Here is a 227,038-nt window from a genome sequence, read left to right on the forward strand (position 1 = left end):
GCTTCGGTGCCCGACACCTGGGCGAACCGGCCGGTGGCCGTGCCGAAGGCTGGAAGCAGTTCACCCGCATTCTTGATGGCCTGGCCCTGTCGGCCGAAGAGGAAGCCGCTGCCGAACGCGGCGCAGTTGCTGCCTTCGAGCGCTTCACCGAGCTGCTCAAGCACGCCTACGCCGCGGATGCCGCGCTGGTTTGACACGCCGTAGCCGGCCACCCTACCGGTGGCCGAACCGTTTTATGCAGTGAGACCATGACCCGACCCGCCCGCTCGAAACTCGCCCGCCTGCTGTATGCGCTCCTGGCTTACGTGAGCCTGGGCGTGGGCCTGGTCGCGATCGTCATTCCAGGCCTGCCGACCACCGAATTCATCCTGCTGGCCGCCTGGGCGGCCACGCGCAGTTCGCCGCGCCTGTCTGCCTGGCTGGAGAACCACCGGCTGTTCGGGCCGATCCTGCACAACTGGCGCAATGGCAAGGTGATCCAGCGCCGGGCCAAAGTCAGCGCGACCCTCAGCATGTTGCTGTGCGCGGGCCTGATGCTGACGTTCCTGGAACACCGCTGGCCAGTGTTCCTGGCCATTGCCGGCATGACCCTGGGCAACCTGTGGATCTGGTCCCGCCCCGAGCACGCCCCCTGCCCTGCCCCGTCACAAGCTCAGCAGCCCTGAGTACAGGGCATAGGCCGCCAGCGCGGCACCTGCCAGCACGGCGGCGAAGATCAGCTTTTCCCAGGTGGTGAACAAGGTTTTTCCCTGCTCATGCTTGGCCCTGGCGAACAGGATCACGCCCGGCGCGTACAGCAGCGCCGACAGCAACAGGTACTTGAGCCCGCCGGCGTACAACAGCCACACGGCATACACCAGGGCAACCAGCGCCACCAGCAGGTCCTTGCGGCGCAGGGCCGGCTGCCCGGCGTAGGTTTCTGCACGCACCGCCAACAGCACGGCGTAGGCCGCCGACCACAGGTAGGGCACCAGGATCATCGACGAGGCCAGGTAGATCAGGCTGGTATAGGTACCGGCGGAAAACAGCGTGATCAGCAGGAAGCCCTGGATCATGCAGTTGGTCAGCCACAGGGCGTTGGCCGGCACATGGTTGGCGTTTTCCTTGGCCAAGAAGCGCGGCATAGTCTTGTCCCGCGCCGTGGCAAAGAGGATCTCGGCGCACAGCAACGCCCACGACAGCAGCGCACCAAGCAGCGAAATCGCCAGGCCGATACTGATCAGCAAGGCGCCCCAAGGCCCGACGATATGCTCCAGCACCGAGGCCAGTGACGGGTTCTGTAGCCCGGCCAGTTCAGGCTGGGTCATCACCCCCAGCGACAGCACGTTGACCAGCACCAGCAACGCCAGTACCCCCAGGAAACCGATCACCGTGGCCTTGCCCACATCCGAGCGGCGCTGGGCGCGCCCGGAATACACGCTGGCGCCCTCGATGCCGATGAACACGAACACGGTTACCAGCATCATGTTGCGCACCTGTTCCAGCACGCTGCCGAACTGCGGGTTGCTCAGGCCCCAGATGTCACGGGTGAAGATATCGGCGCGAAAGGCGAACGCGGCAATCACCACGAAAATCAGCAACGGCACCACCTTGGCCACGGTGGTCACCTGGTTGATGAACGCCGCTTCCTTGATGCCGCGCAACACCAGGAAGTGCACCGCCCACAGCAGCAGCGAGGCGCAGCCGATGGCGATTGGCGTGTTGCCCTCGCCGAACACCGGGAAGTAGAAGCCCAGGGTGCTGAACAGCAGCACGAAGTAGCCGACGTTGCCCAGCCAGGCACTGATCCAGTAACCCCATGCCGAGGAAAAGCCCATGTACTCGCCAAAGCCGGCCTTGGCGTAGGCGTACACCCCCGAGTCCAGCTCCGGCTTGCGGTTGGCCAAGGTCTGGAACACGAAGGCGAGGGCCAGCATGCCGACTGCGGTGATACCCCAGCCGATCAGCACCGCCCCCACATCGGCACGCGCCGCCATGTTCTGCGGCAGCGAGAAGATCCCGCCACCAATCATCGAGCCGACCACCAACGCGATCAGCGCGCCCAGGCGCAGCTTCTGTCCCGGTTCGCTCATGAGCCTTCCTTTTTTTGCGCGCTGTCATGGGCTTGAAACAGCCATGCGGGCCATATAAATGTTGTTACTTATAATGATCCTGATCAATGAAGCTATAGCACTAATAACTGCTTTGTCTATGCCACCCTTTGACTAAAAACTAGCAGCTCCCGAGCAACTAGAAAAGAATCCGATAAAACTCGAAATTCTTGTGAAAAATTTGCGAAAGCGGCAAAAACGGCTAGCGTCAAGCATCGCAGGCTGAACAGAGCGTTTGCTCTAGAAGGACATGGAGGTGCCAGCGTGCAAGGCCTGCAGCAGAAGTTGTCGGCACTCTCCAGGAGCTTCGTGAAGGAATTTTCCTACTTCACGTCGCCATGAACTGACCCAAGTCAGCGAATGGCAGCGGCGTCGGATTTACTCTGTCGTCAACTTTCTCCTGGCAGGAGTTGTTAAATGTCTGATACATCCGGAAAACTAAAGCTCGGCGCGTTAGTTGCACTTGTGGTCGGTTCGATGATTGGTGGCGGGATCTTCTCGCTGCCGCAAAACATGGCTGCCAGTGCAGGGGTTGGCGCTGTACTGATCGGCTGGGCAATCACCGCGGTCGGCATGCTGACCCTGGCGTTCGTGTTCCAGACCCTGGCCAACCGCAAGCCTGACCTGGATGGCGGGGTGTATGCCTACGCCAAGGCCGGTTTTGGCGACTACATGGGCTTCTCCTCGGCCTGGGGCTACTGGATCAGTGCCTGGCTGGGTAACGTCGGCTACTTCGTGCTGCTGTTCAGTACCTTGGGCTACTTCTTCCCGATCTTCGGCGAAGGCAACACCCCAGCCGCCATCATCGGCGCGTCGGTGCTGCTGTGGGCCGTGCACTTCCTGGTGCTGCGCGGCATCAAGGAAGCGGCATTCATCAACCTGGTCACCACCGTGGCCAAGGTGGTGCCGTTGCTGCTGTTCGCCCTGATCTGCCTGTTCGCCTTCAAGCTCGACATCTTCACCGCCGACATCTGGGCCTTGGGCACACCAGAGCTTGGCAGCGTGATGAACCAGGTGCGCAACATGATGCTGGTCACCGTGTGGGTGTTCATCGGCATCGAGGGTGCGAGCATCTTCTCGTCGCGGGCGGAAAAACGCTCTGACGTGGGCAAGGCCACGGTCATCGGCTTCGTCACCGTGCTGCTGTTCCTGGTGCTGGTCAACGTGCTGTCGCTGGGCATCATGACCCAACCGGAACTGGCCAAGCTGCAGAACCCGTCGATGGCTGCCGTGCTGGAGCATGTGGTCGGCCACTGGGGCGCGGTACTGATCAGCGTCGGCCTGATCATCTCGCTGCTCGGGGCCCTGCTGTCGTGGGTGCTGCTGTGCGCCGAGATCATGTTCGCCGCCGCCAAGGACCACACCATGCCGGAGTTCCTGCGCCGCGAGAACGCCAACCAGGTACCGGCCAACGCCCTATGGCTGACCAACGCCATGGTGCAGATCTTCCTGGTGATCACGCTGTTCTCCAGCAGTACCTACCTGTCGCTGATCTACCTGGCCACCTCGATGATCCTGGTGCCCTACCTTTGGTCGGCCGCCTATGCCTTCTTGCTGGCTCTGCGTAGCGAAACCTACGAGCAGGCCCTGGCCGAACGGCAGAAGGACCTTGTGATCGGTGGTATCGCCCTGTTGTACGCCGTCTGGCTGCTGTACGCCGGTGGCGTGAAATACCTGCTGCTCTCGGCCCTGCTCTACGCACCTGGCGCAATCCTGTTCGCCAAGGCCAAGCGTGAGGTTGGCCAACCTGTCTTCACCAACGTGGAAAAACTGATCTTCGCAGCCGTGGTCATCGGCGCCCTGGTGGCAGCCTTTGGCCTGTACGACGGCTTCCTGACCCTTTGACCCACGTCTTCGTTCAACTGGAGGAATGAAATCATGTCCGCTGAAAAACAGAAGTACGGTGTCCACTCCGAAGCCGGCAAACTGCGCAAGGTCATGGTTTGCTCGCCGGGCCTGGCGCACAAGCGCCTGACGCCGAGCAACTGTGACGAGCTGCTGTTCGACGACGTGATCTGGGTCGACCAGGCCAAGCGTGACCATTTCGACTTTGTCACCAAGATGCGCGAACGTGGCGTGGATGTGCTGGAGATGCACAACCTGCTGACCGACATCGTCCAGCAACCCGAGGCACTGAAGTGGATCCTCGATCGCAAGATCACCTCCGACACCGTCGGTGTCGGCCTGACCAACGAAGTGCGCAGCTGGCTCGAAGGCCTCGATCCACGCCACCTGGCCGAGTTCCTGATCGGCGGCGTGGCAGGCCAGGACCTGCCGGAAAGCGAAGGCGCCAGCGTGGTCAAGATGTACAACGACTACCTGGGCCACTCCAGCTTCATCCTGCCACCCCTGCCCAACACCCAGTTCACCCGCGACACCACCTGCTGGATCTATGGCGGTGTCACGCTCAACCCGATGTACTGGCCGGCGCGCCGCCAGGAAACCCTGTTGACCACCGCCATCTACAAGTTCCACAAGGAGTTCACCGGCGCCGACTTCCAGGTGTGGTATGGCGACCCGGACAAGGACCACGGCAACGCCACCCTCGAAGGCGGTGACGTGATGCCGATTGGCAAAGGCATCGTGCTGATCGGCATGGGCGAGCGCACCTCGCGCCAGGCCATCGGCCAGTTGGCGCAAAACCTGTTCGCCAAGGGCGCGGTGGAAAAAGTCATCGTCGCCGGCCTGCCGAAATCCCGTGCCGCCATGCACCTGGACACCGTGTTCAGCTTCTGCGACCGCGACCTGGTCACGGTCTTCCCGGAAGTGGTGAAAGAGATCGTGCCGTTCATCATCCGCCCGGACGAAAGCAAGCCTTACGGCATGGACGTGCGCCGCGAGAACAAGTCGTTCATCGAGGTGGTGGGCGAGCAGCTTGGGGTCAAGCTGCGCGTGGTCGAAACCGGTGGCAACAGCTTTGCCGCCGAGCGCGAACAGTGGGATGACGGCAACAACGTGGTGGCCATCGAGCCGGGCGTGGTCATTGGCTACGACCGCAACACCTACACCAATACCCTGCTGCGCAAGGCCGGGATCGAGGTCATCACCATCAGTGCCGGCGAACTGGGCCGGGGCCGGGGCGGCGGCCACTGCATGACCTGCCCGATCGTGCGCGACCCGATCGACTACTAACGACCATTACCCCCGGCCGCCCTCACAAAGCGGCGGCCGGTGCGCTCACCAAACTCAAGGAGAAAAGTCATGGCGTTCAATATTCACAACCGCAACCTGCTCAGCCTGGAACACCACAGCACCCGCGAGCTGCGCTACCTGCTGGACCTGTCCCGCGACCTCAAGCGCGCCAAGTACACCGGCACCGAGCAGCAGCACCTGAAAGGCAACAACATCGCGCTGATCTTCGAAAAAACCTCTACCCGTACCCGCTGCGCCTTCGAAGTGGCCGCCTATGACCAGGGCGCCAATGTCACCTACATCGACCCGAACTCCTCGCAGATCGGCCACAAGGAAAGCATGAAAGACACCGCCCGCGTGCTCGGGCGCATGTACGACGCCATCGAGTACCGTGGCTTCAAGCAGGAAATCGTCGAAGAGCTGGCCAAGTTCGCCGGCGTTCCGGTGTTCAACGGCCTGACCGACGAATACCACCCCACCCAGATGATCGCCGACGTGCTGACCATGCGTGAGCACAGCGACAAGCCGCTGCACGACATCAGCTACGCCTACCTGGGCGACGCCCGCAACAACATGGGCAACTCGCTGCTGCTGATTGGCGCCAAGCTCGGCATGGACGTGCGCATCGCCGCGCCCAAGGCGCTGTGGCCGCATGACGACCTGGTCGAGCGTTGCCGCAAGTACGCCGAGGAAAGCGGTGCGCGCATCACCCTCACCGAAGACCCGGTTGCCGCGGTCAAGGGTGTGGACTTCGTGCACACCGACGTGTGGGTATCGATGGGTGAGCCGATCGAAGCCTGGGGTGAGCGCATCAAGCTGCTCAAGCCGTATCAGGTGAATGCACAGCTGATGAAGTCCACCGGCAACCCGCGGACCAAGTTCATGCACTGCCTGCCGGCGTTCCACAACTCCGAAACCAAGGTAGGCAAGCAGATCGCCGAACAGTACCCGGACCTGGCCAACGGTATCGAAGTGACCGACGACGTCTTCGAGTCGCCGGCCTGCATCGCCTTCGAGCAGGCGGAAAACCGCATGCACACGATCAAGGCGATCCTGGTGTCGACACTGGCTGACCTCTGACAACCACCTCGATCCTGTGGGAGCTGGCTTGCCGGCGATACAGGCAACTCGGTGCATGGCACCGGCTTCGCCGGTGATCGCCGGCAAGCCAGCTCCCACAATGGATCGAGGCGCTCACCCTATATCCGCAAAGGACATTCCCCATGCGTATCGTTGTTGCATTGGGCGGCAACGCCCTGCTGCGTCGCGGCGAGCCCATGACCGCTGACAACCAGCGCGCCAATATCCGCACCGCCACCGAACAGATCGCCAAGATCCACCCAGGCAACGAGCTGGTCATCGCCCACGGCAACGGCCCGCAAGTTGGCCTGCTGTCGCTGCAGGGCCTGTCCTACAAGCCCGACGAGGCCTACCCGCTGGACGTGCTGGGTGCCGAGACCGAGGGCATGATCGGCTACATGATCGAACAGGAGCTGGGCAACCTGCTGGCCTTCGAGGTGCCGTTCGCCACCCTGCTGACCCAGGTCGAAGTGGACGCCAACGACCCCGCCTTCAAGGACCCGACCAAGTTCATCGGCCCGGTCTATGGCAAGGAAGAGGCCGAGCGCCTGGCCAAGGAAAAGGGTTGGGTGGTCAAGGCCGACGGCGACAAGTACCGTCGCGTGGTGGCCAGCCCGAAACCCAAACGCATCTTCGAGATCCGCCCGATCAAGTGGCTGCTGGAAAAGAGCAGCATCGTGATCTGCGCCGGCGGCGGCGGCATCCCCACCATGTACGATGAGAACCGCAAGCTCAAGGGCATCGAGGCGGTAATCGACAAGGACCTGTGCTCGGCCCTGCTGGCAGAGCAGCTGGACGCCGACCTTCTGATAATCGCCACCGACGTCGATGCGGCGTATGTTGACTGGGGCAAGCCCACGCAAAAGGCAATTGCCCAGGCCCACCCCGACGAACTCGAACGCCTCGGCTTCGCCGCCGGCTCCATGGGGCCGAAGGTGCAGGCGGCCTGCGACTTTGCCCGCAACACCGGCAAAGTGGCAGTGATCAGTTCGCTGGAGAACATCGAAGACATCGTCAAAGGCACCGCCGGCACTCGGGTTTCCACCGCTAAGCCGGGGATCAGCTACCGTTGAATGCAGTGGGCGGGCGCCAGCGCCCGCCATTTTCGACCTTCCAAAGGAGCTTGCCATGGCCCAGTACCAGCCCGGTCATGTACACATCGAGCGCACCGCGCTGAACCAGAACGACCACAGCTATGACCTGAACATCGAATACGAGGCAGTGTCGGACCCCAAGGAAGGCAGAGGCATCCAGTTCAAGATGCATGGCAGCATCGAAGGCAAGCCAGTGGAAGAAAAGTTCTTCCTGGCCAAGGACCAGGTGTTGCCCAGCTTCCTCATGCAGCTGAGCCGAAGGGCGCAGTCGTACCTGAAGCCACCGAAGAAATTCGAGAGCCTGAATTCGCCGCACAAGCTTTATGACCATATGTTCGCGGACATTCGCGAAAAGCTGGATGTGAAATCGGGCGATCCGATCAAGCCTGAACATCTGGAGTGATTTCAAGAACCGGGGGCTGCTTTGCAGCCCATCGCGACACAAGGCCGCTCCCACAGGTTGGCCGCTGACCTCAAGGCCTGCGCGATACTTGTGGGAGCGGCCTTGTGTCGCGATAGGGCCGCAAAGCGGCCCCGGCGATGTTGAGGCATACTACCGCCCTCCCCGGCCACAACCGCACCCTCCCCATGCGCATCCACGTCAGCTTCATCGACCGCGTCGGCATCACCCAGGAAGTCCTCGCCCTGCTCGGTGCCCGCAACCTCAACCTGGACGCCGTGGAGATGGTCCCGCCGAACGTCTACATCGACGCCCCTACCCTCAGCCCCGCCGTGCTCGAAGAACTGCACGACGCGCTGTTCGAGGTACATGGCGTGCAATCGGTGGACGTGGTCGACATCCTCCCTGGCCAACGCCGGCACCTGCAGCTCGATGCCCTGCTGGCTGCGATGAGCGACCCGGTGCTGGCGGTGGACAGTGCCGGCAAGGTGCTGCTGGCCAACCCGGCGCTGATCGAGCTGTGCGGCCGCGAATCGGCCGGGCGCTCGGTGGGTGAACTGTTCGGCGACCCGGCGCTGCTGCAGGCCCTGCTGGACAACAACTTCCACCTGCCCATGCGCGAGATGCAGCTCAACGGCCAGAGCCTGCTGCTGGACGCCATGCCGATCACCAACGCCGGTGGCCTGCTGACGCTGTACCCACCCACGCGCATGGGCGAACGCCTGTCGGCCATGCACCACGACCATGCCGAAGGCTTCGATGCCCTGCTCGGTGAGTCACCGGCCATCCGCACCCTCAAGGCCCGCGCCCTGCGCGTGGCGGCGCTTGATGCACCGCTGCTGGTGCATGGCGAAACCGGCACCGGCAAAGAGCTGGTAGCCCGCGCCTGCCACGCCATCAGCAGCCGCCACGCGGCGCCATTCCTGGCCCTGAACTGCGCCGCGCTGCCCGAGAGCCTGGCCGAGAGCGAACTGTTCGGCTACGCCCCCGGCGCCTTCACCGGCGCGCAACGGGGCGGCAAGCCCGGGTTGATGGAGCTGGCCAACCAGGGCACGGTATTCCTCGATGAAATCGGCGAGATGTCGCCATACCTGCAGGCCAAGCTGCTGCGCTTTCTCAGCGATGGCAGCTTCCGCCGGGTGGGTGGCGACCGCGAAGTGAAGGTGGATGTACGCATCATCAGCGCCACCCACCGCGACCTGGAGCGCATGGTCGCCGAAGGCAGCTTCCGCGAAGACCTGTTCTACCGCCTGAACGTGCTCAACCTGCAAGTGCCGCCGCTGCGCGACCGTGGCCAGGACATCCTGATGCTGGCGCATTTCTTCATGCAGCAGGCCTGCACGCAGATCCAGCGCCCACCGTGCCGGCTGACCCCGGCCACCCATTCGGCACTGCTGGCCAACCCTTGGCCGGGCAATGTGCGCCAGCTGCAGAACGTGATATTCCGCGCCGCAGCCATCTGCGAGGGCAACCTGGTGGATATCGGTGACCTGGACATCGCCGGCACCTCGGTGGCCCGTGGCCAGGACGGCGAAGTGGCCAGCCTGGAACAGGCCGTGGGCGATTTCGAGCGCGAGCTGCTGCAACGCCTGTACGCCAGCTACCCATCGACGCGGCAACTGGCCGGGCGCTTGCAAACTTCACATACCGCCATTGCGCAACGCCTGCGTAAATATGGAATACCGGGCAAAGCCTGATACCTGTCAGATAGCGTCAACGGGGCTGCTGCGCAGCCCATCGCAGGCAAGCCAGCTCCCACAGAGATCGCGCCAACTTTCAGAATTTGAGCAAGACAGTTGCTCCCACAGGTATCGCGCACGTCCTGAATTCTGCGCGATACCTGTGGGAGCTGGCTTGCCTGCGATGGACCGCAAAGCGGCCCCTGATAGTTATTGTAATAATCCGGTTGTTATTCAGGCTTTTCCTACGCCAGTGAAAGATACTCTCCCACGGATGCCTCGTAGAATGGTGACAGTGTATTCCCACCTGTCACCCCACTTGTCCGCCCCATAGCGGGAAGTGGTCCGCTACTGGATATAACGAGAGCACCTGATGTTTGAACTCGATTTTTACGGGACGCTTGTAGCCGCCTCTTTGGTACTGTTATTGGGACGCGGCCTGGTCGCGCGTATTGGTTTCCTGCGCACTTACAATATTCCGGAACCTGTCGCTGGCGGCCTGGTAGTGGCCTTGGCGTTCCTGGCGTTGCGCAGTTTCGATATCCACGTGCAATTCGATACTTCACTGCAAACCCCTCTGATGCTGGCATTCTTCGCCACCATTGGTTTGAGTGCAGACTTCGCCAGCCTGAAAAAAGGTGGCCGCGTGGTTACCGTGTTCCTGCTGGTGGTGACTGGCTTGCTGCTGGTCCAGAACGCCATGGGCATCGGCCTGGCAACGGCACTGGGGCTCGACCCGCTGATGGGTCTGCTGGCCGGCTCCATCACCTTGTCCGGCGGCCACGGCACAGGCGCTGCGTGGGGGGCCACTTTCACCGAGAAGTTTGGCCTGGCCTCGGCCTCCGAACTGGCAATGGCATCAGCTACCTTCGGCCTGGTACTGGGTGGCCTGATTGGTGGCCCGGTCGCCCGGTTGCTGATCAAGCGGGTATCGACGCCTGGTATCGAAGAAGCAGCACCACAACTGCCCAAAGGTTTCGAACAACCGGACAAAGAGCGCCTGATTACACCGTTTTCATTTATCGAAACACTGGCGCTGATCGCTGTCAGTTTGCTCGCGGGCTCGTTACTTAACGGTTTTCTGAAAGGCACTGTATTTGAACTGCCAACGTTCGTTTGCGTGTTGTTCGTGGGCGTGGTGTTGCGAAACGGCCTTTCGGCGCTCGGCTTTTATCAAGTCTTCGAGCGGGAAGTCTCGGTATTGGGTAATGTGAGCTTGTCGTTATTCCTGGCTATTGCCTTGATGTCGCTCAAACTGTGGGACCTTTCAGCACTGGCATTACCGTTCTTTGCATTGCTCGCCGCACAGACATTGGTCATGGCACTGTTCGCGATATTCGTCACGTTCCGGGTCATGGGCCGCAACTATGATGCAGCGGTACTGGCTGCCGGGCACTGTGGTTTCGGCCTGGGCGCAACGCCGACGGCAATCGCCAACATGCAAGCGGTGACCCAGCGCTACGGAGCCTCGCGCATTGCCTTCCTGGTGGTGCCGATGGTGGGGGCGTTCTTCATCGACATCATCAATGTCATCGTCATCAAGCTGTATCTGGCGCTGCCCTGGTTTGCCTAGATCGAAGTCAGGCCGTGTTCCAGGGCGTATTTCACCAGTGCCGCAGGCGTATCGATGTTGAGCTTGCGCCTGATGCTCAGCCGATAGGTTTCTACTGTTCGGACACTGATATCCAGCTCTCGGGCCATTTTCTTGTTGTTGTGCCCCTTGGCGATCATTGACAGCACTTGCAGTTCACGGGGTGTCAGTTCGTGCTCGTCCCGGTTGCTCCCGGCGAGCTTGCGAGTGATTTCCGAGCTGTAGAAGCGTCCTCCCGCAGCAATGGCCTCGATGGCCGCGATAAGCTCTGCGGAGGGCGCGTTCTTCAGCACGTAACCTAGCGCTCCGGAACTGATTGAAGTGCGCACGTACTCCTGGTTGTCGTACATGCTCAGCATGAGGATCCTGATATCCGGGTAGAGTTCGCGCAGCTTGCGCGTGAGCTCCAACCCATTCATGTCCTGAAGCCCTACATCGACCAGGAGGATGTCCACTTCGGTACTCGCTACCAACTCGATTGCCTGGGCCGCTGACTCGGCCTGGCCGACCACCTCGAAATGCGGGATCGCGCACAGCAGAGCCTTGACGCCATCACGCACAAGGACGTGGTCGTCGACCAGGGCGATTCTGACCGGATGGGTTACGCTCATGGGGGCCTCGAGGGTTGGAGTGGCAAAGCTGCTCAGCTGATCGTAACCGGTATCTGCACTTGTAGTTCGGTACGGCCGTAAGAGGATGCGATGTTGACGCTACCCGAGTGGTGCTCCACTCGTTCGCGAATGTTCCTCAGGCCGATACCGTGGCATTCGTCTGCTGCACGGGTGTCGAACCCTACCCCGTTGTCCTCGACACGCAACACGATCATGCCCTGCTGTTGCGTGACGGAAACGATCGCTGCAGTGGCCTTGGCATGACGCTCCACGTTCGCCAGGGCCTCTTGAATGATGCGGAACAGCGTCAACCTGAGGCTGGTATCGATGTCCGCCGCATCCATTTCACATTCATACTGAGTGTGAATCGAAGTACGTTGCTCGAACTCACTGACATGTTGCTCGATGGCCGGCGACAACCCCAACGTGTCCAGAAGCGAGGGGCGCAGATCATGGGAAATACGGCGTATCTCACCGATCGCCGCGCCAAGCCTGCAAGTACCTTTGCGCAGGTTTTCCAGGCCCTCGCTTCGGCCGTTGGCCAGTTCGATGGCGGCCAGCTCATACTGGAACTTGATCGACACCAGCTCCTGGCTGATCCCGTCATGCAGTTCACGCGAAACCCGCGAGCGCTCCTCCTCCTGCAGGTTCACGATCCGCTGGTTGAGCGTGGAAAGCTTACGGTCCGCCAGGCGATGTTCACTGACGTTCAGCATCAGGCCACCGGTAAAAATCACCAGTACGGCAATCAACGAGAACGAGGCGATCGCCAGAACCGTGGTCAGTACCCCGGTAGCGACTTCTTGCCGAGACTTGCGGGTCGCCACCTCCACATCGTCGATGTATATGCCTGTGCCAAGCATCCAACCCCAACGGTCCAGCATCACGACATATGACAGTTTCCCGGTAATCTGCCCGGAAGAAGGCTTCTGCCAGTCGTACAGCTGGTATCCATCGCCCTCCCTGGCGCTCTTGAGTAGCGCCTGGATGACCGGTAGCCCGTTCTTGTCGGTCAGCGTAATGAGTTGCTTGCCAACCAGCTCGGACTGCCTCGGGTGCATCAGGTTCTTGCCCTGCTGGTCGTACACGAAGAAGTAGCCGTCTAGGCCGAAGTTGGCTTGGGACAGGATCTCCAGTGCACGCTGCCGAGTTGCTTCATCATCGGTGCTTCCTTCATACAACGGCGCGATGAGGCTCATCGCCAGGCCCAGGTAGTTTTTCAACTCGGCCTTCTTTGCTGCCATGATGCTGCTTTCAACCAGGCGTGCCTGTTCCTCCTCCAGCTTGCGGCTCTGGGCAAACACGAGGACACAGATGAACAGGACCGAAAGGATGAGTGGAAGCACACTGAGGGTGACGATCTTGTGCTTGAGTTGCATGGTCATTTCCAATGCAGGAGCGGGCCGGCAACAGCACTATGCCTGCTGCCGGCCTTCCAATGCGAGAGCACCACGATGAACGTTGCGCCTGCCGGGGCTTGTCAGCGCTCAGCAGCAACGAACAGGGCGTCCCTTCCCACCACCGTAACGTGCCTCCTGTCGCTCCCGGAAAAACGCCTCGTAGGACATCAGCGGCTTTTCCGGGTGCTTGAGCTGCATGTGCTCCACATAGGCGTCGTAGTCTGGCATGCCGACCAGCATCCGGGCGGCTTGCCCCAGGTACTTACCCATCTTGCTCAGGTCATTGAACATTCCGGGCGCCCCCTCAGGCGTCCGGCTGTGGCTGGAACGGTGATTCCTTGTCGGTGCGCTCGGGCATGACCCAGGCACGGCGCCCAACCTTCACGGCAAAACAAAGAATGCTCAGGACCACCAACAGGAACAGTGCTGTCAGCGTCGCGTTGGTATAGGCATTGAACACTACGTGCTGCATTTGCATCAGATCCTTCGCAGGCGCCAGTACCTGGCCTGCGGCGGCAGCATCACTGTACTTCTTGGCAAGCGCCAGGAAGCCCATCGAGGGGTCCTTGTCCAGCAGCTTGATAAGACCGGCCGTAGTGGTGCAGATCAGCAGCCAGACGGCTGGAATCAAGGTAACCCAGACGTATCGCTGACGCTTCATGCGGATAAGCACCACACAGCCGAGCATGAGCGCGATCCCGGCCAGCATCTGGTTGGAGATGCCGAACAGCGGCCACAGGGTGTTGATGCCACCCAGCGGGTCGATCACCCCTTGGTACAGCAGCCAGCCCCACATGGCCACGCAACCTGCGGTAGCGATGAGGTTCGCTGTCCAGGAGTCGGTCTTCTTCAGTGCCGGCACGAAATTGCCGAGCAGGTCCTGCAGCATGAAGCGTCCCGCACGGGTGCCGGCATCGACGGCAGTGAGGATGAACAGTGCCTCGAAGAGAATTGCAAAGTGGTACCAGAACGCCATGGTGTTCTCGCCTGGCAGTGCCTGGTGCAGGATCTGGGCAATCCCCACGGCCAAGGTCGGCGCTCCACCGGCGCGAGCCAGGATGGTGTGCTCGCCAATGTCGGCGGCAGTCTGTTGCAGAATCTCCGGCGTTATGGTGAAGCCCCAGCTGCTCACGGTAGCCGCCACGGTCGCGACATCGCCACCCACCACGGCGGCTGGGCTGTTCATGGCGAAGTAGATCCCAGGTTCGATGACCGATGCCGCGACAATGGCCATGATCGCGACAAAGGACTCCATCAGCATCGCGCCGTAGCCGATGTAACGGGCATGACTTTCATTGGCCAACAGCTTGGGTGTGGTACCCGAGCTGATCAACGCGTGGAAGCCAGACACCGCGCCGCAAGCCACGGTAATGAACAGGAAGGGGAACAGGGCGCCCTTCCAGACCGGGCCCGTGCCATCGATGAAGTGGGTAACGGCTGGCATTTTCAGGTCGGGGGCGATGACCAGGATGCCGATTGCCAGGGCGACGATGGTCCCGATCTTGAGGAAGGTCGAAAGGTAGTCCCGTGGCGCCAGGATCAGCCATACGGGCAGTACCGCGGCAACGAAGCCATAGCCGATGAGCATCCAGGTAATCTGCAACCCGGTGAAGGTGAAGGCAGGCCCCCAGACTGGGTCGGCGGCGACCAGGCCACCGCACCAGATGGACGCCAGCAGCAGGACCACGCCGATCACGGAGATCTCACCGATACGCCCTGGGCGCAGGTAGCGCATGTAGACGCCCATGAACACTGCAATCGGCAACGTGGCCATTACCGTGAACATGCCCCAGGGGCTCTCCGCCAGCGCCTTGACCACGATCAGCGACAACACCGCGAGGATGATGATCATGATCAGGAAGGCACCGAACAAGGCGATGGTACCGGGGATGGAGCCCATCTCTTCGCGTACCAGTTCGCCCAGGGAGCGACCGTTGCGACGGGTAGAGATGAACAGCACCATGAAGTCCTGGACAGCACCCGCCAGGACCACACCGGCGATCAGCCAGAGCGTGCCGGGCAGGTAGCCCATTTGTGCGGCAAGCACCGGGCCAACCAGAGGGCCGGCGCCGGCAATGGCAGCAAAGTGGTGCCCGAAGAGAATGTGCTTGTTGGTCGGTACGTAGTCCAGGCCGTCGTTGTTGAGTACGGCGGGCGTGGCGCGTGCGGCGTCCAGTTGCATCACCTTGTTGGCGATGAACAGGCTGTAGTAACGGTAGGCAATGAGGTAGATGGCAACTGCTGCGGTCACGATCCAGAGGGCGTTGATGGCTTCGCCCCTGCGCAGGGCAAGCGTGCCCAGCGCAAATGCACCAAGCAAGGCAACGGCAAACCAGGCAATTCGGGTAGCCAGTGTGGTCATCGAATTTTCTCCTGTCGCGGGTGGTAAACCTGCGACGGCTTTTGTTGTTGTATGTGTCCGGATAAGGACGGCGACACTTTCGCCATCCCGGGTCCACAAGAAAATTCGCAGTACTACGGGCGCGATCTACGTAGAACTACGTAGACCGCGCATCGCAAAAAGGACTGCCTGAAGGGCTGGCGGCTGTAACTCGCGCCCTGCAGGCAGGTTCGTATCGATTTCGATACACCGTATTCAAATCGATACACATCCATTCGGATACGGCTGTGCAAGGGTTTGATCCCCAAACCCTTTTCCATCCCCCGCCCGCTGTAGCGTTTTCATTCCACAAGAATGACAAAATGATTACGCAAAATAGTTAACACATTGATTCATAACGTTTTTTAACGATTGGCCGCATTTTTGCTAAGGGAATCCCAACCCCAAGAGCGCGGAGCCACTGCGCCTAACGCCCTGCTTCCCGAGGATTCCCCATGAGCGAGTTGCGTTTCACTGAAGATCACGAATGGCTGCGCGTCGAAGCCGATGGCAGCGTCACCGTGGGCATCACCGCCTACGCCCAGAACGCCCTTGGCGATGTGGTTTTCGTGCAACTGCCAGAGTTGCAGCAGTATGAGAAAGGCAGCGAAGCGTCCACCGTCGAGTCGGTCAAGGCCGCCAGTGGTGTGTACATGCCCCTGACCGGCGAAGTGGTCCAGATCAACGACCAACTCGAAGACAGCCCGGAACTGGTCAACGAAGACCCGATGGGCGAAGGCTGGTTCTTCCGTTTCATTCCCGCCGACGCCAGCGCCGTGGCCGCCCTGCTCGACCAGGACGCCTACGACCGCCTGATCAAAGCCAACGACGACGCCTGAGGAACCCCACCATGACCATCAACCTCGGCACCGCCAACGAATTCATCGCCCGCCACATCGGCCCGCGCGCCGCTGACGAGCAGGCCATGCTGGCCGCCCTCGGCTTCGACTCGCTGGAAGCCATGACCGCCGCGGTCATTCCCGACAGCATCAAAGGCACCAGCGTGCTCGGCTCGCACGACGGCCAGAGCGAAGCCGACGCGCTTGCCGCGCTCAAGGCCATCGCCGGCAAGAACCAGCTGTTCAAGAGCTACATCGGCCAGGGCTACTACAACACCCACACTCCGGCGCCGATCCTGCGCAACCTGCTGGAAAACCCGGCCTGGTACACCGCCTATACCCCGTACCAGCCAGAAATTTCCCAGGGCCGCCTGGAAGCGCTGCTGAACTTCCAGACCCTGATCAGCGACCTGACCGGCCTGCCGATCGCCAACGCCTCCCTGCTCGACGAAGCCACCGCTGCGGCCGAGGCCATGACCTTCTGCAAGCGCCTGTCGAAGAACAAGGCCAGCCACGCCTTCTTCGCCTCCGTGCACTGCCACCCGCAAACCCTCGACGTGCTGCGCACCCGTGCCGAGCCGCTGGGCATCGAGATCGTGGTCGGCGACGAGCGCGAGCTGGGCGATGTCAGCGCCTTCTTCGGCGCCCTGCTGCAGTACCCGGCCAGCAACGGTGAAGTGTTCGACTACCGCGAAGTGGTCGAGCGCTTCCACGCCGCCAACGCCCTGGTCGCCGTGGCCGCCGACCTGCTGGCCCTGACCCTGCTGACCCCGCCGGGCGAGTTCGGCGCCGACGTAGCCATCGGCAGCGCCCAGCGCTTCGGCGTGCCACTGGGCTTCGGTGGCCCGCACGCGGCCTACTTCTCCACCCGTGACGCGTTCAAGCGCGACATGCCGGGCCGCCTGGTCGGCGTGTCGATCGACCGCTTCGGCAAGACCGCCCTGCGCCTGGCCATGCAGACCCGCGAGCAGCACATCCGCCGCGAAAAGGCCACCAGCAACATCTGCACCGCCCAGGTGCTGCTGGCCAACATCGCCAGCATGTTCGCCGTATACCACGGCCCGGCCGGCCTCAAGCGCATCGCCGAACGTACCCATGCCCTGACCGCGATCCTGGCCGCCGGCCTGAAGACCCTGGGCGTGCAGGTAGTGGGCGCCAGCGCCTTCGACACCCTGACCCTGGCCACCGGCAGTGCCACTGCCAGCCTGCATGACAGGGCGCGCGCCCAGGGCATCAACCTGCGCCAGATCGACGCGGCCCACGTGGGCCTGTCGCTGGACGAAACCAGTAGCCAGGCCGATGTCGAGGCCCTGTGGCAGTTGATCGGTGGCGACCAGGCCCAGCCGGACTTCAACGCGCTGGCCGCCAGCACCGGCTCGCTGCTGCCTGCCGCCCTGCTGCGCCAGTCGGCCATCCTCGCGCACCCGGTATTCAACCGCTACCACAGCGAAACAGAGCTGATGCGCTACCTGCGCCGCCTTGCCGACAAGGACCTGGCGCTGGACCGCAGCATGATCCCGCTGGGCTCGTGCACCATGAAGCTGAACGCCGCCAGCGAAATGATCCCGGTCACCTGGGCCGAGTTCGGCAACCTGCACCCGTTCGCCCCGGCCGAGCAGAGCCAGGGCTACCTGCAGATGACCACCGAGCTGGAAGCCATGCTCTGCGCCGCCACCGGCTATGACGCCGTGTCGCTGCAGCCCAACGCCGGTTCCCAGGGCGAGTACGCGGGCCTGCTGGCCATCCGCGCCTACCACCGCAGCCGTGGCGAAGGCCACCGCGACATCTGCCTGATCCCGTCGTCGGCCCACGGCACCAACCCGGCAACCGCGCACATGGCCGGCATGCGCGTGGTGGTCACCGCCTGTGATGCCCGCGGCAACGTCGATGTCGAGGACCTGCGCGCCAAGGCCATCGAGCACCGCGAGCGCCTGGCCGCGATCATGATCACCTACCCGTCGACCCACGGCGTGTTCGAGGAAGCGATCGGCGAAATCTGCGCGATCATCCACGACAACGGTGGCCAGGTGTACATCGACGGCGCCAACATGAACGCCATGGTCGGCCTGTGCGCCCCGGGCAAGTTCGGCGGCGACGTATCCCACCTGAACCTGCACAAGACCTTCTGCATCCCGCACGGTGGTGGCGGCCCGGGCGTCGGCCCGATCGGCGTCAAGTCGCACCTGGCGCCGTTCCTGCCCGGCCATGCGCAGCTGGAAAACACCGAGGGCGCGGTTTGTGCCGCGCCGTTCGGCAGCGCCAGCATCCTGCCGATCACCTGGATGTACATCCGCATGATGGGCGGTGCCGGTCTCAAGCGTGCCTCGCAGATGGCGATCCTCAACGCCAACTACATCGCCCGTCGCCTGGAAGAGCACTATCCTGTTCTGTATACCGGCGGCAATGGCCTGGTGGCCCACGAGTGCATCCTCGACCTGCGCCCACTGAAGGACACCAGCGGCATCAGCGTCGACGACGTGGCCAAGCGCCTGATCGACTTCGGCTTCCACGCCCCGACCATGTCCTTCCCGGTGGCGGGCACGCTGATGATCGAACCGACCGAAAGCGAGTCCAAGGAAGAACTGGACCGTTTCTGCGACGCGATGATCCAGATCCGCGAAGAAATTCGCGCGGTCGAGAACGGTAGCCTGGACAAGGACGACAACCCGCTGAAGAACGCCCCGCACACTGCGGCCGAGCTGGTTGGCGAATGGGCCCATGGCTACAGCCGCGAGCAGGCGGTGTACCCGCTGCCGAGCCTGGTGGAAGGCAAGTACTGGCCACCGGTCGGCCGGGTCGACAACGTGTTCGGCGACCGCAACCTGGTGTGCGCCTGCCCGTCGATCGAGAGCTATCAGGACGCCTGACCCGGCGCTCAGGCCTCATCGCCGGCAAGCCAGCGCCCACAGGGGCCTCACCGCACTCAAGGCTAGTGCAGTACCTGTGGGAGCTGGCTTGCCGGCGATCGAGTGCGCAGCACTCGCCTTACTTACCGGAGGGAATGAGCAATGTCTTTGAGCGTCTTCGACCTGTTCAAGATCGGCATCGGCCCCTCCAGCTCGCACACGGTCGGCCCGATGCGCGCCGCCGCGCGCTTCGCCGAAGGGCTGCGCCGTGATGGCCTGCTGGCCCGCACGGTCAGCGTCAAGGCCGAGCTGTACGGCTCGCTCGGCGCCACCGGCAAGGGCCACGGCAGCGACAAGGCCGTGCTGCTGGGCCTTGAAGGCGAACACCCCGATGCCATCGACACCGATACCATCCCTGCCCGCCTGCAGGCCATCCGCGACAGCGGTCGGCTGAACCTGCTCGGCGAGCACAGCATCGCGTTCATCGAAAAGCAGCACCTGGCGATGATCCGCAAGCCGCTGGACTACCACCCCAACGGCATGATCTTCCGCGCCTTCGACGAGGCCGGCCTGCAAATCCGCAGCCGCGAGTACTACTCGGTGGGCGGCGGTTTCGTGGTCGACCAGGACGCTGCCGGCCACGACCGCATCGTCGAGGACAGCACACCGCTGACCTACCCGTTCAAGACCGCCAAGGAGCTGCTCGGCCATTGCACCGGGCAAAACCTGTCGATCAGCCAGGTAATGCTGGCCAACGAGGCGGCCTGGCGCCCCGAGGCGGAAACCCGTGCCGGGCTGCTGCGCATCTGGCAGGTGATGCAGGACTGCGTCGAAGCCGGTTGCCAGCATGAAGGCATCCTGCCGGGCGGGCTCAAGGTCAAGCGCCGGGCACCGGCGTTGTACCGCCAGCTGAGCCGCAACCCGGAAGCCAGCCTGCGCGATGCCCTGTCGGTACTCGACTGGGTCAACCTCTATGCCCTGGCGGTGAACGAGGAAAACGCCTACGGCGGGCGTGTGGTCACTGCGCCGACCAACGGCGCGGCGGGCATTGTCCCGGCGGTGCTGCATTACTACATGCGCTTCGTACCGGGAGCCAACGAGGACGGGGTGGTGCGGTTTCTGCTCACCGCCGCGGCCATCGGCATCCTGTACAAGGAAAACGCCTCCATCTCCGGCGCCGAAGTAGGCTGCCAGGGCGAGGTTGGCGTGGCCTGCTCGATGGCCGCCGGGGCGCTATGCGAGGTGATGGGCGGCACCGTGCAGCAGGTGGAGAACGCTGCCGAAATCGGCATGGAACACAACCTGGGCCTGACCTGCGACCCGATTGGCGGGCTGGTCCAGGTGCCTTGCATCGAGCGCAACGCCATGGGCTCGGTGAAGGCGATCAACGCGGTGCGCATGGCCTTGCGCGGCGACGGGCAGCACTACGTGTCGCTCGACAAGGTCATCCGCACCATGCGCCAGACCGGCGCCGACATGAAAAGCAAATACAAAGAGACCGCCCGTGGCGGCCTGGCCGTCAACATCATCGAATGTTGACCCGACAACAACAGCAAGGAGTCACCGATGTCCGAAACACTGCTCAAGACCCCACTGCACGCCCTGCACCTGGAACTGGGTGCGCGCATGGTGCCGTTCGCCGGCTTTGACATGCCGGTGCAGTACCCGTTGGGCGTGCTCAAGGAACACCTGCACACCCGCGAGCAGGCCGGCCTGTTCGATGTCTCGCACATGGGCCAGATCACCCTGCGCGGCAGCGATGCCGCCAAGGCCCTGGAAAGCCTGGTGCCGGTGGATATCATCGACCTGCCGGTGGGCATGCAGCGCTATGCCATGTTCACCAATGAGCAAGGCGGCATCCTCGACGACCTGATGGTCGCCAACCTGGGTGACGACACGCTGTTCCTGGTGGTCAACGCCGCCTGCAAGGACCAGGACCTGGCCCACCTGCAAGCGCACATCGGCAGCCGTTGCGAGGTGCAGCCGCTGTTCGAGCAGCGCGCCCTGCTGGCCCTGCAAGGCCCGGCGGCGGTCAAGGTGCTGGAGCGCCTGGCCCCGGAAGTGGCCGGCATGACCTTCATGCAGTTCCGCCCGGTGAAACTGCTGGGTGAAGACTGCTTCGTCAGCCGCTCGGGCTACACCGGCGAAGACGGCTACGAGATCTCGGTACCGGTACATGCCGCCGAAGCCCTGGCCCGCCGCCTGCTGGCCGAGCCCGAAGTACAACCGATCGGCCTGGGTGCGCGCGACTCGCTGCGCCTGGAAGCCGGCCTGTGCCTGTATGGCCACGACATGAACACCGAGACCACGCCGGTGGAAGCCAGCCTGCTGTGGGCCATTTCCAAGGTTCGCCGTGCCGATGGCGCGCGTGCCGCCGGTTTCCCGGGTGCCGAGGCCATCTTCGCTCATCAGCGCGATGGTGTGGCGCGCAAACGTGTGGGCCTGTTGCCACAGGAGCGTACCCCAGTACGTGAAGGCGCGGATATTGTCGATGCAAACGATAAACCTGTAGGCAAAGTGTGCAGCGGCGGCTTTGGCCCGACACTCGGTGCACCTGTAGCAATGGGTTATATCGATAGTGAACATACCGCTATCGACACCCCACTGTTTGCCGTGGTGCGTGGCAAGAAGGTTGCCTTGAAAGTCAGCAAAATGCCTTTCGTGGCACAACGTTACTACCGGGGCTGAAGCCGCTTTGTGAAGGTTGCGGGCAGGTTCGACATATTCGTTTTCGAACCTGTCCAATAACTTTTGAACATGGCGCCAGGCCAGGCGCCATGCCGTTTCCGACAAATCGGTCGGTTATCGGCAAACGGCCGATTTTCCATACGACCAAGGGCTTGTTTTTCGCTCGGGAGTTGGCGTAGAGTCACTGCACTGTGTTTGCATGGGTCGCAACAGTTCGTGACCTGGGCCAGTAGCCGCAATCTGCTACAACCCGTTCGACGTCTCTTACTTTCCTGCAACCCAGCCCAGTAATCTTTTGCTTCCTTTATTGCAAAAGAAACTGTCATCAAAATTCAAGCTTCATAGGAAATAAGACAATGGCTGAGCGTCAGAACGGTACCGTCAAGTGGTTCAATGACGAAAAAGGTTACGGCTTCATCACCCCAGAAAGCGGTCCGGATCTGTTCGTGCACTTCCGCGCTATCGAAGGTAACGGCTTCAAGAGCCTGAAAGAAGGCCAGAAGGTCACCTTCGAAGCAGTCCAGGGCCAGAAAGGCATGCAGGCTGACAAAGTCCAGGTCGCCGGCTAAGCCGAACCCGACTTCGAGAAAAGCCCCTGCCAAGTGCAGGGGCTTTTTTTTGCCCGTAGAATAGCGGCTTCGTCTTCTGGAGCCGTTTTGCATGTCCAAGCCTCTGCTCACACCCCAGGGTGATTTTCCGCCGGTCGGCCTGGGCCGGCGCCTGGCGGCGATGTTCTACGACTTCCTGCTGTGCACGGCGCTGCTGATCGTGACCGCCGGTGCCTACAAGATGATCCAGATGGCGATCATCGGCGAAGCCCGCATGCGTGAGCTGACCGAGGCTGGCGCACTGGACGGCGACCCGCTGTTGTCCACCGTGTTGCTGTTTGTCCTGTTCGGTTTCTTTGCCAAGTTCTGGACCCATGGCGGGCAGACCCTGGGCATGCAGGTGTGGGGCGTGCGGGTGCAGAACGCCGATGGCACAGCCATCAGCCTGTGGCAGGCGCTGCTGCGCTTCGTGGTCTCGATTGCCTCGTGGCTGTGCCTGGGGCTGGGGTTTTTCTGGGTGTTTATCGACAAGCGCCAGCGGGGCTGGCATGACATCTATTCGGAAAGCCAGCTGGTGCGGGTGCCGAAGCAGAAGAAATGAGCTGAGACCTGTATTGCCTGCTCCGGCCTCTTCGCGGGCTTGCCCGCTCCCACAGGTTCATCACAGGTCCTGAGGATGGTGAGGTTCCTGTGGGAGCGGGCAAGCCCGCGAAGAAGGCAACACAAATGCCAGCAAAAAGCCGACCCTGAGGTCGGCTTTTTTGTACAACTCAGGCCATCAACCTGCCCGGCGCAACAACCACACACCGGCCAGCGCGCAGATGCCTGCCGGGATCAGCACCGCCAGCAGCGGCGGGAAGCCGAACACCTGGCTCGAAGGCCCCAGCAGGTCCTGGGCGATGCGGAACACGAAGCCCACCAGTACACCGGTGAACACGCGCTGGCCAAGGGTTACCGAACGCAGCGGGCCGAAGATGAAGGAAATGGCCATCAGCACCAGCGCCGCGGTCACCATCGGCTGCAACACCTTGGTCCAGAACGCCAGCCAGTAACGGGCATTGTTCAGGCCCTGGTCGGACAGGTAGTGGATGTAGTCCCACAGCCCGGTGATGGACAGCGACTCCGGCGCCAGGATCACGGTATTGAGCAGTTGCGGCGTGAGCGAAACGTCCCAGCGCTCCTGCGGCGCGGTCACCACTTCGGTGTGGTCGCCACGGAAGAAGGTGGTGCGCACGTCGCTGAGCATCCAGTGGTCGTCCTGGTACTGTGCACGGCGGGCGAAGCTCGAGGTGACGATCTTGCGCTCGCTGTCGAAGCGGTAACGGGTCACGCCCAGCAGCAGGCCGTTGGGCTGCACGGCGTTGATGTGCACGTACTCCTCGCCCTGGCGGTGCCACATGCCGCGCTTGGAGCTTTGCGCATCACCACCACCCTGGGCCAGGGAACGGTCGGCCTGGGCCTTGTTCTCGGTCACCGGCGCCACGTACTCGCCGATCAGCAGGCCGACCAGCATCAGTACCAGCATCGGCTTCATCACCGCCCAGACGATGCGCCCGATGGAAACCCCGGCAGCACGCATGATGGTCAGTTCGCTGCTGCTGGCCAGGCTGCCCAGGCCGATCAGGCAGCCGATCAAGGCGGCCATCGGCAGCATTTCGTACAGGCGCCGCGGTGCGGTCAGCAGGACGAAGTTGCCCGCCTCCATCACCGTGTAGGTGTCACTCAGGTCGCTCATCTCGTCGATGAAGGCAAACAGCGAAGCCAGGCCGAGGATGATCCCCAGCACGGCGAGGATGGCCAGCAGCACGCTCTGGCCGATGTAGCGGTCGAGCTTACCCATGGGCCACCTCCGCACGACGGGCGGCGCGCTTGAGACGCAGCGGCTCCCAGTACATCAGGCCCAGGCCGATCAGCAGGAACAGGCCGTGGACCCACCACATGCCCAGGGCGATCGGCAGTTTGCCCTTCTCGAGGGCGCCACGTACGGAAATCAGCATTGTCAGGTAGGCCATGTACAGAAGAATTGCCGGCAGCAGCTTGAGGAAGCGGCCCTGGCGCGGGTTGACCCGGGACAGCGGCACCGCCAGCATGGTGACGATGAACACCAGGATCGGCAGCGACAGCCGCCATTGCAGCTCGGCGCGCTCACGCAGGCCTTTCTTGCCGATCAGCTCGGAAGTGGGGATGGCTTCGCGATCGGTCACTTCCTCGGCGACTTCCGGCTTGGGCAGCAGCACGCCGTAGGTGTCGTACTTGATTGCACGGTAATCGGCCTGGCCCGGGTTGCCGTCGTAACGGTAACCGTTTTCCAGCACCAGGTAGCGGTTGCCGTCGGCCTGGATTTCCTGGTGGCCTTTTTCGGCAACCAGCACCGACGGGGCGCGGTCCTTGGTCTTGTCCTGGTTGAAGCGCTTCTCGGAAATGAACACCCCGGCCAGGTTGATGCGGTCGTCCGACAGCTCTTCGGTGTAGGTCACCCGCGAGCCGTCGCGCAGGGTCTGGAAGCGGCCCGGCACCAGGGTGTCGAACTCGGTCAGGGCATCCTGCTGGCTGATGATCTGCTGCACCTGGGCCACACCCAGCGGCGCCAGGCTCAGGCTCAGCCAGGCCACCAGCAGGGCAACCAGGGCGGCCGGTGCCATGGTCAGGCCCAGCAGGCGCTGCTGGCTCATGCCGGTGGCCGACAGCACGGTCATCTCGCTTTCCAGGTACAGGCGCCCGTACGCCAGGAGAATGCCGAGGAACAGCCCCAGAGGCAGGATCAGCTGCAGGAAGCCCGGCAGGCGGAAGCCCATGATCAGGAACAGCACGCTCGGGTCGAGCACACCCTGGGCAGCCTGGGCCAGGTACTTGATGAAGCGCCCACTCATGATGATCACCAGCAGCACGGCGCTGACGGCGCTCAAGGTCACCAGGACCTCGCGGGACAGATAACGAAAGACGATCAAACCAGACACTCCTGGGTTGTCAGGGCGGACTGCCAATCAATGGCGCCAGACAATGACTTAGTACAGCCAAGACCAATGCCGGTTCGCCAAAGGCGAACCTCCATGTAAAGTGCGCGCATTATCCTGTGATTGACCGCCCCTGTCACTTCGCCGCGCATGAAGGCGCATAACGGGGTTGTCAGCACGCTTGCCGCAGGCTCAAACTGGCAGCTTTTCCGCTGGCACGCGACGACGCGGCCAGGCCCGTCCAGAGCGCTGGAACACACAGCGCCGACTGTATCGATCATTCGGGGATCCTGACATGGAACTGGTTGTAAAAAGCGTAGCTGCTGCATCCGTAAAAACCGCCACCCTGGTCCTCCCGGTAGGTGAAAACCGCAAGCTCGGCGCCGTGGCCAAGGCCGTCGACCAGGCCAGCGAGGGCGCCATCAGTGCCGTGCTCAAGCGTGGCGACCTGGCCGGCAAGCCGGGCCAGACCCTGCTCCTGCAGAACCTCGCGGGCCTGAAGGCCGAGCGCGTGCTGCTGGTGGGCAGCGGCAAGGACGAAGCCCTGGGCGACCGCGCCTGGCGCAAACTGGTCGCCAGCGTCGCCGGCGTGCTCAAGGGCCTGAACGGCGCTGACGCAGTGCTGGCCCTGGACGACATCGCGGTCAGCAACCGCGATGCCCACTATGGCAAGTACCGCCTGCTGGCCGAAACCCTGCTCGACGGCGAATACGTGTTCGATCGCTTCAAGAGCCAGAAGGCCGAGCCGCGCGCCCTGAAGAAGGTCACCCTGCTGGCCGACAAGGCCGGCCAGGCCGAGGTCGAGCGTGCCGTCAAGCATGCAAGCGCCATCGCCACCGGCATGGCTTTCACCCGCGACCTGGGCAACCTGCCGCCCAACCTGTGCCACCCAAGCTTCCTGGCCGAACAGGCCAAGGACCTGGGCAAGGCGCACAAGGCGCTGAAAGTCGAAGTGCTGGACGAGAAAAAGATCAAGGACCTGGGCATGGGCGCGTTCTACGCCGTCGGCCAGGGCAGCGACCAGCCACCACGCCTGATCGTGCTCAACTACCAAGGCGGCAAGAAGGCGGACAAGCCGTTCGTGCTGGTGGGCAAGGGCATTACCTTCGACACCGGCGGCATCAGCCTCAAGCCTGGTGCCGGCATGGACGAAATGAAGTACGACATGTGTGGTGCCGCCAGCGTGCTCGGCACCCTGCGTGCGGTGCTCGAGCTGCAGCTGCCGGTCAACCTGGTGTGCCTGCTGGCCTGCGCCGAGAACATGCCGAGCGGCGGCGCCACCCGCCCGGGTGACATCGTCACCACCATGAGCGGGCAGACCGTGGAAATCCTCAACACCGACGCCGAAGGCCGCCTGGTGCTGTGCGACACCCTGACCTACGCCGAGCGCTTCAAGCCGCAGGCAGTCATCGACATCGCCACCCTGACCGGTGCCTGCATCGTCGCCCTGGGCAGCCACACCACCGGCCTGATGGGCAACAACGACGACCTGGTCGGCCAGTTGCTCGACGCCGGCAAGCGCGCCGACGACCGTGCCTGGCAGCTGCCGCTGTTCGATGAGTACCAGGAGCAGCTGGACAGCCCGTTCGCCGACATGGGCAACATCGGCGGGCCGAAGGCCGGCACCATCACCGCCGGCTGCTTCCTGTCGCGCTTTGCCAAGGCCTACGACTGGGCGCACATGGACATCGCCGGCACCGCCTGGGTCAGTGGTGGCAAGGACAAGGGCGCCACTGGCCGCCCTGTGCCCCTGCTGACCCAGTACCTGCTGGACCGCGCTGGCGCCTGACGCCATGAAGCCGGTGGCGCCCCGTGCGCCGCCGGCCGGCGATACCACCATGAGCAAAGTCGATTTCTACATCCTGCCCACCGACTCGCTGTCGGCGCGGCTCGATTTCGCCTGCAAGCTGTGCGAAAAGGCCTGGCGCCTTGGCCACCGGGTCTACCTGCATTGCCAGGACGCCGAGCAGCGCAGCGAGCTGGACCAACGCCTGTGGCGTTTCAAGGGCGAGGCCTTCGTGCCCCACGACCTCGCGGAGGTACATGCCGATGCCAGCGTGGCATTGGGCCTGGCCGCCGACAGTGCAGGCGATCACCACGACCTGTTGATCAACCTGGGCGCCGGCGTACCGGCCTTCGTCGGCCAGTTCGAACGGGTGGCCGAAATAGTCGTTGAAGAGCCTGGCATCCGCCAATCGGCCCGTGAACGATTCCGTTTCTACCGTGAACAGGGCTATGCTCTGCAAGACCACCGCTTACAGCGACTTTGACGACGATGGACAAGCCCTCCCCCCTGCCCGATTCCGCCCATCTGCTCGATGACCTCGAGTCGATACGCCAGTTGCTTGGCGACGCCGACCTGCAACCGCCGCTGCTGACCGAGACGGTGGAGCAGATCCCGTTGCTGCTGGAAGAAGCGCCCGGCAATCATGTGCCTGCGGCCGAACCGGTAGCTGCCGAACCCGAAGATGACCCGCAGACCCGTCGCCAGGACACCCTCCTGCACCTGGAAAGCGAACTGCGTGCGGCGGCGCAGATGATCATGCAGGACGTGATCAACGACTTCACCCCGCACATCGAGAACGAGATCAAGCGCCGGCTGGATGCGCGGATCGAGCGGTTGATCAAGCGTTCCGAGTAAAACCGAACATCCGGGTCGCCTGCTTCGCGGGCACGCCCGCTCCCACAGGGCCCCCACAGCCCACAAGACCTGTGGTGCACCTGTGGGAGCGGGCGAGCCCGCGAAGCAGGCGCCACTGTTCCGACAGTTGTCAGCAGCTTGTCGCCTGCGGCCCCCAGCTTGGTTATACTTCCCGGCTTTCCCGAATAAATGCACAGGGTCCCGCCGCGCATGGATAAGACCTACCAGCCGCACGCCATCGAAACTTCCTGGTACAACACCTGGGAGTCCGAGAACTATTTCGCCCCACAAGGTGCAGGCGAGTCCTACACCATCATGATCCCGCCGCCGAACGTGACCGGCAGCCTGCACATGGGCCACGGGTTCAACAACGCGATCATGGACGCCCTGATCCGTTTCCGCCGCATGCAAGGCCGCGACACCCTGTGGCAGCCAGGCACCGACCACGCCGGTATCGCCACCCAGATGCTGGTCGAGCGCCAGCTCGAGGCCAAGGGCCAGAACCGGCATGACCTGGGCCGCGAAAAGTTCCTGGAAAAGGTCTGGGAATGGAAGGACCAGTCCGGTGGCAACATCAGCCGTCAGATCCGCCGTCTGGGCTCGTCGGTCGACTGGAGCCGCGAGCGCTTCACCATGGACGACGGCCTGTCCGAAGCGGTCAAGGAAGCCTTCGTGCGCCTGCATGAAGATGGCCTGATCTACCGCGGCAAGCGCCTGGTCAACTGGGACACCAAGCTGCACACGGCCATCTCCGACCTCGAAGTGGAAAACCACGACGAGAAGGGCCACCTGTGGAACCTGCGCTACCCGCTGGCCGACGGCGCCAAGACCGCCGAAGGCAAGGACTACCTGGTAGTCGCCACCACCCGTCCGGAAACCCTGCTGGGTGACGCCGCCGTGGCGGTCAACCCGAACGACGAGCGCTACCAGGCACTGATCGGCAAGTTCGTCGAACTGCCGCTGGTCGGCCGCCGCATCCCGATCATCGCCGACGACTACTGCGACCCCGAGTTCGGTACCGGCTGCGTGAAGATCACCCCGGCCCACGACTTCAACGACTACGAAGTCGGCAAGCGCCACAACCTGCCGCTGCTGAACATCTTCGACAAGAACGCCTTCGTGCTGGCCAGCGCGCAGGCCTTCAACCTCGACGGCAGCGTCAACGAGCAGGTGGACACCCGCCTGCCGGCCCAGTATGCCAACCTCGACCGCTTCGTCGCGCGCAAGCAGATCGTCGCCGACCTGGATGCCCAGGGCCTGCTGGTCAGCATCGATGACCACGCGCTGAAAGTGCCGAAAGGCGACCGTTCGGGCACCGTCATCGAGCCGTGGCTGACCGACCAGTGGTACGTTTCCACCAAGCCGCTGGCAGAACCTGCCATCGCCGCCGTGGAAGATGGCCGCATCCAGTTCGTGCCCAAGCAGTACGAGAACATGTACTTCTCCTGGATGCGTGATATCCAGGACTGGTGCATCAGCCGCCAGCTGTGGTGGGGCCACCGCATCCCGGCATGGTACGACGAGGCCGGCCAGGTCTATGTCGGCCGCAACGAGGAAGAAGTGCGCGCCAAGCACAACCTGGGCGCCGACGTGGTCCTGCGCCAGGACGACGACGTACTCGACACCTGGTTCAGTTCGGGCCTGTGGACCTTCTCTACCCTGGGCTGGCCGGAACAGACCGAGTTCCTCAAGAAGTTCCACTCCACCGACGTGCTGGTGACCGGCTTCGACATCATCTTCTTCTGGGTTGCGCGCATGATCATGCTGACCATGCACCTGATCAAGAACGAGGATGGCACCCCGCAGGTACCGTTCAAGACCGTGTACGTGCACGGCCTGGTACGTGACGGCCAGGGCCAGAAGATGTCCAAGTCCAAGGGCAACGTGCTGGACCCGCTGGACATCGTCGACGGCATCACCCTCGACGCCCTGCTGGAAAAACGCACCAGCGGCATGATGCAGCCCAAGCTTGCCGAGAAGATCGCCAAGCAGACCAAGGCCGAGTTCCCCGAAGGTATCGCCAGCTACGGCACCGACGCCCTGCGCTTCACCTTCTGCTCGCTGGCCTCCACTGGCCGCGACATCAAGTTCGACATGGGCCGCGTCGAAGGCTACCGCAACTTCTGCAACAAGATCTGGAACGCCGCCCGCTACGTGCTGGACAAGGGCGAGGACTGCGGCCAGAACGGCGAGGCCTACGAGCTGTCGCTGGCCGATCGCTGGATCATCTCGCAGCTGCAGCGTACCGAAGCCGAAGTGACCCGCCAGCTGGAGCAGTTCCGCTTCGACCTGGCCAGCCAGGCGCTGTACGAGTTCATCTGGAACCAGTACTGCGACTGGTACCTGGAGCTGTCCAAGCCAGTGCTGTGGGACGAGAACGCCCCGGTCGAGCGCGCCCGTGGCACTCGCCGCACCCTGGTCCGCGTGCTGGAAGTGGCGCTGCGCCTGGCGCACCCGTTCATGCCGTTCATCACCGAAGAAATCTGGCAGCGCATCGCGCCGCTGGCCGGCATCGAAGGCAAGACCATCATGCTGCAGCCATGGCCGGTGGCCAATGAAAGCCGCATCGATGCTGCCGCCGAAGGCGACATCGAGTGGCTCAAGGAGCTGATGGTCGGCCTGCGCAACATCCGCGCCGAAATGAACATCGGCCCGGGCAAGCCGCTGCCGCTGTTCCTGAAGAACGCCAACGCCGACGACCAGCGTCGCCTGCAGGAAAACGAAGCCCTGCTGAAGAAGCTGGCCAAGGTCGAGTCGTTCACCGTACTGGGCGATGCCGACGAAGCGCCGCTGTCGGCCACCGCCCTGGTCGGTGACCTGCAAGTGCTGGTGCCGATGGCCGGCCTGATCGACAAGGATGCCGAGCTGGCGCGCCTGAACAAGGAAATCCAGCGCCTGCAGGGTGAAGTGGCACGCGTGGGTGGCAAGCTGTCCAACGCCGCCTTCGTCGACAAGGCACCGCCTGCCGTGATCGAGAAGGAACGCGCCAAGCTGGCCGAGTCCGAACAGGCCCTGGCCAACTTCACCGAGCAGCATGCGCGGATTGCAGCGCTTTAATCACTAGAGAAAAGCTGGGGCCGCTTTGCGGCCCTTTCGCGACACAAGGCCGCTCCTACAGGGACGGCGCCGGTCTGAAGGGCGCCGCTATCCTGTAGGAGCGGCCTTGTGTCGCGAAAGGGCTGCAAAGCAGCCCCAGGCTCTATCAGCCACCGCTCGTATAGGGCTGGACACTGCCATGACCCCGAACAAACCCACCCTGCACCCGCGCAACCGCCACCAGGGCCGCTACGACTTCCCCAGCCTGATCAAGGCCCACCCTGACCTGGCGCGCTTCACCATCACCAACCCCCACGGCAAACCCAGCATCGACTTCGCCAACCCCGAGGCCGTGCGGGTGTTCAACCGTGCCCTGCTGAAGGCCCAGTACGGCATCCAGCACTGGGATATCCCCGCCGACTACCTGTGCCCGCCGATTCCCGGTCGCGCCGACTACATCCACGTGGCCGCCGACCTGCTGGCCGACGACAATGCCGGCGAGATCCCCAAGGGCGCCCAGGTGCGTGCGCTGGACATCGGCGTGGGGGCCAACTGCATCTACCCGCTGCTGGGCCACAGCGACTACCGCTGGCGCTTCCTCGGCTCGGACATCGACCCCGTGGCCCTGGCTTCGGCCAAGGCCATCGTCCAGGCCAACGGCCTGGGCAAGGCCATCACCCTGCGCCAGCAGGCCAACCGTGCACACATCCTCAGCGGCCTGCTGCAGGAGGGCGAACGCTTCGACCTCACCCTGTGCAACCCGCCCTTCCATGCCTCACGCGACGAAGCCACCCGTGGCAGCCAGCGCAAGTGGAAGAACCTCGGCAAGCAGGACCCCAAGCGCAAGCTGCCGGTGCTCAACTTCGGCGGCCAGAACAACGAACTGTGGTGCGAAGGCGGCGAGATCCGCTTTGTCAGCCAACTGGTCAGCGAAAGCGTGCAGTACGCCGAGCGGGTACTGTGGTTCACCAGCCTGGTGTCCAAGGCCAGCAACCTGCCGGGGATCGAGGCTGCGCTCAGGAAAGCGGGCGCCAAGGCCGTGCGCATCAGTGAAATGGGCCAAGGGCAGAAGCAGAGCCGCATGGTCGCCTGGAGCTTCCACGACGACGCCGCGCGCCAGGCTTGGCACGCCGGGCGTAAAACCCAGGCATGAAAAAACCGCGCCCGGGCAAGCCGGGCGCGGTTTCGTCAAAGCTTCAACAATTACTTGTTGATGGCGTCGGTCAGCACTTTGGCTGGAACGAACTTGACGACTTTCTTGGCAGCGATTTCGATGGCAGCGCCAGTCGAAGGGTTGCGGCCGGTACGGGCAGGACGCTCAGCGACTTTCAGCTTGCCGATGCCTGGCAGAGTGATTTCAGCGCCGTTTTCCAGCTGGTCGGCAACGATCTGGCCCAGTTGCTCCAGAGCGTTCTTGGCGGTGGCTTTTGGCGCGGCGATCGATTCGGCGATGTCGGCAATCAGTTGGTCTTTGGTCAATGCCATGGTGGTGTTCCTTCCCTATCAAATTCGATGGTTATGCAGCGGACTACGACGTTATCGGGCCAGCCCCTGAAAGTGGAGGGCCGCGCCAATCGCGTATGTAGATACGCAAATCGACGTTTGGTTCGACACGACGACAGCACGCTGCCAGCAATGCGCCACACAAGGGGCGCAAGACCGCGCAAAGCTACCACAGGAACGGATAAATATCCGCTGCGCGCTTCGATTTAATGCAGGTTTTTCGGGGGTTTTAGCCTAAAACGCACAAATTTGAACAAAAAACGAACAACCGGCATTTCTGCCAACATCCGGCCACTGCACCACCTTGTGTCTAGGGTAAACTGGACGACTTTTGCAGCTCGCCGAGAATTCCATGCCAATCCGTCATTGCATCGTTCACCTGATCGACAAAAAGCCCGATGGCAGCCCCGCCGTGCTGCATGCCCGCGATTGCGAACTGGCTGCCTCCGACGCCATCGAAAACCTGCTTGCCGACCTCAATGACAGCTACAACGCCAAGCAAGGCAAGGCCTGGGGCTTTTTCCACGGTGAGTCCGGCGCCTACCCGCTGAGCGGCTGGCTGAAGCAGTACCTGGACGAAGAAAAGGACTTTACCGCCTTCAGCCGCGTGGCCGTGGAGCACCTGCAGAAGCTGATGGAAGAGTCCAACCTGTCCACCGGCGGCCACATCCTGTTTGCCCATTACCAGCAAGGCATGACCGAATACCTGGCGATCGCCCTGCTACACCACAGCGAAGGCGTGGCGGTGAACGCCGAGCTCGACGTGATGCCTTCGCGCCACCTCGACCTTGGCCAGCTGCACCTGGCGGCGCGCATCAACCTGTCGGAGTGGAAGAACAACCAGAACTCCAAACAGTACATTTCGTTCATCAAGGGCAAGAACGGCAAGAAGGTCTCGGACTACTTCCGCGATTTCATCGGCTGCCAGGAAGGCGTGGACGGCCCGGGCGAAACCCGCACCCTGCTCAAGGCCTTCAGTGACTTCGTCGAGAGCGAAGACCTGCCGGAAGAGTCTGCCCGCGAAAAAACCCAGACCCTGGTCGAGTACGCCACTACCCAGACCAAGCTGGGTGAGCCGGTCACGCTGGAAGAGCTGTCCAGCCTGATCGACGAGGACCGGCCCAAGGCGTTCTACGACCACATCCGCAACAAGGACTACGGCCTGTCGCCGGAAATCCCCGCAGACAAGCGCACCCTCAACCAGTTCCGCCGTTTCACCGGGCGTGCCGAGGGGTTGTCGATCAGCTTCGAAGCGCACCTGCTGGGGGACAAGGTCGAGTATGACGAGGAGGCAGGGACCTTGATCATCAAGGGCCTTCCGACCACCTTGGTGGATCAGTTGAAGCGGCGCAAGGACTGATGGCCCCGGGGCCGCTTCGCGCCCCATCGCCGGCAAGCCAGCTCCCACAGGTACTGCACAGGCCTGAGGTCCATGCAGTCGAAGTGGGAGCTGGCTTGCCGGCGATGGGGCGCGAAGCGGCCCTAACTAACAGCCACTACTGCGCCATAGGAGGCCACCAAAGCCTCCTTCGCCGACTTGCGCAGCCGCTTCACCAGCCGCTCCTGGCGCAACGCCTCGCCCTTGTCCGGCCATTGCTCCACATACACCAGCGCCTGGGCCGGGCTGGTCTTGAAGTAGCGCGCGCCCTGCCCTTTCTGGTGCGCCAGAAAGCGCCGCTGCGGGTCATCGCTGATACCGCAATACAGCGATCCATTGGCAGCCCTTACCAAGTAGACATACCAGGGTTTGCTCGCGGCAATTTCGACGGGCTCACTCACCCTGGGCCTGCTGGAATGCTCGCAATCCTGTGAACGCCTGCTGGCGTACCTTGTTCTGCACCAGCGGCGACCAGCCCAGCAGCATGCCAGGCACACCCAGCGCCTGCCGCGACCAACTCCACAAGTCGAATTGGTCATCGTGCTGGCAGATCAGCCCGTCACGAATCACGAAACGCGCCTGGATATCGTTGACCACGATGCGGCCGGTCTGGCTGAACAGGTAGGTGGCCACCCAATGTGCGGCGCCCGTGCGTTCATCGGCGCGGACGTTGTCGAAGGTCAGGGTGAAGTCCTTGGCCCGGCTGGTGAGCATTCGCCACATGTCGCCTGCATCCTTGCCACGCAAGGTGCCGAAGACCGGGTCGCTGAAGACGATATCGTCGCTGTAGCAGGCGACCATGGCCTCGGCGTCCAGGCGCTGGAAGGCCTGGTAGAAGCGGGTGATCAGGTCGCGGTTGGCGTCGCTCATGGGGGCTGGTCCGTCCTGGGGGATGATAGCAGCACGATAATCTGCCCCGGTTGCTTATGCCAGTACCGGCCTCTTCGCGGGCGCGCCCGCTCCCACAAGATCCATGCATGCTTTGATCCTGTGGCTCTCCTGTGGGAGCGGGCGTGCCCGCGAAGAGGCCAGCACTGCCAATATCAGCTTCAGACTTTCTCGCTGCTCACCTGCACATGCAAAGCCCGCCCGGCGCCCAGGCCGAAGACGATGGCCCCCACCCCCAGCACGGCAAAGATCCACCCCACTGCCGCCCAGCCCCCGGTCAGGTCATGCACCAGCCCCACCGCAAACGGCCCCATCGACGCCAGGGTATAACCCACCCCCTGCGCCATGCTCGACAGGTTCGCCGCCACATGGGCATCCTTCGAGCGCAGCACGATCAAGGTCAGCGCCAGGGCAAAGGTACCGCCCTGCCCCAGGCCCAGCACAACCGCCCAGCCCCACAGCCCGGAAAGCGGCGCATACAGGCAACCGAACAGGCCGGCCAGGGTAATCAGCATGACCAGCACGATCGCCAGGCGCTGGTCCTTGCCGCGAGTGGCCAGCCAGGGCGCACTGAGCGAACTGACCAGCTGCACGATCACCGACCCCGACAGCACCAGCCCCGCCTCGGTCGGGCTCAGGCCGCGACCGATCAGGATCGATGGCAACCAGCCAAAGACGATGTAGGCCAGTGACGACTGCAGGCCCATGTACAGGGTCACCTGCCAGGCCAGCGGATCACGCCACAGCCCACGCACGCGATAGGCCACCTTGTGCAGGCCATGTCCTTGGCGGGCCTGCGGCAGCCATACCAGCATGGCGAGCAGGGCCGGCAACATCCAGAAGCCAAGCCCCAGCGCCCAGCTGCCGTCGAAATGCTGGGCCAGGGGCACCGTGGCGCCAGCCGCCATGGCGGCGCCCAGGCACAACGCCATGGTGTAAACGCCGGTCAGCGTGCCAGCGTGCTGCGGGAAATCGCGCTTGACGATGCCCGGCAGCAGCACGCCAATGATGCCGATGCTGGCCCCCGCCATGAGGCTGCCGAGGAACACCCCGGTGGCCCCCAGGCTACTGCGCACGACAATGCCAAGCGCCAGGGTGGCGAGAATGCCGAGGATCACCCGCTCGCTGCCAAAGCGCCGCGCCAGCACCGGCGCCAAAGGGGCGAACAGGCCCAGGCACAGCACTGGCAAGGTGGTCAGCAAACCGGCCTGCGAGGCGTTCAGCCCCAGGCCTTCGGACACCTGGCCCAGCACTGGCGCCATGCTCGACAATGCCGGGCGCAGGTTCAAAGCCACCAGCACCAGGCCGAGCAACAACAGCCAAGGCCGCTGTACCTGTACCGGCTGCTGTTGGACCTGTTCGTCGTCAGCCTCGGCGTCGATCAGCAACTCTTCGAGGTCCCGCTCGCTCGGTGGGGTGTTACGGGTGATGGAATCAGCCATGGCCTTCTCGGAGTCAGGATTCGATAAGGGTACGGCTCAGGCGCTTGGCCTGCTCCGCATCGCGTTGCTCGATGGCGGCAAGGATCTGCCCATGCAGGTCGAACGTGGACTGGCAGCGCGGCACGGTCGCCATGTTGTGCTGCAGCGCGGCAGCCACCACCCCGGAAAAGTACCGGTACAGCTCACTCAAGGCCGGGTTGTGGGCGGCATCGACCAGCCGCTGGTGAAACACCAGGTCGCAGGCCACATAAGCATCGATATCACCGTGAAAATGCCCGGCACTGTTGGCCAGGGCATCACGCAGCGCCTGCAGGTCGGCGTCGGTTCGGCGCAGCGCGGCCAGGCCGATGGCCTCGGCTTCGAGGATATGTCGGGTTTCACGGGCCTGCTCGGGCGTGCAGCGTGACATCGCCTGCACCGCCTGCAGCGGGTCCTGGGCCGTGCGCAGATAGCTGCCGTCGCCCTGGCGGATCTCCACCAGACCACTGAACGCCAGCACGCGCATGGCCTCGCGTACGGTGTTGCGGCTTATGCCCAACTGCAGGGCCAGTTCCGGCTCGGTCGGCAAACGCTGGCCAACCTGCCAGTCGCCCAGCACGATGCGTTCGCGCATGCGCTCGACGGCCAGTTCGACCAGGGACCGCTTGGTCAATTCGGTACTCATGCTACTCAACCAATCATCCGATGAATTGGCGCAGCATACCGGTGGGCAAAGTGTTTGTCATTGAAGAGAGCTGCGATTAGAAACCTGGCGCGATTTTTTGTGGGAGCGGCCTTGTGTCGCGAAAGGGCCGCAAAGCGGCCCCTGGATTTCAGCGCAGATGCAAAAACTGCTGGGGCCGCTTTGCGGCCCTATCGCGACACAAGGCCGCTCCTACAAGGACCGCGCAGGGCAGTGGATGACGTCAGGTCAACGCATCGAGCAGCGCCTGGTTCATCTCTGGCGTACCGATGGTGATGCGCAGGAACTGGGCAATGCGCGGCTGCTTGAAGTGGCGCACGATCACGCCCTGCTCGCGCAGGCGTGCAGCCAGCTCACCGGCATCTTGTTGCGGATGGCGGGCGAAGATGAAGTTGGCCGCCGACGGCAGCACTTCGAAGCCCTTGGCCTGCAGCTGCCCGACCAACACCTCTCGGCTGTCGATCACCTTGCGGCAGGTTTCCTCGAAGTACTCGCGGTCCTCGAACGCCACCGCCGCGCCGACGATCGCGGCTCGGTCCAGCGGGTAGGAGTTGAAGCTGTTCTTGATCCGCTCCAGCGCCTCGATCAGGTCCGGGTGCCCCACCGCCAGGCCAACCCGCAGCCCGGCCAGCGAGCGCGACTTCGACAGGGTCTGGGTGACCAGCAGGTTGTCGTAGCGGTCCACCAGGCTGATCGCCGTTTCGCCACCGAAGTCGATGTAGGCTTCATCGACCACCACCACCGAATCACGGTTGGCCTGCAGCAACTGCTCCACCGCCTGCAGCGGCATCAGGCAACCGGTCGGCGCGTTGGGGTTGGGGAAGATGATGCCGGCATTGGGCTTGTTGTAGTCCTCGATGCGGATCTGGAACTGCTCGTCCAGCGCCACCTGCTCAAAGGCGATACCGTACAGGCCGCAGTAGACCGGGTAGAAGCTGTAGCTGATGTCAGGGAACAGCAGCGGTGCGTCGTGCTGGAACAGGCCGTGGAAGATGTGCGCCAGCACCTCGTCCGAGCCGTTGCCGACGAACACTTGTGCCGGCGTCACGCCGTAGTACTCGGCCACCGCCTGCTTCAGCCGGTCACCGTTCGGGTCCGGGTACAGGCGCAGGTTGTCGTTCAGCTCGCCGCGCATGGCCTCCAGCGCCTTGGGCGACGGGCCGTAGGGGTTTTCGTTGGTGTTCAGCTTGACCAGGCGGGCCAGCTTGGGCTGCTCGCCCGGCACGTAAGGCACCAGGTCCTTGACGAAGGGGCTCCAGAATCGACTCATGCTCAGTTCCCCTTCTCTTGGGTCAGGATGCGGTATTCAGCGCTGCGGGCGTGGGCGGTCAGCGACTCGCCACGGGCCAGGACCGAGGCGGTGTGGCCCAGCTCGGACGCGCCCTGCTCGGAGCAGAAAATGATCGACGAACGCTTCTGGAAGTCATACACCCCCAGCGGCGACGAGAAACGCGCGGTGCCGGAGGTCGGCAGCACGTGGTTGGGCCCTGCGCAGTAGTCGCCCAGCGCTTCACTGGTGTGGCGGCCCATGAAGATCGCGCCAGCGTGGCGGATGTGCGGCAGCCAGGCCTGCGGGTCGGCCACCGACAGTTCCAGGTGCTCGGGTGCGATGCGGTTGGCCACTTCCATGGCCTGCTGCATGTCACGCACCTGGATCAGCGCACCACGGCCATTGATCGACTTCTCGATGATCTCGGCACGTTCCATGGTCGGCAGCAGCTTGTCGATGCTGGCGGCAACGCGGTCGAGGAAGGCGGCGTCCGGGCTGACCAGGATGGCCTGGGCATCTTCGTCGTGCTCGGCCTGGGAGAACAGGTCCATGGCGATCCAGTCCGGGTCGGTCTGGCCGTCGCACACCACGAGGATTTCCGACGGGCCGGCGATCATGTCGATACCCACCTGGCCAAACACGTGGCGCTTGGCGGTGGCAACGTAGATGTTGCCCGGGCCGACGATCTTGTCCACCTGCGGCACGCTTTCGGTACCGTAGGCCAGGGCGGCGACGGCCTGGGCGCCACCGACGGTGAACACACGGTCGACACCGGCGATGCAGGCAGCCGCCAGCACCAGCTCGTTGACCTCGCCACGCGGGGTCGGCACCACCATCACCACTTCGGCCACACCGGCGACCTTGGCCGGGATGGCGTTCATCAGCACCGACGACGGGTACGACGCCTTGCCACCCGGTACATACAGGCCGGCGCGGTCCAGCGGGGTGACCTTCTGGCCAAGCACGGTGCCGTCGGCCTCGGTGTACTGCCAGGAATCCTGCTTCTGCCGCTCGTGGTACATGCGCACACGGTTGGCAGCCTTTTCCAGGGCTTCGCGCTGGACCGGGGTAATGCGGGTCAGGGCCAGTTCCAGGCGCTCGCGACCGAGGATCAGGTCATCGATGGACTTGGCATCGACACCATCGAAACGCTGGGTGAATTCCACCAATGCCGCATCGCCACGCTCGCGCACGGCCTTGATGATGTCGAGCACGCGCTGGTTGACCGCGTCATCGGACACACTTTCCCAGCTCAGCAGATGATCCAGATGTCGGGCGAAATCCGGATCAGCAGCGTTGAGACGGGCAATTGCAGTGGACACGGTCATGGCGAGGGCCTCGATTATTGGCGAATGCTCAGGCGCCCTAGGCTACCAGTCCATCCGCGCGGGCACCCGAGAAAAATGGCTATGACGCGGATAGACGGGCGCGGCAGCGAAGGCCGCGCGCAGTCGGTAGAGAGTCAGCCGCGGTGTCGCGATTCGACCGCACCGCGCAGCGTGTCGATCAGGCTCTGGATACGGGCGTGCTGCATTTTCATGGAGGCCTTGTTGACCACCAGGCGCGAGCTGATCGTGGCGATCAGTTCCTGGGGCTCCAGGCCGTTGGCACGCAGGGTGTTGCCGGTGTCGACCACGTCGATGATCTTGTCGGCCAGGTTGATCAGCGGTGCCAGCTCCATCGAGCCGTACAGCTTGATGATGTCGACCTGGCGGCCCTGTTCGGCGTAGTAGCGTTTGGCTACGTTGACGAACTTGGTAGCCACGCGCAGACGGCCCTTGGGCTCGGGTGCGCCGACCACGCCAGCGGTCATCAGCTTGCAACGGGCAATCTGCAGGTCCAGGGGCTCGTAAAGGCCCTGGCCGCCGTACTCCATCAGCACATCCTTGCCGGCCACACCCAGGTCGGCGGCACCATGCTCGACATAGGTCGGCACGTCGGTGGCACGCACGATCAGCAGGCGCACATCGTCCTGCGTGGTGGGGATGATCAGTTTGCGGCTCTTGTCCGGGTTCTCGGTCGGCACGATACCGGCCTCGGCCAGCAACGGCAGGGTATCGTCGAGAATACGGCCTTTGGAAAGCGCGATGGTCAACATTGGAACGTCGGTCCTTAAGCGGCTACTGCCGGCCGGGCGTCGAGCCCGACCGCATTTGATTCATTGTGGGAGCGGGCTTGCCCGCAAAGCAACCACCGCGGTGCATGGCACCGGCTCTGCCGATATTCGCGGGCAAGCCCGCTCCCACACGGTATGCCGAAGGGCTACTAGCCCGGTACGCGACGGATTTTCGCGCCCAGCATCTGCAGTTTTTCTTCGATGCACTCGTAACCACGGTCGATGTGGTAGATGCGATCGATCAGGGTATCGCCTTCGGCTACCAGCGCCGACAGCACCAGGCTGGCGGAAGCACGCAGGTCGGTGGCCATTACCGGGGCACCCTTCAGCGCCTTGACGCCAGTGACGATGGCAGTGTTGCCTTCGACCTGGATCTGCGCGCCCATGCGGTGCATTTCGTAGACGTGCATGAAGCGGTTTTCGAAGATCGTCTCGATCACTGCACCTGTGCCTTCGGCAATGGCGTTGAGCGAGATGAACTGCGCCTGCATGTCGGTCGGGAACGCCGGGTACGGGGCGGTACGCAGGTTGACGGCTTTCGGCCGTTTGCCGTGCATGTCCAGCTCGATCCAGTCCTCGCCAGTGTTGATGTCGGCGCCGGCTTCCTTGAGTTTTTCCAGTACGGCTTCAAGGATGGTCGGATCGGTGTCCTTGACCTTGACGCGGCCGCCAGTCACGGCAGCGGCAACCAGGTAGGTACCGGTCTCGATACGGTCCGGCATCACGCGGTAGTTGGCCGAGTGCAGGCGCTCGACGCCATCGATGACGATGGTGTCGGTACCAGCGCCCTGAACCTTGCCGCCCATGGCGTTGATGAAGTTGGCCAGGTCGACCACTTCCGGCTCGCGCGCGGCGTTCTGCAGCACGCTGCGGCCCTTGGCCAGGGCAGCGGCCATCATGATGTTCTCGGTACCGGTCACGCTCACGGTGTCGAAGAAGAAGTGCGCACCGCGCAGGCCACCCTCAGGCGCCTTGGCCTTGATGTAGCCGGCTTCGACTTCGATCTTCGCGCCCATGGCCTCGAGGCCACGGATGTGCAGGTCGACCGGGCGCGAGCCAATGGCGCAACCGCCAGGCAGGGCCACTTCGGCCTCACCGAAACGGGCGACCATCGGGCCCAGCACCAGGATCGAGGCGCGCATGGTCTTGACCAGCTCGTAAGGTGCAACCAGCGTCTTGATGGTGCGAGGGTCGATCTCGACCGCCAGCTTTTCGTCGATCACCGGCTCGATGCCCATGCGGCCGAACAGCTCGATCATGGTGGTGATGTCGTGCAGGTGCGGCAGGTTGCCCACGGTGACCGGGCCGTCGGCCAACAGGGTCGCCGCCAGAATCGGCAGGGCTGCGTTCTTCGCGCCCGAAATGCGGATCTCGCCATCAAGGCAAGCGCCGCCAGTAATAATCAGTTTGTCCATTGGAATCTCGCCGCCACGTTGGCTCAGGTGCGCTCAGCCCAGGCTGCGCTGCTGAAAAATTTCATGGTTACCGCATGGATGCTGCCATTGGCGATCCACGGATTCAGGTGAGCATAGATCGCCTGCTGGCGTTTGACCGGGCTCAGGCCAGCCAACTCGTCGCTGATCACGTTCAACTGGAAGTTGCAGCCTTCGCCTTCAACTTCGACCCGGGAACCCGGCAATTTCTCTTCAAGGAAGCTTTTAACTTCTACGGCCTGCATGCTCAACCTCAATCGGCGCCCGATGCGCACGGGTCGGCCATCATACAAAAAAGCCCCTCGCCTGCGAAGCCCAACGAGGGCTTCGCTGACCGAGGGGCCATCATCCGTGCCAGGCCATCAGGTTGCCAGCACTTCATCGAGGTCATAGACCTCGGCAATTTCCCGCATATCGTCGGGCATGCTGCGCACCTGGCAACCCTTGCCGGCGGCCTGGGCATCACGCATGAATGCCAGCAGCAACGACAGGCCGACACTGGTGGAGCGCTGCACTGCCGAGCAATCGAGCACCAGCTGCGCCTCGCGGCAGGCCGCGATCAGCGCCTTGCCCTGCTTGCGCAGGGCCGGCCCGCTGCGGTAGTCCAGCACGCCGGCCAGGCGCAGCACGCCCGGCTCGGCCATGCTTACACCGGCCTCACTCATTTGACGGTCTTCTCTGGCGAGTTGTCGGCGGCCTGCTTGGCCTTGGCCACTTCGCCGGCCCAGCCGTCGATGGTCTTGTCCAGGTCGTTGCCATTGCGCTGCATGGCGTCGGCGAACTGGTCGCGGAACAGCTTGCCGATGTTGATGCCGTTGACGATTACGTTACGCACCTTCCACTCGCCGCCGATGTTTTCCAGGGTGTACTGCACCGGATACACGGCACCGTTGTTGCCGGTGACCTTCATGCCAACGCTGGCGCGCTTGCCGTCATCAGCCTTGGCCGGGTCGACAGTGATGCCCTGGTTGTTGTACTCGAGCAGGGCATTGCCATAGAACTGCATCAGGCTGCGCTTGAAGTTTTCCTGGAAGCGCTGCATCTGCTCGGGGGTAGCCTTGCGCGAGTACTTGACGGTCATGATGCTTCTGGAAATACCGTCAGCGTCCACCACCGGGCCGAGGATGCGGTTCAGCGCATCGTAGAAGGCGTTGGGGTTGGACTTGTACTGTTCCTTGTTGGCCTTGAGGTCGCCCAGCAGTTCAGTGGTGGTGCCCTGAACCACATCGTGAGGCGTCTGCGCAGCCATGGTCAGCAGGGGGAAGGCCGCCAGCAGGACCAGCAGGCCACGTCGCAGGATGGAAATCATGGAAACTCCTTAATTAGCCGGTTGCGCTTCTTTCGGTTCCTTGCCAACGGAGTTGAGCAGGAACTTGCCAATCAGATCTTCCAGCACCAGCGCCGACTGGGTGTCGTGGATGGTCCCGCCGTCCTTGAGCACCTGGTCCTCACCGCCCACGCTGATGCCGATGTACTTCTCGCCAAGCAACCCGGCGGTCAGGATCGAAGCAGTGGAGTCGGTCGGCAGGTTGTCCACCGACTTGTCCAGCTGCAGCGTCACCCGACCGGTGTACGAATCACGGTCCAGATCGATGGCGGTAACCTTGCCGATGGTCACACCGGCCATGGTCACTTTAGCTCTGACCGTCAAACCGGCGATATTGTCGAAGTAGGCATAAACTTTATAGGTATCGCTGCTCGGGCTGGCCGACAGCCCGCTGACACGCAGGGCGAGCAGCAGCAGCGCCAGGATCCCGGCCAGGAGGAACAGGCCGACACCGATTTCCAGGGTGCGGTTTTGCATCAGAAATCTCCAAACATCAAGGCGGTCAGAATAAAGTCCAGACCCAGCACTGCCAACGAGGCATAGACCACGGTCTTGGTGGTGGCACGGCTGATCCCTTCTGAGGTGGGCTCACAGTCGTACCCCTGGAATACGGCGATCCAGGTCGTGACGAAGGCAAATACCAGGCTCTTGATCAGCCCGTTGAGCACGTCGTCGGTGAACGAAACACTGTTCTGCATGTTGGCCCAGAACGAGCCCTCGTAGACGCCCAGCCAGTCCACCGCCACCCACGAGCCACCCCAGATGCCGACCACGCTGAAGATCAGCGCCAGCAACGGCAGCGAGATGAAACCGGCCCACAGGCGCGGCGCGACGATGTACTTGAGCGGGTCGACGCCGATCATTTCAAGGCTCGACAACTGCTCGGTGGACTTCATGTTGCCGATTTCTGCGGTCAGCGCCGAACCGGCACGGCCGGCGAACAGCAATGCCGTCACCACCGGGCCGAGCTCACGCAGCAGGGTCAGGGCGACCATCTGCCCCACTGCCTGCTCCGAGCCGTACTTGGTCAGGATGCTGAAGCCCTGCAACGCCAGCACCATGCCGATGAACACGCCGGACACGACGATGATCGCCAGCGACAGCACGCCCACCGAATACAGCTGCTTGACCAGCAGCTGGAAGCCGCCACCGATGCCGCCACGGCCGATCAGCGCATGGAACAGGAACAGGCAGGAGCGCCCCAGCACCGCCAGCACGTCGATGGCCGAGCGCCCCAGCAGGCGGACACGTTCGAGTAAGGATTTTCTGCGCATCAACGCGCTCCCAGCAGGTCGGCGCGGTAGTCAGGCGCAGGGAAATGGAAAGGCACCGGGCCGTCCGGGTCGCCCTTCATGAACTGGCGAATGCGCGGGTTGTCCGAGCCCATCAGCTCGTCAGGCGTACCCTGGCCCAGCACCTGGCCATCACCTACCACATAGATGTAGTCGGCGATGCTGGCGGTTTCCGCCAGGTCGTGGGAAACGACGATGCTGGTGATACCCAGGGCGTCGTTGAGCAGGCGGATCAGACGCACCAATACACCCATGGCGATCGGGTCCTGGCCGACGAACGGTTCGTCGTACATGAGGATCTGCGGGTCCAGGGCAATCGCCCGGGCCAACGCCACTCGGCGTTTCATGCCACCGGACAGCTCGTCGGGCATCAGGTCGATGGCTCCGCGCAGCCCCACGGCCTGCAGCTTCATCAGCACGATATCGCGGATCATCTCGTCCGACAGCTGGGTGTGCACGCGCAGCGGGAACGCGACGTTCTCGAACACATCGAGATCGGTGAACAGCGCGCCGCTCTGGAACAGCACCCCCATTTGCTTGCGGGCGTCGAACAGGTCGCTGCGCGACAGCGTCGGCAGGTTTTGCCCGGCAACCCAGACCTCACCGCTGGAGGGGCGCAACTGCGCGCCCATCAGGCGGAGCAACGTGGTCTTGCCGCAACCCGATGGCCCCATGATACCGGTGACCTTGCCGCGCGGGATGCGAATGTCGACGTTGCTGAAAATGCTGCGCGAACCGCGTTTGAAGGTAACCCCCTTCAACTCGACCGCGTAGGCGCTATCCACACTCATCTAGACTCCTTGCTAGTGCAGCCTCGTCCTAATGGACGTCGGCCTCCATCTGGAAGGCACAAGCGCCCCTGGCAGGCCGAATAGCGGCGAACTATAGCACCGCTGACAGCGCCGCCCCAAGGTCGGCTAACGAGTCGTTCAGCCCTGCGACAGGCTGGCGAGACATTCACCACGGCAATCGAAAGCGTGAGGGTTTCTTTCATTGCAGCTATAATCGCCGCCTTTTCATCAGGCATTGCTTTTTCGACATGAGCCAATCCAGCGAGCTGATCCAATCCGCCCAACGCACCCTGCGCCTGGAACTCGAGGCCGTAGAGGCCCTGCTGGCGCGCATCGACGACAATTTCGTCAAGGCCTGCGAACTGATCCTGGCCAGCAAGGGCCGGGTCGTCGTGGTCGGCATGGGCAAGTCCGGGCACATCGGCAACAAGATCGCCGCCACCCTGGCCAGCACCGGCACGCCGGCGTTTTTCGTGCACCCGGCCGAAGCCAGCCATGGCGACATGGGCATGATCACCCGCGATGATGTCATCCTTACCCTGTCGAATTCCGGCAGCACCGCCGAAATCGTCACCCTGCTGCCGCTGATCAAGCGCCTGGGCATCAAGCTGATCAGCCTGACCGGCAACCCGGACTCGCCCCTGGCCCAGGCTGCCGAGGTCAACCTCGACGCCCGCGTCGAGCAAGAGGCCTGCCCGCTGAACCTGGCCCCCACCTCCTCCACCACCGCATCGCTGGTGCTGGGCGACGCGCTGGCCATTGCCCTGCTCGAAGCCCGCGGCTTCACCGCCGAGGACTTTGCCTTCTCGCACCCGGGTGGTGCACTGGGCCGCCGCCTGCTGCTCAAGGTGGAAAACGTGATGCACGCCGGCGACGAACTGCCCCAGGTGCCCCGCGGCACCCTGCTCAAGGACGCACTCCTTGAAATGTCCCGCAAAGGCCTGGGCATGACCGTGATCGTCGAAGCCGATGGCAAGCTGGCAGGGATCTTCACCGACGGCGACCTGCGCCGCAGCCTGGACCGCAACATCGACGTCCACACCACCCTGATCGACCAGGTAATGACTGTGCACGGCAAGACGGCCCGCGCCGAAATGCTCGCGGCCGAGGCCCTGAAGATCATGGAAGACCACAAGATCGGCGCCCTGGTGGTGGTGGACCGCGAGGACCGCCCCACCGGCGCCCTGAACATGCACGACCTGCTGCGCGCCGGCGTGATGTAAAGGAGCGATGGAATGAACCAGGACCTCATGCAACGCGGCAAGAACATCAAGCTGGCAGTGTTCGACGTGGACGGCGTGCTCACCGACGGGCGCCTGTACTTCCTCGAGGACGGCAGCGAGTTCAAGACCTTCAACACCCTCGACGGCCAGGGCATCAAGATGCTCATGGCCTCGGGCGTGACCACCGCGATCATCAGCGGGCGCAAGACCCCGGTGGTCGAGCGCCGGGCGAAAAACCTCGGCATCCCGCACCTGTACCAGGGCCGCGAGGACAAACTGGTGGTGCTGGACGGCCTGCTCGCCGAACTGGGCCTGAGCTATGCTCAAGTGGCCTACCTGGGCGACGACCTGCCCGACCTGCCGGTAATCCGCCGGGTCGCCCTGGGCATGGCAGTGGCCAACGCCGCGCCGTTCGTTCGCCAGCACGCCCATGGCGTGACCCAGGCACGTGGCGGCGAAGGCGCGGCCCGTGAATTCTGCGAACTGATCATGCAGGCCCAGGGCACCCTGGACGCTGCCAACGCCAACTACCTGTAAGGCTGCCCATGTTCAGCAAGAAAGCCCGCAACATTGCGCTGCTCGCGGTGATCGCCGCCCTGCTGGTGGCGATCGGCTACTGGAATGTCAGCCCGGAAAGCTTCCTCGACAAGCCGGTGACCCAGGTCGACGAAAGCGCCATCGACTACTACGCGGTCAACGCCCACAGCGTGCAGTTCCTGCCCGACGGCAAACTGCAGTACGAAATGACCGCCGACAAGGTCGAACACCTCAAGGCCAGCGAAATCACCCTGCTGACCACGCCAGACCTGCACCTGTACCGCGGTACCGAATACCCGTGGCACGTGCAGAGCACCCGCGCCGAAGTCAACCCGGACGGCAGCGAAGTCGAACTGATCGACAACGTACGGGTCGCCCGCACCGACGAAAAGCAGCGCGAAATGATCATTACCAGCTCACGCATGACCGTGTTCCCGCAGAAGCAATATGCGCAGACCGAGCAAGCCGTTAGAATCGACGGCGCCGGTGGCACAACTACGGGCAAAGGAATGAAAGCGTATTTGAAAGAAGGCAAGATGGACTTGCTCTCTAACGTAAGAGGACAGTATGAGGCTCGTTAAAACCCTCCCCCTTTTGCTCAGCCTGAGCGCAGCACTGGGAAGCGCGAGCGCCCTCGCCCTGCCGAACGACCGTGACCAGCCTATCCGCATCCAGGCCGACAACGCCCACCTGGACGACAAGCAGGGCGTGGCCACCTACACCGGCGACGTGATCATCACCCAGGGTTCGATGATGATCAAAGGCAACACCGTGACCATCACCCGCTCCGCCTCCGGCGACATTGACGTGGTGACCTCGGTGGGCAACCTGGCCTACTTCGAGCAGCAGCAGAGCGCAGCCAAGCCAGACAAGATGAAAGGCTGGGCGGTGACCATCCAGTACCAGTCGCAGAAGGACATGGTGATCCTCACCGACCGCGCCAAGGTCGAGAACGAGGGCAACACCACCGAAGGCGAGAAGATCGTCTACAACACCCAGACCCAGGTGGCAACCGCCGGTCGCGGTGGCAACGTGACCTCGCCGCGTCAGCGTATCGACATGGTGATCCAGCCCAAGAAGAAGGCCGAGTAAATGGCAACCCTCAAAGCCCAGCACCTGGCCAAGAGCTACAAGGGGCGGCAGGTCGTACGTGACGTCAGCCTGTCGATCGACAGCGGCCAGATCGTCGGCCTGCTCGGCCCCAACGGCGCCGGCAAGACCACCTGCTTCTACATGATCGTCGGCCTGGTCCAGGCCGATCAGGGGCGCGTGCTGATAGACAACCTCGATGTCAGCCACCAGCCCATGCACGGTCGCGCCCGCGCCGGCATCGGCTACCTGCCGCAGGAAGCCTCGATCTTCCGCAAGCTGTCGGTGGCCGACAACATCATGGCCATCCTCGAGACCCGCAAGGAGCTCGACCGCGACGGCCGGCGCAAAGAGCTGGAAAGCCTGCTGCAGGAGTTCCACATCAGCCACATTCGCGACAACCTCGGCATGAGCCTGTCCGGTGGTGAGCGCCGCCGCGTGGAAATTGCCCGCGCGCTGGCGACCGCACCCAAGTTCATCCTGCTGGACGAACCGTTTGCCGGTGTCGACCCGATTTCGGTCGGCGACATCAAGCAGATCATCCATCACCTCAAGGCCAAGGGTATCGGTGTACTGATCACCGACCACAACGTGCGTGAGACCCTGGATATCTGCGAAACCGCCTATATCGTCAACGATGGCCGGCTGATCGCCGAAGGCGACGCCGAAACCATCCTGGCCAACGACCTGGTCAAAGAGGTTTACCTGGGCCACGAGTTCCGGCTCTGAGCCCGGCACGCGCCTGGAGTACTGGCAAATCGCCCTGAAACCCGGGGTAAAGTGTAACGGTGCTCTAGGCAAACGCTACAATTTAAGGCATAAAACTTGCTTGATCTGGCGCCCCGGCGCCCTCGTGTAGTGGATGGCGCATGCGCGCCGGCGAACAAGGTATTAAGCCCCAGCCATGAAACCATCGCTCGTCCTAAAAATGGGCCAGCAACTGACGATGACACCGCAGTTGCAACAGGCCATCCGCCTGCTCCAGCTCTCTACCCTGGACCTCCAACAGGAAATCCAGGAAGCGCTGGAGTCGAACCCGATGCTCGAACGTCAGGAAGACGGCGACGACTTCGACAACAGCGACCCGATGGCGGACAACGCCGAGAACAAGCCGGCCGCCGAAGTCCAGGACAACAGCTTCCAGGAAAGCACTACCAGTGCCGACACCCTGGAAGACGGTGAGTGGAGCGAGCGCATCCCCAATGAACTGCCGGTCGACACCGCCTGGGAAGACATCTACCAGACCAGTGCCAGCAGCCTGCCGAGCAACGACGACGACGAGTGGGACTTCACCACCCGCACATCGGCCGGCGAAAGCCTGCAAAGCCACCTGCTGTGGCAGCTGAACCTGGCTCCGATGTCCGACACCGACCGCCTGATCGCCGTCACCCTGATCGACAGCATCAACGGCCAGGGCTACCTGGAAGACACCCTCGAGGAAATCTGCGCCGGTTTCGACCCGGAGCTGGATATCGAGCTGGACGAGGTCGAAGCGGTGCTGCACCGCATCCAGCAGTTCGAGCCAGCCGGCGTTGCCGCCCGCACCCTGGGCGAATGCCTGTTGCTGCAACTGCGCCAGCTGCCTGCCAGCACCCCGTGGATGGCCGAAGCCAAGCGCCTGGTCACCGACTTCATCGACCTGCTCGGCAGCCGTGATTACAGCCAGCTGATGCGTCGCATGAAAATCAAGGAAGACGAGCTGCGCCAGGTCATCGAACTGGTACAAAGCCTCAACCCGCGCCCCGGCTCGCAGATCGAGTCCAGCGAGCCCGAGTATGTGGTGCCCGACGTCATCGTGCGCAAGGACAGCGACCGCTGGCTGGTGGAGCTGAACCAGGAGGCCATTCCGCGCCTGCGCGTCAACCCGCAGTACGCCGGTTTTGTGCGCCGGGCCGACACCAGCGCCGACAACACCTTCATGCGCAACCAGCTACAGGAAGCGCGCTGGTTCATCAAGAGCCTGCAAAGCCGCAACGAAACCCTGATGAAGGTGGCCACGCAGATCGTCGAGCACCAGCGCGGCTTCCTCGACCACGGCGATGAAGCGATGAAGCCGTTGGTACTGCATGACATCGCCGAAGCGGTGGGCATGCACGAGTCGACCATTTCGCGGGTAACCACGCAGAAATACATGCACACCCCGCGTGGCATCTACGAACTGAAATACTTTTTCTCCAGCCACGTCAGCACCTCCGAAGGCGGAGAATGCTCGTCTACGGCGATCCGCGCGATCATCAAGAAACTGGTTGCGGCGGAAAATCAGAAAAAGCCATTGAGTGACAGCAAGATCGCTGGTTTACTGGAGGCACAAGGCATCCAGGTAGCCCGTCGCACCGTCGCCAAGTACCGCGAGTCCCTCGGCATCGCACCGTCGAGCGAGCGCAAGCGACTGATGTAGCCCCTGAGATGTGCCACAGCGTTTGTGGGGCAGGTGCAAGACCTGCCTCTTTATGCACGGGCAACAAAGGAGAAGCTGTATGCAAGTCAATATCAGTGGACAGCATGTAGAAGTCACCCAGCCACTGCGCGATTATGTGCTTGAAAAGCTCGCTCGCGTGGAAAGTCACTTCGACAAGATCACCAACGTGCAGGTCATCATGAAAGTCGAGAAGCTGCAGCAGAAGGTCGAGGCGACCTTGCAGATTCCCGGCGGCGAAGTGGTTGCCAACGCCGAACACGAAGACATGTATGCAGCGATCGACGCCTTGGCCGACAAGCTCGACCGCCAACTGAAAAAACACAAGGAAAAACAGCAAAGCCTGCTGCAAGGTGCAGCTGCCCGCTGATCCCCCTCATCCATGATCCGACTTGAAACCATCCTGACCCCCGGCCGTTCCCTCGTGAACGTGCCGGGCGGCAGCAAGAAGCGCGCCCTGGAAAAGGTCGCCACCGTCATCGCCGAACAAGTGCCCGAACTGGAGATGCAAGACGTCTTCGAAAAACTGGTCGCCCGGGAAAAACTCGGCTCGACCGGTTTCGGCAACGGCATCGCCATCCCGCACTGCCGGCTTGAAGGATGTTCCGCTCCGGTCAGCGCCCTGCTGCACCTGGAAGCCCCTATCGACTACGACGCCATCGATGGCGCGCCGGTGGACCTGCTGTTCGTCCTGCTGGTGCCAGAAGCCGCCACCGATGCCCATCTGGAACTGCTGCGCCAGATTGCCAGCATGCTCGATCGCAAGGAGGTCCGTGATCGCCTGCGTGCGGCCACCAGCAGCGAGGCCCTGTTCCAGGTTGTCCTGGACGTACAGAACGAGCACTGAACATGCGCCTGATCATCGTCAGCGGCCGGTCCGGCTCCGGCAAGAGCACCGCCCTCGATGTCCTGGAAGACAACGGTTTCTACTGCATTGACAACCTGCCCGCCGGGCTGCTGCCACAGCTGGCGGAAAATGCGCTGATCAATACCGAGTTGCTGCAACCCAAGGTCGCCGTGTCGATCGACGCGCGCAACCTGCCCAGCCACCTGACGCGTTTCCCCGAGTTGCTCGAAGAAGCCCGCGCTCGGCATATCCAGTGCGACGTGCTGTACCTGGATGCCGACGAAGACATGCTGCTCAAGCGCTTCTCGGAAACCCGCCGGCGCCACCCGCTGACCAACGCCAACCGCTCGCTCGCGGAAGCGATTCGGGTGGAAAGCGAATTGCTGGGGCCGATTGCGGACCTGGCCGACCTGAAGATCGACACCACCAGCCTGAACCTGTACCAGTTGCGTGATTCGATCAAGCTGCGCCTGCTCAACCAGCCCGAGCCTGGCACCGCGTTCCTGGTCGAGTCGTTCGGCTTCAAGCGCGGAATGCCGGTCGATGCCGACCTGGTGTTCGATGTGCGCTGCCTGCCCAACCCCTACTGGAAGCCCGAGCTGCGTGAGCACTCCGGCCTCGACCAACCGGTGATCGACTACCTGGCTGCACAGCCGGATGTCGAAGAGATGTTCAACGACATTTCCAGCTACCTGCTCAAGTGGCTGCCCCGCTTCGCCGCCAGCAACCGTGCCTACGTCACCATTGCCATTGGCTGCACCGGCGGTCACCACCGCTCGGTGTACATCACCGAACGCCTTGGCCAGCTGCTGCAGCAATCCCTGAAAAACGTCCAGGTCCGCCACCGCGACCTCTAGCCCAAGGATCCGCCCCACGATGCCCGCCCGTGAAATCACCATCATCAACAAGCTGGGTCTGCATGCCCGGGCGGCAGCCAAGTTCGTCGGCGTTGCCGGCCGCTTCCCCTGCCAGGTCAGGGTTGGCCGTGCGCCGGACAAGCTGGTGGATGGCAAGAGCATCATGGCGGTGATGATGCTGGCGGCCGGCAAAGGTACCCAGGTGCACCTGCATACCGAAGGCGAGCAGGACGTTGATGCCATGGATGCGCTGGTCGAGCTGATCAACAACTTCTTCGACGAAGGCGAATGAAATTCGCTGGCCCGCACGGTCTGTGTGGGAACAGCGTTTTTGCGCACAACGCCTGTGGGAGATTGCCCAGTCCTTTGGGCTGCAAGCGGTACGCGTACCCTGTGGGAGCGGCTTTAGCCGCGAAGAATCCAACGCGGTGCATGGCACCGGCTGCGCCGGTGTTCGCGGCTAAAGCCGCTCCCACAGAGTCCCCGCTAATTCAATGAGTTATGTGCCGCTCCCACAGCGAAGCCGGTGAACACCCCATCATCCGGCGCAAACCGATGCACAGCCCCAAGCTGGCCAGGCCAGGTCCAACCAAGCGAAGCCGCGCGCCAATAGCAACGCAGTGCCTGCCAGCAACAGCAAAGTCCCAAGCGTCAGGCGAAACAGGCGAAACAGGCGCACACGGCTGACGGACATCATCTGGGAGCGCATACCGGGGAGACTCACTTCAGGGTTTCGAGGTAGCGGCGCTCCACTTCCGCCCAGTCAATGACGTTGTAGAAGGCACCGATGTATTCCGGACGACGGTTCTGGTACTTCAAGTAGTAGGCATGCTCCCACACGTCCAGGCCGAGGATTGGCGTGTTGCCGTGCATCAGCGGGCTGTCCTGGTTGCCGCTGCTTTCCACTACCAGGGTTTCTGCGGGGTCACGCTGAGCCAGGCCCAGCCACTGCCGAAGCGGGTCAGCGCAGCCTTGGTGAAGGCCTCCTTGAAGGCATCGAAGCCGCCCAGTTGGGTGTCGATGGCCTGCGCCAGAGCGCCCTGCGGCTCTCCCCCGCCCTGCGGCGACATCACGGTCCAGAACAGGCTGTGGTTGGCGTGCCCGCCGCCATGGTTGGTCACCGCACCACGCAGGCTTTCCGGCAGTTGCCCGACCGCGCCGAGCAGTTTTTCCACCGGCCACCCAGCCCACTCGGTGCCTTCGATGGCGGCGTTGAGGCCATTGACGTAGGTCTGGTGGTGCTTGGTGTGGTGGATTTCCATGGTCTGCGCGTCGATGTGCGGTTCCAGCGCAGCGTAGGCGTAAGGCAGTGCAGGCAAGGTATGGGGCATATCAGTGAATTCCGTAGGCATGGGTTGGGCGATGACCAACGCGGCCACCGCTGGCGCTTGGGCCGTGACTCAGTGTCAGATACCACCGGCGGTGAGTTTCTCCGGGTCCAGCAGCGCTTCCAGTTGGTCACGCGACAGGTCGGTGTGCTCCAGCGCCACATCGATGATCGGACGGCCCTGCTTGTAGGCGGTCTTGGCGATTTCGGCAGCCTTGAGGTAGCCGATGATCGGGTTCAGCGCCGTGACCAGAATCGGGTTGCGTGCCAGGGCTTCCTTGAGCTTGCTTTCGTTGACCTTGAAGCTGGCGATGGCCTTGTCGGCCAGCAGGCGGCTGACGTTGGCCATCAGCTCGATGCTCTCCAGCAGGTTGCGGGCGATCACCGGCAGCATCACGTTCAGCTCGAAGTTGCCGGACTGGCCGGCGATGGCGATGGTGGCGTCATTGCCGATCACCTGGGCGGCGACCATGGCGGTGGCCTCCGGAATCACCGGGTTGACCTTGCCCGGCATGATCGAAGATCCCGGCTGCAGGCCTTGCAGCTCGATTTCGCCCAACCCGGCGAGCGGGCCAGAGTTCATCCAGCGCAGGTCGTTGGCGATCTTCATCAGCGCCACGGCGGCAGTCTTGAGCTGGCCGGACAGGGCCACGGCGGTGTCCTGCGAGCCGATCAGGGCGAACAGGTTCTGCCCGGGGGTGAACTCGACCTGGGTCAGGCCGCTGAGCTGGCGGGCGAAACCGGCAGCGAACTGTGGGTGAGCGTTGATGCCGGTGCCCACGGCGGTGCCACCCTGGGCCAGCGCCTGCAGGCTCGGCAGGGTCGCTTCGATGTGTGCCTTGGCGCCATTGATCTGCGCCGCCCAGCCATCCAGCACCTGGCTCATGCGCACTGGCATGGCGTCCATCAGGTGGGTGCGGCCGGTCTTCACGTACTGATGCACCTGTGCCGACTTGGCCTCGATCACCTGTACCAGGTGCGCCAGGGCTGGCAGCAGTTGCTCGTGCAGGGCCAGGGCGGCGCTGACGTGAATGGTGGTCGGGATGATGTCGTTGCTGCTCTGGCCGCAGTTGACGTGGTCGTTGGCGTTGACGGCCTCACCCAGCACGCGGCTGGCCAGAGTCGCGATCACCTCGTTGGCGTTCATGTTCGAGCTGGTGCCGGAGCCGGTCTGGAACACATCCACCGGGAAATGCTGGATGAATTCACCCGCCAGTAGTTGCTCGACTGCCGTGACGATGGCCTGGCCCTGCGCGGTCGACAGCTGTTCCAGTTCGACGTTGGCCTTGGCCGCGGCAGCCTTGGCCAGCAGTAGCGCGCGAATGAACTGGGCCGGCATGCGCTGGCCGCTGATCGGGAAGTTGTCGACCGCGCGCTGGGTCTGGGCACCGTACAGGGCCTGGGCCGGCACCTGCAGTTCGCCCATGCTGTCACGCTCGATACGGGTATCACTCATCATCAAATCCTTGCATCAGTTCATCGGGAGAAATCGACGGCAGCAGGCGGCAATTGGCCAACTGCAGGGCGTAGGGCTGCCAGCGCTGGTTCTGTGCCTCGCGGTCGAGGTTGCGCAGGTCCAGCAATGGGCGCCAGGCCTGGTCCAGGCACAGGCAGCGCCAATGCCAGGGCAGCATGCGGTCGCAGGCGGTATCCAGCAGCAGGCGGAAGGAGGTCAGCGCCACCGTCCATGGCGAGGTCTCGGTGCAGCACACCAGGTAACGGCCTTCAGCCAGGTAATGCTCGATCAGGCGCGGCTCGTCGGGCTCGAGCGCACAGCGGATGCGTCGGCTGAGCCAGCGCCAGTTTTCCAGGTAGGGCAGTTCGCGGAGGACGGGTTTCATGAACATCATCGCCGGGTTACTGGATAATGATATTCATTATTAAGTGATAAACAGAATCACTTCAAGAGGAAGGTGATGAAACAAAAAACCCGGCGTGGGGCCGGGTCTTCGGTTTCATTGAGAATTCTCTATAGCCTGCACCGGCCTCTTCGCGGGCTTGCCCGCTCCCACAGGGATCGCACAGGTTTCAAGCTTGTGCAGTATCTGTGGGAGCGGGCAAGCCCGCGAAGAGGCCGGTACAGGCTATGGATCAGCTACCGGCGACTGTCATCCGCTCGATCAGCACCGAGCCGGTGTGAATGTTGCTGCGGGTCTCAAGATCGCTGCCAATCGCGACAATCTGCTGGAACATGTCTTTCATGTTCCCGGCAATGGTCACTTCCTGCACCGCGTGCTGAATCTCGCCATTCTCGACCCAGAACCCTGCCGCGCCACGGGAATAATCCCCCGTCACCATGTTCAGGCCATGCCCCATCAACTCGGTCACCAGCAGCCCGCGGCCCATGCGCCGGATCAGCGCCGCCTGGTCTTCGACACCATGGCTGACGAACAGGTTGTGCACGCCGCCGGCATTGGCCGTGCTTGGCAAACCCAGCTTGCGCCCGGAATAGGTACCCAGCAGGTACGACACCAGCTCACCCTTGTCGACGAACGGCTTGGCATAGGTAGCCAGGCCATCGCCGTCGAATGCGGCACTGCCCAGTGCCCGCGGAATGTGCGGGCGCTCGTCAAGGGTCAGCCAGGTGGGGAACAGGCGCTGGCCAATGGTCCCCTCCAGGAACGACGACTTGCGGTACAGGTTGCCGCCGGAGATGGCCGACAGGAAGCTGCCGAACAGGCCACCGGCCAGCTCGGCCGAGAACAGCACCGGCACCTCGCAGGTCGGCACCGGTCGCGCACCCAGGCGGCTGGCGGCACGCTGGGCAGCGCGCACGCCGATGCTACGCGGGTCTGCCAGCAGGTTGCCCTGGCGGTTCACATCGTACCAGTAGTCGCGCTGCATCTGGCCGTCGCCTTCGGCGATCATCACGCAGCTCAGGCTGTGCCGGGTCGAGGCGTAGCCACCGATGAAACCATGGCTGTTGCCATACACTCGGCAGCCCTGGTGGGTATTGAGGGTGGTGCCGTCGGCATTGAGGATACGCGGGTCGGCGTCGAACGCCGCCGCCTCGCAGGCCAGGGCCATCTCGATGGCCTTCTCCGGCTCGAGGTTCCAGTCGTGGTACAGGTCCAGGTCCGGGATCTCGCGGGCCATCAACGCTGCGTCGGCCAGGCCGGAACATTCGTCCTCGGAGGTATGCTTGGCAATCGCCAAGGCCGCGGCGACGGTTTCGCGGATCGCTTCCGGGCCACTGGCCGAGGTGCTGGCCGAGCCTTTGCGCTGACCCACATAGAGGGTGATGCCAAAGCCCTGGTCGCGGTTGAACTCGACCGTTTCGACCTCTCGCTGGCGTACCGTGGTGGACAGGCCCTGCTCCAGCGACACCGCCACTTCGCAGGCACTGGCCCCCTGGCGGCGCGCTTCGGCGATGATCGCCTCGACCTGCTCCTGCAATGCTGGCAGGTCCTTCGGACCTACGCTCTGGACTGCACTCATGGTTCTCTCCACTCAAATTCTGCGTTCGGCGAGGGTCATTCTACGACCGGGCCGGACAAGCGGCCCCCGACTGGTTATCATGGCGGCGATTTCTAGCGGACTGCCACCATGGTTGATTCAAACGACGACGCCTTCGACGGCGAAAAAAGCAAAACCCAGATCAAGCGCGAGCTGCATGCGCTGGTCGAACTCGGCGAGCGCCTTACCACGCTCAAGGCCGATACCCTGGCTCGCCTGCCGTTGACCGACGAGCTGCGCAAGGCCCTGGCCGAAGCCAGCAAGCACACCGCTCACGGTGCCCGCAAACGCCACATGTCGTTTGTCGGCAAGCTGATGCGCGTGCAGGACCTGGATGCCATCCACGCCTTGCTCGAACAGATGGACAGCTCGACCCGCCAGTACAACGAGCGCTTCCACGGCCTGGAGCGCTGGCGCGACCGGTTGATCGACGGTAACGACGAAGACCTCGAGCGCTTCGTCAGCGAATACCCCGACACCGACCGCCAGCAACTGCGCTCGCTGGTACGCCATGCCCAGCACGAGAAGGCGCGGAACAAACCGCCTGCCGCCGCGCGCAAGGTGTTCAAGTACATCCGCGACCTCGACGAGCTGCAGCGCGGCTTGCGCTGATCACCCTGGGGCCGCTTTGCGGCCCAATCGCGACACAAGGCCGCTCCCACAGTAAGTGCGCAGCCATTTCTGCATGGCGCAATCCCTGTGGGAGCGGCCTTGCGTCGCGAAAGGACCGCAAAGCGGTCCCAGATGGCCATCACGCCCCTGTACCGCCCACAGTAATCGCGTCCAGCTTCAAGGTCGGCTGCCCGACCCCCACCGGCACCGACTGCCCGTCCTTGCCGCAAGTCCCTACCCCGCTGTCCAGCGCCAGGTCGTTACCGACCATCGACACCCGGCTCATCGCCTCCGGGCCATTGCCGATCAGGGTCGCCCCCTTCACCGGCGCGGTAATCTTGCCGTCTTCGATCAGGTAGGCCTCACTGGTCGAGAACACGAACTTGCCGCTGGTGATGTCCACCTGGCCACCGCCGAGGTTGGCGCAATAGATGCCCTTCTTCACCGAAGCGATGATTTCCTGAGGGTCGCTTTCGCCGGCACGCATGTAGGTGTTGGTCATGCGCGGCATCGGCAGGTGCGCGTAGGATTCGCGGCGGCCGTTGCCGGTCACCGCCATGCCCATCAGGCGCGCGTTCAGCTTGTCCTGCATGTAGCCCTTGAGCACACCGTTCTCGATCAGCGTGGTGCACTCGGTCGGGGTGCCTTCGTCATCCACGCTCAGCGAGCCACGGCGGCCTTCGAGGGTGCCGTCGTCGACGATGGTGCACAGGCTCGATGCCACCTTCTCGCCAATGCGGCCGCTGAACGCCGAACTGCCCTTGCGGTTGAAATCACCTTCCAGGCCATGGCCGACAGCCTCGTGCAGCAGAACGCCCGACCAGCCCGACCCCAGCACCACCGGCAGGGTACCAGCCGGTGCCGGGATCGCCTCCAGGTTCACCAGGGCCTGGCGCAGTGCTTCGCGGGCATAGCCCATGACCCGCTCTTCGGTGAAGAAGCGGTAGTCGGTACGCCCGCCACCGCCCTGCCCGCCACGCTCGCGGCGGCCATTCTGCTCGACGATGACGCTGACGTTGAAGCGCACCAGCGGGCGCACGTCGGCGGCCAGGCTGCCATCGGCCGCAGCGATCAGGATGCGTTCCCAGACCCCGGCCATGCTCACACTGACCTGCTGGATACGTGGGTCCAGGGCACGGGTGGCGGCGTCGACACGCTTGAGCAGGTCGACCTTTTCAGCACGGCTGAGCACATCCAGCGGGTTGTCCGCCGGATAAAGGGCAGTCACGTCCTGGCTGCGGAAGGCCTGCACCTTGCCGTTCTGCCCGGCACGGGAGATCGAACGGGCGGCACGGGCGGCCGAGGTCAGCGCTTCGAGGTTGATTGCGTTGCTGTAGGCAAAGCCGGTCTTTTCACCGGACTGGGCACGCACGCCCACGCCCTGGTCGAGGTTGAAACTGCCCTCTTTGACGATGCCGTCTTCCAGCGCCCAGGTTTCCGAGATCTGGCCCTGGAAATACAGGTCGGCGGCATCGATGCCGGGGCCGGCCAACTCACCCAGCACGCTCTGCAGGCTGTCCAGGGTCAAGCCGCCTGGGGCCAGGAGCTGCTCGCTGACGGTGGATAACATCTGGCTCATAGTCACTCCGAGGTGTGCGCAGGCCGCAACGCGCCCTGCGAGAAAAAGCGCCGGTGCGATACCACCGGCATGCGCGCCCGGATGGACGCTTGTTCGTCAATGTCGCGCTCGGCGAGCAGTACCGCTTCACCTTGCGCCTGTTCCGCGACGATGCGCCCCCAGGGGTCGACGATCGCCGCATGGCCATGGGTTTCCCGTGGCCCCGGGTGAGTGCCGCCCTGCGCCGCAGCCAGCAGGTAGCACTGGGTCTCGATGGCACGGGCGCGCACCAGCACTTCCCAGTGCGCCGCGCCCGTTACCGCAGTGAAGGCGGCCGGCGCAGTGATCAGTTCCGCACCAGCGGCGCGCAGTGCGCTGTACAGTTCGGGGAAGCGCAGGTCGTAGCACACGCTCAGCCCCAGCCGCCCCACCGGCGTATCAGCCACCACTACCTGGGCGCCGTGGGCATAGTCGTCAGACTCGCGGTAACGGCCACGGTTGTCGGCAACGTCCACATCGAACAGGTGCAGCTTGTCATAGCGTGCCGCTACCTCACCGTGTTCGTCGATCAACAGCGAGCAGGCATGCGCCTTGGCTTCAGGCTGGCCGACCGGTGGCAATGGCAAGGTACCGGCGACAATCCATAACTTGAGGTCGCGGGCGGTATGTTTCAACCATGGCAGGATCGGCCCTTCGCCCAACGCTTCGGCGCGGCCGATGGCAGCGGCGTCCTTGCGGCCCATGGCGGCGAAGTTTTCTGGCAGCACGGCCAGCCGTGCACCGCCAAAGGCGGCCTGCTCCAGCAGGGCACCGGCGCGCTGCAGGTTGGCCAGCACATCGTCCTGGCTGACCATCTGGATTACAGCTGCCTTCATGGGCACTCCTAGCGGGATTTCTCGAAAGGTTTCACAAATGTGATTCTAGGCTCTTTCACCGGACCTTCGACACGGTAGTGCACGCTGGCGAAGCGCGACACGCGGTCGCCGATCAGCCGGTCGACCAGGAACAGCGCCCCGCCCACGGCCGGCGCGCCGACAATCAAGGCCGCCAGCGGCAGGTTGTTGGTCACTGGCAGGCTCACCTGCAGGTTGGCATCGACCCGGTCGCGTACCAGGTCCAGGGTACCGTCCAGCTCGAAGTTGCTCGACGGGCCAGTCACGGCGATTGGCTCGCGGGTCACATAGACACCGTTACTGGCCACCAGCAAGCCTTTGACCCGGTCGTAGGCCAGGCCCTTGTCGAACAGGTCGGAGAAGTCCAGGCGCAAGCGCCGCCCGATGGAGTTGAAGTTCAGCAGGCCGAACACCCGCAGCGCCTGGGCACTGCCTTCGACCTCGACGAACTGGCCGGTGCGCAGCGCTGCGTCCATGCTGCCAGAGAAGCGCTTGAGGCTCACCGAGGCCGGCGAACCCGGCCAGCGGCCATCCACATCCAGGCGGAAGTCGCGGCTGGTCACGGTCGGGGCAAAGCCCCAGGCCTTGAGCACATCCGCCAGGTTCTTGCCGTCCAGGCGCCCTTTGTACCAGCTGCTGGTGCCGCCCGGTTCGCCTTCCCAGCCGCCGCCACCATCGATACGCAGGCCTTTGAAGTCGAGGTCGATGTCGCTGGCGGTCACGCCACGCGCGGTCGGCCGCAGCTTGAGCGACGCACTGCCGAACAGGTCGTCACCGCGATAGAGCTTGTCGATGCTCAGGTCCAGCGCCGGCACCTTGCGCGGGTCGAACGAGGCCAGCGGGTCCGGGCCCTCCTCGGCCTGTGCCTCGGCCTGCTTTTCAGCTGCGCTGGCGGCGGGCAGGCGCAAGGTCTGCATGCGCACGACCATGGGCGCGCCCTTGGCATCCGGCACCCGGGCGTTGCCGATGACTTCCTTGCTGTCGAGGCGCAAATCCCAGGCGGGGCCACCACGGGCCAGGCGCACCACGGCCTGGTTCAGGTCCAGGCCAAAGGCTTTCAGCTGGCCGATGCTCAGGTCGACGCCTTGCAGGTTCTGCCGCGCGCTACCACCCGGGTCGTTACCGGCCAGGCGCGCGGCCTGTTCCTGCCAAGGCCCCAGGTCCAGCGCCTCCAGGTGCCCGCGCACTCGCAGGCCCTGGCCGGCAGGTACCTGGGCGTCCCCGGCGCCCAGCAGCAACTCGCCACGGCCCTGCCCCAGCTTCTCGGCCGGCGCGGCGTAGGCAAAGCGGGCAAGGTCGGTGTAGGCGACATCGAAGCGCCGCTCCGGCCCCTGCAGGGTCATGCTGAAACGGGTGTCACGGGTATCGGACGCTGCCTTGCCAAAGGGTGCTGGCAGGTCGATGGCCAGGCCCTTGAGGCTGGAATTGATGCTCAGGCGGTTGTCCCGGCTACCCAGGCTGACCTGCAACTGGTACGGCAGGTCGCCGGAAGCCGGCAAGGCCTGGTTGAACTGCAGCCAGTCGGTCAGTGCCTTGAGCGACACCTGGCCGCTGGCGTTGACGCGTGTCTGCATCTGCCCGGGCTGGCCTTCGGCGGTGATTTGCGCCGTCACCGGCTTGCCGAAGGCGTGCAGGCTGATGCCCTTGCCGCTCAGGCCCTTGTCCAAATCAAAACTGAAGTCACCCTTCAGGCGGCTCAAATCCAGGCTCGGCGGCGCGACCTTAAGCCGCGCATCGTCGGTGGCAAAGTCCACCTGCACTTTCGGCCGCTGCCCGTGGGCCAGCGGAATGTCGAGCTTGACCTTGCCCTTGAGCGGCCCCTCGCCCTCCCAGCCAGCGAAGATCTCGCCAGTGCCGATTGGCGCTTCCTTGAGGATCTTCAGGCCATCGCCCAGGCTGCCGTCGAAGTCGCCATCGAGGTACAGGTGGCTTTGCTGGCCCTGGTCGACATGCGGGATATCGACGCTCACATCACTGACCTTGGTGTCGAGCAGTACGCCACGCTGGGCCTTGATGCGCACACCGCTGTCCTCGATGAACACATCGCCATCCACGTGCTGCACCTGCGGCCAGCCCGGCTGGAAGTCCAGGGCCGCATCACGCACCTTGAAGAACAGGCTGATGCTGCGGGCTTCCGGCGCGACGCCATGGTTCAGCGAGCCCTGGTACTGGAAGTAGCCTTCGTCCACCGTGCCTTTGACGATCGCACTGCGCAGCCATTCGTCAAGGGCGGGGCTGAGCACCTCGGGCAGGTACTTGGCGGTGTAGCGGCCATCGCCTTCGGTCAGGCCGACGCGCAGGTCCATGTAGTCCTCGCGGCCCTCTTCGAACAACAGGCGAATGAGGAAGTCACCGGCGATCTTGCCCTCCTCGCCGAGTACCTTGAGGTAAGGCGCGACCAGGGTGAAACCTTCCTTGTCCAAGGCCCAGGTCAGGCGCGCATTGGCCTTCTGGTAGTGCCAGGGTTTGGCGAAGATCGGGTACAGATGCAGCATGAACGCATCGGTATCAAGGCGCAGTTCGCCATGGCCAAGGTCACCGCTGATGCTGCCGCTGACGTTACCGGCTGCAGGAGCATTGTGATAGGCATCGAAACCGACCTTCTCCAGGTTGGCTTCGAACTGCAGGCGCTGGTCACCCTCGGCCTTGGGCCGGGCCTCCAAGCGCACATTGCGCAGCGCGCCGGTCACCTTCAGGCCATCGACCACGGCCATGACCTTGTCCGGCAGCGGCGCCAGGGCATTGATCAGCGGGGTCAATGGCGTGAGGTCGAGGCGGTCAGCCTGCACTTGCCAGCTTTCCGCGGCAGCGTCCTCGCCTGGACGCTGCTGCAATTGCAGGTGCGACTCCCAACGGGTCTTGCCGACATCCATGGCCAGGGAGTCGACCACCACATCGAAGCCCTGCTCCCGGCGCTGGAACCAGGCGCCCAGGGCCAGGTTGTTCAGCTTGGCCGCCTTGCGCCCGGCATAGGCGCCCTGCAACTCCGGTGCATTGAGGCGTACAACGGCCTGCTGCAACTGCCCCTTGCGCCAGTCGACCCAGAACTCGCCGCCCGCCCGCAGGGCGTCGGCATGCCACTGGCCCAGCAGGCGTGGTGGCAGCCAACGCGCCCAGTCACTCTGTGGCAGGCTCAGGTAGGCTTCGACCTGGCCGTCGCGCCAGGCGTTGGCCGAGGCACGACTGCGCAGGTTCAGCGACAGGGGCTGGCCATCGGGCAGGGTCGCGCGCAGGTCCAGGGCATGGCGCGAAGCCCCGGCCTGCAGGCCGACACTCACATAAGTCAGGGTCAACGGGTCGCGCTGCCAGGGGTGCAGGGTGACCTGGCTGTCGAACACATCGATGCGGCCCAACTGGCGCAGGCGCTGCAACAACTCGGCGGGGTCGAGCGGCGTATCGTCCTTCTTCGGCAGGCCTTCGAGGCTCCAGGCGCCCTGCTCGTTCTCGCGCAGGATCAGTTGCAGGCCGCCCAACTGAATGCGTGCCAGGCGTACCTCGCGGGCGGAGAGGCTGGCCCAGACATCGGGTACCACCTTGACGTCGTCCAGGCGCAGGGCCGTGGCCCCCTCGCCCAGTTGCAGGTCGCGCACCCGCAGCACCGGTGCCAGGCCGCTCCAGCGGCCTTCCAGGGCACCGACGTGCACGGGCAGGCCCAAAGCCTGTTCGGCCTTGCTTTCCATATCGGCGCGGTACTCGGCCACCAACGGCACCAGTTCGCGGCCGAGGCTGACATACAGCGCCACCAGTACCGCCAGCAGGGCGCAAACGCCCAGCCCCCAACGGGTCAAGGCGACAAGAACGCGGGTCAGACGTCCCATGGCCATGGCCCTCCAGGTCGTTTATCCATGATGGCCCGTCGTCCCGGTTTTGCCAGCCCGGGCCACCCGCGGCGCGTTTCAGAAGGCCTCAGAGCAGCACCACATCGTATTGTTCCTGCGAATACATCGACTCCACCTGGAAACGAATGGTTCGGCCGATGAAGGCCTCCAGTTCCGCGACGTTACCGGACTCTTCATCCAGCAACCGGTCGACCACCTTCTGGTTGGCCAGCACGCGGTAGCCTTCGGCCTGGTAGGCACGGGCCTCGCGCAGGATCTCGCGGAATATTTCGTAACAGATGGTCTCGGGGGTTTTCAGCTTGCCACGGCCCTGACAGGCCAGGCAGGGCTCGCACAGCACCTGTTCCAGGCTTTCCCGTGTGCGCTTGCGGGTCATCTGCACCAGGCCCAGCTCGGTGATGCCGATGATGTTGGTCTTGGCGTGATCGCGCTCCAGCTGCTTTTCCAGGGTGCGCAGCACCTGGCGCTGGTGCTCCTCGTCTTCCATGTCGATGAAGTCGATGATGATGATGCCGCCGATATTGCGCAGGCGCAGTTGCCGGGCGATGGCTGTGGCGGCCTCGAGGTTGGTCTTGAAGATGGTCTCTTCAAGGTTGCGATGGCCGACGAAGGCGCCGGTGTTCACATCGATGGTGGTCATCGCTTCAGCGGGGTCGACCACCAGATAGCCGCCGGACTTCAGCGGTACCTTGCGCTCGAGTGCGCGCTGGATCTCGTCCTCGACGCCGTACAGGTCGAAAATCGGCCGTTCGCCCGGGTAGTGCTCGAGGCGGTCGGCGATTTCCGGCATCAGCTCGCCAACGAACTGCGTGGTCTTCTGGAAGGTTTCCCGCGAGTCGATGCGGATCTTCTCGATCTTCGGGTTGACCAGGTCACGCAAGGTACGCAGGGCCAGGCCCAGGTCCTCGTAGATGACCGTGGGCGCACCGCAGGTCTTGATCTGGGTGCCGATTTGCTCCCACAGGCGGCGCAGGTAGCGAATGTCTTGCAGGATCTCTTCAGCGCGTGCGCCTTCGGCGGCGGTACGCAGGATGAAGCCACCGGCGTCCTTGATGTTCTCGCTTTCCATGCAGTCGCTGACCACCTGCTTGAGGCGCTCGCGCTCGGCTTCGTCTTCGATCTTCAGGGAAATGCCGACATGGCTGCTGCGCGGCATGTACACCAGGTAGCGCGACGGGATCGACAGCTGGGTGGTCAGGCGCGCGCCCTTGGTGCCGATCGGGTCCTTGGTCACCTGCACCACCAGGGCCTGGCCCTCGTGCACCAGGGCGGTGATGTTCTCTACCGCCGAGCCTTCGCGCTGGGATATTTCCGAGGCATGGATGAATGCCGCGCGCTCCAGGCCGATGTCGACGAAGGCCGCCTGCATGCCCGGCAGCACACGCACCACCTTGCCTTTGTAGATATTGCCGACGATGCCCCGGCGCTGGGTGCGCTCGACATGCACTTCCTGCAGCACCCCGTTTTCCACCACCGCCACGCGCGACTCCATCGGGGTGATGTTGATCAGGATCTCTTCACTCATGGCAGGCTCTCGTCAAAGGTCTTGGATAATGATGGATGGCGTATGCAGTGCTGGCTACCGCTGGTTTGTTACCTCTGGCGTATGCGCGGGCGATTGCCAGCAGGCAATGCCGAATTGGCCAAGCAGTTCGGCCGTTTCACTGAGGGGCAAACCGACCACCGCCGAGTAGCTGCCGGAAAGGCCGGTGACGAACACCGCGCCCAAGCCCTGGATGGCATAGCCGCCGGCCTTGTCCGCGGGCTCGCCGCTGGCCCAGTAGCGTTGCGCTTCCTCGGCGCTGATCGCACGGAAGCGCACCTTGCTGGTGACGCACAGACTGTGCACGCGCTGGCCATCGCTCAGGGCGACCGCGGTCAAAACCTGGTGCTCGCGGCCAGAAAGGTCGGCCAGCATGGCCAGGGCATCTTCGCGGTTTTCCGGTTTGCCGAGAATACGACCATCGAGCACCACGGCAGTGTCCGCACCCAGCACCACAGCCCGATCTTCCAGGGCCGCGGTGTGGCTATTCGCGGGCGCGCCCGCTCCCACAGGGAAGGCGCTGCCCTCGTGGGAGCGGGCATGCCCGCGAATGGCCTGCACTGGATGTTCCAGGCTGGCCAGGCCGGCGGCAGCCTTGGCCCGGGCCAGGCGCTCGACGTAGGCCGGGGCGCTTTCATCGGGCAGCGGGGTTTCATCGATGGGGGCACTGACAACGCTGAACGGCACGCCGATCTGGGCCAGCAGTTCACGACGACGGGGCGAGCCGGAGGCCAGGTATAGCGGGTTCATGCAGACATCTCCCTGTCAGTCGCGGCGGCGCCGTCAGTTGATATGCAAGCGTCGGCGCAGGTCGCGCAGGGCGAAGCTGATCCACGGCCAGAGCAAGGCACTGATCACCGCCGACCAGACCAACGCCAGGGTGGGCAGGCGGTTGCCGGTCAGCGCGCTGAGCCACAGCTGGATCAGCTGAGCAATGCCGAAGATCACCAGGATCACCAGGCTCTGCTGCCACATGGGGAACATGCGCAGGCGCTGCTGCAACGACAGCACCAGGAAGGTGATGAGGGTAAGGATCAGCGCGTTCTGCCCCAGCAGGGTGCCGTACAGCACATCCTCGGCCAGGCCCAGCACGAACGCGGTGGTCATGCCGACCTTGTTCGGTACGGCGAGGGTCCAGAACGACACCAGCAAGGCCAGCCACATGGGCCGGAACACTTCCATGAACTGCGGCATGGGCGAGACGCTGAGCAGCAGGCCGATGGCGAAAGTCAGCCAGATGACCCAGCCGTTGTTGCGGCGTGATGCAGCCATCATTGCCTCCGGGTGTGAGCGGGTGCGGCAGGCGCGGCAGCCGGTGTGGCAGGTGCGGCCGCCGGAGCTGCCGGCTGCGCAGCCGGGGCTGCCGGGGTCGCTGGTGTGGCCGCTGGTGTGGCCGGCGTGGCAGGGGCGCTGCCAGCTGGTGCGCCCTGCTCGCCCGTCGTGGCCGGCTGGCCTGCGGTCGAGGTGCCCTTGCGGTCAGCCTCTTCCTGGGCAATGGCGGCATCGGTGGCGCGCTGTTCCGGGCTGCGCCGGTCGCTGAACACCAGCAGCATGTAGCGGCTACGGTTGAGCGCGGCGGTGGGGATGGCACGAACGATGGCGAACGGCTGGCCGGAATCGTGGATCACTTCGTTGACCGTGGCCACCGGGTAGCCGGCCGGGAACCGTTGCCCCATGCCGGAACTGACCAGCAGGTCGCCTTCCTTGATGTCGGCGGTATCGGCCACATGGCGCAGCTCCAGGCGCTCCGGGTTGCCGGTGCCGCTGGCGATGGCGCGCAGGCCGTTGCGGTTGACCTGCACCGGGATGCTATGGGTGGTATCGGTCAGCAACAGTACCCGCGAGGTGTAGGGCATCAGCTCCACCACCTGGCCCATCAGGCCACGGGCATCGAGCACCGGCTGGCCAAGGAACACGCCATCACGCTCGCCCTTGTTGATCAGGATGCGGTGGGTGAACGGGTTGGGGTCGACACCGATCAGCTCGGCCACCTCGACCTTTTCGTTGACCAGCGCCGAGGAGTTGAGCAACTCGCGCAGGCGCACGTTCTGCTCGGTCAGGGCCGCCAGCTTCTGCAGGCGCCCCTGCAGCAGCAGGGCTTCGGTCTTGAGCTTCTCGTTTTCGGCGATCAGTTCGGTGCGGCTGCCGAACTGGCCGGCCACACCTTGCCACGCACGCTGCGGCAGGTCGGTGATCCAGTACGACTCCATGAGTACCAGGCCCATCTGGCTGCGCACTGGTTTGAGCACGTCGAAGCGCGCGTCGACAACCATCAACGCGACCGACATCACCACCAGGACGAGCAGGCGAACGCCCAGCGAAGGGCCCTTGGAGAAAAGCGGTTTAATGGGCCGTTCCTCGTGGACGACTCAGGAGGTCATTGGACATGGGACAACGCACCAGCCTGGTTGCGGGTTGACGGATACGGCGCCCCGAACGGGCGCCAGCCCAGCACATACAGGTAGCACTGTGCGTACTACCTGTAAACCGGGGCTCGTGAACAGCGAGCGGAATCACTCGCTGGAGAGCAGGTCCATCGCGTGCTTGTCCATCATCTCCAGGGCGCGACCACCGCCACGGGCGACACAGGTCAGCGGGTCTTCGGCGACGATCACCGGCAGGCCGGTTTCCTGGGCCAGCAGCTTGTCCAGGTCACGCAGCAGTGCGCCACCACCGGTCAGCACCAGGCCACGCTCGGCGATGTCCGAGGCCAGCTCGGGCGGCGATTGCTCCAGGGCACTCTTGACCGCCTGGACGATGGTCGCCAGGGATTCCTGCAGCGCTTCGAGCACTTCGTTGGAGTTCAGGGTGAAGGCACGCGGTACGCCCTCGGCCAGGTTGCGGCCGCGCACATCGACTTCGCGTACTTCGCCGCCTGGGTAGGCGGTACCGATTTCCTGCTTGATGCGCTCGGCGGTGGACTCGCCGATCAGGCTGCCGTAGTTGCGGCGCACGTAGGTGACGATGGCTTCATCGAAGCGGTCGCCGCCAACGCGGACGGACTCGGCATACACCACGCCGTTCAGGGAGATGAGCGCGATTTCAGTGGTACCACCACCGATATCGACGACCATCGAACCGCGGGCTTCTTCGACCGGCAGGCCGGCACCGATGGCGGCGGCCATCGGCTCTTCGATCAGGAACACTTCACGGGCACCGGCACCCAGCGCCGATTCGCGAATGGCGCGGCGCTCTACCTGTGTCGACTTGCACGGCACGCAGATCAGCACGCGCGGGCTCGGCTGCAGGAAGCTGTTCTCGTGAACCTTGTTGATAAAATATTGCAACATTTTTTCGCAGACGCTGAAGTCGGCGATGACGCCGTCCTTCATCGGACGAATGGCAGCAATGTTGCCAGGCGTACGGCCCAGCATGCGCTTGGCTTCGGTACCGACGGCGACGACGCTTTTCTGGTTGCCATGGGTACGGATGGCAACAACCGAGGGCTCATTCAGGACGATACCGCGCTCACGCACGTAAATAAGGGTGTTGGCAGTACCCAGGTCGATGGACAGATCGCTGGAAAACATGCCACGCAGTTTCTTGAACATGGGAAAGTGACCCTGGGGAAAGCGTGGGTAAAAAAGTGCGGCAAACTCTAACAATGGCAGGGATTTTGGGCAAGGAGCCAATATGTTAAATTGGCTGTTTTTCCGAGCACGCCAGCAGAATTTCGCGGCCGTTAGACCGCCAGAAAGCTGACATGTTCCTCACTGCGGACCCAAATTCCGGTCTTTGTTTCCCCTGGAGATCCCCATGGCGCTTGAACGCTGCGACGTGGAAAAGATCGCCCATCTGGCCCGTCTGGGCCTGAATGATGGCGAACTGCCACGCATTACTGACGCACTGAACAGCATTCTCGGGCTGGTCGACCAGATGCAAGCGGTCGACACTACCGGCATCGAGCCACTGGCCCACCCCCTGGAGGCCAGCCAGCGCCTGCGTCCCGACCAGGTCACCGAAAGCAACCAGCGCGACGCCTACCAGGCCATCGCGCCGTCGACCGAAAGCGGTCTGTACCTGGTTCCCAAAGTCATCGAGTAAGGGATAGAGCCTGCCATGCATCAATTGACCCTGGCCGAGATCGCCCGCGGACTCGCCGACAAGTCGTTTTCCTCCGAAGAGCTGACCGGCGCCCTGCTGGCGCGCATCAAGCAGCTCGACCCGCAGATCAACAGCTTCATCAGCGTCACCGAAGACCTGGCCCTGGGCCAGGCGCGTGCCGCCGACGCCCGTCGCGCCGCCGGCGAAACCGGCGCGCTGCTGGGTGCCCCGATCGCCCACAAGGACCTGTTCTGCACCAACGGCGTACGCACCAGCTGCGGCTCGAAGATGCTCGACAACTTCAAGGCGCCGTATGACGCCACCGTGGTTGCCAAGCTGGCCGAAGCCGGCATGGTCACCCTGGGCAAGACCAACATGGACGAATTCGCCATGGGTTCGGCCAACGAATCCAGCCACTACGGCGCGGTGAAGAACCCATGGAACCTCGAGCACGTCCCGGGCGGCTCGTCGGGCGGTTCGGCCGCGGCAGTGGCTGCGCGCCTGCTGCCAGCCACTACCGGCACCGACACCGGCGGCTCGATCCGCCAACCGGCGGCACTGACCAACCTCACCGGCCTCAAGCCGACCTACGGCCGCGTGTCGCGCTGGGGCATGATCGCCTACGCCTCCAGCCTCGACCAGGGTGGCCCGCTGGCCCGTACCGCCGAAGACTGCGCCCTGCTGCTGCAAGGCATGGCCGGTTTCGACGCCAAGGACTCCACCAGCATCGAAGAGCCGGTGCCGGACTACAGCGCCAACCTGAATGCTTCGCTGCAGGGCCTGCGCATCGGCCTGCCGAAGGAGTACTTCGGTGCCGGCCTCGACCCACGCATCGCCGACCTGGTCCAGGCCAGCGTCAAGGAGCTGGAAAAGCTCGGCGCGGTGGTCAAGGAAATCAGCCTGCCGAACATGCAGCACGCCATCCCGGCCTACTACGTGATCGCCCCCGCTGAGGCCTCGTCCAACCTGTCGCGTTTCGACGGCGTGCGCTTCGGCTACCGCTGCGAAAACCCGAAAGACCTCACCGACCTGTACAAGCGTTCGCGTGGCGAAGGCTTCGGTGTCGAAGTGCAGCGCCGCATCATGGTCGGCACCTACGCCCTGTCGGCCGGCTACTACGACGCCTACTACGTGAAGGCGCAGCAGATCCGCCGCCTGATCAAGAACGACTTCATGGCCGCCTTCAACGACGTCGACCTGATCCTCGGCCCGACCACGCCAAACCCGGCCTGGAAACTCGGCGCCAAGGGCAGCGACCCGGTCGCCGCCTATCTGGAAGACGTCTACACCATCACCGCCAACCTGGCGGGCCTGCCGGGCCTGTCGATGCCGGCCGGCTTCGTCGATGGCCTGCCGGTCGGCGTGCAGCTGCTGGCGCCATACTTCCAGGAAGGCCGCCTGCTCAACGTCGCGCACCGCTACCAGCAAGTGACCGACTGGCACACCCGCGCCCCCAACGACTTCTGAGGAATTCACACATGCAATGGGAAGTTGTGATCGGGCTGGAAATCCACACTCAGCTCGCCACCCAGTCGAAGATCTTCTCCGGCAGCGCCACCACCTTCGGTTCCGAGCCGAACACCCAGGCCAGCCTGGTTGACCTGGGCATGCCTGGCGTACTGCCGGTGCTGAACCAGGAAGCCGTGCGCATGGCGTGCATGTTCGGCCTGGCCATCGATGCCGAGATCGGCAAGCGCAACGTGTTCGCGCGCAAGAACTACTTCTACCCGGACCTGCCCAAGGGCTACCAGATCAGCCAGATGGACCTGCCGATCGTCGGCAAGGGCCACCTGGACATCGCCCTGGAAGACGGCACCATCAAGCGCATCGGGGTAACCCGTGCGCACCTGGAAGAAGACGCGGGCAAGAGCCTGCACGAAGACTTCAGCGGCTCCACCGGCATCGACCTTAACCGTGCCGGCACCCCGCTGCTGGAAATCGTCTCCGAGCCTGACATGCGCAGCGCCAAGGAAGCCGTGGCCTACGTCAAGGCGATCCACGCGCTGGTGCGTTACCTGGGCATCTGCGACGGCAACATGGCCGAAGGCTCGCTGCGTTGCGACTGCAACGTGTCGATCCGCCCGAAAGGCCAGGCCGAGTTCGGCACCCGCTGCGAGATCAAGAACGTCAACTCGTTCCGCTTCATCGAGCGCGCGATCAACAGCGAGATCCAGCGCCAGATCGACCTGATCGAGGACGGCGGCAAGGTGGTACAGGAAACCCGCCTGTACGACCCGAACAAGGACGAGACCCGCTCCATGCGCAGCAAGGAGGAAGCCAACGACTACCGTTACTTCCCCGACCCGGACCTGCTGCCGGTGGTGATCGAGGACAGCTTCCTCGAAACCGTCCGCGCCGGCTTGCCGGAACTGCCGACGCAGAAGGTCGAGCGCTTCCAGAACCAGTACGGCCTGTCGGCCTACGACGCCAACGTGCTGGCATCCAGCCGCGAACAGGCGGACTACTTCGAGGAAGTGGTGAAGATCGGTGGCGATGCCAAGCTGGCAGCCAACTGGGTCATGGTCGAGCTGGGCAGCCTGCTGAACAAGCTGGGCATCGAGATCGACCAGGCGCCGGTCAGCGCCGCACAGCTGGGCGGCATGCTGCTGCGTATTCGCGACAACACCATCAGCGGCAAGATCGCCAAGACTGTGTTCGAAGCCATGGCCGCTGGTGAAGGCGATGCCGACAGCATCATCGAAAGCAAAGGCCTGAAGCAGGTCACCGATACCGGTGCGATCGACAAGATGCTCGACGAAGTGCTGGCGGCCAACGCCGAGCAGGTCGAACAGTACCGCGCAGCCGACGAGGCCAAGCGCGGCAAGATGTTCGGCTTCTTCGTCGGCCAGGCGATGAAAGCTTCCAAAGGCAAGGCCAACCCGGGGCAAGTGAACCAATTGCTCAAGGCCAAGCTCGAAGGGTGATTTGAATATGCTGCGAGGGCTTTGCCCTCGTTCGCGGGCTTGCCCGCTCCCACAGGTACTGCGCCGCTTTCACAGGCGGTGATATACCTGTGGGAGCGGGCAAGCCCGCGAATGGCTGCACTGGAGACCTCCTGACTTGCTAAAGCGATCCCTGAGCACTCTCGCCCTCTTCTCCCTGCTGGCCGGCTGCGCCAGCCAGGACATCGACGTCGACCCCGACGGTTACGACAAGACCGGCACCGCTTCCTATTACGGCGCGCGCCACCACGGCAAACGCACCGCCAGCGGCGAACCGTTCAACCAGCATGGCCTCACCGCCGCCCACCGCAGCCTGCCCTTCGGCACCCGGGTACGGGTTACCAACCTGGCCAACCAGCGCAGCGTCGTGGTGCGCATCAACGACCGCGGCCCACATACCCGCGGCCGCCTGATCGATCTTTCACGTGCCGCCGCAGAAAAAATCGGCATGATCCGTAGCGGAACCGCGCGCGTGCGAGTACAAGGGCTTAGCGACTGACGCGACAGGAGTCCGACCATTTTCGACCTGGCTACCCTTCCCACCTTCAGCCTCTTGCAACTGGGCATCGCCTTGCTGTTGCTGGTCGGCGGTGCCGAACTGCTGGTACGCGCGGCTCTGCGCCTGGCCCAGCGCCTGCACGTACGCCCGCTGATCATCGGCCTGAGCCTGGTGGCCTTCGGCAGCACTGCCCCGCAAATGACCGTGAGCCTGCAGGCCGCCTACCAGGGCGCACCGGATGTGGCGGTGGGCAGCGTGATCGGCAGCAACATCTTCAACGTACTGGTCATTCTCGGCCTGGCCGCACTGATCATCCCGCTGCGCGTGTCGCGGCAACTGGTGCGCCTGGACATTCCACTGATGATCGTCGCCAGCGGCCTGGTCTACGGGTTATCCGCCAACGGCCACCTGGGCCGGGTCGAAGGGGTGTTGCTGCTGACCGGCCTGGTCGGCTACCTGGCAATGCTTTGGCACCAGTCGCGCCACTACGCCCGCACCTACCCCGCTCCGGCCACCGTCACCAGCAGCACCGGGCGCTTCTGGTCGGGCACGCTGCTGCAGGTGCTGGCCGGCCTGGGCCTGCTGAGCCTGGCGGGTCACTTGTTGCTGGAAGCCGCCGTGGAGGTGGCCACCGACCTGGGGCTGTCCGAGCGCATCATCGGCCTGACCGTCGTTGCCATCTGCACTTCCCTGCCGGAACTGGCCGCTGCGCTGATCGCCGCCCTGCGCGGTGAACGGGAAATCGCCGTGGGCACGGTGATAGGCAGCAACCTGTTCAACCTGCTGGCGGTGCTGGGCCTGACAGCACTGGTCACTCCCGAGCCGCTGTCGATCTCGCCCAACGCCTTGGCCTTCGACCTGCCAGTAATGCTGGGTGTTGCTGCGCTGAGCCTGCCGGTGTTCTATTCCGGTTACCGTATCACCCGCGCCGAAGGCCTGGTGTTCCTCTGCCTGTACCTGGCCTATGGGCTGCACGTGGCGGCGTTCACCATGGGCATGCCACTGGCCGGCCGCCTGGAGCGGTTGATGCTGTTCTACGTACTGCCGGTGCTCGCCATGGTGTTGCTGTACACCACCGCACGAGCCTGGCGTCGCCAACACTAAGGAAAACAACATGGCTGATAGCAAGAAAACCGGCGAACAGATTCGGCGGCAGGTGATGGGCGATGCGTTCGTCGACCGCGCCTTGGGCAATGCCACCGACTTTACCCAACCGCTGCAGGACTTCGTCAACGAACATGCCTGGGGCAGCGTGTGGGCCCGCGACGGGCTGCCGTTGAAAACCCGCAGCCTGATTACCCTGGCCACGCTGACCGCACTGAAGTGCCCGCAAGAGCTCAAGGGGCATGTGCGCGGGGCGCTGAACAATGGCTGTACGGTGGAGGAAATTCGCGAAGCGCTGCTGCATTGCGCGGTGTATGCGGGGGTGCCGGCGGCGATTGATGCGTTCCGTGCGGCGCAGGAAGTGATCGACAGTTATCAAGGGTAGCCTGTACCGGCCTCTTCGCGGGCACGCCCGCTCCCACAGGGACCCTACAGGCTCTGATACTTGTGCAGTACCTGTGGGAGCGGGCGTGCCCGCGAAGAGGCCGGGACTGTGTTACCTATCTGGCCTGGCGAGCCCTCTTCATCTTGAAGGCCACCCACAGCACCAGGATCCACCCCGGAATCAGCATCACCGAGATGCGAATCGGCGGGGTCAGGTACATCACCACCAGGATCAGCACGATGAACGCCAGGCACAGGTAGTTGGTGACCGGGTGCCCCCAGCTTTTGTAGAACGGGGTAATCCCGGCCGCCAGCTTGGCCTTGCGGAACTTCAGATGGGTGATGCTGATGCTCGCCCAGTTGATCACCAGCGCCGACACCGCCAGGGCCATCAGCAAACCAAAGGCTTCACCCGGCATCAGGTAGTTGATCAGTACACACAGCCCGGTGGCGAAAGCCGACACACCCAGTGCGGTCAGCGGCACGCCGCTACGGCTTACCTTCAGCAACTGACGCGGTGCGTCGCCCTGGCTGGCCAGGCCGAACAGCATGCGGCTGTTGGCGTACACGCAGCTGTTGTACACCGACAGCGCGGCCGTCAGCACCACGATATTGAGGATGGTCGCCACCAGGTCACTGTCCAGTTCGTGGAAGATCATCACGAACGGGCTGCCACCCTGCACCACCTTCTGCCACGGGTACAGCGACAGCAGCACCGCCAGAGCACCGATGTAGAAGATGAGGATGCGGTACACCACCTGGTTGGTGGCCTTGGGGATGCTCTGACGCGGGTTGTCGGCCTCGGCGGCGGTGATGCCCACCAGCTCCAGGCCACCGAACGAGAACATGATCACTGCCAGTGCCATCACCAGGCCGGTGACGCCGTTGGGGAAGAAGCCGCCGTACTGCCAGAGGTTGGCCACGCTGGCGTCCGGGCCGCCATGGCCGCTGGTCAGCAGCCAGGCGCCGAAGCCGATCATGCTTACGATGGCCACCACCTTGACCAGGGCGAACCAGAACTCCATCTCGCCATAGACCTTCACCTGGGTCAGGTTGATCAGGTTGATCACCACGAAGAAGATCGCCGCCGTGGCCCAGGTGGGGAAGCCGGGCCACCAGTACTGCACGTAGATGCCCACGGCTGTCAGCTCGGCCATGCCGACCAGTACGTACACCACCCAGTAGTTCCAACCCGAAACAAACCCGGCAAACTCGCTCCAGTACTGGTGGGCGAAGTGGCTGAAGCTGCCGGCCACCGGCTCTTCCACCACCATTTCGCCGAGCTGGCGCATGATCAGGAAGGCCATCAGGCCGGCAATGGCGTAGCCCAGCAGGACGGAGGGGCCGGCCAGCTGGATGGTCTGGGCGATGCCCAGGAACAACCCGGTACCGATGGCCCCGCCCAGCGCGATCAGCTGGATATGGCGATTCTTCAGCCCGCGCTGTAACCGCTCGGGCGTGCTCTGGTCTTGCATGAAGTGTCCTTTAGCTCAGTGAGGCTGTGTTTTTTGTGTTGTTTGCAGTCAAGGATCTAGATCCATCCGCCCCACTGCAAGATGAAAATACCAATGTTGGTGGTGATCGCCGCCATTAGCGTGGTAATCACGATGATCGACGCCGCCAGCTCATGGTTGCCGTTGGCCGCCCGCGCCATGACGTAGCTGGCCGCTGCGGTCGGGCTGCCGATGTACAGGAACAGGATGCCCAGCTCGGCCCCGCGGAAGCCGCATAGCCAGGCACCGAGGGTGCCGAGCAGCGGTAGCCAGACCATCTTCACCAGGCTGGCGTCGATGGCCAGCCTGCCACTGTCGCGCAGTGCCGCCAGCGACAGCGTGCCTCCGATGCAGATCAGCGCCAGCGGCAGGGTCATCTGCGCCAGGTAATCGCCCGAGGTCAGCAGCCAGTTGGGCAGCGGCACCTGGCCGTACGCCATGGGCGTGGCCACCAGCACACTGATGATCAGCGGGTTGCTGAAGATGCTCTTGCAGATGCTCCACGGGTCGGATTTCAGGTCCGGGCTGTAAACCGCCAGCACCACTGCCGACAGCGAGTTGTACATGAGGATGACCAGGCCGGCGAGCACCGCACCCAGGGAGATGCCGTAGTCGCCGTAGAGACTGGCGGCCAGGGCCAGGCCGATCACACCGTTGTTGCCGCGGAATGCGCCTTGGGTATAGATGCCCCGGTCGGCCAGCGGGCTGCGCCAGATGGCCAGGCCCCAGGCAATGGCGAAGCCGACCAGGGTGGCGACGATGAAATAGAGAAGGACCCCGGGTTTGACCGCCGTGGCCAGGTCGGCGTGATAGATACCGAGGAACAGCAGCGCCGGCATGCACACGTTGAACACCAGCTGCGAGGCGACGCGGTTGAAATTGTCGTCGATCAGGCGAATACGTTTGAGCAGCACGCCCATGAACAGCATGGCGAAGACCGGGGCCGTGATGTTCAGTGTCTGGATAAGAAGGGCGAGCATGCGCAAGCGATCCTGGAGGGGGTTGCCGTTAGGGGGCTAATGATACGCCAACGGCCGGGACTTGCGGGGATCGCGGGGTATTACAGAGAAATTTCTGTCAGTACCGGCCTCTTCGCGGGCTAGCCCGCTCCCACAGGTATTACACAAGCCGCAAGACCTGTGCAGTACCTGTGGGAGCGGGCAAGCCCGCGAAAGGGCCGGTACAAGCCCAGCAGGAATCAGCGCCGAACCGGGCGCTTCTGCAGTTTGCGCTGCAAGGTCCGCCGGTGCATGCCCAGCGCCCGGGCAGTGGCCGAGATATTGCCTTCGTGCTCGTTCAGCACCCGCTGGATGTGTTCCCACTGCAGGCGGTCGACCGACATCGGGTTTTCCGGCACCAGGGTGTCCAGGTCGGTGTGCTCCGACAGCAGCGCCGCCAGCACATCATCGGCATCGGCCGGCTTGCACAGGTAGTTGCAGGCACCGCGCTTGACCGCTTCCACCGCGGTGGCAATGCTCGAGTAACCGGTCAGGATCACCACGCGCATTTCCGGGTCCAGCTCCAGCAGCTTGGGCAACAGCACCAGCCCGGAGTCGCCGTCCATCTTCAGGTCCAGCGTGGCGTAGTCCGGCAGGTCCTGCTGGGCCAGGATCAACCCTTCCTCGGCAGAGCTGGCGGTGCTCACGCGGAAACCGCGGCGGCTCATGGCACGGGCCATGACCCGGGTGAAGGTGGCATCGTCATCCACCAGCAGCAGGTGCGGCAGCTCTTCGCCTTCGACCTGGTTTTCTTCGCTCATCATTCATCTCCTCGCTTGCCATAGGGCAGGCGCAGTTCGGTCAGGGTGCCACCCTGTTCATGACTATAGAGTTTCACCGAACCGCCCGCACGGGTCACGCTGGCCTTGCTCAAGAACAGGCCCAGGCCGAAGCCTTTGCCTTTGGTGGTAATGAAGGGTTTGCCGATGGCTTCGGCGATGGCCGGCGGCACGCCGGGGCCATGGTCACGGATGCTGATGACGATGTCATGGGCGTCCCAGTCCAGGCGCACTTCAAGGTCATCGGGGCAGGCATCGGCGGCATTGTTCAACAGGTTCAACAGCGCCTGGGTCAGGTCCGGCGGCGGGGTCAGGCGCGGCACCTGGCCGTCGCGCAGGCGCTGGAAGCGGTAGCTGGCTTCCGGGCGCATCAGGTGCCAACGGTTGAGCGCTTCGTCCAGCCAGGCCGTCACGTCCTGCTCCACCACGGCCAGACGGCGGTTGGCTTCGGCGGCGCGTACCAGCTGTTGCAGGGTTTCCTTGCACAGCTTCACCTGATCCTGAAGGATCTGCAGGTCTTCCTGCAGCAGCGGGTCGGCGTGGTCCTGGCGCATTTCGTTCAGCAGCACGCTCATGGTCGCCAACGGCGTGCCCAGCTCATGGGCGGCACCGGCGGCCTGGGTAGCCACGGCCAGCAGCTGCTCGTCGCGCAGGCTTTCTTCACGCCGCTCGGAACGCAGCTGCTCCTGGCGGCGCAGCTCTTCGGCCATGCGCGCGGCAAAGAAGGTGATCACTGCGGCGGCCAGGGCAATGCTCAACCACATGCCGTACACCTGCATCTTGTCCCGCGCCATCGGCAGGCCTTCGAGCGGGTAGAACTGCACCAGCAGCAGGCTGTATGCGGTCAGGGCTATGCCGGAAAGGATCAGCGAATACAACCACGGCAAGGTCACCGCGGCGATCGCCAGCGGCACCAGGTAATACGACACGAACGGGTTGGTCGAGCCGCCGGAGTAATACAGCAAGGCACTGTGAATCAGCAGGTCGCAGGCCAGTTGCAGGGCATACTCCAGCTCGGTGACCGGCAACGACAGGCGCAGGCGCAGCGCCGTGAAGGCGCACAGCAGCGAAGACAAGGCCAAGGTGCCGGCCAGCGACAGCCAGGGCAAGGGCAGCAGTTCGGTCCAGTAGGCGACGCCCACGGAGCCGGCCTGGGCAGCCAGGACCAGGACCCGAATGACAGTCAGGCGCCAGAGGTTCTGGCGAGTAGCGGACAGCGGTTGTACGGCGGCGAGCATGAGCTCTCCTGATGAGTGCTCCAGAAAAATCGGCTGGAGTATACCGAAGCCAGGCGCCTCGCTGCAGCGATGCGGCAAAGCGCCACACTTTGTCACAGGTTGATGATGGCACTTTTGAACCCACTACACTGTTGCCGGTCTGATGGGCCATGCGTGGAATGGATGACCACAACCCACGCCTTATATTGCCAAGGAGTACCACATGCAAATCCCACGTCGCGGCACCGCCCTGATCCTGTCCTGCGGCCTGCTCGCCAGCCTGCCGGCGCTGGCTGCCGATGAGCCGCGCTACAACCAGGTCTCGCTGCGTGCCGAAGTCAGCAAGGAAGTGGCGCGTGACCTGATGGTCGTTACCCTGTACAGCGAAGCGCAGAACACCGACCCGGGCAAGCTCGCCAAGCAGATCACCGAAACCATGAACAAGGCCGTACAGCAGTCGCGCCAGGTCAAGGACGTGAAGATCAGCCAGGGCAGCCGCAACAGCTACCCGGTGTATGACAGCAAGGGCCAGAAGATCACCGGCTGGCGCGAGCGCGCCGAGTTGCGCCTGGAAAGCGCCAACTTCCCGGCCTTGTCGCAGCTGACCGCCGACCTGCTGCAAGAGTTGAAGATGGGTGGCATGGACTTCTCCATCGCCCCGGCCACGCGCAAGGCCAGCGAGGATGCACTGCTCAAGGATGCCGTGGATGCCTTCAAGGCGCGCGCCCAGCTGGCGACCGAGGCGCTGGGTGGCAAGGGCTACAAAGTGGTCAGCCTGAACCTCAACAGCAGCGGTTACCCACGCCCGTACCTGCGCAGTGCGCCGATGGCGATGAAGGCCATGGGGGCTGATGAGTCGGCACCGGCGCCGGATATCGAGGCCGGGACCAGTGAAGTGAGCATGAATGCCGATGGCCTGATCGAAGTGCAGATGCCTTGAGTTCGCCGGGGGCGCATTGCGCCCCTATCGCCGGCAAGCCAGCTCCCACAGATACACCACAGGTTTCAGCCCTTGTGTTGTACCTGTGGGAGCTGGCTTGCCGGCGATGAGGTCAGTCGAAAAAACGCAGATTCAGACCTTTCCTACGCACCAAATAGGTGCTTCCTACACTAACCCCGCCTCGAAATATCCTGCAAAAAGCCATCATTTTGCCTACGCAAACGTTTAACTTCTTCGAAAGTTATATCAATGCGACATCCATGTACGACCGTACCACTTTTCTGACGTCAACTATCCCTCTGCATATTGCATTGGGAACAGCCCCTGCATAAGTATCCGCAGGTCGGCTCACGAGGCCACCTCAATCGAAAAATGACAACAATGAGGCCACCATGCTCAAACACGCAGTCATTCCGTTCCTGCTAGGCGCAGGCTTGCTCTCCGGCGCACCGTCGGCCCTCGCCGCATCCAACCTGGTGTTCTGCTCCGAAGGCAGCCCGGCCGGCTTCGACCCAGGCCAATACACCACAGGGACTGACTTCGACGCCTCGGCCGAGACCGTGTTCAACCGCCTGACCCAGTTCGAACGTGGCGGCACTGCAGTCATCCCGGGTCTGGCGACCAAGTGGGAAGTCTCCGACGACGGAAAGACCTACACCTTCCACCTGCGCGAAGGGGTCAAGTTCCACACCACCGACTACTTCAAACCCACCCGCAACTTCAACGCCGACGACGTGCTGTTCACCTTCAACCGCATGCTCGACAAGAACCACCCGTTCCGCAAGGCCTACCCCACCGAGTTCCCGTACTTCACCGACATGGGCATGGACAAGAACATCGCCAAGCTGGAGAAGCTCGACGAGCAAACGGTCAAGTTCACCCTCAACGAAGTCGACGCCGCGTTCATCCAGAACCTGGCCATGAGCTTCGCCTCGATCCAGTCCGCCGAATACGCCGACCAGCTGCTCAAGGACGGCAAGGCCGCCGACATCAACCAGAAGCCGATCGGCACCGGCCCGTTCGTGTTCAGCAAGTACCAGAAGGACGCGCAGATCCGCTTCAAGGGCAACAAGGACTATTGGCAACCCGATGACGTGAAGATCGACAACCTGATCTTCGCCATCACCACCGACGCCTCGGTGCGCATGCAGAAGCTGAAGAAGAACGAGTGCCAGGTCACCCTGTTCCCCCGCCCGGCCGACATCCAGCCGCTAAAGCAGGACCCCAAGCTGCAGATGCCGCAACAAGCTGGCTTCAACCTCGGCTACATCGCCTACAACGTGATGGACAAGGTCAAGGGCAGCAACGAGGCCAACCCGCTGGCCCAGCTTAAAGTCCGCGAGGCGCTGGACATGGCCGTGGACAAGAAAAAGATCATCGAGTCGGTCTACCAGGGCGCCGGCCAACTGGCGGTCAACGCCATGCCGCCGACCCAGTGGTCCTATGACGACAGCATCAAGGACGCCTCGTTCGACCCTGAGAAAGCCAAGCAGCTGCTCAAGGAAGCCGGCATCAAGGAAGGCACCGAAATCACCCTGTGGGCGATGCCCGTGCAACGCCCGTACAACCCCAATGCCAAGCTGATGGCCGAGATGCTGCAATCCGACTGGGCCAAGGTCGGCATCAAGGCGAAGATCGTCAGCTATGAATGGGGCGAGTACATCAAGCGCTCCAAAGGCGGCGAACAAGGCGCCATGCTGATCGGCTGGAGCGGTGACAACGGTGACCCGGACAACTGGCTGGGCACCCTGTACGGCTGCGACGCCATGAGCGGCAACAACTTTTCCAAGTGGTGCTACAAGCCCTACGACGACCTGATCAAGCAGGCCAAGGCCACCTCCGACCAGGCCAAGCGCACCGAGCTGTACCAGCAGGCACAGCACATCCTCAAGGAGCAGGTGCCGATCACCCCGATCGCCCACTCCACCGTGTACCAGCCCATGAGCGCCAAGGTGAAGGACTTCAAGATCAGCCCGTTCGCGCTGAACTCCTTCTACGGCGTCAGCGTGGACAAATAGGCTAGCCAAGGCACCCGCCGAGCGGCGGGTGCCCCGCCATCCTCGTACCCTTTCATGTCGTCCCGCCGCCATCCGCAGCGGGGTCGGCGACCTGTTGCCGCCATTCGTACCCCGAGGCGGCGCAAACAGACGTAAAAGGACTTGCCATGCGCCATACCACCCGCCTTTCCGCCCTGCTGGCCCTGGGCCTGATCAGCCAATCGCCGGCCCTGCTGGCCAACAACCTGGTGTTCTGCTCCGAAGGCAGCCCGGCCGGCTTCGACACCGCCCAGTACACCAGCGCCACCGACAACGATGCCGCCGAACCGCTCTACAACCGCCTGGTCGAGTTCGAACGCGGCGGCACTGCCGTGCACCCTGCCCTGGCGACCCGCTGGGAGGTGTCCGAGGATGGCCTGCGCTACACCTTCCACCTGCGCGAAGGGGTGAAATTCCACAGCAACAAGGCCTTTGCACCGAGCCGCGACTTCAACGCCGACGACGTGCTGTTCACCTTCAACCGCATGCTCGACAAGAACCACCCGTTCCGCCAGGCCTACCCGACCGAGTTCCCCTATTTCATCAGCATGGGCCTGGACAAGAACATCGCCCGTGTCGAAAAGACCGATCCACTGACCGTGGTGTTCACCCTGAACAGCGTCGATGCCGCGTTCATCCAGAACCTGGCCATGAGCTTCGCTTCCATCCTGTCTGCCGAATACGCCGAACAGTTGATGGCCAGCGGGCGCCCCAGCGACATCAACCAGCAACCGATCGGCACCGGCCCGTTCGTGTTCCAGCGTTATCAGAAGGATTCGCAGATCCGCTACAAGGGCAACAAGGCCTATTGGTCACCGCAGGACGTGAAGATCGACAACCTGGTGTTCTCGATCAACATCGACCCTTCGGTGCGTATCCAGAAGCTGCGCCGCAACGAATGCCAGGTCACCCTGCACCCGCGCCCCGCCGACCTGCCGGCGCTCAAGGCCGACAGCAAACTGCAGGTGCTGCAGCAACCTGGCTTCAACCTTGGCTATATCGCCTACAACACCCAACACCCACCGTTCGACCGCCTGGAAGTGCGCCAGGCGATGGACATGGCAGTGAACAAGCAGGCGATCATCCAGGCCGTGTACCAGGATTCCGGCCAGCTGGCAGTCAACGCCATGCCGCCGACCCAGTGGTCCTATGACGACAGCATCAAGGACGCGCCCTTCGACCCGGAAAAGGCCAAGCAGCTACTGCAGCAGGCCGGGGTCAAGCCGGGCACCGAGATCACCCTGTGGGCCATGCCGGTGCAGCGCCCGTACAACCCCAACGCCAAGCTGATGGCGGAAATGCTCCAGGCCGACTGGAGCAAGCTCGGCTTCAAGGTGCGCATTGTCAGCTACGAATGGGGCGAGTACCTCAAGCGCATGAAAAGCGGCGAGCACGATATCGCCCTGATCGGCTGGACCGGGGACAACGGTGACCCGGACAACTGGCTGGGCACCCTCTACAACTGCGATGCCATCGGCAGCAACAACTACTCGCTGTGGTGCGATCCGCAGTACGACAGCCTGGTCAAGCAGGCCAAGCAGGTCACCGACCGCACACAGCGCACCGCCCTGTACCAGCAGGCCCAGCAGCGGCTCAAGCAACAGGTGCCGATTACCCCGGTGGCGCACTCCACGGTCAACCAACCGCTCAGCGTCAAGGTTTCCGAGTTCAAGGTCAGCCCGTTCGGGCGCAACGACTTTTCCGGTGTGAGTGTTAATTGAGCATTAGCCGGTACCGGCCTCTTCGCGGGTAAACCCGCTCCCACAGGGTTCTCCTCAGGTTCACGAAACCTGTGGGAGCGGGCGCGCCCGCGAAGAGGCCGGCACAGCCAACACAACGCCCCGATTCTGCCCGGTGACCCCGGGCAACCCTGGCAACACCGCAGCAAGAAGCCCGGCCCACAAGGCCAGGCAATAACTAGAAGAACAGAAAGGGAGCTTTAACCTTGAGACTATTCACCTTGACCGCACTGGCGTTATCCATCAGTGCCTTATCCACCGTGACCCAGGCCGACCCGCAAAGCCAGGAATACGTGCCCATCACCCTCAAAGGCAGCAGCGAGCAGGAGCAGGCCAGCGGCTTCGTCGACGGCCAGAGCCTGTCCGGCAGCACCCGCAACTGGTACGCCCGCGAGCGCGCCGCACGCGCCCCGCTGTGGAAGTACTACAAGAGCGACGGCACCCGCCACGACACCCACAGCCGCGAGAACTGGGTGCAGGGCACCATCCTCAACTACAGCTCCGGCTTCACCCAGGGCACCGTCGGCTTCGCCGTCGAAGCCGCCGGCTACAATGCCATCGCCCTGCTGCAGAACCGCGAGGACGTCGCCGGCCCCAACAACCGCACCCTGACCCACAGCGACGGCGACCCGGTCGGCCAGTGGAGCAAGATGGGCCTGGCCAACGTCAAGGCGCGGGTGTCCAACACCACCCTCACCGTCGGCCGCCAATCGGTGGACACGCCGATGATTGCCTACATCGGCAACCGCGCCCTGCCCTCGAGCTTCCAGGGCGCGTTTTTGCACAGTGCCGAATTCGACAACCTGAGCTTCGACCTGGGCACCTTCGACCGCGTCTCGCCACGTACCGAACAGAGCCTCAGCAAGTTCCGCACCGAGTACAGTGCCACTGGCGTGGAAACCGACCGCGCCAGCACCGCCGGCATCAACTACCAGCCGTTCAAGAGCCTGAGCACCAGCCTGTACGCCACCAAGGTCGACGACTTCTGGAACCAGTACTACTTCGGCGCCAACCACGTGCTCGGCGACAGCGCAGTGCTCAGCCTGAGCACCGGCCTGAACTACTACAAGACCGTCGACGCCGGCAGCAAGAAGATGGGCGAGATCGACAACGACACCTACAGCCTGTCGTTCGGCCTGACCCACCAGGCCCACACCCTCAGCGCCTCCTGGCAGCAGGTCAACGGCAACGAGTACTTCGACTACCTGCACGAAACCAACGGCATCTACCTGGCCAACTCGCTGCTGTCGGACTTCAACGGCCCCAACGAAAAATCGCTGCAGATTTCCTACGTGCTGAACATGGCGCCGTACGGGGTGCCAGGCCTGAAGTTCAACCTGTACAACGCCCGCGGCTGGGGCATCGATGGTACCCATTACCGCGGCACCGCCTACGACGTGAACGGCCTGGATGGCGAAACCCACTACGAGTGGGGCTTCGGCACCAGCTACGCGGTACAGAGCGGGCCGCTGAAAGACACCAGCATCCGTGCCACCTACACCGCGCACCGCGCCAGCAAGGCCCAGGGCGATGGCAGCCTGGATGAGTTCCGGGTGGTTACCACCATTCCATTCAACATTCTCTGACCGCCGGCGCCACGGCCTGCTTCGCTGCGGGTCGTGGCGGCTACGCTGGAATCAATGCAAGCAGGGAGTCCACCCATGCAGAGAGCTTTCATGAAATCGCTACCGCTACGCCTCGCCCTGGCAGCGCTGGTACTGGGCAGCGCCACGCAGCTGGCAGCCAAGCCGCTGGTAGTGTGCACCGAGGCCAGCCCGGAAGGGTTCGACGTTGTCCAGTACACAACAGCAGTCACTTTCGATGCTGCTTCCGAAACGCTGTTCAACCGCCTGGTCGACTTCAAGCCTGGTACCACCGACGTCCAGCCGGCCCTGGCCGAAGGCTGGGACATCTCGCCGGACGGACTGACCTACACCTTCCACCTGCGCCGAGGAGTGAAATTCCACAGCACCGACTACTTCAAGCCCACTCGCGAATTCAACGCCGATGACGTGCTGTGGAGCCTGCGCCGCCAGCTCGACCCGGCGCACCCATGGCACGACAAGACCAGTGTCGGCTACCCGTACTTCGAAAGCATGGCATTCAAGAGCCTGCTCAAGTCGGTGGACAAGACCGACGATCACACCGTAGTGATCACCCTAACCCGCCCCGAGGCACCGTTCCTGCGGGACATGGCCATGGGCTTCACCTCGATCTACTCCGCCGAATACGGCGACCAGTTGCTCAAGGCCGGCAAGACCGCCGAGCTGAACAGCAAACCGATCGGCACCGGCCCGTTCATCTTCCAGCGCTATAACAAAGACGCCCAGGTCCGCTTCAAGCCCAACCCGGACTACTTCCGCGGCAAGCCACCAGCCGACGCCCTGATATTCGCTATTGCCACCGACAGCAATGTGCGCTTGCAGAAGCTTCGTGCCAATGAATGCCAGGTCGCGTTGTACCCAAAGCCGGAGGATGTGCCGTCGATCAAGGCAGACCCCACGCTAAAGGTGGCCGAGACCGAAGCTCTGGTCACCGGCTACATCTCGATGAATACCCAGCACAAGTACCTGAGCGATGTGCGCGTGCGCAAAGCCATCAACATGGCCTTCGACCGCCAGACCCATGTCGACCAGCTGTTCGGCAAAGGTAACGCTCAGGTGGGGGTGAACCCGTACCCCCCGAGCATGATCGGTTACAACAGAGAGAACAGGAACCCGCCCCGCGACTTGGCCAAGGCCCGTGAACTGCTCAAGGAAGCCGGGGTGCCGGAAGGCACAGTGATCACCCTGTTCACCCGCAACGGTGGCGGCCCGACCAACCCCAATCCGCGGTTGTCCGCCGAGATGCTGCAAGCCGACCTCAAGCAGATAGGCCTGAAGCTGGATATCCGCGTGATGGAATGGGCCGAAATGCTGCGCCGGGCCAAGAAGGGCGAAGCCGACCTGGTGTCCACGGGCTGGGCGGGTGACAACGGCGACCCGGACAACTTCCTCAGCCCCCTGCTCAGTTGCGATGCCGTCAAGAGCGGCGAGAACTACGCCCGCTGGTGCAACCCGCAATTCCAGGACCTGATCAGCCGGGCCCGCGAGGTGATCGACAACGACGAGCGCGCAAGGCTCTATAGCGAGGCATTGAAGGTGTACGATGATGACCAACCCTGGATCAGCATGGCTCACCCGAAGGTGTTCACGGCCATGCGTGACAACGTGGAGGGCTACATAGTCAGCCCTCTGACCAACAACAACTTCGCCACCACCAAGGTGAAGTAGAACAACAACGACCGCCGGCAACCCACACGGGGACCGGCGGCACCCCGTAGCGTGCTGCTAGCCGCACGGCCTGATGAGGTAACCCAGACAATGTTGAGCTTTATTGCCCGGCGCCTTGGCCTGCTGATACCGACCTTTTTCGGTATCACCTTGCTGACCTTCGCGCTCATACGCCTGATCCCCGGCGACCCGGTGGAAGTGATGATGGGCGAGCGCAGGGTCGACCCCGAAATGCATGCCCAGGCCATGGAGCGCCTGGGCCTGAACAAGCCGCTGCCGGTCCAGTACCTGGACTACGTCGGCAAGCTGGCCCAGGGTGACCTCGGTGAATCGCTGCGCACCCGCGAGAGCGTGTGGAGCGAGTTCCTCACCCTGTTCCCGGCCACCCTGGAACTTGCCTTTGCCGCCCTGTTGTTCGCCGGCATCGTCGGCCTGCTGGCCGGGGTGATCGCCGCGCTCAAGCGCGGATCGCTGTTCGACCACGGGGTGATGGGCATTTCCCTGGCCGGTTACTCGATGCCGATCTTCTGGTGGGGCCTGATCCTGATCATGTTCTTCTCGGTAAGCCTGGGCTGGACCCCGGTGTCCGGGCGCATCGACCTGCTCTACGACATCGAGCCGAAGACCGGCTTCATGCTCATCGACACCCTGCTCAGCGACGAGGAAGGCGCGTTCAAGGACGCGGTGATGCACCTGATCCTGCCGGCCATCGTGCTGGGCACCATCCCGCTGGCGGTGATTGCCCGCATGACCCGCTCGTCGATGCTCGAAGTGCTGCGCGAGGACTACATCCGCACCGCCCGCGCCAAAGGCCTGTCGCCGGCCCGCGTGGTGTTCGTGCACGGCCTGCGCAACGCGCTGATCCCGGTACTGACCGTATTCGGCCTGCAGGTCGGCACGTTGCTGGCCGGTGCGGTGCTGACCGAAACCATCTTTTCCTGGCCGGGCATCGGCAAGTGGCTGATCGAAGCCATCGGTGCCCGTGACTACCCCGTGGTCCAGAACGGCATCCTGTTGATCGCCTGCCTGGTGATCCTGGTCAACTTCGTCGTGGATATCCTCTACGGCCTGGCCAACCCACGCATCCGTCATCAGCGCTGAGGCCTTCGCCATGACTAGCCCGATTCCGAAATCCGTCACACCGGTCAGCCCGGTGGACCAGAGCCTGCTCTACCCCTCGCCATACAAAGAATTCTGGCAAGCCTTCGCCCGCAACAAAGGCGCGGTGATGGGCCTGGCCTTCATGTGCCTGGTAGTGTTCTGCGCGCTGTTCGCGCCATGGGTCGCCCCGCATGACCCGAGCGAGCAGTACCGTGAATTCCTGCTGACCCCACCGGTGTGGCTCGAAGGTGGCAGCTGGCAGTTCATCCTCGGCACCGACGAACTGGGCCGCGACCTGCTTTCGCGGCTGATCCAGGGCGCGCGGCTGTCGCTGCTGATCGGCCTGTCGTCGGTGGTGATGTCGCTGATCCCTGGCATCCTGCTGGGCCTGCTGGCCGGTTTCTTCCCACAACTGCTCGGCCCGTCGATCATGCGCCTGATGGACGTGATGCTGGCCCTGCCCTCGCTGCTGCTGGCAGTGGCCATCGTCGCCATCCTCGGCCCAGGCCTGATCAACACCGTGATCGCCATCGCCATTGTGTCGTTGCCATCCTACGTGCGCCTGACCCGCGCCGCCGTGATGGGCGAGCTGAACCGCGACTACGTCACCGCCGCACGCCTGGCCGGTGCCGGGCTGCCACGGCTGATGTTCGTCACCGTGCTGCCCAACTGCATGGCACCGCTGATCGTGCAGGCCACCCTCAGCTTCTCCTCGGCCATCCTCGACGCCGCCGCCCTGGGCTTCCTTGGCCTTGGCGTACAGCCGCCGACCCCGGAGTGGGGCACCATGCTGGCTTCGGCCCGTGACTACATCGAGCGCGCCTGGTGGGTGGTGAGCCTGCCCGGCCTGACCATTCTGCTCAGTGTGCTGGCAATCAACCTGATGGGCGACGGCCTGCGCGATGCGCTGGACCCGAAACTCAAGAACGCCGCCTGAGGAGAACGCCATGTCACTGTTGCAGATCAACAACCTGAACGTGCGCTTCGGCGACGCCAATGCGGTACCGGTGGTCGATGGCCTGGACCTTACGGTGGAGGCCGGCGAGATCCTGGCCATCGTCGGCGAATCCGGCTCGGGCAAGTCCGTGACCATGATGGCCCTGATGGGCCTGATCGACGCCCCCGGGCGCATCACCGCCGACTCGCTCACCTTCGACGGCACCGACATGCTCAAGCTCAGCGGTCGCCAGCGACGCAAGGTGGTGGGCAAGGACATCGCCATGGTCTTCCAGGACCCGATGACCGCGCTCAACCCCAGCTACACCGTGGGCTACCAGATCGAGGAAGTGCTGCGCCAGCACCTGGGCCTGAAGGGCAAGGCCGCGCGCCAGCGTGCCCTGGAGCTGCTGAAAAAGGTCGAGATCCCGGCTGCGGAAAGCCGCCTGGACGCCTACCCGCACCAGCTGTCCGGCGGCATGAGCCAGCGCGTGGCGATTGCCATGGCGATTGCCGGCGAGCCCAAGCTGCTGATTGCCGACGAACCCACCACTGCGCTGGACGTGACCATCCAGGCGCAGATCATGGAGCTGCTGGTCAACCTGCAGAAGGAGCGCAACATGGCGCTCATCCTGATCACCCACGACCTCGCCGTGGTCGCCGAAACGGCCAGGCGGGTGTGCGTGATGTACGCCGGCCAGGCCGTGGAAGTGGGCCAGGTGCCGGAGCTGTTCGACGTGCCCGCCCACCCCTACAGCGAAGCGTTGCTGGCGGCGATCCCCGAGCACAGCATCGGTGCCGAACGCCTGGCCACCCTGCCCGGCATCGTCCCCGGCCGCTACGACCGCCCCGTGGGTTGCCTGCTGTCACCGCGCTGCCCGTACGTGCAGGACAACTGCCGGCGCCAGCGCCCGCCCCTCGATCCCCAGGCCCATGGCTTGGTGCGTTGCTTCTACCCGCTGAACCAGGAGGTGGCGTGATGGCCGTCGTTCTATCCGCCCGGGAGCTGACCCGGCATTACGAAGTCTCCCGCGGGCTGTTCAAGGGCCACGCCCTGGTCCGCGCGCTGAATGGCGTGTCGTTCGAACTGGAGGCCGGCAAGACCCTGGCCGTGGTCGGCGAGTCCGGCTGCGGCAAGTCGACCCTGGCCCGCGCACTGACCCTGATCGAAGAGCCGTCGTCCGGCTCGCTGCAAATTGCCGGCACCGAAGTGAAAGGCGCCAGCAAGAGCGAGCGCAAGCAACTGCGCCGCGACGTACAGATGGTGTTCCAGAGCCCCTACGCCTCGCTCAACCCACGGCAGAAGATTGGTGACCAGCTGGCCGAGCCGCTGCTGATCAACACCTCGCTGAGCAAGGCCGAGCGGCGAGAAAAGGTGCAGAAGATGATGGAACAGGTCGGCCTGCGCCCCGAGCATTACCAGCGCTACCCGCACATGTTCTCCGGTGGCCAGCGCCAGCGTATCGCCCTGGCCCGGGCAATGATGCTGCAGCCCAAGGTGCTGGTGGCGGACGAGCCGACCTCGGCACTGGACGTGTCGATCCAGGCCCAGGTGCTGAACCTGTTCATGGATTTGCAGAAGGAGTTCAACACCGCCTACGTGTTCATCTCGCACAACCTGGCGGTGGTGCGGCATGTGGCCGATCAGGTGCTGGTGATGTACCTCGGCCGGCCTGCGGAGATGGGGCCGAAAGAAGATATCTACGAAAGGCCGTTGCACCCGTATACCCAGGCGCTGCTGTCGGCGACGCCGGCGATTCACCCGGACCCTTTGAAGCCGAAGATCCGTATTGCCGGGGAGTTGCCCAACCCGCTGAACCCGCCGGATGGGTGTGCGTTTCACAAGCGCTGCCCGTATGCGACCGAGCGGTGTGCCAAGGAGGTGCCGGCGTTGCGGCAGGTGAGTACGCGGCAAGTGGCTTGTCACTATGCCGAGCAGTTTCTTTAGCCTTTAGATAGCCGGGGCTGCGTTGCAGCCCATCGCGACACAAGGCCGCTCCTACAAGGGACCGCGATCTCCTGAGCGGCCTTGTGTCGCGATGGGCCGCAAAGCGGCCCCAAAAATCTCAATGCATGAAGAACCAGATCAGGATAATCACCGGAATCGGCACCCCAATCATCCAGAGCAGTATCGAGCGCATGGCCTTTCTCCTTGTTCGATGTTGAACAGACCGGTGCACTCGCCATGCCATCCCTGTCAAAAAATCACTCTCAACCGAATCAACGGCTTACTCCCCAAGCCGCTTGAAAAAACCGTGCAATATGCCGGATCCGCACCCTTGCAGCTGGGTGTTCTGCAATGCACTATCAGGCTCATGACCGCCACCACCCTCCCCGACGGCCCCGAGCAGACCCCGCTCACCGCCGACACCGTGCTGCGCTACCACCTGTGCTGGAAGCACCGCGACCTCGACGGCGTCATGGCGCTCTACCACCCCGACATCCAGTACCACGACTTCTTCCAGAACCGCGTGCTCGGCTACCAGGAACTGCGTGACTACGTACGCGCCTGCCTGCCCCATGAAGCCGGCGAAGATATCGTGCACAGCGACCGCATCCGCGTCGACGGCTGTACCGCGTTCATCCAGTACCAGGTCACGGTCCAAGGCGGCGACGGTCTGGTGGCGTTCCAGTCCAGCGAGGCGATTACCGTGAAGGGCGGCCTGATCTGGCAGGTCAACGAATACGCCACGCTGGTCCGCCGGAGCAGCAGTGGCCATGCCAGCAGCGGCCCGCGCCCGGCCACCAGCCGCCTGGGCCTGTCACCCCGACAGCTGTCGACCATGGCCCAGGACCTGGAACACTACTTCCAGCGCCAGCGCCCCTACCTGGACCCGGAGCTGGACCTGCAGCAGGTGGCCGACGCCAGCGGCTACAGCCGCAACCAGATCTCCTACCTGCTCAACCAGGTGCTCGGGCAAAGCTTCTACCGCTACGTCAACCAGGCCCGCCTGCAGCACCTGATGGCCAGCCTCGACGACGACAGCATCGAAGCCACGATCGACGAGCTGGCGTTCAATGCCGGTTTCAACTCGTTGTCGGCGTTCTACAAGTGTTTTCGCGAACACACCGGGCTTACGCCCAAGGCGTACCTGAAGCAAATTTCCCTGCGTGCACGCACGTAGGACAGCCGCCCGTCGACACCACTAGGATCGCCCACAGACCTTGACGGATGTGGAGCCGAACCCGATGCAACCCCTGCGCACGCTCAGCCTGTGGATGGACCAGCTCGACGAGCCGTTGTGCGCCCGCCCGGCCCTGCGCGAGGACCTGGACGCGGATGTGTGCATCATCGGCGCTGGCTACACCGGCCTGTGGAGCGCCTACTACCTCAAGCGCCAGGCGCCACAGTTGAACATCGCGGTAATCGACGCCAACATCGCCGGCTTCGGCGCCTCGGGGCGCAACGGCGGCTGGCTGATGGGCAACCTGCTCGGCGAAGACCGCCTGCTGGCCACCCTGTCGCCGCAACAGCGCCGCGCCAGCATCGACCTGCTGCATGGCATTCCCGATGAAGTACACCGCGTGCTGCATCGCGAGAGCATCGACTGCGACTACCGCAAAGGCGGCGTGCTGTACTGCGCCGCGCGCTACCCGGAACAGGAGCGCAGCCTGCGCGCCTACCTCGACGACCTTTATCGCCAAGGCATGACCGAGGATGACTACCGCTGGCTGCGCCCCGAACAGCTTGACGCTCAGTTGCGGGTCAGCAACGCCTATGGCGCCATCTACAGCCCGCACACCGCAACCATCCAACCCGCCAAGCTGGCGCGTGGCCTGGCCCGGGCGGTAGAAGCGCTGGGCGTACCCATCTACGAAAACACCCCAGCCATCGACTGGCAGCCGGGTGAGGTGCGTACCCCGTTGGCGCGCATCCGTTGCCAATGGATGGTACCCGCCGTGGAGGGCTACGCCGCCAGCCTGCCGCCACTGGGCAAACATCAGCTGCCGGTACAGAGCCTGTTGGTGGCCACCGAACCACTGCCGGAGGCCACCTGGCAACAGATCGGCCTGAACCAGGGCCAGGCGTTCAGCGAAAGCAGCCGCCAGGTCACCTACGGCCAGCGCACCGCCGACAACCGCCTGGTATTCGGCGCCCGTGGCGGCTACCGCTTCGGTGGCCGCCTGCGCGAAAACTTCAACCTCGACGAACAGGAAATCGAGCTGCGCCGCTACCTGTTCAGCGAGTTGTTCCCGCAGCTGAAGCACGTGCGTATCACCCATTCCTGGGGCGGCAACCTGGGCATGGCGCGGCGCTTCCGCCCGCACATGCTCTGCGACCGTCAACGCGGCATCGCCCTGGCGGGCGGCTACGGCGGCGAAGGCGTCGGCGCCACCAACCTGGGCGGGCGCACCCTGGCGGCGCTGATCCTCAATCAGCACAACGAACTGACCGCGCAACCCTGGGTACTCGACAACCGCCCGCTTTCAAGCCTGGCCAGTTGGCCACCCGAGCCCTGCCGCTGGCTGGGCTACAACGCGATCATCCAGAGCTTCGTCCACGAGGACCGGACCCTCGCCAACCCCGCCAGCGCGCCGTGGAGGCGGCGCCTTGCCAGCAATCTGGCGGACTTCATGGAAGGCTTCATGCGCTGACTTTTCCACTCCCCGACACAGGATTAAACGGTCATGAGCATCACCCATTTCAAGAACACCGACAGCGCCGTGCTCGACAGCTCCAACCCGGTCGCGGTGCCGCTTGGCGACCCAGTTGCAGTGACTTCGGTCACCTGCGTGGAACGCAGCGACGGCGTCGAAACCGGCATCTGGGAGTGCACCCCCGGGCGCTGGCGGCGGCAGATCGTGCAGCAGGAGTTCTGCCATTTCATCAAGGGCCGCTGCACCTTCACCCCCGACGGTGGCGAGCCCCTGCTCATAGAAGCCGGAGACGCACTGATGCTACCGGCCAACAGCACAGGCACCTGGGACATCCAGGAGACCGTGCGCAAGACCTACGTCCTTATTTTCTGATCCGCTGATCGCCTGCCTTCGATAACAACACACAAAGCAAGGTAACCCCGACATGCGCACGCTCCTTCTCGCCCCCCTGATGCTGGCCGCCAGCGTGGCCGGTGCCGCCGAAACGGTGAAGATCTACAACTGGTCCAGCTACGTTGCCCCCGACACACTGAAGAACTTCCAGCAAGCCAGCGGTATCGTGCCCACCTACGACGTTTACGACAGCAACGAAACCCTCGACGGCAAGCTGATGACCGGCAACTCCGGCTACGACGTGGTGTTCCCGTCCAACCACTTCATGGCCCGTCAAATCCAGGGCAAAGCCCTGAAGCAGCTGGACAAGTCGCAGTTGCCCAACTGGCACAATCTCAACCCAGTGTTGCTCAAGGCACTGGAGGTCAATGACCCGGGTAACCAATACGGCTTCCCGTATCTGTGGGGCAGCACCGGCATCGGCTACAACGTCGACAAGGTCAAGGCGGTGCTCGGCGACAGCGCGCCAATAAACTCGTGGGACCTGATCTTCAAGCCTGAGTACATGAGCAAGCTGAAAAGCTGCGGCGTCGCCGTGCTGGACAACGGCCCTGAGCTGTTACCAATCGCCCTGCACTACTTGGGCCTGCCGCACCACAGCCAGAACCCGGCGGACTACGACAAGGCCAAGGCGCTGCTGATGCAGGTGCGGTCATACATCAGCTACTTCCACTCATCGAAGTACACCGGCGATCTGGCTAACGGCGATATCTGCGTGGTGGTGGGTTTCTCGGGGGATGTGCTGCAGGCGAAGAATCGTGCCGAGGAGGCGAAGAACGGGGTGAACGTGGGGTATTCGATACCCAGGGAAGGCGCACCGATGTGGTTCGACATGGTTGCCATGCCGGCCGATGCACCGGATGAGAAGGCCGGGTATGCCTACATGAACTACCTGCTTCAGCCGGAGGTGATGGCCAACATCAGCAACCATGTGCAGTACGCCAACGGCAACCTCGAGGCGGACGGGCTGGTGGATCCGGCGATGAAGGGTAATACGATGATTTACCCGAGCGAGGAAGTAATGGGCAAGCTGTATGCGCTGGAGGCGATGCCGGCCAAGATCGACCGCATTCGGACGAGGATCTGGACCAGTATCAAGGCAGGGAATTGAGACCTGTGTCGTTTCACTGGCCTCATCGCCGGCAAGCCAGCTCCCACAGGGACTGCACAAGCCTTGATAGCTGTGGACATCCATTTGGAATGGAACAGCACAAAGCTTCAGGGCTGTGGAGATTCCTGTGGGAGCTGGCTTGCCGGCGATAGGGCCAGATCAGACAACACAAAGTTCTGATCTGGCCTCGAGGATCAGTGGTGCTCGCGGGTAGCGCGGAACTTGATGTCTGGCCAGCGCTCTTCCATCAGCGACAGGTTGACCCGGGTCGGCGCCAGGTAGGTCAGATGCCCGCCACCGTCGATGGCCAGGTTCTCCATGGCCTTGTTCTGGAATTCCTCGAGCTTCTTCTTGTCGTCACAGCCGATCCAGCGGGCCGACCATACGGTGATCGGCTCGTAGGCGCACTCGACCTTGTACTCTTCCTTCAGGCGGCTGGCGACCACGTCGAACTGCAGCACACCGACTGCACCGAGGATGATGTCGTTGCTGCGCTCTGGGAAGAACACCTGGGTAGCACCTTCTTCGGCCAGCTGTTGCAGGCCCTGGCGCAGCTGCTTGGATTTCAGCGGGTCCTTCAGGCGCACGCGGCGGAACAGCTCCGGGGCGAAGTGCGGGATACCGGTGAAGCCCAGCGCCTCGCCTTCGGTGAAGGTGTCGCCGATCTGGATGGTGCCGTGGTTGTGCAGGCCGATGATGTCGCCGGCATAGGCCTCTTCCAGCTGCTCGCGCTCGGAGGAGAAGAAGGTCAGCGCATCGCCGATACGCAGGTCCTTGTTGATCCGCACGTGGCGCATCTTCATGCCCTTCTCGTACTTGCCCGAGCAGATACGCATGAAGGCGATGCGGTCGCGGTGTTTCGGGTCCATGTTCGCCTGGATCTTGAACACGAAACCGGTGAACTTCTCTTCCACAGGCTCCACGGTGCGCTCGTGGGCAACACGGCCCAGCGGGCGCGGCGCCCAGTCGACGACGGCGTCAAGCACATGGTCGACACCGAAGTTGCCCAGCGCGGTACCGAAGAACACCGGGGTCAGCTGGCCGTTGATGAACTCTTCCTGGTTGAACTCGTGGCAGGCGCCCTGCACCAGCTCCAGCTGTTCGACGAACGAATCGTACTGGTCGCCCAGGTGTGCACGGGCCTCGTCGGAGTCCAGCTTCTGGATGATCTTGGCTTCGGTGCGCTCGTGGCCGTGGCCCGGGGTGTACACCACGATGTAGTCACCGGTCAGGTGGTACACGCCCTTGAAGTCGCGGTAGCAACCGATCGGCCAGGTGATCGGCGCGGCCTTGATCTTCAGCACGGCTTCGATCTCGTCCAGCAGCTCGATCGGGTCGCGGATGTCGCGGTCGAGTTTGTTGATGAAGCTGACGATCGGCGTGTCGCGCAGGCGGCACACGTCCATCAGGGCGATGGTACGTGGCTCTACACCTTTACCGCCGTCGAGCACCATCAGCGCCGAGTCCACCGCGGTCAGGGTGCGGTAGGTGTCTTCCGAGAAGTCTTCGTGGCCGGGGGTGTCGAGCAGGTTGATCATGTGCTCGCGGTACGGGAACTGCATCACCGAGGTGGTGATGGAGATGCCGCGCTGCTTCTCCATTTCCATCCAGTCGGAGGTGGCGTGGCGGTCGGACTTGCGCGACTTCACGGTACCGGCGACGGCAATGGCCTTGCCCATCAGCAGCAGCTTCTCGGTGATGGTGGTCTTACCGGCGTCGGGGTGGGAAATGATTGCGAAAGTGCGGCGCTTCGCGACTTCGGCGGCCTGGTTGGTCATGGGAAATCGCCTGACTGGGGGATTTAAAAGGGGCGATATCATACCTGAAGTTGGGCCGGGACCAAAACTTGCTGAACCGGCGGTGCCTGTTCCGGCCCTTTCGCGGGCACGCCCGCTCCCACAGGCACTGCACAGGCCTGAACAGCAGTGGAGATCCCTGTGGGAGCGGGCGAGCCCGCGAAAGGGCCGGCACTGCCACCACAAATTCAACAACTAGCCACTTATCACGACAAATGGCCCAAGAGCAGTTATTTCAACGCCTACAGAGCACTAACCCGCTGCTTTTTCTCGTCAAGTTTCCGACAAACCAGTGATTAACGCTGGCCAAATGCCGCCCCAGATGGGAACCTTTACACCCACGGAGACGTCCACTCCCCTGCAACCCGCTTCGGTTGGGGAGCTGGTTTCATCAGCTTTTTCGGGCCCGACGGGGTTCGGCTCATGGCCTGATCGCAGCCTTCGGCGTGCGTCACGCTGCTACTCGCGAACACACCACCCGCCGCCAGGACTGGCCGGCAACCAAGAAGTGTGCTCGCCGACTACACAAGGAGTCCGCCTGTGGCTGAACGCTACGGAAAAGGGCTGTTGGGATGGGCCGCCGTGCTCGTCATCCTGGCCCTGCTGGTCCACTGGATCGGCATCGACACGATCGCGCGGTATCGCGACGATCTTGGGTTCTACCTGCAAGCGCACCTGGTACTGGTGCTGGCTTCGATGGCGGCGGCGCTGGCCGTGGGCATCCCCGCCGGCATTGCGTTAAGTCGACCGCACCGGGTCGACAAAGCCGAGCGCTTCATGCAGTTGTTCAACGTTGGCAACACCATCCCTCCCCTGGCCGTTCTGGCCATCGCCCTGAGTATCCTGGGCATCGGCGCCGGGCCCGCGATCTTCGCGCTGTTCCTCGCCTCCCTCCTGCCCATCGTGCGCAACACCTACGAGGGCCTGAAAAACGTCCCCGCCTCGCTCAAGGAAGCCGCCACCGGCATCGGCATGACTCCGCGCCAGCAACTCTGGCAGGTAGAGCTGCCCAACGCCGTGCCGATCATCGTTGGCGGTGTGCGCGTGGCCCTGGCGCTGAACGTCGGCACCGCACCGCTGGCGTTCCTGATTGGCGCCAACAGCCTGGGCAGCCTGATCTTCCCCGGCATCGCCCTGAACAACCAGCCACAGCTGCTGCTGGGTGCCGCCTGCACCGCACTGCTGGCGCTGGCGCTGGACGCGGCGGTGAGTTTCTCCAGCAAGCGCTGGCTGGAACGTGGCCTGGCCCAATAAAGATAGGGAACGTATGAACAAGAGAATCGCCTTGCTGCTGGGCGCGGCCCTGCTGTTCGCAGGATTTGCCCAGGCGGCGGACAAACCACTGATCCGCATCGGCGCGCGGGTGTTCACCGAACAGACCGTACTCGCCGAAATCACCGCGCAATACCTGCGCGCCAACGGCTATGACGTGCGCGTCACCACCGGCCTTGGCAGCAATATCGCGCGCCAGGCCCAGGAAACCGGCCAGCTCGACCTGATGTGGGAATACACCGGCGTGTCGCTGGTGTCGTACAACCATATCGACGAGCGCATGCCCAGTGCCGAGGCAACCTTCGCCAGGGTCAAGGCGCTGGATGCCAAGAAGGACCTGATCTGGCTGACCCCATCGAAGTTCAGCAACACCTACGCCCTGGGCTTGCCCAAGCAGGTAGCCGAGGCCTATCCGCAGGTCAACACCATCAGCGACCTCAACCAGGTACTGCGTGACGAAAGCCACCGCAACCACCTGGTGGCGCTGGACACCGAGTTCGCCAACCGCCCCGATGGCCTGGTCGGCCTGCGCGAGATGTACGGCCTGCCGCTGGACCGCCGCAACATCCGCCAGATGGACGGCGGCCTGGTGTACACCGCGATGCGCAACAACCAGGTGTTCGCCGGGCTGGTGTACACCACCGACGGCCGCCTGAACGCCTTCGACCTCAAGCTGCTGGAGGACGACAAGCACTACTTCCCCGACTACACCGCCGCGCCGGTGGTGCGCAAAGCCGTGCTCGACGCCAACCCGCAGCTGGCCGGCCTGCTCAAGCCACTGGCCGAACAGCTGGATGACGCAACCATGCGCCAGCTCAACGCCAAGGTCGATGTCGAGCACCAGAACCCGACTGCCGTGGCCGCCACCTTCCTGCGTGAGCACCCACTGAACAGAGAGGGCCAGCCATGAACCTGATCGATACCTTCAACCACCTGGACTGGGCCCAGGTGCTGCAACTTACCTGGCAGCACATCATGCTGGTCGGCGTCGCCGTGGGCCTGGCGATCGTCGTCGGCGTACCGCTGGGCATCCTCATGACCCGCTTCCCGGCCGTCGCCGCCCCATTGCAGGCCAGCGCCACGGTGTTGCTGACCATCCCCTCGATCGCCCTGTTCGGCCTGCTTCTGCCGTTCTACTCCAAGTTCGGCCAGGGCCTCGGGCCGCTGCCGGCGATCACTGCGGTGTTTCTCTACTCACTGCTACCGATCATGCGCAACACCTACCTGGCCCTGACCAACGTCGAGCCCGGCATCCGTGAAGCCGCGCGCGGCATCGGCATGACCTTCGGCCAGCGCCTGCGCATGGTCGAACTGCCCATCGCCGTGCCGGTGATCCTCGCCGGCGTGCGCACCGCCGTGGTGATGAACATCGGCGTGATGACCATCGCCGCCACCATCGGCGCCGGCGGCCTTGGCGTACTCATCCTCACCTCCATCAGCCGCAGCGACATGTCGATGCTGCTGGTCGGCGCCGTGCTGGTCAGCCTGCTGGCAATCATCGCCGACCTGCTCCTGCAAACCCTGCAACGTGCCCTGACTCCAGAAGGACTGCGCTCATGATCGAACTGAAGAACCTCAGCAAAACCTTCAACGTCAACGGCAAGGACGTCAAAGCCGTCGACTCGGTAAGCCTCACCGTCAACGAAGGGGAAATCTGCGTGTTCCTCGGCCCCTCGGGCTGCGGCAAGAGCACTACCCTGAAAATGATCAACCGCCTGATCACGCCCACTTCCGGCCAGGTGTTCATCAATGGCGAAGACACCACCGGGCTGGACGAGGTCACCCTGCGCCGGCACATCGGCTATGTGATCCAGCAGATCGGCCTGTTCCCCAACATGACCATCGAGGAGAACATCACCGTGGTGCCGCGCCTGCTCGGCTGGGACAAACAGAAGTGCCATGAACGCGCCCGCGAACTGATGCACATGATCAAGCTGGAGCCCAAGCAGTACCTGCAGCGCTACCCGCGCGAGCTGTCCGGCGGCCAGCAGCAGCGTATCGGCGTGATCCGCGCCTTGGCGGCGGAAGCGCCGGTGCTGCTGATGGACGAGCCATTCGGCGCGGTCGACCCGATCAACCGCGAGATGATCCAGAACGAGTTCTTCGAGATGCAGCGGGCCTTGAACAAGACCGTGATCATGGTCAGCCATGACATCGACGAAGCGATCAAGCTGGGCGACAAGATCGCCATCTTCCGCGCCGGCAAGCTGTTGCAGCTGGACCACCCGGACACCTTGCTGGCGCACCCGGCGGATGATTTCGTCAGCAACTTCGTCGGCCAGGACAGCACCCTCAAGCGCCTGCTGCTGGTACGTGCGGAGGATGCGGCAGACAACGCGCCATCGGTGAGCCCGCAGACGCCGGTGAGCGATGCGCTGGAGCTGCTGGACGAGCACGACCGCCGCTACGTGGTGGTGACCGATGCGCAGAACAAGGCGCTGGGCTACGTGCGCCGGCGTGACATGCATCGCCAGCAAGGGACTTGTGGCGACTTCCTGCGGCCGTTCAATGCCACGGCGTCGCATGATGAGCATTTGCGCATCCTGTTGTCGCGGATGTACGAGTTCAACCGGGCGTGGCTGCCGGTGTTGGATGCCGAGCAGGTGTTCTTGGGCGAGGTGACGCAGGAGTCGATTGCGGCTTATTTGAGTTCGGGGCGTTCGCGAGGGGCGAAGACCAGCATCGTGTCGCCGGCTGAGGCGGTGGTTTCTTGATCCCTGGGGGCGCTTTGCGCCCCATCGCCGGCAAGCGCGGCTCCCACAGGTCCTCTACAAGCCTACGGGGTGGCGCTGTACCTGTGGGAGCCGCGCTTGCCGGCGATGGGCCGCATAGCGGCCCCGACGATTTCGGCTCAGAACCCTACACTGGCCTGCACATAGAAGGTCCGCGGCTCACCCACATAGATGCCGGCATTGTTGTCGCTGGAGCGGGTGAAGTACTGCTTGTCGAACAGGTTCCTCACCCCCGCCGCCAGCTTCAGGTTGGACATCTGGGGCCCGAACTCATACCCGCCACGGGCATGCCAGGTCACGTAACCCGGGATATCGCCAAACTGCCCATCCGCACTCGGCTCGGTGATGTAGTCGCCGTTGAAGCTGCCATCGGCATTGATCCCGGTACCCGGCGCGCGCTGCTTGGATTGGGCGTAGGCATCCAGGTTCCAGGTCCAGTGATTGACCGCGTAACGCACCCCGGCAGTGGCCACCTGGCGTGAATAGAACGGCAGGTCACGGCCCTCGAAGCCAGGAATGTCCCCTTCATAAGTAGCGCGGGTATAGGTATAGCCACCGCTCACCGACAGCCCTTCCAGGCGCGGGTCCAGCCCGTCCAGGTCATAGCGCACCGAGGCCTCGATACCCTGGTGCTTGGTCGCGCCGAGGTTGGTCCAGCCCACGTCGTTGCTGATGTACTGCAGTTCGTCATCGAAGTCGATGTAGAACGCCGTCAGCTCACCGGCAAAGCCACCATTGTCATAGCGGGTACCGATTTCGTAGGTCTTGGCCTTTTCCGGCTCCAGGCCATTGGCCGTGCTGTTGCCAGCCCCCCCCTGGCCCAGCTGGAAGTACTGCAGGCTGCCGAACGAGGTCTCGTAGTTGGCGAACACCTTCCACGCATCGGAGATGTGGTACATCACGCTCAGCGCCGGCAGTGGCTCGTTGCTGGTGATGCTGCGTTTCTTCTCCGGCACCGGCTGGCCGTTGGCACCGAGCACCGGGCGGTCGCGCCAGTCGGTGTTGATATGCTCGAAGCGGATACCCGGGGTGATGGTCCAGTTACCCACGTCGATCTTGTCGTCGATGTAGTAGGCACTGGCCTCGGTACCACCGCTGCGGTCCTGGAACACATGGCCGTCGGAGCCCGGGGTCGGCGTCGGCACGTTGTCGATCAGCGCCAGGCGGGTCGACTGCTCACGCATCGCTTCCTTCAGGTAGCGGTAGCCCACGCTGACTTCCTGGGTGGTCGGGCCGGCGAAGAAGATCCGCGACAGCCGCGGTTCGATGGCAAAGGTGTGGTAGTTGCGCGGGTACGACGACAGGGTCTTCATGTCGCGCGAGGCAATGGCGCTGCCGCGGAAGCTGTCGGTGTAGTAGGTCAGCACTTCGAACTGGGTGGCGTCGTCGAGCTGCCGCTGCCACTTGAACGACACGTCCTTGCGCCGGCCGGCGAAGTAGTCGTAGTCGCGCAGCGACTGGTACGGGTTGCTGTCGTATTGCGCCTGGGTCAGGCCGCCGGGCATGTCGGCGCGGCCGTCGTAGTAGTGGAAGTTGAGCCAGAACTCGTCAACGTCGGTCGGCGCCCAGTGGGTCTTGAGGATGACGTCGTCAATGTCGTTGCCGTTGTTGCTTTCACGGTAGCCGTTGCCATTCACCCCGGTGTACAGCAGCGCCACGCCCATGCCGTTGTCCGCCGTGCCGCCGACGAAGGCCGACTCGGTGTGTTTCCAGCCGCCATGCTGGGAGGTTTCCAGGGTGGTGGACAGCTCGGCCGAGGCCTTCTCCGGGATCGCCCGGGTAACGAAGTTGATCACCCCACCGACGTTCTGCGGGCCATAACGCACGGAACCGGCGCCACGCACCACGTCGATGCTGTCGAGGTTGCCCGAGGAAATCGGCGCCATCGACAGCTGCGGCTGGCCATAGGGCGCGAAGGCGGCCGGGATGCCGTCGATCAGCACCGTGGAGCGTGGCGACAAGCGCGAAGTCAGGCCGCGAACACCCACGTTCAGCGACAGGTCGCTGCCGCCGGTGCCGTTGGAGTCCTGCACCTGCACGCCCGGGATGCCGCGCAGCACGTCGCGCACGTTCATTGCGCCCTTCTCCACCATCGCCTCGCGGCGTACCACGGTGCGCGCGCCGGGGTGGTTCTGCACCACGCTCTGCTGGGCATCGCCCAGCCAGTCACCCACCACCTTGATGTCGGTGGGCGCCAGCTCCAGGCTGCCGGTGGTGAGGGTGCCATCGGCCTGGGCCGGCTTGACCACCACGGTGCCCTGGGACATCTCGTAGGTCAGGCCGCTGCCTTGCAGCAGCTGCTGCAGCGCCTGCTCGGGCGCCAGCTGGCCGGACACCGCCGGGGCCTGCTTGCCGGCCACCAGCTCGGGGCTGAAGAACAGCTGCAGGTTGGTCTGCTGGCCCAGCTGGTTCAGCGCCGAAGCCAAGGGTTGGGCCTGGATCTGGATGGTGCTGCCGGCCTCTGCGGCCTGGCTGTTGACGGCCACGGCGCTGACCGCCAGGGCCAGCGCCAGGGCGCGGAAGCGTGGGAAGGGCTTGTTGTTGTTCACGTCGTCAAAACTTCCTGGAATACGGAATAAACGCCAACCGCATGCAAATGGAAATGCTTGGCAGTTGCAGCTGGCGGGGAAGACGAACGAGCGGAGAAAAACCTGAATCTATTTCGCGATTATTTCGCGCGAGCCATCTTCATGGGCCTTGATGGCCACCGGCAGGATGCTCGGCAAGGCACGCAGCAGCGCGTCGGTGTCGTCGCTGCTGAAGGTGCTGGACAGCCGCAGCTGGGCGACTTTGCCGGGGGCGACCCGCAGCGGCTGGCTGCGGTAACGCGAGGCTTCGGCCACCACCTCGGCCAGGGTGGCGTTGTCGAACACCAGCCTGCCTTGGCGCCAGGCAGTCAGGGCGCCGGTATTCACCGCATAGGGCGCCGCCACCTGGCCTTGTGCATCTATATGCGAGCCCTGGCCCGCCGTGAGCTGCGCCAGCGAGGCGCCCTTGCCCTGCACACGCACCGAGCCCTGCTCCACCGCCACGCGGGTGCTGGCCGGGTCCAGGCGGACGTCGAAACGGGTACCGGTGACAGTCACGCTGCCCTGGGCGGTGTCGACCACGAACGGCCTGTCACTGTCGTGGGCGACGGTGAACATCACCTCACCCGCCATCAGCCGGACATGCCGCTGGCCGGCGCTGAAAGCGACCTGCACTTGCGTGCTGCCGTTGAGTTCAAGGTGCGAACCATCCGGCAGTTCGACCTGGCGGCGTTCGTTGAAGGCAGTCTGCAAGCTGCCCTGGTGATTCAGTTGCTGGTAGTGCCAGCCGCCCCAGCCCAGGCCCAACGCCAGTGCGGCCACGCTGGCGGCCAAGGCCTGGCGCACGAAGCGCCGACGTGGCAACTGGCGTACCGGGGCCGGCTGGCACAGCGCTTCCAGGCGCTGGCGCGGGATGAAATCGGTGGCCTGCCACAGGCGGGCGAGCTGCTGGTACTCATCACGGTGCCGTGCATCGCCTTCCAGCCAGGCGTGCAGCTGCGCCTGCAGCCCGGCATCGCGAGGCGCATCCTGCACCCGGGCGAACCACGCGGCCGCCTGCTCGCGGACGGTATCGGTACCGTGCTGTTTCATCGAAAAGGTCTCCTGACTCATCATGCCGACACATCCAGGTGCTCACGCAGATGCCGGAGCGTGCGGATCATATACTTTTCGACCATGTTCTTGCTCAACCCCATGCGCTCGGCGATCTCGGCCTGGGTCAGGCCTTCGAGCTTCTGCCAGATGAACACCTGCCGGCAATTGAGCGGCAGTTCGGCCAGCGCCCGCTCGACACTGTCGGCCAGCTCCAGCGCATGCACGTAGGCCTCGGGGTCGCCACTGGCGGCCACGCCTTCGTCGAAGGCTTCCAGCTCCAGGGCCTGGCGGCGGTCCTCGCGCCGGAAACCATCCACGGCAATATTGCGTGCGGTCTGGTGCAGGTAGGCGCGTGGCTGCTCGACCTGCTCGCGCGGGTTTTCCAGTACCCGGACAAAGGCATCGTGGGTGAGGTCCTCGGCCTGCTGTCGACTGCGCAACTTGCGCGTCCAGGTGCCGATCAGCTCATGGTAGTGGTCGAGGAAGCCTTTGGGTCCGGACACGGTCGGGGTCATCAGGGAGGCAGACAAGGGTGCGAATAGTAATGTTTCTCATCAAACACGGCAATTCCGCCAGTCGGTAACAAAAAATTTATCGTCTTTTTCATGCACGGCGGTGCCAGGGAAATGTGGCCATAAATATGAACACCTGAGGCCCTTTCGCGGGCACGCCCGCTCCCACAGGAACCGCGAGATGCCTGTGGGAGCGGGCGTGCCCGCGAAGGAGCCAACGCGCTCCATTCCACTATTTTTTACGCTTGAAACACTCCGGGGAACATCAGCCGGTCACATGGGTCGGTTATTCAAATGGCAGGTCGTCGATCCGCGTCGATCACGCCCGGATTGCCTGTTGATTCTGCATTCTTCACGCCCTAAAGTGCGCGCCGAACGTCCATGCTGGAAACGATCCATCCGGCTCAAGTACTGAGTAGGCGAACCAAAGTGGGGATACGGAGGACGTTCAGTTTGCAGCCACTTAAATTTTCAGTTTGCCCATGGAGTCCCTGAGCATGTCGATCCAGGTCGAAGACTATTTCGCGCGTGACACCTTCCAGAAAATGAAGGCGTTCGCCGACAAGCAGGAAACCCCGTTCGTACTCATCGACACCCAGATGATCAGCCAGGCCTACGACGACCTGCGTGCTGGTTTCGAATTCGCCAAGGTGTACTACGCGGTCAAGGCCAACCCGGCCGTGGAAATCATCGACCTGCTCAAAGAGAAAGGTTCGAGCTTCGACATCGCCTCGATCTACGAGCTGGACAAGGTGCTGGGCCGCGGCGTCAGCGCCGACCGTATCAGCTACGGCAACACCATCAAGAAGTCCAAGGACATCCGCTACTTCTACGAGAAGGGCGTGCGCCTGTATGCCACCGACTCGGAAGCCGACCTGCGCAACATCGCCAAGGCCGCACCGGGTTCGAAAGTGTACGTACGTATTCTCACCGAAGGCTCGACCACTGCCGACTGGCCGCTGTCGCGCAAGTTCGGCTGCCAGACCGACATGGCCATGGACTTGCTGATCCTCGCCCGCGACCTGGGCCTGGTGCCTTACGGCATTTCCTTCCATGTCGGCTCGCAGCAGCGCGACATCAGCGTGTGGGACGCAGCCATCGCCAAGGTCAAGGTGATCTTCGAGCGCCTGAAGGAAGAAGACGGCATCGAGCTCAAGCTGATCAACATGGGTGGCGGCTTCCCGGCCAACTACATCACCCGGACCAACAGCCTGGAAACCTACGCCGAAGAGATCATCCGCTTCCTGAAGGAAGACTTCGGTGACGACCTGCCGGAAATCATCCTCGAGCCGGGCCGTTCGCTGATTGCCAACGCCGGTATCCTGGTCAGCGAAGTGGTCCTGGTTGCACGCAAGTCGCGCACCGCCGTCGAGCGCTGGATCTACACCGACGTGGGCAAGTTCTCCGGCCTGATCGAAACCATGGACGAAGCCATCAAGTTCCCGATCTGGACCGAGAAGAAAGGCGAGGCCGAAGAAGTGGTCATCGCCGGCCCGACCTGCGACAGCGCCGACATCATGTACGAAAACTACAAGTACGGCCTGCCGCTGAACCTGGCCATCGGCGACCGCCTGTACTGGTTGTCGACCGGTGCCTACACCACCAGCTACAGCGCAGTGGAATTCAACGGCTTCCCGCCGCTGAAGGCTTACTACCTGTAATGCGAAACGGGGCCGAAAGGCCCCGTTTTCATTTGTGCTTTCCTGTACCGGCCCTATCGCCGGCAAGCCGGCTCCCACAGGTACAGCACAGGCCTGGAGGGCATTGATATCCCTGTGGGAACCGGCAAGCCAGCTCCTGCAGGTACAGCACAGGTCTGGAGGACAGTGATATCCCTGTGAGAGCCGGCAAGCCAGCTACTACAGGTACAGCACAGGTCTGGAGGACAGTGATATCCCTGTGAGAGCCGGCAAGCCAGCTCCTGCAGGTACAGCACAGGTCTGGAGGACAGTGATATCTCTGTGGGAGCTGGCTTGCCGGCGATAGGGCCAGCACAGGCAACCTCAGTTCCCTCGCCGTTCGATCTCCTCGGCATACCGCGCCGCAAAGGCCATCAACACCGGCCCCGCCCCCTGCAAGGTCACCAGCGCACTGCGCAGGAAATTCATGTTCCCCTCGACCCGCGCCCGTTCCAGCCAAGGCCCGGCTTCCGCCACCTGCCCACGCTCGACCAGCACCAGCCCCAGGCTGAACATGCCTCGAAAGTCCCCCGCCTCGGCCGAACGCCGATACCAGCGCACCGCCCGTGCAGGGTTGGGCGCCGTGGCGATGCCTTGCTCCAGGTAACGCCCGTACAGGTTCATCGACTTGGCATGCCCCATGTGCGCGGCCTTCTCGTAGCACATCAGCGCCTGCGCCTGGTTGGCCGGTATGCCGCGCCCGGTGGCCAGCAGGTTGCCCAGGTTGTACAGCCCCCAGTCCAGCCCGGCATCTGCCGCACGCGCATAGTGGATGGCCGCCTGTGCCTGGCTTGGCTCACCGCCCCAGCCATGCTCCAGGCAACGCCCCAGCATGTTGTGCGCCATGGCACTGCCGCCCTGCGCGGCGATGCCGAACCAGCGCCTGGCGACGGCGGCATCCGCCTGAATGCCGCGCCCGTCGAGCAGGATCTGCCCCAGCAGCAACTGTGCCTCCACCGCGCCCTGCCCGGCCGCCGCCAGGATCGCCTGGGCGGCCTTGCCAGGGCTTTCTTCCAGCATGGCCTGCAAACCGGCCACATCCACCACTTCCTCACGCCGCAACTGATAGGACACGGTTCAGACCTCGGCCCAGCGGCGCAGCAGGTTGTGGTAGGTGCCGGTCAGCTGTAGCAGTGATGGATGCTCCGGCACATCGGCAGTCAGTTGCTGAATGGCATTGTCCATCTCGAACAGCAATGCCCGCTGGCTGTCCTCGCGCACCAGGCTCTGGGTCCAGAAGAACGCGGCGTAACGCTGGCCACGGGTAACCGGGTTGACCTTGTGCAGGCTGGTGCCGGGGTACAGCACCAGGTCACCGGCGGCCAGCTTGACCTGCTGCACGCCATAGGTGTCCTGGATCACCAGCTCGCCGCCGTCGTAGCTGTCCGGATCGCTGAGGAACAGCGTGGAAGACAGGTCGGTGCGCACCCGCTCCGGGCTGCCCTTGGGCTGGCGCAGGGCGTTGTCGATGTGGAAGCCGAAATTGCCGCCTTCGCGGTAGCAGTTGATCAGCGGCGGGAACACCTTGTGCGGCAAGGCTGCAGACATGAAGCGCGGGGTCTGCCACAGGCGGTCGATCAGCGCACTGCCGATCTCCTTGGCCAGCGGGTGACCTTCCGGCAACTGCAGGTTGTGCTTGGCCTTGGCCGACTGGTAGCCGGCCGTGATCTTGCCGTCGGCCCAGTCGGCCTGCTCCAGCGCCTCGCGGATACGGGCCAGTTCATCAGCGTGAAACAGGCCGGGGATGTGAAGCAGCATGGCGGCAGCACCGTTGGAAAATGTAAAGGCGCCAATGATATTGATTCCATTTTGCGCTTCACAAGCCCCATTCGCCGCTTAAGACGTTTCAGCTTGATGAAACCGTAAAGGCAAATTGTAAAGATTGTAAATTCTTCACGAATGGTAACGACTCTCAATTGTGAGTCACAATTGCTTACATTAAGATCCGCGGCCTTAACACCTTGGGGAAGGTCCTTAGCAATGCGCCAGTACGTACCATCTGCAGTGAGTTCACCACGCCTGATCGTGTCTGCCATCGGTGTCGCCCTCAGCGCTTCGTCAGCCTATGCCGCCGACCCGGCCGCCAGCAGCGCTATCACCCTCGACGCCACCAGCGTCAACGGCAAGGCTGAACAGGCCAGCACCGATTACAAGGTCGACAAGGCCTCTTCGCAGAAGTACACCGCGCCGCTGGTAGATACCCCGCGCTCGATCACCGTGATCCCGCAGCAAGTGATCAAGGACACCAGCGCCCTGACCCTGCAGGATGCACTGCGCACTGTGCCGGGCATCACCATGGGTGCCGGCGAAGGTGGCAACCCCTCCGGCGATCGCCCATTCATTCGCGGCTTCGACAGCCAGAGCTCGATGTACCTGGACGGCGTGCGCGATACCGGTTCGCAAACCCGCGAAATCTTCGCCATCGAGTCGGTGGAAGTGGCCAAGGGCCCGAACTCCTCGATCGCTGGTCGCGGCGCTGCCGGTGGCACCATCAACATGGTCAGCAAGCGTGCGCACCTGGGCAACTCGCTCGACGGCGCCTGGACCTGGGGCAGCGATCAGACCCAGCGCTACACCCTGGATGGCAACTATCAGTTCAGCGACAGCGTCGCTGGCCGCCTGAACCTGATGACCCACAAAAGCAACGTCGCCGGCCGCGATGAGGTCAACTACGACCGCTGGGGCGTGGCACCTTCGCTGGTGTTCGGTCTGGGCACCGATACCCGCGTGAGCCTTGACTACTACCACGTGGAAAGCGACGACCTGCCGGATTCGGGTATTCCCTACAGCCTGCGCTCCGGCAGCTCGGCCGCTCGCACCTCGGCCAACCCGGACAAGCCGACCCACGGCGGTGGCAGCAGCAGCAACTACTACGGCCTGGTCGGTCGCGATTTCTCCAAGAGCCGTGCAGATATCTCGACCATCAGCATCGAGCACGACCTGAGCGACTCGCTGACCATCAAGAACACCTTGCGCCATGGCAACACGCTGCAGGACTACATCTACAGCCAGCCAGACGACAGCAAGGGCAACATCCTCAACGGTGAAGTCTGGCGTCGCCCGAACAACCGTGTCGCCAACACCCGCACCACCACCAACCAGACCGACCTGTATGGCGATTTCTACGTTGGTGGCATGAAGAACAGCTTCTCCACCGGTATCGAACTCAGCCGGGAAACATCGGTGAAATCGGGTTATGACGTCACCGGTTTCGGCGCTGGCAGCTGCTCGAGCGCAACAGGTCAGATCTCCGGTGTCTGTACCTCGTTCCCGAACCCCAATCCGCATGAAGAGTGGGACGGTACCATCAGCCGCACCGAAGCCGGTGCCGATACTTCTGGCAACACGCGCGCCATCTACTTCACCGACACGCTGGAGCTCGACCCGGCCTGGTTGCTGACCATGGGCCTGCGTTACGACCACTTCGACACCAAGGTCAAGACCAAAGCGGCCAACGGTTCGACCAGCTTCAAGACCGAAGACACCAGTGAGTTCGTCACTGGCCAACTGGGCCTGACCTGGAAGCCTGCCGAGAACGGCAGCATCTATGTGTCCTATGCCACCTCCGCCACCCCGCCTGGCGCCTCGCTCGGCGAAGGTTCCGACGGCAACGCGCTGGTCACGGCCACCACCACCAGCGAGTTGAAACCGGAAAAAACCACCAACTACGAAATCGGTACCAAGTGGGATCTGCTCGACGAACGCCTGGCGTTGACCGCAGCCATTTTCCGCACCGAGAAGGAAGACGCTCGTGTGCTGGTGGATAACAACACCTACCAGAACATCGGCAAGACCCGTGTCGATGGCCTGGAGCTCAGCGCCAGCGGCAAGCTGACCGACGCCTGGCAAGTATTCGCCGGCTACACCTACCTGGATGCCAAGCTCGTCGACGGCGGCGCGCAACGGGTCGGCACGGTGTTCATCGATGGTTACAACGATGGCAACCAACTGCCTAACACACCGAACAACAGCCTGACCCTGTGGACCACCTACAACGTCACACCGAAGCTGACCATTGGTGGTGGTGCCTTCTACGTCGATGAAGTGTTCGGCAACACCACCAACAGCGTGATGGTCGACTCGTACTGGCGCTACGACGCCATGGCCAGCTACAAGCTGACCAAGCACGTCGACCTGCAGTTGAACGTGCAGAACCTCACCAACGAGGTCTACTACGACAAGGCCTACAGTGGGCACTATGCCAACCAGGCCGCCGGGCGGACTGCGCTGTTGACCACCAGCTTCCACTTCTGATGCCGGGATGGGGTTGATCTGCTCGGATAGGCTGCTCCTGTAACGGCCTCTTCGCGGGCTTGCCCGCTCCCACAGGTACTCCACAGGGTTCAAGTGCTGTGCAGTTCCTGTGGGAGCGGGCAAGCCCGCGAAGAGGCCAGTACAGGAGACCATCAAAAGAAGCCCCCGCCCCGTTCATTCCCGTGAGCGGGGCTTTTGCGTATCAAGGCATAATGCACGCCGCGCAGTGTGCGGCAGAAACACAAGGTGATCATGTGGTGAAGAAGACGCTGTTCCAATTGCACTGGTTCTTTGGCATCACCGCTGGCCTGGTGCTGGCCTTGATGGGTATCACCGGGGCCTTGTACTCGTTTCAGGAAGAACTGCTGCGCGCGCTGAATGCCGATGTCCTGAAGGTCCAGGTGCGCCCGGAGGGCGTGCTGCCCCCGGCCGAACTGGTCCAGCGGGTCGAGGCCCAGCAGCACGACAAGGTGGCGATGCTGTGGGTCGATGTACGCGAAGGCAACGCCGCACGCGTCTTCTTCACCCCACCGCCAGGCGAGCGCCGTGGCCAGCTGCGCTATGCCGACCCGTACACCGGCGAACTCAAGGGAGAAGTGGCCGGGCAAGGCTTCTTCAACCTCATGCTCAACCTGCACCGCTTCCTGGCCATGGGCGACAGCGGCCGGCAGATCACCGGGGCCTGCACCCTGATGCTGGTGTTCTTCTGCCTCTCCGGCCTGTACCTGCGCTGGCCGCGCAAGGCGCTGGACTGGCGCACCTGGCTGACCTTCGACTGGGCCAAGAAAGGCCGCGCCTTCAACTGGGACCTGCATGCGGTGGCCGGCACCTGGTGCCTGCTGTTCTACCTGCTGTTCGCCCTGACCGGGCTGTTCTGGTCCTACGAGTGGTACCGCGAGGGCCTGAACAAGCTGCTGGCCGACGCGCCGGCCGCCGGCCAGCAGCAAAAGCGCGGCGAAGGCCGGGGCCGCCACGGGCCGCAGAAAATCGACAAGAACGCCCCGCCGCTAGTGGTCGACTACGACGCGATCTGGGCCAACCTCAAGGACGCTGCCGGCCCGGGCCTGGCCATGTACAACCTGCGCCTGCCACCGGTAGGCGGCCAGCCGGCCAACCTGTTCTACCTGCTGGACAACGCCGACCACCCACGTGCCTTCAACACCCTGGTACTGGACCCGGCCAGCGGCCAGGTGAAAAGGCATGACCGCTACACCGACAAGTCCTTCAAGGCCCAGTTGCTGCAGAGCGTCTACGCCCTGCACGTGGGCGAATACTTCGGCCTGCCGGGGCGCATCATCGTCACCATCGCCAGCCTGACCATGCCGCTGTGCTTCGTCACCGGCTGGCTGCTGTACCTCGACCGCCGTCGCAAGAAGCGCCAGGTACGCGCCGCCCGTGGCAACGTCACCGGCAACACTGCCAGCGGCGACAGCTGGCTGATCGGCTTTGCCAGCCAGAGCGGGCTTGCCGAACAACTGGCCTGGCAGAGCGCCGGGCAGCTTCAGGCCGCCGGCCTGCCAGTGCAGGTACGCGCCCTGGCAGAACTGGGTGAAAGCGACCTGCGCCAGGCCCGCCGTGCACTGTTCGTGGTCAGCACCTTCGGTGACGGCGAAGCCCCCGACAGCGCCCGCGCCTTCGAGCGCAAGGTGCTCGGCCAGCCTTGGGCGCTGAACAACCTCAGCTATGCCGTGCTCGCCCTCGGTGACCGCCAGTATCCGCACTTCTGCGGCTTCGCCCGCCGCCTGCAGGCATGGCTGGGTGAACGCGGTGCCAGCAGTGCGTTCAGCCCGGTGGAAGTGGACAACGCCGACCAGGCCGCGCTGCAGCAGTGGCAGCAGGAACTGGCGCAACTGACCGGAGCCCAGCCAGTGGCCGCCTGGCAGCCGCCGAGTTTCGGCAACTGGTCGCTGGTGCGCCGCGAACTGCTCAACCCGGGCAGCCAGGGCCAGCCGGTGTACCTGCTGGACCTGCGACCGGAACAGCCCGCCAGCTGGGAAGCCGGCGACCTGGTGGAGATCTTGCCGCTCAACGGCCAGCCGAGGATCGACGCCTTCCTCGATGGCATGGCGCTGGATGCCGGGGCCAAGGTGCAAGTGAATGGCCTGGACGAAACCCTCGCCCAGGCGCTGGCCGGCCGGCAGTTGCCGACCCGTCGCGATCACCTGGTCGGTTTGCAGCCACAGGCGCTGGTCGACGCCCTGGTGCCGATCGGCAGCCGCGAATACTCGATTGCCTCGATCGCCAGCGATGGCGTGCTGGAGCTGATCGTGCGCCAGGAACGCCATGCCGATGGCAACCTGGGCCTGGGTTCCGGCTGGCTGACCGAATACCTACCGCTTGGGGGTATGTTGAGCCTGCGTTTGCGGCGCAACAGCAGCTTCCACCTGCCGGAAACGGCTGCACCGCTGGTATTGATCGGCAATGGCACCGGCCTGGCCGGCCTGCGCAGCCTGCTCCGCGCGCGGGTGAATGCTGGCGAGCAGCGCAACTGGCTGCTGTTCGGCGAGCGTAACCGGGCGCATGACCTGCTGTGCGGCAACGAGCTGCAAGGCTGGCTGGACAAAGGCGACCTGGCACGCCTGGACCTCGCATTTTCGCGGGATCAGGCCGACAAGGTGTATGTGCAGGATGTGTTGCTGCAGCAGGCTGAAGAGTTCAAGCGCTGGGTCGCGGATGGTGCCTGTGTGTATGTCTGCGGCAGCTTGCAAGGCATGGCTGCCGGAGTGGATGCGGCGCTCAACGGCATCCTTGGGGAAGCGGTAGTCCAGCAGCTGATCGAGGATGGGCGGTATCGGCGGGATGTGTACTAGCTAGCTGCACCGGCCCTTGTGGGAGCGGCCTTGTGTCGCGAAAGGGCCGCGCAGCGGCCCCAGGATATCGGCAGCGATGCATGAATTGCTGGGGCTGCTACGCAGCCCTTTCGCGACACAAGGCCGCTCCCACAATAAAGGCCAATTCAGACCATACAGGCCAATTCAAGCCATACAGTTCCGGCCTAGTGCAGCTCGAAGGTGTCGGCATCCAGGTTGGCCGGGAACTTGGCCCGGTAGGCCGCCAGCTCCGCCGCGCTCAACACCGCGGTGAACACCCCGTCGGCCTCCCCGGCACTGAGCAGGCTCTCGCCCTGGAAGTCCAGCACCTGGCTGTCGCCGGAATAGGCAAAGCCCTTGCCGTCGGTGCCCACCCGGTTCACCGCCGCCACATAGCACAGGTTCTCGATACCCCGCGCCGGCAACAGGCGGTTCCAGTGCTGGCGGCGCGCAGCCGGCCAGTTGGCGGTGTACAGCAACAGGTCGGTGTCCTGGGCATCGCGGCTCCACACCGGGAAGCGCAGGTCGTAACAGATCAGCGGGCGAATCCGCCAGCCCTTGAGCTCGAACTGCACCTGGCGCTCGCCCGGGGTGTAATGCTTGTGCTCACCGGCCATTCGGAACAGGTGGCGCTTGTCGTAGTGCAGGATCTCGCCATCCGGCCGGGCCCACAGCAGGCGGTTGCGGTGGCTGCCATCGGCGGCCTGGATGATCACGCTGCCGGTAATCACCGTGTTGTACTTCTTCGCCTGGGCCTTCAGCCATTTGTAGGTCGGGCCGTTTTCCGGCTCGCACAGGCTTTCCGATTGCATGGAAAAACCGGTAGTGAACATTTCCGGCAGGATCACCAGGTCCACTTCACCCACCTGCTCCAGCAGCACTTCGAAGTGCGCATAGTTGGCCTCGCGGTCGTGCCAGGCCAGGGTGGTCTGCACCAGGGCGACTTTCAGGTTCGGCAGTGTACTCAGATCGCGCATAGTTTTTCCGCTGCCTGACGCAGCGTCTCCTCTCGTTTGGCAAAGCACAGGCGAACCAGGCGTTGCTCGGGGATGGGTTGCTGGTAGAACACCGACACCGGGATGGTCGCCACGCCGTGCTCACGGGTCAGCCACAGCGACATGTCGACATCGTTCAGGTCCGGGCGGATCTGCGAATAGTCCACCAGCTGGAAATAGGTACCCGCCGTGCGGGTGAAACGGAACCGCGAGCCCTCCAGCAAGCCGCAGAACAAGTCTCGCTTGGCCTGGTAGAAGGCCGGCAGTTCATCGATATGCTCGGGGTGCTCGGCCATGAAATCGGCCAGGGCGCACTGCAGCGGGGTCACACCGCAGAAGTTGACGTACTGGTGTACCTTGCGCAGCTCGGCACTCAGCGCCGGCGGGGCGATCACATAGCCGGTCTTCCAGCCGGTGACGTGATAAGTCTTGCCGAACGAGCTGACCACGAAGGCGCGTCGATACAGTTGCTCGTGGGCCAACACGCTGGCATGGCGCACGCCGTCGTAGACCAGGTGTTCATACACTTCATCGCTGACCAGGTAGATATCGCGATCAGCGATAAGCCGGGCCAAATGGTCGAGGTCTTCCCGGGTAATCAGCGCACCGCTGGGGTTGTGCGGTGAATTGAGGATCACCATGCGCGTGCGCGGGCTGAGGGCATCGCTGAACTTCTGCCAGTCGATGCGGAAATCGCCGTCGCTCAGCTGTACATGCACGCAGCGCCCACCGGCCAGTTCCACGGACGGCTCGTAGCTGTCGTAGCAAGGGTCGAAGACGATTACCTCGTCACCGGCATGCACCACTGCCTGGATGGCGCAGAAGATCGCCTCGGTGGCGCCAGGGGTGATGGTCACTTCCTGGTCGGCATCCACCTGCGCGCCATACAGCCGCGCGACCTTGGCCGCCACCTGCTGGCGCAGGGCCGGCAAGCCGGTCATCGGCGAATACTGGTTATGCCCGGCGGCCACATGCCGGCCGACAGCATCGAGCAGCGCCTGCGGGCCATTGAAGTCGGGGAAGCCTTGCGACAGGTTGAGCGCGCCCGTCTGCACGGCGAGCTGGGACATGGTGGTGAAGATGGTCGTGCCGACATTCGGCAGTTTGCTGCGGATCATGGAGCCCTCTTTCCTGGGGTGTATCCGGCACGGGGTGGAGTCCGAGCATAGCGGATCGAGCGGTCAGGAAAAAGGTTGAAACAATAGGGAGATTTGCGCTGGATCAAAGGGCCTCTTCGCGGGTAAACCCGCTCCCACAGGTACTGCACAGAATTCGAAAACTGTGGAGACCTGTGGGAGCGGGCAAGCCCGCGAAGAAGCTGACGCGGAATCAGCGCTTGTCGCGGCGCTTCTTCTCGGCCTTCTTGTGGTGCGACATCAGGCGGCGCTTCTTGTTGACCTGGCGGTCGGTGAGGGTGTTCTTCTTGCCCTCGTACGGGTTCTCACCGCCCTTGTACTCGATGCGGATCGGCGTACCGACCAGCTTCAGTACGCGGCGGTAGGTGTTCTCCAGGTAACGCGAGTACGACTTCGGAATCTTGTCGGTCTGGTTGCCGTGGATCACGATCAGCGGCGGGTTGGCACCACCAAGGTGGGCATAGCGCAGCTTGATGCGGCGGCCGTTGACCAGCGGCGGCTGGTGCTCGCTCACGGCATCTTCGAGGATCTGCGTCAGGCGGCTGGTCGGCCAGCGGGTTACTGCCGACTTGAACGCGGCCTGCACCGACTTGTACAGGTGGCCCACGCCGGTGCCGTGCAGGGCGGAGATGAAGTGAATATCGGCGAAATCGACGAAGAACAGCCGGCGCTCCAGCTCGGTCTTCACGTAGTCACGCTCGCCCGGCTCCATGCCGTCCCACTTGTTCAGGGCGATGACGATGGCACGGCCGGCTTCCAGGGCGAAGCCCAGCAGGTTCAGGTCGTGGTCAACCACGCCTTCGCGGGCGTCCATGACGAAGATCACCACGTTGGCGTCCTTGATCGCCTGCAGCGTCTTCACCACCGAGAACTTCTCGACTTCCTCGTGGATCTTGCCGCGCTTGCGCACGCCGGCGGTGTCGATGAAGGTGTACTTCTCGTCATCGCGCTCGAACGGGATGTAGATACTGTCGCGGGTGGTGCCCGGCTGGTCGTACACCACCACGCGCTCTTCGCCGAGCATGCGGTTGACCAGGGTCGACTTGCCGACGTTGGGGCGGCCGATGATGGCGATCTTGATGCCATCCTTCTCGCTCGGGCCCGGGATGCGCACCGCTTCCTCGCCTTCGGCGACTTCGGCGTCCAGCGCTTCCTCGACCTGGTCGCGTGGCAGGTGGCCGAGCACGGCCTCCATCAGCGCATTGATGCCGCGGCCTTGGGAGCCGGCCACCGGGATGGCGTTGCCCATGCCCAGCGGCGAGAACTCGGCGCGTGCCACATCGGCATCGATGTTGTCGATCTTGTTGGCAACCAGGATCGCTTCCTTGTTCCGCTTGCGCAGGTGCTCGGCGATCATCTGGTCGGCAGCGGTCATGCCGGCACGGGCATCGACCAGGAACAGCACATAGTCGGCTTCTTCGATGGCCATGAGCGACTGCTCGGCCATTTTCTCGTCCATGCCCACTTCGTCACCGGTGATACCGCCGGTGTCGATCAGGATGAAGGAGCGACCCTGCCAGCTGGCATCACCATACTGGCGGTCACGGGTCAGGCCCGACAGGTCACCGACGATGGCATCGCGGGTCTTGGTCAGGCGGTTGAACATGGTGGATTTGCCGACGTTCGGGCGGCCCACCAGGGCGATTACGGGAACCATTCGGCTCTCCACTCTTGAATTCTTGAAAATGCAAAGGCCGCTGCAAGGCAGCGGCCGGAGTTCGGGCGGCGTGTCCTACGCCGCGGCTTGAAGCCCGCCAAGGCTTCAAGCATAGCTTCAGCGGATGGTCAGTGCCTCGAGCTTGCCGCTGTTGCCGAAGACGTAGATGGTGTCGCCGACCACAAGTGGGCGGGCACGCAGGCCATCACTGTCGATACGCTCACGGCCGACGAAGCGGCCATCGACCTGGCTCAGCAGGTGCAGGTAACCCTCGAAGTCGCCCACCGCCACGTAGCTGGAGAACACTTCAGGCGCGGTCAGCTGGCGACGAGCCATGGTGTCGTTGGTCCACAGGGCGCTGGACGAGCGCTCGTCGACGCTTTCGACAGTACCGGAAGCTTCGCTGACATAGACGTTACCGTAGCCCTGGGCGACACCCACGTAGCTGGAGGCATCACGCTGCCACAGCACGCGGCCGCTTTCCAGGTCCAGGCCCGCGACGCGGCCCTGGTAGGTGCTGACGTACAGGGTACCACCCGACAGCAGCAGGCCGCCGTCGATATCGACCACGCGGTCCAGCTCGGAACGGCCTTGCGGGATTGCCACACGGCTTTCCCACACCGGCACGCCGTTGTTGATATCTACCGCCACCACCTTGCCGGTGGACAGGCCGGCGACGGCCAGGCGGTTGGTGGCGATCGGCGCGCCGGTGCCACGCAGGGTCAGCACGGCCGGGGTGTTTTCGTAGATCCAGCGACGGTCGCCAGTGGCGGCATCCAGGCCGATCAGGCGATCGTCCTGGGTCTGCACCACCACCACCTCACCGTTGTTGGCAGGCGGGGCCAGCACTTCGCTGGTCACGCGGGAGCGCCAGCGCTCCTCACCGGTGCTGGAGTCCAGGGCGATGACTTCACCCTTGAGGGTACCGATCATGACCAGGCCGTAGCCCACGCCTACAGCGCCGGATACCGGCAGCTCGAGGTCCTTCTTCCACACCACGTCGCCGGTGATGCGGTCGAGGGCGAAGACTTCGCCGTTGACGTCGGAGGCGTAGATACGGTCGTTCTCGATGGCGGGTACCAGGGTGTTGTAGGTCTCGCCCTGGCCGTCACCGATCGAACGGCTCCACTGCTTCTTCAGCACCACTTCCTCGGTGAACTTGGTCAGCTCGGCCGGAGGCAGTTCCTTCTTGCTGTTGCTGCTGCAACCTGCGGCCAGTACGGCCAGGGTCAGCACTGCTGCATGTTTCCAACCGATCACTTACGCGTCCCCTTTGGCCAAGTCATCCAGCTTCAATTGCAGGCCACCGACCGCCGCCTCATCGGACAACGCAGCCTTGGCTTTCTCGTAAGCGCTGTGCGCGTCGTCGGCGCGACCCAGTTGCACCAGCAGGTCACCTTTCAACTCTTCGCGGCTGGCCAGGAAGGCTTTGTCGGCGTCGCCGTCGAGCAGCTTGAGGGCGTCCTCGGCCTTGTTCTGGGCGGCCAGCACACGAGCCAGGCGCTGACGCGAAATTTCGCCCAGGGTGGCATCGGCCGGCTTGTCCAGCACGCTCTTCAGCTCGGCAGCAGCGTCGTCGAGCTTGCCGGTCTCGACCGCGACCTTGGCCACGAACAGGCTGCCGTACTGGGCGTAGGCGGTACCGCCGAACTCGCTCTTGAGCTTGCCGGCCAGTTCCGCGACCTTGGTCGCGTCAGGCTGGCCAGTCGGCGTCAGGCTGGTCTCCAGCAAGGCCTGGTACAGCTGCGAGGCACCTTGCGACTGATTGTTCTGGTACTTGTGCCAGGTATTCCAGCCCAACACCACCACGCCAGCCAACAGGGCACCGGTCAGCAGCGGCTTGCCGTTGCGGTTCCACCAGTCCTTGACCCCTGCCAGTTCATCATCGGTACTCGACACCCCAATACTCCTTTTCGCCTATTCGCTTGTTGAACCGCGTTACGCCTGCGCGATCGCGGTTTCCAGGTGCTCAGCCAGAGCATCCCAGGCAATGTTCTGTTGTTCGCCCTGACCACGCAGGGGCTTGAAGCCGATCTCTTGCTTGGCCAGTTCGTCGTCGCCGAGGATCAGGGCGAACAGCGCGCCGCTCTTGTCGGCTTTCTTGAACTGGCTCTTGAAGCTGCCACCGCCGGCGTTGACTGCCAGGCGCAGGCCCGGCAGGCGGTCGCGCAGGCCTTCGGACAGGCGCAGGCCGGCCAGTTCCGCCTGTTCGCCAAAGGCGCACAGATAGACGTCGATCTGGCGGCTGATGGACTCGGGCACCTTGCCCAGGGTTTCCAGCAGCAGGATCAGGCGCTCGATGCCCATGGCGAAACCGACGCCCGGGGTCGGCTTGCCGCCCATCTGTTCGACCAGGCCGTCATAACGGCCGCCGGCGCAGACGGTGCCCTGGGCGCCGAGCTTGTCGGTTACCCACTCGAACACGGTCTTGCTGTAGTAGTCCAGGCCACGCACCAGCTTGGTGTTGATCACGAACGGAATGCCGGCAGCGTCCAGGCGGGCCTTGAGGCCCTCGAAGTGCACGCGCGACTCTTCGTCCAGGTAGTCTTCCAGCTTCGGCGCACCGACCAGCACCGCCTGGGTGTTCTGGTCCTTGCTGTCGAGGATGCGCAGCGGGTTGCTCTTCAGGCGGCGCTGGCTGTCTTCGTCCAGTTGCTCCAGGCGCGCCGAGAGGAACTCGACCAGCGCGTCACGGTAGCGTGCACGGGCTTCGCTGGTGCCCAGGCTGTTGAGTTCCAGCTTGACCGCGTCCCGGATGCCCAGCAGGCCCCACAGGCGCCAGGTCAGCATGATCAGCTCGGCGTCGATGTCCGGGCCGTCCAGGTTGAACACTTCCACGCCGATCTGGTGGAACTGGCGGTAGCGGCCCTTCTGCGGGCGCTCGTGGCGGAACATCTGGCCGATGTACCACAGTTTCTGCACCTGGCCGTTGCCGGTGATGCCATGTTCGAGCACGGCACGCACGCAGGCGGCGGTGCCTTCGGGGCGCAGGGTCAGCGAATCGCCGTTGCGGTCCTCGAAGGTGTACATCTCTTTTTCGACGATGTCGGTGACTTCACCGATGGAGCGCTTGAACAGCTCGGTGAACTCGACGATCGGCGTGCGGATCTGGCTGTACCCGTAGGTGTCCAGCAGGCCGGCCACGGTGCCTTCGAAGTAGCGCCACAGCGGCGACTGTTCTGGCAGGATGTCGTTCATGCCACGGATGGCTTGCAGCGATTTGCTCACGAAAAGTCCTTACGAAATCTGTGTATCAGCCACGGACGATCAGCGCCGCGTCGGCTTCGGCCTTTTCGGCCGCTTTCTGGCGGATGAGCTTTTCCAGTTCATCGACCAGGTTGTCATTGGTCAGCTTCTGCGCCGGCTTGCCGTCGATGTAGATCAGGTTCGGCGTGCCGCCGGTCAGCCCCACATGGGCCTCCTTGGCTTCGCCCGGGCCGTTGACCACGCAACCGATCACCGCCACGTCCAGCGGCACCAGCAGGTCTTCCAGGCGCCCTTCCAGCTCGTTCATGGTCTTGACCACATCGAAGTTCTGCCGCGAGCAGCTCGGGCAGGCGATGAAGTTGATGCCGCGCGAGCGCAGGTGCAGCGACTTGAGGATGTCGTAGCCGACTTTCACTTCTTCGACCGGGTCGGCCGCCAGCGAGATACGGATGGTATCGCCAATGCCTTCGGCCAGCAGCATACCGAGGCCGACAGCGGATTTCACCGTCCCCGAACGCAGGCCACCGGCTTCGGTGATGCCCAGGTGCAGCGGCTGCACGATCTGCTTGGCCAGCAGGCGGTAGGCTTCGACGGCCATGAACACATCGGAGGCCTTGACGCTGACCTTGAAGTCCTGGAAGTCCAGGCGGTCGAGGTGCTCGACGTGGCGCAGGGCCGACTCGACCAGCGCCGCCGGGGTCGGTTCGCCGTACTTCTTCTGCAGGTCTTTTTCCAGGGAGCCGGCATTGACGCCGATACGGATCGGGATGCCCCGGTCGCGGGCGGCATCGACCACCGCGCGCACGCGGTCTTCACGGCCGATGTTGCCCGGGTTGATACGCAGGCAGTCCACGCCCAGTTCGGCCACGCGCAGGGCGATCTTGTAGTCGAAGTGGATGTCGGCAACCAGCGGCACGCTGACCTGCTGCTTGATGCGGCCGAACGCCTCGGCGGCGTCCATGTCCGGCACCGAGACGCGCACGATGTCCACGCCGGCATCGACCAGGCGCTGGATTTGCGCCACGGTGGCGGCCACATCGTTGGTGTCGGTGTTGGTCATGCTCTGCACCGCGATGGGGGCATCACCACCCACCGGCACATTGCCGACCCAGATTTTGCGGGATTCGCGACGTTTGATCGGAGATTCGCCGTGCATGATTACTGTCCCAACTTCAGGCGAGCGGTCTCGCCACTGGTGAACGGGGCAACATCGACGGCCTGGCCGTTGTAGCTGACCTGGGCGCCACGGGCAAAGCCCAGGCGTACCGAGAACGGCGGCTTGCCGGTCAGCTCGAGGTTGTCCCCCTTGCGCTTGATGGCGCTGAACAGCACCTTGCCGTTGCCGTCGGTGACCTGGGTCCAGCAATCGGCGACGAACTGGATGGCGACCTTGGCGCTGCCAGCCGGCACTGCGGCGGGGGCGGCAGGCTCGGCAGCGGCCACGGCTGCTACCGACGTAGCAGGTGCAACAGCCGCCGGAGCCGGGGCAACCGGTGCTACCGGCGCAGGCGCGGCAGCAGGGGCGGCGACGACCGGTGGCACAGGCGCCTGCTGGGCCGGTGCCGGCACTGCGGCAGCGGTAGCAGCAGGTGCCGGGCTTGCCGGTGCCTGTTCGGCGGCGGCAGGCTGCTCGGCAGCGCCCTGCTCCAGCGGCAGCGGCGCGCTCTCGGGCTGCTGCCCAGCGGAAACAGCCTGGTCTTCAGGCTCATCGAGCGGGTGAATCTGGGTGGTACCGTCGGCGCTTTCGACTTCGACGTGCTCCAGGGCGATCTTGGCCAGGTCTTTGCCACGCAGGCTGCCCTGGTCCTGCCACCAGACGAAGCCGCCACCGACCACGGCCACCAGCAGCAGCAGGCTGACGCCGCGCAGGATATTGTGAGACAGGCGCACCGGCTCTTCGATACGGCCCAGCGAGTGCACGTCGCTGCCTTTGGCGTGGGTGCCGGTGTAACGGTCGAAGGCCTCCACCAGGGCAGCCTGGTCCAGGTCCATCAGCTTGGCATAGGCGCGGATATAACCACGGGCGAAGGTATGCCCCGGCAGCTTGTCGAAGGCGCCGGTTTCCACGTGGTTCAACGAACTGACAGTGAGGTTGAGCTTGCGGGCCACCTCGGCTTGTGACCAGTCCCGGTTCTCACGGGCCTGACGCAAAAGCTCACCGGGGTTCTGGCCAGGCGCTACTGCTACTTCGGGATGCGCGGCTTTCATCGTTGCTCCGACAGGTATTGCTGATATTCCGGCGTACCGGGATAAAGTCGTTGTAATTGCTGGCCCAGCTCGGCCAGTGTGCCCTGCTCGTCGAATACCCTGGCAAGGCGGCTGCCCAGCAGCAGGCTACGGGCATCGTGGTCGCTCAACTGGCTGAAACGATCGTAGTAGTCCCGGGCCGGCACATAATGCCTGTTTTCGTAGGACAACTCAGCCATTTCCAGCAACGCTTTCGGTTGCCGCTGGTTGAGTTGCAAAGCTTTCAGCAGATACGCATGTGCCTGGTCGCGGCGCTCGAGCTTCAGAGCGGTCAGGCCCAGGTTCTCGTACACGCGTGAGCGCTCAGGATACAGGGTATCGGCGCTTGCCAGGCGAAACATCTGCTCGGCCTCGGCAAATCGGCCCTGAGCATAAAGGAAACTGCCGTAATTGTTGCGAATTCGCGTGTCGCCCGTGCGTGCCTGCAGCGCCTTGCGAAAGTGCGCTTCGGCCAGCGCCGGCTCGCCTTCGGCCTGGAAGACCAGCGCCAGGGCGGCGTGTGCATCGGCATCACCGCCATCCAGGGCCAGGGCCTTGCCCAGCGGCGCCTTGGCCTGCTCGGTCAAACCCTGTTGCAAATAACCCAGCCCAAGCTGCACATAGGCCCGCCCCGCCTCTGCCCTGCCCTGGCGGCTGGCCAGGGGGTCGCTCGCGCCGCCCGACACGCAGCCGGCCAGCAGCGAAAGCGCAAGGATCGACAGCGCGGCGCGCAGGCTCATGGGCAAGGTCCCGGTCAGTGGCTGGCGGGGCTGTCTTGCAGCTCGGCGTCCGCGGACAGCTGGCGCACAGCGATGTAGCGCTCGCTGCGGCGGGTGCGGTCGTTGACCTGGCCGACCAGCTGACCACAGGCAGCGTCGATGTCATCACCACGGGTGGTGCGGGTGGTGACGTTGAAGCCACCGTGGTGCAACAGGTCCTGGAAGCGGCGGATGGCGTTGTTGCTCGGCCGCTCGTAGCCGGAGTGCGGGAACGGGTTGAACGGGATCAGGTTGATCTTGCATGGCACATCGCGCAGCAGCTCGATCATTTGCGCAGCATGCTCCGGCTGGTCGTTTACATCCTTGAGCAAGGTGTACTCGATGGTCAGCACGCGCTTGCCACCCAGGGTGGACATGTAGCCCATGCACGATTCCAGCAGCATCTTCAGCGGGTACTTCTTGTTGATCGGTACCAGCTTGTTGCGCAGTTCGTCGTTCGGTGCGTGCAGCGACAGGGCCAGCGACACGTCGATGTGCTTGGCCAGCTCGTCGATCATCGGCACCACGCCCGAGGTGGACAGGGTGACGCGACGCTTGGAAATGCCATAGCCCAGATCTTCCATCATGATCTTCATGGCGGCGATGACATTGTCGAAATTCAGCAGGGGTTCGCCCATGCCCATCATGACCACGTTGGTAATGGCGCGGTCGATCTTGGCCGGAACGGTCCCGAAGGATTTGTTGGCAAGCCACACCTGGCCGATCACTTCGGCGGCGGTGAGGTTGCTGTTGAAGCCTTGCTTGCCGGTGGAGCAGAAGCTGCAGTCCAGGGCACAGCCGGCTTGCGACGACACGCACAGGGTGCCGCGATCGTCGGTGGGGATGTAGACGGTCTCGACGCAGCTGCCGGAGGCAACGCGGACCACCCACTTGCGGGTACCGTCGGCGGAAATGTCTTCACTGACCACTTCCGGGCCCCGAATCTCGGCAACGGCCTCGAGCTTTTCGCGCAAGACTTTGCCGACGTTCGTCATGGCGGCGAAATCATCGACGCCAAAATGGTGAATCCATTTCATCACCTGACCGGCGCGGAAGCGCTTCTCCCCGATAGAGTCGAAGAATTGTTCCATTTCCGGCAGGGTCAGACCCAGCAGGTTGATTTTGCCAGTAGATGTCGTCATGGATTCACCCTCACCCGTAAGCTTTCGCTTAGCGAGTGGTTACCTCGGTAGCAGCGAAGAAGTAAGCGATTTCGCGAGCAGCAGCAGCTTCGGAGTCCGAACCGTGAACGGCGTTGGCGTCGATCGACTCGGCGAAGTCAGCACGGATGGTGCCTGGAGCAGCTTCTTTAGGGTTGGTAGCGCCCATCAGCTCACGGTTCAGAGCGATGGCGTTTTCGCCTTCCAGAACCTGAACAACGACCGGGCCGGAAGTCATGAAGGCAACCAGGTCACCGAAGAAGCCACGAGCGCTGTGCTCGGCGTAGAAGCCTTCGGCTTCGGCTTTGGACAGTTGCTTGATTTTCGAGGCAACGATTTTCAGGCCGGCTTCTTCGAAGCGAGTGGTGATCTTGCCGATGACGTTTTTGGCAACGGCGTCAGGCTTGATGATCGAGAAAGTACGTTGAACAGCCATGGAAAACTCCAGAATATGAGTGTTACGAAAAATTAAACCCGCGAATTATACGCGGGTTCCGGGGGATTGCCTAACCTGCAGATGACGCTTAGTCGGCTTCGTCGATCCAGGCGGCCTGGATTGCCTCGAGCACCTTCTCACCGCCGCGTGACGGATCGTCGCTGAATTCTGGCAATGCCAGCACCCAGCTGTGCAGGTCGACGAAATTCACATAACGAGGATCGACTTCCGGCTTGCTTTCTGCAAGCTGGATGGCGATCTCAAGTACATCAATCCATTTCAGGCTCATGGGGCAAACCTCAGTGCGGCGCTTCGGCGGCGTGGTTGAGCGAATACTTGGGGATCTCGATGACCAGGTCCTGGTCAGCGACGACCACCTGGCAGCCGAGGCGCGATTGAGCCTCCAGGCCCCAGGCCTTGTCCAGCATGTCCTCTTCCAGCTCGTCGGCTTCTTCGAGCGAGTCGAAGCCCTTGCGCACGATGCAGTGGCAAGTGGTGCAGGCCTTGACGCCGCCGCAGGCGCTTTCCATCTCGATGTGATGGTCGTGGGCCAGCTCCAGGATGTTGGTCCCGGGCTCGACTTCCACGGTCAGCCCCTCGGGGCAGAACTTCTCGTGCGGCAGGAATGTCACCAGCGGCATCGGTTACTCCTCGATCTCATTCAGGTTGCGCCCGGCCAGTGCGGCTTTGACCGTCGAATCAAGGCGACGGGCGGCAAATGCGTCGGTCACCTGCGACAGACGCTTGGTCTGTTGCTCGATGGCTGCGCCATCGGTGCCGGCCAGCAAATCACGTAGTTCTTGCATCTGGAATTCGATGGCGTCGCGCTCGTCACTGCTGAGCAGGCGCTCGCCGTCGGCGTCCAGGGCGCCCTGTACCGCTTCGAGCAGGCGCTCGCCGTCCACCTGGTGCTCGCGCAGCTGGCGGGCCTGCTTGTCGGAACCTGCGTGTTCGAAGGAATCCTTGAGCATGCGGGCGATTTCGCCGTCGGTCAGGCCGTAGGACGGCTTGACCTGGATGCTGGCTTCCACGCCCGAGCCCAGTTCGCGGGCGGCGACGCTGAGCAGGCCGTCGGCGTCGACCTGGAAGGTGACGCGGATTTTTGCCGCACCGGCGACCATGGCCGGGATGCCACGCAGCTCGAAGCGCGCCAGCGAGCGGCAATCGCTGATCAGCTCGCGCTCGCCCTGCAGCACATGGATCATCATGGCCGACTGGCCATCTTTATAGGTGGTGAATTCCTGGGCACGCGCCACCGGGATGGTGGTGTTGCGCGGGATCACCTTCTCCATCAGCCCGCCCATGGTCTCGAGGCCAAGCGACAGCGGGATGACATCCAACAGCAGCAGTTCGCCACCTTCGCGGCGGTTGCCGGCCAATGTATCGGCCTGGATGGCGGCACCGATGGCCACCACCTGGTCAGGGTCGATCGAGGTCAGCGGGGTGCGGCCGAACAGTGCTCCGACGGCTTCACGCACACGCGGTACGCGGGTCGAACCACCGACCATGACCACGGCGCTGACTTCTTCCAGCTCGATACCGCTGTCACGCACGGCGCGACGGCAGGCCTTGAGGCTGCGGGCAACCATGGGCTCGATCATGGCTTCGAAGCCGGCGCGGCTCAGCTCGCCCTGCCAGGTGCCATGGCTGACGCTGACCACGTCGGCGTCGGTCAGGGCTTCCTTGGCGGCGCAGGCGGCCTGCAACAGCGCGCGCTGGGTGGCCGGGTCCAGGTCGGACGACAGCCCGGCCTGCTCGATGATCCAGCCAGCGATGGCGTGGTCGAAGTCGTCACCACCCAGGGCGGTATCGCCACCGGTGGCCAGCACTTCGAATACGCCGGCAGTCAGGCGCAGGATGGAAATGTCGAAGGTACCGCCGCCCAGGTCATAGATGGCCACCACGCCTTCGGCGTTCTGGTCGAGGCCATAGGCCACGGCAGCGGCGGTCGGCTCGTTGAGCAGACGCAGCACGTTCAGGCCGGCCAGGCGCGCAGCGTCCTTGGTGGCCTGGCGCTGGGCATCGTCGAAATAGGCCGGCACGGTGATCACCGCACCCACCAGCTCACCACCGAGGGTGGCTTCGGCACGCTCGCGCAGCACCTTGAGGATATCGGCGGACACTTCCACCGGGCTTTTCGGCCCCTGCACGGTGTCGATGAACGGCATGTGCGACTCACCGCCAACGAAGCGGTACGGCAGCTGCTCGCCCAGTTGCTTGACGTCGGCCAGGCCGCGCCCCATCAGGCGCTTGACCGACAGCACGGTGTTCAGCGGGTCGCTGGAAGCGGCATCGCGTGCAGCCTGCCCCACTTCGTTGCGCCTTTCGAGGTAGCGCACCGCGGACGGCAGAATGACATTGCCCTGCGCGTCGGGCAGGGGCTCGCTACGGCCGCTGCGCAGTGCGGCGACCAGGGAGTTGGTGGTACCCAGGTCGATCCCCACCGCCAGGCGGCGCTGATGCGGCTGAGGGCTTTGACCGGGTTCGGCAATCTGCAGTAGGGCCATGCTTATCTGAATACCTTAGGTGCCATCACGGGCAGCACCGGGTTAATCGTCGAGGCGCTCTTCCAGTTGGCGCACTTCTTGGGCGAGCTTGTCGAGGAACTGCATGCGGCGCATCAGGCGTTCGGCCTTGTCGCGCTCGCCTGGGGCGTCCCAGCAGGCGGCAAAGTCCTCGTTCAGCGTGTCCTGGGCGACCTTCAGGCGCTTCTTGAACACGGCCACGCCATCGAGGTCGGCTTCGTCCTGCAGTTCTTCGAGCTCTTCACGCCACTGCATCTGCTGCAACAGGAAGTCAGGGTCGTGGACCGTGACTTCCTGAGGCACTTCGTGGCCGCCGATGGCCAGCAGGTAGCGGGCGCGACGCGGCGCACTGCGCAGTGTCTGGTAGGCGTCGTTGAGGGCCGCGGACTTTTCCAGCGCCACGCGCTGCTCGCGCTCGGAGGCGTCGGCAAAGCGGTCGGGATGGACTTCGCGGGCCAGCTCGCGATAGCGAGTGGCCAGCTTGTCGAGATCCAGGCGGAAGCTTGGCTGGAGGTCAAACAATGCGAAATGACAAGGAGTACCCACAGCCAGCCTCAAACGTTGAAGCTTTCGCCGCAGCCACACTCACCGCGCACGTTGGGGTTATTGAACTTGAAGCCTTCGTTCAACCCTTCCTTGACGAAGTCCAGTTCGGTGCCATCGAGGTAGACCAGGCTCTTGGGATCGATGATCACCTTGACGCCATGGTTCTCGAACACCTGGTCTTCGTCCGCCAGCTCGTCGACGAACTCCAGCACGTAGGCCAGGCCCGAGCAACCGGTGGTGCGCACGCCCAGGCGAATGCCTTCGCCCTTGCCGCGCCCTTCCAGGGAACGCCGCACGTGGTTGGCGGCGGCTTCTGTCATGCTGATAGCCATCAGGACTCCTTACCTCGCAACAGGCGACTTAGATCAAGCCTTTCTTCTGCTTGTAATCGCGTACGGCTGCCTTGATGGCATCTTCGGCGAGTACCGAGCAGTGGATCTTGACCGGCGGCAACGCCAGTTCTTCGGCCAGCTGGGTGTTCTTGATGGTTTCGGCTTCGTCCAGGGTCTTGCCCTTCATCCACTCGGTGGCGAGGGAGCTGGAAGCGATGGCCGAACCGCAGCCGTAGGTCTTGAACTTGGCGTCTTCGATCACGCCCTGCTCGTTGACCTTGATCTGCAGGCGCATCACGTCACCGCAGGCCGGCGCGCCGACCATGCCGGTACCGACGTCCGGGTCTTCGGCGTTCATCTTGCCGACGTTGCGCGGGTTTTCGTAGTGGTCGATGACCTTTTCACTGTATGCCATGGTGCAATTCCTTCCTCATCAGGGAGCCGCTCTTGCCGGCGACTGCTTAGTGGGCGGCCCACTCGATCTTGGAGATGTCAACGCCGTCTTTGTACATGTCCCACAGCGGCGACAGCTCACGCAGTTTGTTCACGGCCTCGCAGACTTTCTGCGCGGCGTAGTCGACTTCTTCTTCGGTGGTGAAGCGGCCGAAGGAGAAGCGGATCGAGCTGTGCGCCAGCTCGTCGTTGCGGCCCAGGGCGCGCAATACGTAGGACGGCTCGAGCGACGCGGAGGTGCAGGCCGAACCGGACGATACGGCAATGTCCTTCAGCGACATCAGCAGCGATTCGCCTTCGACGTAGTTGAAGCTCAGGTTCAGGTTGTGTGGTACGCGGGCAGTCTTGCTGCCGTTGACGTACAGCTCTTCGAGGTCCGAGACCTGCTTGAAGAAGCGGTCGCTCAGGGCCTTGATGCGTACGTTTTCCGCGGCCATTTCCTGCTTGGCGATGGCGAAGGCCTCGCCCATGCCGACGATCTGGTGGGTCGGCAGGGTGCCCGAACGCATGCCGCGCTCATGGCCACCGCCGTGAATGATGGCTTCCAGGCGTACACGCGGCTTGCGGCTGACGTACAGCGCGCCGATGCCTTTCGGGCCGTAGACCTTGTGCGCCGAGAACGACATCAGGTCGACCTTCAGCTTTTGCAGGTCGATTTCGACCTTGCCGGCCGACTGCGCGGCGTCAACGTGGAACAGCACACCGCGCGAGCGGGTCAGTTCACCGATGGCGGCGATATCGTTGATCGAGCCGACTTCGTTGTTCACGTGCATCAGCGAAACCAGGATGGTGTCGTCGCGCAGCGCCGCCTCGACCATGGCCGGGGTGACGATGCCGTCTTCGCCTGGCTCGAGGTAAGTGACTTCGAAACCTTCACGCTCCAGCTGGCGAGCGGTATCCAGGACCGCCTTGTGCTCGATCTTGGAGGTGATGATGTGCTTGCCCTTGGTCTGATAGAAGTGCGCGACGCCCTTGAGTGCGAGGTTGTCGGACTCGGTGGCACCGCTGGTCCAGACGATTTCGCGCGGATCGGCGTTGATCAGTTCGGCAACCTGGCGACGACCGTTCTCGACCGCTTCCTCGGCTTTCCAGCCAAAGACGTGGGAGCGCGAAGCCGGGTTACCGAAGTTCCCGTCGACCAGCAGGCAGTCGGCCATCTTCTGGGCCACGCGTGGGTCGACCGGAGTGGTCGCGGAGTAATCGAGGTAGATCGGCAACTTCATTTGTCTCTCCTATCAGGCGGTGGCGTCGCTCGTCGTCCCGGTGGGATCAATCGACGGCGGACGTCTCAATCTTGTCCAGCTGGGCGGTTCGGCCTGCGACACGACGCAGGTCCTGACGCTGGGCGACTTCCTGCACCTCACGGCGCATGACGAGGTCGGCCAGGCTTATACCGCTGAGGAATTCATGGATCTGCTGGCTGAGGTCGCACCACAGGTGGTGGGTCAGGCAGGTGTCACCGGCATGGCAGTCCCCGAGGCCCTGGCAACGGGTGGCATCGACCGATTCGTTGACCGCATCGATGACCTGGGCCACCTGGATGGTTTCCATGCCCCGCGACAGCTGGTAGCCACCGCCTGGACCACGCACGCTGGAGACCAGGCTGCTGCGGCGCAGCTTGGCGAACAGCTGTTCCAGATAAGAGAGGGAAATGCCCTGGCGCTCGGAAATGTCGGCCAAAGACACCGGCCCATGCTGCGCGTGCAACGCCAGGTCGAGCATGGCGGTCACGGCGTATCGGCCTTTGGTAGTCAGTCGCATGGCTATTGGGTACCACGGGAGTTACAGGATGTGAGCGAGTATGCGATTCCCGAGCATTTAAGTCAACTATTAGACCTAGTGCTTTAGTCGGGTTTGCATCGGGGAGGCGGGCGCGATTGTAGCAGACAGGGGGCGTGAGCACACGCCCCGTATGTCACCATGATTTCAGCGCGGCGCAATCAATGCGACTGAGTGTCGCGCTGAGCCACCTGGGCAACTTCCGTGAAGTCATCTTCCGGCAGGGCTGGCAGTTCCTTGGCGCAGTAATCGCTGCCCATCTTGGTCAGGGCACCGCACATGCCCTCCAGCCGCTCGTCGACTGCCTGCAGGTGGTCGAGCATCTGGCCGATGGCACGGGCCACCGGATCGGGCATGTCGCCACTGACACCATAGGCATCGAAGCCGATCTTCTCGGCCATGGCCTTGCGCTTGGCCTCGACCTCATTGTCTTCGCTCTTGACGATGATGCGCCCAGGGATGCCGACCGCGGTGGCGCCGGGCGGCACTGCCTTGGTCACCACCGCATTGGAACCGATCTTGGCCCCGGCACCGACGGTGAACGGGCCCAGCACCTTGGCCCCCGCCCCTACCACCACGCCGTTTTCCAGGGTGGGGTGGCGCTTGCCTTTGTTCCAGCTGGTGCCGCCCAGGGTCACGCCCTGGTAAAGGGTGACATCGTCGCCGATCTCGGCGGTTTCGCCGATGACGATGCCCATGCCGTGGTCGATGAAGAAGCGCCGGCCGATGGTGGCGCCGGGGTGGATCTCGATGCCGGTCAGCCAGCGACCGAAGTTGGACACCAGGCGGGCCAGCCACTTGAAATCACGCTTCCACAGGGCATTGCCCAGGCGGTGCAGCCAGATGGCGTGCATGCCCGGGTAGCAGGTCAGCACCTCGAAGGCGTTGCGTGCAGCCGGGTCACGGTGGAATACGCTTTGAATATCTTCACGCAGGCGTTCGAACATCTGTCAGTCCTTCCGTTTATGCGGCTCGCCCCGGACCACTTTCTGGGTCTCGGTGAGGATGCCGCGCAAAATGCTCATTTCCGAACGTTCGACCGCCACCCGCCCATACAGCCGGCGCAGGCGCGGCATCAGGTGCTTGGGCTTTTCGGGGTCGAGAAAGCCGATACCGACCAGGGTCTTTTCCAGGTGGTCGTAGAACAGCTCCATTTCGTCCATGGTCGCCAGCTCGCTGGCGTCAACCTTCTCGACCTTGCCCGGCGCTGCACCGGCGGCCAGCCAGGCCATGCGCACCTCGTAGGAGAGCACCTGGACAGCGGCGGCCAGGTTCAGCGAGCTGAAGTCGGGGTTGGAGGGAATGTGCACATGGAAGTGACATCGCTGCAGTTCTTCGTTGGTCAGGCCGGCGTGTTCACGCCCGAACACCAAGGCGATTTCCTCGCCACCGTTGGCATGCTCCACCGCCTTTGCCCCGCACTCGCGCGGGCCGATCAGCGGCCAAGGGATGCTCCGCTCGCGGGCGCTGGTGCCCATCACCAGGTTGCAGCCGACCAGCGCCTGCTCGAGGCTGTCGACCACCTGGGCGTTGTCCAGCACATCGTCGGCACCCGAGGCTCGGGCGCTGGCATCCACGGCGGGGAACTCTTTAGGCTGCACCAGCACCAGACGCGACAAGCCCATGTTTTTCATGGCACGTGCAGCGCCGCCGATGTTGCCGGGGTGGCTGGTATTGACCAGAACAACACGAATATTTTGCAGCAAGGTGTTGTGCTCACAGATGCAGGAATCAGGGCCTTCGATCTTACAGAACCGACAGACGTAACGCCATGAAAGCAAATGTGACACTTCTGCCGCCAAAGTTTTCTGCTAGAATGATCGGCTTTCTTCTTTAACATCTCCAGGTGACCCGCCCATGCAGCCTATGCTGAATATCGCCCTGCGCGCCGCTCGCAGCGCCAGTGAACTGATTTTCCGCTCCATCGAACGCCTGGATAGCATCAAGGTCGATGAGAAAGAGGCCAAGGACTACGTCTCCGAAGTCGATCGCGCCGCCGAGCAGAGCATCGTCAACGCCCTGCGCAAGGCCTACCCGAACCACTCCATCCAGGGCGAGGAAACCGGCCTGCACGCGGGTAGCGGCGAAGAAGGCAAGGATTACCTGTGGATCATCGACCCGCTGGATGGCACCACCAACTTCCTGCGTGGCATCCCGCACTTCGCGGTCAGCATCGCCTGCAAATACCGTGGCCGCCTTGAGCACGCCGTGATCGTCGACCCGGTTCGCCAGGAAGAATTCACCGCCAGCCGTGGCCGTGGCGCCCAGCTAAACGGTCGCCGCCTGCGTGTCAGCTCGCGCACCAGCCTGGAAGGCGCCCTGCTGGGTACCGGCTTCCCGTTCCGTGACAGCCAGATGGCTGACCTGGACAACTACCTGGGCATGTTCCGCGCCCTGACTGGCCAGACCGCCGGCATCCGCCGCGCCGGCTCCGCCAGCCTGGACCTGGCCTACGTGGCCGCCGGCCGTTTCGATGCCTTCTGGGAGTCGGGCCTGTCCGAATGGGACATGGCGGCCGGCGTGCTGCTGATCCAGGAAGCGGGCGGCCTGGTGAGCGACTTCAACGGTGGCCACGACTTCCTCGACAAGGGCCATATCGTTGCGGGCAACATCAAGTGCTTCAAGGCCGTGCTGACTGCTATCCAGCCGCACCTGCCAGAGAACATGAAGCGCTAAGCGCGGATTGCCGGCAAACAAAAAAGCACCCCTCGGGGTGCTTTTTTTTATGCCTGTGGCTTTGCATTATCTGTGCCGGCCTCTTCGCGGGCTTGCCCGCTCCTACAGAGATGGCACCAGCCTCGAGGGCAGCGCTATACCTGTGGGAGCGGGCAAGCCCGCGAAGAGGCCGGCTCAGGCAACACAAATCACTGCCCGGCTTCGCTCAGGATCAGCTTGCCATTCTTGTCCAGCGGAATGGTCGACCCGGGCTCGTGATCCATCTTCACCTGCCCCACCTTGTCGCCAACGGTGTACTTCACGTTGTAGCCCACCACTTTCTCACTGATGTCGTTGACCGTATTGCAGCGGGTTTGCGTGGTGGTGTAGGTGTCACGCTCCTGCATGCCTTCCTGCACCTTGTTACCGGCATAACCACCACCGACCGCACCGGCCACGGTGGCGATCTTCTTGCCGCTACCACCACCAATCTGGTTACCCAGCAGGCCACCGGCAATGGCGCCCACCACGGTACCTGCGATCTGGTGTTGGTCCTTGACCGGCGCCTGCCGCGTCACGGCGACGTCCTTGCAGACCTCACGGGGGGTTTTTACCTGTTGTTTGATCGGTTGCACGTCGGTGACCTGCGCATACTCAGGCCCCTTGTTGACCAAGCTGTAGGTCGCGACAGCACCTCCGGCAGTCACACCGACAGCACCCAGTACCGCACCCACAAGCATTGATTTGTTCACATGAACCTCCTGATCATAACCCGCGGGTCCGACCCGCCTTCTCCCAGCCTTGGAGTAAAAAAAAAGGCGCGAGTTCAACACTCGCGCCTTTTTGGCCGCCAAACGGTGTGGAGCACGCCTTACGGACGGTCGTCCACACCGTCGGTCTTGGCCGGCGGGATCAGGTCTTCACTGCTCAGGTTCAGCCAGATCAGTACCACGTTGGCGATATAGATCGACGAATAGGTACCGGCCATGACGCCGATGAACAGGGCCAGCGAGAAGCCGAACAGGTTGTCGCCACCGAAGAACAGCAGCGCGGCAATGGCCAGCAAGGTCGAAACCGAGGTGGCGATGGTCCGCAGCAGGGTCTGGGTGGTGGAAACGTTGATGTTCTCGATCAGCGAGGCCTTGCGCATGACGCGGAAGTTCTCGCGCACCCGGTCGAACACGACGATGGTGTCGTTCAGCGAGTAGCCGATGATCGCCAGTACCGCCGCCAGCACCGTCAGGTCGAAGGTGATCTGGAAGAACGACAGGATACCCAGGGTCACCACCACGTCGTGGATCAGTGAGACGATCGCGCCCACGGCGAACTTCCACTGGAAGCGGAAGGCCAGGTAGATAAGGATGCCGCCCAGGGCCAGGAGCATGCCCATGCCACCCTGGTCGCGCAGCTCCTCACCCACCTGCGGGCCTACGAACTCGACACGCTTGACCTTGGCCGGGTTGTCGCCACCGGCCTTCTGCAGGGCTTCGGCTACCTTGTTGCCCAGCTGTGGGTCATCGCCCGGCATGCGCACCAGCAGGTCGGTGGTGGCGCCGAAGCTCTGCACCACCGCCTCGTGGAAGCCGGAATTGACCAGCTCGGCACGCACCGCCTTGAGGTCGGCCGGGCGCTCGTAGGTCAGCTCGATCAGCGTACCGCCGGTGAAGTCCAGGCCGAAGTTCAGGCCCTTCTGCCACCAGCTGAACAGTGCCAGCACGGTGAGGAGCACGGTAACGGCGAACGCGACATTGCGCACGCCCATGAAGTTGATGGTTTTCATCGCAGCTCCCTCAAACCCACAGCTTCTTGATGTCACGCCCGCCGCAGGTCAGGTTGACCATTGCACGGGTCACCATGACGGCGGTGAACATCGAGGTGAAAATCCCGAGGGACATGGTGACCGCAAAGCCCTTGACCGGGCCGGTACCCATGGCGAACAGGATGCCGCCGACCAGCAGGCTGGTCAGGTTGGCGTCGATGATCGCGGTGTAGGCGCGGTTGAAGCCTTCATGAATGGCGCGCTGCACCGACATGCCGGCGTTCAGCTCTTCGCGGATACGCGAGAAGATCAGTACGTTGGCGTCCACCGCCATACCCATGGTCAACACGATACCGGCAATACCCGGCAGGGTCAGGGTGGCACCCAGCAGCGACATCAGCGCCAGCAGCAGGACCATGTTGCCCGCCAGGGCAATGGTGGCGATCACACCGAAGGCGCGGTAGATGGCGATGATGAACAGCGAGACGAACAGCATACCCCACAGCGATGCATCGATACCCTTGGTGATGTTGTCGGCACCCAGGCTTGGGCCGATGGTACGTTCTTCAGCGAAGTACATCGGCGCAGCCAGGCCACCGGCACGCAGCAGCAGGGCCAGTTCGGACGACTCGCCCTGGCCGTTCAGGCCGGTGATGCGGAACTGGCTGCCCAGCGGCGACTGGATGGTCGCCAGGCTGATGATCTTCTTCTCTTCCTGGAAGCTCTGTACGGCAACGTCCTTCTCGACGCCGTCGACGGTCTGCTTGACATAGCGGGTGACCGGCTTCTGCTCGATGAAGATCACCGCCATGCTGCGGCCAACGTTGCTGCGGGTAGCGCGGGTCATCAGCTCGCCACCGTGGCCATCCAGGCGGATGTTCACCTGCGGGCGACCTTGCTCGTCGAAGCTGGCCTGGGCGTCGGTTACCTGGTCACCGGTGATGATCAGGCCGCGCTCGACCGCAGCGGAACGGCCGCCCTCACGGAACTCGAACACCTCGGTAGTGGCCTTGGACGCGCCCGGCTCGGCACCGAAGCGGAACTCCAGGTTGGCGGTTTTACCCAGGATACGCTTGGCTTCGGCAGTGTCCTGCACGCCTGGCAGCTCGACCACGATGCGGTTGGCGCCCTGGCGCTGTACCAGCGGCTCGGCCACACCCAGCTCGTTGACCCGGTTGCGGACGGTGGTGAGGTTCTGCTTGATCGAGTATTCGCGGATCTCGGCGACTTTCGCCTGGGTCAGCGCCAGACGCAGCACGGCGAGCTCGTTGCGCTCGGTGGTGGTCAGGTCGAAGTCATTGAAATTCTTGCGGATCAGGGCACGAGCCTGTTCGCGGGTAGCATCGTCGGCGAAGCCCAGCATGATGCCGCCATCCTGCTGAGGCAGGCTGCGGTAGCGGACGCGCTCTTTGCGCAGCAAGGTCTTGACCTCGCCTTCGTAGACTTTCATGCGGGCGTTCATGGCCTTGTCCATGTCCACTTCCAGCAGGAAGTGCACACCACCGGACAGGTCCAGGCCCAGCTTCATCGGGCTTGCGCCCAGGTTGCGCAGCCATTGCGGGGTAGTCTGGGCCAGGTTCAGGGCCACGACGTAATCATCGCCCAGTGCCTTGCGCACTACATCCTTGGCTGGCAGCTGGTCTTCCTGATTGGTCAGGCGGATCAGCCCGCTGCCCTTCTCACCCAGGCTCGCGCCCTTGACGGCGATCTTGGCATCGCCCAGCGCCTTGCTGACGCGGTCGAGGTCGGCCTGGTTCACCTGCAGCGCCGAGCTGGCACCACTGATCTGTACCGCCGGATCATCCGGGTAGAGGTTGGGAGCGGAATAAATGAAACCGACCACCAGTACCAGCACGATCAGTGCATATTTCCACAGAGGGTATTTGTTCAGCATCACGCCGCCCGTTCAAGACGCGGGGCGCGTTGCGCGCCCCGACTGGAAAGAAAAACCGGTAACTCAGATAGCCTTGAGCGTACCTTTTGGCAGGGTGGCCGCGATGGCACCCTTCTGGAACTTCAGCTCGACGTTGTCGGAAACTTCCAGTACCACGAAATCATCGGAAACCTTGACGATCTTGCCGGCGATGCCGCCGTTGGTGACAACTTCGTCACCCTTCTGCAAGTTGCTCAGCAGGTTCTTCTGCTCTTTTGCACGCTTGGCCTGCGGGCGCCAGATCATCAGGTAGAAGATGACCAGGAAACCGACCAGGAAAATCCACTCGAAGCCGGTACCGGCTGGGCCGGCGGCGGGTGCTGCGGCGTCCGCGTATGCGGCGGGGATCAAGAAGCTCATTGGGCACTCCTAATGTAATTTTCTAATAATGGATGCGGACAGTCAGTCCAAAGGCGGCACAGGAAGCCCGCGCTTGGCGTAGAAGGCGTCGACAAAGGCGGCCAATTTACCCTGTTGAATAGCCTCGCGTAAACCGGCCATCAAGCGCTGGTAATGGCGCAAGTTGTGGATGGTATTCAGCATGCTGCTCAGCATTTCGCCGCACTTGTCCAGGTGATGGAGATAGGCGCGGGAGAAGTTGGTGCAGGTGTAGCAGTCACAGGTCGGATCCAGCGGCGAATCATCGTGGCGATGGAACGCATTGCGGATCTTGATCACCCCTGTATCGACGAACAGATGACCGTTGCGCGCGTTACGCGTCGGCATCACGCAGTCGAACATGTCGACGCCGCGGCGCACACCCTCAACGAGATCTTCCGGTTTGCCTACCCCCATAAGGTAACGAGGTTTGTCAGCAGGCATCTGGCCCGGCAGGTAATCCAGCACCTTGATCATTTCGTGCTTGGGCTCGCCCACCGACAGACCGCCAATGGCCAGGCCGTCGAAGCCGATGTTTTCCAGGCCTTCCAGCGAGCGCATGCGCAGGTCCTGGTACATGCCGCCCTGGACGATACCGAACAGCGCCGCAGTGTTGTCGGCGTGGGCGTTCTTCGAGCGCTGGGCCCAGCGCAGCGACAGCTCCATGGACGCGCGCGCCACATCGTGCTCGGCCGGATACGGGGTGCACTCGTCGAAGATCATCACCACGTCCGAGCCCAGGTCACGCTGCACCTGCATCGACTCTTCCGGGCCCATGAACACCTTGGCGCCATCGACCGGCGAGGCGAAGGTCACGCCCTCTTCCTTGATCTTGCGCATGGCGCCCAGGCTGAACACCTGGAAGCCACCGGAGTCGGTGAGGATCGGGCCTTTCCACTGCATGAAGTCGTGTAGGCCGTTGTGCTTCTTGATCACCTCGGTGCCCGGGCGCAGCCACAGGTGGAAGGTGTTGCCCAGGATCATCTCGGCGCCGATGGCTTCGATGTCGCGTGGCAGCATGCCCTTGACCGTGCCATAGGTGCCCACCGGCATGAACGCCGGGGTCTCCACGGTGCCACGTGGGAAAGTGATGCGGCCACGACGGGCCTTGCCGTCGGTGGCCAGCAGTTCGAAGGACATTCGACAGGTGCGACTCATGCTTGATCCTCGGGCCCGCGTGGCGCCGGATTGCGGGTGATGAACATGGCATCACCGTAACTGAAGAAGCGGTACCCCTGCTCGACCGCCGCCGCGTAGGCGGCCATGGTCTCGGGGTAGCCGGCGAAGGCCGAGACCAGCATCAGCAGCGTGGACTCCGGCAGGTGGAAATTGGTGACCAGCGCGTCGACCACATGGAACGGCCGGCCCGGGTAGATGAAGATGTCGGTGTCGCCGCTGAAGGCCTTGAGCACGCCATCGCGCGCGGCGCTCTCCAGCGAACGCACGCTGGTGGTGCCGACCGCGACCACCCGGCCGCCACGGGTGCGGCAGGCCTCGATGGCATCGACCACATCCTGGCCCACTTCGAGCCACTCTTTATGCATGTGGTGGTCTTCGATCTTGTCGACCCGCACCGGCTGAAAGGTGCCCGCGCCCACGTGCAAGGTGACGAAAGCCCGCTCGACGCCCTTGGCGGCGATCTTTTCCAGCAGCGCCTCGTCGAAGTGCAGGCCTGCGGTGGGCGCGGCGACCGCACCGGCACGTTCGGCGTACACGGTCTGGTAGCGCTCACGGTCGGCGCCCTCGTCCGGGCGGTCGATGTAGGGCGGCAGCGGCATGTGGCCGACGCGGTCGAGCAGCGGCAGCACCTCTTCGGTGAAGCGCAGCTCGAACAGCGTGTCATGGCGCGCGACCATTTCGGCCTCGCCGCCACCATCGATGAGGATGACCGCGCCTACCTTGGGCGCCTTGCTGGCGCGCACATGGGCCAGCACCCGATGGCTGTCGAGCACGCGCTCGACCAGCACTTCCAGCTTGCCGCCGGAAGCTTTCTGGCCGAACAACCGCGCCGGGATGACCCGGGTGTTGTTGAACACCATCAGGTCGCCGGGGCGCAGGTACTCGAGCAGATCGGGGAATTGCCGGTGCGCCAGCGCGCCGCTCGGTCCATCGAGGACCAGCAGACGGCTGCCATGGCGCTCGGCCAGCGGGTGGCGGGCGATCAGGGAATCGGGGAGTTCGAAGGAAAAATCGGCGACGCGCATGATGATGTTCGGTTCGGCAGGGCCGGGAAGTTTAGCCCAATGTGTGAAAATTGACCATGAAAGCCGATTGACCGACCAGCGGTGGCTCTCTATACTGCGCGCCACATGCCCTGATGGCGGAATTGGTAGACGCGGCGGATTCAAAATCCGTTTTCGAAAGGAGTGGGAGTTCGAGTCTCCCTCGGGGCACCAAGATCCGGAAGAAAGACCTTGATTTTCAAGGTCTTTTTTTTCGTCTGGCGTAAATGTGGCGTAATGGTTTTTCCCTCGCACCCCAGCACAGCGCTGCTCAGCAGTCGTAGGAATGGATTCTGTAGGAGTTGAAAATGGCTTCGGCTACCAGAAACGAGATCATCATCGCCGTCATCGGCTTGGTAGGTATCATTTTTACCGCAGTGATTTCTAACTGGGACAAACTCTCTTCGCCTTCCCGCACCGCAACAAATTCCCCAGTGGTTAGCGATGACATCAATGTACAGATCAGGTACTACATCGAAACCACTGGTTTCCGGAATGCCCTCGAGGCCCTGGAAAAACAGAGGGCCGAACGCTATCGGCTCGAATTCAAGGCTGACAGAGACACCGTGGACTGCATGCTTGATATGTCAATCCCGACGAATCAGCTGGTCGACATCGCGGTCGACGCTTTTCGGAAGCACTACACCCTCGAAGAAATCAAAGAGCTCAATCGTATAAACGCGCTGCCAGCCATGGTGAGCCTCGCTTCGAAGCAAGCAGCCATCTCGCTCGATCTGGTGAGCGGCCTCGAAGAGGCAGCCCAAAGGGTGAAGCGCCGTAACCTCGCCCTAGCAAACGGAAATCGAACCAAAGCGCAACAAAGCGCGGCCTGCCCCACTCAGTGATCCCAAAGCGTTGATGTAGGCAGTTGGGTTCATATACGGGGACCTGCTTGCAGAGAGTCCCGGTGTGATATGCCGGTTTTTTCAAGACCCCGGCTGTGTATACGTGTCATACGAAACGCCCCCCTGCACGAAGAAAACGAAAATTTAGGTTGACCCCTAAAAAGCTTGTCAGATTTGTCAGATTGTTCTTCTTACCTATGTCTAACCCTTATATCTCAAGGCTTCCAGCGTTTTGATGTAGTGTCAGAAAGGTGTCAACGGACTGTCAGAACCTGACAAAACCACACTGTCAGATTTCACCTTTTCAAGCCCTTGATTTATAAGGCTTTTTTATTAGGCATGTCAGATCTGCATCGTTTTTGACACTGCGTTGTCAGATCGCAAACCCAGTAAATACGCGGCCTCCAGCCTGTTTCCTGACAGATATCCATGTTCTGACAGGCTTTTGGGGGTCAGCCTGAAAAACCTTTCATGGGGCACCCCGAAGCTATCCTTCAAAATGCCCCACGAAGCGAATTGATCGAGATGAGAAAATGCGCAAAGCAGCCACCCAAGCAGCCCTCCCGAAAATCGAACTGATCCAGAATGGCGAGGCCTGGGAGGTGCACTGGGACTACCAGGAAGCACCGGAGAGCGCGGTCCTGTTCAAGCGCCGCGAGTACCTGGATGGCTACATACATGGCAGCCTGGACGGGATCGGCATCCACCCGAAGAACGTGTCCTGCGCCAGTGCGCGTACCGGTACCGTGAAGCGCCTGACCGAAGACCAGGCCGTGCGGTTCAAAGCCCGCCTCGAGCACATTCTGATCCCCGTGGTGGCCAAAGAATTTGAGCGTTTGAAGAACCTGGGCGAGCTGCCCCACATGTGGCTGGCGACCGGTACCGAGCAGTGAAACGCTCTGCAATGCCGGGGAATCGCTGAACTCCCACCCGCCGGGGGTTCCAGCCAGATCGCCGCCCCGCTCCTGGTGCGCTGTGCACACACGAAACTGACAGTGTCCGAAATTGAAAATCCCTGAAATCGGGGATTTTTTCGTTTTTCCTCCACGGATTCCGCGGGCTCCAGCCATGGGCGGCATGTTGCGCCGATGGGTGCAACGGACCGCAACGCGTTGCACAACCTTTCATTTTCTTTCACAGCGTGCAATTGCCACCGGCCTGCGGGAGCCCACAGACGGCGCGGCCCGCAGCATGGTTTGCACCACCCGGCCGGTTTGCACGATTTCACGACGAAAAGCGCGTCGGCGGGAGGGGGATAAGTGATTTTCGGCCAGGATTTTTTTTCGGCTGACGATTTTCCTCCGGCGCTCCAGGGCAAGCGAAAGCGATATCATCGGCCGCATTCAGATGTGGCCGTCTTGGCCTGACAGGGAGGGGGAGAATGGACGATTATTTGATACTGGCGCTGCTTGTGGTCACACCCATAATTTTTGTGGGTGTGGCTTCTGCGGCGATCATTAAGAGATTTAGAACGGACGAGAACTGGAAAGAAAGGCTCTTGCTAAACCCGGATCATGGTCTGGATAAGCAGGCTCTTTTTTGGGTGTCTGTAACTGTGCCCATCATGTATTTCTTGGGCTTCGGTTACTATGCTTGGGAAGGATATACCGTATCCTTGACTGAGGCAGGTTTTAGGGAGTTCATTCGAATTAGTGCCTTTCCATTAGGACTACTAGGGCTCTCCCTCCCACTAACTGCGTTAATAACGAAACTGCACTCGACGTCGCAGACTGCGAGGCAGATCGTAAAGAGTAAGCATGAACTGTTCTACCTCCACAGAAAAGAGTTCACCGCTTATTACGAACAAATCGGGCCGACGAAGTATTCAGATTTCACTGCCACGTTCAAGATAAACCCTCGCATCCATGCAAAGCTTTTCGAGGGCGCAGCCTCAAAGGGTACGCCCACCCTACGCCTTGACGTTGTAGGCGACTTAATCAGTCGGGTTCAGAGTGCCAGGCAAAGCTTTGAGGCTATGTTTTCGGCCCTTGAGCAGCCAGAGTTCTATTCCGAATACACCGAGTTTTGTAAGAAAATCATTTACCTCGTCCAGTATTTGAACGTGAGAGATGCTGAAGATTTTATAAATAGCGTGGGGATTGCGCTGCCAAATGAGGGTGAAGCCAGAAGTATCGGGAGTTCGATGCAGCACGCCTATGATGTATTTACCTGCGTCGAAAATTATGTGATAGCCGCTTTAGAGTTTTCAGGAGTTGGGCGAGATGCATTGAAATTCGATAGACCGGCGTTAAGGCAGCGCATCGCAGGAAAACCTGTTCAACGGAAGTTTTCAATTATGATTGAGGCACTTTCTAGCGGTGGCGACCCAAAAATAGGGCCCGACATGTGACGGGCCCAAGGGACTATCAGAACTAAATTTTCAATGTGCATCGTCCGAGTGATGTTTGTGCGGCGGTGGTAAGTACCGCAATCGCCGCCTGGCCCATGATCGCCAGACCAGGACCAGCAGGGTGGCAATCATCGTGGGACCACTTGGTCGCCACCCGCTTCACCACCACACTGGCCCCAGGCGCTGGCACATCACGGTCGAAGACCACACGGTAATCATCACCGACGTTCGCCGTGTTGGTCTTCGACATCTGGGCGGTGCCAGCCTCCCAGCCCAACTTGTAGCCGCCGACGACGTGGCAACCGCGGTTGATACGCTCCACCCCGTTGACCTTTACCGACCAGCCCCGATACAGCTGCGCAGTGGTGTCACCGGCTGGATCCGGCTTGATACCGTTGGCCTGGTACAGCGTGTAGCTGGCCGAGCCGTTGGCGGCAACGCTCTGACTCGCGTCCAGGTACAGCTGCGTGGTCGCAGGCTGGTTGTACTGCCAGGCCAGCGTGCGGGCGTAAAAGTCCTGGAACAGCACCCCCTTACGCCGTGCGATATCGGCAGCCAACTCGCGATACCCCTCGAGGCGTCGGTACCGGATGTTCGGGATGCCGCCGGTGCCGATCGCGATCACGCACTCCGGTAATGCCTCGCGGACGACATCGATCACGCCTTCCACGCTTTCCACCCAGCTCGGTGCGCCCTTGATCATCGCGGTGCTGCCCACCAGCTCGGCCAGGGATGTTACGTGGGCCAGCTCACGGGCGCTGAGCGGACGCGACCAGGTGATGCGCCGGTTTACTGCATCCCACGCCTTGACCACGCGGCAGGCCAGGCGGCGGTTGTCACCTTTGAAGTCGCCGAGGATGACGACATCCCCCGCCGCCACTTCGAAGGTCGCGGCGGTGCCGTCGAGCTGCACCGAGGTCTCGGTGATGGCCGCGATCACCATTCGGGTGTCCTCCACCGTGTAGTCGTCCGGCCCCACGTAGGTGACGGTTCGGTACCAGTGGGCAGTCTCCACGCCACGTACCTGGGCATCTGTTAGGCCGGTGCGGGTCCGCCACGCCCGGTCAATGTGGCTTTTCCAGTCATCGTTGGTGCAGTTTTCCAGCAGCAGCACATCTGGCTGGAAGCGCTTCAGGGCCTCCGCGTTGTTGAGGCCTGTATCGGTGAGCAAGAACCCAGCGGTCCAGCCACCGATGCCGGCGTTCTGGAGGTGGTGCATGCGGTTGGTCGCCGCGTTGAGGTACAGCTGAGGGGTGCCGACTGCACGTGGGTCCAGGCCGATGATCTTCACCCGGAAGCTGCGTTTGGCCGCCGAGCTGAAGCTCCAGGTCACCACTGCACGCGGATCAGTCTCGCGGAAGCCGAGGCCTGACGACACTTGCGCCGGGTTGGCCGGGTCAAACGAGACGTTGCCGTCGCCATAGGGCGATTCGTTCGGGCTGGTCAGCGCCTGGCTGGTCTGGCCAATGGTGCCGCGGACGTAGGTGATCGACTCGCCGGCCGAGAAAGTTGCCGCAATGACCGCACCACTTGCCGGCGCGATGTCAAACCAGAGGAAGTGCCGCACCTGGGGCACGCCTGCCACCGTGACCAGCTTGCGGATCACCAGCACCTCGATACCTGCCGGGAAGCCCGCGCCGTAGCCGCCGGTGTTCATCTGAACGGCCTTGGCCACGTTATCAACCGTCACGCTATGCCCGAAGGTGAAGGCGCGCCCCAGGTCAAACTGGCGAGTGCTGCCATCACCGACCGCGTTGATCGAGTGGCTGGTGGAATAGGCCTCATCGTTCCAGGTTGTGAAGGTGTCCAGGAGCGCCCCCTCGGCGTATACCTCGACCAGGGCTGCCCCGGCGTTGCCACGTTCGCGGGCGATGCACAGCGACAGTTCGTCACCGGACAGGTCGAAGCTGGCCTCACTGTTGGTGCCCTGCAGGCGCAGCGCCGAGCCTTTATAGAACAGCTTGTTGCTGACGGTAGCGGCGGTGCCGTTGATCGTGAACTCACTGCCGTGGAGCGTGGTGGCCATCACGGTGCGCAGGTGGCGCTCGACCTCACCCACATAGGAGTCCTCGCCCAGCCAGCCTTGGCCCCAGGTGATCGAGCTACCCGCTACCGATACGCGGATCGCCTTGGCCAGCGCCGTGGCTTGGGCAGCGGACGGGCCCGAGGAGAGCTCAGCGCGCAAGCGGTCCCACTCGAAGATCTGCGGCGAGAGCTTGAACAGGTCGGTGGAGGTGTTCAGCAGGATGCCGGTCCCGGTGATCTGCCGGTAATCGATCAGCAGGTCAAAGCTGGTGTCGCTGCCGACGCTGGTGGCTTTCACCCAAACCGGCCCTGCAGCCTTGCCCAGCACCTCACCCTCGAACACCCAGCCCCGGGTGGTCGGGCTGTCCTGGATGATGATCCGATCTTTCAGGTTCGGGTCATCCTTGCAGAACACGGCCACCTTGTAGCCCTTCGTTCTGTCCGCGTTCTTGGCGCGCACGGCGAGGATGGCAGCCAGCACCTGGTTCTGGTTGGTGCCCGAGGTGGCCGGGGCGGACACATCCCGCCACCACTTTGGAAAGCGCGACCGGACGTCGGCAACGCCGGCGTTGGCACCCGCAATTTCGGTGGAGTAGCCGGCCACCACGGCTTCAACGTCGGCAAGCTCGAAGATGCGGGGCGACAGCTTCAGCTCCATCGAGGTGCTGCTGTTGAACACGACCCCGAGGGTGGTCAGCTTGCGGTAGTCGATGATCATCACGAAGGACGTTCCGGCCGCACCGGTCAGGGTCAGGCTCACGGGCCCGTCATCCTTGCCGGCGGCGGTACCGCTGAACGACCACAGGTTACCGAGATCGTCGACGATAGCTACGCGATCGGCATAGGTGGCGTCGTTTTTCGCTACGACGTTGATCCGATAGGTCCGGGCCTTGTTGCCGCCCTTGATGCGCAGGGTGCTGACCGCCTCGATCACCTGCTGCGCCCGGCTGGTCGGCGACTCTGCGTCGGTAGCCAACCAGGGCGACCGGGCAGTGGCCAGGCTTTGGCTGCTCGGGTAGCGCTTGATCTCAACCGCGGCGCTGGCCAGGTGACGATAAAGGATCAGGTGCTCGTCCTTGTTGCTGGACGGGACGCTGAAGTACTGGCCATTGGTGGTACCGGCTAGGCCTGCGGCGGTATCGACGAAAATGCCGGCCGAGAACTGCACGACATCCCGGGCCGCCTCAGCCCGGTTGGCTGCGGCCGCTGCCTGGGAAATGCTGTCCGTCACATCGTTGAACTGGAGCGACAGGCGGTAATCCCGGCTGCCTTTGACCACCCGCAGGTCGTAGATGCCGTTGGGCGCGGCAACCTGTACCAGGCCATTCTCGTCCGAGGTGAAGGGGGATTCGATAGCCTCGCCGTTGGCCTTCTGCAGGCCTCGGGCCGGGTTCTCAGTTCCCCGGATGTAGAGGTAGCAGGTGGCCTGGGTGAGGATTCTGCCCTCGTCGTCTTGCGCGAAGAAGTTCTTGAGTTCCATTGACTGTCCTTGAGGGCTATTCGGTGATCGGCTTCAGCTGCGCAGCGAGCAGGGCAGCTTGGGCGGCTTTGGCTGTGAACTGGCCGGCATCGCCTGAACTTGGGGCGGGGCCGGGCACATGGGTATGGGTGGAGAGCTGGGTAGCGAGGGCCTGCACCAGGTCAATCAGGTCGCACAGCACCTGCAGCACATTGACGCCCTCTGAACCCAGCCAGACCTTCTCGGCGACAGCCTTGTGGAGGCCTTGAATGCGTTCCAGGAGATCCCCGCCCACCGCCAGGTTCAGCTTCTGGCCGACAACCTGGTTCAGGTCGCGGCCGGTGGACAGGTTGAGGTCGTCCACCGACGCTGCATTCAATGTCCCGCCCGAGAGCAGCTTGAGAGCGCCCAAGGCCTCGATGGACTTGATACCGCCGACCGACTCGGTGGAGTGGTCATCCACAATGCGGCTGTCGCTCTGGTAGCGCTCAGCATTGGTCAGGCTTTCCACCAGGCGATCGGTCGACTTGTCGGAGATCCCGCCATCGGTCTGACGGGTCCAGCTGCCATCGGCCTCGACGCGCTGCTGTGCCGCCTCGCTGTGCTGCCACACCTGATCACCCTTGGGCAGGCGCGGCAGGGACAAGCCATGCGGCAGGATGCACTGGATGAACGGTTTGTGCGGCAGCCCCTGGGCGAAGGCCACCACCACGCTGGTGCCTTCCTCGGGGAAGCTAAAGAAGCCCATTTCATCCCCGGCGGAAGGGACCGGCAGCGGTACGCCGGCCAAGGTCGGCATGCTGGTGTCCGGTTCGCCGGTTTCGTCCAGGACCTCGAGGTCGACCGCGAAGCGAGGCCTGAAATCGTCGCAGATGGCCGCGCCGGTAGGTGCATCCGCCACACCGACAATCCGGGCAAAGCGCGGCAGGTGATAGCCGCCGCTCAGCTCCGGGAACATGCGCTCTACGCAGCGCCGGATTGCGTCTTCCATTTGATCGACATCTCGGTACCGACAAGGGCCACGGAAGTGACGCGCTCGCCTTGGTTGATGGTTGCACCAGGACGCAGGCCAGGCAGCGCCGCAATCACGGCGCTCTGGTTGCCCTGGTAGTTGTTGAACAACTCAACCGGCAGTTGCAGCGCCGGCCGCTCGCCGAAGAAGCTGTGGGCCCAGCTGCCGACGAAGATCTCCCCGTCGCCTTGCTGCTGCCAGATGTAGTCCGGGATTGAGAAAACCCGGGCCAAGCTGTCCATGGCCTGGAAGCCGGACGCCAGGCTGTAAAAGAACGGCGCCTTGATCGAGGCATAGGCCTGCTCCGGCACCCGGAAGCGCAGGCCGGTCTGGTCGCTGATCGCGCCCAGCACTGTGCGCAGATCGGCATGGCGCAGGTTGAGCGGCAACGGCTTGGCCAGGATCGAAGCAATCTCGCGGCAGTACACGACCTGCTCCACCGCGTTCACGGCCGTCGATCGCTCGATGTAACCGATGAAGTGGCGCTGCAGGGGCTTGCTGTTGTAGCCAATGTCCAAGGTCACCAGGCCAGCCAGCGGCGCGGTGGACTTGATAGTGAACTGGGCGCGGCCAGGCGTTCCCAGGTCCAACCGGACGTCGTCTTTGATGGACACGTGCTCGATGCCGGCGATACGCAGCACTTTGTGGAGCTTCACGATTTGCTCCCCAGCCAGTCATCGAGCTTTTTCAGGGTTGTTTCGAACCCGGTAAGGCCTTGGCCGGTACCGCTGCCATCGGCGCCGCCGCTCCCCGCGCTGGTCCCGGTGACGGGTTGTCCCGGAGCGTTTTGGCTGCTGACCCCATTGCTGGCCCGCCGCTTCTCCACCCGCTCAGGGTTCGACAACTTTTCAGTGAGGGTGAACTGAACCCGCCAACCGCGCAGCGTGTCGTCCTCGCGGGCGCTGACGCCATCAGAGAACTGCACCTGACGCATGCCGAAGGCTGCGGCCGTATCGTTCACGATGCGGTAAGTCTTCAGCTGGCCGCCGCCGGCAGTGGCCTCGGCCAGGCGCATCAGGGTGCGCAGGTCAGCCGCGTCGACAAAGCGGATCAGCAGCGTCACGGTCAGGGTTTTCGGCTTGAACCCCTTGTGTACGGTGTCGGTGTTGCTGGTTTGCCCCGACATATCGCCGCTCTCGATGCGCAGGTCGCTGGTGACCTTCATCCCCCGGCCGCGGATCTTTTCGCCGTCCAGGAGCAGAGTCATAGGCCCACCATTTCACGGACGAAGCTAAGGCCCTTGAGCGAGCCCACCAGCATCACGCCGGCGGACAGCGGCCACTCATGCCCTGGCGCCTCGCCGGCGAGAAGCTCGCGGCGCAGCTCGGCGGCATTGCCCGGGCCGAGCAGGCGAGCGTTGATAGTGGTCTGCATCTCAGCGCTTTCGAACTGGGCCTTGAGATTGGCCAACTCCTGATCCTTCGCGGCACTGCGTGCGGCTTTGCGTGCTGCCAGCGTTTGCAGGTCGGCCATCGGCGAACTGGCGGCGAAGCTTTCCAGCGCGGCCAGCTGGCCGGACATCGCCTGAGTGGCGGCGCGGGTGATGGTGGCTCGCTCCAGTGGCAGCTCGCCCCAGCGCGGCAGCATGCCGGCGTTCGGCAGCTCCCACTTGGACGTTTCCAGCTCGAACAAGCGTCCGGCACGGTTCTGCGCACGCTGCAGGTCTGGCAGCGGCAGCACGGCATTGAACCGTGCCAAGGTGTCGGCGAAATGATCGTAGCGGGTACCCAGGAACAGCAGGACCAGTGCATATTGCGCGCTACCTGGCCGGTTCAGGTCGGTGACGTCGCCCAGCTTCGCGGCCAGGTGCTGCAGCAGGTTGGGTGCCGACAGATAGCGCTGCAGGCCTCGCCCTTCGCCCACTCCGCTTTGGAAAGGGGTGACGACCAAGCTCATGGGTACCTCACCAAGCGCTTGGTGCATGGCATCACGGCCAGCTGCCACCGCCTGAGCTGCTGCAGCACCGACCGGGCTTGGATTGGTGGTGGCCAGGTCCTGCAGAGCAGCCAGGCGGAGCCCAGTGCTGGCCAGCTCGCTGCCGGCCATCGTCTTCGCGTCCTCCAGATCGGCCAGCCAGCTGGTGGCCTGGCTCGGCCAGCGCATGGTGACAGGGCTCCAGGTCATACCAGGCCACCCTCCCAGGTCACGGACTCAAGGCCGGCCAGGTCCTTGGCCTCACGGGCTGCCTGCAGGCGGTCCTTGAGCGTGTACGACTTTTGCAGCAGCTGCAGCCGGAACAGTGTGAACTCGTCAGCGACCTGCCGCAGTTGGGCAGCGGCATGCCGGCGGAAGGCTTTCGTGCCCGTGCTGTCGGTGCATGGGTAGTCCACATCGACGCCCAGGGCAGCAGCGCCGCTAAGGTTCAGCTGATCTTCCTGGCTGCTGCTGTAGAGATAGCGATCGCCCAGGGCTTGCGACCAGACGCCGCCGGTGATCTCCCGGGAACAGGCGCTATCGATGGCCGCGATGCGCTCCTGGTACAGCCGCTCCACGGCCGCCGGGATGTCATCGATCCATTCGCCGTCCCTCCAGATCTGGCCCGGCGCCGGCACTTCCAAGGTGTACCCGGGCGGCAGTTGCCCGTGGCGGTCGATGGCAACGGGTTCACCGGTCTGGATGTTGTAGGCGGTGAGGCCCAGATAGGAGTCGATCAGCTTCCAGCGTTGACCATCCCAATGGGCCGCCTTGTGCTCAGGGATCGCCGGCGGGGTCTGCTCGATGCAGCCACCCGGGATCAGCCACACGCCGTCCTCGAGCGGCGAAGGGTCGGCGATAGCCTCCCCAACATAGATGCCCAGGTGATCGGTTTGATAAACGATCTTCTGCATGGCCCTGCCCTTAGTATTTGACGTAGACCGGGAAAGCGATGTTCAGCGGGCGAGTCTCGGTGCCCCCGGTCGCATTCACGGTGATGGTGTGGGCGTGGTCGGTGACGCCGGCCACGGTGATGGTGTGGGTGTGGCTGCCGGCGCTGCTGGTGGTCGAGTAGCCGTTGATACCCGTTGTCAGGTCGTCCCCCGAGGTAAGCACCTCGCCTGTGGTGATTTGGCCGAGCACCTGACCCTCTTTGACCTGGTGCGTATGGTCACCGGCTGCCGCAGTAGTGGCGGTGTGCGTGTGTGCGCCGGCGTTGGCCGAGGTCGCGGTGTGGCTGTGCGACTTGGTGTCATCGGCCTGCAGGCTGCCCCGGACTCGGCCTGGATCGAGACCTTTGCCGTCATCCAAGGGACGAAGAAAGCGTCCGCGCACATCCTGGACGTTGAAGGTGGTGACTCCATCGCCGGAGCCGTGGCGGGTGCCGATCTTCGCAAAGAGCCGGGCATAGACGGTGCGCGAAACAGCGGCTCCGTTGGCACGCAACCAACCTTCTGGCGGGGTGTCCTGATCGAAGAAGGCCAGCATGCCGACCTGGTTGTCCTCGAGCTGATCACGAAGCGCCCTGAGTGCGGCCGTGGTGGCAAGAATCTCGCTGCTGACGTTGTTCGGGTCATCACTCTTGGAGTTTGGGATGTTGCCCAGGCCCACATCCTCTTTGGTCGTGGCCCGTGCGCGCAGCAGCTCGTAATCGCCGACTTTCGCGGCAAAGTGCTCAATCAAGGCCGAGGTGATCGGCTGCCATTGGCGCAGGTCGCTGACCACACCCTCTGCGTCCACGTTCGCCAGCTGGACCAGGTAATGCTGAGTGCCGTCGCTGTCCTGGTAGTCGGATCGGACGGCACCGAACACCACTTTCCACTGGGCAATGACGTCATTGCCTACACGGCGCAGGGCGACGTCGATCCAGGCTCTGGTTGGCAATGCTGGCATCTGCACCAGGACGGGTTCATCCAGGCCGATGCGAATGCCCTCGATGTAGACGGTGCCGGCTTTGACCTGGTACAGGCCGAAGCCGTTGCGCTCCAGCTGCAGGCCGCTGTCCCAGAAACACACACGCCCATAGACATCCCGGTTGCTCAGTTGCTCGCGGCGGTCGATACCGGTCAGGCGCACCGTGAAGTCGTGCTGCCAGGTGCTGGCATCCACGGTGATCCCCGTGAGTTCGCGGGCGCCGTCGTACTCCACCAGGAAGTTGCGGGTCAGGTTGTTGCCGATCTGCTGCGGCGGGATGTTCTTGCGCTTCTGCTGGACTGGTACGTAGGCCACCGCAAGCAGCACGTTTTCCTCGGTCTCAAGACCGATCCAGTTGAAATCCCAGTCACCTACGCTGGAATCGACCATCACGCTGTAGATGACCTGGTTCGGGTTCACGTAGCCGTCGCGGTCGACCGGCGCGGTGTAGACCAGCTGGGCAGCAGGCGGTTTGCCGGCGGCCCGGTCTACCGGCTTCGTAGGATCGAGGCCCGGTACGTTGGCGAACACGAAGCGCGCCACTTTGAGGATCTGCTGGGCAGCTTGCTTCTGTGCAATCAGCGACTGGCCAGCGAGGGTAATGCTTGCTCCCATGGGGTCTCCTAGGTGTTCTCGGTGGTCACGACGGCCAGTTCGTTGATGACGACCAGGCGAGCGGACTTGTCCCAGGCGGCGCACAGCGTCTCCTGGTCATCATGGAAGTGGGCGGTACGCATCCCCAGGCTCACTGGGGTGATCGTGGCGAACTCGTAGCGGCGGCAGGTGCGGCCGTATTGCTGCATCAGCACGCGCAGCAGCACCGGATTGGCACTCAACTGGCCGTCGGTGAGGTACAGGCGCACAACGTCCCAGTTCTCGCTGTCGAAGCGCTCCTCGATCTCGACGTAGCCCACGCCCAACCGCTGGAAAATGCGCACGGTACCCGCGCTGCTGCCGGCATCCACGGCGTTGACGAAGGCGTACTTCACCCGCTTTCGATAAAGGCCCTCCGGTTCCCCCTGGAACCGCTGGATGTCGCGCTGCCAAGCCAGCAGGTCCAGGACGGACAGGTGGCAGGTCTCGGCGTCCAGTTGCAGGAGCGGCCAGTTGACCCATTGTTCAACCTTGGTCCACCAGGACTGGGCCGCGTCGCGGAGCTTGGAAAGCTCGACGCCTTCCAGCCAGAAAGGGAGTTTCAGCTTAAGCACCGAGCACCACCTGGACGCCGTCAAGGCGCGGGATGTTCAGCTGGGAAATGATGTCGGCATTGTCGAAGCGCAGGGATTCGATCCCTGTGAACTCCTCGTGCAGCTCCTCGCCCAGGCGGCTGAACGAGAACCTGGACTGTGGATAAGTGAGCGTGGGTTGGAAGTCGCTGTCCGTGCTTTCCCGGAACGCTGCCCTGATGAACAGCTCGATGTCCGTCAGCAGTTGGTCCTGGCGTTCGGCGCCGACCTGAGCGCGCAACCACACAGTCACCCGGACAGTGTGCTGGGTCGCCGGCATTTCCATCACCAGCAGGTCATCGCCGTGGCCGTGGTTGCCCTGGTCGCGGATATGGCTGTTGATCGATGCCAGATAGCTGGTGGCCGGCGAGCCGGCCTCGAACAAAACAAAGGCATTGGCGCTGCCTGGCCCGCGTGGGGCATCGTGCTCGAAGTACACGCCGTCTGGTTCGACGCCAGGAAAGCTGGCGATCATCGCCCGGTACACGGCATCGGTGTGCCACTGGTTGACGGCGCTGAACTGGTTGCGTGTGCGCAGGCGCAGGTCGTCGTCGTGCTCCTCGTCCGCTCCAGGCTGAGTCAACCAGCCATCGGCGTTAACGACCTGGATCACCCCAGGGATCGGTTCGGGCAGGATCGAGTAGTAACCCGGTGCAAGGTTATAGCCGCTGCCAGCCTCCGAGGCCTCAACTGGCACCTGGACCTGAGAATCACCGTCGATGAACTGGGTCGCTGCCGTGGTGATCAGGACGTAGACGTTGCCGTTGATGGCCACCGACTGAACCCGCACGCCGGCGGGGATCTCCATGGTGCCCGCCACCCCGCTGCGGGTGAACAGCAGAAGCCCCTGAGCCTTAGTGGAGGGCTTGCGAGCGACGTTGACCGCCCACGCCAGCATGTCCAGCCAGGCGCCAGTTGCGGTCTTGACGAAAAAGTTGGGCAGCACGGTGCTGACGATGAACTCGATCAGCCACATGACCGGCTTGGTTACCAGGGCGGTGATCAGGCGCCAGAAAGGTGACCAGGCGCTGGTGTTGCTCAGCTTGCTGCCCTGAGCGGCTACTTCCTTCTCCCAGGCTGCGCGCAGGCCAGCTTCGGTTGTCGGTACGCCGGCGTCTTGCAGGGCTTTCTTGAAGTCGACGTCACTCACAGCGTTACCTCAGTCGTTCCGAATTCCACGGTTGTGGCAGTGACCAGGTACTGGCCGCTGCCGGTTTCGATGATCTGGACGGTGCCCGGTACCAGGCGCTCGTCTTCCTCGACCAGGAGCTCCAGCTGCTGGATACAGTCGGCCTGGCGGAAGCGGTCCCGCTCGGCCATCAAGGTGACCAGTAGGCCGCTCTCGCGGATCATGTGGGCGATGTCCTGGGCGATGCTGGCCCGGTCGTCCACCAGCTCAGGCTGGGCGGACGGGTCCAGGGTCAGGTCGTTGTTGGTGATGAGTAGATCGATGTAGAAAGTCATCAGCCGGTCGCCATCGCCACCATGTTTTCCAGCTCCAGCGGGCTCATTGGCTTGGCCGTGTGGATCTCCACCTTTTCAATGTGGCTTCCACGATTCTGGTTCTGGGTGTTCTGGATACTGGTCATCAGGCCGCCGGCGGGTACGGCGTCGGCCTTGGTCGGGCTCAGGCTGCCTACCGGCTTGTACTCCGCATCGGCGCCAACGTTTGGCAGTTCCGGGACGTTGCCCAGCCCCATCTCGATGTCGACGCCGGGGATCTTGTTGAGCATCGCGATCAGCGAGTCCAGGGCCGACTTGAACACCGCGACAATTCCATCCCAGGCCGCTTTGGCCATGCTGCTCCAGCCGCCCATGCTGTTGAACCAAGCGCCCAGGGCGCTCAGCTGCTCAGAGACCCACTGGAAAGCGGCGGTGTTCATCAGGGCGCTGGTCCAGTCGTCCCAGTAGGCGATCGCCGCCACGATCACCGCGACCAGGGCGAGCACGCCCAGGACCACCAGGCCGACAGGGTTGGCTGCCAGCGCAGCGTTCACCAGCCAGATCGCGCCCTGCCAGATCAGCATCGAGGCCTTGGCCAGGCCCATCACCGCGATCATCGCCAGGATCCTGACGATGAACAGCGCGCCCTGGACGGTGTGGGCGACGAACATGGCGATGCTCTTCCAGCCTGACCAGGTCAAGAGCGTCCAGACCACGTTGAGGCCCATCATGGCCATCTTGCTCAGGCCGACCACCATCGTCAGCGCGCTGATACCGGCAGTGATCGCCAGTACGGCCAGTGTGGCAATGCCCATCACGCGGGTGATGTTGGGGAACAGCTGCGTCCACTTGGTCATGGTCTTGCCAATGCCCACCAGCTTGTCCATCAGCGGCTGCAGCATGGGAATCAGGACCTGCCCAAAGGCGATGCGCAGGGCCTGCACTGCGGCACCGAACTGCTGCCACGGATCGACCATCGCCGCAGCCATTTTTTCGGCTTGCTCCAGGCCCCGTACCTTGCCCAGCTGGTCGATGCCGCTCCGCAGTCGGTCGGTGTCCTGGGCCAGCGCGCCGATCACCTGGGCACCCTCCCCGCCGAACGCTTCGACCAACTGGCTGTTGGCAGCGGCATTGCGCAGGTCGCCGAACTTGCCCTGCAGCTTGGCGATGATGTCCAGCATCGGCAGGACTTTGCCGTTGGTGTCAGTGAACTTCATCCCCAGCTTTTCCGAGGCGTTGCCGATGTTTTCGAAGAACGCCTTGTAGCGGCCGCCGGCGTCGCCGCCTTCCATGGTGCTGGACAAGCTGCCGATCACCGCCATCTGCTCGGCGAGATCGATGCCGGACGCCGAGGCGATCGCCCCGGCTTCCTTGAAGCCTTCCTTCATCTGCTCGCCACTGGTGCGGAACAACTGAACGGCGAGAGCCGTCTGGCCCCCCAGCTTCTCGACCCACTCGCTTTTGCCCATGGCGTCGGCCTGCTGCTTCTGCAGGTTGTACAGCGTGCCGACGTATTCGCTCATCACGTCTTTATCGGACTTTGTGGCCTTGGCCAGCACGGCGCTGGTATTGGTGAAGGTCGCCAGCTGCGAACCGGATAGACCCTTGATGGCGCCCTCAATCTTGTACGCCGAGGCGACGAAAGATTCGGCGTTCTCGCCATAGGCCACAGAGAAGTCCAAGGCCTTGGCGTTGAGGGCGGTCAAGGCGTCCTCGGCCACGCCGAGCGAACGGACATCACCCAGGGCGCGATTGACCTCCAGCGCCGGCTCCATCGAGGCCTCGATGCCGGTCAGGGCACCCCAGACGCCGGCGAATCCGGTACCGATCTGCTTGATGTTGGCTTCGCCCTGTTCGGCCAGGTCGTTGAAGCCCTTGGACACCTTGGCCAAGGGCGCCGTGACCTTGTCGGTCAGGCTCAGGATGAAGTCCAGGCGGCTGGAAGCGTTCGCGCTCATGGGTCAATTACCGTTGAAAGCTCGTGATATGCCGTTGGCTATGGCGATCTCCATTCGCCGCCAGTGCTCGTCCTCCAACCACTTGGCTGTGCCCAGGGTCTCGGGCGAACGATCTGCACCAGGTAGCCAGCGATCGGCGAGGGCCAACAGCTGGCCCAAGCCGTCGTCCGTCAGGCGCTCAGCGTGGCCGAGCGCTTTTTTACGGTGACTTCAACGGTCGGCGAGTACTCCTCGATCAGCGCGCCGGCGATCTGGATCGCGGTCATGGGGTTGGCCAGCAGCGGCTTGAGGTTGGCCTTCTGCTCCTGGTTGACCGAGGTCATCAGCAGGTTATGGGCCGGGGCGACCTTGTTGGTCGGGGTCAGGCTGTTGATGTACTTGGTCATCAGGGCCGGATCCATGGAGAACTCGAAGTCTTGGCCTGCGACTTCCAGAGTGATTTCGGTGCGTTCGGTCATTTTGCAGTTCCAGTGGTCGGGGGTTGGGTGGTGCAGAAGCTGCGGATGTGGTCCTGCAGCCCCAGGATCATTTGTTTGCTGAGGGCGAGCTGGTCTCGGAGGGTGAAATAATCCGGTCGAGCGTTTGCTGCGAGTTCGGGGGCGCCTGCATCAGCCACGCCGGCGCCGGCGGGATCGGTGCGCACAGTGGCGGCGGGGCAGCTGGCTTGGATGAACAGCCGCTGATCGCCAGCACCGACAGAAGAGCGCAGATCCTGATTGGCCTTGAGGGCATTGCTCAGTTCCTCGGTGTGTTTGTTGTCGTTGGCCGCTGCCTGTGCCAGGCGCTCGGCGGTCTGATTGGCGATCCGGATAACGGCATCACGCTCGCTCAGAGCCTGATCGCGCTCCGATAAGGCGGTGTTGCGCTGCTGCAGCACGCGGTCGAACAGAAACCAGGTGCTGCCGGCGAACAGCAGTGCGGCCAGCACTTGCACGATCAGGAGGCGCATAACTTCGCCTCCGCCAGCCGACGTGCGTGCAGCCCAGGAACGAACACCTTTTTGCCCTTGGCATCAGTGACAAAGGCCCAGACCGGCCGGCCGTCGGCGCCCCAGGCTAGTGCGCGGCAGCCCTCGGCGATGCGGCCGGCGTTGATGAGCATGACCGCGCGGCTTGCGCAGGTGTTTGGCTCTCCAAAGTTGTGGCCGTGGCTCGATAGGGCGTCGAATGTGTTCTGGCTGATCTTGTCGTTGGTCAGGCAGTCGGCCAGCGCCAGCTGGCCCCGCTCGACCACCAGTTGCTCCACCTCGGCACAGCGCGCCGGTGACCAGTAGTCACCGACCACCACCGGATACGGGCTGGTGTAGCGGGTGATGCCTTTGCACACGGTCGGAAGGCCCCGGGCCAGCTGGTCGGCGTACACGACGTTTTGACCTTCGCCTTCCCACTTGCCCAGGAACGCCATCAGGGTGCTGCTGCTCAGCACAAGCGCCACAGTGCCGGTCAGGATCTTGTTGCGCAGGCTCATTACTTCACCTTCCAGTCGCGCAGCATCTGGCGGTATTTGGGTACCAACAGCAGGATCTGCAGCACCATGTAAACCGCCGTCAGCATGTAGGCGACCGCCGACCAATCAACGGCACCGGTCACCCCGGTAGCTGCCACACCGATCGCGGGCGAGGCCTTGGCCAAGGCGATAGCGGTGTCCTGAGCAGCCTGATTTGTACTCATCGATGGCCCCCTTTCTCGAAGGTGGACTGGCAAGGAACACAGCGGGTCTTACCGCCCAGGACGCGACGCGCCTCGGGGATCTCGCCGCCGCAGTCTTCGCAGTGGGTCAGGCTCGGCCCGGTCGAGCGCGCACGGACCAGGGCGGCAGTGATCGCCTGGTCACGCTCACGCTGCTCCAAGGCTTGGGCGCGATCGAACGGGCAGGCCATCAGCGCAGGCCCTCGATCTCGGACGCAGCCAGGTACGGCACGCCGTTGATGCGGATGAAGTCAGGGCTGGTGACGTCGAACGGGATCTTGTGCTTGTGCTTCTCGCCGCCTTTCGAGTCGATGTTCAGCAGGCTCGAGATCTTGAGCCGGCAACCGAATGCCTCTACGCGAAGCTCATCGGTTGGAGTCTTGGCATAGAACAGGGAGTCGAAGGGCTCTAGCTGCCGGAAGCTGCCTGCAACCTTCGCAGCCTCCACGATCAGGTTGAAGTTGGTGGTATCCACCTCGATCTCCCCGCTGGCCGCCACATCGCCGTCGACGTACCCATCAGGCACACCGCCGGTCTGCGATACGGCGCTGTTGTCGGTGATGTCGAGGGTGACGGTCTCAACGTGGACCTGCATATCGCCCACGGTGATGTCGAAGTTCATGCCGCCGATCTTGGCCATGGGCTTACTCCTGGTCGTCCTGGCTCAAGTCCAGGGCGATGTTTGCGGTGAGGGTTTTCGGGCAGTTGTACGGGCGCAGCTTCAGGTACGCCTCGACGGAGGTTTTGCTGGTCCAGACCAACGTGATGGAGTCATCCGAAGGCGGCTCGATATCGCCTGGGAATTGCACGTTGGCGAACACGACCGAGCGGGACATATCGCGCAACGGCTTCATCAGGGCGGTCTTGTTCTGCGCCATCGAGGTCGCCGAACTGTTCAGCTTCCGGTCGGCGATACGCTGGATGAGCAGGATGCGCACGCGACGGGCGGCCTTGTCCGCGATGCGCAGGTACTCGACCACCTGATAGTCCGAGCCCGGGGCATCAAGCATGTTGCCGTCACCCCAGAAGGTGCCGGGGTAATCCGGGTAGGTCTGCGGTACCGACAGGCGAGCCTTGTCCAGCTCGGCCACGATCGCGGATGGGAGCGGAATGCTGTCCTTGTCGACCGGCACGGCGCCCAGGCCTACCAGGGCGCCAGTTGCGACCCGCATCGGACTGTCAGCGATGCTTACGTCTGCCCGGGCCAGGCGTCCGGCGAGCACGCCCAGGTTGTTGCCGTGAAGCTGAGGCACGCACAGCACGCGGGGTGCGGCCACATCCGCTACCTTGGCCTTGGCTTCGGATAGGTAGGCCGCCCAGTCCTGACCGACGGTGATGCCCGCAATCGCCGCCATGATGAACACCCGACGCCCGTACTTGGCGCTGATTTCCAGCGCCTTGGCGTTCATCGCGTCGAAACTGGCCTTGTCCACCACAGGCACGGTGACGACGATCGCTTCGACCGAGACGTTGTCCTGCTGCGCCTTGTCTACTGCAGCGGCCCAATCGCCATCGACAGCAATCGGGGCAGCCATGCAAGCCCATTTTTCGCCGCCGTTTTGGCGGGCAGCCAGGACCTGGGTTTTCAGGTCGGACGCCGGAATGCCCAGATCGGTATCCAGATCGCTCTGGGTGTTCAGGGCGAGCAGCTTGCCAACGTTCTTGCTCGCAGGGCCGATGAACAGGAAATAGCGCTCGATCTCGGTCACGGCACCTTGGCCGAGGTTGAGATTGTTAACGTTGGCGGATCCAAGTGCCATGGAATGCCTCTTAGCGGGGAGAGTTGAGGATTTGTTGAAGCACCTGGTTCACCAGCAGGCTGGTGTCGCGGGTGGTGTTCGCGCCGAGGAACTGGCGCTTTGGTAGCTGGATTTCCCAGCTGTCGGCACCGGTGGACTCGCCTCGGGTTTCGTCCAGGACGCGGATCAGGACGCCGGCCTGCATGTAGCTGACGTGCTCGAGGATCCACGACACCGAGGGCCGGCTGAGCCGTTTCTTGCCCTCTTGGCGGACCTTGAAGCCCAACCGGCGGAGGCGCTTGGCCTGCCGATCGGTTGCCATCGAGCCTTCGCTGACCTTGTTCCAGCGGCGCATCTGCTGAGCAGTGCGGCGCTCCGAGGCGCCATTGTGCTGCTGGGCAGCAACCCATGAGGTCAGGCTGTTCTTCCAACCCAGGACGGCCTGGTCGGGGGTCAGGCTGGTGACCTGGATCAGTTTGCCCAGCCCGGACTCCATCTTCTTTTGCCCGGGCTCAGGGTTTTTGCGAGCAGCAAAGGGCGAACCGTCAAGGTTCTGCTGGCTGCGAATCCGCTGACGGCTCATGGCACGGACGCGCTTCGACACGTTGTTTAACAGACGACGGCGCAGGCGCGGCTCCAGCTGCAACAGCGCCAGTTGCTCACGCACCCCCAGGACGCCCCGGGCATCAAGGTCGAATGAACGACTAGCCACGGGCTGTCACCTCGCCCTGTTCAGCCACCCACAGGTCGTAGGGGATGAACGACCAGGTCTTACCGAAGGCCTCGATCTCGCCGGCATCGTCCTCAGCCAGGTACTGGGGCTCCACGAATTCCAGGACCAGCTCAACGTCGAACAGGCTGTTTTCCAGATCCAGCGGCTCGATGTTGAAGGCCGGCTGCGGGAGGTCGTAACGCTCGCGGTCTGGGTCATTGGTTTCAAGCCAACTGCCCACCAGGGCGACCAGCCGCGGCGGAGAGCCGTTGAAGCGCTCGAAGCCGAATACCGCGCTGTAGCGGGTATCGCCCATGTGTAGGCCGCGATCGGACTCCTTCCAGATCAGCTGGACGTCCATTTTTTCGACCCAACTGTCCAGCTGCTCCGGGAGCACCAGCTGCCGCTCGAGGAGGTACGTGGTCAGGGCCTGGAGCTTGTTCACAGCAGCACCGCCGTGATGCGGCCGCGGCCCTGCAGCGCGCGAACTGCCTGCTGGCTAAAAACCAAGAAGGCCTCGGCCCGCTCAGGAGCTTCCTTGCCGGTGTTCTCTGCTACCTCGCGCCGGGTCACCGTGGCGAACTGGGCTAGCAGGCTAGCCTTAGCCCGCATGTAAACGCCGCGCTTGTACAGCGACGCCTGAAAGGTGCGCTCCGGCAGGACGGTGCTGTCTGCGGATTCAACGTTTGACACTCCAACGTCCTGCCAGCGCGCTTTCAGATTGGCCAGGTCAAGGTTGACCTCGTGCATGGCCGTAGTGAGATCAGCGGTCAGCATGTCTGCGGCGTACTCGCCCGGCAGCCGGTAGCCCTTCTGGAACTCAGCCACCGACAGATCGGGCCAGAACCCGTCGTTGACGATGGTCTGCTCCACCAGGGCATTGGTCTTGCCGGAAAATCCGCTCATGCTGGCTGCTCAAATAGGGCAGGTTGCTGCTGCGGGTGGGTCGGGGTCATGAATGACTCGGCCTTTCCGTAGCAACTCCCTGCGGGGGGGAAGACGGTTACTCGGTGTCGGTGCTGTCGCCGGCCTGGTCTTGCTCAGCCGCCGACTGCAGAACTTCATCGAGCCGGGTTGCAAGCTGGGCAGTCGACTGTCCACCTTGGGCGATCGCCTTGGCCAACGCCTTACGCGCACCCGCCAGGCGCGTACCCACGCCAATGCTTTCGTACAGAGATTCGGCTCGCTCGAAGTGCACGATGGCGGAGCTCCAGTCCTTGCGGTCCATTGCCAGCATGCCGAGCTGCTTGTGGTATCGAGCCGGAATGCGTTCGAACAGGGACCACTCACCATCCACCCGGGGCAGCAGGTTGCTGACGTAAGGCTCAGGGCTGCGACCGGCCTTGTATTCGGCCTCGGCCCACTCGATCAGCTCGTCCGCCACGAACGTGGGGATATCGCGATTGAAGCGTTCCGGCAGTGCTTGCCCTTGGAGCATGGCGAAGTCGGCAAGCTCCAGGGCCTGCTCGAACTGAGCGGTGTCGAACAGCCAGACCAGGACGTACATCAGCACCTGGTTGGGGAAGTTCAGACCGGATTCGCGATAGCGACCGACGTACTCCTGGTACTTGGGCAGCAACTCGTCGCGCTTGACGAGCTGCCGCTGCTCGAGGCTGTTGAGGCCCGACAAACGCTCGAGGTCGACCAGCAAGGCGTCCTCCATCAGCTTGTAATGCTTCTGAGCGTTGGCCGGGCTGGTCAGTGCGGCGCTTGGAGAATACGCCGCCGGCGCCGCACTGACGGCCAGCGCTGCCATGCCCAGTGCGAGGGTGCGGCGCTTGTGCGCCAGTGCCAGGCTCATCAGATCACCTCAACGTTTTCAGTCAGGGCGATCTTCTCCAGCTGCTCGATCACATAGCCTTCGTTTCGGCTGTTGTAATCTTCGACGCGGGAGCGTTTCGGGTTGTCGATGGTCTGCTTCCGCCAGCTGCTGTCCTGGTAGTAGATCGACAGGTTGTCGAAGCTGGTGACCAGAACCGCATTGACCGGGAAGTACGGCACGCTGAACGACGGCAGTCCGCCGTAGGTGGCGATCACCTGCTGGCTCTCGATACGCTCTTTCTCGGTCGGCGTTCCACCCTGGCTGGCATACAGCTTGGCCTTGTCGGCGGCCAGCAGGTCGCTACCGATAATGGCGATCAGGTCACCACCGTCACGCACGCGCTCGTCGATCATCTGCTTGGTGTCGTGCACCAGGGCGTCGAGGTTCGGGTAGTCGCCATTCACGCCCATGGTGACCTTGCCAGCCACGGCACCATCTTTCAGAACCTGTGCCGGTACCAACTCACGAGCCTGCTGCAGCCAACCTTTGTTGACGTCTTGGAGCAGCGGGTACTGGGTAATGTCGGTCTGCACGGCCGCATGAGTACCGTGGAAGCCGACCATGATGCGGTCCAGGGCGATTTGCTTCTGCACCGCTGCCGAGTACTTCTGGTGGAACTCAGGGAATTTCGCCCAGGCATCGATCTTGGCGTAGGACAGGCTGACATCCGACTCAGTCGACGACAGCTCGTAGGTGTCCTGGTCCAACGCCGAGGCATCTTTTGCTTCACGGTCGGTGATTTTGGTGTTGGTGCGGCCAGTGACAGGGCCGGAGGTGCCCAGGAACACCTTCTGACCTTTGATCTCAGGCACACCGATCACGTTGATGCGCTGCAGGAAGTCAGCTTTCGCGGTGATCGCGTCGTTCAGCTCCTGCGCAATGGTCGGCTCGACGCTGAACATACGGGTGACCGCTTCCACGCCGTAGGTTTCGGCCATCGCCATTTGCATCGCAGCATACATCTGCGCGCCGTAAGTACTCAGGTTCTGGGCCATGTCAGAGGACTCGCTTCGTTTTGTCGGCGGTGACACCGGTGGTACGGGGCACCTGGCGGCCCTGCGGGGTGTTCAGCAGCTGGCTGAACATGTTTTCGATGTTCGCCATGCTCGAGGCCAGGGCCTGGTTGGTTGGCTGCGGCGCGGCGGCAGGCTGGGCTTTCGGCGAAGCCGGACGACGACGGTTGAACTCGCGCTGTTCTTCGGCAGTGGAAACGATGTCGTCCACTGCGGATTCGACGTTGTCGATCGGCGCCTGGTCAGGGGCAGGGGCTTCTTCAGCAGCCGGCTCGATCACGGCCTGAATGCCCGCGGCCACGATCAGAAGTTGCTGCAGCAGCGCCTGGAGCGCTGTGGCGGTTGCTTCATCCATTGGGGGTTTGCTCTCGGTGGGGGTGTCGGATGGCGCCGCGCTCGCCGGCTCGGTAGCGAAACGCTTGAAGAACTTGGTCATGAGTGCAGCCAGCTTTCCGATTTCGGACTCGGTACCGGCCTTGGTCAGCGGACCCAGCTCTACAGGCGCGCAGAAGTGCGCAGCCTTGCTCGTGCGGCTGGAGAAATAGAGCTCTTGAGTGCCCAGGCTGGCCGGGGAGTCGGTGACCGCCATTCCGGTCAGGTAGTACTTGCCGGTGTTGGCGAAGTTCGGGGTGATTTCGACGCTGGTGAAAAGCTTCTCGCCCTGGTCGTTCAGCCACAGCAGCTTGTCGTTGGGCTTGAGCTGCGCCTCAAGCGCAACCTGGCCGGGCTGCAGATCCTCCGCGTCTTCGACCAGGCGGAGGGAATAGACCGTACCGAACGAACCGGACCAACGCTCATGCTCGCACCAGATCACTGCGGTATAGGTGGCGGTCTTGTAAGTTTCCGCAGCGTCGCGCAGCTCCTGGGGAAGGATTTCGCGACCATCGATAGTAGGGCCGCTGGTGGCAACGCGTTTCCAGTACGAAACGAGGGAACGGGGCATGGGAGTCTGCTGGGTTCGTGGCTTTGAGGCCCCCACCATATGGCCCTAATCTGCCCCCAACAAACGGTTTGCTTTCGCCCCCCTCCTATTTGCACGTTATAGGATAAAGGCGGAAATATACCGGGAGTTAGCAACACAATCGGTGCTTAGACTGCGCCGCATGTACTACTCGAACGAAGTAAAAGAAGCTGCCAAACGCCTGTTCCTGCGCCGCTGCAAGGCAAAGGAAATCCAGGCGCAACTCGGGCTGCCCAACGTCCGGATCGTCTATTACTGGATCCGGCAGGGCGGATGGGAGGACATGCTCACCGACGAGGAGCCGCTGACGGCCGTCAGCCGTCGAATCACGCTTCTTTATGAGAAAGCCGGGGTCCTGACCGAGGCCGAGCAGAACGAGCTCGACCGGTTGATCACCCAGCGGGAACGGCTGGCCAAGCAGTGCGCTAAGCCGGCCACGCCTGCGCCTCAAGCCGAACCTGGTGGGAGCCAAGACAATGAGCAGCCGCGGCGCGATCGCGGCGAGCGAGGCCAGCGCCGGCGCGGGGAGCGCGGGGAGGCCAAGAAGAAGGCCCCGAAGAACGATGTCACTGGGCTCACCGAGGTCGACTTCCTCGACAAATTCATCAGCAAGATGTTCGGCTACCAGAAAGAGCTGTTCGAGGCCAAGCAGAACCCCCTCACCGCCCGGATCCGGAACATCCTGAAATCCCGCCAGGTAGGCCTGACCTACTACTTCGCCGGCGAGGCATTCATGGATGCCGTGCTTACCGGTGACAACCAGGTGTTCCTGTCGGCCAGCCGGGCCCAGTCCGAGATCTTCCGCAGCTACATCATTTCGTTCGCCATGGAATGGTTCGGCCTTGAGCTCACCGGCAACCCGATTGTCCTGAGCAAGGACGGAAAGCCATGGGCTGAGCTGCGGTTTCTCAGCACCAATAGCAGCACCGCCCAGGGCCATCACGGGCACGTCTACGTTGACGAATACTTCTGGATCAAGGATTTCGAGAAGCTGAACAAAGTGGCATCGGCCATGGCCACCCACAAGAAATGGCGCAAAACCTATTTCTCGACGCCCAGCGCCGTTACGCACCAGGCCTACCCCTTCTGGACAGGCGAATCCTTCCGCAACCGCAAGAAGAAACGCGACACGCCTGCAGTGGCGGAATGGCCGGCGGCTACGGCATACAGCGCCGGCGCGCTATGCCCTGACGGCCAGTGGCGCAAAACGATCACCATCCTGGATGCGATCAGCAGCGGGTGCGACCTGTTCGACCTCGAGCAACTGCAGCTGGAGTACGACGACGATGCGTTTGAGCAGCTGTTCATGTGCAAATTCATCGACAGCTCGCAGGGAGCCTTCCACTTGGCCGACCTGGAGCGCTGCTACAGCGATCTGTCCCTGTGGACAGATTACGACCCCGACGACAAGCGGCCCTTCGGCAACAGCCCGGTCTGGATCGGCTACGACCCCAGCCGCACCCGTGACGATGCGACGTGCGTGGTCATCGCCCCGCCGCTCGAGCAGGGCGCCAAGTTCAGGATCCTGGAGAAACACAGCTGGCGGGGCCAGTCGTTCAAGTACCAGGCCAACGAGGTCAAGAAGCTCACCGAGCGGTTCAACGTTCAGCACATCGGCATCGACACCACCGGCATCGGCTACGGCGTGTTCGACCTGGTGCGCGACTTCTACCCGCGGGCCCAGCCGATCCACTACAGCCTCGAGACCAAGAACGCCTTGGTGCTCAAGGCGCAGGACACCATCCAGCACGCGCGGATCGAGTGGGATGCCGGCAGCAGTGATATCGCTCAGGCCTTCCTGACAATCAAGCGCGGCACCACCGCCAGTGGCCAGGTGACTTACAGCGCCTCACGTACAGAAGCCACCGGCCATGCCGACATAGCGTGGGCCATCATGCACGCCCTCCACAACGAACCTCTCAACACCAACCGGCAGCGGCGCAGCCGCTACGTCACCAGCGGACCAGGAACCCATGGCACAAACTCACGTAGCCCAGCAGCAGCCCAGACAACCCGTGCGAGCCTTCACGTTCGGCGCGCCCGAGGCCGTTCTGACCAACAACATCGCAAACTACCTCGGCGTGTTTCCCAGCGACGATGGCACCATTTACACGCCACCGGCCTCACGCATTGGCCTGGCCAAGCTGCTGCAGGCCAACGCGCACCACGGCGCGATCCCGCCGTTCAAACGCAACCTGCTGCTGCGTGAGTTCATCCCTTCGCCTGGTTTCAGCCTACAGGCGATGAGCCGATCGGCGCTGGACTATATGGTGTTCGGCGAGACCTACCTGCTGCGCAAGCGCAGCGTGTTCGGTCAGGTTCTGGAGCTTGAGCACCTACCGGCGATCAACATGCGGGTAAAGGTGAACGGTGGGTATGTGATGCTCATGCCCGATGGCAGCCGGCTGGAGTTCGACCAGGACGAAGTGGAGCACATCTTCAACTACGACGTGCAGCAGAACATCTACGGCGTCCCCGACTACCTGGGCGGCCTGCAGGCGCTGCTGCTCAATGAGGCCGCCACCCTGTTCCGCCGGCGCTACTACAACAATGGCGCTCACGTCGGCTACATCTTCTACTCGAACGACCCGAACATGAGCGAGGCGGACGAGGAGTCGCTGCAAGCGCAGATCTCCGGTAGCAAGGGTGTGGGGAACTTCCGCAGCATGTTCGTCAACATCCCGGGCGGCGGCGAGAAGGCCATCCAGATCATCCCGGTTGGTGACTTCCAATCGAAGGACGATCTGGAGAAGGTCAAGAACATCACCAGGAACGACATCATCGCGGCTTGGCGCATGAACCCAGCGCTGGCCGGCATCATCCCCGAGAACAGCGCAGGCTTCGGCGACATCGAAAAGATCGATCGGGTCTACACCAACAACGAGATCCGACCCATCTGCCAGATGTTCAACCAGGTGAACGACACACTGCGCGAAGACAGGCGAATTAGCTGGAAGACGCCAGAAAACACCGACGAAATCGCTACCTCTGGTAACGATTCATAGGTGATATAACTGGAAAATGACGGCATAATGATGGCGCATTGAACCCTGGGGAGGGACACCATGCGAGTCTACTGCACGACTTGTGGCCATAAAGGCCGGATCAGTTCGCGGGACAATGTCACCCGCGCCTATGCAAAGCTCTACTGCCAATGCCTGGACGCAACGTGCGGGCACACCTGGGTATCCGAGCTGTCGTTTTCGCACACCTTGAGGCCGTCCGCGCAGCACCTGGACACGCTGATCCTGGACCGCATCAAAAGTCTTCCGGCGGACAAGCAAAAGGAATTGTTTGATCACATGAGCAGGCCTGCGGCCTGATAAGAACCGCCGGCCGATTGGTCGGCGGTTTTGTTTTGGATGACTCAGGAATCCGTGTCGTCCGGATTTTTGGCCAACTGCTCAATAAGGCGCTTCACCTGGTGTCGCTCCTGCTCCCGCATCTGGCGAAAACGACCGATCAACCGACGTTCGTTTTCGCTCAGACCGGACCACTGGAAATCCATCAGTTCAACGCAATCCTGCTCAGTTACTGCCAAATTCAACATTTGCTAACTCCTTGATATGCAATGTGAATTCGCAGTTATCAGGGCAGCAATAGCGCTTTACATTGGGGGATACGACTAGTGGATAGCTACCTACTGCCCAGCATCATCGAACATGGCTTTCAAGAAGCGACGCAGCGCTTGCTGATCCTGTTCTGGGATACAGCGGTAGCGCTCGATTATTTGAGCCTCGTCGGAGCTCAAGCCGGTATCGATAGACCGCCTCCCGAAGAGAACGAATCCCACATCGACGCCCAAGGGAGCTATGCCCAGCAAATAGGCACTATCGGGGTTCCGTACCCCACGCTCATAGCTGCCTTGGGTGTTCCGGTTTACCCCGCCCGCTTGGGCCAAATCCTCTTGGCTGAGGCTCAACCGAACCCTTTCTTCGCGTAGCCGATCCCCGACCGATCCTTCAGGCGCTGATTCAGGCGCACAAATTTTCAAGCATTCACCCTTTACAAGACCAATTTCGCGTGCATAATCACCACCAACGAACACAAAACAACTCGTTGCAACAGGAGGCAACACACTATGCCCGCGCCAGTTACGCCGGAGCAAGCCCGCGCAGCGCTTGATCGGAAAGGGATGAGCATCGCGGAATTTAGTCGGATTCATGACCTGAACAAAAATTTGGTCAGCGACCTTCTCAACGGTCGTCGAAAAGGCCGCCGGGGGGAGGCACACCGTGCAGCGGTACTGCTGGGTATCAAAGACGGCGTAATCGAAGAATAAGGCCATTGGCCACTAGGGATGAATCAGAACATGAATCGCTCAGTTCTCAAGACAAGGAAGGATGTGGTCAGCGCGATCATCCGCGCATACCCAGGCGGTCGAGCTCAAGCAGCTGCGCACCTCGGCCTCGAGCTCAAGAAGTTCGACAACCACGCCTACGAAAACAACAACGCTCGCCCACTCAACGACCTGCAGCTGTGCCAGCTGGAGGTCACCGCGCACACGACATTCCTGCCGGAGTTTATCGCTTCGCTGTACGGCGGCATCTTCGTCAAGGTCGCCGATGTCGACGCCCTGGACAACGTCGAGCTCTATGCGATGTCGATGGTCACCTCCGCCAAACGTGGAGCTGTTGACCTAGAGATTGCGAAGGCCCTGGCCGATGGGTCCATCACCAGCGCCGAGGCGGAAGAAATCATGCGCGCCCATGAGGCTCACATGTCCGCTCGCCACACTGAGGTGCTTTCGGCGATCGCGCTGCACCGCGCCCGTGCGGGGGTTGCAGCATGAGCACAACTCACCCTGACTACCAAGACGTACTGAAGTCCTCGGCGATGCACTACCTGCAACGCCACCAGGCCGAACACCTGAGCGGCGACGACCGTTTGTTCGCCCGTGCTGTTTGCCACCTGGTCGCCGACCACCACGTTTCTGACCCAACTGCTGAAAAAGCCGTGCACCTCGCCATGACCGACCTTGGCCTGGGCGCAGCTGACCGCTCGCACCCCCGCGCAGCGCGCACCTAAACCAACCCCATTGCCCTGCCCCGCTTTCCGTGGGTTTGGGTGAGCTGCGTCCGAAGTCGAGGTTTCGATGGATAACAAGATGGTGATCAAGGCGGAAATGAGCCCCGAGCAGGCCACCGCCCTGCTGGCTTTGCTCAAGTCTGAATACCGCCTGGCTCTCTCTGAGCACTGGTGGACGGATGCCTACCGCTACGTGCCGGAGAAAGACCGGCATACCGCAATCGTCCTGAAAAACCCCGTCATGGGCGCGCAACGCCGGCTGATCGGCGCGCTGACCTACAGCCTCAAAACTGCGAAGTAACCGTCATGATGAATGAAGATATCCGCTCACAAGTGTTGCAACGACTCGAAAGTGATTTCGGCCTGAAGCTACGCGTTGGCACCAACTACATGCGGGGCGGCGTATGCCCGGCCTGTGGAAAGAAAGAGCTGTATGCCCGCCATGACAATCCGTGGCAGATCCGCTGCGGGCGCCCTGAGCGCTGCGGCCACATCGAGCATGTCAAAGGCATCTATGAGGATCTGTTCGAAGACTGGAGCAAACGCGCACCGGCGACGGAAAACGACCCAACCCTGACCGCCCGCACGTACCTGGAATTCGCTCGGGGCCTTGACGCGTGGAAGATGACCGGGTGGTTCACCCAAGAAAACTACGTCAACCAGGAAAGCGGTGAGGCCAGCGCCACGGTTCGCTTCCCCCTGCCGAACGGCGGTTACTGGGAGCGGCTGATTGATCGCCCTGGGCGATTCGGCAAGATGAAGGCCCGCTTCAAGTTCGGTTACAGCGCGCAGGGTCAATGGTGGTGCCCGCCAAGCCTCAAGCTTGAGGCTGTCGAGGAGCTGTGGATCGTTGAGGGGATCTTCGACGCCATTGCCCTGGTGCAGAACGGCATCGACGCGGTGTCGGCGATGTCGAGCGTCAACTTCCCAATCGAGGCGCTGAAGCAGCTGGTCGAGCAACGCCAGGGCAACCTGCCAATCTTGGTTTGGGCCCTGGACAACGAGCCCACTGCCCGCGGCTACCTGCAGCGCTGGGCGAAGCAGGCCTCCGATATGGGCTTCGAGTGCAAGGCTGCACTGATCCCACAGCGCGACAAGAAGGTGGACTGGAACGACCTGCACCAGCGTTGGCAGTTCGAAGATGAAGGCCAGGCCCGCAACCTCAAGCGCACACGCGACCTGGCTGCTGCCCGTCATGAGGGCGACCTGCTGCTGGCCCCGACTGCCCGGGAAAAGGCGCTGCTGATGTACATGTGGGACGAGGGCTTCACCGAGTTCGCGTTCGACTTCGGCAACCAGACCTATTGGGCCAAGTTCGACCTGTCCAAGCTCGAGGAGGAGCAGAAAGAGCTGGCCGGCAGCAAGGACCAGGACGACGAAGACGATCGCCGCGATGTCTTGAAGAAGGTTTGCTCGCTGAAACTGCTGGCCAACTGCCGTTTCCAGGCGCTGTACAAACAGGTCAGCGATGTCACCAACGAGGCCTGGTTCTACTTCCAGGTGGCCGGCAAGCAGGACGATGACGGTGATAACTACACCTTCACGCCCAAGCAGATTTCCTCGAGCAGCGAGTTCAAGACCCGCCTGATGTATTCCGGGGCTACCTGGTTGGGCACACAGAAGCACCTGGACCAGATCATCCTGCGGCAGACCGAAGGCCTCAAGACCGTCGAGACTATCGACTTCCTGGGCTACAGCCGCGACCACCAGGCCTACATCTTCAACGACATCGCCATCCACAACGGCTCGATCTACAAAGCCAACGACGAGGACTACTTCGAGTTTGGCAAGCAGCGCGTCAAGTGCCTGATGAAGTCGGTGAAGATCAAGAACAAGCTGGACGCAAAGGGCTACCGCGAGGATTGGCTGGATCACCTGTGGACCTGCTTCGGCGAGAACGGTGTGCTGGCCCTGACCTACTGGTTCGGCTCGCTGTTTGCCGAGCAGATTCGCGCCGAGCATGAGAGCTTCCCGTTCCTGGAAATGTCCGGCGAACCCGATTCGGGCAAAACCACCCTGATCAAGTTCCTCTGGAAGCTGTTCGGACGCCTGTACGAGGGCTTCGACCCAGCCAAGAGCTCGTTCTCTGGCCTGAGCCGGGCTATGGGCCAGGTGGCCAACCTGCCCCTGGTGCTGCTCGAGGCCGACCGGAACACCAACGAGGATAATGCCAAAGCCTTCGAGTGGGACCAGTTCAAAGACTTCTATGGTGGCGGCACCCTGCGGACCCGTGGCGTGAAGTCCAACAGCAACGACACCTATGAGCCGCCTTTCCGCGCCTCGATCGTGATCGCTCAGAACGCCATCGTTGTCGGTCACGAAGCCATCATCAGCCGGATCTTCCGCCTGCCCTTCCTCAAGCCAACGATTACCGAGGCCAGCCGCCGGGCAGCCGACGCGATCGTGCAGACCGAGCTCGAGGACGTCAGCCACTTCATGATCAAGGCCATGCGGGCCGAGCCGAAGATCCTCAAGCGCTTCGCCGAGCTGTACCCGAAGTACCGCGCCGAGCTGTGGGCCAACCGCAAGCTGACCTCGGATCGTGTGATCAAGAACCACGCCATGATGCTGGCCCTGTTGGACTGCCTGCAGCTGGTTATCTCGGTCCCAGACCACATGGTCAAGGCGTGCCGTAAGTACGTCGAGAAGGCCGCCAGCGAGCGCCAGGCGGCGATCACCACCGACCCGAAAGAGGTGAACGAGTTCTGGCAGGTGTACGACTTCCTCGAGTCACTGCCCGGGGCCCCTCTGGTCAACCACAGCAAGACCCCTGGCCAGATCGCTATCAACCTCAACCAGTTCGCCGAAGTGGCCGTGGAACACCGGCAACGGATCCCGGAGCTGGGCGTGCTGCGGCGCCTCCTCAAAGACTGCCGTGCACACCAATGCCTCTCTGAATCGAAGCGCACCGAGAGCGCCATCCGGTTTCGCATTCAGCAGGCAAGGCCATTGGAAAACATCCCCCAGTCCGTTCGCTGCTTTGTCTTCCGGGAGTAACCGACATGGACATTCACGTTATCAGCAGCACTTGGGAAACCGAGGCACCGGACCTGATGGGATTCGTTACCGCAAGTCTTCCGCCATCAGCTGTGCCTTACGTCTTTGCCGACGCCTACGCCACCGATGGCCTGCTGGAGATTCTGGAAGTGCGCGTCGCACGCGGTGAGCGTGGGCTACTGGTCATGAACTGCTCATCTGCCCAGGTGCAGGCAGTCCTGGAGTGGAGCACCTGCGACGACGATGGCCAGCTGCAAGACGTTGAGATTTTCCTGGTGCGTCGCGAGTAGCGGCCTACCGGAGAACGGGCCGGCAATGACCGGCAAAAGAAGGGCGCCGAGGAGTTGCACCTCCCCGACGCCAACCACCACAGAGGACAGTCATATGAACTCGATTACCCAAAGCAGCGGTACCGCGAAGCCTACCACAACCGAGGCCGGCCACTGTCCGCGCCTGCTGGCCATCGGCGTCATTGGCGCCGCCATGGTCGATCACCAGGTGCACCGTTCGGCCAGCACCCGTGCCCGCCTCGAGGGCGCCGCCGACATGGCCCAGCGCTTGGGCGTACTCGATGGAGCAGAGGCCCAGCTCGTCGCCACCCTACTCGCTCGCTACGACGCGGGCCAACCCTTCAACGCCTTCGCTCCAGGAGCTCAAGCATGACCAAGCAGCCAACCCGCTACGACACAATTGTGATTAAAGACTCGACCAGCACAGCAGTCCCTCGACAAGTGGAAGGTGGTCAGGTGGTTTCGTGGTCTGCCGGTCACGCAATCGCTGAGGGCAATGCCTACGAAGAGTTCGCCAAGGCTGTGATGAACGGCGAATTCGAAACACTTGAGGAAGCTGAGCACGCGGCCAGCTGTGCGCAGATCAAGGCCAACCTGCAACGGGAGTTCGGCTATGACTGACCTTGTAATCAGCGTTCGCCTCAGCGCCGGCACGTACACCGCCCGAGCCCGCGGCGAGAAGGCCACCGCCAGCAGCACCATCAGCGCCGATGCAGCTGCTCACGCCTTGGCCAGTAAGCTTGGGGCCCAAGTGGCACAGCCGGACCTATTCGCCGCAAATCGTCGCAGCACCGAACCACACGTTCAATTCACCGCCCGGCGCGGCAGATGATGGAATAGCAGTAATGAGTAATATGCATGCCCCCTCGAACGAAGCGCTGATGCTCGAGAACGCGGCTCTTCTCAGCTCGCTCAATGAACTGATCAATCAGCTGAAACGACCGCAGGTATCCATCCAGGATCAATTGTGGACAACACAGGACATTGCCGATTATCTCAAATTGGCTCAATACACAGTTGAACGCCGTGTCGTAGTGCAGGACACCTTTCCGGAGAGCATGCAGCCGTGCGCTACCGGAGAGCGCGCATCTAAACGGTGGTTTGCTGGGGAAGTGATCACCTGGAGCAGGCAAAATAGAGCAAGACTGCCAGAACCTCGCGCCAGACGGCGTGCGTAACGCTAAAGCCTGCCTCGCGCAGGCTTTTTTCAATCCAAACGCAATGCCATTTCTGAAGCAGTAGCGTTGTAATAGATCATCAACGAACGAGGGTCTTTGTGACCAGTGATACGGGCAAGGTCGAGGACATCGACCTTTCTTGCCAGTCGCGTAATAGCCTCATGTCGAGTGTCATGGAACGTGAGCCCCACGATCGCTACATCGTCTCTCACCCTCCTGAACATCGCATCGGCCGACGCAGACGTCAGCCTGAACAGTTTTTCAGCACCTTTCCTCTCTCCCAGTAGCAACCCAATCAGTGCAACGGCCCGCTTGCTCAGTGGGACATTCCGACTAGATCCGTTCTTAGTCATTGGAAGATGCACAAAGCGCTGTTTAAGGTTCACATCCTTGGCAGTGATCCCAAGAATTTCGCCTTGCCTCATAGCTGTTTCGAGGGCGATGAGAAACGCCATGGCCAGTTCCTGGTGAAGCGTCACAGGGACTTCGCCTTCCACATAGCCAAGCCGATTGAGCAAAGCGCTTTCTTCCGCTGGGTCAATGCGACGATCTCTGGGCGGATTATTGAGGGGGCGCTTCACATCGCGCACAGGGTTGACTACACATGCGCGCCATTCCCGACGAGAAATCTCGAACACTGACGACAGTAGCGTCATCTCACGGCGAACGGTGGGACTGGCAACTACTCGAAGCCTTGCGTCACGCCACTTGGCCACCTGGTCACTGGTAATGTCCGACAGGAATTCCCCTACCCATTCAAGTTCTGCATCAAACTTGTCCAGCCGGAGCTCCTCCCATTTCTTGCCGGCCTTGGTAGGGGTAACGTCACGTTTGTAGCGGCGTAGCGCCTCAGATACTGTCATTTCCACAGAACACTTTGGTCCGCCGGCAGACGCCAGAATCTCAGCCTCGCGGGTGGTAGCCCATGCAACTGCTGCGGCCTTCGTTGGGAAGGTCTTGGTGTCCCGGACTCCCAATCTAGCGACCTCGGCTCGCCAGCCACCGCTACGCTTCCGAAAAGATGCCATTCCGTTACCTCTGTCCTTGCTGGCGTAAAAGTGGCGTAAAGGCTATCACGCCAACGCAGCCAATCGCCGCGAACTGCACTAAGAGGCACAGCGAAAACCCAGCGTAATCAGTAGGTTGAAGCTATACGCCAGCTATAGCACCTTTTTGCCAACATCTCCAAGTTGCCCCCTCGGGGCACCAAGATCCGGAAAAAACCGACCTTATGGTCGGTTTTTTTTCGCCTGCGATTTGGGCGCGCCGACCTGTGGGAAACCGCCCAGCCCTTTGAGCTGCGCTGTCGCACAGGGAGCAATGTTCGAGAGCGTGTCACATTCCCAGCAGCAAAAGCATCATGTCGCCAGGATAAAGTCCGTCTGATCGATACCTGCACTGTCAACACCGATTAGGCGAATCGTGTCCACCCCAATCCCGACCACTGTGTCCGCTCCGTCAGCCACAATGCTCACGTTGGCAGCGAACGTCTCGCTGCTGATCCCCAGCCCCGCTATATTGAGCAAGTCCTGCCCTCCGGCCGGATTGATATCGAAGCCCTGGATCGAGTCGTTGCCGAAGTCCGCCGCAGCAAACACGAAGGTATCGTTACCAAGGCCGCCGATGAGCATGTCGTTGCCCAGCCCACCGACGAACAGATCGTCACCCGCACCGCCAACCAGAGTGTCGTTGGCCAGGCCACCCAACATCGTGTGATTTGCCGCCGCAGCATCGTAGGCCAGCTCACTGCCGCTGCCCTCGGCGTTCGCCTGCAAACCCGCCGCCGCGTATTGGCCATTCATCGCGACGTGTGTCAAATGAGCACCGTCGCTCAGGGTCAGCATGCCGCCGGTGCCTGTGTCATTCGCCGCATAGGTGATCTGCGTATTGGCGCCGAACGCAACATCGCCGAAGTCCAGCTTGTCACCCGCGGCAAAACCGCTGATGCTGCCGCTGAACGCCGTCGACTTCTCAAGCTTGAGCATGCCGGCCGCGCCGCTGTCGAATGTCACATGCTGATCGGAGGCAGCACCGAACTCAAGGATCGCCGAACCGCTGATCGTCGCCCTTCCCGCGCCACTGGCATCGGCGTGGACAGTGATGTTGCCATCGTTCGCCCACAGGCTGCCGCTGTTGATGAGCGCACTTTCAATCACCAAGCCGCCGCTGCCGTTGGCTTGCAGCACACCTGTGTTGATGACGGCGCTACTACCGGTATCGATCACCAGCGCATTGACGCCGCTGGCCAGGATCTGGCTCGAGTTGACCAGCATCATCTGCCCCGCGCCCAATTGGCCGGCACCCGAGATGGTGTTGTCGGCATTGGTGAGCACCGTGTCCGCGCTGCCACCAAAGATCATGTTCTGCGCGCTGTCGGACAGCACCACTTGCCCGCCACCGCTCAACGTCGCGCCACGGAACAGAATCTCGAGATCGGTCCCGCTGCCGGTGGAGCCGAGCGCTATGGTGCCGCTGTTGTCGATGCGGCCACCGAACGGCATGATCGCGCCGTCGGCAATGGTGATGGTGCCCGTATTGGTTGTGATCGGGTCCACATCGAACATTAGGTTGGCCGCGCTCAACGCCGCCGCATCCACGCCGTTGACCGTAATCGTCTGGTGATCGCTGATGCTGAGCACGGCATTGCCGCTCGCGTCGTTGGCGATAGTCACATCCGCAAAATCGTTGACGCCTGTGAAGCCGATCAAATCGATCTTGTCCGCCGCCGCGTCGAAACTGTAAATGACGTTGTCGCCGATCGGCTGGGCGAACACGAAGGTGTCGGCACCGGACGAGCCGGTCAGGTTGTCGTCGGCGGACAAGGCGAAGATCGGTGCACCTGGGGCATAGATTTCGACGTTGTTGTACACATAGGCGCTGGCGCTGCTGCCGTCGCTGTTATTCCAGTACATGTTGACATCGAGCACCAACGCACCGGCGAATTCGCTTGGAGTTGTCACAGTCAATGCGCCGGGATCGCTGGTCTGCACGGTCCAGGTGCCATCGCCATTGTCGGTTCCGGCATTGAATACCCAACCCGAAGGAGCACCGCTGATGGTCACCGTCACGGGGCCGCTGATATCGGCCCGTGGAACGTTGAGGGCCAGATTGACGGGTTCGCCGGCAACGCCTGCCGGAAGGTTTGCACTGCTCCCGGCCGCACCAGGATTACCCGCCAGATCGGTGTAGCTGTTCGCGGCAACGTCGACTTTTATGCTACCGCCCAGGGTTCTGGTCAGCGTTGCCGTGTAGGTATCGCCGTCAACCTGGGTAAAGTTACTGAAGGTGCCGCGTGGCGTTCCGCTCGTTGTCGTCATCGCTACATCAGACAGGCTGAAACCGCTCACCGTCTCACTGAACTGGAATGTGACCGTCGACGTTGCCCCCACCGAACTGCCCAACGCAGTTCCTGTCACTATCACCGTTGGTGCCACGGTATCGACGGGCGTCTCAACGACGTTCTGCACGTTCACCGTAATCGACTGCGTGTCGATTCCGCCATTGCCGTCTGACACCTGAACGTCCACAACGTAGACGTTGTCGCCGTCGGTACCACCGACATCCTGGGGATTCTCGTAATCGGGTGCAGAGTTGAACGTCAGCACCCCGCTCGAACTGATCGAGAACTTGCTGAAGTCCGTCCCGGCCGTGTTCAGCAGCGAGTAGCTCAACGTCTGCGCCGGCAGATCGGCATCGGTCGCCACCACCGTGGTAACCGCGGTGGTGTTCTCCGCCACATTGACCGAAGCCGTCGCACCACCACCGTTGGAGGTGATCACCGGGGAGTTGTCGTTGACGCCTGTCACGGTTACCGCGATTGCCTGGTCGTCAAACAGCGTGCCGTCCGACGCCCGTACAATCAGGTCATAAACGTTGTTCGTTCCCGAATCAGTCGGTGCTTCGAAGTTGGGTGCAGAAACAAAGCTCAGCACGCCTGTGCCCGAAACGATCGAGAACTTCGCGGCATCCGCTCCGCCGACGATGCTGTAGCTCAGCGTTTGTGCCGGAAGATCAATATCGGTCGCCGCCACTGTCGTGACCGCTGCGGTGTTCTCCGCCACGTTGATCGAAGCCGTCGCACCGCCACCGTTGGAAGTGATCGTCGGTGCGTCGTTGCTGCCGGTGACGGTGATGGTCACCAGTTGGGTATCGACGCCGCCTAGGCCGTCGCTGACCTGCACCGTAAACACCTCGTTGTGACTCTCACCGGCCTTCAGCGATTGCACGGCACTGGCAACGCCATCGCTGCCGTTGGCCAGGGTGTAGGTCCATTGGCCGCTGTTGTCCACGGCGATCGAGCCGTAGGTGCCCGTTGGCGAGCCATTGATGCTCCAGGTCGCCGTGGCGTCGTGATCGATGTCGGTCGAGCTGAATTGGCCGCTGACGCTGAGGGTGGTGTCCTCCTGCACGGCGCCGGCATCATTGCCGGCGGCGAAGCTGAGCACCGGCGCGTCGTTGCTGCCGGTGACGGTGACGGTGACGGTCACCAGTTGGCTGTCGACGCCACCCAGGCCATCGCTGACCTGCACCGTAAACACCTCGTTGTGACTCTCGCCAGCCTTCAGCGATTGCACGGCACTGGCAACGCCATCGCTGCCATTGGCCAGGGTGTAAGTCCACTGGCCGCTGTTGTCCACGGCGATCGAGCCGTAGGTGCCCGTTGGCGAGCCATTGATGCTCCAGGTCGCCGTGGCGTCGTGATCGATGTCAGTCGAGCTGAACTGGCCGCTGACGCTGAGGGTGGTGTCCTCCTGCACGGTACCGGCATCATTGCCAGTGGCGAAGCTGAGCACCGGCGCGTCGTTGCTGCCGGTGACGGTGATGGTCACCAGCTGAGTGTCGACGCCGCCCAGGCCGTCGCTGACCTGCACGCTGAACACCTCGTTGTGACTCTCGCCGGCCTTCAGCGATTGCACGGCACTGGCAACGCCATCGCTGCCGTTGGCCAGGGTGTAGGTCCATTGGCCGCTGTTATCCACCGCGATCGAACCGTAAGTGCCGGTATTTGAACCGGCAATGCTCCAAGTAGCGGTGGCGTCGTGATCGATGTCAGTCGAGCTGAACTGGCCGCTGACACTAAGCGCGGTGTCTTCCTGCACGGCGCCAACATCGTTGCCGCTAGCGAAGCTGAGCACCGGTGCGTCATTGCTGCCGGTGACGGTGACGGTCACCAGCTGGGTGTCGACGCCGCCCAGGCCGTCGCTGACCTGCACCGTAAACACCTCGTTGTGACTCTCGCCAGCCTTCAGCGATTGCACGGCACTGGCAACGCCATCGCTGCCGTTGGCCAGGGTGTAGGTCCATTGGCCGCTGTTGTCGACGGCGATCGAGCCGTAGGTGCCCGTTGGCGAGCCATTGATGCTCCAAGTAGCGGTGGCGTCGTGATCAATGTCGGTCGAGCTGAATTGGCCGCTGACGCTGAGGGTGGTGTCCTCCTTCACGGCGCCGGCATCATTGCCGGCGGCGAAGCTGAGCACCGGCGCGTCGTTGCTGCCGGTGACGGTGACGGTCACCAGTTGGCTGTCGACGCCACCCAGGCCATCGCTGACCTGCACCGTAAACACCTCGTTGTGACTCTCGCCAGCCTTCAGCGATTGCACGGCACTGGCAACGCCATCGCTGCCATTGGCCAGGGTGTAAGTCCACTGGCCGCTGTTGTCCACGGCGATCGAGCCGTAGGTGCCCGTTGGCGAGCCATTGATGCTCCAGGTCGCCGTGGCGTCGTGATCGATGTCAGTCGAGCTGAACTGGCCGCTGACGCTGAGGGTGGTGTCCTCCTGCACGGTACCGGCATCATTGCCAGTGGCGAAGCTGAGCACCGGCGCGTCGTTGCTGCCGGTGACGGTGATGGTCACCAGCTGGGTGTCGACGCCGCCCAGGCCGTCGCTAACCTGCACGCTGAACACCTCATCGTGACTCTCGCCAGCCTTCAGCGATTGCACGGCGCTGGCAACGCCATCGCTGCCGTCGGCCAGGGTATAGGTCCACTGGCCGCTGTTGTCCACGGCGATCGAGCCATAGGTGCCCGTGTTCGTACCGGCAATGCTCCAAGTAGCGGTGGCGTCGTGATCGATATCAGTCGAGCTGAACTGGCCGCTGACGCTGAGGGTGGTGTCCTCCTTCACAGTGCCAACATCATTGCCGGTGGCGAAGCTGAGCACGGGCGCGTCATTGCTGCCGGTGACAGTGATCGTCACCAGTTGGCTGTCGACGCCGCCCAGGCCATCGCTGACCTGCACGCTGAACACTTCGTTGTGACTCTCGCCAGCCTTCAGCGACTGCACGGCACTGGCAACGCCATCGCTGCCGTTGGCCAGGGTATAGGTCCACTGGCCGCTGTTATCCACCACGATCGAACCGTAGGTGCCGGTATTTGACCCGGCAATGCTCCAGGTCGCCGTGGCGTCGTGATCGATATCGGTCGAGCTGAATTGGCCGCTGACGCTGAGGGTGGTGTCCTCCTGCACGGCACCGGCATCGTTGCCGGTGGCGAAGCTGAGCACCGGTGCGTCATTGCTGCCGGTGACGGTGATCGTCACCAGCTGGGTGTCGACGCCGCCCAGGCCGTCGCTGACCTGGACGCTGAACACCTCATCGTGACTCTCGCCGGCCTTCAGCGACTGTACGGCACTGGCAACGCCATCGCTGCCGTTGGCCAAGGTGTAGGTCCATTGGCCACTGTTGTCCACGGCGATCGAGCCATAGGTGCCGGTATTTGACCCGGCAATGCTCCAAGTAGCGGTGGCGTCGTGATCGATATCGGTCGAGCTGAATTGGCCGCTGACACTAAGCGCGGTGTCTTCCTGCACGGCGCCGGCATCATTGCCAGTGGCGAAGCTGAGCACCGGCGCGTCGTTGCTGCCGGTGACGGTGACGGTCACCAGCTGGGTGTCGACGCCACCGAGGCCGTCGCTGACCTGCACGCTGAACACCTCGTTGTGACTCTCGCCGGCCTTCAGCGACTGCACGGCGCTGGCAACGCCATCGCTGCCGTTGGCCAGGGTATAGGTCCACTGGCCGCTGTTGTCCACGGCGATCGAGCCATAGGTGCCCGTGTTCGTACCGGCAATGCTCCAAGTAGCGGTGGCGTCGTGATCGATATCAGTCGAGCTGAACTGGCCGCTGACGCTGAGGGTGGTGTCCTCCTTCACAGTGCCAACATCATTGCCGGTGGCGAAGCTGAGCACCGGTGCGTCATTGCTGCCGGTGACGGTGACGGTCACCAGCTGGGTGTCGACGCCACCGAGGCCGTCGCTGACCTGCACGCTGAACACTTCGTTGTGACTCTCGCCGGCCTTCAGCGATTGCACGGCACTGGCAATGCCATCGCTGCCGTTGGCCAGGGTGTAGGTCCACTGGCCGCTGTTGTCCACGGCAATCGAGCCGTAGGTACCGGTATTTGACCCGGCAATGCTCCAGGTCGCCGTGGCGTCGTGATCGATATCGGTCGAGCTGAACTGGCCGCTGACGCTGAGGGTGGTGTCCTCCTGCACGGCGCCGGCATCATTGCCGGTGGCGAAGCTGAGCACCGGTGCATCGTTGCTGCCGGTGAGGGTGATCGTCACGGACTTGGTCACTGTCGCCCCGAAATCGTCAGTCAGCGTGACCGTGAACACTTCGGTCTTGGTCTGGCCCTCAGCCAAGTACTGCGCCGCGCTGTTGTTCAGCGTATAGGTCCAGCCCACGGTGCCCGCCGCGTCGCCGGTGCTCTCGTCGCTGACATTGGCCACCAGCGTACCCAGCGCACCGGATGGCGCGCTCACGCTGGTCACATGGGCGTCATCGGCCAGGTCCACATCGCCGAAGGCGAAACTGCCGCTGGCCACCGTGGTGCCGTCTTCGGTCACCGCACCGTTTTCGATTTCCGCCGCCGACACCGTTGGCCCGTCATTGGTGCCGGTGATAGTGATAGTCACATTCTGCGTTGCCGACGAACCATGCCCATCACTGATAGTGACCAGGTAGGTTTCGGTGACTGTCTGTCCCTGGGCCAGGTACTGCGCCGCCGTATTGCTCAGGTTGTACGTCCATTGCACTGATCCGTTGGCCGCATTCGCGGCTTCGCTTACCGCCGAGAGCACGAACGTACCAAGATGAGTAGTGTTGCCCTGCGCCGCCGCGAAAGTCGCCAAGTGCGTGTCACTCAGGTCGACGTCGTTAAAGACAATCGTGCCGCTGGTCGTCAGCGAGTCGGTCGTGTTCGCAGTGGTATCGGCGTCTTCGGTCACTGTGCCGGCCTGCGCGCCAAGGCTGATTGTCACACCATCATTCACGCCCGAAAACTGCACTGTCGCGGTGGCCCAACTGAGCGTTCCATTGCCGAGACGTATCGCATAGGTAAAGCTGTCCGTCAGCAACTCGCCAGTAGCAAGCGCCTGGAGTTGTGCCTTGAAAGCAGAGGTAAAGGTAGCGGCGTCGTAGCCGACCTTACCGTCCGAGGTGATCCAGATCTTTGCACCATTCAAACTGGTGTCAGAACTCGTCGCCTCAGCCCTCGCCGAATCCTGAGTCAGGAGATCGGCCGGAGCATAAGTCTTGGTGGTAGTAGAAAGACTGTCCGCGTTGTCGATTGACCAGAGTGTCTTCGCGTTACCGCCGAGGTCATTGGACATGACGTCCCAATACATGATCCCCAGCAGATTTTCAGTGGTTGTGAAGACGTCGTCCTGCGCCTGCGGCGTGTTGGAAAACGACGTAACGGTCCCGCCACTGGTAGTTGTAGTGCTAGCCATGTCTTTCTCCCTAGAGTGTCACCCTGAGTGAAAAACCGCTGCGGGCCGCTATCAGCCGCAAGCCGATTCTTCCTCCAACCACGAACACCTCAATCCATCGGTACCAGCCGGCTGGCCAGCAACTTCACGCCCACCCCAGTCCTGCCGCCCTGCGGTTCAATGCGCACGATTTGTCCTTGCGCCTTGAACTTCATGGGGCCGCCGGGGGTGTCGAGTTCGATCTCGAAGTCAATCACGCTACCCACCTGCTGCTCGTAATCGGTTTCGAAATACAAACCGGAGGCGCTGATGTCACGGGTGACACCGCTACCCCCGCCGATTAGTTGCAGCGACAGGGTGACTTGTTCTCGGGGCTCAATTCGGTGTGCGTCTTTCATGACGGCAGTCTAAAAACGACTGCTGTTTTCTACATGAGCGCGCTATCCCTTTTTTCTAGGAGTCAATCCGCCCTAAAACCGTGCTTCCATAGGACAAATGTCATGGGAGGGATTGCCTGATGCGTTATGGAAAAAGGCGACAGGCAGCAACGATTGCTATCCTGATCAGCTAACACAACCCGCTTAAAGAGGCAGCGAGCCGCATGCCAATTCAGGTCCTGTTGGTCGCTCTACCGCTCGTAGCCTGGGGCCTCGAGCGTCTGGTCGAAAGCGCTCAACCGAGGTTGGCGCTGGCGGGTTCGACAGCGTCGGTGGCGCAATACCTGCTTTCGCTGCACCAATACGCACCGGATGTGGTGGTATTGGACCTGGACAGCGAGGACGGTATCGAGTCGCTGGCCGACCTGCACAGCCGGACCAAAGCCAGAATTCTGGTAGTGACAGGGTCGAGTGACTCGGCACTGCATGACAGTGCAGTGCTGGCGGGCGCACGTGGCGTGGTGGATAAACGGGAATCGGCATCGGCCTCAATATTGCTCAAAGCCATAGAAAAAGTGCATGAAGGCGAACTGTGGATTGACCGCAACGCGACCAGCCGTATCTTCCTTGAACTGGCGCGCAAGAAAACCGAGCGCGATTTTGATCCGGAGCAACACAAAATCGCCAAGCTGACGCGCCGCGAACAGCAAACCATTGCATCGTTGGCCAAAGACCCCTCTGCCCCTGGCAAGTTGGTGGCCGAGAAGCTGCACATCAGCGAGCACACGCTGCGCAACCATTTGACATCGATTTACAGCAAGCTGGGCCTGACGAACCGCGTGGATCTCTACGCCTACGCACACAAGCATGGGCTTTCCACAGGCGACTGAGAGCTGCGGCAACACGCCGGATCTACGCCATCCATCGCCTGCACAGGACCACGGAGGGATGCACTGCATCCGTCCAATCGGCGGGGGTCGCTGGTCAGCCCCGTTTCTGTGAGGGCATTGAAATCGAAGATATCGTTGCGGCTCCGCCGGTGGGAACATCCTTGCCCATACCACCTTGTGAGGAGCAACTGCCTTGCACAATATCCAAAAGCTTGCACCATCCCTGTAGGAGCGGGTTTACCCGCGAAGAGGCCAGTTCAACCAGCGCAAAAGGACCTGCCATGCACCTGACCCACCGCCCCGTCCAGCCCAGCGACATCCCCGTCATCTGCACCTTCCCGCAGAGCCCGGACGAGCTGTTCTACATGTTTCCCAAAGCCACCCATCCCCTCACCCCCGCCCAGTTGACCGACGCCATCGCCCAGCGCAGCGGCTCCACGGTGGTGGAAGGCAACGGCGCCATCATGGCCTTCGCCAACTTCTACAAGGCCGAACACGGCGGCGTGTGCGCCCTGGGCAACGTGGTCGTGGCCCCCAGCGCCCGTGGCCATGGCGTGGCGCGCTACCTGGTAACTGCCATGATCGGACTCGCTCGCCAGCACTACGCCGCCCGGGAGGTCTGGGTGTCGTGCTTCAATCACAACACCGCAGGCTTGCTGCTTTATCCACAGCTGGGCTTCGTGCCGTTCGGCATCGAGGAACGGCAGGCGTGGGATGGCACGCGGGTGGCATTGGTGCAGATGAAACAGCTGATGTAACGTAAGCGCTCCATGAACCCCACATCAAAGCGCTTACCTGATCCCCGATGCTGTGCTCCCGATTTCTTTCTGGAGTGCGCCGACCATGATGCGACCCGACGCCAAAGTCAAAAAAGTGTACCTCTACCCCAAGCCCGTCGACTTCCGAAAGTCCATCGATGGCCTGGCTGCGCTGGTCGAAATCGTCCCGATGCAGATTCGCGTCATCAAACATGTTCGCAAGGTGTATGACTGCCGCGACTGCGAGTCAGCGCCCGTAACGGCGGACAAGCCTGCCTAGGTGATCGAGAAGAGCATGGCTAGCCCGAGTGTGCTGGCCATGCTGCTCACCACCAAACACGTAGACGGCCTACCGCTTCATCACTTCGAAAAAGTGTTGGGGCGCCACGGTATCGATATCCCGCGCCAAACCCTGGCACGCTGGGCGATTCAATGCAGCGAGCACTTTCAGCCGCTGCTGAATCTGATGCGCGAAAGCCTGTTAGACAGTCGAATCATCCACTGTGATGAAACCCGTGTTCGCGGGCACGCCCGCTCCCACGGTGTCCCTGCTAACTCAATTAGTTATGTGCAGTTCCATGAGAGTCCGGGCTGACATTGATGCGCTTTCCGGGCATATCTGCAATCAGCGCCAGCGATCCAGCTGCCCCTGGGCACGGCTGCTGAAAATCGTCAGCAGCTCGCTCAATGTATGCGGTGACGGTTCGGCAGTGCGGGTCACCGCATACAAGGTAATCGGCAGCGCCGGGGCCAGCGGCCTGATCGCGGTCGCCCCAGGCGCCGCGCCAAGTGCGGTGAAGGGATCGATCACCGCCAGCCCAGCACCGGATTCGACCATCGCCCTGGCCAGTGAATAGGTTTGCACCGCGATGCTGACCCGTGGCGGCGGCTCCACCGCCTTGAGGTAGCTTTCGAGGCGCACCGACAGCGGATCGGCGCTGGACAGCCCGATCATGGGCGCACCGGCCAGTGCCGCCAACGGCAGCGGCTTGCCTTCATCTTCCAGCGGCCAATAACCTGCCGGTGCCAATGCCACCAAAACTCCGCTGGCCAGCGCCTGCGCCTTGAGCGCTGGGTGATCTGGCTGTTGCAGGGTCAGGGCGACATCGATCTCCCGCATCAACAGGTTCTGCACCAGTTCGCGACTGTGGGCGCTGGACAGCTCGCAGGCGATGTCCGGGTACCGCTGGGTCCACTCATGAATGGCCGGCGGCAGCAGTGACAGGGCCAGCGCCGGGGTCGCACCGATCCGCAGGCTGTGGCCCGGCGCGCGACGCAGGCTTTGCGCCAGGCGTCGCACCCCTTGCAGGCTCTCCGTGACCTTGTCGACCTCACGCTCCAGCTCCAGCGCTTCGGGTGTGGGCTGCAGCTTGCCGCGCACCCGCAGGAACAACGGAAAGCCCAGTTGCTGCTCGGCGTGCTGCAGCACCTTGGTCACGGCAGGTTGGGAAACGTGCAGCAACTGCGCGGCACCGCTGACCGAGCCGGTCTGGCGGATGGCCTGGAAAATTTCGATATGACGAAGGCGCATGGCAAGTCCATAACCTTTGTTTATGGCTCAGCGATCTTTATTCATTTTTCGCCACCTGTCACCTGACCCTAACCTCAGCCTCGTTCCAACCACGACCAAGGACTGACATGGCTCAGCATGTATGCATCATCGGCGGTGGCGTCATTGGCCTGTCAACCGCTTACGCACTGGTACGCGACGGCTTTGATGTGACGCTGATCGAGGCTCGCGATTCGTTGGGCAGTGAAACCAGCTTCGCCAATGGCGGCCAGCTGTCCTACCGCTACGTGGCGCCCCTGGCCGACGCCGGAGTGCCATTGCAGGCCATTGGCTGGATGCTGCGCGGTGAATCGCCGCTGCGATTGCGCCCGCGCTTCGATCGTGCGCAGTGGCGCTGGATGGCAGCATTCCTTGGGGCTTGCCGCTCCTCGGTCAACCGCGCCAACGCCGGCCATCTGCTGCGCCTGGCACTGCTGAGCCAGTCGACCTTGCAAGCCTGGCGTGAGGAGGACGGCCTGGGTGGTTTCAACTGGCGACGCAACGGCAAGCTGGTCACCTTCCGCAAGGCCAGCAGCTTCGCACATGCGCGCAATAACCTTGCCGCGCCCCAGCAACAACAGGTGCTGTCGCACGCCGACTGTGCCCGTCTGGACCCAGCGCTGGCAGAGGCGCCCTTTGTCGGCGCCATCTATACCCCGGATGAAGAAGTCGGCGATTGCCACAGCTTTTGCCAGCAACTGGCGGCGCGCTTGCAGGCGTCGGGACGCTGCAAGTTCCGCCTGGGCCAGGCGGTGTCCGGAATTCGCCATGCGCATGGCGTAGTGAATGCGATTGAACTGGACGACGAAGTGCTGCCGGTGGAGCACCTGGTGGTTGCGGCCGGCCATCGCAGTGCGTTGCTGGCGCTGCCGGGCATTGACCTGCCGCTGTATCCGCTGAAGGGTTATAGCCTGACAGTACCGATCGGCGCCCAGCATCGGGCGCCGGACCTGAGCATCACCGACTACGACCGCAAGATCGTCTACGCCCGGATCGGTGAACAGTTGCGTGTGGCGGCGATGGTCGACATTGTCGGTTTCGACCCGTCGCTGGATCCCAAGCGCCTGGCCTTGCTCAAGCGCCAGGCCCGCGAGACTTTCGCCAACGCCGGTAATTATGACTACGCCATCGAATGGGCCGGCATGCGTCCGGCCACGCCTAGCGGCGTGCCGCTGCTGGGCGCAACGGCGTATCGCAACCTGTGGCTGAACCTTGGCCATGGTGCGCTGGGCTTTACCCTGGCCTGCGCCAGCGCACGTTTGCTGAGTGAACTGATCGGCCAGCGCCGCCCCTCCATCGACCTGCAGGGTTTCACCGCCCGTGCGGCTGGTGGAAGTAACCGTACTGCAGCATGTCTCTGATCCCCTCACCTACAACGGAGAATAACAATGCGAAAAATCACGTTGATCGGCTGCACCCTTGGCCTGTTGCTAGGCACCCAGGCCCATGCTGACGAAGCAGCGCTGGGGCCTACCCTGAGCAAGATTGCCAGAGCCAACAGCATTACCCTGGGCTATCGCGATGCTTCGGTGCCGTTCTCCTACGTGGGAGATCATTCGGGACAACCCATGGGCTACTCAGTAGACCTGGCGAAAAAGATCGTCGAGCGGGTACAGCAAAAGCTGGCATTGCCCCAGCTCAAGGTGAAGTACAACCTGGTGACATCGCAAACCCGCATTCCGCTGGTACAGAACGGTACCGTTGACCTGGAGTGCGGCTCGACCGGCGTCACCGCAGAGCGCCAGAAGCAGGTGGCGTTTTCCTACGGGTTCATCTATGTCAAAGGTCAATTACTGACAGCCAAAGACAGCGGGATCAAGAGTTTCGCCGACCTGCGCGGCAAGAACGTGGTAACCACCGCCGGCACCACCAACGAACGCTATCTGAAAAGCTACAACGTCGATAACAAGATGGACATGTACGTGATCAGCGCCAAGGACCACGGTGAAGCCTTCCAGATGTTGCAGTCCGGCCGAGCGGCGGCGTTCTACATGGACGATGCGCTGCTCTACGGAGAACGCGCCAAGGCCCGTGATCCGCACAACTGGGTGGTGGTCGGGGAAGAGCAGTCGCGGGAAATCTACAGCTGCATGGTGCGCAAGGATGACCCACAGTTCCTCGCGCTGGTGAACGCATCGCTGGGCGAACTGTACAGATCAGGGGAAATCAACGGGATCTACCAGCGCTGGTTCGAACAACCGATACCGCCCAAAGGCTTGAACCTGGAATTCCCGATGACCAGCGAACTCAAGGCCATCTTTGCCAAGCCGGTGAGTGACCCGGTGGAGTAGCATCCAGACGACCAGCCCCTCTGGCTCACGGCCTCGCCAAGTACTGGAGGCAATGGCCTCGGCCGCTCCGACCGCGCCCCGTTGCCAGCGCAGGAATGACCTGCCATGAAGCTGACCAACCGCCCCGTTCAGCCCTCCGAAATCCCTGTTCTGCTAGCGGGGAACTACATGGGGCTGAACGAGGAGGTCGACACCCAAGGCACGAATGACTTTCAGCACAGTGTCAAAGCGTGGTTTTGCGCCTGGAGTGAGTGCCTTGTACAGACTTTCCCTTCCCAACCCACTCTCGGTGGCGATCTGCGTCATTCCCCGTGCGCGAGCGATATGGCTAAGTGCCCGAATTATTTCCTCGGTATCGCCATCTGCGAGGACCTGACTAAGGTACTCAGTGATGGCCTCATCACTACTCAACAAGGCCGCCATATCAAACGGGATCAACTTTTCGCTCATTTCATCTCCTTCAGCAGTTTTCTGGCTTTGAGGATATCGGTGGCCTGGGTGGACTTGTCTCCGCCGACCAACAGCAGAACCAGCCTCTGGCCCTTTTGCGCAAAATAGACACGATATCCAGCAGCTACATCGATGCGAAGCTCACCGATACCGCCTCCAAGCCATTTGACATCTCCAAGATTCCCCATTGCTGCTCGCTCCAATCTACGACCTATCGCAAGCTGGGCCCTCAAATCTCTCAAGCTGGATAGCCAAACTGCAAAGCTCTCCGTCTGTTCAACGAGATACATCAAGTGGTCACCCAATCGTATCCGTACGGATACACCCATTCAAGTGTTGAAGCGGCCCACTCTGTCGCCTTACCCCTTATATGGGAACTCAGGCATTTCCCATAACGGGGTCAGACTTTTCTCTTCACGGTCACAAAAAACCTTGCAACATTCAACACCCGAACCTTCGCCGAGCCTCGACGTCCGATCCTGCATCACCCGCGTTTCGAGGTACCCCGCGTGAAAGACATCATCACCCGCAAGTACCGCCTGGTCGTGAAGACTGTCGGCTACATCGGCTGGTCGCTGTTCTGGCTGCTGATCTGGGATGTGCTGGTCACCATCGATTTCATGCTGTTCTTCAACAGCAAGTTCACCCTGCCGCTAATCCCGTTGACCTTGCTGGGCTCGGCGCTGGTGGTGCTGGTGAGCTTTCGCAACAGCAGCGCCTACAACCGCTGGTGGGAGGCGCGCACATTGTGGGGGGCGCTGGTGAACAGTTCACGCAGCTTCGCGCGGCAGGCGCTGACCCTGATCGATGACCCGGATGATGGCCTGAACCCGATCAAGGCTACCTTGCTGCGCCGGCATATCGCCTATGTGAACTGCCTGGCGGCACACTTGAAGGGCGAGCGCTGCCCGGATGAACTGATGGCGTTCATCCCGCCTGCGGAATTCGAGCGGCGCAACCGTTCGAACAATTTCGCCAACGACATCCTGAGTGGTTCGGCGGCGTTGCTGGCGCGGGAATACCAGGCCGGGCGGCTGGACAGCATTCGCCTGGCAAGGCTGGAGTCGACGCTGGTGGACCTGTCCAATGCCCAAGGTGGCATGGAACGGATCGCCAATACGCCGCTGCCCTACCCTTACGTGTACTTTCCACGGCTGTTCATCACCCTGTTCTGCCTGATCGTACCGGTGGGGCTGGTGGAATCGCTGGGCTGGTTCACGCCGCTGGCTTCGACGGTGGTGGGCTTCATGCTGCTGGCCATCGAGCGGATCGGGACGGATTTGCAGAGCCCGTTCAGATTCAGTGAACACCAAATCCAGATGGACAGCATTTGCGAGACGATCGAGCGGAACCTGGAGTCGATGCAGCGGGAGGCGCAGTGCGGGGAGTTGGCTTAGTGCCAGACCTCAACGGCCCTATCGCCGGCAAGCCAGCTCCCACAGGGGCCGTGGAATCCTGTGACCTTGCACCGTACCTGTGGGAGCTGGCTTGCCGGCGAAAGGGCCGCAACGCGGCCCCGGCTATCCATCAGGCCCGCACATAGCGCTGGCGCAACACATCACTCAACGCGTCCACCAGTAACACCAGCACCAGCATCCCCATGATCACCGTGCTGGCCTGGGCCTCCTGGAACAGGCTCAAGGTGGTGTACAGCATCTGCCCCAATCCACCTGCACCGACAAACCCCAGCACGCTGGCCATGCGGATATTGTTCTCCCACCGATACAGGCTATAAGCCAGCAACTGCGGCCACAGATTGGGCAAGGTGCCAAAGCAGAATGCCGCCACCTGGCTACCGCCCTGCAAGCGGATGGCCGCCGCCGGCTCCGGCGGTGCGTTCTCCAGCGCCTCGGCAAACAGCCGCCCCAGCACGCCAGCGGTGTGCAGCGCCAACGCCAGGGTACCGGCATTCGGCCCAAGCCCGGCCGCCAGCACCGTCAGCGCGGCCCACACCAGTTCCGGGATGGCCCGCAGGGCATTCAGCAACAACCGCGCACAGGCCTGCAGCGGCCAACCGAACCGGCCAGCGGCCGGCAGCGCCAACAGCATGCCCAGCAGCATGGCCAACAAGGTGCCCAAGCCCGACATGGCCAGGGTTTCCAGCGCCCCGTGCGCAACCGCGCGCAGGTGCCCGGCAGACAGGTCCGGGTGCAGGAAACGCCCGGCATATTCGCCCATCTGCCCCAGCCCGCCGTTGCCGACAAGCGCCTGCAAGTCCAGCTCCAGGTATGCGAACGAGGCCATCACCGCAGCCACGATGGCGCCTAGCACCAACCAATTGATGACCCGGTTCATGCCAGCCTCCAACGCAGGAAGCGGCTGAGCAGGTCGGCCAGCATCACCAGGACCAGGAACGTCAGCAGCATGCTTGCCACTTCCGCTCCAGCGAACATGCGCATCGACAGGTCGATCTGCTGCCCCAGCCCGCCAGCACCGACAAAGCCCATCACCACCGAGGCGCGTACGGCGCACTCCCAGCGGTACACGGTGTAGGACACCACTTCGGACACCGCACTGGGCAGGATGCCGTAGAAAAACGCAGCCAGGCGGCCACTACCCGCCTGCAGCAAGGCATGGGCCGGGCGCTGGTCGACCGACTCGAAGATCTCGGCATAGACCTTGCCGAGCATGCCACTGTAGGTGATAGCAATGGCCAGTACGCCCGCCGTCGGCCCCAGCCCCACGGCCCGCACGAACAGCAACGCCCAGACGATTTCCGGCACACTGCGCAGGAAAATCAGCAACCAGCGCACCGGCAGGCGCAGCAACCGCGACCATAACCCGGCGCGACCGCCACGGGAGGCTGCGCGCAGCGACAGGGCACGGCTGGCCAGCAACCCGGCAGGGACCGCCAGCAGCAACGCCAACGCCATGCCGGCCGTGGCCACGGCCAGGGTCTGCAAGGTGGCTTCATACAGCAGCGAAAGGAAGTCGGCATCGTGTGCCGGTGGCCAGAAGGCACTGGTGAAACTGGCGATCTGCTGGCGGTTCTCTGCCTGCAGCAGCACCCCGGGGTTCAGTTCGCTCAACCGGATGCCAGGCCATAGCACCGCCACCGCCAGCAGGGTCAGCAGCAACCGCGGCAGCAGCGCCGGGTCGCGGGCATCAAGCTTCAGCATCGCGGAATCTGCACGGTCAGGGTCGGCCCCTGGCTTGGCGGTGAAGCCAGTTGTTCGTTGGCGTACAGCGCATCCAGCAACTGCTCGGTCACCGCTTGCGCCGGGCAGTCGAACGCCACCTGCCCTTCGCGGATACCAATCACCCGCGGGAAGTGCGCCAGCGCCAGATCCACGGCATGCAGGCTCGCCACCAGGGTCACGCCATTGGCCTGGGCGTGGCGGTTGAGCAAGGCCAGGCTGTGGTCGGCCAGCACCGGGTCCATGGCCGACACCGGCTCATCGGTCAGCAACACCTGCGGCCGCTGGTACAGCGCCCGGGCAATACCCACCCGCTGCAACTGGCCACCGGACAATTGCCCGCACTGCACGAACAGTTTGTCGGCCAGGCCCAGCTCGGCCAGGGCTTGGCGCGCCCCCGGCACATCACTGGGGTATAGCAGGTTGAGCAGCCCGCGCAACACACCCCACTGCCCCAGGCGGCCGGCCAGCACCGCCGTCACCACCCGCTGGCGCGGTGGCAAGGGCGGTGCCTGGTGCACCAGGCCTACCCGCGCACGCAGGCGCTGGCGGGCCCTGGCGGACAGCGCCCAGGGCTGTTCGCCGAGCAGCTCCAGGCGCCCGCTGCTGGGCTGGACGGCGGTCGCCATCAGGTGCAGCAAGCTGGACTTGCCCGCGCCCGAAGGCCCGATGATGGCGACGCGCTCGCCCTGGCCGATGCTCAGGCTCACGGCATCAAGCGCACGCACCTGGCCATGGCGCAGCCCGGCCCCGTGCAGATGAATAGCCACATTGGAAGCCACTGTCGATGTCACTTGAGCAGGCCGGCCTCGCGTGCTGCCTGTTCGGTGCCCACGTAGTTCTCAGGTTTGGTCTCGATGAAGCGGCTGGCGGCCTGCAGGTCGAGGATCGCCTTGTGCTCCGGGTTGGCCGGGTCGAGGCCGAGGAAGGCTTTCTTGATCTTCTCTTTCAGCGCCGGGTCCATGTTGCCGCGCACGGTCCAGTTGTAGTCGAAGTAGGTCGGGGTGGTGGCGAACACCTTCACCTTGGCGGTATCGACCTTGCCGGCATCCACCAGCTTCTGCCACACGCTGGCGTTGAGCACGCCGCCATCGACCTTGCCGGCCTGCACCCAGGCCACGGTGGCATCGTGGGCGCCGGAGTAGGCGACGCGGCCGAAGTAGTCTTCAGGCTTGATGTTGTCCTGCTTGAGCATGAAGTAACGCGGCATCAGGCTGCCCGAGGTAGACGAGATGGAACCGAAGGCAAACGACTTGCCCTTGAGGTCGGCCAGGCTCTTCACGTCGGGGTTGGCGGTAATGAACTTGGAAGTGAACTGCGCATCCTGTTCACGCTGCACCAGCGGCGTGGCGGCAGGGTCCTTCAGGTGCACCTGCACGAAAGTGAAGCCCCCCAGCCAGGCCAGGTCCAGGCGGTTGGAAGCCAACGATTCGACTACCGCCGGGTAATCAGCCACCGGCACAAACTTCACCTCCATGCCCAGCTGCTTGGCCAGGTACTCGCCCAAAGGCTTGAACTTGCGCTGCAGTTCGGTCGGTGCTTCGTCAGGGATGGCGCTGACCCGCAGGGTGTCGGCAGCCTGGGCGACAACGGCACAGCAAGACAGCACGAGGCCGGCGGCGAGCGCCAGAGGGCGTTTGAGCATGGGTGTTCTCCGGTTCAATAGCGGGGAAAGGCCGGCTTATGCGCCGACGACGGGAATTATAAGAGGCGCAGGCGCAAAGGCCAGCTTTGCTACAATCGCGCATCAAATTGACCTCCTGAGGTGCACATGAGCGAGCCGATTCGCCTGACCCAGTACAGCCATGGTGCCGGCTGTGGCTGCAAGATATCCCCCAAGGTGCTGGATGTGATCCTCGCTGAAAGCGGCGCCCAGGCCCTGGACCCGAAACTGTGGGTGGGCAACGCCTCGCGCGACGACGCTGCCGTGTACGCGCTGGATGACGAGCGCGGCGTGGTCTCGACCACCGACTTCTTCATGCCGATCGTCGATGACCCGTATGACTTCGGCCGCATCGCCGCCACCAACGCCATCAGCGACATCTACGCCATGGGCGGCGACCCGCTGATGGCCATTGCCATCCTCGGCTGGCCAGTCAACGTGCTGCCGCCGGAAGTGGCCCGCGAAGTGATCCGCGGTGGCCGTGCAGTGTGCGCCGAAGCCGGCATCCCGCTGGCCGGCGGCCACTCCATCGACGCCCCCGAGCCGATCTTCGGCATGGCCGTCACCGGCGTGGTCAGCAAGCGTCACCTCAAGCGCAACGACACCGCCAACGCAGGCTGCCACCTGTACCTCACCAAGCCGCTGGGTATCGGCATCCTCACCACCGCCGAGAAAAAGGCCAAGCTGCGCACCCAGGACCAGGGCCTGGCTCGCGACTGGATGTGCACCCTAAATACCCCCGGCAGCCGCTTCGGCAAGCTTGACGGGGTCAAGGCCATGACCGACGTCACCGGTTTCGGCCTGCTCGGCCACCTGGTGGAACTGGCCGAAGGCAGTGGCGTTACCGCACACCTGGACTATGCCGCCGTCCCGCGCCTGCCCAGCGTCGACCACTACCTGGCCGAGGGCTGCATCCCCGGCGGTACCCTGCGCAACTTCGACAGCTACGGCCACAAGATCGGCGCCCTGAGCGACGACCAGAAGCACCTGCTGTGCGACCCGCAGACCAGCGGCGGCCTGCTGGTGGCGGTTACCCCGGAAGGTGAAGCCGAGTTCCTGGCGGTGGCCGCCGAACTGGGCCTGCAGCTGGCACCGATCGGCAAGCTGGTCGAGCGACAGAGCCACGCGGTCGAGGTGATCTGATGCGCCCCGACTGCACCGACTTCCGCCAGTTGTTCCTCGACGATGTGCCGATGATGGACATGCGTGCACCTGTCGAATTTGCCAAGGGCGCCTTCCCCGGTGCCGTAAACCTGCCGCTGATGAATGACCAGGAGCGGCAAAAGGTCGGCACCTGCTACAAGCAGAAAGGCCAGGCTGAAGCCATCGTTCTGGGCCACAAGTTGGTCAGCGGTGAGATCAAGCAGGCACGTCTGGAAGCCTGGGCAAAGTTCGCCAAGGAACACCCGGAAGGCTACCTGTACTGCTTCCGTGGCGGCCTGCGCTCGCATCTTGTGCAGAAAGTGCTGCGCGATGAGAAGGGCATCGACTACCCGCTCGTCGAGGGCGGCTACAAGGCCATGCGCCACTTCCTGCTGGAGACTACCCAACAGGCGGTCGCGCAATGTGATTTCGTGCTCGTGGGCGGCCTGACCGGCACCGGCAAGACCGACGTGCTGCACCTGCTGGACAACGAGCTGGACCTGGAGGGCTACGCCAACCATCGAGGTTCCAGCTTTGGCAAGCGCGCCACTGCACAGCCAGCGCAGATCGACTTCGAGAACAGGCTGGCCATAGACGTGTTGAAAAAACGCGCCCGGGGTATCGAGCAGTTCGTGCTGGAAGACGAAGGCCGAATCGTGGGCAGCTGCACCGTACCGCTGGAGTTGTACCAGGGCATGCAGCAATACCCGCTGGTGTGGCTGGAAGACAGTTTGGCCAACCGCGTGGAGCGTATCCTGCGCGACTACGTGATCGACCTGAGCGCCGAGTTCGTCAGCCTGCATGGTGAAGAAGATGGCCTTCGACTGTTTGCCGAGACGCTTCTGCAGAGCATGGCCAGGATTCACAAGCGCCTCGGCGGCGAGCGCCATCAGCGGCTGTCGGAAATCCTGCGCCAGGCGCTGGAAGAACAGCAGCGCAGTGGTTCGGTGGAGTTGCACCGGGTCTTCATCGAAAGCTTGCTGAGCGAGTATTACGACCCGATGTATGCCTACCAGCGTGCAGCGAAAGCAGAGCGTATCGAGTTTGCCGGTGATGCGGTGGAAGTGCGCGAGTACCTCAAGGCCCGGGCGCTGCGCGAACCGCGCAAGTAAAACGGGGCCGCTTCGCGCCCTATCGCCGGCAAGCCAGCTCCCACAGGTATTGCACTGCCTGACAGGGCACGCGTTCCCTGTGGGAGCTGGCTTGCCGGCGATAGGGCCAGTACAGACAACCTCACTGCCCAGGGCTGAGCACCCGCTCCAGCTCCGCCGCGCGGTCGCGGGTCATGTCCATCACACAGGTCCCACCTTCCAGCTGCGCCATGGTCCCGCCACTGGCCTGCACATGGAACCCGCAATTGCCATCGCGGTAGGCAAGCCACTTGCGCTGCACATCACGCAGGCTCTTCTGCTGCCCAGCATCCAGCTTACCCATCAATTGCTTGTACACCCGGTTCAATCGCTGGTCCTGCAACTGCGTCTCGGCCCGAATGCAGTCGCTCATGGCCACGGTACTGGACGCCTTGTCCATGCACTGCCCGTAACCCGGCGTGTAATCATCCGCCAAGGCCAGCGGCAGCACACAGGCCACTGCCAGGCCCGTCAGGTAATGCTTGGTCATCAACCCCTCCTTGTGGGTATCACAGCGTCTGTGGCTGTTCCGGCGGCATCAGTACCTTGCCCGGTTCGAAGCGCAGCGATGGCATCTGCGTTGCCGCATACAACGCCACGCCAAGCGCCGCGATCAACACCACATCCAGCCAGCTCCAGCCCGGCATGTCGTCGGCGCTGCGAGCCCTCCAGCAATGCCAGGCCTGGCCCACGCAAAACACCACCATCGCCGCCAGCCACAGGTAGAAACCGGCACCGAAACCAGCCAGGTCATGAAATTCATAGCTCTGATTGTCCGGCAGGCGGTCAATTCCAAAGCTGCTGGCCGCCAGATACACAGCCACCAGCCCGACCAGCAATGACAGCCGGCGAAAGCGTCGATGAGCAAGGACCGCCAGCGCCAGCAACGGGTTGGCAAACCACTGGTACAGACCGAAGGGCATGCCCCAGGGCCCGTACAAAAGCATCTGCAGGGCCGGCATGTGGCGGTCGCCACTCATCAGCGCGCCATCGAAGAACAGTGCGAGCAGGTACAGCAGCAGGCTGGCGCTCAGGTAAAAAACTGGCAAGAGATTTACTTCCTATGCAACCGGGGGCTCTAGCAGAAGGCCATAAATACCCGAATCGGACAACTCGCCGGCAACGCACCAACGCGCACGCAATGTGCCTTCCAGCACGAAGCCCTGGCGCTCCAGAGTGCGTGCCGAACCTTGGTTGCGCGGGTCGATCTCGCCTTCCAGGCGGCGCATGTGCAGGGTGTGGGCGAGGTAGTCGATGAAGCAGGTCAGTGCTTCGTCCATGTAGCCCCTGCCCTGCACCGCGCTGGCGAGGCAGTAGCCGATTTCACCACGGCGGGATACATCGTCGATGTTGAACAGCTGGACCATACCGATCAGTTCGCCGTTGTCACGGCGGTACATGCCAAGCTTGAGCTGGTCGCCATTGGCATAGGCTTCGCGGTCGGCGGCCAGGGCGCTTTCGGCTTCGGCCAGGTTTTGCCAAGGTGCATGGTGCCAATAGCGCATGACCTCGGGGTCGGCCATGATCGCCAGCCATTGCGCGGCATCGGCATGGCGCATGGGGCGCAATTGCAGACGCGGGCTGTCGAGGCAGAGGTCACTGGGGAAACTGCGGGGTGGGGTCACGCCGGATCTCCTGTCCATTGCTGAGGAGATGACAGTTTAACGTCAAGCGATCGGTTCAAGCATCCCGGGGCTGCTGCGCAGCCCATCGCCGGCAAGCCAGGCTCCCACAGGTATAGTGCAAGGCTCCGGGCCTGTGGTGTACCTGTGGGGGCCTGGCTTGTCGTGGCGACGAACCGCGTCGATGGGCCGCAAAGCGGCCCCAAAAATCGTTCAGGCGCCCCGATTCAAGCCCATTTCCATGTCATTGATCAGCGCCTTGGCCATGGCACTGAGAATCCGTGCCGCGCTGCCGGCGATCTTGTCGCCCTCCATCTCGGCCTCTTCGTTCAAATGCTTGATACAGCCGATCAGCACCGACAATTCATCGAATGCCAGATCAAGCGGGACGTTCGGTTCTACCCGGTACAGCTCGAGGAACTTCTCCACGCCTGCGGTGGTGCGGGATTTGAGGTGATTGCTCATGATGAACTCCAAATGTGTGCTGAAGGCAGCCACCTCGATCCTTCTCACAGATTTGGGCGGCAGCCGTGCGCGAGGTGAGAAGCCCGTGTTGGAGTCACCACGGTCAGGCCGAAGCCTGCACGCGCACAGCTGCCATAAGCTGACAAGAGGACTACCAACGACGAGTTCTCACACTCGCTCGCCTTCTGGGCGAACGGTGAAGTTAACGCTGTGGAATTTCCCTGCCTATCAGACGGCAACCGACTGAGCTCGTAGGATAATTCCCAATGCCCGGCCACCTGAAGCATTTGGTTTCAGGTTCAGAATCTTCTTACAGCTGATGGCCTCTTCGCGGGCACGCCCGCTCCCACAGGGACCGCACAGTGTTTGAGTCCTGTGCAGTACCTGTGGGAGCGGGCGTGCCCGCGAAGAGGCCGACAAAGGCAACCAGGATGAATCAGGCCACCTCAGCCCCATCATCCGGCCAATGCGGCTCGTTGGCCCCGGGCGGGGTCAGCGGTGGCAGGCCATACGCTGCCCGCGCATCGTCGCAGCTGGGGTTATGCACCCCACCCTCCCACGACGCCTCGAACTCGCGGCAGGGGCTGGAACGGTTGGCGTAGATGGTGCACGCCACCTCCTGGCCGATCTCGCCCTGCAGGCTGATGCAGCGGCAGGGTTTGGCATCGGTGCCGATCATGGCAACACGGGTGGGGTTGATCTGTACCACCAGGTCGTCCGGTACAAGGCCCCCGGCAGACTGGCATTCGCCCCAGAAAAAGGACACACGGAAGTACCCGCAGCAGGCGCCGCAGTCAAGGCAAGGGTTGTATTCGGACATGATGGCACGAAGGGAAGGTTGTTGTTATCGGGGCTGGCCCGCGGCGCCATTTTCAATCCAAGCCGGGGCGGCTGGATAGAGGGGGAATGCAAAAATATTTGCCGCTGATCCGACGATTCAATATAGGCGACCAACGTCTTTCCCGGCCACCCGTTCAAGTTAGCGTAATGCCTTGTAGGAAGTGACATCCCAATGCTGCAGGCCAAGGCCTTCGGTCGGCTCATAGCCATTACCGCACACCTTGCTGAAGGGAATGCAGGCCTCGCCGCAATACACCAAGCGGTCGTCATCTTCGCCCTCGGTAAGCACGGTATAAGACTCGCTGCGCATGGCCTTGTACTGCCCTTCGGCAGCGGCCATGACCATGTGATATCGCATCAACTGGCGGTCGCTCAGGGACAGGCGCTTGTCCAGTTGCACACCCCAGCGGGTCAGGCAGACCTCGGCAAAATGGCGAACGATCAACCCTGGCTCCGCCAGTACCTTGCCGTCACCCGCACCGTCGACGGAGGCGTTGCCCACCAGCGTGGCATGCCGGCCTGGCATGGGGTAGATGCACATCCGCGTATCCGGTTCGACCGAGGGGATCACACAGGCGAAACCTTTTGATCGTTCGTCCCGCGAATAGAAACCCACGTACTCGCGGACATTGCCCGCCAGGGTTACCCGCTGGCTTTGCAGGTTACCGATGCCAGGCACCGGGTCGATGACGAAGATATTGACGGGTATGTCCCGTAATACAGGGTCCTGCGCCATGGCGTTGGCCAGCATGTGGCAACTGATCCCTCCCCTGCTCCAGCCCACAAGGTTTACCTGGGTCGGCAAGCGCGGCTTGCGGAACACGCTGATGATGCGCTCCTGCAACTCCTGCGGTGTTGGATGGCGCTCGCCGTAGTCGTAGGTGCGCCAGAACCAGGAGGCTGTGGAGGAAACATCCGGAATGGGTACGCCAGCATCCTTGAGGCGCTCGTACTCCTCCTCGCTCAGCTTGGTGCGCTGCCAGCTGCTTTCACCCTTGATCACCTGCAGCACATGGTTGACGTTCTCTTCCCACCCGCGGCCGAACAACTGACCGGTCCAGTTGAAGTAGCCGCCGGGCTCGACGAACAGGTTGTCGTCCTGGAGGTTGCCGCTGCCGGGGCCGTCAACGGCGATCCAGTGGGCAAACTCGCGGCCCTGGTCATTGCTGGCCAGGGTAGAGACCAGCTCGCCATTCCAGAAGTTGGGGTTGGCGTCGTCGAAGCGGTGGGAACCGGTGCCGCAGAAATAGGCGGTGAAAACACTCATTTGTGGATCTCTGTGGTGAGAAATGAGTGCAGAAAAATAGGTAGATCAATCGGTGGGATGCAGGTGGAAAACTCGCCCTTGAGTCAGTCGGGGCTGCTTTGCAGCCCCAACAGCTTATTTGCGGGCCACCCCATCAGCCCGGAACATCTGCCGGATCCCGCGAATCGCCTGGCGAATACGGTCCTGGTTCTCGATCAGGGCAAAGCGCACATGGTCATCACCATAATCACCAAAGCCGATCCCCGGCGACACGCATACCTTGGCCTCGGCCAGCAGCTTCTTGGAGAACTCCAGCGAGCCCAGGTGCGCGTACTCCGGCGGGATCTTCGCCCACACGTACATCGAGGCCTTGGGGTTCTCGACCATCCAGCCCAGCTCGTGCAACCCTTTCACCAGCAGGTTGCGGCGCTGGCGGTATTGCTCGGCGATGTCGCGCACGCACTGCTGGTCGCCTTCCAGTGCTGCAATGGCAGCCACCTGCAGCGGAGTGAAGGTACCGTAGTCGTGGTAGCTCTTGATCCGCGCCAGGGCACTGACCAACTCGGGGTTGCCGACCATGAAACCGATCCGCCAGCCGGCCATGTTGTAGCTCTTGGACAGGGTGAAGAACTCCACCGCGATGTCCTTGGCCCCCGGCACCTGCATGATCGACGGGGCTTTCCAGCCGTCGTAGACGATGTCGGCGTAGGCCAGGTCATGCACCACCAGCACGTTGTACTGCTTGGCCAATGCCACCACGCGCTCGAAGAAGTCCAGTTCCACGCACTGAGCGGTGGGGTTGGACGGGAAGCCGAGGATCATCATCTTCGGCTTGGGGATCGACTCGCGGATGGCCCGCTCGAGTTCGTTGAAGAAGTCCACACCCGGTACCAGCGGCACCGAACGCACCTGAGCACCGGCAATCACCGCCCCGTAGATATGGATCGGGTAGCTGGGGTTGGGCACCAGCACCGTGTCGCCCTGGTCGAGGGTGGCCAGCATCAGGTGTGCCAGGCCTTCCTTCGAGCCGATGGTGACGATGGCTTCGCTTTCCGGGTCGATGTCGACCTCGTAGCGTTCCTTGTACCAGTTGGAGATGGCCCGACGCAGGCGCGGGATGCCACGGGAGGTGGAGTAGCCGTGGGTGTCTTCACGCTGGGCGACCTGCACCAGCTTCTCGACGATGTGCGGCGGGGTGGCGCCATCGGGGTTGCCCATGCTCAGGTCGATGATGTCCTCGCCACGGCGGCGGGCAGCCATCTTGAGCTCGGCAGTGATGTTGAAGACGTAAGGGGGGAGACGATCGATGCGCGCAAAGCGGCGCGGCGAACCTGGGTTGGCCATGGCTTCCTCTGAGTACGTAAGCGCCCGGAACCGTCCGAGCGACGCTGGCCGATGTAGCGGCCTGAATCAGAAGATAGTGCCGATACCGGATGCTTGTAAAGGACAATTTCCTGTTTTCATAGATCTTTTCAGATGTATTTTTTGAAAATAAGAAATTTAAATTCTGCTGTGCCGGCCTCTTCGCGGGCTTGCCCGCTCCCACAGGATTACTCACCTGCCCCGAGACCTGCGCCGTACCTGTGGGAGCGGGCGAGCCCGCGAACGAGGCCAGCACAGAAAAAGCCCATAAAAAAACCCCGGCACAGTGGCCGGGGTTTTCGTGAAACAGGCAGCAGTATCAGCGTGCGTATGTCATCAGCACGTCCGCAGCAGTCTGGCTGTCCACACCCATCATCACGCTCAGGGCAGTGACGGTGAGGATGGAGAAGCCGAACACCTTGCGGGCCCACTTGCTGTCGTCCTCGGCCTTGTAGCCACCCCAGGCCATGTACAGCCAGTACAGGCCCATGGCTGCTGCCACGGCCAGGTAGCCGAGGCCGGCGTAACCGCCGAGGGTAAGCATCAAGGTTGCGAGCACGAAGGCCAGCACGTACAGCACGATCTGCTTCTTCGCCGCGAGGATGCCACGTGCCACCGGCAGGACCGGAATGTTGGCAGCGCTGTAATCCTTGAAGCGGAAGATCGCGATGGCGAAGCTGTGCGGCATCTGCCACAGGCTGAACATCACCAGCAGGGTAACCGCAGCCAGGTCGAAGCTGTTACTCACGGCGCAATAGCCGATCACCGGAGGCATGGCACCAGACAGGCTGCCGACCAAGGTGCCGTGCACCGATTTACGCTTCAGCCACAGGCTGTAGAAACCGACGTAGACGATGAAGCCGATCAGCGCACAGAACGCCGACAGCGGGTTGGCCTGGACATACAGCAGGCTGAAACCCGCCACCCCGAGCAGGGTGGCGTAGATTAGCGCGAGGGGCAGCGACATGCCGCCCTGGACCATGACGCGGTTCTTGGTGCGCTCCATCTTGTGGTCGATGTCACGGTCGATGCAGTTGTTGAACACGCATCCGGACGCAACCACCAGCGAAGTACCGATCACCACCGCCAGGAACAGGGCGAAATCCACATGGCCCTTCGAGGCAAGGAAGAAACCGCCTGCCACGGAAAGCACGTTACCGAAAATGATCCCCGGTTTGGTGATTTGGATAAAGTGCTTAACGGACATGCAGTCTTACCTCACTTGGCCAACATTTCGAAGTGGATGCTGAACATGATCCACAGCGACAGGCCGACAAGCAGAGCGATCACCAGAGTGGTGAACAGGAACGTCGAAACGTTGTTGCGTTGCTCTTTCGAGCGGTCCATGTGCAGGAAGTACACGAGGTGCACTACTACCTGGATCACGGCCATGGCAACAATGATCAGAACGGTCAGGTTCTTCGGCAGGCTTGGCGACATGGCCAGGCCGAACGGGATCGCAGTCAGGATGATCGACAGGATGAAGCCGATCATGTACGACTTGACGCTGCCGTGGTTACCTTCGTGATGAGTGTCGTGTGCGTTAGCCATTACAGAACTCCCAGCAGGTAGACGACGGTGAATACGCAGATCCAGACCACGTCCAGGAAGTGCCAGAACAGGCTCAGGCAGCTCATGCGGGTCTTGGCGGTCGGCGTGATGCCGTGCTTGTTGATCTGGTACATCATGATTGCCATCCAGATCAGGCCAGCGGTCACGTGCAGACCGTGGGTACCTACCAGGGCGAAGAAGCCCGACAGGAAGCCACTGCGCTGCGGGCCGAAGCCTTCAGCGATCAGGTGATGGAATTCGTAGATTTCCATCGCGATGAAGCCTGCACCGAACAGGAAGGTCACAGCCAACCAGCCCAGTACGCCAGCTTTCTTGCCATCGAACATCTTCAGCATGGCGAAGCCGAAGGTGATCGAGGACAGCAGCAGGAACAGCGTTTCAACAGCTACGAAATCGAGCTGGAAGATGTCATGACCCGACGGGCCGCCGGCAAAACTGCCGGACAGCACCGCGTAGGTGGCGAAGAGCGACGCAAACAGGATGCAGTCGGTCATCAGGTACAGCCAGAAACCGAGTACGGTCATCTGGCCCGAGTCGTGGTGGTGGTCGTCATGCCCATGGTCGTGACCATGAGCAGCACCGTGCATTACTTGACTGGACATTGATTACACCCGCTCAAACGATTCGACACGTGCGCCGGCAGGCAGAGCACCTGCTTTGGCCAGCGCTTTCATACGCTCGCCTTCGATGCGCGCCACTTCTTCGGCCGGAACCATGTAGCCCTGGTCGTCACGCGCAGCGTGGCGAACGAAGACAGCGATGGTTGCGAACAGGCTCGCGCCAACCAGCCACCAGATGTGCCAGATGAAGGCGAAGCCGAAGACGGTCAGGAACAGGCCCATGAACAGACCGGTAGCGGTGTTGCTCGGCATGTGGATGGCTTCGTACTTGGCCGGAGCCTTGTATGCAACGCCGGCTTCCTTGGCTTCGTGCCAGCAGTCCAGGCCAACTTTCTCAGGCATGTGAGCGAAGTTGTAGAACGGAGGTGGCGAAGAAGTCGACCATTCCAGGGTACGGCCGCCCCATGGGTCGCCGGTCACGTCCAGGTTCTGGTTGCGATCGCGGATCGAAACGACGATCTGGATCAGCTGGCAGGCGATACCGAACAGGATCAGCACGGCGCCGGCAACGGCTACGTACAGGTAGGGTTCCCACAGTGGGTTGTCGGAGTGGTTCAGACGACGGGTCATGCCCATGAAGCCCAGGGCGTACAGCGGCATGAACGCTACGTAGAAGCCCGAGATCCAGAACCAGAAGGCAGCTTTGCCCCACTTCTCGTTCAGCTTGAAGCCGAACGCTTTCGGCCACCAGTAGGCGAAGCCGGCGATGTAGCCGAATACCGCACCACCAATGATCACGTTGTGGAAGTGAGCGATTACGAACAGGCTGTTGTGCAGTACGAAGTCAGCACCTGGAACAGCCAGCAGAACGCCAGTCATACCACCGATGGAGAAGGTGATCATGAAGCCCAGGGTCCACAGCATCGGTGCGGTGAAACGCACACGGCCCTGGTACATGGTGAACAGCCAGTTGAACAGCTTCACACCGGTCGGAATGGAGATCAGCATCGTCGCCAGGCCGAAGAAGGTGTTGACGCTGGCGCCGGCACCCATGGTGAAGAAGTGGTGCAGCCATACGGCGAAGCCCAGCACGGCGATGGCGCCCGATGCGTAGATCATCGAGTGGTGGCCGAACAGACGCTTGCCGGAGAAGGTGGAGGTAACTTCCGAGAACACACCGAAGGCCGGCAGGATCAGGATGTAAACCTCAGGGTGACCCCACGCCCAGAACAGGTTGACGTACATCATCGGGTTCCCACCAAGCTCGTTGGTGAAGATGTGGAAGTCCAGATAACGGTCAACAGTCAGCAGAGCGAGTGCAGCGGTCAGGATCGGGAAGGAAGCCACGATCAGCACGTTGGCCCAGGTGCAGGTCCAGGTGAAGATCGGCATGTCCATCAGCTTCATGCCAGGTGCGCGCATCTTCATCACGGTGACGAGGAAGTTCACGCCGGTAAGCGTCGTACCCAAGCCTGAGAGCTGTAGCGCCCAGATGTAGTAGTCGACACCCACCCCAGGGCTGTACTGAATGCCCGCGAGCGGCGGATAGGCAACCCAGCCGGTCTTGGCGAATTCACCAACGCCCAGCGAGATGTTGACCAGCAGCACGCCTGCCAGCAGCAGGTAGAAGCTCAGGGAGTTCAGGAACGGGAAGGCAACGTCACGTGCACCGATCTGCAGAGGAACCGCCAGGTTCATCAGGCCGGTGAAGAACGGCATCGCCATGAAGATGATCATGATCACACCGTGAGCGGTGAAGATCTGGTCATAGTGTTCAGGCGGCAGGTAGCCTTCGGAGCCACCGGTTGCGGCAGCCAGCTGGGTACGCATCATGATGGCGTCGGCAAAGCCGCGCAGCAGCATGACCATCGCGACGATGATGTACATCACGCCGATCTTTTTGTGGTCGACAGTAGTCAGCCACTCGCTCCACAAGTAGGTCCACTTGCGGAAATAGGTGATAAGACCGACGACAGCGATACCGCCGAGCGCGATCATGGCAAGCGTCACCATGACTATCGGCTCGTGATAGGGTATCGCCTCCAGGCTTAGTTTACCGAACATCTCTTACTCCTCTGCACCGGCAGCTGGTTGCATACTCGATTCCACACCCTTGGTAGTGGCCAGATCTTTGCTGCCTGCTTCTTCGTGGCTCGGACGACCGCGGTTCATGCCTTCGTACTTGTCGACGATCAGCTGGAACTGGTCAGGCGAAGCCTCGCTATACAGCGCGACTGGGTTGTTTTCGCTTGGTTTGGCCAAGGCGTCATATTCGGCCTTGTCCAGCTTCTTCGGCGACTGCTTGACCTCGGCGACCCACTTGTCGAAGTCTTCCTGAGAGGTGGCAGTAGCCTTGAATTTCATGCCGGTGAAGCCAGCACCGCTGTAGTTGGCGCTGATACCGTCGAACTCGCCGTTTTCGTTGGCGATCAGGTGCAGCTTGGTGGTCATGCCGGCCATGGCGTAGATCTGGCCGCCCAGGCCCGGGATGAAGAACGAGTTCATCACGGCGTCGGAAGTGACGCGGAAGTTGACCGGAGTGTTAGCCGGGAAGACGATCTTGTTGACCGTGGCAATGCCCTGCTCCGGGTAGATGAACAGCCACTTCCAGTCCAGCGCGACCACGTCGATCTGCACCGGCTTCACATCGGAATCCAGCGGACGGTACGGGTCCAGCTTGTGGGTGGAGTGGTAGGTGACGTAGCCCAGGGCGATGATGATCAGGATCGGGATGATCCACACCGCGGCTTCGATCTTGGTCGAGTGCGACCAGTCAGGGGTGTAGGTGGCAGCCTTGTTGGAAGCACGGTACTTCCAGGCGAAAACCACGGTCATGATAATGACAGGAATCACCACCAGCAGCATCAGGCCGGTAGCGATCAGGATCAGGTTCTTTTGCTCAATGCCGACCTGACCTTTCGGGTCGAGCAGGGTCCAGTTGCACCCACTGAGTAAAAGCATGCCTAAAAAGGGCAATATGCCAAACAGTCTGGGGTAACGCTTTTTACTCATCTCACGACCTCTAGATCAGCTTGCTTCAATGCAATTTGTGTTTTGGTAGCCAACACTTCGTCCTGCCAAGTGCGGCATTTCGCGCCCGTACTCGCTCCTGCCCGGGGTCCGACTGCAGGACCTTGGCGTCAAGCGGGTTAGCGGTGCTTATGGTTTCGTAGGCAACAGGCCTGTACTTCAGACCAAGTCCATTTGGTGCGGGAAAACGCGGAGGGGGGTCCGCCCGGTATCGCCGTTGGGCGAAACTTGACGAAGTCAGCAAAAAGGAGCGCTGGGGCTTCCTTCAATCCTGCGACTTGCAAGCAGTGCCGAACGGAAATTGGGGGCGATTGTAGATAGGTCGCCAACCCTTGACTATGACTTATTGAGCAACAGTCCTTTACAGAATCTGCAACAATACTGCTCAAAAATTCAACTTCGCGACAGTTTGTCGCACCCCGCTTGATAGGCCCCAAAGCCGCATTCTGCAAGGCCTCTGGGTTGATCTGGATCAAGCGGTGAGCGAATTTTCCCTCTTCTCATGCGGCGTAAAAGACCCCATGCCATTCGGGACTTTTGTCTAAGCCTGGCGTCGGTTGCGATAGATCCCGAGCGGAACCAGGACGGCCGTCAGGACGAACGCCACCAGCGCCCATTGCGCCAGCGACAGACCGAGGATCGGCGGGTACGGCGTGCTGCAGAAGCCGTCGACCTGGAACACCAGCGGCCAGAGCTTGGCCAGCGGCAAGTCGTCCACGATCGGCTGCAGGGTGTCGATGCCGCAACTGACCATGGGGTTGGCGAGTATATACACATGGTTGCCGGCCGCAACGATTCCGCCAATGGCGCTGAGTACCACCAGTGCCTCGAAGAAGGTCAGGCTGCGGCGCCCGGGCATCGCTGCGGCGATGAAGGCGAACACGGCGATGAACAACAGTGCATAACGTTGCAGGATGCACAGCGGGCATGGTGCCTCGCCCAGGACTATCTGCATGTAGAGGGCGCCACCGATCAGCGAAAGGCAGATCAGGCCCAACAGTACCAGAAAGCGCCGTTCCCGATTCAGGCGCGATGTTTGTTCGTTCATTGCCGGTTCCTTCGATGGATAGTGGCAGCGTGATCCGCCTGCCTGGCGCAAGTCTACACGCTGGGCAGGGCCTTTGAGCGTGCCGAGGAAGCGGCGTGATAGCGCTGCGCAGGGCTATCCGGTGTGGCTGAGACCGGCCGCAACGACGTCGGTTCAACGCCAGGCGGCAAAAAAACGGCTGCCCGGGTGCCGCGCAGGGGCAAGCCCCTCGACACCCGGGAGTGAAGGATACCGTGATTAAAGGAGGATTAAAGATGAAAGCTGCACAGCCGCTTTCATCTCTCCTTTATATAGGCAGGAAGGTGAGGTGCGGCCCAGCCGCTGGCAAGCCAGCCCCCAGGCGGCGAATGCGATCGACCGTTTCGTTCTCGATTACCCACGGGCGGGAGCAGTGCTGCAAAGGAGCTGGCTTGCCAGCGGCTGGGATGAATACGCTGCAAGCCTGTACCGGCCTCTTCGCGGGCTTGCCCGCTCCCGCAGGTACGCCACAGACTTCAGATCCTGTGGGGTACCTGTGGGAGCGGGCAAGCCCGCGAAGAGGCCAGTACAGGCGCTACATCACTCCAGCGCAGCCGCCGGCCCGAAGAACTCGTAGCGGCTCTGCTGCTCTGGCACACCCAGGCCCTTCAGCTGGCGCTTGACCGCCGCCATGAAGCCCTTGGGCCCGAGGAAGTAGGCATCCACGTCTCGCTCTTGCGGCAGCCACTCGGCCAGCAGGTCCTCGCTCAGCAGGCCCACGGCATCAGCCGCGGCACCACCCTGCGGTTCTGCATAGCAGTAGAAGCGCTTGAGCTGCGGGTGACGCTCGGCCAGCTCGTCGATCCAGTCGCGGAAGGCATGCACGGCGCCGTTACGGGCGCAGTGAATGAAATGCACCTCACGCTGGGTTTGCAGTGCCGCCTGCAGCATTGGCAGGGTCGGGGTAATACCCACGCCACCGCTGATCAGCACCAGCGGCTTGTCGCTCGCTGCCAGGGTGAAATCGCCAGCCGGCGGGAACAGCTGCAGGGTATCGCCCACCGCCAGCACATCGTGCAGATAGTTGGAGACCTTGCCACCCGCCTCGCGCTTGACGCTGATGCGGTATTCCTTGCCGTCGCACAGTGCCGACAGGGAGTAGTTGCGGCGCTGCTCGGCGCCGTCGATGTCCAGCTTCAGGCCGATGTACTGGCCAGGCTCGGCCTTGAGCACCGGCTTGCCATCCACAGGGGCAAAGTAGAACGAAACGATTTCGCTGCTTTCCTGCTCACGGCGCACCAGGCGGAATTCGCGGGTACCGCGCCAGCCGCCTTCGGCTTCTTCCTTCTGTTTATAGAGGCTCTCTTCCGCACCGATCAGGATGTCGGCCAGCTGGCCATAGGCCGCGCCCCAGGCGTCGATCACGGCAGGGGTGGCGATTTCCTTGCCCAGCACTTCTTCGATGGCGCGCAGCAGACAGCTGCCGACAATCGGGTAGTGCTCCGGCAGAATCTGCAAGGCAACGTGCTTGTTGATGATCTGGCCGACCAGGCCGCCAAGCTGCTCCAGCTGGTCGATGTGGCGGGCATACATCAGCACGCCGTTGGCCAGGGCGCGCGGTTGGTCACCGCTGGCCTGGTGGGCCTGGTTGAACAGCGGGCGCACTTGCGGGTACTCGCTGAGCATCATCTTGTAGAAGTGGGTGGTCAGCGCTTCGCCGCCGCTTTCCAGCAGGGGGACAGTGGCCTTGATGATTGCACGTTGTTCGGCATTGAGCATTGCAACAACTCCTGAGCCTGTGGCTTCAAATGACTGCCCGAGCTATTACATCAATCATGCCAACTTTTATCTCCAGCAAAATCAGGGGTTTGACGCAGGTCATGTCAAAACGACCCACCTCGACGTATAGTCATATCGACCCACAGGAGTCCATATGACCACGAAGCCCCTGCTCACCACCCTGCTGCCCTTGGTCAGCGACCTTTCCCGCGACCTGCCCGACCAGGAACGCTATCGCCGCCTGCTGCAGGCCATGCGTGGGTTGCTGCCCTGCGATGCCGCCGCGCTGCTGCGCCTGGACGGCGAGTGGCTGGTGCCGCTGGCAGTGGACGGCCTGAGCCCCGATACCCTGGGCCGGCGCTTCCGGGTCAGCGAGCACCCACGCTTCCAGATCCTGCTCAGCAGCGCGGAACCCACCCGCTTCGCCAGCGACTCCGAGCTGCCCGACCCTTACGACGGCCTGGTCAACGCCCCCGATGCCAACCTGGAGGTACATGACTGCATGGGCTGCCCGTTGATGGTCGACGAGCGCCCTTGGGGCCTGGTTACCCTCGATGCCCTCACCCCCGGGCAGTTCCAGAGCCTGGAGCTGGGCGCCCTGCAGGCCTTCGCCAGCCTGGCCGCCGCCACGGTCACCGTGGCCGAGCGCATCGAGCACCTGGCCCTGCGCGCGGAAGACGAACACCACCGCGCGGAGATCTACCGCCAGGCCAGCGGCCAGGACAAAGAGCTGATTGGCCAGAGCCCCGCGCACAAGCGCCTGGTGGAGGAAATCCGCCTGGTCGGTGGCAGCGACCTGACCGTGCTGATCACCGGTGAGACCGGTGTCGGCAAGGAGCTGGTGGCCCAGGCACTGCACCAGGCCAGCAACCGCGCCGACAAACCGCTGGTCAGCCTCAACTGTGCCGCCCTGCCCGACACTCTGGTGGAAAGCGAACTGTTCGGCCATGTGCGCGGTGCCTTCACCGGCGCCCATGGCGAGCGCCGCGGCAAGTTCGAGTTGGCCAACGGCGGCACACTGTTCCTCGACGAAGTCGGTGAGCTGCCACTGACGGTGCAAGCCAAGCTGTTGCGCGTGCTGCAGAGCGGCCAGTTGCAGCGCCTGGGCTCGGATCGCGAACACCGGGTGGATGTGCGCCTGATCGCAGCCACCAACCGCGACCTGGCAGCAGAAGTGCGCACTGGCAACTTCCGCGCCGACTTCTACCACCGCCTCAGCGTATACCCGCTGCATGTGCCGCCGTTGCGCGAACGAGGGCGTGATGTGCTGCTACTGGCCGGCTACTTCCTCGAACAGAACCGTTCGCGCCTGGGCCTGAACAGCCTGCGCCTGAGCAGCGAGGCCCAGGCCGCGCTGCTGGCCTACGACTGGCCAGGCAACGTGCGTGAACTGGAACATCTGATCGGCCGCTCGGCGCTCAAGGCGCTGGGCCAGCATTCCGACAGGCCACGCATCCTCACCCTGGAAGCCATCGACCTGGACCTGCGCGCAACGGCAACGCCCGGCACCCCGCCCTCCCCTGCTGTGCCCTTGCCGGCGGCGCCGCTACCCGAGGGTGGGCTGCGCGAAGCCGTCGACGACTACCAGCGCCATGTGATCGAGGCCTGCCTGCAGCGGCACGAAGAAAACTGGGCAGCGGCTGCCCGGGAACTCGGCCTGGACCGCGCCAACCTTAGCCGCCTGGCCCGTAGGCTGGGGCTGCGCTGATTGAAACCAGCGCGGTACCTGTGGGAGCGGCTTTAGCCGCGAAGAATCCAACGCGGTGCATGGCACCGGCTGCGCCGGTGTTCGCGGCTAAAGCCGCTCCCACAGGGTCCAGAGCATTCCTTGGCTCGGTGCAAAATGACTAAAGCCAAGCCCGAACAGGCCGATAACCGGTTATCCCCTGTTCCCCACGAAGGTCACCATGGCCACGCAAAATGCCCGCGCGGATTCGCTGTCCCTGCTGCTGTTCACCCTGCGCAGCGGCAAGTTGATGGCAATCAACCTGCTCAAGGTCAGCGAGATAATTCCCTGCCCGCCGCTGACCAAGCTGCCCGAATCGCACCCCCACGTGAAAGGCGTGGCGACCCTGCGCGGTAATCCGCTGTCGGTCATCGACCTGTCCCGCGCCATCGGCGAACGGCCGCTGGCCGACCCGGACGGCGGCTGCCTGATCGTCACCGAGATCAGCCGCTCGCGCCAGGGTCTGCATGTGCAGGCGGTCAGCCGCATCGTGCATTGCCTGAGCACCGACATCAAACCACCACCCTACGGCTCGGGCAGCCGCTCGTTCATCACCGGCGTGACCCGGGTCGACAACACCCTGGTGCAGGTGCTGGACATCGAAAAAGTCATCCACGCCATCGCCCCGCCGGTGCCCGAGCAGCCTCACGGCAACTTGAGCGAGGAAGATGCCAGCCTGCTGGCCGCCGCCAACATCCTGGTGGTGGACGACAGCCAGGTGGCCCTGCAGCAGTCGGTGCACACCCTGCGCAACCTCGGCATCGAATGCCATACCGCGCGCAGCGCCAAGGACGCCATCAACGTGCTGCTTGAACTGCAAGGCACCGCGCAGGAAATCAACGTGATCGTCTCCGACATCGAAATGAGCGAAATGGACGGCTACGCCTTCACTCGCACCCTGCGCGAAACCCCCGATTTCCAGCACCTGTACATATTGCTGCACACCTCGCTGGACAGCGCCATGAGCAGCGAAAAGGCGACCCAGGCCGGGGCCAATGCCATCCTCACCAAGTTCTCCTCGCCGGAGCTGACCGATTGTCTGGTGGTGGCGGCGCGCGCCGTGGTGTTCGCCGAGCGCTGATATATTCGGAGACAAACTCCCCGGCTTGCCGCCGGGGTCGAGTCGGGCATAATTCGCGCCCCTCGCAAGTAACTTGCCGGAATCGCGTATGAAGTTTCTCAGCTCTATCCTGATCAGTTGCGCCCTCTTCAGCGGTATCGCCCAGGCCTCCAGCAGCCAGGCCTGGAACGAGCAGCGCCAGCAAATGCTCAAGGCCTGCCTGGCCGCCAGCCAGTTCAAGGATGCCCACGCCCGCAGCAAGCCCGCCGAGTTCGATGACCAGGTCGGCATGAGCGCGCTGCTGATCGAAGGCGCCTACCCCCAGAAGCACATGCAGCAGCGCACCGGCACCGAACTTTGCCTGTACGACCGCCAGCACCAGCGCGCCTTCGTCAGCGAGTGGAGCCCGGAAGCCAAGTGACCGACAGCCTGCGTTTCGCCTGTACCGGCTGCGGCAAGTGCTGTACCGGCCACCACGTGCCCTTGACCCTGGCGGAAGCGCGCCGCTGGGCGGACAACGGCGGCCAGGTGGTGGTGCTGATCGAAGCCTTCGTGGCAGACGGCCCTGGCATGCCGGTAGAACAGCGTGATCATGTGTTGCGTCGTTCCCATCCCGTGCCCTGTGGCGACGGCGAGGCGCGCGTTTCGGTGACCTTCGCCGCCTTCAACCCCGGGCGCTGCCGCAACCTCGACGACAACGACCTGTGCACCATCTATGACCAGCGGCCGCTGGTCTGTCGCATCTACCCGGTGGAAATAAACCCGCATATCCCGCTGCGGCCAGGCAGCAAGGACTGCCCGCCGGAAGCCTGGCAACAGGGGCCGGAGCTGATTCACGGCAAGCAACTGGTCGATGCCGGGCTGGAGGCGCTGGTGCAGGCCTCGCGCCAGGCCGACCGCGATGACATCGCCGCCAAGGTGGCGGTGTGCCAGGCGCTGGGCATGACCACCAGTGCGCTCAAGGGCAACGGGTTTACCGCCTACTTGCCTGACATGGGCGCGTTCAGCGCGGCCCTGGCCCAGGTACCGGAGGCTGGCCGGGCACAGTGGGCCCTGCATGTGGAGGACGCGGCGCTGGTGGCGAGCTTGCAGGAACATGGTTTGCGCACCACCAACGAGCCCCCGGTGTATTACGCCTTCATCAGCTTCTAGGTAAGCAGTACCGACCCTATCGCCGGCAAGCCCCACAGGGATAGCACATGGCTTCAGGTCGACGCGGTCAGGGTGGGAGCGGCCTTGTGTCGCGATGGGCTGCGAAGCAGCCCCGGGATTTTGGCCATGGTGCTGATATTGCTGGGGCTGCTCTGCAGCCCTTTCGCGACGCAAGGCCGCTCCCACAAAAGAAATCCGCGCATGACCAAAGGGCGCAAAACTGACAGCGCTGTCAGCCGGCGGTCACGCTGCCGACCCGGTTCGGGGGCTATAAGCTTGAATACAGACAACCATTCCCCTCCCCTCTGGCCAAGGTGCCCGCACCGATGCGACGTCCGTCCCGCCCTGTCATCCTCGCCGCCCTGGCACTCCTGGTCCTGGCGGTAGCGGGTATCTGGTTCGGCCAGCGCCAGCCAGCACCTGCCGCCCGTGCACAAACCGCCATCCCGGTGCGCGTGGTCAGTGTCGTCCAGCAGAACGTGCCGCGCTATGCCAGCGCCATCGGCTCGGTGCTGTCGCTGCACAGCGTCGAGGTGCGCCCGCAAGTGGAGGGGGTACTGACCCAGGTGCTGGTCAAGGAAGGCCAGTGGGTGAAGGAAGGCGACCTGCTGGCCACCCTCGACGACCGCGCCATCCGCGCCAACCTCGACCAGGCCCGTGCCGAGCTTGGCCAGAGCCAGGCGCAGATCCAGGTAGCCAACGTCGACCTGCAGCGCTACCGCCTGCTGAGTACCGACAACGGCGTTTCGAAGCAGACCCTCGACCAGCAGCAGGCCCTGGTCAACCGCCTGCAAGCCACGGTCAAGGGCAACCAGGCGGCCATCGCCAATGCCGAGGTGCAGCTGTCGTACACGCAGATCCGCTCGCCAGTGACCGGCCGGGTGGGTATTCGCAACGTCGACCCCGGCAACCTGGTGCGCACCAGCGATACCCGCAGCCTGTTCAGCGTCACCCAGATCGACCCGATCGCCGTCGAATTCGCCCTGCCGCAGCAAATGCTGCCGACCCTGCAAAGCCTGCTGAAGGCGCCCACCCCGGCACTGGTGCAGGCCTACATGGATGCCGACGGCGAACGCAGCCTGCTCGGTGAAGGCCACCTGGCACTGATCGACAACCAGATCTCCGCCACCACCGGCACCGTACGGGTAAAAGCCGAGTTCGACAACAAGGACGGCCGCCTGTGGCCGGGCCAGCTGGTCACCATCCGCCTGCGCATCGCCGTGGAAGAAAACGCCCTGGTGGTACCGCCGCCTGTAGTACAGCGCGGCGTCGACGGGCACTTCGTCTACCGCCTGGACGGTGACAAGGTCACCAGTGTGCCGGTCAAGGTGCTGTACCAGGACAGCGGGCTGAACATCATTGCCGGGGTCAAGCCGGGCGAGCGCCTGGTGCTCGATGGCCAGTCGCGGCTCAAGCCCGGTTCGCGGGTCGAGGTGGCCCCCGACGCCCCCGCGCCGTCGGAAATGGCCGACCGCCGGAGCCAGCCATGAACACGCGCAACGGTGTTTCGGCCTGGTGCATCGACCACCCCATCGCCACCCTGCTGCTGACCTTCGCCCTGGTGCTGCTGGGGGCCATCGCCTTCCCGCGCCTGCCGGTGGCACCACTGCCAGAAGCCGACTTCCCGACCATCCAGGTCACCGCCCAGCTGCCCGGCGCCAGCCCGGAAACCATGGCCTCGTCGGTGGCCACGCCACTGGAAGTGCAGTTCAGCGCCATCCCCGGCATGACCCAGATGACCAGCAGCAGCGCACTGGGCTCGACCAACCTGATCCTGCAGTTCACGCTCGACAAGAACATCGACACCGCCGCCCAGGAAGTGCAGGCGGCCATCAACACCGCCACCGCGCGCTTGCCGCAAGACCTGCCCAACCCGCCGACCTGGCGCAAGGTCAACCCGGCCGACAGCCCGGTGCTGGTGCTGACGGTCAGCTCCAGCCAGATGCCTGGCAACGACCTCAGCGACTACGCCGAAACCCTGCTCGCGCGCCAGCTGAGCCAGATCGACGGGGTCGGCCTGATCAACATCACCGGGCAACTGCGCCCGGCGATCCGCGTGCAGGCGCAACCCGAGAAACTGGCCGCTATCGGCCTGACCCTGGCCGACCTGCGCCAGGCCATCCAGCAGACCAGCCTGAACCTGGCCAAGGGTGCGCTTTACGGCGAACACAGCGTGTCGACCATCGCCGCCAACGACCAGTTGTTCCACCCCGACGACTACGCCCAGCTGATCGTCTCCTACCGTGACGGTGCACCGGTGCACCTGAAGGACGTGGCCAAGGTGATCAATGGCGCCGAGAACGCCTATGTCAAAGCCTGGTCCGGCGATCAGCCCGGGCTGAACCTGGTGATTTTCCGCCAGCCTGGCGCCAACATCGTCGATACCGTGGACCGGGTACTGGCTGCCCTGCCCAAGCTGCAGGAGATGCTGCCAGCCTCGGTCGAAGTGTCGGTGCTGCAGGACCGCACCCAGACCATCCGTGCCTCGCTGCATGAAGTGGAGCTGACCCTGATGATCGCCGTGGCCCTGGTGATCGGGGTGATGGCGCTGTTCCTGCGCCAGTGGTCGGCGACCATGGTGGTGTCCAGCGTGCTCGGCGTATCGCTGATCGCCAGTTGCGCGTTGATGTACATCTTCGGCTTCAGCCTGAACAACCTGACCCTGGTGGCCATCGTCATCTCGGTGGGCTTCGTGGTCGACGATGCCATCGTCGTGGTGGAGAACATCCACCGCCACCTGGAGGCCGGCGACGACAGCCGCACGGCGGCGCTCAAGGGCGCCGGGGAAATCGGCTTCACCGTGGTGTCGATCAGTTTCTCGCTGATCGCCGCGTTCATCCCGCTGCTGTTCATGGGCGGCGTGGTCGGCCGGCTGTTCAAGGAGTTCGCCCTTACCGCCACCGCCACCATCCTGATTTCGGTGGTGGTTTCGCTGACCCTGGCGCCAACCCTGTGCGCACTGTTCATGCGCCGCCCGCCCGGAGAGCACAAGGGCGGTTTCGGCGAGCGGCTGGTCAGGTGGTACGAAAAGGGCCTGGACCGCGCCCTCGCCCACCAGCGCCTGACCCTCGGCATGTTCGGCCTGACCCTGGCCCTGGCGGTGGCCGGTTACGTGGGTATCCCAAAGGGCTTTTTCCCGCTGCAGGACACCGGCTTCATCCTCGGCACCAGCGAGGCGGCGGCGGATGTGTCGTACCCGTCGATGATCGAGAAGCACCAGGCGCTGGCCAAAATCATCGAGGCCGACCCGGCGGTGCGCGCGTTCTCCCACTCGGTGGGCGTCACCGGCAGCAACCAGACCATCGCCAACGGCCGTTTCTGGATCGCTCTCAAGCCGCGTGGCGAACGCGATGTATCGGCCAGCGAACTGATCGACCGGCTGCGGCCCAAGCTGGCCCAGGTACCAGGCATCGTCCTGTACATGCGTGCCGGCCAGGACATCAACCTGAGCTCCGGCCCGTCGCGCACCCAGTACCAGTACGTGCTCAAGAGCAACGACGGCATGGCGCTGAACCTGTGGACCCAGCGCCTGACCGAGCGCCTGCGGGAAAACCCGGCGTTCCGCGACCTGTCCAACGACCTGCAACTGGGCGCCAGCGTCACCCGCATCGATATCGACCGCCAGGCCGCGGCACGTTTCGGCCTGACCACCACCGACGTCGACCAGGCGTTGTACGACGCCTTCGGCCAGCGGCAGATCAGTGAGTTCCAGACCGAGACCAACCAGTACAAGGTGATCCTCGAACTGGATGCCCGCCAGCGCGGCAAGGCCGAAAGCCTCAACTACTTCTACCTGCGCTCGCCACTGACCAACGAGATGGTGCCGCTGTCGGCAGTCGCCCATGTGGCGCCGCCCAGCACCGGGCCGCTGTCGATCAGCCACGATGGCCTGTTCCCGGCAGCCAACCTGTCGTTCAACCTGGCCCCGGGCGTGGCCCTGGGCGATGCGGTGACCATCCTCGAGCGCACCCAGCGCGAGCTGGGCATGCCCGACTCCATCAGCGGCAACTTCCAGGGCGCGGCCCAGGCCTTCCAGAGTTCGCTGTCGAGCCAGCCGTGGCTGATCCTGGCTGCGCTGGTGGCGGTGTACATCATCCTCGGCGTGCTGTACGAAAGCTTCGTCCACCCGCTGACCATCATCTCCACCCTGCCCTCGGCCGGCCTTGGCGCATTGATCCTGCTGTGGGCCATGGGCCAGGACTTCAGCATCATGGGGTTGATCGGTGTGGTGCTGCTGATCGGTATCGTCAAGAAAAACGGCATCCTGCTGATCGACTTCGCCCTAGAAGCCCAACGCCGCCAGGGCCTGACCCCGGAGCAGGCGATCCACCAGGCCTGCCTGACGCGCTTCCGGCCGATCATCATGACCACCCTGGCCGCCTTGCTCGGCGCGGTGCCGCTGATGTTCGGCTTCGGTACCGGTTCCGAACTGCGCCAGCCACTGGGCATCGCCGTGGTTGGCGGCCTGCTGGTGAGCCAGGCGCTGACGCTGTTCACCACCCCGGTCATATACTTGGCCCTGGAGCGCCTGTTCCACCGCCGCCAGGCCGCCCGTGCGGCGGCGCCCAGTGCCAGTTAGGACAAGACCATGCGTGTGCTGATCATCGAAGACGAAGAAAAAACCGCCGACTACCTGCATCGCGGCCTCAGCGAGCAGGGGTTTACCGTCGACCTGGCGCGGGACGGCATCGATGGCCTGCACCTGGCCCTGGAAGGTGACTACGCGGTGATCGTGCTGGATGTGATGCTGCCTGGCCTGGACGGGTATGGCGTGCTGCGCGCCCTGCGCGCGCGCAAGCAGACACCGGTCATCATGCTGACCGCCCGTGAACGGGTCGAAGACCGTATCCATGGCCTGCGCGAGGGTGCCGACGACTATCTGGGCAAGCCGTTTTCCTTCCTCGAACTGGTCGCCCGCCTGCAAGCCCTGACCCGCCGTAGCAGCAACCATGAACCGCTGCAGGTGCAGGTGGGTGACCTGTGGATCGACCTGATGGCGCGCAAGGCCACGCGCGCCGGCCAACGCCTGGAGCTGACGGCCAAGGAATTCTCGCTGCTCAGCGTGCTGGCCCGCCGGCAGGGCGAAATTCTGTCAAAGACAGCGATTGCAGAGCTGGTCTGGGACATCAATTTCGACAGCGATGCCAACGTCGTCGAAGTGGCGATCAAGCGCCTGCGCGCCAAGCTCGACGGGCCTTTCGACAACAAGTTGCTGCACACCATCCGAGGCATGGGCTATGTCCTGGAAAACCGTGCGGGGTAATTCCATCGCGCTGCGCCTATCGGCGCTGTTCATCCTGGTGGCGCTGGGCGTGTTCCTGCTGATCGGTTCGGCGCTGTACCGCCAGGTCGACCGCAGCCTCGACCTGCTGCCGCAAGCCGAGCTGGATGCGCGCTTCAGCGTGCTCGAGTCCACCCTCAACCGCTTCGGCACACCGGAGCACTGGGTCAAGATCAACAACAAGCTCAACCTGCTCAGTGAAGAGGACAAGCGCATTCGCTTCTGGGTAGTCAGCAGCAACCCGGCCTACGAATACGGCCATCCCAGCGAGCTGGTCCGCGCATTCGCCGAAGGCGCGCAGGGCATGCGCGACCTGCGCCTGCCCGACCGGCCCTACCCTTACAAGGTGCTGGTCAGCGAACTGCCGGCCCTGGGCGAACGGCCGCCGCTGCGCTTTCTGATCGGCATCGACACCGAAACATTCTGGCAGGCGCAGCACAGCCTGCTGGTGGCGATTGTCGGGCTGGCGGTGCTCGGCGTGCTGCTGGCCTCGCTACTGGGCTACTGGGTGGCGCGTATCGGCCTGCGCCCGCTGCTGGCATTGTCCGTTGAGGCCCAGGCCCTGGCCCCTCCGCGCCTGGACGGCCGCCTGCAGACCCACGCCCTGGCCCCGGAACTGGCGCAGTTCGCCGGCGCCTTCAACGCCGCGCTCGACCGGGTAAGCCAGGCCTACTCGCGGCTGGAGGCGTTCAATGCCGACGTCGCCCACGAACTGCGCTCGCCGCTGACCAACCTGATCGGCCAGACCCAGGTTGCACTGACCCGTGGGCGCAGCGCCGAGCATTACTTCGAAGTGCTGCAATCGAACCTTGAGGAGTTGGAGCGCCTGCGCAGCATCATCAACGACATGCTGTTCCTGGCCAGTGCCGACCAGGGCAGCAAGGCCACTGCCCTGACCCAGGCCTCGCTGGCCGAGGAAGTGGCGACCACCCTCGATTACCTGGACTACATTCTCGAAGACGCACAGGTCAGCGTGAGCGTGAGCGGCGATGCCCGGGCGCCCATTGAAAAGGCCCAGCTGCGCCGGGCGCTGATCAACCTGCTGAACAACGCTGTCCAGCACACCGCACCGCACCAGGTGATCAAGGTGCAGATCGATGCCGGGCCGCAGCAGGTCAGCATCGCCGTGAGCAACCCGGGGCCGGCGATCGACGATGAGCACCTGCCGTTGCTGTTCGAACGCTTCTACCGGGTGGATGCGGCACGTAGCAACAGTGGTGGGGGTAACCATGGGTTGGGGTTGGCGATCGTCAAGGCGATTGCGCTTATGCATGGTGGGGAGGTGTTCGTGCGTAGTGCCGCTGGGGCCAATACCTTTGGGATCAGGCTGCCGGCCCATATCTGACCATCCAACGCCGTCCTTGTGGGAACAATTGCCTTGCTCAGAGTCTGAAAACAGCCGCAATCTTTGTGGGAGCGGGCAAGCCCGCGAACACGGGCGAAGCCCGTGCCATCCACCGCGGTGCCTGCTTCGCGGGCTCGCCCGCTCCCACAATGAACGCGTAGCGCGTCTAGCATGGGGGTTTGCGGCGAAAGTCCAATTGCTTTTCCTGCGATAGTTACCTTTTGCGCAACAGTGCTTATCGCACTTCGCTCTGTTTCAAGTGTATTGAAAGGACTAACTTTACCCCCGTCCTCATTAGCACTTGCACCGCAAGAAGGTAGTTTCAAATGTCCAACAGTATGGGTATTGCCAGCGTCTTCGTCCTGTCTTCCCTGTTGTTGTCGCCCCTGGCCATGGCCGAAGAATCCAATGCTTTCGTCACCCGTAATGCTGAGTTCGCCGCGGTCCACCAAGAGGCCCGCGAAGCCGTAGCCGCACAGCAGGCCGACGCCGCCAAAGACGCAAACCAGACAGCTTCCAAGGTTTCTGTCGATGCCAATGCCGACAGCTGATCAAGCGCTGTCGCTGCTCCCGTTTTCCCTTGGCTACGCCATGGGCACCACCGGTGCCGATATGTTAGCCTTTTAAAGCCGCTGCCGATCAGCGGCTTTTTTTTATGTGCTTCAACTATCAGCCCAGCTGTAACGTCCACCTATAAAAAAGACGCACATTCGAAAATAAAAACTGCCCCACCGCCAGACCCAAGGAGCTAGTACCGGTGCCTTCCGCGTTTCGTTTTACCCCGCTGTTCATTGCGTTGACTGCAACGATCCCTTTCGCCGCCCAGGCAGATGAAGACAAGGCTGATGGCTTCATCGAAGGCTCGTCCTTCAACCTGCATTTCCGTAATGCCTACTTCAACCGCGACAACCACAACGCCGGCGTGCGCGACACCCGCGAGTGGGGCCAGGGCGCGGTTGCACGCTTCGAGTCGGGCTACACCCCAGGTGTGGTCGGCTTTGGCCTGGACGCCCACGCCATGCTGGGCCTGAAACTCGACGGTGGCGGCGGCCATGCTGGCACCAGCATCCTGCCGACTCACCAAAAGAACGAAGACGAACTGGGTGCTGCCCCGCACTCGTTCTCCACCGCCGGTGCCGCAGTCAAGCTCAAGGCGTTCGACACCGAGCTGAAAGCCGGTGACCTGTTCCTCACCAACCCGGTGATCGCCGGCGGCGAAACCCGCATGCTGCCGCAGACCTTCCGTGGTGTGAGCCTGACCAACACCAGCATCGACGGCCTGCTGCTCGAAGGCGGCCAGGTGAGCTTCACCAAGCCGTACAACCAGAGCGGCCACCGCCGCATCGACACCTACTACGGTTCGCTGGGCGAGCATGACAAGAGCAAGCACCTGAACTGGGCCGGCGCGTCGTGGAGCGGTACCCCGAACATCACCGCCAACCTGTATGCGGCCGAGCTGAAGGACATCTGGAACCAGTACTACGCCGATTTCGACTACACCTATGTGGTCAACGACCTGGTCAGCCTGAACCCGGGCGTGCACTTCTATCACACCCAGGACACCGGCCAGGCACTGCTGGGCAAGATCGACAACAACACCTACAGCGTGCATTTCACCGTCAACGCCGGGTTCCACAGCGTCACCGCCGCCTACCAGCGGGTCAATGGCAACACGCCGTTCGACTACATCAACCTGGGCGACAGCATCTACCTGGACAACTCGCGCATGTACTCGGACTTCAACGCACCGAACGAGCGCTCGTGGAAGCTGCAGTACAACTATGACTTCGCTGGTGTGGGCATCCCTGGCCTGACCACGGTGCTGTCGTACTCGCGCGGTGAAGCTGACCTGACCAAGGCCGTCCAGGACACCACCCACTACGACTACTACCGTGCCGATGGCAAGAACGCCATGCACTGGGAGCGCGACCTGGACGTGAAGTATGTGTTCCAGGAGGGTGACCTGAAGGACCTGTCGGTGCTGGTGCGCTACGCCACCCACCGTGGCAGCCAGGGTTATGCGTCGATCGACAGCAACAGCGACAACGATGAACTGCGGGTGATCGTGGATTACCCGTTGAACGTGTTCTGATCCAGGCCCGGATGCGAGGGCTTCGCCCTCGTTTCGCCGGCAAGCCAGCTCCCACTTTGACCGCATGGACCTCAAGCCTTGTGCGGTACTTGTGGGAGCTGGCTTGCCGGCGATGGGCTGCACAGCAGCCCCGGAGTGATTCCGTCGGACAAATCTTGTCCGACAATCCCCGCTTCCCTAGAATGTCGCCGCCGCGAATGGCCCTGCCCACGCAGTAGCGAGCATGACCACCCGATTACCGCGTTTCGCACACTACAGGTCGCACCCCGAGCTGATCCTCAATCTGGGCAGTTGCCTTGCCGTGCTCGCCATCGTGGCCATCGTCAGCTACCTGCTGGCGCGCGAGCGCGACAATGTCGAGCTGTCGGCAATTCGCTCGTCCAACAATATCGTCCAGTTGATCGAAAGCGACATCCTGCGCAACGTCGAACTCTACGACCAGTCGCTGCAGGGCCTGATCTGGGCGGTCGGGCGCAAGGAGCTGCCGGAAATCCCCGGCCCGGTGCGCCAACGCCTGCTATTCAATGAAGCCTTCGTCGACCGCAAGCGCGGTGACGTACTGTGGCTGGACAAGCAAGGCAACGTGGTTGGCGATTCCACCAGCAGCGTGCCACGCAAGGCCAACTTCGGCGACACCGGGGTATTCCAGGCGCACCTGCACAACCCCAACCTCGGCCTGCTGGTGGGCCCGCCATTCAAGGCCAAGCTGGGCGACCTGGACTGGTGCATCAGTTTCAGCCGGCGTATCTCCGACGCCAATGGCGAGTTCACCGGCCTGGCAGCGGGCGCACTGCGCCTGTCGTACTTCAGTGAGCTGTTCCAGCGCCTGGACATTGGTGATGACAGCAGCATCAACCTGCTCAACACCGACGGCCAACTGCTGGCTCGCCAGCCCAGCCGCACGCAAGACCCAGGGATCGGCAGCAACTATGCCGAGCGGCCCAATTTCAAACGCATTCTCAGCGAGCAGAGCGGCAGCTTCACCGCCCGCTCCAGCCGCAACGGCAAACCACGCATGTACACCTTCGCCCGGGTCGCGCAGCTGCCGCTGATCGTACTGGTGGTGCATTCGGCCGAAGACGTATTCGAGTCCTGGCGCCGCACTGCAATCCTGGTCAGCGTGGCCACCGGGGTGCTCTGTGTGGGTATCCTCTCGCTGACCCTGCTGCTGGGCCGCGAACTGCGCCGCCGCCAAGAGGCCGAACAGGGCCTGGCGACCCTGGCCGCCACCGACAGCCTGACCGGCCTGGCCAACCGCCGCCGCCTGGACCAGGTACTGCGCCAGGAGTGGGCCCGCGCCCAGCGCAACCGCAAGCCGTTGGCGGTGCTGATGGTGGACGTCGACCATTTCAAGGCGTTCAACCAGCGCCACGGCCATGCCGGTGGCGACCATGCCTTGCGCGAAGTGGCCAGGACCATCGAGGAATGCATCCGCCGCCCGGCCGATCTGGCAGCGCGTTACGGTGGGGAGGAATTTCAGGTGGTGCTGCCGGAAACCAACCTGGCCGGTGCGCAGCTGCTGGCCGAGCGCATCCGCGCCAGTGTCGAGGCGCTGGCGCCGTTTGCCGATGATGCCCACTCGGTCACGGTGAGCATCGGCATCGGCCTGTCAGGCACCCAGCACGATCTGGCAAGGGTGCTGGGTGCTGCGGACGAAGCGCTCTACCGGGCCAAGGCCAAAGGCCGCAACCGGGTAGAGGGGCCTGCCGACTAGGCGCGGGCGCGGGCGGCGTTGCGCAGGGCCCTGACCTGGTCATGGTTGCGCTGTACACCTTGCAGCTGTTTTTCCACCAGGGTGTAGGTCTGGTCGCTGGCGGTGCGGCCCAGCTTCACCAGTTTCTCGCGGGCTTCCTTGTAGGCCTTGAGGGCATGGTCCTCGCCCCGCTCCACCTCGTTCAGCACCGCTTCCTCATCCTTGCCAGTGACCATCGCCTTGAGGTTGACCCAACCCCGATGCAGGTCACCGCTGATGCTGGTGGAAGTTTCCGGGTCGCCACCCAGGCGACGCACCTCGCTCTGCAGTTCGCCGGCCGCATTGGCACACTCACCGGCACGTTGAACGAAGAACGCTTTCAGTTCGGGGTTCTTCACATCATCGGCCGAGGCCTTGAAGCCTTTCTCGCCATCCTTGCTGTACTCGATCAGGTCGTTCAGCACGTCGATCACATCTTTGTTGGGATTGCTCATGGCACAAACTCCTTGGCAGGTGATAGTCATCTGTAACGGAGCAGTGTTCGTGCCAAGCCTTTAATCTCAATAAAATCCTTCCAAATCAATTAGATACAAATATCAGAGCACAACCTGAAAACGGCGTTCTGCATGATTGCCGCTTGGGCCTTCGTGCAGATTGCAGTATGGTCGGCGCTTTTCAACAGCCAGGTGCGCCGATGATGAAGCCGGAAACCCTCGAACTGCTGGTGACCCGCACCATGCCGTTTGGCAAGTACCAGGGACGAATCATTGCCGACCTGCCGGGGGATTATCTGGCCTGGTTTGCGCGCAAGGGTTTCCCGGCGGGGGAATTGGGTGGGTTGCTGGCGCTGATGCACGAGATCGATCACAACGGGCTGGGTGATCTGCTTGTGCCGTTGCGGCAGAAGCATCGGCGGTGACCTGTTTCGGCCTCTTCGCGGGCACGCCCGCTCCCACAGGGTCACTGCAAGCTTCCGGATCATGCAGTACCTGTGGGAGCGGGCGTGCCCGCGAAGAGGCCAGTAAGGCCCGCTGAAATCTCTAACCCTTCACCGGCGCTACCGCCAACTCCACCCGCTCGCTCTTCTTGATCACCGCATACACCACCGCCGTCAGCAGGCTACCCGCCACGATCGCCAACAAGTACAGCAGCGCATGGTTGATCGCATTGGGGATCAGCAGCACGAACAGGCCGCCATGCGGCGCCATCAGCTTGCAGCCGAAGTACATCGACAATGCCCCGGTCAATGCCCCGCCGGCCACGCTGGCCGGGATCACCCGCAGCGGGTCCTTGGCGGCAAACGGAATCGCCCCTTCGGAGATGAAGCACAGCCCCAGCGCCAGGGCCGCCTTGCCCGCTTCACGCTCGCTCTGGGCAAACTTGCGTCGGGCCAGGAAGGTGGCGATACCCAGGCCAATCGGCGGCACCATGCCGGCGGCCATGGTCGCCGCCATCGGCGCATAGCTCGACGAGGCCAACAGCCCCACCGAGAAGGCATAGGCGGCCTTGTTGATCGGCCCGCCCAGGTCGACGCACATCATGCCGCCCAACAACAGGCCCAAGAGGATGGCATTGGTGGTACCCATACTGTCGAGAAAATGCGTGAGCCCTTCCAGCATCGCCGCCACCGGCTGGCCGACCACGTAGATCATCACCAGGCCGGTGAACAGGCTGGCCAGCAGCGGAATGATCAGGATCGGCTTGAGTGCCTCCAGGCTGCTGGGCAGGCGCGCCCAGCGGGCAATGGCCTTGGCGCTGTAGCCGGCGAGGAAGCCGGCGACGATACCACCGATGAAACCGGCGCCCAGGGTGCTGGCCAGCAGGCCGCCGATCATGCCGGGCGCCAGCCCCGGGCGGTCAGCGATGGACCAGGCGATATAGCCCGCCAGCAGCGGCACCATCAGCTTGAATGCAGCCTCGCCGCCGATCTGCATCAACGCCGCCGGCAAGGTGCCCGGTTCTTTATAGGCCTCGATACCGAACACGAACGACAAGGCAATCAGCAAGCCGCCAGCCACCACCATCGGCAGCATGAACGACACGCCGGTGAGCAGGTGCTTGTATACCCCGGTCTTCTCGCCCTTCGCTGGCGTGCTCGCCGCTGCAGCATCGCTGCTGTTTTCCACCTTGGCTTCGGCCAAGGCCTTGTCCAGGGTGGCACGGGCCTGCTTGAGGGCGATACCGGTGCCACAACGGTAGATGCGCTTGCCGGCGAAACGCGCGGTGGGCACTTCGATGTCGGCGGCCAGCAGCACTACATCGGCTGCGGCGATGGCTTCGGCGGACAAGGGGTTGCGCGCACCGACCGAACCCTGGGTCTCGACGGTGAGCTGGTAGCCCAGTTGCTGCGCGGCCTGCTGCAAGGCTTCTGCGGCCATGAATGTATGCGCGACGCCAGTCGGGCAAGCCGTGACGGCGACGATGCGTGCGCCTGCGCTGCCAGCTTCGGCCGCAAGGCCTGGCACCGTGGCCAGCAGCCGGGCGTTGGCCGCCGCCTCATCGAGGAAGCCTTCGCGGTCGGCCAAAGCCTGGGACGGCGTGCTCTGGTACACGCGCTTGCCGACGAAACGCGCCAGGTCCACCGGGCCGGTACTGACCACCAGCACCCAGTCGGCCTCGGCTATCTGCGCGGCGCTCAGTTGCCGCTCGGGGTGGCCGGCATCCTGCACTTCGACGCTGGTGCTCCAGCCCCGCCGCTGGGCAGCGGCGGACAGCAAGCGCGCGCTCAGCACGCTCGACACCTGGCCGTTGGGGCAGGCAGTGACAATGGCAATGTTCATCGGCAACCCTCTTGTTGTTCTGTCAGTTGCACGGCGGCTTCCAGACGCGCCAGTTGCTCGCGGTCACGGATGCCGAAACCAACCTGGGTAACAGCCTGTGCTGCGATCGCGGTGGCACGGGTCAAGGTCTGCGCCGGGGCTTCGCCCTGCAGCAGGCCGTGGACCATGCCGGCCACCAGCGAATCACCTGCGCCCACCGTGCTGGCGACCTGCACCTTGGGCGGGCAAGCATGTACGGCATGGTCATGGGTAAACCAGCTGACGCCCTGCTCGCCCGCCGACACCACCACGTGTTCGACGCCACTGGCCAGCAGGCGCTCGGCAGCAGCGCGCTGCTGCGCCGGGTTATCCACAGCCAGGCCAAGCACCTCGCCCAGCTCTTCGGTATTTGGCTTGACCAGCCAGGGCGAGCTCTGCAGGCCGGCACGCAGGGCTTCGCCGCTGCTGTCCAGGGCCACCTTGAGGCCTTGCGCCTTGAGCTGTTCGAGCAACTGGCGGAACCAGTCGGTGCTGATCCCGCGCGGCAGGCTACCAGCCACCACCACCGCGTCGTGGCCCGGTGCAATCTGCGCCAGGCGGCGCAGCAATGCACTGCGTGCCGCTTCGTCGACTTCCGGGCCTTGGCCGTTGATGTCGGTGACACGGCCATCAGCCTCGACCAGCTTGATGTTGCTGCGGGTTTCGCCCGGTACGCGGACAAAGCAGTCGACGAAGCCGCGCCAGTCGATCAGCGCCTCGAAGGGCTGCAGGTTGTCACGCCCGAGGAAGCCGCCAACAGTGACGCTGTGCCCCAGGTCGGCCAGTACCTGGGCAACGTTCAGCCCCTTGCCCGCGGCGTGGCTGTGCTGCTCCTGGCTGCGGTTGACCTGCCCCGGGCGCAGGGTATCCAGGCCGATGGTGATATCCAGCGCCGGGTTCAGGGTGAGGGTGAGGATCTTGGCCATTCAGTAACGCTCCACCAGCGCGCGAACCGCTGCGGCGCTGTCCTGTTGCAGGGCCTCGCG

218 protein-coding genes, 1 tRNA gene and 2 pseudogenes (2 of these 221 only partly in view) are annotated in these 227,038 nt (G+C 63.0%); 95 read left to right on the forward strand and 126 right to left on the reverse strand.

Going from position 1 to position 227,038, the window contains the following annotated elements; genetic code table 11:
- A protein-coding gene (locus CAG44_RS05740; RefSeq protein WP_025337858.1) for a biliverdin-producing heme oxygenase crosses the window boundary here: on the forward strand, positions 1-194 show its 3' end. The gene continues 400 nt to the left of window position 1, outside the view; 194 of the gene's 594 nt are visible here — the last part of the coding sequence; its start codon lies off the left edge, out of view; it ends in the stop codon at positions 192-194.
- Positions 195-248: 54 nt separating this feature from the next.
- Positions 249-665: a YbaN family protein gene (locus CAG44_RS05745; RefSeq protein WP_075043892.1), complete on the forward strand. Its 417-nt coding sequence runs from the start codon at positions 249-251 to the stop codon at positions 663-665.
- Here CAG44_RS05745 and arcD (CAG44_RS05750) read toward each other — a convergent pair.
- On the reverse strand, positions 645-2,072 hold the full coding sequence (gene arcD / locus CAG44_RS05750; RefSeq protein ID WP_025337856.1) for an arginine-ornithine antiporter: 1,428 nt from the start codon (positions 2,070-2,072) through the stop codon (positions 645-647). The two genes, CAG44_RS05745 and arcD (CAG44_RS05750), sit on opposite strands and share 21 nt — an antisense overlap.
- Before the next feature lie 435 nt (positions 2,073-2,507).
- On the opposite strand from arcD (CAG44_RS05750), the gene arcD (CAG44_RS05760) reads away from it, so the two are divergent.
- The 7 genes from arcD (CAG44_RS05760) (at position 2,508) to gltS (ending at position 11,048) form a co-directional block, all read left to right on the forward strand.
- Complete coding sequence (arcD, locus tag CAG44_RS05760; protein ID WP_085691744.1) at positions 2,508-3,935, forward strand: arginine-ornithine antiporter; 1,428 nt, start codon at positions 2,508-2,510, stop codon at positions 3,933-3,935.
- 33 nt (positions 3,936-3,968) lie between these two features.
- Positions 3,969-5,222: an arginine deiminase gene (gene arcA, locus CAG44_RS05765; protein WP_085691745.1), complete on the forward strand. Its 1,254-nt coding sequence runs from the start codon at positions 3,969-3,971 to the stop codon at positions 5,220-5,222.
- Between the two features lie 69 nt (positions 5,223-5,291).
- Positions 5,292-6,302, forward strand: a complete 1,011-nt coding sequence (locus CAG44_RS05770; protein WP_085664529.1) for an ornithine carbamoyltransferase — start codon at positions 5,292-5,294, stop codon at positions 6,300-6,302.
- 143 nt (positions 6,303-6,445) lie between these two features.
- Positions 6,446-7,375: a carbamate kinase gene (gene arcC, locus CAG44_RS05775; RefSeq protein ID WP_003257953.1), complete on the forward strand. Its 930-nt coding sequence runs from the start codon at positions 6,446-6,448 to the stop codon at positions 7,373-7,375.
- A gap of 55 nt (positions 7,376-7,430) precedes the next feature.
- Positions 7,431-7,799 (forward strand): DUF5064 family protein, encoded by a 369-nt coding sequence (locus tag CAG44_RS05780; RefSeq protein ID WP_085691746.1) that lies wholly within the window; start codon positions 7,431-7,433, stop codon positions 7,797-7,799.
- Positions 7,800-7,984: 185 nt separating this feature from the next.
- Positions 7,985-9,493: a sigma-54-dependent transcriptional regulator gene (locus CAG44_RS05785; protein WP_025337851.1), complete on the forward strand. Its 1,509-nt coding sequence runs from the start codon at positions 7,985-7,987 to the stop codon at positions 9,491-9,493.
- A gap of 355 nt (positions 9,494-9,848) precedes the next feature.
- Entirely contained in the window at positions 9,849-11,048 is a 1,200-nt protein-coding gene (gene gltS, locus CAG44_RS05790; RefSeq protein ID WP_085691747.1) for a sodium/glutamate symporter, read from the forward strand.
- Here the strand turns inward: gltS and CAG44_RS05795 are convergent.
- From CAG44_RS05795 to CAG44_RS05810, 4 genes are all read right to left on the reverse strand, one after another.
- Positions 11,045-11,677, reverse strand: a complete 633-nt coding sequence (locus CAG44_RS05795; RefSeq protein ID WP_085691748.1) for a response regulator transcription factor — start codon at positions 11,675-11,677, stop codon at positions 11,045-11,047. The genes gltS and CAG44_RS05795 overlap by 4 nt on opposite strands.
- A 32-nt stretch (positions 11,678-11,709) precedes the next feature.
- Entirely contained in the window at positions 11,710-13,056 is a 1,347-nt protein-coding gene (locus CAG44_RS05800; protein WP_085587690.1) for a cache domain-containing protein, read from the reverse strand.
- A 108-nt stretch (positions 13,057-13,164) separates the two neighbouring features.
- Positions 13,165-13,368 (reverse strand): YbdD/YjiX family protein, encoded by a 204-nt coding sequence (locus CAG44_RS05805; RefSeq protein WP_003257949.1) that lies wholly within the window; start codon positions 13,366-13,368, stop codon positions 13,165-13,167.
- 13 nt (positions 13,369-13,381) lie between these two features.
- Positions 13,382-15,439, reverse strand: coding sequence for a carbon starvation CstA family protein (locus CAG44_RS05810; protein WP_025337847.1), 2,058 nt, complete (start codon positions 15,437-15,439; stop codon positions 13,382-13,384).
- A gap of 473 nt (positions 15,440-15,912) precedes the next feature.
- Here CAG44_RS05810 and gcvH point away from each other — a divergent pair, with 473 nt between their 5' ends.
- From gcvH to CAG44_RS05840, 6 genes are all read left to right on the forward strand, one after another.
- Positions 15,913-16,296: a glycine cleavage system protein GcvH gene (gene gcvH / locus CAG44_RS05815; RefSeq protein WP_003257943.1), complete on the forward strand. Its 384-nt coding sequence runs from the start codon at positions 15,913-15,915 to the stop codon at positions 16,294-16,296.
- 11 nt (positions 16,297-16,307) lie between these two features.
- Positions 16,308-19,163 carry an aminomethyl-transferring glycine dehydrogenase gene (gene gcvP / locus CAG44_RS05820; protein WP_085691749.1) on the forward strand — a complete coding sequence of 952 codons (2,856 nt, stop codon included), beginning with the start codon at positions 16,308-16,310 and terminating at the stop codon, positions 19,161-19,163.
- 141 nt (positions 19,164-19,304) lie between these two features.
- Positions 19,305-20,681, forward strand: a complete 1,377-nt coding sequence (locus tag CAG44_RS05825) for an L-serine ammonia-lyase (RefSeq protein ID WP_085691750.1) — start codon at positions 19,305-19,307, stop codon at positions 20,679-20,681.
- Between the two features lie 27 nt (positions 20,682-20,708).
- A complete protein-coding gene (gcvT, locus tag CAG44_RS05830; protein WP_085691751.1) occupies positions 20,709-21,830 on the forward strand; it encodes a glycine cleavage system aminomethyltransferase GcvT in 1,122 nt (373 codons plus the stop codon).
- A 356-nt stretch (positions 21,831-22,186) separates the two neighbouring features.
- On the forward strand, positions 22,187-22,399 hold the full coding sequence (locus tag CAG44_RS05835; protein ID WP_003257941.1) for a cold-shock protein: 213 nt from the start codon (positions 22,187-22,189) through the stop codon (positions 22,397-22,399).
- Between the two features lie 91 nt (positions 22,400-22,490).
- Positions 22,491-22,979 carry an RDD family protein gene (locus CAG44_RS05840; protein WP_025337843.1) on the forward strand — a complete coding sequence of 163 codons (489 nt, stop codon included), beginning with the start codon at positions 22,491-22,493 and terminating at the stop codon, positions 22,977-22,979.
- 177 nt (positions 22,980-23,156) lie between these two features.
- Here CAG44_RS05840 and lptG read toward each other — a convergent pair whose 3' ends face one another.
- A complete protein-coding gene (lptG, locus tag CAG44_RS05845; RefSeq protein ID WP_085691752.1) occupies positions 23,157-24,218 on the reverse strand; it encodes an LPS export ABC transporter permease LptG in 1,062 nt (353 codons plus the stop codon).
- Positions 24,211-25,326, reverse strand: coding sequence for an LPS export ABC transporter permease LptF (lptF, locus tag CAG44_RS05850; RefSeq protein ID WP_025337841.1), 1,116 nt, complete (start codon positions 25,324-25,326; stop codon positions 24,211-24,213). The genes lptG and lptF overlap by 8 nt, the downstream gene beginning before the upstream one ends.
- Positions 25,327-25,627: 301 nt before the next feature.
- Between lptF and CAG44_RS05860 the strand changes: the two genes are divergently transcribed.
- From CAG44_RS05860 to rlmF, 5 genes are all read left to right on the forward strand, one after another.
- On the forward strand, positions 25,628-27,121 hold the full coding sequence (locus CAG44_RS05860) for a leucyl aminopeptidase (RefSeq protein WP_025337839.1): 1,494 nt from the start codon (positions 25,628-25,630) through the stop codon (positions 27,119-27,121).
- A 49-nt stretch (positions 27,122-27,170) separates the two neighbouring features.
- Positions 27,171-27,602: a DNA polymerase III subunit chi gene (locus CAG44_RS05865; protein ID WP_025337838.1), complete on the forward strand. Its 432-nt coding sequence runs from the start codon at positions 27,171-27,173 to the stop codon at positions 27,600-27,602.
- Positions 27,603-27,607: 5 nt separating this feature from the next.
- The gene (locus tag CAG44_RS05870) at positions 27,608-27,973 is read left to right on the forward strand and encodes a hypothetical protein (protein ID WP_013971096.1); all 366 of its coding nucleotides are present in this window, start codon (positions 27,608-27,610) and stop codon (positions 27,971-27,973) included.
- Positions 27,974-28,183: 210 nt separating this feature from the next.
- Positions 28,184-31,030, forward strand: a complete 2,847-nt coding sequence (locus CAG44_RS05875; RefSeq protein ID WP_013971095.1) for a valine--tRNA ligase — start codon at positions 28,184-28,186, stop codon at positions 31,028-31,030.
- A gap of 178 nt (positions 31,031-31,208) precedes the next feature.
- Entirely contained in the window at positions 31,209-32,162 is a 954-nt protein-coding gene (rlmF, locus tag CAG44_RS05880) for a 23S rRNA (adenine(1618)-N(6))-methyltransferase RlmF (RefSeq protein ID WP_085691754.1), read from the forward strand.
- A gap of 50 nt (positions 32,163-32,212) precedes the next feature.
- Here the strand turns inward: rlmF and CAG44_RS05885 are convergent, their stop codons facing one another.
- Positions 32,213-32,494 (reverse strand): HU family DNA-binding protein, encoded by a 282-nt coding sequence (locus tag CAG44_RS05885; protein ID WP_003257928.1) that lies wholly within the window; start codon positions 32,492-32,494, stop codon positions 32,213-32,215.
- Between the two features lie 370 nt (positions 32,495-32,864).
- On the opposite strand from CAG44_RS05885, the gene yejK reads away from it, so the two are divergent.
- Positions 32,865-33,872: a nucleoid-associated protein YejK gene (yejK, locus tag CAG44_RS05890; protein ID WP_085664594.1), complete on the forward strand. Its 1,008-nt coding sequence runs from the start codon at positions 32,865-32,867 to the stop codon at positions 33,870-33,872.
- A 122-nt stretch (positions 33,873-33,994) separates the two neighbouring features.
- Here the strand turns inward: yejK and CAG44_RS05895 are convergent, their stop codons facing one another.
- The 14 genes from CAG44_RS05895 to CAG44_RS05960 all read right to left on the reverse strand — a co-directional run bounded on the left by CAG44_RS05895 (position 33,995) and on the right by CAG44_RS05960 (position 45,131).
- On the reverse strand, positions 33,995-34,291 hold the full coding sequence (locus CAG44_RS05895; RefSeq protein WP_085587499.1) for a GIY-YIG nuclease family protein: 297 nt from the start codon (positions 34,289-34,291) through the stop codon (positions 33,995-33,997).
- Positions 34,284-34,760 carry a nuclear transport factor 2 family protein gene (locus tag CAG44_RS05900; RefSeq protein ID WP_085587497.1) on the reverse strand — a complete coding sequence of 159 codons (477 nt, stop codon included), beginning with the start codon at positions 34,758-34,760 and terminating at the stop codon, positions 34,284-34,286. The genes CAG44_RS05895 and CAG44_RS05900 overlap by 8 nt, the downstream gene beginning before the upstream one ends.
- Positions 34,761-34,939: 179 nt before the next feature.
- Positions 34,940-36,220, reverse strand: coding sequence for an MFS transporter (locus CAG44_RS05905; protein WP_085691755.1), 1,281 nt, complete (start codon positions 36,218-36,220; stop codon positions 34,940-34,942).
- 13 nt (positions 36,221-36,233) lie between these two features.
- Complete coding sequence (locus CAG44_RS05910) at positions 36,234-36,884, reverse strand: FadR/GntR family transcriptional regulator (RefSeq protein WP_085587493.1); 651 nt, start codon at positions 36,882-36,884, stop codon at positions 36,234-36,236.
- 241 nt (positions 36,885-37,125) lie between these two features.
- A complete protein-coding gene (gene hisC, locus CAG44_RS05915; RefSeq protein WP_075043871.1) occupies positions 37,126-38,172 on the reverse strand; it encodes a histidinol-phosphate transaminase in 1,047 nt (348 codons plus the stop codon).
- A 2-nt stretch (positions 38,173-38,174) separates the two neighbouring features.
- Positions 38,175-39,500, reverse strand: coding sequence for a histidinol dehydrogenase (gene hisD / locus CAG44_RS05920; RefSeq protein WP_025337829.1), 1,326 nt, complete (start codon positions 39,498-39,500; stop codon positions 38,175-38,177).
- Between the two features lie 134 nt (positions 39,501-39,634).
- Positions 39,635-40,270: an ATP phosphoribosyltransferase gene (gene hisG / locus CAG44_RS05925; RefSeq protein WP_003257924.1), complete on the reverse strand. Its 636-nt coding sequence runs from the start codon at positions 40,268-40,270 to the stop codon at positions 39,635-39,637.
- 167 nt (positions 40,271-40,437) lie between these two features.
- Positions 40,438-41,703 (reverse strand): UDP-N-acetylglucosamine 1-carboxyvinyltransferase, encoded by a 1,266-nt coding sequence (murA, locus tag CAG44_RS05930; protein ID WP_085587490.1) that lies wholly within the window; start codon positions 41,701-41,703, stop codon positions 40,438-40,440.
- A gap of 23 nt (positions 41,704-41,726) precedes the next feature.
- Entirely contained in the window at positions 41,727-41,966 is a 240-nt protein-coding gene (locus CAG44_RS05935) for a BolA family protein (protein WP_003255121.1), read from the reverse strand.
- Between the two features lie 117 nt (positions 41,967-42,083).
- Positions 42,084-42,386, reverse strand: coding sequence for a lipid asymmetry maintenance protein MlaB (locus CAG44_RS05940; RefSeq protein ID WP_025337827.1), 303 nt, complete (start codon positions 42,384-42,386; stop codon positions 42,084-42,086).
- Positions 42,383-43,030, reverse strand: a complete 648-nt coding sequence (locus CAG44_RS05945) for a phospholipid-binding protein MlaC (RefSeq protein ID WP_025337826.1) — start codon at positions 43,028-43,030, stop codon at positions 42,383-42,385. Before CAG44_RS05945 ends, CAG44_RS05940 begins: the two co-directional genes overlap by 4 nt.
- 9 nt (positions 43,031-43,039) lie before the next feature.
- Positions 43,040-43,525, reverse strand: coding sequence for an outer membrane lipid asymmetry maintenance protein MlaD (gene mlaD, locus CAG44_RS05950; protein WP_003257921.1), 486 nt, complete (start codon positions 43,523-43,525; stop codon positions 43,040-43,042).
- The gene (mlaE, locus tag CAG44_RS05955) at positions 43,525-44,322 is read right to left on the reverse strand and encodes a lipid asymmetry maintenance ABC transporter permease subunit MlaE (RefSeq protein WP_025337825.1); all 798 of its coding nucleotides are present in this window, start codon (positions 44,320-44,322) and stop codon (positions 43,525-43,527) included. Before mlaE ends, mlaD begins: the two co-directional genes overlap by 1 nt.
- Entirely contained in the window at positions 44,322-45,131 is an 810-nt protein-coding gene (locus CAG44_RS05960; protein WP_012270662.1) for an ATP-binding cassette domain-containing protein, read from the reverse strand. Before CAG44_RS05960 ends, mlaE begins: the two co-directional genes overlap by 1 nt.
- Before the next feature lie 248 nt (positions 45,132-45,379).
- Here CAG44_RS05960 and CAG44_RS05965 point away from each other — a divergent pair, with 248 nt between their 5' ends.
- The 10 genes from CAG44_RS05965 (at position 45,380) to CAG44_RS06010 (ending at position 52,392) form a co-directional block, all read left to right on the forward strand.
- Entirely contained in the window at positions 45,380-46,354 is a 975-nt protein-coding gene (locus CAG44_RS05965; protein ID WP_085691756.1) for an SIS domain-containing protein, read from the forward strand.
- A gap of 12 nt (positions 46,355-46,366) precedes the next feature.
- Positions 46,367-46,891: an HAD family hydrolase gene (locus CAG44_RS05970; protein ID WP_024086339.1), complete on the forward strand. Its 525-nt coding sequence runs from the start codon at positions 46,367-46,369 to the stop codon at positions 46,889-46,891.
- Positions 46,892-46,899: 8 nt separating this feature from the next.
- Positions 46,900-47,472, forward strand: a complete 573-nt coding sequence (gene lptC, locus CAG44_RS05975; protein WP_025337824.1) for an LPS export ABC transporter periplasmic protein LptC — start codon at positions 46,900-46,902, stop codon at positions 47,470-47,472.
- Entirely contained in the window at positions 47,459-47,983 is a 525-nt protein-coding gene (lptA, locus tag CAG44_RS05980) for a lipopolysaccharide transport periplasmic protein LptA (RefSeq protein WP_015269063.1), read from the forward strand. Before lptC ends, lptA begins: the two co-directional genes overlap by 14 nt.
- Positions 47,984-48,709, forward strand: coding sequence for an LPS export ABC transporter ATP-binding protein (gene lptB, locus CAG44_RS05985; protein WP_015269062.1), 726 nt, complete (start codon positions 47,984-47,986; stop codon positions 48,707-48,709).
- A 175-nt stretch (positions 48,710-48,884) separates the two neighbouring features.
- Positions 48,885-50,378 carry an RNA polymerase factor sigma-54 gene (locus CAG44_RS05990; protein WP_015269061.1) on the forward strand — a complete coding sequence of 498 codons (1,494 nt, stop codon included), beginning with the start codon at positions 48,885-48,887 and terminating at the stop codon, positions 50,376-50,378.
- 79 nt (positions 50,379-50,457) lie between these two features.
- Positions 50,458-50,766: a ribosome hibernation-promoting factor, HPF/YfiA family gene (gene hpf, locus CAG44_RS05995; RefSeq protein ID WP_003255135.1), complete on the forward strand. Its 309-nt coding sequence runs from the start codon at positions 50,458-50,460 to the stop codon at positions 50,764-50,766.
- A gap of 12 nt (positions 50,767-50,778) precedes the next feature.
- Positions 50,779-51,243 carry a PTS IIA-like nitrogen regulatory protein PtsN gene (gene ptsN / locus CAG44_RS06000; RefSeq protein WP_015269060.1) on the forward strand — a complete coding sequence of 155 codons (465 nt, stop codon included), beginning with the start codon at positions 50,779-50,781 and terminating at the stop codon, positions 51,241-51,243.
- Positions 51,244-51,245: 2 nt separating this feature from the next.
- Entirely contained in the window at positions 51,246-52,100 is an 855-nt protein-coding gene (rapZ, locus tag CAG44_RS06005) for an RNase adapter RapZ (protein ID WP_085587488.1), read from the forward strand.
- A gap of 19 nt (positions 52,101-52,119) precedes the next feature.
- On the forward strand, positions 52,120-52,392 hold the full coding sequence (locus CAG44_RS06010; RefSeq protein ID WP_023660775.1) for an HPr family phosphocarrier protein: 273 nt from the start codon (positions 52,120-52,122) through the stop codon (positions 52,390-52,392).
- Between the two features lie 428 nt (positions 52,393-52,820).
- Here the strand turns inward: CAG44_RS06010 and CAG44_RS06015 are convergent.
- The 4 genes and pseudogenes from CAG44_RS06015 to pmbA form a co-directional block, all read right to left on the reverse strand.
- A pseudogene (locus CAG44_RS06015) lies at positions 52,821-53,431 on the reverse strand (superoxide dismutase).
- Positions 53,432-53,506: 75 nt separating this feature from the next.
- Complete coding sequence (locus CAG44_RS06020; protein WP_085691757.1) at positions 53,507-54,883, reverse strand: lyase family protein; 1,377 nt, start codon at positions 54,881-54,883, stop codon at positions 53,507-53,509.
- On the reverse strand, positions 54,876-55,277 hold the full coding sequence (locus CAG44_RS06025) for a hypothetical protein (protein WP_025337819.1): 402 nt from the start codon (positions 55,275-55,277) through the stop codon (positions 54,876-54,878). The genes CAG44_RS06020 and CAG44_RS06025 overlap by 8 nt, the downstream gene beginning before the upstream one ends.
- Positions 55,278-55,518: 241 nt before the next feature.
- Positions 55,519-56,865, reverse strand: coding sequence for a metalloprotease PmbA (pmbA, locus tag CAG44_RS06030; RefSeq protein ID WP_025337818.1), 1,347 nt, complete (start codon positions 56,863-56,865; stop codon positions 55,519-55,521).
- Between the two features lie 108 nt (positions 56,866-56,973).
- Here pmbA and yjgA point away from each other — a divergent pair, with 108 nt between their 5' ends.
- Complete coding sequence (gene yjgA / locus CAG44_RS06035; protein WP_025337817.1) at positions 56,974-57,495, forward strand: ribosome biogenesis factor YjgA; 522 nt, start codon at positions 56,974-56,976, stop codon at positions 57,493-57,495.
- Positions 57,496-57,634: 139 nt separating this feature from the next.
- Here yjgA and tldD read toward each other — a convergent pair whose 3' ends face one another.
- From tldD to mreB, 8 genes are all read right to left on the reverse strand, one after another.
- Entirely contained in the window at positions 57,635-59,074 is a 1,440-nt protein-coding gene (tldD, locus tag CAG44_RS06040) for a metalloprotease TldD (RefSeq protein ID WP_025337816.1), read from the reverse strand.
- A gap of 2 nt (positions 59,075-59,076) precedes the next feature.
- Positions 59,077-59,928, reverse strand: a complete 852-nt coding sequence (locus CAG44_RS06045) for a carbon-nitrogen hydrolase family protein (protein WP_085691758.1) — start codon at positions 59,926-59,928, stop codon at positions 59,077-59,079.
- 8 nt (positions 59,929-59,936) lie between these two features.
- Entirely contained in the window at positions 59,937-63,770 is a 3,834-nt protein-coding gene (locus CAG44_RS06050; RefSeq protein ID WP_085691759.1) for a YhdP family protein, read from the reverse strand.
- 82 nt (positions 63,771-63,852) lie between these two features.
- Positions 63,853-65,310 (reverse strand): ribonuclease G, encoded by a 1,458-nt coding sequence (rng, locus tag CAG44_RS06055; protein WP_013971067.1) that lies wholly within the window; start codon positions 65,308-65,310, stop codon positions 63,853-63,855.
- A 54-nt stretch (positions 65,311-65,364) separates the two neighbouring features.
- The gene (locus CAG44_RS06060; protein WP_085691760.1) at positions 65,365-66,078 is read right to left on the reverse strand and encodes a nucleoside triphosphate pyrophosphatase; all 714 of its coding nucleotides are present in this window, start codon (positions 66,076-66,078) and stop codon (positions 65,365-65,367) included.
- Positions 66,079-66,111: 33 nt separating this feature from the next.
- Positions 66,112-66,600 carry a rod shape-determining protein MreD gene (mreD, locus tag CAG44_RS06065; protein ID WP_015269051.1) on the reverse strand — a complete coding sequence of 163 codons (489 nt, stop codon included), beginning with the start codon at positions 66,598-66,600 and terminating at the stop codon, positions 66,112-66,114.
- Entirely contained in the window at positions 66,600-67,616 is a 1,017-nt protein-coding gene (mreC, locus tag CAG44_RS06070; protein ID WP_350013044.1) for a rod shape-determining protein MreC, read from the reverse strand. The genes mreD and mreC overlap by 1 nt, the downstream gene beginning before the upstream one ends.
- A gap of 225 nt (positions 67,617-67,841) precedes the next feature.
- Positions 67,842-68,879 carry a rod shape-determining protein MreB gene (mreB, locus tag CAG44_RS06075; protein WP_003255163.1) on the reverse strand — a complete coding sequence of 346 codons (1,038 nt, stop codon included), beginning with the start codon at positions 68,877-68,879 and terminating at the stop codon, positions 67,842-67,844.
- A gap of 205 nt (positions 68,880-69,084) precedes the next feature.
- Here mreB and gatC point away from each other — a divergent pair, with 205 nt between their 5' ends.
- The 6 genes from gatC to CAG44_RS06105 all read left to right on the forward strand — a co-directional run bounded on the left by gatC (position 69,085) and on the right by CAG44_RS06105 (position 74,302).
- On the forward strand, positions 69,085-69,372 hold the full coding sequence (gatC, locus tag CAG44_RS06080; RefSeq protein ID WP_003255165.1) for an Asp-tRNA(Asn)/Glu-tRNA(Gln) amidotransferase subunit GatC: 288 nt from the start codon (positions 69,085-69,087) through the stop codon (positions 69,370-69,372).
- A gap of 15 nt (positions 69,373-69,387) precedes the next feature.
- Complete coding sequence (gene gatA / locus CAG44_RS06085) at positions 69,388-70,839, forward strand: Asp-tRNA(Asn)/Glu-tRNA(Gln) amidotransferase subunit GatA (RefSeq protein ID WP_085691761.1); 1,452 nt, start codon at positions 69,388-69,390, stop codon at positions 70,837-70,839.
- An 11-nt stretch (positions 70,840-70,850) separates the two neighbouring features.
- Positions 70,851-72,296, forward strand: a complete 1,446-nt coding sequence (gatB, locus tag CAG44_RS06090) for an Asp-tRNA(Asn)/Glu-tRNA(Gln) amidotransferase subunit GatB (protein ID WP_013971062.1) — start codon at positions 70,851-70,853, stop codon at positions 72,294-72,296.
- A 136-nt stretch (positions 72,297-72,432) separates the two neighbouring features.
- Positions 72,433-72,813, forward strand: coding sequence for a septal ring lytic transglycosylase RlpA family protein (locus CAG44_RS06095; RefSeq protein WP_025337810.1), 381 nt, complete (start codon positions 72,433-72,435; stop codon positions 72,811-72,813).
- A gap of 60 nt (positions 72,814-72,873) precedes the next feature.
- Positions 72,874-73,917 (forward strand): calcium/sodium antiporter, encoded by a 1,044-nt coding sequence (locus CAG44_RS06100; RefSeq protein WP_085691848.1) that lies wholly within the window; start codon positions 72,874-72,876, stop codon positions 73,915-73,917.
- Between the two features lie 10 nt (positions 73,918-73,927).
- The gene (locus CAG44_RS06105; RefSeq protein ID WP_013971059.1) at positions 73,928-74,302 is read left to right on the forward strand and encodes a carboxymuconolactone decarboxylase family protein; all 375 of its coding nucleotides are present in this window, start codon (positions 73,928-73,930) and stop codon (positions 74,300-74,302) included.
- Between the two features lie 115 nt (positions 74,303-74,417).
- Here CAG44_RS06105 and CAG44_RS06110 read toward each other — a convergent pair whose 3' ends face one another.
- The 4 genes from CAG44_RS06110 to CAG44_RS06130 form a co-directional block, all read right to left on the reverse strand.
- The gene (locus CAG44_RS06110) at positions 74,418-75,776 is read right to left on the reverse strand and encodes an amino acid permease (RefSeq protein ID WP_085691762.1); all 1,359 of its coding nucleotides are present in this window, start codon (positions 75,774-75,776) and stop codon (positions 74,418-74,420) included.
- Between the two features lie 56 nt (positions 75,777-75,832).
- Positions 75,833-76,774 carry an AEC family transporter gene (locus tag CAG44_RS06115; protein ID WP_085587478.1) on the reverse strand — a complete coding sequence of 314 codons (942 nt, stop codon included), beginning with the start codon at positions 76,772-76,774 and terminating at the stop codon, positions 75,833-75,835.
- A 218-nt stretch (positions 76,775-76,992) separates the two neighbouring features.
- Complete coding sequence (locus CAG44_RS06125) at positions 76,993-77,553, reverse strand: response regulator transcription factor (protein ID WP_025337806.1); 561 nt, start codon at positions 77,551-77,553, stop codon at positions 76,993-76,995.
- On the reverse strand, positions 77,553-78,809 hold the full coding sequence (locus CAG44_RS06130) for an ATP-binding protein (protein ID WP_025337805.1): 1,257 nt from the start codon (positions 78,807-78,809) through the stop codon (positions 77,553-77,555). Before CAG44_RS06130 ends, CAG44_RS06125 begins: the two co-directional genes overlap by 1 nt.
- A gap of 202 nt (positions 78,810-79,011) precedes the next feature.
- Here CAG44_RS06130 and CAG44_RS06135 point away from each other — a divergent pair, with 202 nt between their 5' ends.
- The 13 genes from CAG44_RS06135 (at position 79,012) to CAG44_RS06195 (ending at position 94,915) form a co-directional block, all read left to right on the forward strand.
- The gene (locus CAG44_RS06135) at positions 79,012-79,728 is read left to right on the forward strand and encodes an SIMPL domain-containing protein (RefSeq protein ID WP_015269044.1); all 717 of its coding nucleotides are present in this window, start codon (positions 79,012-79,014) and stop codon (positions 79,726-79,728) included.
- 392 nt (positions 79,729-80,120) lie between these two features.
- Positions 80,121-81,746, forward strand: a complete 1,626-nt coding sequence (locus CAG44_RS06140) for an ABC transporter substrate-binding protein (protein WP_085587476.1) — start codon at positions 80,121-80,123, stop codon at positions 81,744-81,746.
- A gap of 146 nt (positions 81,747-81,892) precedes the next feature.
- Entirely contained in the window at positions 81,893-83,485 is a 1,593-nt protein-coding gene (locus CAG44_RS06145; protein WP_085691763.1) for an ABC transporter substrate-binding protein, read from the forward strand.
- A 224-nt stretch (positions 83,486-83,709) separates the two neighbouring features.
- Positions 83,710-85,089 (forward strand): OprD family porin, encoded by a 1,380-nt coding sequence (locus tag CAG44_RS06150; RefSeq protein ID WP_025337802.1) that lies wholly within the window; start codon positions 83,710-83,712, stop codon positions 85,087-85,089.
- Positions 85,090-85,164: 75 nt separating this feature from the next.
- Positions 85,165-86,775 (forward strand): ABC transporter substrate-binding protein, encoded by a 1,611-nt coding sequence (locus tag CAG44_RS06155; protein WP_170929288.1) that lies wholly within the window; start codon positions 85,165-85,167, stop codon positions 86,773-86,775.
- A gap of 90 nt (positions 86,776-86,865) precedes the next feature.
- A complete protein-coding gene (locus CAG44_RS06160) occupies positions 86,866-87,876 on the forward strand; it encodes an ABC transporter permease subunit (RefSeq protein WP_012316108.1) in 1,011 nt (336 codons plus the stop codon).
- Between the two features lie 10 nt (positions 87,877-87,886).
- The gene (locus CAG44_RS06165) at positions 87,887-88,813 is read left to right on the forward strand and encodes an ABC transporter permease subunit (protein WP_025337799.1); all 927 of its coding nucleotides are present in this window, start codon (positions 87,887-87,889) and stop codon (positions 88,811-88,813) included.
- 10 nt (positions 88,814-88,823) lie between these two features.
- Positions 88,824-89,792 (forward strand): ABC transporter ATP-binding protein, encoded by a 969-nt coding sequence (locus CAG44_RS06170; RefSeq protein ID WP_003257886.1) that lies wholly within the window; start codon positions 88,824-88,826, stop codon positions 89,790-89,792.
- On the forward strand, positions 89,792-90,760 hold the full coding sequence (locus tag CAG44_RS06175) for a peptide ABC transporter ATP-binding protein (RefSeq protein WP_024086321.1): 969 nt from the start codon (positions 89,792-89,794) through the stop codon (positions 90,758-90,760). Before CAG44_RS06170 ends, CAG44_RS06175 begins: the two co-directional genes overlap by 1 nt.
- A gap of 367 nt (positions 90,761-91,127) precedes the next feature.
- Positions 91,128-91,937, forward strand: a complete 810-nt coding sequence (locus tag CAG44_RS06180) for a nuclear transport factor 2 family protein (RefSeq protein WP_085587470.1) — start codon at positions 91,128-91,130, stop codon at positions 91,935-91,937.
- Between the two features lie 64 nt (positions 91,938-92,001).
- A complete protein-coding gene (locus CAG44_RS06185) occupies positions 92,002-93,408 on the forward strand; it encodes an FAD-binding oxidoreductase (protein WP_085691764.1) in 1,407 nt (468 codons plus the stop codon).
- Between the two features lie 33 nt (positions 93,409-93,441).
- Positions 93,442-93,783 carry a cupin domain-containing protein gene (locus tag CAG44_RS06190; RefSeq protein ID WP_085691765.1) on the forward strand — a complete coding sequence of 114 codons (342 nt, stop codon included), beginning with the start codon at positions 93,442-93,444 and terminating at the stop codon, positions 93,781-93,783.
- Between the two features lie 52 nt (positions 93,784-93,835).
- Positions 93,836-94,915 (forward strand): polyamine ABC transporter substrate-binding protein, encoded by a 1,080-nt coding sequence (locus tag CAG44_RS06195; protein WP_085691766.1) that lies wholly within the window; start codon positions 93,836-93,838, stop codon positions 94,913-94,915.
- A gap of 194 nt (positions 94,916-95,109) precedes the next feature.
- On the opposite strand, the gene CAG44_RS06200 is transcribed toward CAG44_RS06195, so the two are convergent.
- Positions 95,110-96,693: a peptide chain release factor 3 gene (locus tag CAG44_RS06200; RefSeq protein WP_003257876.1), complete on the reverse strand. Its 1,584-nt coding sequence runs from the start codon at positions 96,691-96,693 to the stop codon at positions 95,110-95,112.
- Positions 96,694-97,251: 558 nt separating this feature from the next.
- Here CAG44_RS06200 and CAG44_RS06205 point away from each other — a divergent pair.
- Genes CAG44_RS06205 through CAG44_RS06220 form a run of 4 tightly spaced genes read left to right on the forward strand, consistent with a single transcriptional unit; the run spans position 97,252 to position 100,697 of the window.
- Positions 97,252-97,965: an ABC transporter permease gene (locus CAG44_RS06205; RefSeq protein ID WP_085616828.1), complete on the forward strand. Its 714-nt coding sequence runs from the start codon at positions 97,252-97,254 to the stop codon at positions 97,963-97,965.
- 13 nt (positions 97,966-97,978) lie between these two features.
- The gene (locus CAG44_RS06210) at positions 97,979-98,893 is read left to right on the forward strand and encodes a glycine betaine ABC transporter substrate-binding protein (RefSeq protein WP_085691767.1); all 915 of its coding nucleotides are present in this window, start codon (positions 97,979-97,981) and stop codon (positions 98,891-98,893) included.
- Complete coding sequence (locus CAG44_RS06215) at positions 98,890-99,543, forward strand: ABC transporter permease (protein ID WP_085691768.1); 654 nt, start codon at positions 98,890-98,892, stop codon at positions 99,541-99,543. Before CAG44_RS06210 ends, CAG44_RS06215 begins: the two co-directional genes overlap by 4 nt.
- Entirely contained in the window at positions 99,540-100,697 is a 1,158-nt protein-coding gene (locus CAG44_RS06220) for a betaine/proline/choline family ABC transporter ATP-binding protein (RefSeq protein ID WP_047594687.1), read from the forward strand. Before CAG44_RS06215 ends, CAG44_RS06220 begins: the two co-directional genes overlap by 4 nt.
- Before the next feature lie 137 nt (positions 100,698-100,834).
- On the opposite strand, the gene CAG44_RS06225 is transcribed toward CAG44_RS06220, so the two are convergent.
- The 3 genes from CAG44_RS06225 to CAG44_RS06235 form a co-directional block, all read right to left on the reverse strand.
- Positions 100,835-103,264 (reverse strand): TonB-dependent receptor, encoded by a 2,430-nt coding sequence (locus CAG44_RS06225; protein WP_085691769.1) that lies wholly within the window; start codon positions 103,262-103,264, stop codon positions 100,835-100,837.
- 108 nt (positions 103,265-103,372) lie between these two features.
- Positions 103,373-104,335: a FecR family protein gene (locus CAG44_RS06230; RefSeq protein WP_085691770.1), complete on the reverse strand. Its 963-nt coding sequence runs from the start codon at positions 104,333-104,335 to the stop codon at positions 103,373-103,375.
- A gap of 20 nt (positions 104,336-104,355) precedes the next feature.
- The gene (locus CAG44_RS06235; protein ID WP_025337788.1) at positions 104,356-104,853 is read right to left on the reverse strand and encodes a sigma-70 family RNA polymerase sigma factor; all 498 of its coding nucleotides are present in this window, start codon (positions 104,851-104,853) and stop codon (positions 104,356-104,358) included.
- A 494-nt stretch (positions 104,854-105,347) separates the two neighbouring features.
- Here CAG44_RS06235 and CAG44_RS06240 point away from each other — a divergent pair, with 494 nt between their 5' ends.
- Positions 105,348-106,511: a type III PLP-dependent enzyme gene (locus CAG44_RS06240; protein ID WP_025337787.1), complete on the forward strand. Its 1,164-nt coding sequence runs from the start codon at positions 105,348-105,350 to the stop codon at positions 106,509-106,511.
- A 342-nt stretch (positions 106,512-106,853) separates the two neighbouring features.
- Here the strand turns inward: CAG44_RS06240 and CAG44_RS06245 are convergent, their stop codons facing one another.
- Both CAG44_RS06245 and CAG44_RS06250 read right to left on the reverse strand, forming a co-directional pair.
- Complete coding sequence (locus tag CAG44_RS06245) at positions 106,854-107,603, reverse strand: tetratricopeptide repeat protein (RefSeq protein ID WP_085587456.1); 750 nt, start codon at positions 107,601-107,603, stop codon at positions 106,854-106,856.
- Positions 107,604-107,606: 3 nt separating this feature from the next.
- On the reverse strand, positions 107,607-108,287 hold the full coding sequence (locus CAG44_RS06250) for a Fe2+-dependent dioxygenase (protein ID WP_085587454.1): 681 nt from the start codon (positions 108,285-108,287) through the stop codon (positions 107,607-107,609).
- A gap of 222 nt (positions 108,288-108,509) precedes the next feature.
- Here CAG44_RS06250 and CAG44_RS06255 point away from each other — a divergent pair, with 222 nt between their 5' ends.
- Complete coding sequence (locus tag CAG44_RS06255; protein ID WP_025337784.1) at positions 108,510-110,783, forward strand: TonB-dependent siderophore receptor; 2,274 nt, start codon at positions 108,510-108,512, stop codon at positions 110,781-110,783.
- Positions 110,784-111,037: 254 nt separating this feature from the next.
- On the forward strand, positions 111,038-113,593 hold the full coding sequence (locus CAG44_RS06260; RefSeq protein ID WP_085691771.1) for a sulfite reductase flavoprotein subunit alpha: 2,556 nt from the start codon (positions 111,038-111,040) through the stop codon (positions 113,591-113,593).
- 185 nt (positions 113,594-113,778) lie between these two features.
- Here CAG44_RS06260 and CAG44_RS06265 read toward each other — a convergent pair whose 3' ends face one another.
- The 21 genes from CAG44_RS06265 to trmJ all read right to left on the reverse strand — a co-directional run bounded on the left by CAG44_RS06265 (position 113,779) and on the right by trmJ (position 132,509).
- A complete protein-coding gene (locus tag CAG44_RS06265; protein WP_015269022.1) occupies positions 113,779-114,570 on the reverse strand; it encodes an amidohydrolase in 792 nt (263 codons plus the stop codon).
- Positions 114,558-115,706 carry a pyridoxal phosphate-dependent aminotransferase gene (locus tag CAG44_RS06270; RefSeq protein WP_085691772.1) on the reverse strand — a complete coding sequence of 383 codons (1,149 nt, stop codon included), beginning with the start codon at positions 115,704-115,706 and terminating at the stop codon, positions 114,558-114,560. Before CAG44_RS06270 ends, CAG44_RS06265 begins: the two co-directional genes overlap by 13 nt.
- Positions 115,707-115,917: 211 nt before the next feature.
- Positions 115,918-117,381 carry a ribosome biogenesis GTPase Der gene (der, locus tag CAG44_RS06275; protein WP_025337780.1) on the reverse strand — a complete coding sequence of 488 codons (1,464 nt, stop codon included), beginning with the start codon at positions 117,379-117,381 and terminating at the stop codon, positions 115,918-115,920.
- Between the two features lie 117 nt (positions 117,382-117,498).
- The gene (bamB, locus tag CAG44_RS06280; RefSeq protein ID WP_025337779.1) at positions 117,499-118,641 is read right to left on the reverse strand and encodes an outer membrane protein assembly factor BamB; all 1,143 of its coding nucleotides are present in this window, start codon (positions 118,639-118,641) and stop codon (positions 117,499-117,501) included.
- Positions 118,642-119,280 (reverse strand): tetratricopeptide repeat protein, encoded by a 639-nt coding sequence (locus tag CAG44_RS06285; protein WP_015269019.1) that lies wholly within the window; start codon positions 119,278-119,280, stop codon positions 118,642-118,644. It lies immediately after the preceding gene.
- Positions 119,281-119,319: 39 nt separating this feature from the next.
- Positions 119,320-120,609, reverse strand: a complete 1,290-nt coding sequence (gene hisS, locus CAG44_RS06290; RefSeq protein WP_085691773.1) for a histidine--tRNA ligase — start codon at positions 120,607-120,609, stop codon at positions 119,320-119,322.
- A gap of 25 nt (positions 120,610-120,634) precedes the next feature.
- The gene (gene ispG / locus CAG44_RS06295) at positions 120,635-121,744 is read right to left on the reverse strand and encodes a flavodoxin-dependent (E)-4-hydroxy-3-methylbut-2-enyl-diphosphate synthase (RefSeq protein WP_003257869.1); all 1,110 of its coding nucleotides are present in this window, start codon (positions 121,742-121,744) and stop codon (positions 120,635-120,637) included.
- Between the two features lie 2 nt (positions 121,745-121,746).
- Positions 121,747-122,796 carry a RodZ domain-containing protein gene (locus CAG44_RS06300; protein ID WP_085587446.1) on the reverse strand — a complete coding sequence of 350 codons (1,050 nt, stop codon included), beginning with the start codon at positions 122,794-122,796 and terminating at the stop codon, positions 121,747-121,749.
- Positions 122,793-123,554 (reverse strand): type IV pilus biogenesis/stability protein PilW, encoded by a 762-nt coding sequence (pilW, locus tag CAG44_RS06305; protein ID WP_085691774.1) that lies wholly within the window; start codon positions 123,552-123,554, stop codon positions 122,793-122,795. Before pilW ends, CAG44_RS06300 begins: the two co-directional genes overlap by 4 nt.
- Positions 123,555-123,568: 14 nt before the next feature.
- A complete protein-coding gene (gene rlmN, locus CAG44_RS06310) occupies positions 123,569-124,714 on the reverse strand; it encodes a 23S rRNA (adenine(2503)-C(2))-methyltransferase RlmN (RefSeq protein ID WP_075043830.1) in 1,146 nt (381 codons plus the stop codon).
- Positions 124,715-124,742: 28 nt separating this feature from the next.
- Positions 124,743-125,168, reverse strand: coding sequence for a nucleoside-diphosphate kinase (ndk, locus tag CAG44_RS06315; RefSeq protein ID WP_011532343.1), 426 nt, complete (start codon positions 125,166-125,168; stop codon positions 124,743-124,745).
- An 88-nt stretch (positions 125,169-125,256) separates the two neighbouring features.
- Positions 125,257-125,457 (reverse strand): Fe-S cluster assembly protein IscX, encoded by a 201-nt coding sequence (iscX, locus tag CAG44_RS06320; RefSeq protein ID WP_025337774.1) that lies wholly within the window; start codon positions 125,455-125,457, stop codon positions 125,257-125,259.
- 10 nt (positions 125,458-125,467) lie between these two features.
- Positions 125,468-125,809, reverse strand: coding sequence for an ISC system 2Fe-2S type ferredoxin (gene fdx, locus CAG44_RS06325; protein ID WP_025337773.1), 342 nt, complete (start codon positions 125,807-125,809; stop codon positions 125,468-125,470).
- Positions 125,810-125,812: 3 nt separating this feature from the next.
- On the reverse strand, positions 125,813-127,675 hold the full coding sequence (gene hscA / locus CAG44_RS06330; RefSeq protein ID WP_085587444.1) for a Fe-S protein assembly chaperone HscA: 1,863 nt from the start codon (positions 127,673-127,675) through the stop codon (positions 125,813-125,815).
- 42 nt (positions 127,676-127,717) lie between these two features.
- Positions 127,718-128,239 carry a co-chaperone HscB gene (hscB, locus tag CAG44_RS06335; RefSeq protein ID WP_015269012.1) on the reverse strand — a complete coding sequence of 174 codons (522 nt, stop codon included), beginning with the start codon at positions 128,237-128,239 and terminating at the stop codon, positions 127,718-127,720.
- A gap of 8 nt (positions 128,240-128,247) precedes the next feature.
- Complete coding sequence (iscA, locus tag CAG44_RS06340; RefSeq protein ID WP_003257854.1) at positions 128,248-128,571, reverse strand: iron-sulfur cluster assembly protein IscA; 324 nt, start codon at positions 128,569-128,571, stop codon at positions 128,248-128,250.
- 28 nt (positions 128,572-128,599) lie between these two features.
- On the reverse strand, positions 128,600-128,986 hold the full coding sequence (iscU, locus tag CAG44_RS06345; protein ID WP_003248539.1) for a Fe-S cluster assembly scaffold IscU: 387 nt from the start codon (positions 128,984-128,986) through the stop codon (positions 128,600-128,602).
- Between the two features lie 46 nt (positions 128,987-129,032).
- On the reverse strand, positions 129,033-130,247 hold the full coding sequence (locus CAG44_RS06350; protein ID WP_013971017.1) for an IscS subfamily cysteine desulfurase: 1,215 nt from the start codon (positions 130,245-130,247) through the stop codon (positions 129,033-129,035).
- Between the two features lie 46 nt (positions 130,248-130,293).
- The gene (iscR, locus tag CAG44_RS06355; protein ID WP_008092572.1) at positions 130,294-130,785 is read right to left on the reverse strand and encodes a Fe-S cluster assembly transcriptional regulator IscR; all 492 of its coding nucleotides are present in this window, start codon (positions 130,783-130,785) and stop codon (positions 130,294-130,296) included.
- Between the two features lie 179 nt (positions 130,786-130,964).
- Entirely contained in the window at positions 130,965-131,750 is a 786-nt protein-coding gene (gene cysE, locus CAG44_RS06360; RefSeq protein WP_025337771.1) for a serine O-acetyltransferase, read from the reverse strand.
- Positions 131,751-131,753: 3 nt separating this feature from the next.
- Positions 131,754-132,509, reverse strand: coding sequence for a tRNA (cytosine(32)/uridine(32)-2'-O)-methyltransferase TrmJ (trmJ, locus tag CAG44_RS06365; RefSeq protein WP_031325634.1), 756 nt, complete (start codon positions 132,507-132,509; stop codon positions 131,754-131,756).
- A 151-nt stretch (positions 132,510-132,660) separates the two neighbouring features.
- On the opposite strand from trmJ, the gene suhB reads away from it, so the two are divergent.
- Positions 132,661-133,479, forward strand: coding sequence for an inositol-phosphate phosphatase (gene suhB / locus CAG44_RS06370; RefSeq protein ID WP_025337769.1), 819 nt, complete (start codon positions 132,661-132,663; stop codon positions 133,477-133,479).
- Between the two features lie 188 nt (positions 133,480-133,667).
- On the opposite strand, the gene CAG44_RS06375 is transcribed toward suhB, so the two are convergent.
- The 6 genes from CAG44_RS06375 to queA all read right to left on the reverse strand — a co-directional run bounded on the left by CAG44_RS06375 (position 133,668) and on the right by queA (position 139,732).
- Positions 133,668-134,210 carry a glycine zipper 2TM domain-containing protein gene (locus tag CAG44_RS06375; protein ID WP_085691775.1) on the reverse strand — a complete coding sequence of 181 codons (543 nt, stop codon included), beginning with the start codon at positions 134,208-134,210 and terminating at the stop codon, positions 133,668-133,670.
- Between the two features lie 119 nt (positions 134,211-134,329).
- Entirely contained in the window at positions 134,330-135,238 is a 909-nt protein-coding gene (secF, locus tag CAG44_RS06380) for a protein translocase subunit SecF (protein ID WP_013971011.1), read from the reverse strand.
- A gap of 10 nt (positions 135,239-135,248) precedes the next feature.
- Positions 135,249-137,111 carry a protein translocase subunit SecD gene (secD, locus tag CAG44_RS06385; RefSeq protein WP_025337767.1) on the reverse strand — a complete coding sequence of 621 codons (1,863 nt, stop codon included), beginning with the start codon at positions 137,109-137,111 and terminating at the stop codon, positions 135,249-135,251.
- 63 nt (positions 137,112-137,174) lie between these two features.
- Positions 137,175-137,510, reverse strand: coding sequence for a preprotein translocase subunit YajC (gene yajC, locus CAG44_RS06390; protein WP_003259111.1), 336 nt, complete (start codon positions 137,508-137,510; stop codon positions 137,175-137,177).
- A gap of 42 nt (positions 137,511-137,552) precedes the next feature.
- Complete coding sequence (gene tgt, locus CAG44_RS06395) at positions 137,553-138,668, reverse strand: tRNA guanosine(34) transglycosylase Tgt (RefSeq protein WP_013971009.1); 1,116 nt, start codon at positions 138,666-138,668, stop codon at positions 137,553-137,555.
- Positions 138,669-138,682: 14 nt separating this feature from the next.
- Entirely contained in the window at positions 138,683-139,732 is a 1,050-nt protein-coding gene (queA, locus tag CAG44_RS06400; protein ID WP_085691776.1) for a tRNA preQ1(34) S-adenosylmethionine ribosyltransferase-isomerase QueA, read from the reverse strand.
- Between the two features lie 107 nt (positions 139,733-139,839).
- Here queA and CAG44_RS06405 point away from each other — a divergent pair.
- From CAG44_RS06405 to CAG44_RS06420, 4 genes are all read left to right on the forward strand, one after another.
- Positions 139,840-139,924 (forward strand) — tRNA-Leu (locus CAG44_RS06405).
- A 134-nt stretch (positions 139,925-140,058) separates the two neighbouring features.
- Positions 140,059-140,595 carry a hypothetical protein gene (locus CAG44_RS06410; RefSeq protein ID WP_085691777.1) on the forward strand — a complete coding sequence of 179 codons (537 nt, stop codon included), beginning with the start codon at positions 140,059-140,061 and terminating at the stop codon, positions 140,593-140,595.
- Between the two features lie 533 nt (positions 140,596-141,128).
- Entirely contained in the window at positions 141,129-141,488 is a 360-nt protein-coding gene (locus tag CAG44_RS06415) for a hypothetical protein (protein ID WP_085691778.1), read from the forward strand.
- A 488-nt stretch (positions 141,489-141,976) separates the two neighbouring features.
- Positions 141,977-142,945 carry a hypothetical protein gene (locus CAG44_RS06420; protein WP_085691779.1) on the forward strand — a complete coding sequence of 323 codons (969 nt, stop codon included), beginning with the start codon at positions 141,977-141,979 and terminating at the stop codon, positions 142,943-142,945.
- Between the two features lie 22 nt (positions 142,946-142,967).
- Here CAG44_RS06420 and CAG44_RS06425 read toward each other — a convergent pair whose 3' ends face one another.
- The 25 genes from CAG44_RS06425 to CAG44_RS06540 form a co-directional block, all read right to left on the reverse strand.
- Complete coding sequence (locus tag CAG44_RS06425) at positions 142,968-146,450, reverse strand: hypothetical protein (RefSeq protein ID WP_085691780.1); 3,483 nt, start codon at positions 146,448-146,450, stop codon at positions 142,968-142,970.
- Between the two features lie 16 nt (positions 146,451-146,466).
- Positions 146,467-147,420 (reverse strand): phage baseplate assembly protein V, encoded by a 954-nt coding sequence (locus tag CAG44_RS06430; protein WP_085691781.1) that lies wholly within the window; start codon positions 147,418-147,420, stop codon positions 146,467-146,469.
- The gene (locus CAG44_RS06435) at positions 147,393-148,097 is read right to left on the reverse strand and encodes a hypothetical protein (RefSeq protein ID WP_085691782.1); all 705 of its coding nucleotides are present in this window, start codon (positions 148,095-148,097) and stop codon (positions 147,393-147,395) included. Before CAG44_RS06435 ends, CAG44_RS06430 begins: the two co-directional genes overlap by 28 nt.
- Entirely contained in the window at positions 148,094-148,648 is a 555-nt protein-coding gene (locus tag CAG44_RS06440) for a DNA-binding protein (protein ID WP_085691783.1), read from the reverse strand. Before CAG44_RS06440 ends, CAG44_RS06435 begins: the two co-directional genes overlap by 4 nt.
- The gene (locus tag CAG44_RS06445) at positions 148,645-149,565 is read right to left on the reverse strand and encodes a hypothetical protein (protein WP_085691784.1); all 921 of its coding nucleotides are present in this window, start codon (positions 149,563-149,565) and stop codon (positions 148,645-148,647) included. The genes CAG44_RS06440 and CAG44_RS06445 overlap by 4 nt, the downstream gene beginning before the upstream one ends.
- Positions 149,562-150,269: a phage tail protein gene (locus CAG44_RS06450; RefSeq protein ID WP_085691785.1), complete on the reverse strand. Its 708-nt coding sequence runs from the start codon at positions 150,267-150,269 to the stop codon at positions 149,562-149,564. The genes CAG44_RS06445 and CAG44_RS06450 overlap by 4 nt, the downstream gene beginning before the upstream one ends.
- Positions 150,270-150,279: 10 nt before the next feature.
- A complete protein-coding gene (locus CAG44_RS06455; protein ID WP_085691786.1) occupies positions 150,280-151,884 on the reverse strand; it encodes a phage tail protein in 1,605 nt (534 codons plus the stop codon).
- An 8-nt stretch (positions 151,885-151,892) separates the two neighbouring features.
- The gene (locus CAG44_RS06460; RefSeq protein ID WP_085691787.1) at positions 151,893-152,477 is read right to left on the reverse strand and encodes a phage tail protein; all 585 of its coding nucleotides are present in this window, start codon (positions 152,475-152,477) and stop codon (positions 151,893-151,895) included.
- On the reverse strand, positions 152,470-153,645 hold the full coding sequence (locus tag CAG44_RS06465) for a baseplate J/gp47 family protein (RefSeq protein WP_085691788.1): 1,176 nt from the start codon (positions 153,643-153,645) through the stop codon (positions 152,470-152,472). Before CAG44_RS06465 ends, CAG44_RS06460 begins: the two co-directional genes overlap by 8 nt.
- Complete coding sequence (locus CAG44_RS06470; protein WP_085691789.1) at positions 153,642-153,959, reverse strand: DUF2590 family protein; 318 nt, start codon at positions 153,957-153,959, stop codon at positions 153,642-153,644. The genes CAG44_RS06465 and CAG44_RS06470 overlap by 4 nt, the downstream gene beginning before the upstream one ends.
- Positions 153,959-155,896, reverse strand: coding sequence for a phage tail tape measure protein (locus CAG44_RS06475; RefSeq protein WP_085691790.1), 1,938 nt, complete (start codon positions 155,894-155,896; stop codon positions 153,959-153,961). The genes CAG44_RS06470 and CAG44_RS06475 overlap by 1 nt, the downstream gene beginning before the upstream one ends.
- 3 nt (positions 155,897-155,899) lie before the next feature.
- Complete coding sequence (locus tag CAG44_RS29260) at positions 155,900-156,046, reverse strand: hypothetical protein (RefSeq protein WP_371858534.1); 147 nt, start codon at positions 156,044-156,046, stop codon at positions 155,900-155,902.
- A gap of 20 nt (positions 156,047-156,066) precedes the next feature.
- Entirely contained in the window at positions 156,067-156,354 is a 288-nt protein-coding gene (locus CAG44_RS06480) for a putative phage tail assembly chaperone (RefSeq protein ID WP_085691791.1), read from the reverse strand.
- On the reverse strand, positions 156,351-156,845 hold the full coding sequence (locus tag CAG44_RS06485) for a lysis system i-spanin subunit Rz (RefSeq protein ID WP_085691792.1): 495 nt from the start codon (positions 156,843-156,845) through the stop codon (positions 156,351-156,353). The genes CAG44_RS06480 and CAG44_RS06485 overlap by 4 nt, the downstream gene beginning before the upstream one ends.
- On the reverse strand, positions 156,833-157,363 hold the full coding sequence (locus tag CAG44_RS06490) for a lysozyme (protein WP_085691793.1): 531 nt from the start codon (positions 157,361-157,363) through the stop codon (positions 156,833-156,835). Before CAG44_RS06490 ends, CAG44_RS06485 begins: the two co-directional genes overlap by 13 nt.
- Entirely contained in the window at positions 157,363-157,566 is a 204-nt protein-coding gene (locus CAG44_RS06495) for a hypothetical protein (protein WP_064492855.1), read from the reverse strand. The genes CAG44_RS06490 and CAG44_RS06495 overlap by 1 nt, the downstream gene beginning before the upstream one ends.
- The gene (locus CAG44_RS06500) at positions 157,563-157,775 is read right to left on the reverse strand and encodes a TraR/DksA family transcriptional regulator (RefSeq protein ID WP_085691794.1); all 213 of its coding nucleotides are present in this window, start codon (positions 157,773-157,775) and stop codon (positions 157,563-157,565) included. The genes CAG44_RS06495 and CAG44_RS06500 overlap by 4 nt, the downstream gene beginning before the upstream one ends.
- Positions 157,775-158,224, reverse strand: coding sequence for a DUF2597 family protein (locus CAG44_RS06505; RefSeq protein WP_085691795.1), 450 nt, complete (start codon positions 158,222-158,224; stop codon positions 157,775-157,777). The genes CAG44_RS06500 and CAG44_RS06505 overlap by 1 nt, the downstream gene beginning before the upstream one ends.
- 4 nt (positions 158,225-158,228) lie before the next feature.
- Entirely contained in the window at positions 158,229-159,344 is a 1,116-nt protein-coding gene (locus CAG44_RS06510; RefSeq protein ID WP_085691796.1) for a DUF2586 domain-containing protein, read from the reverse strand.
- 10 nt (positions 159,345-159,354) lie between these two features.
- Complete coding sequence (locus CAG44_RS06515) at positions 159,355-160,035, reverse strand: phage virion morphogenesis protein (RefSeq protein WP_085691797.1); 681 nt, start codon at positions 160,033-160,035, stop codon at positions 159,355-159,357.
- Positions 160,028-160,480 (reverse strand): phage tail protein, encoded by a 453-nt coding sequence (locus tag CAG44_RS06520; protein ID WP_085691798.1) that lies wholly within the window; start codon positions 160,478-160,480, stop codon positions 160,028-160,030. Before CAG44_RS06520 ends, CAG44_RS06515 begins: the two co-directional genes overlap by 8 nt.
- Positions 160,477-160,941, reverse strand: coding sequence for a head completion/stabilization protein (locus tag CAG44_RS06525; protein ID WP_085691799.1), 465 nt, complete (start codon positions 160,939-160,941; stop codon positions 160,477-160,479). Before CAG44_RS06525 ends, CAG44_RS06520 begins: the two co-directional genes overlap by 4 nt.
- Before the next feature lie 97 nt (positions 160,942-161,038).
- On the reverse strand, positions 161,039-161,836 hold the full coding sequence (gene gpM / locus CAG44_RS06530; protein WP_085691800.1) for a phage terminase small subunit: 798 nt from the start codon (positions 161,834-161,836) through the stop codon (positions 161,039-161,041).
- Complete coding sequence (locus CAG44_RS06535) at positions 161,836-162,852, reverse strand: phage major capsid protein, P2 family (protein WP_085691801.1); 1,017 nt, start codon at positions 162,850-162,852, stop codon at positions 161,836-161,838. Before CAG44_RS06535 ends, gpM begins: the two co-directional genes overlap by 1 nt.
- Position 162,853: 1 nt before the next feature.
- Positions 162,854-163,813, reverse strand: a complete 960-nt coding sequence (locus CAG44_RS06540) for a GPO family capsid scaffolding protein (RefSeq protein ID WP_085691802.1) — start codon at positions 163,811-163,813, stop codon at positions 162,854-162,856.
- Between the two features lie 160 nt (positions 163,814-163,973).
- Between CAG44_RS06540 and CAG44_RS06545 the strand changes: the two genes are divergently transcribed.
- From CAG44_RS06545 to CAG44_RS06555, 3 genes are read left to right on the forward strand one after another with little or no spacing between them, the layout of a single operon-like run.
- Entirely contained in the window at positions 163,974-166,040 is a 2,067-nt protein-coding gene (locus tag CAG44_RS06545) for a terminase large subunit domain-containing protein (RefSeq protein ID WP_085691803.1), read from the forward strand.
- A complete protein-coding gene (locus CAG44_RS29080) occupies positions 165,967-166,836 on the forward strand; it encodes a phage portal protein (protein WP_256576765.1) in 870 nt (289 codons plus the stop codon). The genes CAG44_RS06545 and CAG44_RS29080 overlap by 74 nt, the downstream gene beginning before the upstream one ends.
- Positions 166,837-166,896: 60 nt before the next feature.
- Positions 166,897-167,154 (forward strand): ogr/Delta-like zinc finger family protein, encoded by a 258-nt coding sequence (locus CAG44_RS06555; protein ID WP_084297225.1) that lies wholly within the window; start codon positions 166,897-166,899, stop codon positions 167,152-167,154.
- Between the two features lie 44 nt (positions 167,155-167,198).
- On the opposite strand, the gene CAG44_RS06560 is transcribed toward CAG44_RS06555, so the two are convergent.
- Positions 167,199-167,381 carry a hypothetical protein gene (locus CAG44_RS06560; protein ID WP_085691805.1) on the reverse strand — a complete coding sequence of 61 codons (183 nt, stop codon included), beginning with the start codon at positions 167,379-167,381 and terminating at the stop codon, positions 167,199-167,201.
- Positions 167,382-167,471: 90 nt separating this feature from the next.
- A complete protein-coding gene (locus tag CAG44_RS06565; protein WP_085691849.1) occupies positions 167,472-167,996 on the reverse strand; it encodes a helix-turn-helix domain-containing protein in 525 nt (174 codons plus the stop codon).
- Here CAG44_RS06565 and CAG44_RS06570 point away from each other — a divergent pair.
- From CAG44_RS06570 to CAG44_RS06615, 9 genes are all read left to right on the forward strand, one after another.
- A complete protein-coding gene (locus CAG44_RS06570) occupies positions 167,913-168,113 on the forward strand; it encodes a DNA-binding protein (RefSeq protein WP_004576333.1) in 201 nt (66 codons plus the stop codon). The genes CAG44_RS06565 and CAG44_RS06570 overlap by 84 nt on opposite strands.
- Positions 168,114-168,143: 30 nt before the next feature.
- A complete protein-coding gene (locus CAG44_RS06575; protein ID WP_305880075.1) occupies positions 168,144-168,623 on the forward strand; it encodes a YmfL family putative regulatory protein in 480 nt (159 codons plus the stop codon).
- A complete protein-coding gene (locus tag CAG44_RS06580; RefSeq protein ID WP_143516006.1) occupies positions 168,620-168,859 on the forward strand; it encodes a hypothetical protein in 240 nt (79 codons plus the stop codon). The genes CAG44_RS06575 and CAG44_RS06580 overlap by 4 nt, the downstream gene beginning before the upstream one ends.
- Before the next feature lie 67 nt (positions 168,860-168,926).
- The gene (locus CAG44_RS06585; RefSeq protein ID WP_085691808.1) at positions 168,927-169,160 is read left to right on the forward strand and encodes a hypothetical protein; all 234 of its coding nucleotides are present in this window, start codon (positions 168,927-168,929) and stop codon (positions 169,158-169,160) included.
- 8 nt (positions 169,161-169,168) lie between these two features.
- Positions 169,169-171,856: a toprim domain-containing protein gene (locus CAG44_RS06590; protein WP_085691850.1), complete on the forward strand. Its 2,688-nt coding sequence runs from the start codon at positions 169,169-169,171 to the stop codon at positions 171,854-171,856.
- A 5-nt stretch (positions 171,857-171,861) separates the two neighbouring features.
- Positions 171,862-172,146: a hypothetical protein gene (locus CAG44_RS06595; RefSeq protein WP_085691809.1), complete on the forward strand. Its 285-nt coding sequence runs from the start codon at positions 171,862-171,864 to the stop codon at positions 172,144-172,146.
- A gap of 94 nt (positions 172,147-172,240) precedes the next feature.
- Positions 172,241-172,519: a hypothetical protein gene (locus CAG44_RS06600; RefSeq protein WP_085691810.1), complete on the forward strand. Its 279-nt coding sequence runs from the start codon at positions 172,241-172,243 to the stop codon at positions 172,517-172,519.
- Positions 172,516-172,767, forward strand: coding sequence for a hypothetical protein (locus tag CAG44_RS06605; RefSeq protein ID WP_085691811.1), 252 nt, complete (start codon positions 172,516-172,518; stop codon positions 172,765-172,767). The genes CAG44_RS06600 and CAG44_RS06605 overlap by 4 nt, the downstream gene beginning before the upstream one ends.
- A 224-nt stretch (positions 172,768-172,991) precedes the next feature.
- On the forward strand, positions 172,992-173,324 hold the full coding sequence (locus CAG44_RS06615) for a hypothetical protein (RefSeq protein ID WP_085691813.1): 333 nt from the start codon (positions 172,992-172,994) through the stop codon (positions 173,322-173,324).
- A 29-nt stretch (positions 173,325-173,353) separates the two neighbouring features.
- On the opposite strand, the gene CAG44_RS06620 is transcribed toward CAG44_RS06615, so the two are convergent.
- The 3 genes from CAG44_RS06620 to CAG44_RS06630 form a co-directional block, all read right to left on the reverse strand.
- Positions 173,354-174,187, reverse strand: a complete 834-nt coding sequence (locus CAG44_RS06620; RefSeq protein ID WP_256575210.1) for a site-specific integrase — start codon at positions 174,185-174,187, stop codon at positions 173,354-173,356.
- A 495-nt stretch (positions 174,188-174,682) separates the two neighbouring features.
- Positions 174,683-181,789, reverse strand: a complete 7,107-nt coding sequence (locus CAG44_RS06625) for a VCBS domain-containing protein (protein ID WP_256576763.1) — start codon at positions 181,787-181,789, stop codon at positions 174,683-174,685.
- Between the two features lie 356 nt (positions 181,790-182,145).
- Positions 182,146-182,433 carry a PilZ domain-containing protein gene (locus tag CAG44_RS06630; RefSeq protein ID WP_085617459.1) on the reverse strand — a complete coding sequence of 96 codons (288 nt, stop codon included), beginning with the start codon at positions 182,431-182,433 and terminating at the stop codon, positions 182,146-182,148.
- Positions 182,434-182,636: 203 nt separating this feature from the next.
- On the opposite strand from CAG44_RS06630, the gene CAG44_RS06635 reads away from it, so the two are divergent.
- The 3 genes and pseudogenes from CAG44_RS06635 to CAG44_RS29015 all read left to right on the forward strand — a co-directional run.
- On the forward strand, positions 182,637-183,302 hold the full coding sequence (locus CAG44_RS06635; RefSeq protein WP_085617457.1) for a response regulator transcription factor: 666 nt from the start codon (positions 182,637-182,639) through the stop codon (positions 183,300-183,302).
- Positions 183,303-183,583: 281 nt separating this feature from the next.
- Complete coding sequence (locus tag CAG44_RS06640) at positions 183,584-184,060, forward strand: GNAT family N-acetyltransferase (protein WP_085617455.1); 477 nt, start codon at positions 183,584-183,586, stop codon at positions 184,058-184,060.
- A 175-nt stretch (positions 184,061-184,235) separates the two neighbouring features.
- Positions 184,236-184,583: pseudogene (locus tag CAG44_RS29015) on the forward strand (transposase); the annotation flags it as partial.
- 102 nt (positions 184,584-184,685) lie between these two features.
- Here the strand turns inward: CAG44_RS29015 and CAG44_RS06650 are convergent.
- Positions 184,686-185,591 carry a LysR family transcriptional regulator gene (locus tag CAG44_RS06650; protein ID WP_013971007.1) on the reverse strand — a complete coding sequence of 302 codons (906 nt, stop codon included), beginning with the start codon at positions 185,589-185,591 and terminating at the stop codon, positions 184,686-184,688.
- Between the two features lie 107 nt (positions 185,592-185,698).
- Between CAG44_RS06650 and CAG44_RS06655 the strand changes: the two genes are divergently transcribed.
- Together CAG44_RS06655 and CAG44_RS06660 are read left to right on the forward strand one after the other, a co-directional pair.
- Positions 185,699-186,970: a D-amino acid dehydrogenase gene (locus CAG44_RS06655; RefSeq protein ID WP_085691816.1), complete on the forward strand. Its 1,272-nt coding sequence runs from the start codon at positions 185,699-185,701 to the stop codon at positions 186,968-186,970.
- Positions 186,971-186,997: 27 nt separating this feature from the next.
- Positions 186,998-187,900 (forward strand): transporter substrate-binding domain-containing protein, encoded by a 903-nt coding sequence (locus CAG44_RS06660; RefSeq protein ID WP_085691817.1) that lies wholly within the window; start codon positions 186,998-187,000, stop codon positions 187,898-187,900.
- Positions 187,901-188,053: 153 nt separating this feature from the next.
- Here the strand turns inward: CAG44_RS06660 and CAG44_RS06665 are convergent, their stop codons facing one another.
- A complete protein-coding gene (locus CAG44_RS06665; RefSeq protein WP_085587429.1) occupies positions 188,054-188,350 on the reverse strand; it encodes an addiction module antidote protein in 297 nt (98 codons plus the stop codon).
- Positions 188,347-188,640 (reverse strand): type II toxin-antitoxin system RelE/ParE family toxin, encoded by a 294-nt coding sequence (locus tag CAG44_RS06670; RefSeq protein ID WP_080604915.1) that lies wholly within the window; start codon positions 188,638-188,640, stop codon positions 188,347-188,349. Before CAG44_RS06670 ends, CAG44_RS06665 begins: the two co-directional genes overlap by 4 nt.
- Before the next feature lie 219 nt (positions 188,641-188,859).
- Between CAG44_RS06670 and CAG44_RS06675 the strand changes: the two genes are divergently transcribed.
- Positions 188,860-189,747, forward strand: a complete 888-nt coding sequence (locus tag CAG44_RS06675; RefSeq protein ID WP_075043821.1) for a bestrophin family protein — start codon at positions 188,860-188,862, stop codon at positions 189,745-189,747.
- A 130-nt stretch (positions 189,748-189,877) separates the two neighbouring features.
- Here the strand turns inward: CAG44_RS06675 and phnE are convergent, their stop codons facing one another.
- Genes phnE through CAG44_RS06695 form a run of 4 tightly spaced genes read right to left on the reverse strand, consistent with a single transcriptional unit; the run spans position 189,878 to position 193,132 of the window.
- A complete protein-coding gene (gene phnE / locus CAG44_RS06680) occupies positions 189,878-190,645 on the reverse strand; it encodes a phosphonate ABC transporter, permease protein PhnE (RefSeq protein ID WP_015269003.1) in 768 nt (255 codons plus the stop codon).
- Complete coding sequence (locus CAG44_RS06685) at positions 190,642-191,469, reverse strand: ABC transporter permease (protein WP_075043819.1); 828 nt, start codon at positions 191,467-191,469, stop codon at positions 190,642-190,644. Before CAG44_RS06685 ends, phnE begins: the two co-directional genes overlap by 4 nt.
- Positions 191,463-192,257: a phosphonate ABC transporter ATP-binding protein gene (locus CAG44_RS06690; protein WP_085587682.1), complete on the reverse strand. Its 795-nt coding sequence runs from the start codon at positions 192,255-192,257 to the stop codon at positions 191,463-191,465. Before CAG44_RS06690 ends, CAG44_RS06685 begins: the two co-directional genes overlap by 7 nt.
- A 20-nt stretch (positions 192,258-192,277) precedes the next feature.
- Positions 192,278-193,132 (reverse strand): putative selenate ABC transporter substrate-binding protein, encoded by an 855-nt coding sequence (locus tag CAG44_RS06695; protein WP_025337756.1) that lies wholly within the window; start codon positions 193,130-193,132, stop codon positions 192,278-192,280.
- A 126-nt stretch (positions 193,133-193,258) separates the two neighbouring features.
- Between CAG44_RS06695 and selD the strand changes: the two genes are divergently transcribed.
- Together selD and mnmH are read left to right on the forward strand one after the other, a co-directional pair.
- The gene (selD, locus tag CAG44_RS06700) at positions 193,259-194,293 is read left to right on the forward strand and encodes a selenide, water dikinase SelD (RefSeq protein WP_085691818.1); all 1,035 of its coding nucleotides are present in this window, start codon (positions 193,259-193,261) and stop codon (positions 194,291-194,293) included.
- On the forward strand, positions 194,293-195,405 hold the full coding sequence (mnmH, locus tag CAG44_RS06705; protein WP_085691819.1) for a tRNA 2-selenouridine(34) synthase MnmH: 1,113 nt from the start codon (positions 194,293-194,295) through the stop codon (positions 195,403-195,405). The genes selD and mnmH overlap by 1 nt, the downstream gene beginning before the upstream one ends.
- A 121-nt stretch (positions 195,406-195,526) precedes the next feature.
- On the opposite strand, the gene CAG44_RS06710 is transcribed toward mnmH, so the two are convergent.
- The 14 genes from CAG44_RS06710 to hmpA form a co-directional block, all read right to left on the reverse strand.
- Positions 195,527-195,913 carry a lysozyme inhibitor LprI family protein gene (locus tag CAG44_RS06710; RefSeq protein ID WP_085587420.1) on the reverse strand — a complete coding sequence of 129 codons (387 nt, stop codon included), beginning with the start codon at positions 195,911-195,913 and terminating at the stop codon, positions 195,527-195,529.
- Between the two features lie 19 nt (positions 195,914-195,932).
- Positions 195,933-196,472 (reverse strand): hypothetical protein, encoded by a 540-nt coding sequence (locus CAG44_RS06715; protein WP_085691820.1) that lies wholly within the window; start codon positions 196,470-196,472, stop codon positions 195,933-195,935.
- Positions 196,473-196,484: 12 nt separating this feature from the next.
- Positions 196,485-197,048 (reverse strand): GNAT family N-acetyltransferase, encoded by a 564-nt coding sequence (locus CAG44_RS06720; protein ID WP_008093840.1) that lies wholly within the window; start codon positions 197,046-197,048, stop codon positions 196,485-196,487.
- 210 nt (positions 197,049-197,258) lie between these two features.
- Positions 197,259-197,510 carry a DUF3077 domain-containing protein gene (locus tag CAG44_RS06725; protein ID WP_085691851.1) on the reverse strand — a complete coding sequence of 84 codons (252 nt, stop codon included), beginning with the start codon at positions 197,508-197,510 and terminating at the stop codon, positions 197,259-197,261.
- 436 nt (positions 197,511-197,946) lie between these two features.
- The gene (locus tag CAG44_RS06730; RefSeq protein ID WP_003259127.1) at positions 197,947-198,330 is read right to left on the reverse strand and encodes a YkgJ family cysteine cluster protein; all 384 of its coding nucleotides are present in this window, start codon (positions 198,328-198,330) and stop codon (positions 197,947-197,949) included.
- A gap of 159 nt (positions 198,331-198,489) precedes the next feature.
- Entirely contained in the window at positions 198,490-199,617 is a 1,128-nt protein-coding gene (locus CAG44_RS06735; protein WP_085691821.1) for a hypothetical protein, read from the reverse strand.
- Positions 199,618-199,731: 114 nt separating this feature from the next.
- Positions 199,732-200,940, reverse strand: coding sequence for an alanine transaminase (gene alaC, locus CAG44_RS06740; protein ID WP_025337748.1), 1,209 nt, complete (start codon positions 200,938-200,940; stop codon positions 199,732-199,734).
- Positions 200,941-201,277: 337 nt separating this feature from the next.
- Entirely contained in the window at positions 201,278-202,165 is an 888-nt protein-coding gene (gene cyoE, locus CAG44_RS06745) for a heme o synthase (protein ID WP_025337747.1), read from the reverse strand.
- Positions 202,166-202,176: 11 nt separating this feature from the next.
- Positions 202,177-202,509 (reverse strand): cytochrome o ubiquinol oxidase subunit IV, encoded by a 333-nt coding sequence (gene cyoD, locus CAG44_RS06750; protein ID WP_003259128.1) that lies wholly within the window; start codon positions 202,507-202,509, stop codon positions 202,177-202,179.
- Positions 202,509-203,132, reverse strand: coding sequence for a cytochrome o ubiquinol oxidase subunit III (gene cyoC, locus CAG44_RS06755; protein WP_025337745.1), 624 nt, complete (start codon positions 203,130-203,132; stop codon positions 202,509-202,511). Before cyoC ends, cyoD begins: the two co-directional genes overlap by 1 nt.
- A gap of 3 nt (positions 203,133-203,135) precedes the next feature.
- Entirely contained in the window at positions 203,136-205,154 is a 2,019-nt protein-coding gene (cyoB, locus tag CAG44_RS06760; RefSeq protein ID WP_085691822.1) for a cytochrome o ubiquinol oxidase subunit I, read from the reverse strand.
- Positions 205,155-205,157: 3 nt separating this feature from the next.
- Complete coding sequence (gene cyoA, locus CAG44_RS06765) at positions 205,158-206,102, reverse strand: ubiquinol oxidase subunit II (RefSeq protein WP_085587412.1); 945 nt, start codon at positions 206,100-206,102, stop codon at positions 205,158-205,160.
- Positions 206,103-206,661: 559 nt separating this feature from the next.
- Complete coding sequence (locus CAG44_RS06775; RefSeq protein WP_025337743.1) at positions 206,662-207,168, reverse strand: disulfide bond formation protein B; 507 nt, start codon at positions 207,166-207,168, stop codon at positions 206,662-206,664.
- A gap of 558 nt (positions 207,169-207,726) precedes the next feature.
- Entirely contained in the window at positions 207,727-208,905 is a 1,179-nt protein-coding gene (gene hmpA / locus CAG44_RS06780) for an NO-inducible flavohemoprotein (protein WP_085691823.1), read from the reverse strand.
- Positions 208,906-209,059: 154 nt separating this feature from the next.
- Here hmpA and norR point away from each other — a divergent pair, with 154 nt between their 5' ends.
- From norR to CAG44_RS06835, 11 genes are all read left to right on the forward strand, one after another.
- Positions 209,060-210,613, forward strand: a complete 1,554-nt coding sequence (gene norR, locus CAG44_RS06785; protein WP_085691824.1) for a nitric oxide reductase transcriptional regulator NorR — start codon at positions 209,060-209,062, stop codon at positions 210,611-210,613.
- 199 nt (positions 210,614-210,812) lie between these two features.
- Positions 210,813-211,712 carry a chemotaxis protein gene (locus CAG44_RS06790; protein WP_085587408.1) on the forward strand — a complete coding sequence of 300 codons (900 nt, stop codon included), beginning with the start codon at positions 210,813-210,815 and terminating at the stop codon, positions 211,710-211,712.
- Between the two features lie 88 nt (positions 211,713-211,800).
- Entirely contained in the window at positions 211,801-212,112 is a 312-nt protein-coding gene (locus tag CAG44_RS06795) for a hypothetical protein (RefSeq protein ID WP_085691825.1), read from the forward strand.
- Positions 212,109-212,843, forward strand: coding sequence for a YkgJ family cysteine cluster protein (locus tag CAG44_RS06800; protein ID WP_085691826.1), 735 nt, complete (start codon positions 212,109-212,111; stop codon positions 212,841-212,843). The genes CAG44_RS06795 and CAG44_RS06800 overlap by 4 nt, the downstream gene beginning before the upstream one ends.
- A 326-nt stretch (positions 212,844-213,169) precedes the next feature.
- Positions 213,170-214,333, forward strand: coding sequence for an efflux RND transporter periplasmic adaptor subunit (locus CAG44_RS06805; RefSeq protein ID WP_085691827.1), 1,164 nt, complete (start codon positions 213,170-213,172; stop codon positions 214,331-214,333).
- Positions 214,330-217,422, forward strand: coding sequence for a multidrug efflux RND transporter permease subunit (locus CAG44_RS06810; RefSeq protein WP_085691828.1), 3,093 nt, complete (start codon positions 214,330-214,332; stop codon positions 217,420-217,422). The genes CAG44_RS06805 and CAG44_RS06810 overlap by 4 nt, the downstream gene beginning before the upstream one ends.
- A 9-nt stretch (positions 217,423-217,431) precedes the next feature.
- The gene (locus CAG44_RS06815; RefSeq protein WP_025337735.1) at positions 217,432-218,106 is read left to right on the forward strand and encodes a heavy metal response regulator transcription factor; all 675 of its coding nucleotides are present in this window, start codon (positions 217,432-217,434) and stop codon (positions 218,104-218,106) included.
- Entirely contained in the window at positions 218,081-219,469 is a 1,389-nt protein-coding gene (locus CAG44_RS06820; protein ID WP_085587400.1) for a heavy metal sensor histidine kinase, read from the forward strand. The genes CAG44_RS06815 and CAG44_RS06820 overlap by 26 nt, the downstream gene beginning before the upstream one ends.
- A 326-nt stretch (positions 219,470-219,795) precedes the next feature.
- Entirely contained in the window at positions 219,796-220,020 is a 225-nt protein-coding gene (locus CAG44_RS06825; RefSeq protein WP_085587397.1) for a hypothetical protein, read from the forward strand.
- 206 nt (positions 220,021-220,226) lie between these two features.
- Positions 220,227-221,561 (forward strand): OprD family porin, encoded by a 1,335-nt coding sequence (locus tag CAG44_RS06830; protein WP_085587395.1) that lies wholly within the window; start codon positions 220,227-220,229, stop codon positions 221,559-221,561.
- A 223-nt stretch (positions 221,562-221,784) separates the two neighbouring features.
- A complete protein-coding gene (locus tag CAG44_RS06835) occupies positions 221,785-223,275 on the forward strand; it encodes a GGDEF domain-containing protein (RefSeq protein ID WP_085691829.1) in 1,491 nt (496 codons plus the stop codon).
- Here CAG44_RS06835 and CAG44_RS06840 read toward each other — a convergent pair.
- A complete protein-coding gene (locus tag CAG44_RS06840) occupies positions 223,272-223,748 on the reverse strand; it encodes a PA2169 family four-helix-bundle protein (RefSeq protein WP_025337730.1) in 477 nt (158 codons plus the stop codon). The two genes, CAG44_RS06835 and CAG44_RS06840, sit on opposite strands and share 4 nt — an antisense overlap.
- Positions 223,749-223,951: 203 nt before the next feature.
- Here CAG44_RS06840 and CAG44_RS06845 point away from each other — a divergent pair, with 203 nt between their 5' ends.
- Positions 223,952-224,173 (forward strand): DUF3820 family protein, encoded by a 222-nt coding sequence (locus CAG44_RS06845; RefSeq protein WP_016713256.1) that lies wholly within the window; start codon positions 223,952-223,954, stop codon positions 224,171-224,173.
- 121 nt (positions 224,174-224,294) lie between these two features.
- On the opposite strand, the gene CAG44_RS06850 is transcribed toward CAG44_RS06845, so the two are convergent.
- The 3 genes in view from CAG44_RS06850 to ptsP are tightly spaced (each overlapping or abutting the next) and all read right to left on the reverse strand, a layout consistent with a single transcriptional unit that may run on beyond the window.
- Complete coding sequence (locus CAG44_RS06850; protein ID WP_085691830.1) at positions 224,295-226,034, reverse strand: PTS fructose-like transporter subunit IIB; 1,740 nt, start codon at positions 226,032-226,034, stop codon at positions 224,295-224,297.
- Positions 226,031-226,978 (reverse strand): 1-phosphofructokinase, encoded by a 948-nt coding sequence (pfkB, locus tag CAG44_RS06855; protein WP_085691831.1) that lies wholly within the window; start codon positions 226,976-226,978, stop codon positions 226,031-226,033. Before pfkB ends, CAG44_RS06850 begins: the two co-directional genes overlap by 4 nt.
- Positions 226,979-227,038, reverse strand: the end of a protein-coding gene (gene ptsP, locus CAG44_RS06860; RefSeq protein WP_085691832.1) for a phosphoenolpyruvate--protein phosphotransferase. The gene runs 2,793 nt beyond the window's last position; 60 of the gene's 2,853 nt are visible here — the last part of the coding sequence; the start codon falls outside the window, past its right edge; it ends in the stop codon at positions 226,979-226,981.

The sequence above is a fragment of the Pseudomonas sp. B13(2017) genome (assembly GCF_002113245.1).
Taxonomy (GTDB): domain Bacteria; phylum Pseudomonadota; class Gammaproteobacteria; order Pseudomonadales; family Pseudomonadaceae; genus Aquipseudomonas; species Aquipseudomonas putida_Z.

What these genes read in the sequence shown, in the direction of transcription:
- CAG44_RS05745 (WP_075043892.1), top strand. Translation starts at nt 249, where the DNA reads ATGACCCGACCCGCCCGCTCGAAACTCGCCCGCCTGCTGTATGCGCTC.
- arcD (WP_025337856.1), bottom strand. Translation starts at nt 2,072, where the DNA reads ATGAGCGAACCGGGACAGAAGCTGCGCCTGGGCGCGCTGATCGCGTTG.
- arcD (WP_085691744.1), top strand. Translation starts at nt 2,508, where the DNA reads ATGTCTGATACATCCGGAAAACTAAAGCTCGGCGCGTTAGTTGCACTT.
- arcA (WP_085691745.1), top strand. Translation starts at nt 3,969, where the DNA reads ATGTCCGCTGAAAAACAGAAGTACGGTGTCCACTCCGAAGCCGGCAAA.
- CAG44_RS05770 (WP_085664529.1), top strand. Translation starts at nt 5,292, where the DNA reads ATGGCGTTCAATATTCACAACCGCAACCTGCTCAGCCTGGAACACCAC.
- arcC (WP_003257953.1), top strand. Translation starts at nt 6,446, where the DNA reads ATGCGTATCGTTGTTGCATTGGGCGGCAACGCCCTGCTGCGTCGCGGC.
- CAG44_RS05780 (WP_085691746.1), top strand. Translation starts at nt 7,431, where the DNA reads ATGGCCCAGTACCAGCCCGGTCATGTACACATCGAGCGCACCGCGCTG.
- CAG44_RS05785 (WP_025337851.1), top strand. Translation starts at nt 7,985, where the DNA reads ATGCGCATCCACGTCAGCTTCATCGACCGCGTCGGCATCACCCAGGAA.
- gltS (WP_085691747.1), top strand. Translation starts at nt 9,849, where the DNA reads ATGTTTGAACTCGATTTTTACGGGACGCTTGTAGCCGCCTCTTTGGTA.
- CAG44_RS05795 (WP_085691748.1), bottom strand. Translation starts at nt 11,677, where the DNA reads ATGAGCGTAACCCATCCGGTCAGAATCGCCCTGGTCGACGACCACGTC.
- CAG44_RS05800 (WP_085587690.1), bottom strand. Translation starts at nt 13,056, where the DNA reads ATGCAACTCAAGCACAAGATCGTCACCCTCAGTGTGCTTCCACTCATC.
- CAG44_RS05805 (WP_003257949.1), bottom strand. Translation starts at nt 13,368, where the DNA reads ATGTTCAATGACCTGAGCAAGATGGGTAAGTACCTGGGGCAAGCCGCC.
- CAG44_RS05810 (WP_025337847.1), bottom strand. Translation starts at nt 15,439, where the DNA reads ATGACCACACTGGCTACCCGAATTGCCTGGTTTGCCGTTGCCTTGCTT.
- gcvH (WP_003257943.1), top strand. Translation starts at nt 15,913, where the DNA reads ATGAGCGAGTTGCGTTTCACTGAAGATCACGAATGGCTGCGCGTCGAA.
- gcvP (WP_085691749.1), top strand. Translation starts at nt 16,308, where the DNA reads ATGACCATCAACCTCGGCACCGCCAACGAATTCATCGCCCGCCACATC.
- CAG44_RS05825 (WP_085691750.1), top strand. Translation starts at nt 19,305, where the DNA reads ATGTCTTTGAGCGTCTTCGACCTGTTCAAGATCGGCATCGGCCCCTCC.
- gcvT (WP_085691751.1), top strand. Translation starts at nt 20,709, where the DNA reads ATGTCCGAAACACTGCTCAAGACCCCACTGCACGCCCTGCACCTGGAA.
- CAG44_RS05835 (WP_003257941.1), top strand. Translation starts at nt 22,187, where the DNA reads ATGGCTGAGCGTCAGAACGGTACCGTCAAGTGGTTCAATGACGAAAAA.
- CAG44_RS05840 (WP_025337843.1), top strand. Translation starts at nt 22,491, where the DNA reads ATGTCCAAGCCTCTGCTCACACCCCAGGGTGATTTTCCGCCGGTCGGC.
- lptG (WP_085691752.1), bottom strand. Translation starts at nt 24,218, where the DNA reads ATGGGTAAGCTCGACCGCTACATCGGCCAGAGCGTGCTGCTGGCCATC.
- CAG44_RS05860 (WP_025337839.1), top strand. Translation starts at nt 25,628, where the DNA reads ATGGAACTGGTTGTAAAAAGCGTAGCTGCTGCATCCGTAAAAACCGCC.
- CAG44_RS05865 (WP_025337838.1), top strand. Translation starts at nt 27,171, where the DNA reads ATGAGCAAAGTCGATTTCTACATCCTGCCCACCGACTCGCTGTCGGCG.
- CAG44_RS05870 (WP_013971096.1), top strand. Translation starts at nt 27,608, where the DNA reads ATGGACAAGCCCTCCCCCCTGCCCGATTCCGCCCATCTGCTCGATGAC.
- CAG44_RS05875 (WP_013971095.1), top strand. Translation starts at nt 28,184, where the DNA reads ATGGATAAGACCTACCAGCCGCACGCCATCGAAACTTCCTGGTACAAC.
- rlmF (WP_085691754.1), top strand. Translation starts at nt 31,209, where the DNA reads ATGACCCCGAACAAACCCACCCTGCACCCGCGCAACCGCCACCAGGGC.
- CAG44_RS05885 (WP_003257928.1), bottom strand. Translation starts at nt 32,494, where the DNA reads ATGGCATTGACCAAAGACCAACTGATTGCCGACATCGCCGAATCGATC.
- yejK (WP_085664594.1), top strand. Translation starts at nt 32,865, where the DNA reads ATGCCAATCCGTCATTGCATCGTTCACCTGATCGACAAAAAGCCCGAT.
- CAG44_RS05900 (WP_085587497.1), bottom strand. Translation starts at nt 34,760, where the DNA reads ATGAGCGACGCCAACCGCGACCTGATCACCCGCTTCTACCAGGCCTTC.
- CAG44_RS05905 (WP_085691755.1), bottom strand. Translation starts at nt 36,220, where the DNA reads ATGGCTGATTCCATCACCCGTAACACCCCACCGAGCGAGCGGGACCTC.
- CAG44_RS05910 (WP_085587493.1), bottom strand. Translation starts at nt 36,884, where the DNA reads ATGAGTACCGAATTGACCAAGCGGTCCCTGGTCGAACTGGCCGTCGAG.
- hisC (WP_075043871.1), bottom strand. Translation starts at nt 38,172, where the DNA reads ATGAGTCGATTCTGGAGCCCCTTCGTCAAGGACCTGGTGCCTTACGTG.
- hisD (WP_025337829.1), bottom strand. Translation starts at nt 39,500, where the DNA reads ATGACCGTGTCCACTGCAATTGCCCGTCTCAACGCTGCTGATCCGGAT.
- hisG (WP_003257924.1), bottom strand. Translation starts at nt 40,270, where the DNA reads ATGTTGACCATCGCGCTTTCCAAAGGCCGTATTCTCGACGATACCCTG.
- murA (WP_085587490.1), bottom strand. Translation starts at nt 41,703, where the DNA reads ATGGACAAACTGATTATTACTGGCGGCGCTTGCCTTGATGGCGAGATC.
- CAG44_RS05935 (WP_003255121.1), bottom strand. Translation starts at nt 41,966, where the DNA reads ATGCAGGCCGTAGAAGTTAAAAGCTTCCTTGAAGAGAAATTGCCGGGT.
- CAG44_RS05940 (WP_025337827.1), bottom strand. Translation starts at nt 42,386, where the DNA reads ATGAGTGAGGCCGGTGTAAGCATGGCCGAGCCGGGCGTGCTGCGCCTG.
- CAG44_RS05945 (WP_025337826.1), bottom strand. Translation starts at nt 43,030, where the DNA reads ATGATTTCCATCCTGCGACGTGGCCTGCTGGTCCTGCTGGCGGCCTTC.
- mlaD (WP_003257921.1), bottom strand. Translation starts at nt 43,525, where the DNA reads ATGCAAAACCGCACCCTGGAAATCGGTGTCGGCCTGTTCCTCCTGGCC.
- mlaE (WP_025337825.1), bottom strand. Translation starts at nt 44,322, where the DNA reads ATGCGCAGAAAATCCTTACTCGAACGTGTCCGCCTGCTGGGGCGCTCG.
- CAG44_RS05960 (WP_012270662.1), bottom strand. Translation starts at nt 45,131, where the DNA reads ATGAGTGTGGATAGCGCCTACGCGGTCGAGTTGAAGGGGGTTACCTTC.
- CAG44_RS05965 (WP_085691756.1), top strand. Translation starts at nt 45,380, where the DNA reads ATGAGCCAATCCAGCGAGCTGATCCAATCCGCCCAACGCACCCTGCGC.
- CAG44_RS05970 (WP_024086339.1), top strand. Translation starts at nt 46,367, where the DNA reads ATGAACCAGGACCTCATGCAACGCGGCAAGAACATCAAGCTGGCAGTG.
- lptC (WP_025337824.1), top strand. Translation starts at nt 46,900, where the DNA reads ATGTTCAGCAAGAAAGCCCGCAACATTGCGCTGCTCGCGGTGATCGCC.
- lptA (WP_015269063.1), top strand. Translation starts at nt 47,459, where the DNA reads ATGAGGCTCGTTAAAACCCTCCCCCTTTTGCTCAGCCTGAGCGCAGCA.
- lptB (WP_015269062.1), top strand. Translation starts at nt 47,984, where the DNA reads ATGGCAACCCTCAAAGCCCAGCACCTGGCCAAGAGCTACAAGGGGCGG.
- CAG44_RS05990 (WP_015269061.1), top strand. Translation starts at nt 48,885, where the DNA reads ATGAAACCATCGCTCGTCCTAAAAATGGGCCAGCAACTGACGATGACA.
- hpf (WP_003255135.1), top strand. Translation starts at nt 50,458, where the DNA reads ATGCAAGTCAATATCAGTGGACAGCATGTAGAAGTCACCCAGCCACTG.
- ptsN (WP_015269060.1), top strand. Translation starts at nt 50,779, where the DNA reads ATGATCCGACTTGAAACCATCCTGACCCCCGGCCGTTCCCTCGTGAAC.
- rapZ (WP_085587488.1), top strand. Translation starts at nt 51,246, where the DNA reads ATGCGCCTGATCATCGTCAGCGGCCGGTCCGGCTCCGGCAAGAGCACC.
- CAG44_RS06010 (WP_023660775.1), top strand. Translation starts at nt 52,120, where the DNA reads ATGCCCGCCCGTGAAATCACCATCATCAACAAGCTGGGTCTGCATGCC.
- CAG44_RS06020 (WP_085691757.1), bottom strand. Translation starts at nt 54,883, where the DNA reads ATGAGTGATACCCGTATCGAGCGTGACAGCATGGGCGAACTGCAGGTG.
- CAG44_RS06025 (WP_025337819.1), bottom strand. Translation starts at nt 55,277, where the DNA reads ATGATGTTCATGAAACCCGTCCTCCGCGAACTGCCCTACCTGGAAAAC.
- pmbA (WP_025337818.1), bottom strand. Translation starts at nt 56,865, where the DNA reads ATGAGTGCAGTCCAGAGCGTAGGTCCGAAGGACCTGCCAGCATTGCAG.
- yjgA (WP_025337817.1), top strand. Translation starts at nt 56,974, where the DNA reads ATGGTTGATTCAAACGACGACGCCTTCGACGGCGAAAAAAGCAAAACC.
- tldD (WP_025337816.1), bottom strand. Translation starts at nt 59,074, where the DNA reads ATGAGCCAGATGTTATCCACCGTCAGCGAGCAGCTCCTGGCCCCAGGC.
- CAG44_RS06045 (WP_085691758.1), bottom strand. Translation starts at nt 59,928, where the DNA reads ATGAAGGCAGCTGTAATCCAGATGGTCAGCCAGGACGATGTGCTGGCC.
- CAG44_RS06050 (WP_085691759.1), bottom strand. Translation starts at nt 63,770, where the DNA reads ATGGCCATGGGACGTCTGACCCGCGTTCTTGTCGCCTTGACCCGTTGG.
- rng (WP_013971067.1), bottom strand. Translation starts at nt 65,310, where the DNA reads ATGAGTGAAGAGATCCTGATCAACATCACCCCGATGGAGTCGCGCGTG.
- CAG44_RS06060 (WP_085691760.1), bottom strand. Translation starts at nt 66,078, where the DNA reads ATGAACCCGCTATACCTGGCCTCCGGCTCGCCCCGTCGTCGTGAACTG.
- mreD (WP_015269051.1), bottom strand. Translation starts at nt 66,600, where the DNA reads ATGGCTGCATCACGCCGCAACAACGGCTGGGTCATCTGGCTGACTTTC.
- mreC (WP_350013044.1), bottom strand. Translation starts at nt 67,616, where the DNA reads ATGTCGGTCGCGTTGATGGTTGTCGACGCGCGCTTCGACGTGCTCAAA.
- mreB (WP_003255163.1), bottom strand. Translation starts at nt 68,879, where the DNA reads ATGTTCAAGAAACTGCGTGGCATGTTTTCCAGCGATCTGTCCATCGAC.
- gatC (WP_003255165.1), top strand. Translation starts at nt 69,085, where the DNA reads ATGGCGCTTGAACGCTGCGACGTGGAAAAGATCGCCCATCTGGCCCGT.
- gatA (WP_085691761.1), top strand. Translation starts at nt 69,388, where the DNA reads ATGCATCAATTGACCCTGGCCGAGATCGCCCGCGGACTCGCCGACAAG.
- gatB (WP_013971062.1), top strand. Translation starts at nt 70,851, where the DNA reads ATGCAATGGGAAGTTGTGATCGGGCTGGAAATCCACACTCAGCTCGCC.
- CAG44_RS06105 (WP_013971059.1), top strand. Translation starts at nt 73,928, where the DNA reads ATGGCTGATAGCAAGAAAACCGGCGAACAGATTCGGCGGCAGGTGATG.
- CAG44_RS06110 (WP_085691762.1), bottom strand. Translation starts at nt 75,776, where the DNA reads ATGCAAGACCAGAGCACGCCCGAGCGGTTACAGCGCGGGCTGAAGAAT.
- CAG44_RS06115 (WP_085587478.1), bottom strand. Translation starts at nt 76,774, where the DNA reads ATGCTCGCCCTTCTTATCCAGACACTGAACATCACGGCCCCGGTCTTC.
- CAG44_RS06125 (WP_025337806.1), bottom strand. Translation starts at nt 77,553, where the DNA reads ATGAGCGAAGAAAACCAGGTCGAAGGCGAAGAGCTGCCGCACCTGCTG.
- CAG44_RS06130 (WP_025337805.1), bottom strand. Translation starts at nt 78,809, where the DNA reads ATGCTCGCCGCCGTACAACCGCTGTCCGCTACTCGCCAGAACCTCTGG.
- CAG44_RS06135 (WP_015269044.1), top strand. Translation starts at nt 79,012, where the DNA reads ATGCAAATCCCACGTCGCGGCACCGCCCTGATCCTGTCCTGCGGCCTG.
- CAG44_RS06140 (WP_085587476.1), top strand. Translation starts at nt 80,121, where the DNA reads ATGCTCAAACACGCAGTCATTCCGTTCCTGCTAGGCGCAGGCTTGCTC.
- CAG44_RS06145 (WP_085691763.1), top strand. Translation starts at nt 81,893, where the DNA reads ATGCGCCATACCACCCGCCTTTCCGCCCTGCTGGCCCTGGGCCTGATC.
- CAG44_RS06155 (WP_170929288.1), top strand. Translation starts at nt 85,165, where the DNA reads ATGCAGAGAGCTTTCATGAAATCGCTACCGCTACGCCTCGCCCTGGCA.
- CAG44_RS06160 (WP_012316108.1), top strand. Translation starts at nt 86,866, where the DNA reads ATGTTGAGCTTTATTGCCCGGCGCCTTGGCCTGCTGATACCGACCTTT.
- CAG44_RS06165 (WP_025337799.1), top strand. Translation starts at nt 87,887, where the DNA reads ATGACTAGCCCGATTCCGAAATCCGTCACACCGGTCAGCCCGGTGGAC.
- CAG44_RS06170 (WP_003257886.1), top strand. Translation starts at nt 88,824, where the DNA reads ATGTCACTGTTGCAGATCAACAACCTGAACGTGCGCTTCGGCGACGCC.
- CAG44_RS06175 (WP_024086321.1), top strand. Translation starts at nt 89,792, where the DNA reads ATGGCCGTCGTTCTATCCGCCCGGGAGCTGACCCGGCATTACGAAGTC.
- CAG44_RS06180 (WP_085587470.1), top strand. Translation starts at nt 91,128, where the DNA reads ATGACCGCCACCACCCTCCCCGACGGCCCCGAGCAGACCCCGCTCACC.
- CAG44_RS06185 (WP_085691764.1), top strand. Translation starts at nt 92,002, where the DNA reads ATGCAACCCCTGCGCACGCTCAGCCTGTGGATGGACCAGCTCGACGAG.
- CAG44_RS06190 (WP_085691765.1), top strand. Translation starts at nt 93,442, where the DNA reads ATGAGCATCACCCATTTCAAGAACACCGACAGCGCCGTGCTCGACAGC.
- CAG44_RS06195 (WP_085691766.1), top strand. Translation starts at nt 93,836, where the DNA reads ATGCGCACGCTCCTTCTCGCCCCCCTGATGCTGGCCGCCAGCGTGGCC.
- CAG44_RS06200 (WP_003257876.1), bottom strand. Translation starts at nt 96,693, where the DNA reads ATGACCAACCAGGCCGCCGAAGTCGCGAAGCGCCGCACTTTCGCAATC.
- CAG44_RS06210 (WP_085691767.1), top strand. Translation starts at nt 97,979, where the DNA reads ATGAACAAGAGAATCGCCTTGCTGCTGGGCGCGGCCCTGCTGTTCGCA.
- CAG44_RS06215 (WP_085691768.1), top strand. Translation starts at nt 98,890, where the DNA reads ATGAACCTGATCGATACCTTCAACCACCTGGACTGGGCCCAGGTGCTG.
- CAG44_RS06220 (WP_047594687.1), top strand. Translation starts at nt 99,540, where the DNA reads ATGATCGAACTGAAGAACCTCAGCAAAACCTTCAACGTCAACGGCAAG.
- CAG44_RS06230 (WP_085691770.1), bottom strand. Translation starts at nt 104,335, where the DNA reads ATGAAACAGCACGGTACCGATACCGTCCGCGAGCAGGCGGCCGCGTGG.
- CAG44_RS06235 (WP_025337788.1), bottom strand. Translation starts at nt 104,853, where the DNA reads ATGACCCCGACCGTGTCCGGACCCAAAGGCTTCCTCGACCACTACCAT.
- CAG44_RS06240 (WP_025337787.1), top strand. Translation starts at nt 105,348, where the DNA reads ATGTCGATCCAGGTCGAAGACTATTTCGCGCGTGACACCTTCCAGAAA.
- CAG44_RS06250 (WP_085587454.1), bottom strand. Translation starts at nt 108,287, where the DNA reads ATGCTGCTTCACATCCCCGGCCTGTTTCACGCTGATGAACTGGCCCGT.
- CAG44_RS06255 (WP_025337784.1), top strand. Translation starts at nt 108,510, where the DNA reads ATGCGCCAGTACGTACCATCTGCAGTGAGTTCACCACGCCTGATCGTG.
- CAG44_RS06265 (WP_015269022.1), bottom strand. Translation starts at nt 114,570, where the DNA reads ATGCGCGATCTGAGTACACTGCCGAACCTGAAAGTCGCCCTGGTGCAG.
- CAG44_RS06270 (WP_085691772.1), bottom strand. Translation starts at nt 115,706, where the DNA reads ATGATCCGCAGCAAACTGCCGAATGTCGGCACGACCATCTTCACCACC.
- der (WP_025337780.1), bottom strand. Translation starts at nt 117,381, where the DNA reads ATGGTTCCCGTAATCGCCCTGGTGGGCCGCCCGAACGTCGGCAAATCC.
- ispG (WP_003257869.1), bottom strand. Translation starts at nt 121,744, where the DNA reads ATGCACGGCGAATCTCCGATCAAACGTCGCGAATCCCGCAAAATCTGG.
- CAG44_RS06300 (WP_085587446.1), bottom strand. Translation starts at nt 122,796, where the DNA reads ATGAAAGCCGCGCATCCCGAAGTAGCAGTAGCGCCTGGCCAGAACCCC.
- pilW (WP_085691774.1), bottom strand. Translation starts at nt 123,554, where the DNA reads ATGAGCCTGCGCGCCGCGCTGTCGATCCTTGCGCTTTCGCTGCTGGCC.
- rlmN (WP_075043830.1), bottom strand. Translation starts at nt 124,714, where the DNA reads ATGACGACATCTACTGGCAAAATCAACCTGCTGGGTCTGACCCTGCCG.
- ndk (WP_011532343.1), bottom strand. Translation starts at nt 125,168, where the DNA reads ATGGCTGTTCAACGTACTTTCTCGATCATCAAGCCTGACGCCGTTGCC.
- iscX (WP_025337774.1), bottom strand. Translation starts at nt 125,457, where the DNA reads ATGAGCCTGAAATGGATTGATGTACTTGAGATCGCCATCCAGCTTGCA.
- fdx (WP_025337773.1), bottom strand. Translation starts at nt 125,809, where the DNA reads ATGCCGCTGGTGACATTCCTGCCGCACGAGAAGTTCTGCCCCGAGGGG.
- hscA (WP_085587444.1), bottom strand. Translation starts at nt 127,675, where the DNA reads ATGGCCCTACTGCAGATTGCCGAACCCGGTCAAAGCCCTCAGCCGCAT.
- iscA (WP_003257854.1), bottom strand. Translation starts at nt 128,571, where the DNA reads ATGGCTATCAGCATGACAGAAGCCGCCGCCAACCACGTGCGGCGTTCC.
- iscU (WP_003248539.1), bottom strand. Translation starts at nt 128,986, where the DNA reads ATGGCATACAGTGAAAAGGTCATCGACCACTACGAAAACCCGCGCAAC.
- CAG44_RS06350 (WP_013971017.1), bottom strand. Translation starts at nt 130,247, where the DNA reads ATGAAGTTGCCGATCTACCTCGATTACTCCGCGACCACTCCGGTCGAC.
- iscR (WP_008092572.1), bottom strand. Translation starts at nt 130,785, where the DNA reads ATGCGACTGACTACCAAAGGCCGATACGCCGTGACCGCCATGCTCGAC.
- cysE (WP_025337771.1), bottom strand. Translation starts at nt 131,750, where the DNA reads ATGTTCGAACGCCTGCGTGAAGATATTCAAAGCGTATTCCACCGTGAC.
- suhB (WP_025337769.1), top strand. Translation starts at nt 132,661, where the DNA reads ATGCAGCCTATGCTGAATATCGCCCTGCGCGCCGCTCGCAGCGCCAGT.
- secF (WP_013971011.1), bottom strand. Translation starts at nt 135,238, where the DNA reads ATGAAAACCATCAACTTCATGGGCGTGCGCAATGTCGCGTTCGCCGTT.
- secD (WP_025337767.1), bottom strand. Translation starts at nt 137,111, where the DNA reads ATGCTGAACAAATACCCTCTGTGGAAATATGCACTGATCGTGCTGGTA.
- yajC (WP_003259111.1), bottom strand. Translation starts at nt 137,510, where the DNA reads ATGAGCTTCTTGATCCCCGCCGCATACGCGGACGCCGCAGCACCCGCC.
- tgt (WP_013971009.1), bottom strand. Translation starts at nt 138,668, where the DNA reads ATGTCCTTCGAACTGCTGGCCACCGACGGCAAGGCCCGTCGTGGCCGC.
- queA (WP_085691776.1), bottom strand. Translation starts at nt 139,732, where the DNA reads ATGCGCGTCGCCGATTTTTCCTTCGAACTCCCCGATTCCCTGATCGCC.
- CAG44_RS06410 (WP_085691777.1), top strand. Translation starts at nt 140,059, where the DNA reads ATGGCTTCGGCTACCAGAAACGAGATCATCATCGCCGTCATCGGCTTG.
- CAG44_RS06415 (WP_085691778.1), top strand. Translation starts at nt 141,129, where the DNA reads ATGCGCAAAGCAGCCACCCAAGCAGCCCTCCCGAAAATCGAACTGATC.
- CAG44_RS06420 (WP_085691779.1), top strand. Translation starts at nt 141,977, where the DNA reads ATGGACGATTATTTGATACTGGCGCTGCTTGTGGTCACACCCATAATT.
- CAG44_RS06425 (WP_085691780.1), bottom strand. Translation starts at nt 146,450, where the DNA reads ATGGAACTCAAGAACTTCTTCGCGCAAGACGACGAGGGCAGAATCCTC.
- CAG44_RS06430 (WP_085691781.1), bottom strand. Translation starts at nt 147,420, where the DNA reads ATGGAAGACGCAATCCGGCGCTGCGTAGAGCGCATGTTCCCGGAGCTG.
- CAG44_RS06440 (WP_085691783.1), bottom strand. Translation starts at nt 148,648, where the DNA reads ATGACTCTGCTCCTGGACGGCGAAAAGATCCGCGGCCGGGGGATGAAG.
- CAG44_RS06445 (WP_085691784.1), bottom strand. Translation starts at nt 149,565, where the DNA reads ATGACCTGGAGCCCTGTCACCATGCGCTGGCCGAGCCAGGCCACCAGC.
- CAG44_RS06450 (WP_085691785.1), bottom strand. Translation starts at nt 150,269, where the DNA reads ATGCAGAAGATCGTTTATCAAACCGATCACCTGGGCATCTATGTTGGG.
- CAG44_RS06455 (WP_085691786.1), bottom strand. Translation starts at nt 151,884, where the DNA reads ATGGGAGCAAGCATTACCCTCGCTGGCCAGTCGCTGATTGCACAGAAG.
- CAG44_RS06470 (WP_085691789.1), bottom strand. Translation starts at nt 153,959, where the DNA reads ATGACTTTCTACATCGATCTACTCATCACCAACAACGACCTGACCCTG.
- CAG44_RS06475 (WP_085691790.1), bottom strand. Translation starts at nt 155,896, where the DNA reads ATGAGCGCGAACGCTTCCAGCCGCCTGGACTTCATCCTGAGCCTGACC.
- CAG44_RS06480 (WP_085691791.1), bottom strand. Translation starts at nt 156,354, where the DNA reads ATGACCGAACGCACCGAAATCACTCTGGAAGTCGCAGGCCAAGACTTC.
- CAG44_RS06485 (WP_085691792.1), bottom strand. Translation starts at nt 156,845, where the DNA reads ATGCGCCTCCTGATCGTGCAAGTGCTGGCCGCACTGCTGTTCGCCGGC.
- CAG44_RS06490 (WP_085691793.1), bottom strand. Translation starts at nt 157,363, where the DNA reads ATGAGCCTGCGCAACAAGATCCTGACCGGCACTGTGGCGCTTGTGCTG.
- CAG44_RS06495 (WP_064492855.1), bottom strand. Translation starts at nt 157,566, where the DNA reads ATGAGTACAAATCAGGCTGCTCAGGACACCGCTATCGCCTTGGCCAAG.
- CAG44_RS06500 (WP_085691794.1), bottom strand. Translation starts at nt 157,775, where the DNA reads ATGGCCTGCCCGTTCGATCGCGCCCAAGCCTTGGAGCAGCGTGAGCGT.
- CAG44_RS06505 (WP_085691795.1), bottom strand. Translation starts at nt 158,224, where the DNA reads ATGGCCAAGATCGGCGGCATGAACTTCGACATCACCGTGGGCGATATG.
- CAG44_RS06510 (WP_085691796.1), bottom strand. Translation starts at nt 159,344, where the DNA reads ATGGCACTTGGATCCGCCAACGTTAACAATCTCAACCTCGGCCAAGGT.
- CAG44_RS06525 (WP_085691799.1), bottom strand. Translation starts at nt 160,941, where the DNA reads ATGAGCGGATTTTCCGGCAAGACCAATGCCCTGGTGGAGCAGACCATC.
- gpM (WP_085691800.1), bottom strand. Translation starts at nt 161,836, where the DNA reads ATGAGCCTGGCACTGGCGCACAAGCGCCGCACCCTCGCACTGGGCATG.
- CAG44_RS06535 (WP_085691801.1), bottom strand. Translation starts at nt 162,852, where the DNA reads ATGGCCCAGAACCTGAGTACTTACGGCGCGCAGATGTATGCTGCGATG.
- CAG44_RS06540 (WP_085691802.1), bottom strand. Translation starts at nt 163,813, where the DNA reads ATGCCCCGTTCCCTCGTTTCGTACTGGAAACGCGTTGCCACCAGCGGC.
- CAG44_RS06545 (WP_085691803.1), top strand. Translation starts at nt 163,974, where the DNA reads ATGTACTACTCGAACGAAGTAAAAGAAGCTGCCAAACGCCTGTTCCTG.
- CAG44_RS06555 (WP_084297225.1), top strand. Translation starts at nt 166,897, where the DNA reads ATGCGAGTCTACTGCACGACTTGTGGCCATAAAGGCCGGATCAGTTCG.
- CAG44_RS06560 (WP_085691805.1), bottom strand. Translation starts at nt 167,381, where the DNA reads ATGTTGAATTTGGCAGTAACTGAGCAGGATTGCGTTGAACTGATGGAT.
- CAG44_RS06570 (WP_004576333.1), top strand. Translation starts at nt 167,913, where the DNA reads ATGCCCGCGCCAGTTACGCCGGAGCAAGCCCGCGCAGCGCTTGATCGG.
- CAG44_RS06565 (WP_085691849.1), bottom strand. Translation starts at nt 167,996, where the DNA reads ATGAATCCGACTAAATTCCGCGATGCTCATCCCTTTCCGATCAAGCGC.
- CAG44_RS06575 (WP_305880075.1), top strand. Translation starts at nt 168,144, where the DNA reads ATGAATCGCTCAGTTCTCAAGACAAGGAAGGATGTGGTCAGCGCGATC.
- CAG44_RS06580 (WP_143516006.1), top strand. Translation starts at nt 168,620, where the DNA reads ATGAGCACAACTCACCCTGACTACCAAGACGTACTGAAGTCCTCGGCG.
- CAG44_RS06585 (WP_085691808.1), top strand. Translation starts at nt 168,927, where the DNA reads ATGGATAACAAGATGGTGATCAAGGCGGAAATGAGCCCCGAGCAGGCC.
- CAG44_RS06590 (WP_085691850.1), top strand. Translation starts at nt 169,169, where the DNA reads ATGAATGAAGATATCCGCTCACAAGTGTTGCAACGACTCGAAAGTGAT.
- CAG44_RS06595 (WP_085691809.1), top strand. Translation starts at nt 171,862, where the DNA reads ATGGACATTCACGTTATCAGCAGCACTTGGGAAACCGAGGCACCGGAC.
- CAG44_RS06600 (WP_085691810.1), top strand. Translation starts at nt 172,241, where the DNA reads ATGAACTCGATTACCCAAAGCAGCGGTACCGCGAAGCCTACCACAACC.
- CAG44_RS06605 (WP_085691811.1), top strand. Translation starts at nt 172,516, where the DNA reads ATGACCAAGCAGCCAACCCGCTACGACACAATTGTGATTAAAGACTCG.
- CAG44_RS06615 (WP_085691813.1), top strand. Translation starts at nt 172,992, where the DNA reads ATGAGTAATATGCATGCCCCCTCGAACGAAGCGCTGATGCTCGAGAAC.
- CAG44_RS06620 (WP_256575210.1), bottom strand. Translation starts at nt 174,187, where the DNA reads ATGACAGTATCTGAGGCGCTACGCCGCTACAAACGTGACGTTACCCCT.
- CAG44_RS06630 (WP_085617459.1), bottom strand. Translation starts at nt 182,433, where the DNA reads ATGAAAGACGCACACCGAATTGAGCCCCGAGAACAAGTCACCCTGTCG.
- CAG44_RS06635 (WP_085617457.1), top strand. Translation starts at nt 182,637, where the DNA reads ATGCCAATTCAGGTCCTGTTGGTCGCTCTACCGCTCGTAGCCTGGGGC.
- CAG44_RS06640 (WP_085617455.1), top strand. Translation starts at nt 183,584, where the DNA reads ATGCACCTGACCCACCGCCCCGTCCAGCCCAGCGACATCCCCGTCATC.
- CAG44_RS06650 (WP_013971007.1), bottom strand. Translation starts at nt 185,591, where the DNA reads ATGCGCCTTCGTCATATCGAAATTTTCCAGGCCATCCGCCAGACCGGC.
- CAG44_RS06655 (WP_085691816.1), top strand. Translation starts at nt 185,699, where the DNA reads ATGGCTCAGCATGTATGCATCATCGGCGGTGGCGTCATTGGCCTGTCA.
- CAG44_RS06660 (WP_085691817.1), top strand. Translation starts at nt 186,998, where the DNA reads ATGCGAAAAATCACGTTGATCGGCTGCACCCTTGGCCTGTTGCTAGGC.
- CAG44_RS06665 (WP_085587429.1), bottom strand. Translation starts at nt 188,350, where the DNA reads ATGAGCGAAAAGTTGATCCCGTTTGATATGGCGGCCTTGTTGAGTAGT.
- CAG44_RS06670 (WP_080604915.1), bottom strand. Translation starts at nt 188,640, where the DNA reads ATGTATCTCGTTGAACAGACGGAGAGCTTTGCAGTTTGGCTATCCAGC.
- phnE (WP_015269003.1), bottom strand. Translation starts at nt 190,645, where the DNA reads ATGAACCGGGTCATCAATTGGTTGGTGCTAGGCGCCATCGTGGCTGCG.
- CAG44_RS06685 (WP_075043819.1), bottom strand. Translation starts at nt 191,469, where the DNA reads ATGCTGAAGCTTGATGCCCGCGACCCGGCGCTGCTGCCGCGGTTGCTG.
- CAG44_RS06695 (WP_025337756.1), bottom strand. Translation starts at nt 193,132, where the DNA reads ATGCTCAAACGCCCTCTGGCGCTCGCCGCCGGCCTCGTGCTGTCTTGC.
- selD (WP_085691818.1), top strand. Translation starts at nt 193,259, where the DNA reads ATGAGCGAGCCGATTCGCCTGACCCAGTACAGCCATGGTGCCGGCTGT.
- mnmH (WP_085691819.1), top strand. Translation starts at nt 194,293, where the DNA reads ATGCGCCCCGACTGCACCGACTTCCGCCAGTTGTTCCTCGACGATGTG.
- CAG44_RS06710 (WP_085587420.1), bottom strand. Translation starts at nt 195,913, where the DNA reads ATGACCAAGCATTACCTGACGGGCCTGGCAGTGGCCTGTGTGCTGCCG.
- CAG44_RS06725 (WP_085691851.1), bottom strand. Translation starts at nt 197,510, where the DNA reads ATGAGCAATCACCTCAAATCCCGCACCACCGCAGGCGTGGAGAAGTTC.
- CAG44_RS06730 (WP_003259127.1), bottom strand. Translation starts at nt 198,330, where the DNA reads ATGTCCGAATACAACCCTTGCCTTGACTGCGGCGCCTGCTGCGGGTAC.
- CAG44_RS06735 (WP_085691821.1), bottom strand. Translation starts at nt 199,617, where the DNA reads ATGAGTGTTTTCACCGCCTATTTCTGCGGCACCGGTTCCCACCGCTTC.
- alaC (WP_025337748.1), bottom strand. Translation starts at nt 200,940, where the DNA reads ATGGCCAACCCAGGTTCGCCGCGCCGCTTTGCGCGCATCGATCGTCTC.
- cyoE (WP_025337747.1), bottom strand. Translation starts at nt 202,165, where the DNA reads ATGTCCGTTAAGCACTTTATCCAAATCACCAAACCGGGGATCATTTTC.
- cyoD (WP_003259128.1), bottom strand. Translation starts at nt 202,509, where the DNA reads ATGGCTAACGCACACGACACTCATCACGAAGGTAACCACGGCAGCGTC.
- cyoC (WP_025337745.1), bottom strand. Translation starts at nt 203,132, where the DNA reads ATGTCCAGTCAAGTAATGCACGGTGCTGCTCATGGTCACGACCATGGG.
- cyoB (WP_085691822.1), bottom strand. Translation starts at nt 205,154, where the DNA reads ATGTTCGGTAAACTAAGCCTGGAGGCGATACCCTATCACGAGCCGATA.
- cyoA (WP_085587412.1), bottom strand. Translation starts at nt 206,102, where the DNA reads ATGAGTAAAAAGCGTTACCCCAGACTGTTTGGCATATTGCCCTTTTTA.
- CAG44_RS06775 (WP_025337743.1), bottom strand. Translation starts at nt 207,168, where the DNA reads ATGAACGAACAAACATCGCGCCTGAATCGGGAACGGCGCTTTCTGGTA.
- hmpA (WP_085691823.1), bottom strand. Translation starts at nt 208,905, where the DNA reads ATGCTCAATGCCGAACAACGTGCAATCATCAAGGCCACTGTCCCCCTG.
- norR (WP_085691824.1), top strand. Translation starts at nt 209,060, where the DNA reads ATGACCACGAAGCCCCTGCTCACCACCCTGCTGCCCTTGGTCAGCGAC.
- CAG44_RS06790 (WP_085587408.1), top strand. Translation starts at nt 210,813, where the DNA reads ATGGCCACGCAAAATGCCCGCGCGGATTCGCTGTCCCTGCTGCTGTTC.
- CAG44_RS06795 (WP_085691825.1), top strand. Translation starts at nt 211,801, where the DNA reads ATGAAGTTTCTCAGCTCTATCCTGATCAGTTGCGCCCTCTTCAGCGGT.
- CAG44_RS06805 (WP_085691827.1), top strand. Translation starts at nt 213,170, where the DNA reads ATGCGACGTCCGTCCCGCCCTGTCATCCTCGCCGCCCTGGCACTCCTG.
- CAG44_RS06810 (WP_085691828.1), top strand. Translation starts at nt 214,330, where the DNA reads ATGAACACGCGCAACGGTGTTTCGGCCTGGTGCATCGACCACCCCATC.
- CAG44_RS06815 (WP_025337735.1), top strand. Translation starts at nt 217,432, where the DNA reads ATGCGTGTGCTGATCATCGAAGACGAAGAAAAAACCGCCGACTACCTG.
- CAG44_RS06820 (WP_085587400.1), top strand. Translation starts at nt 218,081, where the DNA reads ATGTCCTGGAAAACCGTGCGGGGTAATTCCATCGCGCTGCGCCTATCG.
- CAG44_RS06825 (WP_085587397.1), top strand. Translation starts at nt 219,796, where the DNA reads ATGTCCAACAGTATGGGTATTGCCAGCGTCTTCGTCCTGTCTTCCCTG.
- CAG44_RS06835 (WP_085691829.1), top strand. Translation starts at nt 221,785, where the DNA reads ATGACCACCCGATTACCGCGTTTCGCACACTACAGGTCGCACCCCGAG.
- CAG44_RS06840 (WP_025337730.1), bottom strand. Translation starts at nt 223,748, where the DNA reads ATGAGCAATCCCAACAAAGATGTGATCGACGTGCTGAACGACCTGATC.
- CAG44_RS06845 (WP_016713256.1), top strand. Translation starts at nt 223,952, where the DNA reads ATGAAGCCGGAAACCCTCGAACTGCTGGTGACCCGCACCATGCCGTTT.
- CAG44_RS06850 (WP_085691830.1), bottom strand. Translation starts at nt 226,034, where the DNA reads ATGAACATTGCCATTGTCACTGCCTGCCCCAACGGCCAGGTGTCGAGC.
- pfkB (WP_085691831.1), bottom strand. Translation starts at nt 226,978, where the DNA reads ATGGCCAAGATCCTCACCCTCACCCTGAACCCGGCGCTGGATATCACC.